The organism is Nocardia callitridis (assembly GCF_039543305.1).
GTDB lineage: Bacteria > Actinomycetota > Actinomycetes > Mycobacteriales > Mycobacteriaceae > Nocardia > Nocardia callitridis.
Genome location: NZ_BAABJM010000002.1, coordinates 1703646 through 1934331 on the forward strand (window position 1 = coordinate 1703646; position 230686 = coordinate 1934331).

Here is a 230686-nt window from a genome sequence, read left to right on the forward strand (position 1 = left end):
GCTCGTCGCCGGTCCAACGCCGACCACAACGCCGCGCCGACCAGGCTGACGATCACGGCCACGAACACGAGCACCCAGATCGCCGTCTGATCGCCGCTGCCCGACTGCTCGTTCAGCACGGCATCGACGCCGAATACCTCGCGCCCGACCCATTCCGATACCGGGTTCAGGGCGCGCATCGCCCACATCCCCGCGTTGAGGGGCAGTTCTCTGTTGATGACCCCGAGAAACACCAAAGGGATCTGCCCGAACAACACGAAGATCAGGGCGAAGTAGAGGCAACCGAATCGAAACGCGAATTTGGTCAACGGGTTCCACCGTGGCCGTGCCGGTCGCGGCTGATCCGCCACCTCCGACTCGGGCACGTCCGTACTGACAGCACCCATCGCGTTCCCTCCGTCTTCGACTACGACGAATCGAAGGTAGCGCAGTGGCAACCGGAAGACTTCCGGGTAAACCCTGAATCCGATGTCCTCCCTTCGGCCAATTGCCCCAGACCGGAACATCAGTCCAGCACCGACCTTCGCGCGCGATCACGGTCGTGCCAGCTGCACCCCCGACCGGTCCGACCTGCTGCGAACAGCCAGGTCCACCTCCGCACCCGCATCGGGAGAGTTCGGGCTCCGGCATGCCCGCCCAGCTCGCAACGCCGAGAATCGACACGCTCGAGCGCCAGCAACCGCGGGCGACACTTGGCGCGCGGTAGAGCCAGCGCTACCGAAGTCGGTGCGACACCGAGCCACCATGCAGCGAAACCGTAGAGCTCGAGGACAATTACCGCACGTCGCACCCATGTTCGGCCACCGCAACCACAACCCCTTGCGAAACCCTGCGCGCGATCACCAGGCGACCACCGTCTGCCGCCAGCAGGGCGGCGGCTTCGGCGACGCTCGCGGCGCCCACCGCGGCCGCGGTTCGCGAAGAAGGCTCACCCACCGCGACCGTGGCCAGCTCCGCAGCCGAATAGCCGTGTAGTGGTACGCCGAACTCGACGGCGATCGCGCGCAGCACCGGCTCGCGCGCTCTCCGGTCCAGGGTTGCCAGGCCGGTCAGACGTCCATCCATCCGCTCGCTCAACACTTCCCGTATCGCCAGGCGCACAGATTCCGTAGACGTCGACGGACGTAGCCCCACCCCGATGATCAAGCCGGGCATCACCGACTCCGCCGAGCAACAGGGGTCAACACCACCACGGTCATCGGCCGGTACGCGACCGCGCGTATTCGGCTGCCTCAGCGACGAAACGCACAGTCGCCTCGGGGTTTCCGGCCGGATGGGTGTGCAGGTACGAAGCGTGGACCCGACCCGTCATGCCGCCTTCGAACTCGCGGGCACCGGCGCTGTCGCGCCACCCCCACGCGGGCGTCGAGAGCGCGGTGGTCAGGCGGGTGCGGTGGAATTCGTGCCCTCGGACCCGCTCCCCCGCGCGCCACAGCACCGAATCCCGCAGGGCCACGGCGTCGCGGTAGCCGAGGGTCAATCGGCTACCGAAGGTCGCATCGACGTCGAATACCCCCGCCATCGCATGCCCGTCGAGCGACCGGGTGAGATACAGCAGGCCCGCGCACTCCGCGTGGACGGGTAAGCCGCGTCCGGCACCATCGGCGACGGCCCGCAACAACCCCACGTTCGCGGCCAACTGTTCCGCGTGTTCCTCGGGGAAGCCACCCGGAAGGACCAATCCTGCTGCCGTGTCGGGTAATTCGTCGCGCAACGGGTCGAAGACCAGCGTCTGCGCGCCTGCCGCCGTCAGCAACTCGCGGTGCTCGGCATACCCGAAAGTGAAGGCGGCACCACCGGCGATGGCGACAATCGGGCGTTCGTGTCGCACCGCTTCGGCCGACACCTCGTCGTCGGGGTCCCAGACCGGGCCACGCGCACTCGACTGTGCCAGCGCCGCGATCGCGGTCAGATCCACGTGCGCGGCAACGAGATCCGTCATCGCCGCCACCGCCTCGGTCGCGGCCGCGCCGTGCTCGACAGCGGGAATCAATCCCAAATGTCGTGAGGGCACCTCCAATTCGGCCATGCGTGGCAGCGACCCGAGTACCGGCAGGCCCACCCGCGCGCACGCCGCGCGCAGCACCTGATCGTGGCGAGGGCTGCCGACCCGATTCAGAATCACCCCACCGAGCCGGACGCCGCTGTCGAAGGTCGCGAAACCGTGCAGCAGTGCGGCAAGGCTCTGGCTGTGACCACGCGCGTCGACCACCAGCACCACCGGTGCGCCGAGCAAGCTGGCCACCTGCGCGGTCGATCCTTCCGCGACCGCAAGCGCGGCGTTCGCGTCATTGCTGTCGATCCGACCGTCGAACAGCCCCATCACGCCTTCGACCACCGCGAGATCGCATCCGCTCGCGCCGTGTCGATACAGCGGAACCACCCGCTCGGTGCCGACCAGAACCGGGTCGAGATTTCTGCCGGGTCGACCCGCCGCAAGTCCGTGATATCCGGGGTCGATGTAGTCGGGCCCCACCTTGAACGGCGCCACCCGGTGCCCGGCGCGCCGCAATGCGCCGATCAAACCCGTTGCCACCGTGGTCTTTCCGCTCCCGGACGCGGGTGCGGCGATCACAACGGCTGGCACCGCTCCCGTCATCACGGCCGCCGGGCCGCGCGGGTGCGTGCGCCGATACGCTTGTGCCGGATCACCATTCGATGCCGCGCTGGCCTTTACGACCGGTGTCCATGGGGTGCTTGACCTTCGTCATCTCGGTCACCAGGTCCGCGACGTCGAGCAGGGCCTGCGGCGCGTCCCGACCGGTCACGACGACGTGCTGATTACCCGGCCGGTCCCGCAGGGTGCTCACCACCTCGTCGATGTCGACCCAACCCCATTTCAACGGGTAGGTGAACTCGTCGAGCACATAGAACCGGTGCTGTTCGGCGGCGAGCCGACGGGCGATCTCCCGCCACCCCGACAACGCCGCGGCAGCGTGGTCCTCCTCGCTGCCCTGCTTACGACTCCACGACCAGCCCTCGCCCATCTTGTGCCATTCCACCGCGCCACCAGCACCGGATTGCTCGTGCAACCCACCGAGCGTCCGAAACACCGCCTCCTCCCCCACCTTCCATTTCGCGCTCTTCACGAACTGGAACACCGCCACGTCGAAGCCCTGGTTCCACGCGCGCAAGGCCATCCCGAAAGCCGCGGTGGACTTGCCTTTTCCCGGACCGGTGTGCACCGCGAGCACCGGGAGGTTGCGGCGCTGACGAGTGGTCAGGCCGTCGTCGGGGACGGTTTCCGGAACACCCTTGGGCATCGAGAACTCCTAGTGGTGGGGATGGCGGACTAAACGCGGACTGTTCGGCTGTCGAGCGATCAGGCCGCGCGGGAGATATTCGCCGCCCGAACGGTGTCCGCGATCGAGGTTCCGGTCAGTTCCGCGAGCTGGTGGCATTCACCGTTGAGCATGCGCGCCAATTCGGCGGCCAGGCCGAGGCGGATCATGCCGCGTTCACAGTCGATGACCATCGAGGTGACCGCGTCGCGCGCCAGCAGCGCCGCAGCCGTGCGAGCGCGTGGCAGCGGATCGACGCCTCCGGTGGCACGACCGTCGGTGAGCAGCACGAACATCGGACGACGACGCGGATCACGCATGCGCTCGCGGCGCACCACTTCCCGCGCCCGCAACAGACCGGCGGCCAGTGGCGTCTTGCCGCCGGTGCGCAGATCCGACAGGCGACGCACGGCGATATCGACCGACGAGGTGGGCGGCAACACCAATTCGGCTTCGCTGCCGCGCACCGAGATCACCGCGACCTTGTCGCGACGCTGATAGGCATCACGCAACAGCGTCACCACCGCGCCGGTGACGGCCGCGAGACGATCACGCGCGGCCATGGAGCCCGAGGCGTCGACCGCGAAGATCACCAAATTGCCTTCGCGCCCTTCGCGATACGCGCCACGGAGGTCCTCCGCGGCCAGTCGTAACGGTCCCGTCGAGCGTCCGCGTTCGTGCTGGCGTGGGACGGCGGCGAACACGGTACCGAGCAGGTGCAGGCCCGTGGTCGTGTCGTCGTGCGAGCGCACCACTCGCCCGTGCCTGGATTCGGCACGCGACCGTCGGCCCGGCGCACCTTCGCCGAGGCCGGGCACCTCCCATCGCGGTGGCTTGGCACTACCCGAAGCCGGTGCGCCACTACGGCCTTCGCGCGAGCCGCCAGGACCGTCCGGAGGTGAGTCGGGGCCGTCGGGGTCGTCGTCGGGGCCGTCACCGTCCGGTTCGGACGCGGATTCGCGCGGATCGGATTCGGATGAGCCTTGTTCAGGAGCCTCGGGTTCGGTGGGCGCCGAGCCGTTGTCCTGCTCAGGGCCGGACTGTTCACGCACCTGCTCCTCGGCCTCGCGCATCGCGTCGTCGAGCTGGTCCTCGCTGATTCCCGGCTCGTCGAAGGGGTCGCGCCGACGCCGGTGCGGCAATGCCAGTTCCGCCGCCACGCGCACGTCTTCCTCGGTGACCTGGTCGGCGCCGCGCCATGCGGCGTGCGCGGTCGCGGTCCGCGCCACCACCAGATCTCCACGCATACCGTCGACGTCGAACGACGCGCAGAGCGCGGCGATCCTGCGCAACTCGACGTCGTCGAGTCCCACCTCGGCGACGCGATCGCGCGCGAGCAGAATGCGGTCGGCGACCTCGCGATCGGCGGCGCCGTAGCTCGCCGCGAAACCGGTGGGATCGGCCTCGAAGTCCAGCCGCCGACGCACCACCGACATCCGCACATCGACGTCGCGAGACGCTGCGACGTCGACGGTCAGCCCGAATCGGTCGAGCAGCTGCGGGCGCAGCTCGCCCTCCTCCGGATTCATGGTGCCGACCAGGACGAACCGTGCGGCATGCGAATGCGAGACGCCGTCGCGCTCGATGTGCACCCGACCCATGGCCGCGGCGTCGAGCAGAACGTCGACCAGGTGGTCGTGCAGCAGATTCACTTCGTCCACATACAGCACACCCTGATGCGCCTGCGCCAACAGACCGGGGCGAAATGCCTGCTCACCGTCGCGCAGTACCCGTTCGAGGTCCAGCGACCCGACCACGCGGTCCTCGGTCGCGCCGACCGGAAGTTCGACCAGTCGTGCCGGACGCGCACCGGTTTCGTCCACGACGGGCGGCAGCAGGTGCGCCAACGCGCGCACGACGGTGGATTTCGCGGTGCCCTTCTCGCCGCGCACCAGCACACCACCGATACCGGGGTGCACCGCGCACAGGATCAGCGCCAGCTGCAATCGCTGCTGGCCGACCACCGCGGAGAAGGGGAATCCCACCTCACCGGCGGGTCGCTCCCGCGACCCGCTCAACGATTCGGACACGGCGCCTTCAGCATGGGAAACGGACACCCACCGACTCTATGCGCTGGCCTCGACGCGTCGTCGCCAGGCCCGTGCCACGCCGGGACTAACCCTTGCGCATCGGCACGTGGCTGATGCCGTCCTCCACGAATTCCGCGCCATCGGCCTGGAAGCCGTGCTTGCTGTAGAGATCGACGAGGTAGCTCTGCGCGTTCAACCGCACGGTCGCCGAGCCCACCTCCGCCAACGCCGCTTGCAGCAGCCGGGTGGTGTAGCCGTGCCCCCTGGCGGGGACCGCGGTACACAGGCGTCCGATCCGGAAGCTCTTGACGCCGTCGTGGTGTTCCTCCAGCAGCCGGAGGGTGGCGATGATCTCGCCTTCGTCATCGAGCCAGAAATGCCGCGTTTCCTGGAGCAGGTCCAGCCCGTCGAGTTCGGGGTAGGCGCATTTCTGCTCGACCACGAAGACTTGGACACGAAGGTGCAACAGCTGATAGAGCGTGGCGGTGTCGAGATCCTGCGCCCATGACCGTTTGAGAACAACCGTTGACATCATCGAGTCTTGCTATCACACCTAGGCGTGGGCCGCGACCTGAATGTCGCGTTCGGACTGCTCAGCGCGGTCGCCCCTGGCAAGTCCGAGGGTCTTGTTCGTCCAATTCCACACCTCTTGGTACAGCCCCTGGTTCTCCGAGAGCGCCACACCGAGCGAGGGAATCATTTCCTTCAATTTCGGTGTCCAGTCGGCGTATTCGCGCGGGAAGCAACGGCCGAGCACATCCAACATCGCGCTGACACCGGTGGAGGCACCCGGCGAGGCGCCGAGCAGGCCCGCGATGGTGCCGTCCTGCGCGGCGACCACGGCGGTGCCGAATTCCAGCACACCGCCCGCGCCCTTGCGCCGGATCACCTGCACGCGCTGACCCGCGGTGATGAGTTCCCAGTCCCTACCGTCGACGCGCGGAACGAATTCCGACAGGGTGTCGACCTTGCCCGCCCGTGGCTTGAGCAGTTCGCTGACCAGGTACTTGGTGAGGCCGAGTTCGGTGACGCCGACCCCGAGCAGCGAGAAGAGGTTGTCGGGACGGATCGACTTGAACAGGTCGATATTGCTGCCGTCCTTGAGGAACTTCGGCGTCCACCCGGCGTAGGGCCCGAACAGCAGGCTCGCCTTGCCGTTGACGACGCGGGTGTCCAAGTGCGGCACCGACATCGGCGGTGCGCCGACCGCGGCCTTGCCGTACACCTTGGCTTCGTGGCGACGCACCAGGTCGGGGTTGGTGGTGCGGAAGAACTCGCCGCTCACCGGGAATCCACCGAATCCCTTGGCTTCCTTGATGCCCGCCTTCTGCAACAACGGCAGCGCGCCACCGCCCGCGCCGACGAACACGAATTTGCTGTTGAGCCTGCGGGTCCGGCGGGTGCGCAGGTTGTAGACCTCGACCAGCCAGGAACCGTCGGACTGCTTCTTCAGGCCACGTACCTCGTGCCCGAAGGCCAGATCGGCGCCGGAGCTGCCGAGGTAGGCGAGCAGCTCCGTGGTCAGTGCGCCGAAGTTGATATCGGTGCCGCGCTCGCTCCAGTTGAGTGCGACCGGGTCGCTGAAGTCGCGCCCGCGCGACATCAGCGGCAGCCGCCTGGCGAATTCGTCGGGGCTGTCGATGTATTCCATACCCTCGAACAGGGGGTGGCGCGCCAGGGCCTCGTAACGCTTGCGCAGGTATTCGACGTTGTCGGCGCCGTGCACGAAGCTCACGTGCGGGATCGGGTTGATGAACCGCGAAGGGTCGCTGATCACGCCGTTTTCCACACCGTAGGACCAGAACTGGCGCGAGACCTGGAACCGCTCGTTGATGTCGACGGCCTTGCCGATATCCACCGAACCGTCGGGCTTGCGCGGGCTGTAGTTCAGTTCGCACAGCGCGGAGTGTCCGGTGCCCGCGTTGTTCCACGGGCCGCTGCTCTCGGCCGAAACGGCGTCGAGCCGTTCGAACAGCGAGATCGACCAGTCGGGCTGCAACTGCCGCAGCAGCGCGCCCAGTGTGGCACTCATGATGCCTGCACCGATGAGTACTACATCGGTCTTTTCAGTCTTGGCGGCGTTCGACACGAGAGGATCGACTTCCTTGTCCTTCTACGCCGGTCCGCCGGGCGGGCGGACCTGCATGGGCTAGGTGCTAAGCAAGCATGGCGGGAGTTAGGTTACCCGCCGTTCACCTTCTTTCGATTGTGCACCTCACCACGCTCGCCTCCCGCGACGGACCGGGCAAATGTGACCTAGATTGTGTCTGTGACAAAGGAAACGTCGACAACGGAAACGTCGCTCGCGCCCCAGCACGCCGCCACGGCGGCCGACGAGCCATGGCAGCCCGACGTGCTCGGTGCCGACTACCAGCAGCGCACCTTGTCGTTCGGTCCGGATCCCGACGGCGAGGGCGAGGCGGTGGCCACCCTGGTGCGGTACGTGCCCGAGGCGGCCGAAGCACCCGAACCCACGGACTCCGGGGCGGTGCTGTATGTCCACGGGTTCACCGACTACTTCTTCCAGCGCCACCTCGCCGAGCATTTCCACGCGGCCGGATACCGCTTCTACGCGTTGGACCTGCGCAAGTGCGGCCGGTCGCTGCGCGAAGGGCAGACGCCGCACTATGTGAGCGATCTCGCACTCTACGACGCCGAACTGGACGCCGCGCTGGCGATCGTGCGTGCGGAAACCGACGCCGACGTGGTAATCAACGCGCACTCGACCGGTGGGCTCGTGGTGCCACTGTGGCTGGACCGACACCGGCGCGCGGGCAACGCCACCGGTGTCGCCGGTGTGGTGCTCAACAGCCCGTGGTTCGATCTACAGGGCCCGTCCTACTACCGGACCATCGGCACGCCGATCATCAAGGGGCTCGGGCGTTTCCGGCGGATGCTCGAACTGCCCGGCGGCGGCAAGGTCAGCACCTACGGCGACAGCCTGCACCGTAGCGTCTCGGGTGAGTGGGACTACGACCTGTCTTGGAAGCCGTTGGCGGGCTTCCCCATTCGGTTGGGCTGGCTGCGCGCCGTCCGCAACGGCCAGGCGCGATTGCACGCGGGCCTCGACATCGGTGTGCCCTCGCTGATCCTGCGTTCTCGGGTGACGAAGTTCGCGCGCACCTACGGTCCCGCCGTCGACGTGGCCGACGCGGTGCTCGACGTGCGCCAGATCCAGCGCTGGTCGGGCTGTCTGGGCGATCGCACCAATATCGTGCCGATCGACGGCGGCAAGCACGACATCTTCCTGTCCGGCGCCGAGCCCTTGGCCAAGGCCTTCAACGAGCTCGACAACTGGCTGGGCTGGTTGCGCGACTACCGTGCGCGGCTCACCGACTCGGGGCCGTCGGACTCGCAGGCTTCACCAGAGGCTGGTGCGTAGCACGATCTCGGTGGCGAACTCGGTGGCCGCCTCGGCGGCCACATCGTCGACGTCGATCTCGACCACACGGAATTCGCCGTACACGTAACGCCCGGAGGCGTCGGCGACCGAGCGCGGCACGTTCTTGGTGACCAGCATGGTGGTGGGCACCTCGACCGGCCTGGTGTCCGGAACGGGCACGACGCCGTCGGCACCCGGCGAGGCCGGGTGGCCGCGGTCGGCGACGACGAGGCTCTGGAAACGGCCGAATCCGCCCGAGCACACCAGCCAGCCGAGCGCGGCACCCGCGCCTCGGCCCGCGATGTTCACACCCCACGGCAGTTCGAGCTCGTCCAGCAGCCCGGTGATGTTCACCGGGTCGAGTCCATCGATCGATTCGACCGCGTAGGTGCGCAGATCGGAATTGTGCAGCCGCGCGCACACCTGGTCGTAGGCATCGGGACGGTCATCGACATCGGGCAGCAGCAGCACGCTGTGTCGACTTTGCGGGCCGTCGACCCGCACGGTCCAAGCCTGGTCACCGACGGTGATCTGCCGAGAATTCATGCCGGGTCACGGTACACGGTCGCGGCGCGCGCACCACAGCCACCGAAGCGGCGGCGCGATCCGGTCAGGCGGGGACGCGTCGACCGTTGCTCTGGGCGGGTGCCTCGTCGAAGGTGAAGGTTCGCTCGCATCCGGCTTCCTTGCCGAGTTGGTGGACAAGGGCATCGGCGAAATCGGCGCCCTCGGCGGCACTGCGCAGCGCCTGGCGCACTGTGTCGGCGCGTTCGACGACGATCTCGGTGGAGTCGAGCAACCCGAGCAGCACGTCGGTGACCAGATCGGGGTCCTGACGGTAGCCGCGGCGCAGCACCCAGTGGATCTCCGCGAGCACGATCATGGTCACGTAGCCGGGCTCGTCCTCGGTGAGGCCGTCGATCACCTTGTTGGCCAGCGCCGACTGCACGGGGTCGTCCTGGGTGAGGTAACGGATGAGCACATTGGCGTCGAGTCCGATCATCAGCGCTTGCCTTCCACGATATTGCCGGAGATTGCTTCCTTGAGCTGCGGCAGGCCGATCGGCGAACCGGACCAGCCGACAATCCCCTTGAGCGACTTGACGGTTCGGGTCTCGGGCACCAGCTCATAGGTGCCGGTTTCGGTCGGCACGAAGGCGACGCGGACGCCCGCGCGCAAACCCATCGCGACGCGCACGTCGACCGGGATGGTGATCTGCCCCTTGCTGGTTACCGTCGCGGAGACCACGCTCGACGCTTTGCCGTTGGTTTTCTTGTCCGCCATCTCGACCGCCGTTGTCAGTTCGCGACTCCTCGACCCCCGCCTTACTCAGGGTCGAATTCCTTACTGAAAGGTAAGGTGTGACGCGGCGCTCGTCAAGCCCATTCGTTCAGCTGACGCCGGTGGTGAGAATCGGCAGATCGGCAGGCGCGCCGGCGGCAAGCAGACGCTCGATGCCGTCGACATCGAGATGATACTCGACCAGGTCGGCCATCAGGTCCAGTTGCGCGCCGCGCACGTCGGCAACCGAAACATCTTCGGCGACAACGAAACCCGTACGCCCGGCCGCAGCGGCGACGGTAGCGAGCCAGTCGCGTCGGAAAGCGTCGGATTCCAGCACGCCGTGCAGATGGGTGCCCCAGACCGCGCCGCGCACACTGCCTTCGTGCTGGCCCTCGACGTCGAGCCAGTGCGGGTCACCGCTCGCGCGCACCCTGCCGTGGTGAATCTCGTACCCGTGCGCGGTGATCGGACCCTCGGTGCGCGACGGCGCCCCGGCCGCCGTGCGCGTCGTTGCGACACTGTGGCGCAACACTTTCGGCTCGGCGAACTCGATCTCCAAATCGAGCAGCCCGAGCCCGTCCACCGTGCCCGCCGCGGACTCGACCGTGTCGTGGATGCGCGTGCCGAGCATCTGATATCCGCCACAGATGCCGAGAATCGGACCGCCGTGCACGGCTCGTGTGCGCAGCGCGGCGGCAAACCCCTTGCGGCGCAACCAGGCCAGATCGTCCACCGTCGATTTACTACCGGGGATCACCACCAGGTCGGCACCCGTGAGCCGAGAAGGATCGGTTACCCACCGCACGGAAACACCGGGCTCACACGCCAATGCCTCCACATCGGTGGAGTTGGACACCCTCGGCAGCCGGATCGCGGCGACGCTCAGCCATTCGCTTCCCCTCGGCGGACCGGAGCGACCCACCGCCGCGTCGGCGACGGTGGCGAGCGAGTCCTCCGCGTCGAGCCAGAGCTCCTCGGCAAACGGGATCACCCCCAACGTCGGGCGGCCGGTCAACTCGGTGAGCCGGTCGAGCCCAGGACGTAGCAGCGCGACATCGCCACGGAACTTGTTCACCACGAATCCCGAAATCAACCGCTGGTCTTCGGGTTCCATGATCGCGACGGTGCCGAACAGATGCGCCAGCACCCCGCCGCGGTCGATATCGCCGACCACGAGCACCGGCAGTCCACTCGCTCGCGCGAGGCCCATATTCGCCAGATCGGTGGCGCGCAGGTTGATTTCGGCAGGCGAGCCAGCTCCTTCGCAGATCACCACGTCGAATTCGGCACGGAGCGCGGCGAGTTCGTCGGCGACCAGTGCGCGCAGCCGCTGCCGGTGCTGGAAGTAGTCCCGCGCGCCGACCGTGCCGATCGCCTCGCCACGCACCACCAGTTGCGAGCGCCGATCACTGCCGGGTTTGAGCAGGATCGGATTGAAGCGCACGCTCGGTTCGAGTCCACAGGCACGCGCCTGCAGGGCTTGAGCGCGTCCGATCTCGCCGCCGTCGAGGGTGACCACGGAGTTGTTCGACATGTTCTGCGCCTTGAACGGCGCGACCCGCACCCCGCGCCGCGCGAACATCCGACACAGCCCTGCCACGAGCACACTCTTGCCCGCATCCGATGTGGTCCCCGCGACGAGCAGCGCGCCTTTCACCGCGCGAGCCTCGACCCGCTCACGGCAGCGTCAGGATTTCCGCGCCCGTATCCGTGACCACCAGGGTGTGCTCGAACTGCGCGGTCCATTTGCGGTCCTTGGTGACCACCGTCCAGCCGTCGTCCCAGATGTCGTAGTCGATACCACCGAGATTGATCATCGGCTCGATGGTGAAGGTCATCCCCGGCTCGATCACCGATTCGATGGCGGGCTGGTCGTAGTGCAAGATGACCAATCCGCTGTGGAAAGTCGGTCCGACACCGTGACCGGTGAAATCACGGACAACGCCGTAGCCGAACCGGTTGGCGTAGGACTCGATCACGCGGCCGATCACATTGAGCGCGCGTCCGGGCTTGACCGCCTTGATAGCGCGCAAGGTCGCTTCCTCGGTGCGTTCGACGAGCAGCCGCACCTCCTCGTCGACCTCGCCCGCGAAATATGTCGCGTTGGTGTCGCCGTGCACGCCGTCGATGTAGGCGGTGACGTCGATATTGACGATGTCACCGTCCTCGATCACGGTCGAATCGGGAATGCCGTGGCAGATCACCTCGTTCAGCGAGGTGCAGCAGGACTTGGGGAACCCCTTGTAGCCCAGCGTCGACGGGTAGGCGCCGTGATCACACATGTACTCGTGCGCGATGCGGTCGAGCTCATCGGTGGTCACACCGGGCGCCACCGCCTTACCCGCGGCTGCGAGGGCCTGCGCCGCGATCTTGCTGGCGACGCGCATCTTCTCGATGGTCTCCTCGGTCTGCACCCACGGCTCGCGCCCTTCGTTCGCGGTCTTCTTCCACGCGTATTCCGGACGCTCGATGGCGCGCGGAACCTCGCGAATCGGTGACTGGACGCCGGGGACGAGGGGCTGACGGGTGCGGACTGACATACCGAACAGGGTAATCGGCCCGCCGCCGTGGTGCGATCGACCGGTACCCATCGGTGCCGGTCAGTCGCGATCAGCCGACTCGGCTCCCTCGCGTGCCACTGGAGCGGGCGCGAGGGCCCCGCACAGAGTCGGTCGTGGCGTGCGCGCGCCGCGACCGTCTTCCGTGCTCAGTTCTGTGCGAACCGCCGTCAGTGCTGCGGCAGGCGACGCCGCCCTCCGGCGACATCGATCACCAGATCGGTGTATCCGTCGACCAATTCGGCCAGGTGATACCACTGCTTGTGGGTATTCGCACTGCGTGCGCCATCGGCGTCGATGGCTTGATTGGCGTCGACCCAGCTACCCGCCATGCGGTCTACCACCGCACCCAGGCTTTCGGTGTGCAGCGCCGCGCCATTGCGGTGCTGCGGAAACTCCTGGGTTATCCAGTCGTTGATGTCCTCGATGAGTTCACTGCGCCGACAATCTATTTCGGAGATCAGGAGCAGATCCCGTATCTGCGCTCGACGCAGATGCAATTCCGCCAGTGCGTGCGCGGAGCGCAGCAACTCGCGATCTTGGAAACGGCGACCCTGGAATGCGCACAATAATTGCGGCGCGGTGGGTAGTTCTCCCACCGTCGGCGCGCTCATCGTCCCACCCTGAGTTCACCCGATACCAACGCGCTTCCTAGCAAGATCATTGGCTCTCGATTCGATTTTCCCGGTGATCGGATCGTCTGACTCTGACTACGATAGCTGGATCATGCTCTTGCATATGCAAGAACGCAAGAGTGCGACCGGAGAGCCCCGGTTAAGGTCTGGTCACGGTCACTGACGCCGATAGCGACACTGCGGCAACAACTTCGGCCCATATCCACCGACGCGCGGTTTCCATCGCGGCGTAGTGAGAGAAGGCGAGTTATATCCCTTCATTCTTCGGCGAAGATCATTCGTCGATGTCGCAACCGCGTGAACACCGCGAATTCACCGCTACCACACCGCAAGCGAGCATGTCGGCGGACGTTCCCCTGCGGCCGCACCCCGCGCGCGAACACGGGAAAACAACTGAGCGACCAGGATTGAGAACGACCGCGACGCGCGCGACGCGCCGACACGCCAGCGCAAGGGGCCTTACGCGGACGCGAACAGCGCGCGCCGGTAGACCCCACCCCGCCCGAATCGACCGAGTTAGGTTACGCTAACCACTACCAGACGCGGTTCCACTTTCAAGTTATAGCAGTACAGGCTATTTACTTCGGTCCGCGGCGCAGGAGAGGCGGCGTGCCATGAACATCCACCGTGCGACGATCGGCGAGACCCGACCACTCGTCGAAAACCACCCGCAGGCGACACCGTTCGTCCTGTCGCGCCCCGATGCCACCGTCATCGCCACCGGACGCGCGGCCACCCATCCCACCTCGAGCGCGGCCGCCGATGCACTACGTTCGGGCACCGCGAGCCACGTCGTCGGCGCACTGCCGTTCGACCCGAACGACCGAGCCGCACTGTGGACCCCGGACTCCTTCGACATCACCGACGGCCCACTGCACACCCCCGACACACCGCGGCCGTTCCCCCGGATCACCGTCGACGCACCGGAACCGAGCACGGACGAACATCTGCGCCGGGTGCGTTCGGCGATCGAGGTGATGTCGGCCGCCGACACCACCTTGGACAAGGTGGTCCTCGCCAGGGCTGTCCGACTCGCGGCCACCGACCCGGTCTCGGCGGTCGCGCTGCTGGAGCGACTGGTCGCACGCGATTCACTCGGCAATGGCTTCTGCGTCGACCTGAGCGACGCCGGTCGCGAGCACGCCGGGACGGCACTGGTGGGCTCGAGTCCCGAACTCCTGGTTCGCCGGCGCGGCGGCGTGGTCGAATGCCATCCGCTCGCGGGCAGCGCGCCCCGGCACCCCGACCCGGCCACAGACCGGGAAACCGGTGCGCGACTGTTGGATTCGGCGAAGAATCTGCGCGAGCACGCCTTCGTCGTCGAGCAGGTGCGCGCGGCGCTCGCCCCGTTGTGCGACCAGATCAGCGTGCCTTCGACACCGGAACTCACCAGCACCCCGAAACTGTGGCACCTCGGCACCCCGATCACCGCCACCGTCCGCGACAGCGAGGTCACCGCGCTCGATCTCGCCGTTGCCATGCACCCGACGCCCGCGATCTGCGGCACGCCTACCGCACAGGCCAAGGACTTGATCACCGAACTGGAGGGCGAGCGCGGCTTCTACGCCGGTGCCGTCGGGTGGGCCGGTGCGGACGGCGACGGTGAGTGGATGGTGAGTATCCGCTGCGCGCGGCTGTCCGCGGATCGCCGGTTCCTGCACGCGTACGCGGGTGGCGGCATCATCGCCGAATCCGATCCGGACGCGGAGTTGGCCGAAACGACCACCAAACTCGGCACCATGCTCGCGGCACTCGGTATCACCGAGGACTGAGAAAAAGGCGTCGCCGCCGCCCTGATCGCTGTCATTTCGGACAAATTCGACACGCTCACTTCGGGTACGCGCTCGGTGAATCCTGCTTGCCAGCTTGTTCCAAGATTTTAAGCCTATACTTTTTGGAAACGTCAACGCAGAACCGGCAACAGGAGAAATCTAGTGAGTGGGCCTACCCATTCCCCGGTCCGAGAGGTAGCGCGACGATCCTGGTTGGATGTATTGCCCTGGCTGGCCGAACATCGGCAAGGACCGCCGTTGCTCGGTGAGGGCGAGCTGATGCCCAACGCGTGGATGGCCACCGAATGTGGCGATTCGCTGCCTCCCCAGCACCGCGACGAGGTGTGCCGACGCCTCGCGGCGGTATTCGTCGCCGACCACAGGGACGAGCCGTTGGGCTCGTCGTTTCCCTTCGCGTTCGTAGCGCCGCGCGCGAGTACGACCGCCGCGACACCGGCCGAAGTCCTCGACCTTTCCACGCGGACCCGATCCGCGTTGACGGCCACCGGCGTCGTCGAGGAGTCAGCGCTGGCCGGGTTCACCGTCACCGAACTCGGCGCGCTGCCGCGAGTGGGCTCGGCGATGATCGCCGAGATCATCGCGGCCCTGATCCGGCGCAGCACCACCGCGGACCCGACGAACTCGGCCACGGTCGGCGAATTCGACCGCATCACCGGCATGTTGAACGACCGTGACCTGTTCTTGCTCACCGCGCGGATCATTACCCGTCGTCGCAAGACTCTCGCCGAATGCGGTACCACACTGGGGATTTCGCGCGAGCGGGTGAATCAGCTCGACAATCGGCTGCGCGACAAGATGCACGCGGCGTTCCACTCGGCACCGCATCTGCGCGCGAGCGCCGACACGCTGTTCGCCGCCGCGCGACCGGTCGCGGCCCTGGAACGCATGGTCGAGGCCGAACCCGATCTGGATGTCGCGCTCCCGGCCGCCGACGGACCGCTGTGGTTCGCGCTGTCGCGCCTGGACGATCGCTTCGACATCGTCGACGGCTGGGTGGTCACGCCCACCATGGATGCGGCACGCAATCGCAGCAAGAGCCTGCTCGAGCAATTGTCCACCGACGAAGGGCTGGTCGGTCTCGACGCCGTCGCCGAAGCGCTCGGCATTCCCCAGACCGACGCCTCGGCCTGGCTCGCATACTGTGGCTACCGAGTGATCGGCGAACACGTATTGGCACAATCCGGATCGGTACACGACAATATCGCCGCGATCCTGGCCCTTTCGGGAAAGCCGATGGCGCTCAACGAGATCCACGCGTCCATCGTTCCCGCACGATCGCTGTCGAGCGTGCGCAACGCGATGGTTTCCGACGAGAGGTTCATCAGGGCCGACCGCTCCCGCTGGGCGCTCGCGCGCTGGGGCACCGCACGCTATGTCCCGATCCATCGTCAGATCGGCGAGATCCTGGACACCAACGGCGGCAAGATCGGCATCGAAGAACTCGTCGAGCGGCTGATCGGCACCTTCGATGTCAAAGAGTTCAGCGTGCGCACCTACGCCGCCTCCGGCGAGTACGTCACGACCGACGGTGTCGTCTCCCGACGCGAAAAGACCTACACGCCACGGAAGTCCCCCACCAAAACCCGGCACCTCTACCGCGAGGACGCGGTATTGCGGTGGCGCACCACGATCGCACCTCCGCACATCAAGGGTTCGGCGTTCAACTTGCCCTCGGCGCTGGCGGGGTTGATCGGCGCGGGACCGAAGCGGTCGCTGGAGCTCAGCAGCAGACTCGGCCCGCAGTCGGTCGTCTGGGTCGCGGTGCAGGCGCGGTCCGGCACGATCAAGCGATTCGTCGACGATCTCGGCCTCGCACCCGGCGACGAAGTCTTTTTGGAGTTCGCGCTCGATTCCACCACCGGCGCGCAATTCGACGTGGTCGCGGCGAACCCGCCGCCCGTCGACTCCGCGCCGATAATCCGCGCATTGGTAGCTACCGGCTATCGTGGCGCCGGTTCGATGGATGTCGATCAAGCGCGCGCGGCCCTCGCGGAGGCGTTGTGGCTGCCTGCGTCGTCCACGAAGGAGACCATCGCGGAAACCTTGCGCACGCGTAAAGAGGACGAGCTCGCCGCGCTGGTCGAGGGCTGATACGCGGCCGCCGAGTGCTTGGTCCCTCGGTGGCCGCTGTCGTCGGACTCATGGTCGGATGCCGCGCCGTGGGCGAGCGTCAGTGGCGGCACCAGCATGCGACTTGCTGTCGCGGCGAAGCACAGCAGTATCGCGTGCGGGTGTCCGCCTCGATCCGGAGGTAGCCGCCATGCACGGCGAGGTGGTCCACCGACACCGGGGTCTTGTCCTGCCCTGCTGTCGGATGCGACAAGGTGAGAACCCTGAGCGGTTCGGCGGTAGGCGAATTCATCGCGTGGCGTCCCTCCAGCCCCGCGAGGCCATGATCCGAGCACACCAGGATCGAGACCTCGTCGGCGGCGATCTGCGCGGCGATTCCGGCCGCGCTGGGGTGCGGGTATCCGCGCATCGACAGGCACGCCCCGGACAGCAGGGTGGCGATGGTCGAGGTAAGCACCGAGCGGGTGGTCAGCGGAAGCGTCACCGCGACAACGTCTTCGGCACAGGTACCGAGCTCGGTGCCCATTTCGACCGCCGCGGCTGCCAGTGCCGTGCTCTCGACAGCCAGCGATCCGGTGCCGTCGAGCAAACAGAAGGCGAACCCGCCTCGGACCCCCCAGGACGCGCCGCGGCGGGCATCGGGCAGTCGCACAAGGGTGTATTCCTCCGCGACCGAGGTCATCTCGAGGTCGCGCGGATCGTAGCTTTCGGCGAGGTCCTCGGCGATGTGCTCGTCGCGCCGATGGCCGAGCAGAAAATCGGCGCGGGTGGCGTCGAGCGCGCGAACGCTCGTCTCGGGTGCGTCCAGGATGTCCAGTGGTACCGCCACCGCGCCGACCCGTTCCACGGCGAGGACCGCGAGCAGCGATTCGTAGCCGCACCCGATGTAAATCGCCACGCGCGAACCGGATTCAATACCCTGAGCAGCCAATTCCTCGGCGAATAACGCGATCGCCTCACCCAGGGAGGCGTAGTCGTGCATACAGTCGCCGTCGATGACAGCTATGCGATCGGCGAACGAGGTCACTGCGGTCTCCACCGCACCCGAGACGGGCATCATCCACATTGTCTCAACACCTCTGAACGCTCAACACAGAACTTAGGTCTCAGGTATTCTGCCACACCAGTTAGGTAAACCTACCCTAAAGCGGGGGATGTGTTGAGCGTCACCGGGAACTAACATTCCCCATGTTGGGTATTGCTACACCTGATTGTATGGGCAATACACCCCGCGCGGCTAGGCCACCTGCGATCGGCTCAGGTCCGCGGTCAATGCGTCGGTCGTGGTGACGACGCCGCAGCGCCGCGCCGCGTAATTCATCGCCATCAGGTGATCCTCGCGGGTGAAATCCGCGGTCGCGTCCAACACCAGGAACGGCCGCACATCGCTCATAAACGCCTCCGCGGCACTGAGCAGGCACCCCATGTGCGCGTAGACGCCGGTGACGATCAACTGGTCACGTCGGTAATGGCCGAGCAATTCGCGCAGATCGGTGCGCTGGAACGCCGAGTAGCGCCACTTGGTCACCTGGATGTCGGAGCGCCCCGGCGCGAGTTCCGGCACCACTTCGGTGTCGATGCCACTGGTCAGGCCCGCGCCCCAGAAGTCGGCGAGAATGCCGCGCCGCGAAGGGTGTTGATCACCCGGCTGCATCGTGTACACCACCGGAATACCCGCTTCGATACACATATCCCTGATCCGCACCATGTTCGCGAGCGCGGAGACGATCGGTTCCTGGTCGCGCTCATAGGCATTGATGAAATACCGCTGCATGTCGTGGATCAGCAGCGCGGCGCGTGCGGGGTCGAGCGACCACGACACCCGATTCTCGGTGATCTCCTCCGACGACGGGATCGAATAGGGTGCGATCGGCGGAATTGCCACGGTATGTCCTCCAGCTCGGTTCAGTATGTGGGGCAGGGGAATTCGCCGCGAGCGCGGGCGTCGATGTCCTGCTCGCGATAGCGGGATGTAGGTGATGCGCGGGGCGCGATCACATGTCGAGGGTCGCGCCGCCATCGATACGCAGGTCGTGCAGCGTGATGTGGCATGCCGCGTCCGAGGCGAGGAACAGCACGGCTTCGGCGACATCCGCGGCGTGCGCGACGCGCTGAAGCGGGATGCCGAGCCGGAAGCGTTCCGGCTCACCGGCGAGTAGTCGCTCGCGGGCGGCGGCGGTCAGTTCGTCGCCGCCGGTGTCGCCCGCGTGCATGCCGCGCAGCATCGGGGTGTCGGTGGAGCCGGGCGATACGAGATTGACCCGTACCCCGTGCTGTGCGACCTCGAGCCCGAGGGAGCGCGAGAACGCCGCGGCCGCGGCCTTGGACGCGCAGTAGGCCGCCATACCGGCGCGCGGAGTGCTCGCGGCATTCGAGGTGATCACCACCAGGGCGCCACCACCGGCGGTGACGAGATCGTCCGCGGCGCGCCTGGTGACGTTGACGGTGCCGGTGGCATTCACCCCGAAGACCCGATCCCATTGCCGCGCGGTCAATTCCGCGACCGGTCCGGTCTGTATGACGCCCGCGGCATGCACCACCACCGACGGCGGACCGAGCGTGGCGATCGCCTCGTCGAAGGCGCCATCCACCGCATCGCGGTCGGTCACGTCGACGATCGCGGAATGCGATTCGGCGTCGGGATATTCGGCCGCCAGGCGTGCGCGCACCGCATGCACGGCCGGGTCGTGATCGAGCAAGGCGATCGGCGCCGACCGCGCGGCGAACGCGGCGGCGACGGCCGCACCGATACCGCCTGCCGCGCCGGTGACAACGACTGCGCCGCGGGCTTCCCCAGTTACTGGCATGAATTTAGCCTAAACTAATATTGCGACCGAATACAACGACCTCTGGAAGGGCCCGACGTTGGACACACCCCTGCCTGGCTACACACCGTGGCCCGCCGCCGACACCGAGCTCTACCGCAGCCTCGGGTACTGGACCGGCGAGACCTTCGACGACCTGCTGCGTGCTCGCGCGAGCACGACGCCGGAAGCGATCGCGGTCGTCGACGACCAACACCGGTGGAGCTACCGCGAACTCGACCGCCGCGTCACCACCCTCGCGTCGGGTCTCGCCGAGCTGGGGATCGTCGCGCGCGACCGGGTCCTGGTCCAACTGCCGAATATCGCCGAATTCGTCGAGGTGATCTTCGGCCTGTTCCGCCTCGGCGCGCTGCCCGTATTCTGTCTGCCCGCCCACCGCAAGGCCGAACTGGCGCCGATCGCGCAGGCCAGCGGTGCCGTGGCGATCGTCACCGCGCACCACCACCAGCTGTTCGACCATGCCGCGCTCGCGCGCACCGTGCGCGCGGAAGCAACCGCACTGCGGCACGTGATCGTGGTCGGCGACCGGGACGGGACAGCGGTCCCCGAGGACACCCTCGGCCTGGCCGATCTGCGTGGGCCCGCACGGGAATTCGAACGAGTGGCGGCCTCGGACGTGGCGTTTCTCCAGCTGTCCGGTGGCAGCACCGGCATCCCCAAGCTCATCCCCCGCACACACGACGACTATCTCTACAGTGTGCGTCGCAGCGCCGAACTCTGCGCGCTCGACGCCGATACCGTGTATCTGGCCGCACTGCCCGTCGCCCACAACTTCCCGATGAGCTCGCCGGGCATCCTCGGTGCGCTCTACGCGGGCGGCACCGTCGCCATGTCCCCCGATCCCGCACCGAGCACGGCCTTCGCCGCCGTCGAACGTTTCGGTGCGACGATCACCGGGCTGGTCCCTCCCCTGGCGCGGCTCTGGGCCGAACGCGCCGAAGCCGGTACCCCGCATGACCTTTCGAGCCTCCGGGTCCTGCTGGTCGGCGGCGCGCGCTGCCCCGACGAGCTCGCCGCTCGCCTCGGCCCCGCGCTCGGCGTCACACTGCAACAGGTCTTCGGGATGGCCGAGGGGCTGGTCTGTTACACCAGGCTCGACGACCCGCAGGAGATCATCGTCGCCAGCCAGGGGCGCCCCATGTCCGACCACGACCAGATCGCGGTGGTCGACGAAGCGGGAGCGCCCGTTCCAGCGGGCACCGACGGACTGCTACAAACCAAGGGGCCGTACACGATTCGCGGGTACTACAACAATCCCGAGGCGAATGCGCGCTCGTTCACCGAGGACGGCTGGTACCGCACCGGCGACGTGGTGTGCCTGCGTCCGGACGGCAATCTCGTGGTACGCGGTCGCCGCGACGACCGGGTGAACCGTGGCGGCGAGAAGGTGTCGGCCGAGGAATTGGAGGAGCATCTGCTCGCTCATCCCTCGGTGCGCGACGCCATCATCGTCTCGGTCCCCGACAGCCACCTCGGGGAGCGCACCTGCGCGTTCGTCCTCGCCGCCGATATCGCGAAGCCGCCGACGCTCGGCGATGTGCGCAAGTTCGTGCGCGAACGAGGTGTCGCCGCATGGAAACTGCCGGATCTGCTCGAGGTGATCGACACCTTCCCCGAGACGGGTGTCGGCAAGACCAGTAGGCGCGCGCTGCGCTCGGCGCTCGCGCAGCGGAGCGCGGGATCATGACAGGGGCGACGCGCAGCAAGATCAGTGACATCCTGCCGCTGACCCCGCTCCAGGAGGGCCTGCTGTTCGTCAGCGGGCTCGACCAGAACATCGATGTGTACACGGTGCAGGCCGCCATCGATATCAGCGGTCCGCTCGATCCCGCGCGTTTACGTGCTGCCGCCGCGGCCGTGCTGGATCGGCATCCGAACCTGCGCGCGTGCTTCCGCACCCGCAAGACCGGCGAGCCGGTGGCATTGATTCCGTCGCACGTCGAGATCCCCTGGCGGGCGGTAGATCTCACCGAACTGGACGACGAGGCCACCGAGCGGAAGTGGTCGGCGATCCTGGATGCCGACCGCGGCGAACGCTTCGATCCCGCCACACCGCCACTGCTGCGCCTCACCCTCGCCGTGCTCGGCCCCGAACAATTCCGGCTGCTGTTGACCAACCACCATCTGTTGCTCGACGGATGGTCCTCGCCGCTGTTCGTTCGCGACCTGTTCGCGCTCTATACCAGCGAAGACGCGTCTGGGCTGCCCGCAGTGCGACCCTACCGCGATTTCTTGCGTTGGCTGCACGAGCAGGACCAGGATCGAGCGTTGGCCGCGTGGAGCGCGGCGCTCGACGACGTGCCGGGGCCGACGTTCCTCGCACCCACCGGCGCCACCCGCGAGGCTGTTCGCCCGCGACGCCATACCCTGGATCTCCCCACCGACGCCGGGCGACGGCTCGGCGAGCGCGCACGTGAACTGGGTGTCACGGTGAACTCGCTGGTGTCGGCCGTGTGGGGCTTGGTCGTCGGGCGATCGGTCGATTCCACCGACGTGCTGTTCGGTTCGACGGTGTCCGGGCGCGACCCGCAACTCGACGGGGTCGAGTCGATGATCGGCATGTTCCTCGGCACCGTGGTGGTGCGGGTGCGCCAACGCCCCGACGACAGCCTCGCCGATGTGGTGCGCCGCGTGCACGAGACCAGCACCGCGACCATGGACCATCAGCATGTCGGCCTGCCCGCGATCCAGCGGGTGGCCGGGCACGGCGAATTGTTCGACACCCTGGTGGTTTTCGAGAGCTACCCGGATTCGCGCGACGCGCTCGCCGCGGTGACCGCCGGAGCGGGACTGACGATCACCTCGGTGCAGCCGCGCGACTCCACGCACTACCCGCTCACCGTGACGGTGATCCTGGAACCGACACTCACGATTCACCTCTTCTACCATTCGACCGCGTTCTCCCCCGACGAGATCGCCGGTTTCTCCGCCGCGTTCACCCAACTCCTCGCGCTGCTCGCCGAGCAACCGACGACACCGCTGGCCCGGATCGATCTCCTGTGCGACGCCGAACGCGCAGCGCTGACTCAGTGGAGCCACGGTCGCCGCACCCCGCAGCCGGCGCGCGAGCTGACCGAACTGGTTGCCGCGCACGCGAATTCCGATGCGATCGCGATCCGGTGCGCGGGATCTCAATGGTCGTACGCACAGTTGGAGGCGGCCACCGCCGGTTTGAGCGCACGGCTGTGCCGCGACGGCATCGGGCAGGAGGATCGGGTAATCGTCGCCGTACCACGCGGATTCGCGGTGGCCGTGGCGATCCTCGCGACACTGCGCGCCGGCGCGACCGTGGTGCCGATCGATCTCGGCTACCCGAGGGAGCGAATCGCCGCGATCCTCGCCGACAGCGCACCCGCACTCATTCTCGGCGACCTCGACTTCGACACCGCCGCACCGAGAATCACCGCCGAAGAGGTAGTCACCCAGGTATCCGCGCGACCGGTATCCGCCGACACGATCGACCCTCGCCATCCCGCCTACCTGGTCTACACCTCCGGTTCGACCGGACGACCGAAAGGCGTGCTCGGCACCCGCGGCGCATTGAACCGGCGCATCGAATGGGCGCTCACCGAATGGGATTCGGCGCGCCTCGAGCGCACGACTCCCGGTTCGGCGAACTCACGGGCCGAGTCCACGCGTTCCGGATCGGCACAGGTCGATACGGCGCCGCCGGTCACCGCCCGATACAGCCAGAGCACGGCAGAGACACCCGATTCCACTCCCACACTGAATGATTCGACCCCGAACGCACCGGTGCGCACACGCGTGCAGGAGTCCGAGGCCGGGCCGGGCAACGATGTGCGTGCGGCGAACTCCCGTTCCGCGGCTGGCAAGTCCGTGCCTCCCGGATCGGCTGACACCCAGACAACACAACCGGCGACCACCGAGCGCGTCGAGAACGCGGCGGACACGCCCGACTCCGCTTCGACATCGAATGATTCGATACCGAACGCACCGGTTCAGGCGCCTGCGCGAACCACGCGCGCGGCGAGCACCACGCCGGAATCAGCGACCGAGCCGGTTCCCGATGTGCGCTTGGCGAAGAGCTCGCTGGCCTTCATCGACGGCACGACCGAACTCCTGGCCGGACTCGCGGCGGGTGCGGAAATCGTCTTCGCTACCGACGCACAACAGCGCGACACCGACGCACTCGGTGGTCTGATCAGCGACGAGCGCGTCACCCAACTGACCGCCGTGCCGACCCTCGCCACCGAATTGCTCGCGCGTCGAACAGAATTGAGCGCACGGGTGACGACCTGGGTGCTCAGCGGCGAGGCGACGAACGAGGCTCTGGTGCGCCAGCTGCGCGCGAGCAACCCGAACGGGCTCGTGCTCAATTCCTACGGCTGCTCCGAGGTCGCGGGCGATGTGAGCTGGCACGAGGTGTTCGGCGACGATATCGCCATCGGAACGCCGGTGCCGGGCACCGCGTTCGAGGTGCTCGACCGGTTCCTGCGTCCGGTCGCGCCGGGCGCTCTCGGCGAACTGTACGTCCGCGGCGCGCAGCTCGCGCGCGGGTATCACGGCGATCCCGCCACCACGTCCGCACGATTCGTGGCGGGTGACGACGGCCAACGGCGTTATGCCACCGGGGATCTCGCGCGTTGGCGCGCCGACGGCGCATTGCTCTACATCGGACGCGTCGACCGGCAGGTGAAGATCCGTGGCAACCGGGTGGAGCCGGGCGAGGTCGATGCCGCGCTGGCCAGCACGCCCGGTGTGCGCGCGAGCGCGACCGTCGCGGTCACCGACGCCGCGGGGGCGGCCGCGTTGCGTTCGTTCGTCGTGGTCGACGCAGACGCCCCGAATGTCCCCGATGCCGGTGCGCTGCGCAGAGACCTCGCCGCGCGCCTACCCGCGTATCTCGTTCCCGCCGTGGACATCGTCGATCAGCTACCTCGGCTGCCCGGCGGCAAGATCGACCGGCGCGCACTGGCCGAACGTGGCGTCGTCAGCACGACCTCGCGGGCGCCGAGCACCGAGCTGGAACACGCGCTGTGCCGAATCATCGCCGGTGTGCTCGACGTCGAGGAATACGGTGTCGAGGACGATTTCTTCGCGCGCGGTGGGCATTCGCTGCTCGCCTCGCGCGTCGTCCTTCGGGTACAGGCCGAGCTGAAACAGACCCTCTCGGTGCGCGCCCTGTTCGACCAGCCCACCGTCGCGGAACTGGCCCGAGCGATGTCGGACGAGAATTCCGCGAACACGACTGCTACCCAACCACTTCCCGCGATCACCCGGCGTGCACACAGCGAGCTGGTCGCGCTGTCGCCCGCACAGCGGCGGTTGTGGGCGGTGGAACAGATCGTCGGTGGCTCGGTCGCCTACAACCTGGCCTTCGTGCTCGACCTGTACGGCCACCTCGACATCGACAGCCTCACCCGCGCCTTCGGTGACGTCGTCGACCGGCACGCGGCGCTGCGCACCCTGATCGTGCCGAGCGAGGACGAACCCGTACAGCGGGTTCTCGCACCCGGCTCCGAGGTCGAATTCGCCTACGAGACAACCACGCTCGGCGCACTCGCCGAGGACGTGCGCCGCCTCGCCGCGCGGCCGTTCCGGCTCGACACCGAGCTACCGGCGCGCGGTGCGCTGCTTCGCCTCGACGAGCAACGGCACACCTTGGTGATCTGCATGCACCATATCGCCGGTGACGAGTGGTCGACGCCGATCATCTTCCGCGACCTCTCGGCCGCCTATCGCGCGCGTGTGCTCGGCGACACCCCGCGACGACAAGCGGAAAGCGCACTCGAGTACGTCGACTATGCGGCCTGGCAGCGCGAACTGCTCACCGCAGACGACGATCCACTCGCGGCACAACGACAATTCTGGGCGACCACCCTCGACGGCGCCCCCGAAGAACTCGGCCTCCCGTTCGATCGACCACGTCCCGAACGGCCCGATTTCGCCGGTGCGGCCGTGGATTTCGAGATCTCCGCCGAGTCGGCGCGGGCACTGTCCGAGATCGGCTCGACCGAGGGCGCCACCGGGTTCATGGTGGTGCACGCACTGGTGAGCATGCTGCTGGCCAAGGTGAGCGGCGGTCGCGACATCGTGCTCGGCACCCCGGTGTCCGGGCGAAGCAGTGCGGGTGTGGAAGACATCGTCGGCTTGTTCACCAACACCGTCGCCCTGCGGCTCGACCTCACCGGGAACCCGGATTTCCGTGCGGTCCTGCGGCGCGCGAGGTCGGCGGATCTGGCGGCCTTCGACCATCAGGATCTGCCGTTCGACACCGTTGTCGACCTGATCGGCCAGCAGCGGGCACCGGGACGCACCCCGCTGTTCCAGACGATGGTGCAGTACCGCAAGCCGATCACCGCACCCGATTTCGCCGGGCTGCGCGCGCGGGTCCGTCATCCCTCGGTGCGGTCGGCCAAGTTCGACCTGACCTTCGATTTCCTGGAACAGGCAGCGGGCGAGGGCATTTCGGCGCGCATCGAGTATTCGACGGCACTGTTCGACGAATCGAGCGTGCGTGGCCTCGCCGAGCGACTCGATCGGCTGATCGACGCGGTCACCACCGACCCGACGAGCACGGTGCGCTCGGTCGAGGTGCTCGCGCCGAGCGAACGCGCGCTGCTCTTGGATACCTACAACGACACGCATGCGCCCGTGGACGCCGACCTCGATCTGCCGACCATGGTGGCGCGGGCATGCCGGGAGCACGGCGATCGCACGGCCCTGGTGTTCGGCGACGACGAGATGACCTACCGCGAGCTCGACGCCGCGGTCGAGGACCTGGCCGACGTGCTCACCGCACGCGGTATCGGCGCCGACGACCTCGTCGCGGTGGCACTGGACCGGTCCTTCGCGCTGCTGGTGACGGTGCTCGCGATTCATCGCGCGGGCGGTGCGTACGTCCCGATCGACCGGGAGCATCCGGCCGAACGGATTCGTTACCTGTTGTCCGACACCGGTGCTCGACTACTCGTCGCCGACCGACCGCTCGATCTCGACGCGTCGATCGACCTCGAGACGCTGGTCATCGATCCGAACGGACGCCGGTTCGGCGACGTCGGCACCGCGGCGACGGACAGAACGTTCAATAGCCAGCACCCGGCCCGCGCGGCGTACGTCATCTACACCTCCGGCTCGACCGGGCTCCCCAAGGGCGTGGTCGTCTCGCACGCCGCCATCGTCAACCGGCTGCTGTGGATGCAGGACCAGTACCGAGTGCGGCCGGGACAACGGGTACTGCACAAGACCCCGATCGGCTTCGATGTGTCGGTCTGGGAGTTGTTCTGGCCGTTGACCGTCGGCGCCACCACCGTGCTCGCCGAGCCCGAAGGTCACCGCGATCCCGCCTACCTGCTCGAGCTCCTGCGCCGGAGCAAGGTGAACGTCGCGCACTTCGTGCCGTCCATGCTCGCGGCCTTCCTCGCCGAGGCGGCCACCGACGGCCGTGCGCTTCCGGAGCTCGAGCACGTGCTGTGCAGTGGCGAAGCGCTCGGACCGGCCGTACGCGATCGGTGCCACGAGCTGCTCGGCGCGCGCCTGCACAACCTGTACGGACCCACCGAGGCCGCCGTCGACGTCACCGCGACGCCGATCGACGCCAGTCCGAGCACCGTGGTCCCGATCGGAACACCGGTCTGGAACACCCAGGTGTATGTGCTGGATCGGGAACTGTCTCCGGTGCCCGTCGGCTGCTACGGCGAGCTCTACCTCGGCGGCGTGCAGCTCGCGCGCGGGTACCTCGGCCGACCCGCACTGACCGCGACACGTTTCGTGGCGAACCCGTTCGACACCAACGGTTCTCGGCTCTACCAGACCGGCGACCTCGTACGCTGGAATACCGAAGGCCAGCTGGAGTACGGCGGGCGCGGCGACAATCAGGTGAAGGTGCGTGGCCAGCGCATCGAACTCGGCGAGATCGAGGCCGCGCTCGACGCGGTCGACGGGGTGCGGCAGGCCGCCGCACTGGTGCACACCTACGCGGCGGGGACCCACAACATCGTCGGTTACCTGGTGGCCGCGCCGGGCGTCGCACTACACACGGCGACGGTGCACCAACAGTTGGCGCTCACCCTGCCCACCTACCTGATCCCCGCCGTACTGGTGGTGGTGGACGAGCTACCCGTCACCACGAACGGCAAGCTCGACCGTCGCGCGTTGGCCGCGCTCACCCCCGAGCCCGGGGACACCCCCGGCGACACCGAGCCGCTATCCGAGCGGGAAACCCTGGTGGCGGCGGCGATTTCGGAGGTAGTCAGCGTCGATCGCCTCGGGCCGGACAGCGATTTCTTCGCACTCGGTGGCGACAGCATTGTCGCGCTCAGCCTGATCGGTCGACTGCGCAAACGCGGGCTCGAGCTCACCGCACGCGCGGTGTTCGAGCGCCGGACCGTGCGCGCCATGGCCGAGGCGGCGACCGTGGCGGGTGAACTCGCCGACGACGACACCGTCGGCGCGGTCGCGTTGACCCCGATCGTCAGCAGGCTCGCACAGCGCGAGGGGCCGAGTTCGCGGCTGAATCAGACCGTGGTGCTGCGACTTCCGCCCGCGACCGACCCCGCGCACGTCCGGTCCTCGGTCGCCGCGCTGGTATCGCGGCACGACGCGTTGCGCTTGCGGCTACAGCGGGTCGAGGAGCATGTGTGGACGCTGCACACTCGTTCCGCCGCCGTCGTCGACCTCGACGATCTGTTCCACAGCACGGAACTGGGCGCGACGAACGACCTGACCGGTGCGCTCAACGCGATCGCGGACGCCACCGCCGACCGCCTCGAGCCGGAGGCGGGCATCGTCGCGCGGTTCGCGCACGTCGACCGCGGCGACACCGAGCCGGGATTTCTGGTCATCGTCGCCCACCACCTGGTGGTCGACGGCGCGTCGTGGCGCATTCTGCTCGAAGACCTCGACCATGCGCGGTCCGACGACGCGCAGCCGCTGGACGCCGTGCCGGTCTCACTGCGTAGCTACGCGCAGGCGATCACCGCGCAGGCGCAGACACCCCGCAGGATGGGTGAACTCGCGCACTGGCGTTCGGTACTCGCGCCCGGTGCGGATCTGGTGGCGGGCGAGCTCGCCAGTGGCACGGTGTCGCAGTTGTCGCACCTCGATATCGAGGTCGGTCACGAAGTCTCCCTCGCCACACTCGCGCCGGCGCGTGCCATCCCCACCACCGACCTGTTGCTGGCCGCGTTGCGGCTGGCGGTGACCCGGTGGCGCGCGGATGCCGGTGTCGCCGACGGTGATCTGACGGTGGACGTGGAACGACACGGCCGTGACGGACTCGACGGGCTGGATCTCACCAGAACCGTCGGCTGGCTCACCAACGTCACCCCGGTGCGCTTGCCCGCGCACACCGACACCGAGACCGCGGTCCTCACCACCGCGGCCGCGATGGCGGCGGCGGTGGACGGCGGGATCGGCTTCGGCATGCTGCGCTACGCCAATCCGCGCACCGCACGCATCCTCGCCGCACTGCCGCAACCTCAGGTGCTGTTCAACTACCTGGGTCGGGTGGAGTTCACCGAGGCGCGCGACTGGCGTCCCGCCGCCGAGTCGCGTGCGGTGTCGGCGGCGCCGAATCCCAAACTGTCGGTGGAGTATCCGCTCGAGGTGAACGTCCGCGCGGAGTCCGACGGCAGCACCACGCTGCTGCGTGCGCGATTCACGTTCCTCCCGAAGGTCGTTCGACACAGCGAGGTGTCCACGATCGCGGAACTGTGGGCCGAGGCACTGGTAGACGCGACGAACCTGACAAATACCCACCCGACGGGTTAAATAATCCTATCCCGACAACACCAGGTGAATGGAAGAGATATGAGAAGGTCTGCTGTCACACGTGCCCGGAGCGGTCCCGGCCGAGTGCTGGTCATCGCCTTGGCGGTCATCGGTCTGGTAGCCGGTTGCGGCACCGGCTCCGGCACCGGTCCCGACGAGGTATCGGGTGAGACGCGAGTCGTCAGCGGAACACTTCTCGGCGACGTCGAGATTCCCGCCGAACCCAAGCGGGTGATCGCGGGGTGGCTGGTCGGCACCCTGCTCGTCGATATCGGCACCACACCGGTCGGCATGTTCGACGACCTGAAGACCAACGCGAGCGCCAGCCAGCAGGAGAAGGTGCGCGATGTGCCGACCGTCGGCGGCGTGGAGACCGAGGTGAATCTCGAGAAGATCGCCGAACTCGACCCCGACCTGATCGTCACCATGTACCGCCCCGGTATGAAGGCTCTCGACCTGAAGGCGTTGCAGGCCATCGCCCCAACGGTCGCGCTAGAGGTGCCCGAGCCCACCGCGGTGTGGGCGGCCTACCCCAAGGTCGCCGAGGTGGTCGGCAAGAGCACCGACGCCGACCAGCGCCTGGCCGACCTGGAGAAGTCCTGGGGCGAGCTCGCCGACACCGAGAAGGACAAGCTCGCCGAGGTCGGGCCCGTCGTGTACGCGGAAGGTTCGGCGCAGGCCAGCAACTTCCAGATCGCGACCAACAAGTCGCTGGTCTACGAGCGGCTCACCAAGTCGGGCTTCACCTACTTCCCCGACGCCGACCCGAACCCGGCCCGCTACCAGCAGCAGATCTCGCTGGAGGATGTCGCGCGCCTCGGCTCGGCGAACGCGGTCTTCTTCGAGGCCGATGCGAACGGCAAGCCCACCCAACGCACCAAGGCACTGCTGGACTCCCCGGTGTTCCAGGCGCTGCCGGCGGTGAAGGCGGGCAACCTCTTCCCGTGGCGCACCCCCTACACCTACACGTTGGAGGCGGCTGGCCTGCAACGCGAGGACATGCGTAACGCGATCACCCGGTTCCACCCCGCACCCTGATACCGCCCGACGGGCAAGCACGCGTCGACACCGAGGGCAACCGAACGGAAGTGGAGAATGACGAACCATCCGCGCGGCGGCTCGCCTGAGCCCCTGACCGAATCAGTAGAGCGGCCAACGGTTCTCGTGGTGCCACTGGCACCAGGCGACGCCCCGGTGTCGACGCACGGCCCGGTGGCACCGTTGCCGGGTATCGAAGACCTGTTGCGTCAGGGCTTCGATGACGCCGCGGCGTTCGACCAGAGCCTCGTGCTGCACCTGCCGACCCCGAACGACGTCGACGAGCAGCGGGTCCGCGCGGCCGTGCAAGCGCTCATCGATCGCCACGACGCACTGCGCCTGCGGGCCACCCACATCGTGGACGAGCTGTGGGACCTCGAGGTGCTCGAAAGCGGCACCGTTGTCGCCGATCTGCGCGGTGTGGTCCCGAGTGCCCGGAATGCGGCGGCAGCCGGTTCGGCCGTCCTCGAGGGTGGTGTGCGGCCGAGAGACTCGAACTCGATCGCAGCCGACTCGGGCCGACTCGACGCGAGCGGCGGCCGGACCACGGTGGGACCCGATGCACACGTCGTCGCTGGTGGCGCAGAGCCGGGCGGCTCGGCCTCGCTCGACGATGACTCGGGCAGACCCGAGTCGAGCGGCGCGTATACCGGCCGCCGCGGCAGTCCTGGGCGCGTTGCGGGGTCCGGGGACGGGTATTCGCACGAAGCGGCCGTCGCCTCGCTCGACCCGCGCACCCGGCTGTCCGCCGCGGACGCGGTGCTCATCACCGCGAATTGGACTGCACCCCGAGGCGATGCCGCCGGCGAATTGACCCTCGCGTTGCACCCCTTCGCCGTCGACGCCACCGCGGCAACCACCCTGCTCGGCGAACTCGCGTGGGCACTGCACGGCGACGGGCGACCCGAGCCGAGCGGCGGCACCGGCACTCCGGGCAGCCTCGCCGACTACGCGCAGTGGGCCGCCGATACCGCGATCGCCCCCGAAGTCGTCGCGCGGCTGCCGCACTGGCAACAAGCACGCCGCACCCGCGCGCACCCGTTCGATACCGCGACCGCCGTCGCAGCGACGCCATCGACAGCGCCATCGACACCGGCGGCGACATCCCAGGACGCCGAAGACGTTGCGACAGAGCGGTTGGCAACACCCCCGAGCTCGCCACCGAAGGACGCCGCACACTCGGCGGCGAAGCACGACGACGCCACACCGACATCCACTGACGGCGAAGCGGTCGCTTCACAACGAACCGACACACCGCGCAACACCACCGCGGCGACAGGGTCGGCGGGTGCCGCGACCCACATGAGCGAATCCGCACAGGCATCAGCCGCCGACGCCGTAGCGATGACGTGCTCGTCAGCGACCGGGACGCCACGGGCCGCGCAAGACATTGCGGCAGAGCCGATAGCACCACCCGCGAGCTCGCCGGTCGACGCCGCACACTCGGCGCAGACCCCCGACCGTGCCGCACCGGTGTCGGCGGCGGGCGCCGTGCGGTCGGTGGTAGGCCTCGAGCTACCGATCGAGGCGGCGGTGACCCAGCTCGGCGCACCCGAGACCTGGTTGCGTGCCGCGGCGCTCGCGGCCACATCGATCGCCGTGGCACGCACGACACCGGTCGCCGGTGTCGAGGACGGGTTGGTGATCGACCTGGCCCGCGACGGTCGATCCGGCCTGCCCACCGAGCCCGACGTCCGGATCGGACGGTTCGAGGTGACCGCGCCGCTGGCACTCACCCCGCACACCGATCCTGCCCTCGCACTCGCCGACGCACGAGAACAGGAACGCAGGGCGCCGATGCACGGTGTCGACTACGCGCTGCTGCGGCATTTGCATCCACAGGCCGCGATTACCTTGGCCGACACCCGCTTCGGCGATGTGTCTCTGTCGGTGTTCGACCACACGGCGCTCGGCTCGGCGCGGGTCGAGCTGCCGTCGCCGCGCACCGGAGCGGCGGTCACGGTGGCAGTCGTCGCCAGGAACGACGAGCGAGGACACCAACTCGACGTACTCCTCACGGCCGCACCGGAGTTCGCGCACGCTTGGGAATCCGCGCTGGGTGAAGTGCTCGAGGTGCTGCGCGATCCGACCACCGGGACGCGGCTGATTCCCGCCGACCTCGAATACCTCGACCTGAGCATGCGCGAGGTCTCGGCGGTGCAGGCCGCCGCGACGTTCCCGCTCGCGGACATCTGGCCCCTGTCACCGCTGCAACAGGGCCTGTACTTCCAATCCGCCTACGCCACCGACACCGCCGACATCTACACCGCGCAGTTCACCCTCGAATTCGATCGTGAACTCGACCTCGACCGGCTACGCACCGCGTTCGCCACCCTGCTGCGCCGCCACCCCGGCCTGCGCGCGGGTTTCCTCGACGCGGGCCTGTCCGATCCGGTGCAGGTCATCGCCTCGACGGTGCCGGTGCCGTTACGCGTGGTCGACCTGACCGGCAGATCCGACGATCAGCGCGCCGATGCGATCGCCGACGTGCTGGCCGAGGACCGCGCGACCGGTTTCGACCTCGCCGCTCCCCCGCTGTGGCGGGTGACGGCGATCCGCACCGAGGGTGCGACGGTCTTGGCGGTCAATCGCCAGTTCCTGCTCTGGGACGGCTGGTCCAACGGTCCGTTCATCGCCGCATTACTGGCCTACTACACCGTGGCACCGCAGGAGGTCGCCGCACACACCGCATTCGCCGACTACCTCGGCTGGGTGCACGGGCAGGACGTCGCGGCGGCCGAAAAGTACTGGCAGACAGCCATGTCCGACCTTGCCGAGCCCTGCCTGGTAAGCCAGGACGCACCATTGAACGTGCCGGTCACCCCGACCGTACGCACGATCTCGCTGTCGGAAGCTGTTACCGCCGCGCTGGAGAATGCGGCGCGCCAGCATTCGGTCACGATCAATACAGTGCTCAATGCCGCGCTAGCGCTGACGATCGCACGCTATCTCGGCCGCACCGACATCGTGTTCGGTAATACCGTCGCCGGTCGTCCGCCGGAGATCGCCGAAATCGACAGCGCCATCGGCATGTTCCTCGGCACTGTCCCCGTCCGCGTCCCCCTGCGCGCGGAGTGGACGCTGGCCGAGGTGTTCGCACGGACCCACGCCGATCGCCTCGACCGCATGGAACACGAATACCTACCGTTGTCGCGGATCACCCAGGCGACCGGCCACCGCCAACTGTTCGACGTGCTGTTCGTGCTCCAGAACTTCATCGACAACGCCAAGCTCGGCGCCGAGCACGGCATCGTCGGCGGCACCAGCCTCGATCACACCCACTACCCGCTGACCGTAGTCGTTACGCCGGGACCCGAACTCACCGTGAAGTTGGAATCACGGCCAGACCTCGTAACCGAGGCCCGCGCGCAGGGCTTCCTCGACGAATTCGTCGGTCTACTCACCCATATCGCCACCGAGGACACCACAGCGACACCCCTGGCAGCCCTGGAGATCGGCGCACTGCGCGGCGAACCGATCCGCGGCATCAGCCATCCGACGGGCACCGCGAGCATCGCCGACATGCTCGCCGAGCAAGCCGCCGCCACCCCCGACGCCGAAGCGCTGATCCTGGGCGAACGTCGGCTCACCTTCGCCGAACTCGATCGCGAGATCAACCGCCTGGCCCGCTTGCTGATCGACGCGGGCGCGGGACCGGAACAGTTCGTGGCACTGGCGATCCCGCGCAGCACCGAAATGGTGATCGCCCTGTTCGCCGTATTGCGAACCGGAGCCGGTTATGTGCCGCTGGAACTCGAGCACCCCGACGACCGACTGCACACCATCCTCGGCAAAGCCGCGCCCGCCGTGCTGCTCACGGTGGAGTCGGCCGCCGATCGTTTCCCCGACCGCGCCGCGCGAACCGTGGTGCTCGACAGCGCGTCGACCCGCGAAACCCTCGCCGCCACCGACGCTTTCGCACTGACCGACGCCGAACTCGGAACCTTCACTCGCGACAACCCCCGCCGGCTCGACTACCCGGCGTATGTCATCTTCACGTCCGGTTCCACCGGCGAGCCGAAGGGCGTGGTCACCCCGTACGCGGGCCTGACCAATATGCAGCACAACCACGAGCGGGAGATCTTCGCTCCCGCACTGGCACTCGCGGACGGTCGACGGTTGCGCATCGCGCACACGGTGTCGTTCGCCTTCGACATGTCGTGGGAGGAACTGCTCTGGCTGGCCTTCGGCCACACCGTCTACGTCTGTGACGAGCAGTTGCGCCGCGATCCCGCCGACCTGGTCGCCTACTGCGACGAGCACAAGATCGACGTCCTCAACGTCACCCCCACCTACGCCGAACACCTCATCGCCGAAGGATTGCTCGAACACGACATCGCGGCGGGCCGACACCGCCCGACACTGGTACTGCTCGGTGGCGAGGCCGTGGGCGATGCGGTGTGGAATCACCTGCGCGACACCGAATCCGTGCTCGGCTACAACCTCTACGGGCCCACCGAGTACACCATCAACACCCTCGGCGGCGGCACCACCGACAGCCCGACCCCCACCGTCGGCAAGCCCATCTTCAATACCGACGCCACCGTCCTGGACAGCTGGCTGCGACCGGTGCCCGAGGGCATGATCGGCGAACTGTATGTGAGCGGAATCGGTTTGGCCCGTGGCTATCTGCACCGCGCCGACCTCACCGCCGAACGCTTCGTCGCCGACCCCGCACACCCCGGACAGCGCATGTATCGCACCGGTGATCTGGTTCGCCGCGACGACGCGGGCAATCTCGAATTCCACGGTCGCAGCGACGACCAGGTGAAGATTCGTGGCTATCGCGTGGAGCCGAGTGAAATCGCCTCGGTCATCGCGGGATTGCCCGGTATCGAGCACGCCGTGGTGATCGCCGACAATCCGAAGACCGGCGACAAGAACTCCGCGCGCCTGCTCGGCTACGTGGTCACCACACCGGAGGCCGCACCCGACACCGCCGAGTCGGTCCGCGGCCTGCTGGCCGATCTGCTGCCGAGTTACATGGTTCCCGCCGCGGTCCTCGCGATCGACTCGGTACCGATGACCGTCAACGGCAAGCTCGACGTCGCCGCACTGCCGAGCGCGCCGAGCACCGAGGTCGCCGGTCGTGGCCCGCGTTCACCGCTGGAAGGCGTGCTGTGCGCCGCGTTCACCGAGGTGCTCGATCGTCCGGTCGGCGCCGAGGACAGCTTCTTCGATCTCGGCGGGCATTCGCTGCTGATCATGACGCTGCGCAGGACCCTGCGTGCGCGTCTCGATCTGGACATCCCGATGGCCGACCTGTTCACCCACCCCACACCCGCCGCGCTCGCCGCGAAGATCGAGCGCGGCGAGTCCGGCGAACAGGCAACACGGATGACCGCGCCGGTACTCACCCTGCGCGCCGGCTCCGGCGGTGATCCGGTGTTCTGCCTGCCGCCGGGGACCGGATTGGGTTGGCAGTACACGCAGGTGACACGATTCGTCCCCGAGTCGTCGTCGGTGCATGCCGTGCAGGCGCCGTTCATCGCCGGAGCGAGCGAGGCGCCCACCGATATTCGCGAACTGGCGCGCCGCTACGCCGAGCTGTTGATCGAGACCGAGCCGAGCGAGGCGTATCGACTCGTCGGCTGGTCGTTCGGCGGCAATGTCGCACTCGCGCTCGCCGCCGAATTGCAGTCGCGTGGAAAGCGAGTGGGCCCGCTCGTGCTCATCGACTCCGCCGCCAAGGTGCCCGAGCAATACCTCGAACGCAATGCCGAAATGACCTCGGCCACCGCCGCGCTGTTGTCCCTCGGCATTCCGGTCGCCCCCGAGGACATGTCCCTGCTCTCGACCCAGGACGCGATCACACGCATCCGAGCAACGGAGAATTTCATGGCCGATTTCGATTCCACGACCATTGAAGCCGTCGTGCACAGCAGCGCGTGGAGCCTGGAAGTCATGCTGGCCGCGCAGTATCCGACGTTCGACGGCGACGTGCTTTTCGTTCGCGCCGTCGCCGATCGGATGCGCGCCGCGGCACTCACCGCCGATGCCGCCGAGCAATGGTCACCATTCATCCAAGGCGACTTCCGCATGATCGAGGTGGACGCCGCGCACGCCGACCTGCTCGACCGTGCCACGGTCGAGCTCTACGGCCACGAGTTGGAACGGGAGCTGGCCCGATGACCGACACCCTCACCACGCCCGCCGACACCGATCGGCTGCCACTGTCGAGCGCACAGAGCTCGTTGTGGTTCGCCCAGCAGCTGCAACCGACCAACCCGATCTTCAATATCGCCACCGCCGTGGAGATCCACGGCGAGCTCGACCTCGACCTATTGCGCCGCGCCGTCGATCGCACACTCGCCGAGGCGAGCTGCCTCGCGATGCGGGTCGAGCCGGGCGCCGAGGCGTTGCAACAACGGCCGGGTGCCGCGCCGCCACCGCTGGGTCGGCTGATCGACCTGTCCGGTGACGCCGACCCGTGGGCGAGCTTCCAGCGGTTGACCTCCGAAGACGTCACCGAGGTGCACGACATCACCACCGGGTCGCCGCTGCGTCACGAGCTGATTCGCCTCAGCGCCGATCGCCACATCTGGTTCCTGCGCACCCACCACGTGCTGATCGACGGATACGGCGTCAACCTGCTGTTCCGCCGCGCCGGAGTCATCTATACGGCACTGGCGAAGGACCGTGAGCCCCGTGCCGGCTTCGCCGATCTGCGTGAACTACTCGACGAGGAACAGCAGTACCTGGACTCGCCGCAGCACTGGACGGACACCGAATTCTGGGCCGAAGAACTGCGCGATGTGGGACCGGCCGCCGTACTGCATCCCGGTGCGCAGCGGCTGGCCCGTCGCGCACGCGTCGGCGAAATCACCCTCGGGGCCGATACTTTCACCGCCTTCAACGAACTCGCCACCGCCACCGACACCAGTTGGGGCACCGTGGCCACCGCGGCGTTCGCCGCCTACCTCGCCCGCAACACCACCCGGCGCCAGATCACCGTGGGGTATCCGGTGATGAACCGCATGGGTTCGGTGGCGGCACGAATTCCGACGATGAACGTCAACCTGCTGCCGCTGGCCCTGCACATCGACCCGACGGCACGACCGCGCGACCTGGTGCGCCAGACCCAGGAGGCGATGGCGAGAATTCAACCGCACCAACGCTTCCGCGGCACGCCTATCGGCAACGGCACCCGACTGGCCAGCGGTTTCAGCGATTACATCGGGCCGGTCGTCAATGTCAAGCCGTTCGGTGACGAGGTGCGCTTCGGGCCGCTGCGCGCGTTCATCCACTCGCTGTGCCGTGGGCCGGTGCAGGATCTGTCGGCGACCATCTCCGCGACCGTCGACGCCGATCTGCGCGTGCAATGCGACGCCGACGCCGACCTCTACGACGCCGAACGCCTCGATGAACACCTGCACGCGATGCGCAGGTTCATGCGCGCCTTCGCCGAACAACCCGATGCGACGGTGCGCACGCTGCCGCTGGCCGACCCCGAGGAAGATAGGCGGCTGCGCGAGGAGTGCAGCGGCGCCGAAGTAGGGCCCGCCGACGACGCGACGCTGGTCGAGATCTTCGAGGCCACCGCGCGTCGAGTTCCCGATGCAACCGCGATCGTGGTGGAAGGACACTCGCTCACCTTCACCGAGCTGGATCGTTGGTCGAACCGATTGGCGCGCACACTGATTCGTCGCGGCGTGCGCCTCGAAGACCGGGTGGCGCTGCACATGGCCAGCAGCACCGCCATGGTCGTCGCCATCATCGCCACTTGGAAGGCGGGTGCGGCCTACGTGCCGGTCGACCCGACCTATCCGGAGGAACGCGTCCGCTACATCCTCGACAATTCCGCTGCGGCCACGGTGCTCACCACCGAGGAAGTGCACGCGACCCGCGACGCCGAACTGTCCGAGAACGCGATCACCGCCGTGGAACGCCACGGTGTGCTGCACGCGGACAACAGCGCCTACGTCATCTACACCTCCGGCTCCACCGGCAAGCCCAAGGGTGTCGTCGTCGCGCATCGCGGGCCACGCAATCTGCTGCGCTCGCACCGGCATTACACGATCGACACCGCCGCCGATCGCGCGCTGCGAGTACTCAATACCTACAGTTTCGCGTTCGATTCCTCGATCGGCCCGCTGATGTGGATGCTCGACGGAAACGAACTGCACGCGCTCGGCCGTGACGCGGTGCTCGACGCGCCGTCGGTGGTGGATTATGTGCGCGCGCAACGGATCGACTACATCGATGCGGTGCCCGTGCTGATGGAACAATATGTTGAGCACGGCTTGCTCGACGCCGACGCGGCGCATCGGCCAGGTCGGCTCGCCGTCGGCGGTGAGGCGGTACCGAACGGGTTTTGGTCGCGACTGCGCGAGCACTCGACGTTGGTCGCGTTCAACCTCTACGGTCCTACCGAAGCGAGCGTCGACTCCGGATTCGCGGTGCTGCGGGACGCGCCGACCCCGACCATCGGTCGACCCACCCACGGCGGCAGGCTCTACGTGCTGGACGCGTTGCTCACCCCGTGTGGCATCGGTCGGCCCGGCGAGCTCTACATCGGTGGGCCTCAGCTGGCGCGCGGTTATCACGAGCGCCACGGACTGACCGCGCAGCGTTTCATCGCCGACCCGCACGGAAACGGCGAAAGGCTGTATCGGACCGGCGATCTGGTGTCCTGGCGTCCGGATGGCCAGCTGGAATTCCTCGGCCGCGCCGACGACCAGGTGAAGATCCGTGGCTACCGAGTCGAGCTCGGCGAGGTGGAAACCGCGGTGACAGCGCATGTTCCGGCCGATCGCGTGGTCGCCGACGTGCGCAGCGGCGCGAACGGCACGCGGCGGTTGACCGCGTACCTCGTCCGTCGCGACACCGAGTGGTCCGACGAGACGCTCGATCGACTGCGCAGCGTGCTGGCGGATGTGTTGCCCGACTACATGATTCCCTCGGCCTTCGTGCCGATCGCGGAGCTGCCGCTCAGCCCCAACGGCAAGGTCGACCGCGCCGCGCTCCCGGAGCCGCACTTCGGCGGCGAGGGTGGCGCCTCGGTCACCGACGAACTGGTTCGTGAGATCTGCGCGGTGTTCACCGAAATCCTCGACCTGCCCGCTGTCGGGCCGGACGATGATTTCTTCGGCCTCGGTGGCGACAGCATCGTCTCGATTCGCCTGTCTTCCCAACTCAAACAGCTCGGTTTGGCGATCACACCACGCGATGTGTTCGAATGCCGCACCCCGGCGACACTCGCCGTACGCGGACGACTCACCGCATCGACGACGACGGCCGACCCCGAAGGCTATGGGGTGGGCGAGATTCCGCTGACCCCGATCCTCTCGCGCGTGCTCGCCCACGGCGGTCGACTGGATCGGTTCTGCCACGCCATGGTGCTCAACGCACCCGAAGGTGTGCAGACCGCGACGCTTACCGCCGCGTCCGTGGCGCTGATTCGGCGCCACGACATGTTGCGCGCGAGCCTGCTCGACAGCACATTGACCGTGGCCGCTCCCGACGAATTCGACAGTGCCGGAATCGTTTCCGAGCATCTGCTCGATGATGCGGGCGCGGAGAGCGTGGTACTCGATCGACTGGCCGACGAGCTCGACCTCGCGACGGCATCGGTGTTGCGAATCGCTTTGCTGCGCTACCGATCCGGTGCGTTGCCGCGAGTCGGGGTGCTCGTGCACCACCTCGCCGTCGACGGTGTCTCCTGGCGGGTGCTGCTCGACGACCTTTCGGCGGCCTACGATCTCGCCGCCGTCGGCTCGGAAGTGAGCCTGCCACCCGTGCCCACCTCCTACCGCAGGTGGGCACAGACCCTGCGAGAACTCGCCGACACCGGCCACTTCGCCGACCAACTCCCGTTCTGGCGCGAAACCGCCGACCGCGATCGCGACCACACCCTCGGCGAACGCGAACTCGACGAGCACACCGACACCACGGCCACCGCGCGAACTCGTTCGGTCGATATCCCCGCCGAGGTGTCTCGACAGCTGCTCACCGAACTCCCGCAACGGTTCAACGCGGGCCCGCAGGACGGTTTGGTCGCCGCGCTGGCCGTCGCCGCGGCACTCACCGCGGGAGTCACCTCGGGATTCGTGTTCGACATCGAGGGCCACGGCCGCGAGGAAACCGTCGCGGAAGGACTCGACCTGTCCAGAACCATCGGCTGGTTCACCAGCTTCTACCCCGTGCGGGTCGATCTCGGCGACATCGACCCCGAGTCGGCCGCCGACGGCGGCCCCGCCGCGGGCGCGGTACTCAAGCTCACCAAGGAACGCCTACGCGCCGCTCCCGACAACGGCATCGGCTACTCGGTCTCCCGCGAACTCGACCCCACCGCCCGCGCAACACTTTCCGACACCGCACGCCCCGAGGTGCTGTTCAACTACCTGGGCCGCATGGGCGCCAACACCGGCGACACCGCCCCCTGGACCCCCGCCGACCCCACCGCACCACTCCAGGTCCGCAAGGACCCGACAATGCCATGCAGCCACGCCGTAGTCATCAACGCGATGACAGTCGCCACCCCCGACGGCCACCGCATCCGCTCCGAATGGTCCTGGCCCGAACCCCTGGTCACCGACGAAACCATCAACAACCTCCACCACAACTGGCTACGCGCCCTAACCGGCCTAGCCACCCACCTAAACGACGACCAAGCAGGCGGCCTAACCCCCTCCGACACCGCCATAACCACCCTCACCCAAGCCGAAATCGACGAATTCGAAGCCGACTGGGACCTCTAAACCCACCCACCCCGAAGATCACCAGGACATCCCGGAGCGGAAACTCGACATCAGCCGCACCTGGGTCCTGGTGATCTTGTGCGCTTTGGTCGTTTACCTCGGCCCGTGGCAGCTGGTGCGAGACAGGTCGGCGTTTCGTGGTTGCGTGCGCAGGTAATGTCGCCCGGTCGAAGTCAGGTATCTTGCGCTACTGACGTCATCGAGGGGGCGTTCAATCGTGTTCGGGTGATTCTGGAAGTATGCGCAGGTAGCGGGACCGGTTGTCGTCCAGGAATTTTTGCCAGCGCTGTGCTAGTCCTGGCATTCCAGGAACACCACCAGGAGGTGGTGGCATGAAGGTTGCGAAGTCGCCCACGTCGTCCGGGTAGCCGAAATCCGCGTAAAGCATGTCAACGGTTTTGAATGGTTCCTCGAATTCGCCGCGGTTCTCGTGCACCCATGCGAGCGCGAGATAAACCCAGACTTTATCGTCATGGTCAGCGATTTTATCCATGATGTCCGGGATTCGATCCAGCTCGTCGGACAGCAGCAGGGAGATGTCCTCGACGGCATCCATGTTGTCCTCCGCGGGAACGACACTCGTCAATGCCAGTGCGACAACATCCTTCGACGTAATCCACTGATGCTCGTAACCGTAACGCAATTCGCTCGGGGTCAGTCGAGCCCACTCGGAGATGAATGACGCCGGGATATTGAACTTCACCGAATCGTTGTCATCGTCGGTCATTTCTTGATCGGTATCCCATTCATAGTGCCGTTGCGAACGAACATCTGGTGAGTCACCTTGTCTCCATCTAGGATCCATTCGAATCGACCAGGCACGCCGTTCAGCTCTCCCCGAAGGGTATTCGTGTATCGGTCGCCCACACCGCCAGCGCGCAGACCGCGAATCCTGCACCGAGGAGGCTCGAGCCCACCCAGCCGTAGGCGGTGAACAGCACCGTGGTGGTGGCTGCGCCGAGGGCGGAGCCGAGCGAGTAGAAGACCATGTAGCTGCCGATGATGCTGCTGAGGTGGTCGGGGAACGAGGCGGTGAGCACATGCTGGTTACTGACGTGCACGACCTGAACCGCGAAGTCGAGCAGCACGATTCCGATAATGAGGATCACCAGCGACGACGCCAGCTGCGCGGTCGCTACCCACGAGCCGATGAGCAGGACGAGCGCGAGGCCCGAAGCCAGACGCGCCCGGCCCGCGTCGGCCCACCGCCCGGCACGTGCCGCGCCGAGCGCGCCCGCGAGCCCGGCCAGACCCAATAGTCCGACCTGGGTTTCGTGCATATGCCACGGAGCGCCCGACAGCGGCAAAGACAACCCGCTCCACAGGGTTCCGAACGAGGCGAACAGGAAGAAAGCGGTGAGCCCGCGCGTCAGGAGAATCCGATGGCTGAAAAGCCCGCCGAGGGCGACGATGGCTTGCTGGTATTCCCCGAGCCGGTTGGGGCTTTCCTCCCGCGGCAATACCGCGACAACGAGGACCGCGAGGCCGAGCAAAAGTACCGCGAGCGTGGCGTAGACAGCCCGCCAGCCCCACAGATCGGCGACCATTCCGGTGACGACCCGCGCGCCGAGTATCCCGACTACCACGCCCGAGGTGACGATCCCGATATTGCGTCCACGTTCGGCGGGCGGCGAGATCGACGCCGCGTAGGCCACGGTGGTCTGCACCACGACCGCGAACCCACCGGCCACCGCGAGACCCACGAACGCCACCCACTGCCTCGGCGCCGCGGCCGTGAGGATCATGCCTACTGCGGTGAGCGCCAGATGCACGGCGATGAGTCGGCGCCTGTCGGCCACCACATCACCCAGCGGCACCAGCAGGATCAGCCCGATCAGATAGCCGAACTGAGCAAGCGAGACGATCCACCCACTGAGACCCGCCGACAGACCGAGATCATCGCCCATCGGCGCCAGAATCGGCTGTGCGGCATAGATAGTCGACACCGCGACGCCGCACACCGTGGCGAGCAGCAGTCGTCGCCACATGTTCATAACAGCCCCAATCAGTAGCAGATTGCAACCGTTTTGACGGTACGGCATAATGGTTTCAATCCGCAACTGATTGAGAGGTGTCATGTCACGCAAAGCCGTGCACGAGCCGAGCCTCGACTGGACCGACCCCGAATGCCCCGCCGCCCGCGCGGTCGACCTGGTCGGCGACCGGTGGAGCCTGCTCGTGATCCGCGATGCGATGGACGGAGTGCGCTCGTTCACCGAGTTTCAGCGGCGCACCGGCATCGCCCGCAACATCCTCACCGACCGCCTCCACAAGCTCACCGCGCACGGCCTACTGACCCAGCGCACCGCCGCGTCCGGCCGCCGCCAGGAGTACATCCTCACCGACGCGGGCCGCGATCTCTTCCCCATCATCGTCACCCTCCGCCAATGGGGAGAACGCCACACCTTCACCAAGAACGAGCCCCACTCCACCCTGGTAGACGAGCACGGCACCCGCATCCCAGAACTGGTGCCGACCAGCGCCGACGGCACCGTCCTCGACGCCGACAACACCCACGTGCGCAAAGCTCGATAGGGACCCCGTCGCCCAGCCTGCGAGTGCCTGCCCCGGACACGCCGGATATCGGTCGATCTCCAACGCGACGACTCCGGGCCACTGCACTCGGCAGAGGCAGCATCCACACCGGCCGGACCTACGCCCCCGCAGCGGGACGTCGAAGCATCATCCGCGCTCAGCACCTTCGGGCCAAACACGCTCAACCGGTACACCTTTGGCCCGCGCCTGCGCGACAACCGCACCGGTCCCGGCTCGCACACTGTCCATCCCGTCCCACACCGCGATCAACCGATCACAGGAACTGAGCACGGCGTCGTTGGCCGCCTCGTACGCCTCGGCCCCGGTGGTGTCGAAGTCCATCACCCGCACTTCGGCGCGGCGCAGGAATTCGTCGAATTGCTCGGCGTGATCAGGCTTCACCTTCCGCTCACGGTAATCCCGCGAGGGCAACACCACCTCCAGCCGCCCGCCGAGATCCAACACCGCCCGCGCGAACACCGAATCGGCACCGCGCGCAATGCAGCTGACGCCAACCAGATCCGTTTCCGCTGAAAGAATCTGAGATATCTCCTGGTACACGAGCCTAGCCGTGTCTTGAGTGATGTTCATGTGGCCAGTGACACCGATGCGCATCTATACAGCATCTCTGGCCATAACCAGCGGTCGCAACCGGTCTCGCAACTCGGCGACGGCAGCGACATTTCGCAGCCGGTCGGTGCGCTTGAATACGCTCCTGGCTTTGACTCGTACCCGGTCCGATGCCGTCCGCTCCGCCATCGTCAATGCCTGATGCCCGACGCGGCACGCCTCTTCAATCTCACCTTCGATAAGTCGTGCCTCCGCTAACCCCAGTTGGTCGAGGACTGAACTACGAAACCGGTCAGGACTACGAAGCTCCAGCGCCCTTGTGATCTCCGCTGCTGCTTCACCCGCGACTTCACCAATCCGGCAATGTGATCGGCCTCTACCCGAGGGAGAAGCAGGGATGAAAGCCATCGGAGTCATCAATGTAGGTCGCAGCACCGACTGGCCAGGCGACGAACGGATCATCCGCGACCACGCTGCCGCCTGCGGGCATGAACTGGTGGGCATCCTCGAATTCGGCGAGGCAACTTTCATGCCGACCACGCTGGTCGTGTACACCGCGTTCACGCGCGGGGCGCAGGTGATCATCACACCGACGCTCGACCACATCGGTGCTGCGGCGCAGGCGATCTCACAAGTGCGAACGGTGGAAACACCGACACAAACACTGTCGTGTATCGACGCGAGGTGATGGTCACCGGCACCTCAGCGCGGGATCAAGGGCACAGCGGCGCAATGAGATCCTGGTAACCATGCACACCCGGCGTTGTTACAAGCTGCGAGCGACCGACGCGACGGTTTCGAGGACTTCCAGCCCCTGCCCGTAATGCAACGTCGTGAAATACGGCAACGGCACCGCGTGGCCGGATTGGACGGCGGGTAGGCGCGACCATGCCGGGTTGGCGAGCAGCGCCCGCACCTTCGCGGCGGGGCGGCCGGTGTTGTCACCCTGGATCAGGATTACGTCCGAATCACGCAGTACGTCAACCAATTCCATCGAGTACTCCTTTGTCGTACTCAGGCCGCCGCCGGTGCCCGCTTCGTGCGAGATGTTCGAGAATCGCACACCGGCGTCGGCGACGACTATGCCACTCCACGAGCCTGGTAGGGCCAGGTGCCAGGTGGCGGTGTTGCTTGTGCCCATCACCATGCTCCAGCGGGTGCGGGCGAAGACGTCGTGGAATTCGGTGGCGATGGCGTTCGCGCGGTCGGTGTAGCGGCGTTGTAGGGCTTCGGCTTCCGCGCGTTTGCCTACCGCGTCGGCGGCGTCGATGGCGCGGCGTTTCCAGTCGCCCGCGTCCACCGCGGCGAACAGGACTGTCGGGGCGATTTCGGCGAAACGGTCCTTGTTGGGGTCCGGGGCGTGCGGGAGGTAGGTGCCGAGGATGAGGTCCGGGTCGTGGGTGAGGACCTGTTCCGGGTCGGCTTTGATGCTCGCGCCGACCTTCGGCAATTCGCGGTAGATGTCGAGATACTCGGCGAGCAGCTGGGATTCGTCGAATTGGGCTACCGCCGTGGGTCGTACGCCGACATCGAGGAGGGCGCCCGGTGTGTAATGGTCCACGCAGACGACGCGTTCGGGATGTACCGGTACTTCGACCGGGCCCTCGAAACCCTGGACCGTTCTGGTCGCGGCATCGGCCGAGTCACCACCGGAACCGCCACAGGCGGTGAGGGCGGTGAGGGCGAGCGATCCCGCTGCGGCACCGAGAAATCCACGGCGATTGATCGTTCGCACGGCATATGTCCTTGTTGTCGATGAGCACGCCGCGTCGAGCGGGTGTTGTTCGGATTAAACGATTTTCGGTGCGCGCGTGCCATGGACGGCGATCACTCGGCCGCGACCTGCTCGCGCGTGTCGAGCTTGCGCAATGTCGCCAGCACCGCCCACAGCACCAGCACGAGCACGCAACCGCCCGCGCCGTAGACGAGGAAGACCTGGCGCACCGGAACAAGATTCGCGATGACACCCGCGACGACCGATCCCGCGGCGGCCGCCGCCGTGACCTGCGCGGTCCATACCCCGGACACGCGTCCACGGAATTCGTCGGGAGTGTTGTTCTGCACCACCGCGAACCGCGCGATATCGCCGACCACTCGACCGACGCCGTAGGCGATCAATCCGAGGAACGCCACCGCGGTCACGCCGACGAGCCCGGCGCCGACCATGCCCGCGGCCGAAATCAGGGTCGCCGCGAACAGCACCTGACCACCACGCCGAATCGACCCCGTCCAGCCCGAGGTGAGCGAGCCGAGGACCGCACCGACAGCGGGCGCCGCGAACAGCAGGCCCGAGGTCGTCGACCCGCCGCCGAGGACTTCCTCGACATACGCGGGAATGAGCGTGCCCCACCCCGACAGCAACATCGTCACGAATCCCACCAGCAGCGCCGCGCCCACCGTCCGATGCCCGAAGGCGAAGGCGAACCCGGAAACCATGGCCCGCAACGGTGATTCGGTGTGTGTCCGGCGAGCGGGCATGGGGTCCAGCCGCGCGATGAGCACGGTGGTCACCAGGCTCGCCGCGGCGGCGAACCAGAAGTTGGCGGCGACACCGGCCCAGGCGATGAGCACACCACCGAGTGCGGGTGAAGCCATCGCGCCGAGGTCGGCGGTCAATGCCATCAACGCACCGGCCGCCGCCATCTTGTCGCGCGGAATCAATCCCGGTGTCGCGGCGACCAGTGCCGTGGACGACACCCCACCCGCGAGCCCGTCGACAACACCCGCCACGAACACCAGCCACAGCTGCGGGGTCGGCAGCATGGCGTTCACCGCGAGCACCGCGAACGCCACCATCGCGCTGCCCCGCGCGAGCACGATGACCAGCCGACGATCAAAATGGTCGGCCAGCGCGCCACCGGCCAGGGTGCCCGCGAAGGCGGACAACCCGATGACCGTCGCGACCGTCGCCACCTTGGTGGTGGACCCGGTCATGTCGTAGACCTGAATCGGCAAGGCCACCATCAGGAATCCGATGCCGAACACCGAGACCGTGCGCGCGATGAACAGCGTGCGGAACTCCCTGCTCGTGCGCAGCGGCTCCAGGTCGATGGTGAACTTGCGCGCTATCGCATTGCTCACGTTCGGCGCTCCTTCGATCCTTGCTCTTCGGTTGCCGGAATGTCCGGAGTGCTATCGGCCAACGCACGCTCGGTCAGCATGCTCGGGTCCCATTCGGCCGCCAGTTCGGCGCGCTTGTCTTCCTCGGTGTCATGGTCGACCTTGCGCATCGAGACCCGCAACAAGGGCGGTGCCATCACCGAGGTCACCACGGCGACGAACACCACCACCGTGTACGAGGCGGTGTTGAGCACGCCGAGTCGCAGACCCGTCATCGCGATGACGATCTCCACGGCACCACGCGCGTTCAATCCCGCACCGAGCGCCACCGCTTCCCAACGCGGCAGCCGCACGAGCATCGCGCCGAGATAAGCGCCGACGAACTTGGCGGCGACCGCGACGATCAGCACCACGACCGCCGAGAGGGCCACGGCCGGATCACCGAGTACCCGTAGGTCCACCCGCAGACCCGCCGTCGCCAGAAACAGCGGCGCGAAAACGACATTCACGACGGTGAACAATGGCGCGAGCGGACGCCCGTGTCGATTGCCGATGACCAGTCCCGCGAAGAACGCCCCGAGAATGGCCTCCAGGTGCAGTGCCTGCGTGATCGCCGCGTAGCCGAGCACCAGGGCGACCACGATCGCAATCACCGCATTCGGTTCCCGCGCGCCGACCGCCGTGAGCGCTTTGCGCGCGAGCGGACGCAATACCAGCAGCGCCACGAGGATCACCCCGACCAGCGAGAGCACGGTGATCGCGATATTTCCCGCGCGAGCGCCGACCGTCGCCATCGCGCCGGTCACCGACAACAGCAGCCACCCCAGCGCGTCGTCGACGGTGCCGGAAGCCAACGTCAACTGACCGACATTGCGGTGCAGCAAACGCATTTCGGTGAGCGTCTTGGCGATCACCGGAATCGCGCTGACCGACAACACGGTTCCGGTGAACAGCGCGAAGACCACCGGCGAGGAGTCGCCGCCGATCAGCGCGCTCGGCGCGAGGAACCCGATGCCGATGCCCAGCGCGAGCGGGATCACGAACGCGAAACCGCTCACCCCTGCCACGATCTTCGCGCGTCTGCGCACGAAGGTCAGATCCAGTTGTGCCGCAGACAATCCCACCAGCAGCAGGATGCCGATCTGGCCGATCGCGTCGAGCAGATTCTGTTGCGTCGGCACCGCGGGAAACAGCCACTCCTGCACGGCGGGAGCGGCTGCCCCGAGTATCGACGGTCCGAGTACGACACCGGCCACCAACTCGCCGACGATGTTCGGCAACCCGATCCGGTTGGCCAGTTTGCCCAACAGCACCGCGGCCGCGAGCAGGAACACCACTTGCAGCAGCAGCACGAGCATGGCGTGCTCGCCGATCAGCGCAGCCGGTGTGGGGTGCATGATCAGTTGGCGACCGTCGCGGGTTCGGCCCAGTGCATACCGTCGGACGACGGTACGAGCCCACCCTCCAGCAACGGCGCTTCCACGGTGTCGGCACCGGTGGCCGCACGCGCCTGGAAGGCGTTCATCTCCTCCATCACGTCACGCACGACGGGCGCGTTGAACATGTGGTTCATCCGCTGACCCGAATCGGTGTCCATCCCACCGGTTTTCGTGGTCGCCTCGGTGAGCGCCTCGGTGGAGGAGGCGAATTTGCCGATCAGCGCGTCGGGGTCGGTGAGCGCGTTCTCACCGGAGAAACCACCCGCGACCAGCGAGACGAACGCGGCCATGTCGGTGCGGTCCATCTTGGTGACCTTGCGCGCACGCCAGAAGTAGGAGTCCTCGGACTGTTCCATGTCGTAGAACGAGGAGAGGAATTCGTAGAACACGGCGTATTCGCGGCGGTAGCGGCCCTCGAATTCACCGAACGCGCGTTCTTCGTCGAGTTGCCCGGACAGCACGCTGTTGATCGAGCGTGCGGCCAGCACCGCGGAGTAGGTGGCGAGGTGGACGCCGGTGGAGAACACCGGGTCGATGAAGCAGGCGGCGTCGCCGACCAGCACCATGCCGTTACCCCAGAACTTGGTGTTGGCGTAGGAGTAGTCCTTGCGGGTGCGGATCTGGCCGTAGGTTCCCTCGGTGACCCTGGTGGCGTCCGACAGCATGTCGTCGACGATCTCGCAGCGGCCGATGAATCGGCGCAACGCGGCTTCCTGGTCGCCCTGCACCTTGGCCGCGTGTTCCTTGGCGATCACGGCGCCGACGCTGGTCAGTTTGTCGGTGAGCGGGATGTACCAGATCCAGCCCTCGTCGAAGGCCGCGCACAGGATATTGCCCGAATCCGGTGCGGGCAGGCGCCCACCGTTCTCGAAGTAGCCGAAGAGCGCGACGTTCTGGAAGAAGTCGGCGTAGACGCGTTCGGAGCCAGCGCTCTTGCTGAGCCTGGTCTTGTTGCCGCTGGCGTCGACGACGTACTTGGCCTCGATACGGTGTGTGCCACCGTCGGCGTCGGTGTAGGTGACCCCGACGACACGGCCGGTCTCGTCGGTGATGGTTTCGCCGACCCGCGAGTTCTCCCGCACGTCGACACCGGATTTCGCGGAGTGCCGCAGCAGGATCTCGTCGAACTTCATCCGCTCGACCTGGTAGGCGTGCGAGTAGGGTCCGGCGAACTCCGGGGAAATCGCGAACAGGAAGTTCCACGGGACCGGGCTCTTACCCCATCGGAAACTGCCGCCACGCTTGCGCATGAATCCGGCTTCCTCGATCTCGCGTTCCACCCCGAGTAATCGACAGACGCCGTGAATCGTTGCGGGAAGCAATGATTCACCGATCTGATACCGGGGGAACTGCTCCTGTTCGAGCAGGATCACCGACCGTCCGCTCTTGGCGAGCAGCGTGGCGACGGTGGAGCCACCAGGCCCGCCGCCGACCACCACGACATCAGCGTTCTCGATTTCGCCCATCAGTCTTTCCTCGATTCTTGTTCACCGAAATTCGTCGCGCGGATTCGCCGCCCGCGCGACAAGAAGAGTCAGGGCACGATCACATCGAGCCAGGCGCCGAGCACCGGATCGGAGGCGAGGGTGACCAGATCGGCGTGCGGCGCACCGCCGGCGCGCCACTTCTCGACCAGCGACATCAACCGCACCGAGTCCATCCCCACGTCGAGCAGGTTGGTGTCTTCGGTGAGTTCGGTCGACGAGATATCGAGCACGGTGGCGATATCGGAGATCACCGTCTCGCGATCGATGACGGTCGAGACTTCTTCTGCCATGGTGTTTTCCCTGTTCACTAGGCTGGAATGGTGTGCGTGCCGCGCGTTACCTGGAGGAGAGTTGGCCGAGCGCGCCCGGCACGGGCTGCGCCGGGTCGTTGCCGAGCGCCACGATTTTGTTGGCCTCGTCGACGTGCACGACCTTGGGCTTGTGCACCGCGACCTCGGCCGCGTCGAGTTGCAGGAACGACATGATGATCACCAGGTCGCCGGGGTGCACGAGGTGCGCGGCGGCGCCGTTGATGCAGATCTGTCCCGACCCGGCGGCACCGGTGATCACATAGGTTTCCAGCCGAGCGCCGTTGGTGATGTCCACGATCTGCACCTGCTCGCCCTCGACGAGATCGCTGGCACGCATCAGGTCACTGTCGATGGTGACGGATCCGACGTAGTGCAGGTCGGCCTGAGTGACCGTGGCGCGGTGGATCTTTCCGTTGACGAGCGTGCGAAGCATTCACGTTCTCCCAGTACCTAGTTCGCCGAAAGCGACGGTTCGTTCGCGCGCGGGTCTCCACGCGCCCGTCGTACCGAGAACTTAGGCTACACTAAATTTACTTCGCAATGCTACCGTAAATGTCACATCTTCGGATAGGCTAAATACTTCTCAAATCGGACTGATTCAGTCGTCTTCCTCGGCGTGATGGTCCAGATTGACCGTCCCGACCCGCCAGTAGCCGTCGATCTTCATCTGCTCCTTGGGCAGCTTCAGCTCATTCACCAGATACCGGCGTACCGGCTTCAACGACAACGCCTCCCCCGCGGCCCACGCGAACCCCCGGCCCTCGGGCGGTGCCCACGCCGTCACCGCGTCCGCGAGCAGCGAGGTGGTGCCCGGTGCGGCCGAACCCCGGTGCAGGTACCGCACCTGGACCGATTCCGGCAACGCGATCTCATCGGCCTCGTCACGCACCTCGACGAACGCGATCACCTGCTTGCCTTCGGGCAATTCCTCGGCCCACCGGCACAGCGCAGGCAGCGCCGTCTCGTCGGCGACCAGCAGATACCAGTCGTAGCCGACCGGGTAGATGTAGGAACCGCGCGGACCGATCGCCCCCACCCGATCGCCTGGTTGCGCGTCCGCCGCCCAGCTGCCGCCGATGCCGTGCGTGTGCAACACGAAATCTATGGTCAAGCTGGGCTTTTCGGCATCGAACGCGCGGACGGTGTAATCACGGAACTGCGGGCGCTTCCCGTCGGGCCGCGGCGCCATCCCTTTCGGTCCGATCACCGGCAACACCAATTCGCCGGTCTCCGGGTCGGGAAAGAACATCTTCAGGTGCTCATCGGGCGCCATCGGCACGAACGGGAACTCCCGCTCCAATTCCTGGCCGCCGAGCACGATGCGCTGCATCCTCGGGGTGAGCCGGTAGGACTCGAGCACCTCCAGGGTGCGGGGGCGCAACTCGTGCAGCACCAGGTTGACCGTCTGCTGGTCCGGGGTCGTCGTCTCGCTCACAACAATTCCTTCCGTGCGGCCTCGATGGCACCGCTGGTTTCTTGCCTCAACGTGTCGACGCCGCGCCGTTCTCGCTCCCGTGCACGCGGAATCACCAGCGGCGTACCGGATTCCGGGTCTTCGATGATCCGGCAGCGCAATCCGAACACGTGTTCCACCAGCTCGCTGGTGATCACCTGCTCCGGCTTTCCCTCCGCGACGACGGCACCGTCCTTCATCGCGATCAGGTGATCGCCGTAGCGGCAGGCGTGATTCAGGTCGTGCAGCACCGCCACCAGCGTTTGTCCGCCACTGTGATTGAGGTCGGCGAACAGTTCGAGCAATTCGATCTGATGGGCGATGTCGAGGAAGGTCGTCGGCTCGTCCAGCAGCAGCAACGGCGTGCGCTGCGCCAGCACCATGGCCACCCACACACGTTGGCGCTGTCCGCCCGACAGTTCGTCCACCGTCCGGCCCGACAGTTCGCTCACCCCGGTGGCGGCCATCGCCTCGACCACCGCTTCCTCGTCGGCCCGCGACCACTGCCTGAGCAGCTTCTGATGCGGGTAACGTCCGCGCGCCACCAGGTCGGACACCGAAATACCCTCGGGGGCAATAGAAGTCTGCGGGAGCAGGCCGAGACGGCGCGCGACCTCCTTCGCCGGATACGACGAGATCGCCTTACCGTCGAGCAGCACGCTGCCGCTCGACGGTGTGAGCAGGCGCGACAAGGCGCGCAGCAGCGTGGATTTGCCGCACGCGTTCGGCCCGACGATCACGGTGAAAGCGCCGTCGGGGATCGACACCGAAAGATCCGCGCTGATCACCCGCTTGTCGTAGCCGATCGTCACCTCGTGCGCGGACAGCCGCGTTTCCTGCGTTGTCGAGCTCATCGACGCACCTCCCGTGCCAGCAGCCAAATAAAATACAAACCACCGATCGACACCGTCACCACGCCGACCGGCAACTGGGCCGAGGCGAACGCGCGCTGCGCGATCCAGTCCGCGGCGCTGAGCAACAACGCGCCCATCGCCGCCGCCGGCAGAATCGCGACACCCGCCGTCCTGGTCAGTCGCCGCGCCAATTGGGGTGCCGCCAGCGAGACGAAGGCGATGGGTCCCGCCGCGGCGGTGGCCAGCGCGGTCAGCCCGACGCCGACCATCATCAATGCCAGCCGGGTCGGTTCCACCCGCACACCGAGCGCGCGGGCCGCGTCGTCACCGAGTTCGAGCACCGGCATTCGATACGCCAGCAACACCGCACACGGCAGCAACACCGCCAGCACGGCAGTCACCGGACCCACCTGGGTCCAGTCGAGTCCGGACAGCGAGCCCGAGCCCCACACCGCCGCCGACATCGCCGCCGCGAGATCGACCTTCACGATCAACCAGACGTTCATCGAATGCAGCATGGCGCTCACCGCGATGCCGACGATGATCAGCCGGAAGCCCTGCACACCGCTCTTGAAGGCGAGCAGGTAAACCACTGCCGCCGTCGCGATTCCGCCGATCATGGCGCCGAGGGCCGTCGCGTAGTAGTCGCCGTGCACCAGCAGGATCACCACCAACGCACCGGTGTAGGCGCCGGTATTGAAACCGATGATGTCCGGACTGCCCAACGGATTTCGGGTCAGGGACTGGAAGATCGCACCGCTGGCACCGAGCGCGGCGCCGAGCATGATCGCCAGCAATACTCGCGGCAGACGCCACTGATTCACCACGAGCTCCACCCGGCGTGGCGCGTCGCCGAACAAGGCGCGCAACACCTCTGACGGGGACACCGAGAAGTCGCCGGTGCCGAGTGCGAGCACCGCGACGGCCGCGGTCAGGGCCAGCAGCACCGCCACCACCGCGACCACCCGTAGGCCGACCCGCGCCGAGAGGCGGCCAGGCAGCCGAACCACCGCGACCCGACGGCCGAAGTCCGGTCGGTTCCGCGTATCCAGCTCGGCGCCCGTCTTCACAGTCCGCTCGCCTTCGTGCGTCGTACCAGCAGGATCAGGACCGGCGCACCGACGAACGCGGTGACGATGCCGACCTGGAGTTCAGCGGGCCGCAAGACGAGTCGGCCGAGTACATCGGAGAGCAACAACAGCGTGGGTGCGCCCACCATCGTGTAGGGCAGAATCCAGCGCTGATCCGGCCCGACGATCCAGCGCGCCACATGCGGAACCATCAGCCCGACGAAGCCGATCGGCCCGACCGCGGCCGTCGCCGCGCCGCACAGCAGCGTCACCGCGACCACACCGAACCGACGGGTCGCGCCGATATCGGCGCCGAGCGTCCTGGCCAGATCGTCGCCGAGCGCGATCGCGTTGAGCGGCCGCGCGATCGACCACGCGATCAGCAGCCCGACTCCGATGAAGGCGGCGACCACCCACACCACATCCAGGTCGATGCCGCCCAGCGATCCGGCGTTCCAGGAGCGCAGATGATCGAAGGTATCGGGGTCCAGCAGCATCAAACCGTTGGTGACACCGGTGAGTACCGACCCCAGCGCGACACCGGACAGGGTGATCCTGATGGGTGTCGTCCCGTCCCGACCGAGCGAACCGAGCACATACACAGCGACCGTCACGACGATCGCACCGAGGAACGCGAACCACACATACGACCAGATACTCGTGAACCCGAACAGCGCCACCGCGAGTGCGACGAAGAACGCAGCACCGGCGTTGACGCCGAGAATTCCGGGGTCGGCCAGGGGGTTTCGGGTCATCGCCTGGATCAGCGCGCCCGAGACGCCGAGCGCCATGCCGACGAACAGGCCGAGTACCGTGCGCGGAATCCGCAGCGAACGCACCACCAGTTGATCGGCGGAGCCGTCGTAATGCCACAGCGCGTCCCACACCGTGTGCAGCGCGATATCCCTGGTGCCGACGGTCAGGCTCAGCACGCAGGCCAGCACGAGGACGGCGAGCGCGACGAGCAGTCCCGCCGCGCGCACCGTGTTCGTCGTGGCCTTGCCCTGACGGGGTGCGGGTTTGTCGTCCGGGTTCTTTGCCGCACGAGCGGCTGGCGACTCGACCGATGCGTCGGTGGTCTTCGCGAGCATTCCGTTGCTCGCACCGTTGTTCGCCGGTGACGGCGCGGAAAGGACCGCGTCGGCGCCGGAGTGGCCGTTCGATTCGATGTTTCCGAGGGGTCCGTTCACGTTCCTGCTCCCGCGCGGATCTGCCACCGCTGCGCCCTGTTTTGCTCGTTCCAGAAGCTCGCGTATCGCCCGTCGAGAGCCAGCAACTCGGTGTGCGTTCCGGTTTCGGCTACGCGACCGTCCTCGACGAAGACGATGCGGTCCGCGGCGCGCACCGTGTCGAGGCGGTGCGCGATCACCAGGACCGTTCGTCCCTCGGTGAGGGTGGCGGTGGCCGCCCTGATCGCGGTCTCGTTCTCGGTGTCCAACGCCGAGGTGGCCTCGTCGAGCAGCACCACCGGCGCGTCCTTGAGGAGTGCGCGTGCCAGCGAGATCCGTTGTCGCTCACCACCCGACAGTGCGGAACCGACCTCGCCGACGGGAGTGTCCCAACCTTGCGGCAGCCGCGCGACGATCTCGTCCACCCGCGCGAGCGCGGCCGCCTCCGCAAGCTGCCCCGGGGTCGCGTCCGGCTTGGCGAGCAACACGTTTTCCCGGATCGTCGCGTCGAACAGGTACACGTCCTGGAACACCATCGAGATGCGCGAAAGCAGATCCGCCGCGCGCAGCTCGCGAATGTCGGTGCCGCCGAGCGTGATCGAACCGGACTCGACTTCCCAGAACCGCGCGACCAGGCGCGCGAGCGTGGTCTTGCCGGATCCGGACGGGCCGACGATCGCGCAGATCGAGCCCTGCGGTACGTCGAAGGAGATGTCCTCGAGCACACGGCGTCCGGATTCGTAACCGAAGGCCACCCCGCGCAACGCGATCGAGGAGTCGGTGGGCACCGGCGCGACGTCCGGTTCGGCCAGCGCCGGCGTCGCGATGATGGCGGCGACCTCGGCAAGTGTGCGTTCGGCCGCCCAGATGACGCTGCCGGTACGCCCGAGTGCGGCGACCGAATCGGTGAGCATGGCGGCGAGCACGGTCGCGCACACCGCCGAGGGCACACCGAGACCCGAACCATCGGTCCGCACCAAGACGGTGAGCAGCACCGCGGCCACCAGCAGCGCGGTACCCAGCTGGAAGGCGACCGCGCCGATGATGGCGCCGCGGAAGTAGGCGGCCGATGCGGCGCGGGCGCGGCGCAACGCGTCGAGGACTTCGGTATTCGCCCGTGCCGTCTGTCCGCAGGAGCGCAGCACCGCTTGGTGTTGCGCGAACTCCACCAGCTCGCCATTGATCCGCTCGGTGACCGTGTTCCCGGTCGCGGTGGCACCGCGCAGCAGCCGCGCCGCCACGAAGTGCAGCACCACCAGCACCGCCAGGCCGGCCGCGGCGACCAGACCGGTGGTCGGATCCAGCACGAGCAAGGTGAGCAACACGACCACCGCCCAGGTCGCGGCCCGAATATTCACCGCGACAACACCGTTCAGCGCCGCCGCGAGCATGCGCGCCGCATCGCCGGTGAGCCTGGTCAACGCGTCGGCACTGGCGGGCGAGAACCAGCCCAGCGGCAGTCGCACGGCATGCGCGGCCAACCGGTGTTGCAAGTCGGCGACGGTCTCCCCGCTTACCGCACGTTGCCGCGCGGAGGCCGTCCTGTTCGCGCCGACGGCGACCACCAGCAGCACCGCCAAGGTGGCCGCCCACCACCACGCGGCGGGAAAACGCTGCTCGATCAGCGCGGACAGCAGCGGAACCAACACCGCGAAGCACAGGCCCTCCAGCAGCGCCGAACCGACGATCAAGCCGTAGCAGCGCCGCAGTCGAGCCGCCGTCGCCGCCCCGGCGACCCCTTCGGGAATCTGAATCATCGCGACAGCACCCCTTGCGCGACGGAGTCATCGGCACAGACTCCGCGCGGCCGGACTACCGCCGCACGGCACGTACTCCGCACCGCGGTGGCAGGCGTAGCCGCGTCGGCCGGGTTCCCGTCGATCACGGTCGTTGCGGCGCAAGGCATCCGAGGCACTGTCGCCGGTGCGGTCTCAGGCACAAGCAGGATCACCATCGCGGCCTCAGTCGCCATCGCGGTCCCAGTCCCAATCGCGGGCGCGGTCCCCGTCCCAGCCGCGGGCGCGGTCCCAGTCCCAGCCGCGGGCGCGGTCCCAGTCACGGTCCCGGCCGCGCTCGCGGTCCCAGTCACGGTCCCGGCCGCGCTCGCGGTCCCAGTGGCGGTCCCCGCCCCAGCCGCGGGCGCGATCCCCGTCCCAGCCGCGGGCGCCGCCCCAGTCCCAGTCCCAGCCGCGGGCGCGGTCGCCGTCCCGGTCGCAGTCGCCGTCCCGGTCGCAGTCGCCGCCCCCGTCCCGGTCCCGACCTCAGTCGCGGTCGCGGACAGCACAGGCCGTAGCGCCGAAAACACTGTGTTCACAGCACCGTCACCCCCTGGGCGACGCTCGACAGCGTTCCGTGCGCGTTATCGTTTCTCAGCGAGTCATGGTCGTGCTCGGTACTCGCCCACAGTCGCGCGTAACGACCGTTGGCCGCGAGTAGTTCAGTGTGCGTGCCGGTTTCGGCTACCCGGCCGTCGTCGAGGACGACGATGCGGTCGGCGTGCACGATCGAGCGCAGTTGGTGGGTGATCACGAGAATCGTCTTGTCCGCCATCAGGTTCGACAGCGCGTCCTGGATTTGTGCCGCCGATTCCGGGTCGGCGGAGGCGGTGGCCTCATCGAGGACGAGGATCGGCGCGTCGGCGAGAATGGCGCGCGCGATCGCGATGCGCTGCGCCTCACCGCCGGACAGTCGCGCGTCCTCGCCGATCACCGAGTTGTACCCCCGTGGCAATCGATCGATGCGCGCGGCGATGCGCGCGCTCGTCGCGGCGGCGGCGACCTCGGCGAGCGTCGCCTCCGGGCGCGCGAGGCGAATATTGTCCGCGATCGACCGGCGCAACAGCTGCGGGTCCTGGAAGACGAAGGCGACGCACCGGTACAGCTCCTCCGGTGGGTAGTCGCGAATATCGTGGCCGCGCAGCCTGATCACGCCGCCGTCGACATCCCAGAAGCGCGGGATCAGGCGCGCCATGGTCGACTTGCCCGAGCCGGAAGCGCCGACGACCGCCGTCACCGTCGCACGCGGCAGCCGCAGGTCGATGCCGCGCAGCACCGGGGAATCGGGACCGTAACCGAAGCGCACATCGTCGAACTCGACTTCCGGCTCCTCGTGGACGGGGTCGCACGACACCGACGAGCGCGGCAGGGTCTGCTCGGCAAAGATCTCGCCCACACCGGTCGCGACGGCACGGGATTTGCGAATGATCATCAGCACCATCGGCACCGACCACACCCCGCGCGAGACGATCCACGCCAACAGCAGGAACGGCACGACGGCCACGCCGTCAATCCAGCCCACGCCGGTGAACACGGTGCCGACCACGGCGGTGTAACCGACGGTGACGATCCAGGAAGACAGGATCGCGCTCACACGAGTGCGCCGCGCCTCGGCGGCTTCGGCACGCAGATAGCTTTCGGCGAAGCGGTCGGCGGCGGCGTCGAAGCGCGCGGTGCCCCATTCGGCGCGTCCGAAGATCTTGAACACCGGGATACCCTGCGCCAATTCGGTGGTACGCGCGGTAAGCATGCGGGCAGCGTCCTCGTGCTCGGCGTCCTCGGCGGACTGCGCGCTGCGCTGCCTGGTCAGGATGGCGGTCGTGATCGCGGCGGGCGCGAGTACCACCAGCGCCATCCGCCAGTCCACCCACAGCAGGTAACCCGCGGCGAGCACGGTGGTGAGCACGAACCGTGGAAGCATCGGGATGCTCTCGCCGACCAGCAGACTCAGCGACCCGATATCGCCGCCGACGGTCTTGCGCACCCGCGCCGAACCGTTGCGCGCGAACCACCCCAGCGGCACCTGTTCGAGATGGGCGACAACATCGCGCCGGGCGGCGAATTCGACCCTGCGGCTGGCCGCGAAGCTCAGTGCGAAGGAGGCCGCGTGCGCCAGTGGTGCCGCGAACAAGGCGACGAGCACGGTGATCGTCCAGCCACGAACATCCGCGGCCGGACCGAATTCGACGAGAGCGGTGAGAATCCGCGCGAGGCCGACGAAGGCGAGCACCGTCGCGACCGCGACGAGCGACTGGAGAACCACCGAGACCACGAGTATGCCGAGGACCGGACGCAGCAGCGGCGCCAACCGCCCGGAAACGGTGTGGTCGGCGTCGGCAGCGATCGCTGCCATGGCGTCCTCCTGACCACGTCACTTACATTGCTACCTACAAAAAGTACAGGCTAAGTCCATTCGACGAAAAGCGGCGGACCCGAAGATCGGGCCCGCCGCTTCTTTCGATATCCGAATCAGGCGGCGGGACCACCGGCCTCCGGCGGAGCCAACGGACGGTTGATGCCGTCCCAGTACTCGATACCGGCGGCGATCGCCACCGGAACACCGACCAGCAACGCACCCGCGATGGTGCCGACCGGCGCGAGCAAGACCGCACCCGCGATGCAACCCGCGACAGGGCCGCCGCCGAGCAGCATGGCGATCGGCATGGTCACCGCACCACCGAGCACACCGCCGAGCACACAACCGACGGTGGCGGAGCCGATCGTGCCGACCAGTGCGCCGACCGCGACACCGGGCGAGAGCCTGCTACCGAACTTCTTCCACGCCTCGTACTCGCGGTCCTCCGGCGTCTTCGACGCGATCTCCTGCGGCGCGGAGGCCGCGGGCTTGAAGTACGCGCGGTCCATCGCGGGCCTCAGCGTGGCGGTGTTGCCCTGGATGTCGGCGTCGAACGGGATCGCGATGTCCTCGACGTTGACCTCGAGCGGCGTGCCGCCGACCAGCTCGCCCGAAGCCGAACGGATCTCGAACTTGCCGTCCTGAACCGCGAGCGTGCCCGCGTCGGTGGTGATGATGGCCGAGCTCTCGTTGTTGGTCGCCGTGTAGTTCACAGCGCCGGGGATGATCTGGGTGGCGATTCCGCCTGGAGGCGCCACCGGCGCCGGGACCGCGTTCGCCACACCGCTTCCGGCGAGCACCACCGCGGCGATCGCGAACGGCGTGACCGCCGCCATTTTCCTCATCTTCATGCGAGTCGTTCCTTCTGTAGATCGACCGAGTTCACCAGCGCGTCTCGGCCCGTCGGGATGGTTCGACGCGGTGGCCCGGCAAGCCGCCCTCGAACGTCGATCACCGCTGTGACACAGTGGCAAATCACGTCCGGTCGAACATTCAGAAGTTAGCCTATCCTGAGTAATCGTACAAGTGGTCCCATTTGTCAAGGGACCGATCGGGCAAACCGCTCAGCCGACGACGGCGCGTGCGTGCGTGCGGATCGATCCGAGAATGTCCGCGGCACGAACCGCGACGATCGACAACAGCGACGAACTCAAGCCGTGCGAATCCTCGACGCCACCGTTGACATAGGCGCCACACTCGTAGCCGTCCGGCAACAACAACCGGTAGTCGCGGCCGACCTCCGGTCGCACCGAAGCCCCAGGCGCACCGTCGAATTCGAGAATCGAGGTGACATCGAACGCGCGGAACCCGGTGGCGTAGACGACCGCGTCGACGTGTAGCGCCGTCTGCTTGCGGTCCATCAGGTCGACCAGGTCGATGGTGACACCGTCCGAGCCCTCGACGACGCGCTCGATCTCGCTCGCGTTGTGCACATACAGCCTGCGCCGCTGCGCCACCGATTCCTCGTATTCACGCTGGTAGAGGTCGGAGATGAGCTCGATATCGACCGCGCTGTAATTGGTGCTGCGGTGATAGGAGAGCATGCGCTCGCGCACCGATTCCGAAGCGCCGAACCACCGGTCGACGGTGTCGGGGTCGAAAACCCGGTTGGCGTACGGACTGTCGTCGGAGGGAGTGAACCCGAACTTCGAGAAGATCGAATGCACCTCGGCCTCGGGGTAACTCGTGTGCAGGTACCGCAGCACCTCGCCCGCACTCTGCCCGGCACCGACCACCGCGAAGCGGCCGTGCGGATGGCTCGGCACCTGACCGAGTTCATTGAGCAGATTGTGATTGTGGAAGACGCGTGGACCCGGTGCGATACCTTCCGGCAGCACGGCGGCAAGGCCGGGGCCGAGCACGACGTTCTTCGCGACCACGGTGGAAACCCCTTGCGGGCCTTCGCAGGTCACCGTCACGCGATCTTCGCCGCAGTCGACGCGCACCGCCGTGGTCGCGTAACGCACCTCGACCGCGACCCGGTCGGCTGCCCATTGCAGGTAGTCGGAGAATTCACGACGACTCGGGAAGAAGGTCTGCAGGTTCACGAAGTCGACGATCCGACCGCGTTCGTGCAGGTAATTGAAGAAGGTGAACGCGCTGCGCGGATCACGCAGTGTCGCCAGGTCTTTGGCGAAAGAGATCTGCATCGCCGAGCCGGGCAACAACATTCCCGGGTGCCACCCGAATTGCGGCTTCGATTCCAAGAACACCGCATCGATCCGCTCGGCGGCGGTCTCGTTGTGTTCATGCACCGCGGTCGCCAGTGCCAGATTCGATGGCCCGAATCCGACACCCACCAGGTCGTAGACCCGCGACTGCGTGTTTGCTCCATTCACTGTGTTTCGCACGGAACTTCCCATCGGTTCGACCCCGGAGCCCCAGTTCGCGACTCGCGAAACGACAGTATCACATAGCCTATCACTATTGGTCAGGCAAATGTAGGTTGTGCTTACCAGGTGTTCCCGGAGCGCACAGACAGCCAAAAGGCGGGCGAGTGTCGAACGCCCCCAACGGCATTCGACACTCGCCCGCCTCAATGACGCGGGCCGCGGTTCAGAGGGTCAACGGCACCCGACCCGGCCGGGTTCTGCGCCATGCGATCCCGAGAAACACTACGAGTCCGAGTAAGGGCAGCAGGCTGATCGTCCAGCTCAGCGGCAGCGGCGGCCCCGGCTGATCGAGCACCGCCAGGTCGGCGAGCGCGCCCTCGCCGTGCCCGAGCGGACCGTCGATGGCGAAGGTGAAGGTGTACTTGCCGGGATCATCGAGCGCCTGAATATCCAGGCCCCACGATTCACGCTTGCGCGGATGACGCACGAGTGGATTCTCCGCACGACCACGCTTGATCGCGGGCCCACTCAGCCGCAATGTTCCCGACTTGTCGGCGATCCCGCCGTCGGGCATGAACGTGAAGTCCAGCGACTGCATCGCCCGTACCGGCCAGGTGGAGAACCCGACGGTCAGCCCATAGGGCCCGGCCTGCACCCGCTCGGTATGCACCACGCCGACCGGCGCGTAAGCCGACGCCGGGCCGACCGCGACCAACGACAAGGTCACCGCGGCCAGTACCAGCACACCGAGCCTGCGTAGCAGCGTCATCACACGACCTCCCGAACCGGCGCGGTCAACATGGCCGTGCAGCGACCGCCCAGATATCCGGCGAGCAGACCGAGCGGAATACCGATGATCGTGACCTTCGCGATCATGCCGAAGTCGAGGGAGGACATGGCATTGGTGAGTGTCATCTGCAAGGGGAAGGTAGCCCCCACGATCACCCCGGTCACCACGCCCGCCACCAGGATCATGCGTTCGGGTCGGAACCCGCGTGAACGCGCCAGCCAGAACAGCACCTCGACGGCCACGGCCGCGACGATCAGGAACATCGGCATGATGCCCGGCAGCGACGGTGGACGCTGCACCAACCCGTCACGCAACGGCAACCCGACCGCGTCGGCGTAGACATGCGCGGCCCACGGCGAAAACCACCACAGCGCAGCCTGCACGATCCCCATCGCGACCGCGATCGCGACCGCGCCGCCCGGTCGGGCCAGCAGCGCGGCACCGACGATCAACAGCATCGGCCCGAAAAGCACCAGCCCCAGGATCATCGCGTCGACCGGTGGGTCGAGATTGTCCAAACCCTTGCAGGTGACCGGCGCGAACGCGATCAGGATCGGCACCGCGACGACGATGCCGAGCCGACCCCATCGATGATCACGATGCGCGGCGAAGACCATGATGCTGCCGATCATCGTGGTCGTGATCGACAGGAACAACGCCACATGCGACGGGGTGTCGAGTACCGCGTCGAAGCCGTAGATCGAATGCCACTGCAAGTCCAGCAGGCCGTAGAGCAGGAACAGCGCACCGCCGGCCCCGGCGACCATGTAGCCGAGCGGAGCGGTGAGGGCGCCCCCGAACACCCGAACGGGCGCGCCACCCAGGCGCGGCACCGGTCGGCCCGCGCGCTGCGCCGCGGTGGTGATCAGCACCATGGCGAGGCTGGCGAAGCCAGAGATTCCACTGCCCGAATACAGCAGCAGATGCGGCAGGGTGAAGAACGTATCGGGTCCGACATCGTTGTGCCACTGGATATCCCAGCTCAGGCCGACCAGCGTGACGGCGGTGCCGAGCACCACCACCCACGCCCCCGCCCGTGCGGCGACGCTGTCGTCGGAGCCGCCGCCCGACACTTCGATATCCGGTCCCGCGCGTTTTTGCCTCGCCGATGAGGTCTCAGTGCTCATGACTGACGGTCCTTCCTCTGGTCATTGCCCGGGCTGTTTCGTGTTGTCTCGGTGACGTTCAGCCCGCGACCCACAGCGGCAGGGTGACGTTGTCGGCGCCCTCTTCCGCTTGGATCGACACCCGTATCTCCCACTGCCCGGTCATCATCAGCGGCACAGCTTCGGCCAGGAATCGGCCGGAGCCGACGGGTGCGGCGGATACCGGCGCGCCCCCGTGACCCATCAGCACCTGGTCGGCGCGCACCTGCACCTGCGCGTCATCGAGCGATGCGCCAGCGCGCGAGTGCACGGTGACCTCGATATCGGAGGTGCCGACCCGAGGATCGGCCACGGCCACGCTCACCGAGTGCCGCGCGGTACCGGTGTGCAAGACCAAGCCCCGACTCGAACTCGGCCACACCGCGCACACCAGGGCTACGACTACGACCACCACGCCGACAGGAACGCCGACAAACAGCATCGGCCGTCGAAAACCCCTGCGCCGCACGGTGTCCCCCTCGTGGCCCGGCTCCTGAACCGTCATCGCTGGCCACCGGGTGCCGCGCCGACCTCGAGCACAAGGGGAACGGTCAGAATCCGGTAGTTCCGTTCCACCTGAATCCACAGCCGGTACTGCCCCTCGGTCGGGAAGGTATAGGTGAAGGAGACATCGGGACCGTAGGCGGCCACCGTCTCGTCGGGTGCGCTGTCGCCGTTGACCGGTGGCATCAGCATCTCCCCACGTCCGGAAGCGGCGGTATCGCCGCCGTGTTCTTTTCCCGCACCGCTTTCGGTCGCCGAGCCCTGATGATCGTGCATGCCATGGTCGGTGCCGGGCGGGCCGGGGACACCGGAATCACCGCGACCCTCGGCATTCATGCCACCGTCCCTGCCCGCACCGGCGTATCCGTCGACTGCGTCGGACACACGACCCCTTCCTGGCTGGTCGGTGACATCAGTACGGCTGTGCACACCGTGGTGCGAGTTCCCGTCGTCAGCGCTTCCCGCACCACCACGCCCGTCGCCGTCGTCGTGATCGTGCACGCCTGAACCGTGATCCATGCCCGGCTGGTCGTCGGTGCCGCGACGTGGGCCGTGCTCGTCGTGATCTTTCGTTCCGGGGTCGGTTCCGTGACCGTCCTGTGCGTCCGCGTCGGTGCCGCCGTGTTCGTGCGCGCCGTGGCCGGGCATGCCGGGCATCGCGGCGGGACCCATCGAATGCGCGTGCCCCCAGATCGGTGAGTCATGTACTGCGGCAGCGATATCGGAGGCACCTTCGGGTACCGGTCCGGCCGTGATCATGTGGCCGACCATGCCGAGCCACGGTTGTAGATCGTTGGCGTCGCCGAATCCGGCCGTGAGCGTCACCGGGGCTCCCGCTATCGGCGCGGTTGTTGTCCTGAGCGTCACCGGCTCCCCTCCGACCTGTGCCGCTGTCACCATGCGGTCGGCGCCGAGTCCGACCGGCGTCGCCGCCGCCGTCGGAGCACCGCCCTGCACCAGGAAACCCGTTGCCGCACGCACCATCTGCACACCGCCACCGCGCCGCACCAGCTCCACCGACAGCGCATTGCGTCCGGCCTCGGGCGAGGCGATGCGCACCTGGTAGCGACCGGGGCCGGTCCTGATCGGATGCAGGTGCGAGAGCCGCCCGCTCGGACTCACGGTGAGCAAATGCATCAGCGCGCTGTCGTGCACCAGCAGATCATCGACGAGTCCACCGGTCGCCGAGTCGGTCAACACCAGATCCAGTTCACCGGGACTGCCCGCTGTCAACGGCGCGCTCGCGACAGTGAGTATCACCGGCGGCCTGGAGAAATCTGAGGTCAGTGGCTTGTTCAAGGCGTAAGGGTCGCTGACGTTGCCCACCGAGGGATCCAATTGTTCGCCCGGCTGCGGCGGCAACGGCAGCGAGGCCGACAGCAGCGCCGCGGTCACCGCCACGGCGACACCCGCCACCACCCCGGCCGCCGGAATCAGCGCCCACCCGGTGCGCCGGGCACGCAACGCCACCACCGCGGCGATCGGCAGCGATAGCCCGGCCACCAGAAACCCGCCGTAGACCAGTCGTTCCGGCGGCGTACTCACCTGCGCGGGCACCACGAACGGGATGCGCGCGACCCGCACACCGTCATCGATCGACAGTTCCCACGGTCCGACCCGATTCATGTGCAGCGCAGTCGTATACGCGCCTGGCGCGCCCGCGAGCTCGAGCTCGGAGCGGTCGGCGGGCACGCCGACCGACGCGGCATCCGCACCCGTCGTCGTCGCACCCGTCGGCGTCACCGTCAGCGCGAGGCGCCCTTCGGGACTTCCCGCGTGCGTGACGATTTCGACCTGCAACGGCCCCGGCACGCTGGTCACCCTGCGCAGCACCACCGTGAGTTCGCGCTCGCCCAGCGTCTGCGCGACCGAGATGTCCCCGGCCGACGACGGCGCGTCCGCGCACGCGGGCGCCACACCGACCCAGACGAACAGCGCGCACAGCCCGGCGACGACCAGGACGCGACAACGGTCGACACGGGGAGGTAGGCGCACGACCGTCATCGTAAGGACGAACACCGGCCTGGATCATCACCTTCCACGGTGATCTCGTCTCCCTCTGCGGAGGGAGACGAGAACCAGGAAGTATCAGGGAGACCCCCGGTTCGCGCCATTCGTCGCCGAAAACGCGACGAATCACGGGCGCCGACCGTAGATTTGAGCTGACGTCGGTGGCAACTACACTCGGTGAATCACACCGCGCGCGGCATTCGTTCGGCGCAATTGCGCCCCACCCGCGATCACGCCGGTCATGCTTTTCGAGTAGTACGCAAAGGCGAAAGGGTTGTAGTCATGGCAGGCAAGCGCACCGTCCTGACCGTCCGATTGCGGCGACTCGCGGCCATGCTGCACGAGATGCGCGAGACCGCGGGACTGAGCAAAGAAGAGGTCAGTACCAAGACCGGGATCAATGTCACCACGTTGTACCGGATCGAAACCGCGCAGGCCAGACCACAGCGCAGGACGCTCAAGGCGATGCTCGACCTGTACGCCGTGAGCGACGCGCAGCGTGAGGACGCGGTCGAATTGCTCTCCGACGCACTGAAACCCGGTATGTCACGTGCCTACGAGGGCAGCGTCTCCGAGGTGTACGCCGCGTATATCAATTTCGAATCCGAGGCATTGTCGGCGCGCCACTATCAGACGGCCACCGTGCCTGGCCTGCTACAAACGCATCAGTACGCGATGGCGGTCATCGACACCTCGATGCCGAAACTCGAGGCATCGATGATGGAAAGTCGCGCGCGGGCACGGATGGATCGCGCCGCGGTGCTCACCAGGGAAGACCCACTGGAATTGTGGGTGGTGATGGACGAGGCGGTGATCCGGCGCATGGTCGGCGGCCCCGTCACCATGCAGGGACAGTTGGAACGACTGCTCCAGGAAACCAAACGCAAGAATGTGATCATGCAAATCCTGCCGTTCGACGCGGGCGCGCATCCCGGCATGGGCGGGCCGTTCACCCTGCTTGATTTTCCCGATCCCGCCGACCCCGAATTGGTGTACATCGAAGGCATCGCGGGCGACGAGCTGATCGAAGGCCACGGCGAAATCCGCCGCTTCGGGGTGATGTTCGACCAATTGCGTGCCATGGCACTGAGTCCGCGCGATTCGGCGAACATGATCGAGGCCGCAGCGCGCAAGCTGTGACAACAGGACCAATTGATACGTTCGAGACGCGGACGTCGACCACATCACGTCGAATTGTCCGTATCAGCAGGTGACTAGCGGCGGCGCGGTGGGTAGTGTGGCCCACGATGACCAGCATGGAAGCCCGTTTCGGTACCACGACCCAAACTGTGCCCCTTCCTAACCCGTGGAACCTGACCGCTTATCTGGCGGCAGTGGCGGCCCATCGCGGCCGCTCCATCAGCGTGCGCACCGCACCGAAGGCAATGCTCACCGAATTGGGCTGCCGGGTGGGCGGCCTATGGATCGCCCGTGCACACGACGACATCATCGTCTATGACGCCGAAGCCGCCGATCGCGCCGCTGAGCACATCGTGCTGCACGTGGTCGGCCATATGCTGCTCGGCCATCGTGGCGACCACGAGAACAACGACGACACCGAACGACTATCCTCCTCGCTCTCGGGGCTATTGCCCTCGCTCTCGATCCACAACGTGAAACAGGTGCTCGGCCGCAATGAATTCGGCGCCGACCCCGAGCGCGACGCCGAGGTATTCGCAGATATGACCCTGGTGTACGCCACCTTGCCGCGAAGACGCAGCCGATCTTTCCGCCTGTTCGGACGGGGAAAATAGCACTTACCGCTCAGCAGCACGACCTGGTCGCTATCGACCACGGGGGATACTTCGCCGAATCCGGCACATCGGGTGCGCTCCGCCGCACCGATCATCACCGGGCGCGATTCGCACTCTTTCGAGATTCCGAGATTCCCGGCCGACCCGGTCGAAAAGCGCTGCCGCACACCCTCGGTCGACCGAGTAGTACCGCGCGACGCTGTGCGTCCCGCACCTCGCAGGGCGCAGGTGCTGCCCGTCTCCGTCAAGGCGGGCAGTCGGGCAGCCGCCCGGTCATCGATCATGGCCTTCGGCGCGGCTGCGGCCAGCTGCCCCGGCCACGATGCTGAACCGTGTGATCGTGGCGGATGTGCCATTACCGCACCCGGTCGCACCCGCCGCGTTCGGATCCGGCGAACCACTGTCACCTCGACCGCGTAGCCCTTCGCGGTAGCCGAGCACCGGAATACCTACCCGTGCCGGGTCGTCGGCTCAGTCGGTCGACGCGCCAGCCAGGTAGTCCTGCCCACCGACGTACGTGGTGTGCCCCAGACCCGAGACCGCGTCGGCGGCATCCACTACGGCGGTAGCGAATTCGGTGACGGTGGGCAGCGCGCCGTGTTCGGTGCGCGCGGCCACAGCGTCGGGATTACGGCGTCGCAGCAGCTGCACGATGATCGTGCCGTCGATCATGTCGCCGGAGACCACTTGGAGATCGATGCCGCGTTCGGTGAGCTCGGGCCGCAGCGCGCGCAAGGCGTCCTCCCCCGCACGCTTGCTCGCCGCGATCGGCTCGTATTCGGCGGGAACGGGTTTGCGACCGTGAAAGTGCGCCTGATGACTGGTCACGAACACGATGCGACCACCGGATGGTATATGCGGCAAGGCAAGTCGAACCAGGCGTAACTGTGCGTCCCGATTGATCGCCATCGCGTAATCGGGCTCGGCACCGCGTTCCAGTCCCCCGGAAGCATTGAGAACCAGCACATCCAGGCGTCCGAATTCCGCGACGACCGCTGCGATCAGCCGACCGGCCTCGGCCTCGTCGGCGATGTCGGCGCCCACCGTCGACGCGCTGCCGCCCTCGGCTTCGATGGCTTCGGCGAGCACGGTGGCCCGCTTCGCCTTCTCCCGATAGTTGATCACCACGTGGTCACCGCGCGCGGCCGCGACGCGCGCGGTCTCGGCGCCGATCCCGCGCGAAGCGCCGGTGATCACCATGATTCGCCGCGTATTCGACTCGTCCACCATTTCCCTCTCGACCGCCGCAGTGCTTCTGATTCAGAATCACTATGGTAGTTCTGAATGAGAAGCGCAAACCCGCCACGCGCGCCACGTGGCCGAGCCGACCCCGCCGACGCCCCCGTACTGTCGACAATGGAACTACTGGGCCAACGGTGGATTCTGCGCGCCCTCTGGGAACTGGAACCCGGCCGCCTCGGCTTCCTCGAGCTGCGCCGACGCATGGACAACTGCTCCTCCAGCATGCTGTCGGTCCGTATGCAGACGCTGCAATCGGCTGGCCTGATCACCAAGAACGCCGACAAGTCCTACGAATTGACCCCGGCGGGAACCGAACTCGCCGTGGCACTGCGTCCGGCCTGGGAATGGGCGCGGCGCCACCAGCACGACCTCCCCGGAACCAATTCCGACCGACCCGATCTTCGCGCTTGACCCTCCGGCTACCTGAGACTCCATGATTGCCTGGTGACCGAAACCGAGCCAGCCACACTGATCACGATCGGCGTTCTCGCCAAGGCCAGCGGCCTCACCGTGAGCGCATTGCGTTTCTACGACGACTGCGGCCTACTGACGCCCACGCGCGTCGACCCGATCACCGGCTACCGCTACTACACCGACGAGCAATGCCGTCGCGCCGACCTGATCCGCCGTCTGCGCACGATCGAGGTTCCCCTCGACCAGATCTCGGCAATCCTCACCGAGGACACCGCGCACGCACACCAACTCCTCGACGAGCACGTCGAGCGCCTGGAGCTGCGAGCGCGCGAGGCCATCCAGACCGCCGAGTCGATCAAACACGAACTCGCCGCCCGGCCGAGCGGCGATTACGTCGCGCTGTCGGGCCACCTACTCGCCGAAGCCATCCGACAGGTGCGTTCCGCCGCGGCCACCGATCCTGAAATCCCGGTACTCACCGGGGTTTCGGTGGTCGTGAGCACGAACTCGACGACCGTTGCCGCGACCGATCGCTACCGCTTGTCCACCCGTACCCTGGTTCCCCGCGACCACCGTGGCGACTGGGCACTGGTCCTCGACCCCCGAGACCTCGACACCGTCATCGATCTACTCACCGACACGGACGAGGTGGTCGCGGCGCCCGCCCCAGACGGCCTGCACCTCGCGGTCGCCGCGCACGCCGACTACCGCTGCCGAACGATCCCCGAACAGTTCCCGGACCTGGATACCCTCCTGGCAGGTCTCGCACCGGTGAGCACGCGGGTCGTCATCGACCGAAACGCTCTCCTGGCGGGACTCGAATCCGACTACACCTCGGTGTCGTTCGCCATCACACAGGAAGGGCTCGCGATCGCGGGCACAGACCGCGCAACACAACACCTGTCGGCAGCGGTGACCGGCGACGACCTCACTCTGCACTTCAACCCGCACCTCCTGCGTCCCGCGATCGAAACCGCACTCGGTCCCGACATCATGCTCGACCTCTCCACCCCCGCCCAACCCCTGACCCTGCGCTCCGCCACCGACGGCGACCTCACCACCCTTGTCATGCCGATCAAGCATGAATAGTCACAAACCGCCCCGAATCCCAGATTCGGGAGGGTATTCACACCGGTCGCGACGGCGCACTGGCCGACGATCTTGATGCGCGCAAGCGGATGCCGTGAAAACCCTGGGTAAGGGGCATTTTCAGGATCATCGACCAGGCCGTCATAGCTATTCGGTATTACTCGAAGGGTTTTCGGCGGCGCCGGGGTTTCAAGATCACCAAAACGAGACCTCGGCACCAAGAAAATCAGCAGGACGGAAAGGCCGAAGCACAGGACGGTTGACCATTTTTCCGCGGTCTCGAAGCGAACACCCATTGTTTCGATCCGCGACTCGGCGACCCGCGGCTTCGAAAGGCACTGACCTTCCGCGCAATTGATGTGAGCGATGATTCCTCGCGCATTACCGCCGTCGCAGCACCGCACGCTCGACGTTTAGGTGACCCTTAGCGAGTTCCACCCCGAAGACGGGAGTCGGTCAGCGGCGCCACGAGATCGGGTTTAGGCTGTGCGCCGTGTCCGAACCCCATCCGCCGATAGCGCCACACCCCGATATCGCACCCCTGGCTCCACTACTCGGCGTCTGGCGCGGCAACGGCCGCGGTGAGTATCCGACAATTCAGCCGTTCGATTATGTCGAGGAAATTCGATTCGGCCACCTCGGCCGACCGTTCCTCACCTATCGGCAACGCACCCGCTCCGCCGACGACGGGCGCGGACTGCACGCCGAAACCGGATATCTGCGGTGCCCACGCCCCGATCGGGTGGAATTCATTCTCGCCCACCCCACCGGCATCACCGAAATCTGCGAGGGCACATTGGTCGTCACCGACGACGAGGTGCGGATGGAACTCGACTCCACCAGCATCGGACGCAGCAGCACCGCGAAACTGGTGAACACCCTCGGCCGTTCGATCCGACTCGCGGGCGACACCATCGACTACCGGTTGCGCATGGAAGCGGTCGGTGAGCCGCTGCAACACCACCTCGCGGCCGCACTGCATCGCGCCTGAGTCGCGCCAATCCCGAACCGCCCGGCCCTTCCTCGCTGGCTCGACGCGGATCCGACAACCCGCTCAGTACCCCGGCGGCAACGCCGCGAACATATCCCTGGTCACCCGCACGGCATGGTCCGAACTGCCACCACGGACCAGCAGCGTGGCGAAGGCGATGTCACCGCGATAGCCGACGAACCACGCGTGTGAGCCACCCGCCACCTCCGCTTCGCCGGTCTTGCCGTAGATCTCACCCTGATCGGCGATCCGCTCCGCGGTGCCTCCGGTGACCACCTGACGCATCATCGCGCGCAACCCGTCGATCACCTCCGGTGCCACCGCGGGCCGATCACCGTCGATCTCGGTGTGGCGCCCCTCGATCAGATACGGCACCGGCGTCGACCCGTGCGCGACCGTCGCCGCCATCATCGCCATCGCGAACGGGCTCACCACCACCTTCCCCTGACCGATCCCATCCTCCGTGCGCTGGATCAGGTCGTCGGAAGGCGGCACCGAGCCGGCGGCGATCGGAATGCCGGGAACCGTATACCCCTGCACCACACCAAGTTTCGCAGCCGCATCGGACAACGCGTCGGCGGGCAGTTCGCTGGCAAGCTTAGCGAAGGAAGTGTTGCAGGAACGCTCGTAGGCCGTCGCCATCGAGACGTCGCCGAGGCCGAAGAAGTCGTAGTTGGGAATCGTGCGTTCCCCGATGGTGATTCGGCTCGGACACGGCACCGTGGAATCGGGGGTCGCGCGCCCCTCGGCCATCGCCGCCGCGGCGGTCACCGTCTTGAACACCGACCCCGGCGGGAACCGGCCTATCGTCGCGATCGGACCGTCCTTGTCGGCGGCTTCGTTCTGCGCGACCGCGAGAATCGCGCCCGTCGAGGGACGCAACACCACCATCATCGTCTGCTCGGTGGGCGCGGCCACCGCCCGCTGCGCGGCGTTCTGCACATTGCGATCCACGCTCAACGCGAACGACGGCGCCGGCTGGGCCTGGACCTCGGTGAGCACATCGGTGTCGGCGCCGTTGGCGTTCAACGTGGAAACACTCCAGCCCGCCTTGCCGTCCACCTCGTCGATGACGGTCTGACGAACCTGCGTAATCAGGTCGGGCGCGAAATCACGGTCGGTGCTGACCATGTCCCACTCCGAGGTGAACACCACCCCGGGCAGGCCGAGCAGATCGCCGCGCACCGCATCGAATTCGTTCTCGGTGAGCACCGCCACCGGGTAGCCGCCGCCCGCGGACTTCGCGGCGTGCAGGATCGCATCAGGAGTGAGCTTGTCGTCGAACGGCCGCAAGGTGTTCGCCAACGTGGTCGCCACCCCGCGCGCATCGGTCGCCTCGCGTGCGGTGAACGCGATCCGCACCACCTTGCCCGGCACCAGCACATCGCTGCCGGATTGCTCGTTCACCCTGGCGCGCGGCGCGGGCTCGGCGCGCAGCACCAACGTCTGGGTGTCGCCGAGCTTGGGGTGAATGTTCGAGGAGGTCCAGCGCACCGACCAGTGGCCGCCGCTGCGCCCCATCTGGAGCTTGCCCGAATACGTCCAGGTCCGGTTTTTCGGTAACCGCCACTCGTAGGTGTATTCGACGGTCGCGGTATCACCGGTGACGTCGGCCGAGCCCACCCGCGCGGTCAGCTCCTCGGCCTGCAAGTTGTCCCACGCCGAACCCAATGCGGCGCTTGCCTTCTCCGGCAGATTAGTGAGATCGGCCGCGGCGGGCACGTCGTGCTGTGCGAACGCCGAGGTGAACGCCTCCGCGACAGCGAGCGGCCCCTGCGGGCCACGCGCGCACCCCACCGTCGCCACCGCCACGGCGGCGACGATCAGCGCACTGAACATCCGAATCGACATCGCAACCGATCGTAACGGTCACCATCGTGTGCGTGACTGTGCCGCACCGGTATTCGACGACAAGACGTGCCAGCGCGTCCCCGGCCGCGAATGTCAGTTCAGCAACACGGTGGCGAACGTGGCGATCTGTCGGAAACCCACGCGACTGTAGGCGCGTCGAGCGATGGTGTTGTAGTCGTTGACATACAGGCTGGCGGTGCGACCCGATGCGACGACCGCGCTGGCCACCGCCGCCGTGCCCGAGGTGCCGAGGCCGCTTCCCCGCTGGTCGGGATGCACCCACACACCCTGGATCTGGCCGGTGCGCCGCGACAACGAACCCACCTCCGCCTTGTACACGACCTCGCCGTCCTCGAAACGTGCCCAGGCCCGGCCGGATTCGATCAAGCTGGAGATTCTGCGGCGATAGCCGCGCCCGCCGTCACCCGCGCGGGGATCGATGCCGACCTCCTCGATGAACATCGCGATCGCGGCGGCCAGATATCGTTCGATCTCGGCGGGACGGACCCGCCGCACCTGCCGATCCGGGGTGGCCAGCGGGGGTTCGGCCAGGGCGAGCAAGGGTTGGTCGCGGCGAATTTCCCGCGCCGGACCCCACTGCGGCGACAGCATCTCCCACAGCGGCAACGCCAACTCCTGGCGGCCCACCACCGACGAACACACCCTCGGCCAACGCAAGGCGCGGTCGGCGAACGCACGCAACGCCTCGGGACTACCGTGCAACGGGACCATGTTGACCCCGGAGAAACACAATGATTCGGCGGGGCCGCCTCTGCTCCACAATTCGCCGTAACCACAACGCGCGTCGAGACCGAATTCCTCCAGCCGGGCCGCGACCATGCACGAGGCCACCGGGTCCGCATCGAGCACCCGCAGCACCTGTGGCAGATCTCGGCTCGTGAGTTGCCGGGCAGGGAGATACTTGACCGCCCTGCGCGTCGGCTCCAGCAAACTCCGCACGAGCACAGCCTGCCACGAACGGCGTGAAGACGGTATGGGTATCCGAAAACGCTGGGTACGACCGACGTCCTCGACCATCGGGTCGTGTGCTACCCGCCGACGGAGACGACCGGCTCGCCCGACTCCTCCATGCCTTCGGCGATGCGCATCGCCTCTTCGATCAACGTCTCCACGATCTGCGCTTCCGGCACGGTCTTGACGACCTCACCCTTGACGAAGATCTGCCCCTTGCCGTTGCCGGAGGCCACCCCGAGATCCGCCTCGCGGGCCTCACCAGGCCCGTTCACCACGCAGCCCATCACGGCCACCCGCAACGGAACCTCCATGCCCTCCAAGCCAGCGCTCACCTCGTTGGCCAGGGTGTACACGTCGACCTGCGCGCGGCCGCACGATGGGCAGGACACGATCTCCAGCTTGCGTGGGCGCAGGTTCAGCGATTGCAGGATCTGCCCGCCGACCTTGATCTCCTCGGCGGGCGGCGCCGACAACGACACCCGGATCGTGTCGCCGATACCTTCCGCCAGCAGCGCACCGAAGGCCACGGCGGACTTGATCGTGCCCTGGAACGCGGGACCGGCTTCGGTCACGCCCAGGTGCAGCGGATAATCCGACTGCGCGGCCAACTGGCGATACGCCTCCACCATGATCACCGGGTCGTTGTGCTTGACCGAGATCTTGATGTCGCCGAAGCCGTGCTCCTCGAACAGGCTCGCCTCCCACAGCGCGGACTCGACCAGTGCCTCCGGGGTGGCCTTGCCGTACTTCTCCATCATCCGCTTGTCCAACGAACCGGCGTTCACCCCGATCCGGATCGGAATACCCGCCGCCCCAGCGGCTTTCGCCACCTCGCCGACGCGGCCGTCGAATTCCTTGATATTGCCGGGGTTCACCCGCACCGCGGCGCAGCCCGCGTCGATGGCGGCGAAGATGTAGCGCGGCTGGAAGTGGATGTCGGCGATGACCGGAATCTGGCTCTTGCGCGCGATGGTGGCCAGCGCGTCCGCGTCCTCCTGACGCGGGCAGGCCACGCGCACGATGTCACAACCGGACGCGGTCAACTCCGCGATCTGCTGCAAAGTGGCGTTGACATCGTGGGTCTTGGTGGTGGTCATCGACTGCACCGAGATCGGGTGGTCGCTGCCGACTCCCACACTGCCCACCTGTAGCTGGCGAGTCCTGCGGCGTGGCGCGAGAACTGCCGCTGGTGCGGCGGGCATGCCCAATCCGATTGTGCTGGTCACCTTCGGCTGCCTACTTTCGTGCGAGTGTGTCGTGGCCGATAACTTCTAGCGCCGATGCCTTCGAGCTTAGCCGCGTCTCGACCGGTGATCCTGTGAGACCACCGACACCGTGCACCGTCACGCGCTGATCCGTGCACGCGACAGGCTACCGCCCCGAAGGAAACTCAGGGAAACAGCTTGATCGGGTTGACGATGTCGGCGACCAGCGTCAGTACCATGTACGCACCACCGATCACCACCACGACATAGGTGAGTGGCAGCAGCTTCAGATAGTTCACCGGGGCACCGGGAGTCAGGCCACGCAGCTTGCGCAGGGTGTTGCGAATCTTCTCGTACAGCACGACCGCGATGTGGCCGCCGTCCAAGGGCAGCAGCGGCAGGATATTGAAGGCGCCGAGGAAGAAGTTCAGGCTGGCCAGCACCATGATGAACATGTTCCAGAGGCCGCGTTCGACGGTCTCGCCGCCGATCTTGCTGGCGCCGTAGACGCTCACCGGAGTATCGACGTCGCGCTCGCCACCGGTCACGGCCGTCCACAGGTCGGCGACCTTCTCCGGCATCCTGGCCAGTGACTGGAAGGTGAGCACGAACATGTCACCGGTGAAGGAAACCGACGCGGGGATCGCGGCGAAGAAGCCGTACTGCACCGGTTCGGCGAAGTACTTCGTCACACCCACCGCCGCGACCTCACGGCCGGGCCCGCCGTCCTCCGGGTAGCGCATGACCCGCTCCGGGCTGACCGGCACCGTGATCGTGCGTCCGTCGCGTTCGACGAGGTAGTCGAAGGGGCCGCTCTGCTTCTGCGTCTCGGCCTGGAACTGCTCCCAGCTGCTCACCCGCACGCCGTTGACCGAGGTGACCACGTCGCCCTCGCGCAGATCCGCGCGCTGTGCGGGTCCGTCGCCTGTGCACGGCACGACCGTGCGGTCCGGCTTCTGCTGCTGGACGCAACTGGTCTCGCCGAGGGTGGCGTCGGTGGGTTGATCGAGCACCGGCAGACCCCAGCCGACCGCGAGCAGCACGATCATCAGAAAGCCGAGGATGAAGTTCATCGCGATGCCGCCGCACATCACCACCAACCGCTTCCAGGTGGCCTGGCGATACATCGCCCTGTCGATGTCCTCGGGCTCCACCTCGTCCAGTGCGGTCATGCCGACGATGTCGCAGAACCCGCCGAGTGGCAGCGCCTTGAGTCCGTATTCGGTCTCGCCGCGTTGGAAGGAGAACACCTTCGGTCCGAAGCCGACGAAGTAGCGTCGCACCTTCATCCCGGTGGCCTGAGCGGCCCACATGTGTCCACATTCGTGCAAGGCGACCGAAATCGTGATGCCGAGCGCGAACAGCACGAACCCCAACGCGAACACCATTAGTTCTACTGCCCTCCTGCGTTGCGCAGCTCGTCTTCATCCGCCCGCACGCGTCCGGGAATGGTCGCGAGCACCGACCACAGTAACCGGCCGCGCGCACGGGCCGCGTCACCAGTGCGCAACGCACAGCGGGAGGCCGCGATCACGGGCGTCTCGCGCGGTCGAGTTCGGCGCCGACCAGGGGGCGTTCACCGAGGTCACCGCGGCGACAGGGCATACCGACGCCGTAGTTGCCGAGCGGGTCGCTCGCCCACTCCTTCTCAGCCGCGCGCACCGACGTGCGCGCGGGCGAACTCGCGCGCCCAGCGGTCCGCGGCAAGCACCTCGTCCAACGAATCCGGCTCGGCCCGCCACCGGTCGGCCGCTTCCACCGCGGCGGCGACCGTGCGCACGATGTCGGGAAAACGCAGCACACCGTCCAGAAACGCTTGCACCGCAATCTCGTTCGCCGCGTTGTAGACGGCGGTGACGCTGCCACCCGCGGTGCCCGCCGCCCGCGCCAGCTCGATCGCGGGGAACACGGTCTCGTCCACGGGTTCGAAAGTCCAGGTCGAGGCCGTGCTGAAATCACAGGCCGACCCGGCGCCGGGAACCCTGTTCGGCCAGCCCAGCGCGAGCGCGATCGGCAGCCGCATATCGGGTGGACTGGCCTGTGCCAGGGTCGAGCCGTCGGTGAAGGTGACCATGGAGTGCACGATCGACTGCGGGTGCACGGTGACATCGATGCGGTCGTAAGGAATGCCGAACAGCAGGTGCGTCTCGATCAATTCGAGGCCCTTGTTCACCAGCGACGCCGAATTGAGCGTGTTCATCACACCCATCGACCACGTCGGATGCGCCTTGGCCTCGGCGGGATTCACCGATTCCAGCATTTCGGAACTCCAGCCTCGAAACGGTCCGCCCGAGGCGGTGAGCACCAGCCGGTCCACCTCCTCCGCACGCCCACCGCGCAGGCATTGCGCCAACGCGGAGTGCTCGGAGTCGACCGGAACGATCTGTCCGGGGGCGGCAGCGCGCGTCACCAGCGAGCCGCCCGCCACCAGGGATTCCTTGTTCGCCAAGGCCAAAGTGGTGCCCGATTCCAGTGTCGCGAGGGTGGGTTCGAGACCGAGCGAACCGACCAACGCGTTGAGCACCACGTCGGCTTCGGTGCGCCGCACCAATTCGGTGACCGCACCCGCACCACCCAGCGGCACGTCCAGCGCCCGCGCGGCCGCGGGATCGGCGACCGCGACATTGCGCGTACCCGTCGCGGCGATCTGCGCGGCCAACAACTCGGTATTGCCACCCCGCGCGGCGAGCCCGACCACCTCGAACCGCTCCGGGTTGGCGGCGATCACCTCGAGCGCCTGGGTACCGATGGAACCGGTGCTGCCGAGCAGCAGGACTCTCACAATGTCGGACACGGCTTCATTGTGGACCACGCGCGGCGCCCGCGAAAACGCGCGGTGAGCGGCCATGAACAACGCCCGACTGTCAACGACGCCCCGTCGTATGTCACGATAAGCGGCAGTAGCTCATCGAGTGCGCGCCGCGCGCGGCGCCCGAACCCACCTAGGAGCGATCGTGGCCGCCACGGAACTCGAAACCACCGACACCGAGCGCGGCAGTGGCCGCGTCGCGACCACCGTGGACCCCGCCGAAGTTCCGTCCGCCGCGTGGGGTTGGAGTGGCGAATCTCGTCGCACGTTCCGCATCGCGGGCTGGGTCGTCGCACTCATCCTGCTGGCCATGCTGATCGGCAACCACAGCGGCAAGGTCGAGGACCTCTACCTCATCGGCGGCGCCGTCGCCATCGTCGCCATCCTCATCCGCGACTCCGTCCTGCGCCGCAAGCCGAGGTAACTTTCCCGCCCCGCACCGGCAACGGATCCGCTGCCGGTGCGCGTGCGACGATCTTGCGGATACGTCACCAGGCCGATGCCTCGCCACCCTCCCGATGCGAATCCCGCTGTGCGCGTGTGATTCTCATCGAGCAAAACGTCACACCCCGGACCCTGCCGCTGCGAGGACAAGGGCCACAACCACCCGGGGAGCAAGTACTCCGCGACCACGCCAGACCCCTGTGCCGACGGCAGCGTGCGACGGCGCGGCGGATATGCCCACCGACCGACAGCATGCGCCCTTCCGACGCGGCCGAATCCTGCTGTCCGCGTATGATTCTCATCGACCCGAGGTCACGCCTCGGATCCTGTCGCTATCGCTGAGCGGACGAGTGCCGCGACCGCCTGGGAGCGAGTGCTCGGTGGCCATGCCAACACGGTGGTGACCTCCGGTGCGTCGATCACCGGCACCGCGACGTGCTCGGGCCACTGCCAGGCGCGACTGGAGGCGGGGATCACGAGCAATGTCTTGCCGAGCGCCACGAGCTGCGCGAGCTTCGATTGCGTGTGCACCTCCGGCCCCGGCCCATCCGGGTAGGTGCCGTCCATCCTCGGCCACCGCGCGATCGGCAGGCCCGCCACATCGCTGACTTCCGCCAGCGTGAGCTGATCGCGTGCCGCGAGCGGATGCTGTGCGGGCAGGATCGCGACTTGGCCTTCGACGCTGAGGTTTTCGGTATCGAACCCGGCGAGGTCGTCGTACGGGTGGTGGACCAGCGCCACGTCGGCGTGGCCGTCGCGCAACAGCCCCGCCTGCTCTCCGACCTCGCACAGCAGCACCTCGACGGGCGCGGCGTCGGGCTCGTTCGCATAATTGTCGAGCAGTCGTCGGAGCAGTTCATGCGAGGCCCCCGCCTTCGTCACGAGTACCAGCGACCGCTTCGTATCTCCCGCCCGCTTGGTCCTGCGCGCGACGGCCGCGACCGCGTCGAGGGCCGCCATGGCCTCCCGAAGCAGCACCCGTCCCGCCTCGGTGAGCGCCACACCACGACGGTCGCGGTCCAGGAGCTGGACGCCGAGTCGCCGCTCCAGTTGACCGATCGCGCGCGAGAGCGGCGGTTGCGCGATCCCGAGCCGCTCGGCGGCGCGGCCGAAGTGCAATTCCTCGGCGACGGCGACGAAGTATCTGAGCTCGCGAGTCTCGAGATAATCCACCCGCGCAGCCTACCGACTGATACCTGACGAGTATCACAGTGGACCGAGTCGGTATTGGACGCGAACACCCGACAGGCCGAGCATTGGCGAGGTGAACGACACAAAGATCGCGCTGGTCACCGGCGCGAACAAGGGAATCGGCTTCGCCATCGCCCAGGGTCTCGGGGCGATCGGCCACACCGTCGCGGTCGGTGCGCGCGACGACACCAGACGCGAACAGGCCGTCGAGAAACTACGAGCCGAGGGCGTCGACGCGTTCGGCCTCGCCCTCGACGTCACCTCCGAGGACAGTGTCGCGGCGGCCGCCGCGACACTCGAGCAGAGAACCGGGCGCCTGGACGTCCTCGTCAATAACGCGGGCATCTCCGGCAGGACCGACGGCGGCGCGCAGGATCCGACGACACTCGACCTCGACGTCGTACGAACTGTCTTGGATACCAACGTGTTCGGGGTCGTTCGAGTAACGAACGCGATGCTGCCACTCCTGCGGCGCGCGAGTGCACCGCGCATCGTCAACATGTCGAGCAGCATGGGCTCGCTGGCCTGGCAGACCGGTCCGATCATGGCCGCGTACGCGCCGTCGAAGTCGATGCTCAACAGCATCACGGCGCAGTACGCGCGCCAACTCGCCGAGACGAACGTCCTCGTGAACGTGGGCTGCCCCGGCTACGTCGCGACCGATTTCACCGGCTTCCAATCGGAACGCACACCCGAACAAGGTGCCGCGATCGCCATCCAGCTCGCCACCCTGCCGGATGACGGACCGCGCGGCGGCTTCTTCAACGACGACGGCGTCGTGCCGTGGTGATCGGGGCTACCCGCCTCGACCCCTCGCACGCGAAGTCTTAGCGGAACGCCGCCGAACGGACTTGTGCCCCAACGGTTTCTCGGCCGGTATCGGCGGCTTCTTCTTCGACGACGGCGTTGTCGTGTCGTGGTAGTCGAGATAGCCCGCGCCACAGCGGTTCTCAGCGAGAACGCCACCGAACCGACTTCACCCGTTGGTCTCTCAGCCGCGATTCTCGCAGCCGGTTTCGCGGCTTCCTCGGCGACAACGACATCGTGCCGCATTGAGCGACACCGACCGCACCGCCGACAAGTCTCAGCGAGAACGCCGCCGAACCGGCTTCTTCCCCACGGGCTTCTTAGCCGCGAGCCTCTTGGCCGGTATCGGCGGCTTACAACGTGCCGTGGCGAACGAGACAGACCGCACCGCCGAGAAGTCTCAGCGAGAACGCCGCCGAACCGGCTTCTTCCCCGCGGGTTTCTTGGCCGCGGGCTTCTTAGCCGGTTTCGACGGCTTCGCACGCACACTCTGTGCTGGCTTCTTCTGCGCCGCAACGTTTGTGGACGACTCCGAGCGCGAGCTGCGTGCGGAACGCCCCCGCACGACGCCGATGAATTCCTCCACCAGGTCGTCGGTACTGTCAGTCGGCCAGGCGAGGGCGATGTCGGTCGGTTCGAGGTCGGTGACCGTGCGGTAGACGAGATCGCGCCTGGCGTGCAGCCGCGCGATCGAATGCGGGACCACCACCACGCCGACCCCGGCCGCGACCAGTTCGATCGCGCCGGACACCTCGTCGATATCCGTGCCGTCCTGCTGAATCTCCTGCGCCAGGTCCGCCGAGACCACCTCGTCGAACACCGAGATCGGGTGTTCCTTCGCCACCACGACCACCGGCAGCTCGCGATACAGCGGGATCGCGTTCATCCCCACACGCTCGATCGGCAGTCGGACGAAGCACATGTCCACCCGTCCCGCACGCAACGCGGTCTCCTGCTCTGCCTGCGCCACGGCGATCACCTCGAGCGGAGTGTCCTGGAAACGTTCGGCCCAGATCCGCGTCCATTTGGCGACGGTGACGCCGGGCACGAAACCCACCCGCAGCGTGCGCTGTGTCGTGTCGGATTCGACCGGTGGCACTTCGACGATCCGTTCGCGGGCCGCGGCGAGCAAAGCCGCGCCGTCGTCGGTCAATTCCGTCGGATGTGCTCCTGGCACAAACAGTTTCGTCCCCAACTCGGCTTCGAGATCGCGCACCGCGTGGCTCAATCGCTGCCGCGTGATGCCGACCGATTTCGCCGCACGCGCGAAGTGCAGTTCCTCGGCGACCGCGACGAACCAGCGCAGCCGCGTCACCTCGATGGACTCCAACCGACTCATTCCAGCCAGCGTATTGCACGGCCTGGTCAGAACCACTCGCCGAGCCCGATAAGCTGTCGCGGTGAGCCCGGACAAGAAACCGCAGACGATGAAGCCCCTGACCGCGGCCAACAAGCTCGGCATCTACCTGCCCGCGGCCCCCGAAGAGTTCCGCGACTCCCCCATCACCCGCGCCGAGCTGGAACGCTTGCGCACCGATCCCCCGCAGTGGCTCACCGACCTGCGCCGCACCGGCCCCTTCCCGCGCGACGTGGTGGCCAGCAAACTCGGTATCTCCAACAGTGGCCTCGCCCGCGCCGACGTCTCCGATGCCATGACCGCCGAGGAAATCTCTACCCTGCAGGCCGACCCCCCGGACTGGCTGATCCGCGAACGCGCGAACTACGCCGAAGTCCAGAAGGAAGCCGAACGCGTCAAGGAAAAGGAAGCCGAACGCCGCGCCGCCACCAACCGGCCAGCGAAGAACTGGAGTTGACGCAGACGCTGCGAATCCCACCGGCGCGGGCCCAGCGGCGGCGCACAATAGCAACCTGCCCAGGCCGATCACCCCAATGAGCTGGTGCTTTGCTGCCTACCGTGGCTTCATGATGTGGGGCTCTATCACTCCGTGCTGGCTGTGACCGGCGTGCGCGCCACCGATCTCTACGCCCACTGAACCCGCGCCCGGGTGCGGCTGTGCGGGTTACGGACCGAGCAGGGCCGCGGGAATCACGGCGATTCCGTCGGGTCGGCGGTAGGCGTTGCGGCCCGTCGTGATCACCGCAGCGTCAGCGAGTAAGTCACCGACGGCGTTGCGCAACCAGCGCAGGTGAACGACGTCCTGTTCGTCCACCGTCGAAGCGAGTTTGGTCTCGAATGCCACGATCCGCCCGCCCGGCCCCGTCACGATGAAGTCGACCTCATGATCGCCATTGCGGGTGCGCAGATGGTTGACTCCCGCTTCGGCGCTCTGCGCGTAGACCCGCATGCTCAGCGCAACCAGTGACTCGAACAGTTGCCCAAGAGTGTTCGCACCGAATGGTGTACGTTTGCTGGCTCCCGAACCAGCGAGCAAGGTTTCAGCGGTCAAATTCAGAAGTCGAGCTGCCAGCGCGGGATCGGCGAGGTGATGGCTGGGGGCTCGAGCTAGCCGGGCGAAGGAATTGTCGACCGGAAGCCAGCCTGGCACCGGATCGAGCAACCAGAGCTGGGCCAGAACATCGCGGTAGGTGATCGTGGTGGATTTCGCCGGCTTATCGACTTCCCCGGCGGTCGTGGCATCCAGGATCGCGTTGTACGCCGTAGTCGTCCCAGTCGCCGCCGCGTAGGCGGCAAGCCAGGCACGTAGTGTCGCTGGACGACGAATCCGATGGCCGAGTTCGGGAAAATCCCGTTCGACTATTCGTGCGATATATCCGTCGAGTTGAGCCCGACGAGCACGGCCCGACAGCGGTCGGATCCCTGGAAAGCCCGAACCGACGATCTCGTCTACATACCCTGGCAGATCAACAGCTGATTCCCCTTCGATCGGATCGCGTCGACCGGAAAGTAGCGCCTGCAAACTGACGGTGGTTGCGCCCAGCCCTCGTTCGGCCAAACTCATCGGACGCATACGGACCTGGACGATCCGTCCCGCGCCGGAGTGCATCGGCGCTTCGGTGGGTGTCGCGCTGCCCGTGAGAATGAACCGGCCGGGACGTGGGTCCCGGTCAACGCTGCGGCGAACTTCGTCCCATACCGCGGGGTGCCGTTGCCATTCATCGATCAGAACGGTGCCGGTAGCTCGACTGATTCGGCCGGGGTCGGCAGCGAGCAAGTCACGCTGTACGCCGTCGTCGAGTGCGTACACGACCTCCGAGCGTCGCAGCGCGGTCTCGGTTTTACCTACACCCTTGGCACCCTCGATTGCCAGTGCGGACAGCTCCGGCAGAAGCTCATCGAGCTCGCCGTCTACGACGCGGCGCCGATAGTTTCCCATCTCACTACACTACCGTTAGCAGGAAAATTGAACAACCGTTAGCAGACATTTTTCACTACCATTAGCAGGAGTTCTATCCTACCGTTAGCAGATTCTTGCGCCCAGGATCGACCCGCGCGCTTCACCCGCGAGGCGCGGCCGCTTCGAGTTCGCTGACGCTGCCCGTCATGACCGTCCGCAGGTTCGCGGTGAGGTGCTCGAGCGGCCAATCCCACCACGCGACCGCCAGCAGACGGGCGATATCGTCGTCGTTGTAGCGCATGCGGATCAGGCGCGCGGGGTTCCCGCCGACGATTCCGTAATCCGGAACATCAGCGGTGACAACGGATCCCGCCGCGACGATCGCCCCGTGCCCGATGCGCACACCGGGCATCACCGTCACGCCATAGCCGAGCCAAACGTCGTTGCCGATCACTGTGTCACCGCGATTGGGCAATTCCATGAGCAGCTCCACGAAAGGCGCCCACGCCGCGCCACCCACGGTGGGAAAGGGAAAGGTCGACGGCCCATCCATTCGATGATTCGCCCCGTTCATAATGAACCGCACCCCGGTCGCCAACGCGCAAAACTTGCCGATCACCAACTTCTCCGGCCCGTAGTGATAGAGCACGTTCTTGGTTTCGAAGCCGGTCGCACCGTCCGGATCGTCGTAATAGGAGAACTCCCCCACCTCGATCAACGGCGAGGTGACCAGCGGCTTCAACAACACCACCCGCGGCTGCCCCACCATGGGGTGCAATACGGTGGGATCCGCCGCCACGATTGCCGGTCCATCGCTCATCGAGAGCTCCCTTCGTCGAATAGTTGATCTCTGCCGCGAAGTAGGGCGATTGCCGGTCATCTCGAGGCCACACACCGAGACGAGCAACGTCCCGGCACCGCGATGATCTTGTCCGTATTCGATGCGCACAGCAAATGCTTTTCCGAAACCATCGCCGAGCACGCCTCGGCCAGTGACCGCCGAAACTCCGCTTGACCTGGTCATTCATGAACCCAGAGCCGGTGATGGCACCGTATAACCGACCCGTGAGCGCCATATCCCCTTGTGCATGTGCCATCAATGTGCCATTCTGGCACCATGGACTTGACCGCGTATGTAAACAACCTCGGACGGGAATTCGCGACGCTCGCCGAAGCGGGTGGTGAGGATGCTCGAGTGTTGGCGCAGCGGCTGACGGGGGCGCTGGAGTCGGCGATCAGGATGACACTGCTGGAGGCGTTGTCGGCGGCCGCTGATGAGATCACCACCGACCTGGCGCCCGGTTCGGTGGAATTGCGGCTGCGCGGACGGGACCCGAACTTCGTCGTCACCACGACGCCCGCTGAACCGGTCGAAGACACCGCCGAGCAGGCCGAGACACCGGATGCCGGTGCGACTTTCGCCGAGGACGGGCCGAGTGCGCGGATCAATGTGCGGCTGCCAGAACAGCTCAAGTCCGCGGTCGAAGAGGCCGCGGCCAAGGAAGGACGCTCGGTGAACGCCTGGCTGGTCCGTGCGGCTTCGACCGCACTGCAACGGCCCGAGCAACACGTCAGCGGCAAGCGCGGTAGGCAGCGACTCACCGGATGGGTTCACTGACACCAACTTTCCCATCACGCCCCGAACTGCGGGGATGAAACACCTACCCATGACAAGGGGACAACTATGCCCAAATTCGATACACCAGAACCGATTTCGGTCACGCTCGAACTGGGTGTCGGCAATGTGCGGATCACCGCGAGCAAACGCGCCGACACCACCGTCGAGGTGCGTGCCAGCGATGGTTCCGACACCTCCGCTGTACAGGCCGCCGAGCAAACCCGCGTCACCTTCGCCAACGGCGTGCTGAACGTGGCAGGGCCGAAGCCGCGGATCTTCGACTTCTCCCGCGACACCAAGTCGATCGAGGTCACCATCGAACTGCCCGACGGTTCGGAATTCTCGGGAAAGACGCACGTGGGCAACCTCGTCGGCACCGGGCGGCTGGGCGAATGCACGTTCAAGACCGCGGTCGGCAATGTGCAACTCGCCCGCACCGGCCCGTTGCGGGCGAACACCTCGGCCGGGCACATCACCGTGCGACAGGTGACGGGCGATGTCGTGGTCGATACCAGTACGGGGAAAGTCGACCTCGGCGAAGTGGACGGCGCCGTGGAGGTCAAGAACTCCAACGGCGACACCGAGATCGAGGCGGCGACCGGCAATGTGCGGGTTCGCTCGGCCAACGGCTCCGTCACCATCGGACGGCCCGGTGCGGATGTCGTCGTCAGAACATCCCACGGCGCCGTTCGCCTCGCGGAAGTGGTTCGCGGATCGGTCGAAATCGCCACCGGGATGGGCGAATTGACGGTCGGCATCGCCGAGGGCACCGCCGCGTGGCTCGATATGAATACCTCGTTCGGCCAGGTACACAACCTGCTCGACAACACCACAGCACCCGATAAATCCGACGAGACCGTCGAGGTGCGCGGGCGTACCTCATTCGGCGACATCACGATTCGTCGTTCCTGAAGGAGACATTATGACTACCGAACACCCCGCGATCGCGGTAACCGGACTGCGCAAATCCTACGGCGAGCACGTCGTCCTCGACGGCGTCGACCTCACCGTCGCGCGAGGAACCGTCTTCGCACTGCTGGGCGCCAACGGCGCCGGCAAGACCACCACGGTCAAGATCCTGTCCACGTTGATCAGCGCCGACGCCGGTGATATCCGCGTCGCGGGACACGATGTGACGGCCGAACCCGACGCGGTGCGTGCCACGATCGGCGTCACCGGCCAGTTCTCGGCCGTCGACAATCTGCTCAGCGCCAGGAAGAACCTGCTACTGATGGCGGATCTGCACCATCTGCCGAAACGCGAAGGGCGCGAACGCGCGACCACACTGCTGGAACAGTTCGACCTGGCCGAGGCCGCCGACAAACCGGTGGCGACCTATTCCGGAGGCATGCGCCGCCGCCTCGATCTCGCGATGACGCTGGTCGGCAACCCGTGGGTGATCTTCCTGGACGAGCCGACCACCGGCCTCGATCCGCGCAGCCGTAGGAGTATGTGGCAGATCGTGCGCGGCTTGGTGGCCGACGGTGTCACCATCCTGCTCACCACCCAGTACCTCGAGGAGGCCGATCAACTGGCCGACCGAATCGCCGTGCTGGACAACGGGACTCTGGTCGCGGAAGGTACCGCCGACGAACTGAAACGCCGCATCCCCGGTAGCCACGTGCGCTTGCGCTTCGCCGACACCCACGGACTCGACACGGCCGCACAGGTATTGGGGCGGGTTGCCCGCGACGACGACGCACTCTCCCTCCGGGTACCCAGCGACGGCAGCCTGCGTTCGCTGAAGACCGTGATCGACCAACTCGATGACCAGGCCATCGAGGTCGACGAATTGTCCGTGCACACACCCGATCTCGATGATGTCTTCCTCGCCCTCACCGGCGACTCGAACAAGAAAGTGACCGTCCGATGAGCACCCAGGTCCTCGACACCCCGTTGCGTTTCTATCCCCTGCGCGATTCGGTGACGATGCTGCGCCGCAATCTCGAGCACATGCTGCGCTATCCGTCGATGACGGTGATGCTCGTCGGCATGCCGATCGTGTTCCTGCTGCTGTTCGTCTACGTCTTCGGCAACACGCTCGGCACCGGACTCGGTGGGGCCACCGGTGGACGCGCCGCCTACGTGAATTATGTTGCGCCGGCGATCATCCTGATGACCGTCACCGCCACGGTGCAGGGGACGGCGATCTCCATCGCCATGGACATGACCGAGGGCATCATCGCGCGGTTTCGTACCATGCATATCGCGCGGGTCTCGGTACTCACCGGGCATGTGCTCGGCAGTGTCATCCAGACGGTGCTCAGCCTGACCGTGGTGATCGGCGTGGCACTGTTGGTCGGCTTTCGACCCTCCGCTGGCGTGGGCGCATGGTTGGCGACCGCCGGTTTCCTGCTGGTGGTGACCTTCGCTCTCGTGTGGCTCGCCGTCGCACTGGGTCAGGTGAGCAAGAGCGTGGAGACCGCGAGCAACATCCTCATGCCGCTGATCATCCTGCCGTTCCTCGGCAGCGGCTTCGTCCCCACCGACTCCATGCCGGCCGGCCTGCGCTGGTTCGCCGAGTACCAACCGTTCACCCCGATCATCGAAACCCTGCGCGGCCTGCTGATGGACGAACCACTCGGCAACAATCCCTGGATCGCGCTGGCCTGGTGCGCCGTGGTCGCGCTCACCGGATACCTGTGGTCCAGAAAGCTTTTCAACCGCGAGTACACCCGCTGACGCGACCCGCTCATCGACAGGACCTCCGCCGCGAACCACCGCGGCGGAGGTCCTGCGTCGTTGCGAACCTTGCGCGTCGCTTCCCGAATGACACAGCTTGTCCTATAGGACCCGAACGGCTCGGCGCGTGCAAAGGCAGCCTCGCTGGGACCGAACTCGCCGACTTGGATCGTGCGTTGATGCTGAAACTCGGTCTCCTCTGAGGGGAGCCCGGACGGCCGAGTTATCTTGCGCTACCCGTTTGGTTCGCCAACCCCGCAGCGCCGTCACGGGATTGATTCGGGGACTATGCGCGCGGGCGGCGGGAGCGGTGCGGTCTCCGCGGAGGCGCGAAACGCCTGGATCACGTAGGCGGCGAAGCGGCGGGAGGCGGCAACCCGCGCGGCCGGGGAGTCGGCGCGGATTCCTCGGTGGGCGGTGAGCATGAGGATCAGGTCGTCCAGGACGAAGTCCTTGCGGAGGTAGCCGCGGTCTTTGGCACGGTTGGCCAGTTCGGCGAGCGCCTTCAGGGTGTATTCGCGGTCGGCGGCGAAATCCCTCGCGCGCGGAAACGTGGACATGAATGCTTCGCTGAAGCCTCGGCTGTGCGCGTTCGACTCGAAGGTTCGCTCGATCACGTGACGGAAGCCGCGTGCGGGGTCCGGATCGGCAAGGCCCTCGTCGACGATGGCGGTGCACGCGCGCATCTGGTCGTGCAGCGCCTCGGTCGCGAGGATCTCTTTGGTCGGGAAGTGCCGGTACAGGGTGGCGGGGCCGACGTCGGCCCGCCGGGCTACCTCACGCATCGGCACGTCCAGGCCCTCGGCGGCGAACAGGGTGCGGGCCGCGCGGAGGATGCGTTCGCGGTTGTCGATGGCGTCGGAACGCTGGACCTGAGACAAATCTTCGGGCACCACTCTCACTTTAGCTAAACGGACGGGGGTGTCCATTAGCGTCGAAAACTACAGAACCATGGACCGAGGAGAAACCGTGCAAGCAGTCGTGATCAAGACGTTCGGTAGCCCCGACGGCATGAGCGTCGTCGATATTCCGACCCCCACCCCCGCGGCCGGGCAGGTGCTGATCACCAATGCGGCGATCGGGGTCGGCGGTGTGGACGCCGTGATCCGCAGGGGCGCGATCAGCGGGTACGGCTTCGAGGAAGGGTTCGTTCCCGGTAGCGAGGTCGCGGGCACCGTGACCGCGGTCGGCGCGGGCGTCGCCCCTTCCTGGGTCGGGCGACGCGTGTGGGCGTTCACCGGCACCGGCGGCGGCTACGTCGAACAGTCGGTCGCCTCGGTCGAGGAAACGCTGCCGCTGCCCGAATCGCTGTCCTCGACCGACGCCGTTACCCTCGGCAGCTCCGGCATGGTGGCCCACTTCGCCCTGGCCCATGCGCATTTCGCGCCCGGCGAGACGGTGTTGGTGCGTGGCGCCGCGGGCAGTATCGGGATCATGGCGGTCCAGCTGGCGGCCAGCGCGGGCGCCGGCGCCGTGGCCGTCACGACCTCGTCGGCCGAACGTGGTGCTCGGTTGCGCGCACTCGGCGCGACGCACGTGCTCGACCGCGCGGGCGCGGGTGACACCGCCGCTCCCCCGAACTACGACGTCATCATCGACATCATCGCCGGTCCCGACCTGCCGACCTTCTTCGACAAGCTCGCACCGAACGGCCGTGTGGTAACCCTCGGCATCGTCGGCGGACCCCCACCCGCCGACTTCGGCATGCGGCTGATCGCGGCATTCCAACGCTCCCTCTCGTTCGCCACCTTCAGCGCCGACAGCATCCCTCTCGCCGACCGAAACACGGTGCGAACCAACCACTTCGCCGCCGCGAGCCGAGGCGAACTACAGACGGTCGTGCATGAATGCCTGCCGCTGGATCAAGCGGCGTCGGCACACCGGAAGATGGACGCCGGTGAGGTATTCGGCCGGATCGTGCTCACGCCGTAGTCATACCACCAGCAAGATCAGACGTCCGCGACGGTCACCGGAACTCGGGCAGTGGTGGCGCGCAAGGATAAACGCCGGTGTGGCGGCGCGAGGCAGATCGTCGGCCTCACCGCGCGCCAGGTGGCGGTCCACCCTGGCCACCAGGCGGCGGTCCCCCTGGTGGCGGACCAGAACCATTGCCGGACTCGACGTTTCGGGATTTCTCGGCGACGCCGATGGTGAGTTCCACGACCATGCCGGAGGCGGGGGTGCCGGTGACCGTGGCGAGTTCGGCGTCCCAGCCGTCGCCGAAGACATTGTCCGAGGCGAGGGTTACTCCGGACATGTTGCTGACGCTGCGCGCGTAGCCGGAGTCGGCGGCGAAGACCGCCTCGCACGAGTCCTGCGGGAGCGCGATCTGTGAGGTGAGTCGGGCATTGTCGCCCGCGACGGCCGTCGCCAGCGTGTCGTAGACCTCGAAGTGGACATGTGGCCAGCGGCCGGAATAGCAGGCCGGGAAGATCGAGGTGAACGTGACCTCGCCTGCGGAATCGGCGACCTGAACCCCGCGCAGGTAGTTCTGTTCGAGAACGGTATCGCTATACAGCGAATACTCCCCGGCACGGTCGCAGTGCCAGACGTACACCGCCATGTCCGCACCCGCAGCCCCCTCCTTCGCGAGATCACGCAGCTTCAGCCGCAGGGTCATCGGTACGCCCTCGGCAACGCCGGAATAGGGTCCGAAGCTGGTCGTGATGTCGCCGCGGACCACGCCGGACTCGATCAGCACATTGGGTCCGTTGGAGCCATCGCCCGGATACGGCCCCGCCGTTTCCTGCGGCGCTGCCGCCGGTGTTTCGCCGGTCGCCGCTCCCGTGGTGGGCGCCGCGGAGTCATTGCCGGTGTCCGCCGCGCAGCCCGCCGCCACGGTGGCGGCGCCCGCCGCGCCGAAGAAGACCAAGGCGCGGCGTCGATTCATCACCTTCATGTCGTGCGCGAATCCGAGATCGTGCTCGTGTTTCGCCTTGTCGCGTCGCGTGGGGTCCGCAGCCACCGCGTGTCCTTCCATCGGGTCATCGTTATCCGCCAAGGTATGGCTCGGCGCTAGCAGCTCCCTGCGCCCACGCTGGGAACTATCTGTGAACGGGGGTGTGCCGCAGAGCCGGATCAGCAGGCCGAAGGGTCGTAGTCTTGCCAAGACATCAATTCTGGTAGAGACTCTTGCCAGAAGTGAGTGCGTCTCGTGGACGGCGCAGCAAGGTCAGCGATGTCGAAGGAGACAGCGACGATGGACTCGACCATCCCGAGCAGGCATCCCAGCGCGCCGCGTGCCGTACCCGGCCGGGGACTGGGCCCGTTCGCACGGCTGCTCGGACTTCGAGCACCGACCGCAACACAGTTCGAGGAACTCGGTGCCGCACTGACCGTCGGCGATCAGCCGATGGACGATCTGGTCGACTGGATGTACGGCGAAGGGATGACCACCACTCGCCCACTGTTCGAGCGGGCGTTACACGAGGGCATCACGGCCGTACCGAACGCGCCCACCCCGCTGCGCGAATTCTTCGAATACATTGAGGCCGTGCCGGATTGGGTGGACTGGGACGTCGTGCGGCACGCCGAACTCGTCTTCAGCGTTGGTGGTCGCGACGGCCTGTATGTCGCCCGTGACATGTCGTTCCTCGGCGGCTACCTTGCCTCGGGATTCAACAAAACCCTCCTTCGCACAGGCGCTCTGGAGAAGGGGCCGGCCAAGCGGTTCGCCGAAACCACCCAGTGGGCGATGGACGTCACCGCCACCGGAGGTATGCGGCCGCTGGGTTCGGGCTATCGCTCCACGGTGCACGTGCGGATGATCCACTCGATGGTGCGCCGCCACGTCAGCGCCATGCCGGATTGGCGCGGCGACGAGTGGGGCCTGCCGATCAACCAGACCGATATGGCGGCCACCCTGGTCGGTGCCCTCATCGCACCCATGGTGGGCGTGATGGGCATGGGGAAGTTCGTTTCCCCGCGCGACGCCGAGGCCGCGGCACACCTCACCCGCTACGTCGGCTGGGTGATGGGCGTGGAAGAACGCTTCCTACCCAACACCTTTCGTGACAGTGTCCGAATCCTCTACCACACCATGACGGCAATCACGAACCCGGACGAGACCTCACCGCAGCTCGCGGTGCCGATGCGCGACGAACCACTCGGCTGGCACTATCGCAACCTCACCGGCCTGCGCCGACGCCTCGCCCGCTCCCAGCACCTGTCGATCGCCACCCTGTTACTCGGCCCACCGGCCATGAAGCAACTGAACCTGCCCGCGTACACACCGCCGTGGTATCCGCTGCTGCGCGCACCGATCAACCTCGCCAACTCCGTCTGGAACCACATTGTCCCAGGACAGTTCGAGCGCGCCGCCGCACGGGGCCGCGCGGACCAGCTCGCCTTCATCCGCACCCTCACCGGGACCGACAGCGCGGTCATCGGCGACTCGGCACACGAAATCACCAGCGCCGCTTAGTAACACGCTCCCACCAACGGCGTAAGAGGCCCACGCACCCGCGCTACGACACACTATCCTCGCCGACGCCGCACAACCCCTTGCCGCGCACGGCGCGCACTCACTGGACTGTAGACACCACACGGCGACCGGGAGGTGAACAACCGGCGATCGACGGGCAGTCCTTACCGCCGACCGGTCTCTCGAACCGACCAGTGCCCAAGAAGATTCGGGCCGCCACGCCACGCTTCCTCGCCGACTCACACCGGTAGCGTGGCGTGGGAATGGCGGGAACTCCAGCGACAGAAACGACTTCGCGAACCGACCAATGCGCGAGCCCCGCTATTCCGGAACAGAAGGCTCTGCCGCACAGGCGATGTCGTTGTCCGGACGCTGACCGTCGACCAAGAATTCTGTCACCGTGTTGTTCAGGCACGCGTTGTCCTTGAACAGGTACGCGAGGTGTCCACCTTGATCGGCGGTGACCATTCGAGCGCGATCACCAAGAGCCTGACGCATATGTTGCGCGCCGATCAGGGGCGTCGCCGGATCGCGGAGGTTCTGCGCGATCAGCACATTCGAGGGGCCGCCATCACCGATCCGCACCTGCGGCTCGACCTGATTCGACGGCCAGTGTGCGCACGGCCAGATGTTGGCGCCAGCCGCGCCGAACATGGGAAAACGCACGCGATCGATCGCGACATTGGACTGGTAGTCCAGATCAGACCTCGGCCACGCGGAATCATTGCAGATCACGTGCAGTTGGCTGGCCAGATAGTTATCGGTGGACGACTGCGCGGGAGCGTCGGGTTGCGGTGCGCCACTGTCGTCTCCGGTGGCGACCGCGTGCCAGAGTTCGGCCAGCTTCGGCAGATTCTTGTCGTAGTAGAGCAGGCTGAAGGTGGCCTGACGCAGCTGCGCGCCGTAGCCGCCAGGGTCGGGGCTGGGGAGTAGATCGAACTGGGCGATGAGTTCGTTGTATTTGGCGGTCACCTTCTCGGGTGTGTCGCCGAGGGCGTATTCGGGATGCGCGGCGGCGAAATTCGCGAAATCCGGGAACCGATCCTGGAAGCCCTGGCCGAGCAGTCGCGAGGTCTCGATATCGAAGCCGGTGGGGCCCAGCGCACTGTCGAGGAAAATCCGATCACTCTGGTCCGGGAACAGCGTCGTGTACACCGCACCGAGGTAGGTGCCGTAGGAAATGCCGTGGTAGGAAATCTTCTCCTGCCCCAACGCTTCCCGAATCCTGTCCATATCGCGTGCGGTATTGGCCGTGCTGATGAACGGCAAGGTCGAGGCGGAGGCCGACCCACCACATTGACGCGCGATCTCGCTCACCGCCGCCGAACGCCGCTGCACGTCGATCGGATCGCGGCCGTAAGGCGGAATATTGCTCGTCGCCTGCTCAGGACGGAGATCGCAGGTCACGGGCGCACTGTGGCCGACTCCGCGCGGGTCGAAGCCGATGATGTCGTAGGTGTCGAGCACGCGCTGCGGCAGCCCGAGGCCCCGCAAGTCAGCCGGGAAACTCAATCCCGCGCCGCCGGGACCACCGGTATTGGTCAGGAGAACGCCGCGGCGCTGCGCCGGATCGGTGCTCGACAAACGCGAGACCGCGATGTCGATCTGCCGACCGTCCGGGTCTCGATAGTCCAACGGAACCTGGAGAGTCGAACATTCCAGACCCGGCGCGACGATGTCGTCAGGACACGCGCCCCACGCCAGCGTCTCGGCCGAAGCCTGCGCCCCCGACACGACCGACGCCAGCACAGCGATCGCCAACGCACATAATCCGGTCTTCCGCATGTTTCGCTACTCCCGATCGAGATATCGAGCCCGAGACGAAGCCAAGAATATCCTTCGCGCGCCGCTGGTATCGGATCGGCTCGATACGCGCCGACGAACCCCTGCCACGATCAGGCGAGATCATGCCGTTGCGGCACAGTCGACCTCGCACTCACACCTGGAAACTACGCTAGCGGCGCGCTTCGGGTCGGTTCACGCAAAAGCGGGGCCGCCCACGCGACCCCGCTGCTACCTGCGATTCGCCCTACTGCGCTGCTTCGCGCTCGGCGACCATCGTCAATGCGATATCGACGATCATGTCTTCCTGCCCGCCGACCAGACGGCGACGGCCCGCCTCCATCAGTAGGGTTCGCACGTCGATGCCGTAGCGCTCGCTGGCGGCTTCGGCGTGCCGAAGGAAGCTGGAATACACCCCGGCGTAGCCGAGGGTGAGGGTTTCCCGGTCCACGCGCACCGGCCGATCCTGGAGCGGGCGCACGATGTCGTCGGCGGCGTCTTGCAGGGCGAAGACATCGCAGCCGTGCTTCCAGCCGAGGATATCGGCGACCGCGATGAACGCTTCGATCGGCGTATTGCCCGCTCCCGCACCATGTCCGGCGAGCGAGGCATCGACGCGGACGACCCCGTTTTCCACCGCGACCACCGAATTGGCCACCGACAACGACAGGTTCTCGTGGGCGTGGATGCCGATCTCGGTGCCCTCGTCGAGCACATCGCGATAGGCGAGGATGCGGTCGCGCACGCCGTCCATGGTCAACCGACCGCCGGAATCGGTGACGTAAACGCAGTGCGCGCCATAGCTTTCCATCAGTTTCGCCTGTGCGGCCAGTTCCTGCGGCGGCGCCATGTGGCTCATCATGAGGAAGCCGGAAACGTCCAAACCGATCTCGCGGGCCGTCGCGATGTGCTGGGCGGAGACATCTGCCTCGGTGCAGTGGGTCGCGATGCGCACCGAGCGCACGCCCAAATCGTAAGCGCGCTGCAAATCTTCGACCGTTCCGACACCGGGCAGCAGCAGGGTGGTCAGGCGCGCGTTGCGCAGGTTGGCGGCGGCGGCTTCGATCCACTCCCAGTCGCTGTTCGAGCCGGGTCCGTAGTTCACCGAGCCACCGGCCAAGCCGTCACCGTGCGCCACTTCGATGGCATCGACACCCGCGACCTCCAGGGCGGCGACGACACGGCCGACGTCCTGGGGCGTGATCCGGTGCCGGATGGCATGCATGCCGTCGCGCAAGGTCACGTCTTGAACGAAGACCGTCGGCGGGTTGGGCGAGGTCGCTGTGGTCATCGGAGGGTCTCCTTCTGGAGGGTGTTCTGCGCGATCCGCTCGGCGACCTGGAGTCCGGCCGAGGTCATGATGTCGAGGTTGCCCGCATAGGCGGGCAGGTAGTGCGCGGCACCTTCGACTTCCAGGAACACCGAAACCCGATGTGTCGGTACGGTTTCGGTGCCATCGGCCAGCAAGGTGTGCACCGGCTGATCGGTGGGGATGGGGTCGACCTGCACCTCCTGCTTGAGCCGGTAGCCGGGGACGTAGGCCGCCACATCGCCGACCATCTTCGTCACCGATGCTCGGATGCGCGCGTGCGCGTCCTCGTCGGGAGCATTCACCAGGCAGAACACGGTGTCGCGCATGATCAGCGGCGGCTCGGCCGGATTCAGGATGATCACCGCCTTGCCGCGCTCGGCGCCGCCGACGGCTTCGATGGCGTGCGAGGTGGTTTCGGTGAACTCGTCGATATTGGCGCGGGTGCCTGGCCCCGCCGACTTCGAGGCGATCGAGGCGACGATCTCGGCGTAGGCAACGGGCACCACGCGGGCGACCGCGGCCACGATCGGGATCGTCGCCTGCCCACCGCACGTCACCATGTTCACGTTCGGCGCATCGAGGTGGTCCTCGATATTGACCGCGGGAACGACGAACGGGCCGATCGCCGCGGGCGTCAGGTCGATGAGTCGTTTACCCAGGGGCGCCAAGCGTTCGTGATTGATCTGATGGGCCTTGGCCGAGGTCGCGTCGAACACGATCTCGATGTCATCGAAGCCTGGTAAGGCGACCAAGCCTTCGACACCTTCGTGGGTGGTGGGCACGTTCAACCTGGCGGCGCGAGCCAACCCGTCGGAATCGGGATCGATGCCGACCATGGCCCCCATTTCCAGGAATCGGGAGTGCCGGATGACCTTGATCATCAGGTCGGTGCCGATATTGCCCGACCCGATGATCGCGACCTTCGTGCGCTGCTCACTCATGGGGAACCTCCGGCGTGGTGGAAAAGGACGCCGACACCGTGCCGACGCCGTCGATGGTGGCGCTGACCGTCGCGCCAGGGTGCAGGGGCCGCATCGGGCCGAGCGCACCGGACAGGATCACCTGGCCTTTGCGCAGCGGGTCACCGAATTCGCGCGCCTTGCGCGCCAGCCAGGACAGGGCGTTGAGCGGGTCACCGAGGCAGGCCGCGCCGGTACCGGTCGAAACGACCTCGCCGTCGATGCTCATGCTCATCACGACCTCGACGGGCTCGAACTCGGCGAGCGTCAGGCGCTGGGTGCCGAGCACGTACACCCCGCTCGAGGCGTTGTCGGCGACGGTGTCGGCAAAAGAGATGTCCCAGTTGCGGATTCGGCTGTCGACGATCTCCAGTGCCGCCGTCGCCGTGCCGACGGCCGCTCGGCATTGTTCGATGTCCAGCGGCCCCTCGGCGAGATCGTCGGCGAGGAAGAACGCGACCTCCGCTTCCGCCTTCGGTTGCAGGAGGCGATCGATGGGGATCTGGTCACCGTCGTGAAAGGCCATGTCGGAGAACAACACGCCGAAGTCCGGTTGGCCGACGCCCAACTGCTGCTGCACCGCCTCCGAGGTCGCGCCGATCTTGCGGCCGACCACGGTGACGCCGTCGGCGACCCGCGCGGCGTTGAAGCGCTCTTGGATGCGATACGCGGTCTCGACGTCATCGGGGCCGATCAGTTCGCGCAGCGGCGCGCACGGTTGCCGGGTCGCCGCGGCGGCGGTGAGACGCTGCGCGGCTGCGGTCACGACGGAATCATCGACGCGCGCGCTCGTATCGACCGTGCCGACTCTGCTCGCCATTCGAGCCCCTTCCTTGTTCTGGCCAGGTGTCGACAAGTTCACTCCTCGCGCACCGATTTGGACAGTAAAATGGTCCACTGAGTGGACCGAATTCAGGAGATCGCCAGCATGCAGACACCGGAGCTCGACCCACGCTCGGTGCTCGGCCGAGTGATGGGAATTCTCGACGCGTTCAACCCCGACGACGGAGCGGTCGGATTGTCCGAGCTCGCGCGCCGCACCGGCCTGCCCAAGGCCACCGTGCACCGCATGTGCCGAGACCTGGTCGCCGCGCGCATGCTCGCCGCCACCGCGGGGGGCTACCGCCTCGGACGCGGACTGTTCGAGCTCGGTATGCGCGCCGCCCCCGAACGGACACTGCTCGAAGTCGCGGTCCCCTTCTTGCAGGATCTCTACCGCCGAGCCGACGAAACCGTGCACCTCGGCGTGCCCGACGGCGACGAGGTCGTCTACATCAGCAAGATCGGCGGACACCGGCAAGCACGCGCACCGTCGCGTATCGGTGGTCGAATGCCGTTGTACTGCACCGCCATCGGCAAGGCCCTACTCGCGCACTCGACGCCGACGGCAATCGACCGCGTCCTCGCGGGCTCGCTGACCCGGCGCACTCCCCGCACGATCACCGGGCCGGGACTGCTGCGCCACCAACTCGACAACGTCCTCGAACAAGGCGTCGCCTACGAGTACGAGGAATCAGCGATGGGCATCGTGTGCGTGGCGGCCGCGATCCTGGACACCGACGAGACCCCACTGGCGGCGATATCCCTGACCGGCCCACCCACCCGCTTCCGCCCCGATGCCCATGCCGTCTCGGTTCGCGCGGCGGCAGCGGGCATCGCCTCGATCCTCGCGCGGCGCAACGGCTCTCCTGCGCCGTGAACGCCGGGACCTCGCACGCGGGCAGTTTCCGACAGCCGATGCGCATCGCCGCGACGGGGCATTCGCACAGACGTCCACCACGCGAGCTGTTCCCCAGAAGCCTGACCGCCTCCGCACTCCCCGCCTAATCATTGCGATGAGAACGATTGAACCTCTCCGGCTCCAGCGATTCGGCATTCGCGATGCTATCGTTGCCATTACACCGTTAAGGTCGATTGTGCCGACAAGCGACGCCACATGAGACCCTTACCGTTGCTATAGCAATGATAGGAGTGTCATGACCCGACCTAGTCCGCGTCGGCGGTCTCGTAAACAGACAGGCCCCCTATCGGCCTTCGGCACCTCGGTGGCGCGGCGACGGCACAGCCTCGGTTTGACTCAGCTCGATCTCGCCGACCTCGCCGACGTCGGGATCTCCTCGGTGCGCACCCTCGAATCCGGAAACTTGTCACCCACCCTTGCCATCACATTGCGCATCCTGAACGCCCTCGGCTTAACGCTTGTCAGCGTGCCGCACGCTGATGCCCGCTCTCTCGGGAGCGGCGCCACCGAACTGCACTCGACGGACGCTGGCCCCAGGTGACGACGCCGAACGACCTCGCCGAGTTGCGCGAGGTCAACGCAGCGGACGTCTACAAGGCCGGCCGGCTCGCGGGACACCTACGCCGCGAGCACGACGACGTCGTCTTCAGCTACTCCGAGCCCTACCTCGCCGATCCAACGACGCCCAACGTCGCGTTCACCCTCCCCAAGCGGGCAGAGGGTTTCCGCGCCACCGCAGGATCGGTCCCGGCGTTCTTCGCAGGCCTTCTGCCCGAGGGCTTGCGCCTGACCGCGATCACCGCGGCTACCAGGACGAGCGAAGACGACCACTTCAGCATTCTGCTCGCCGTGGGTGCGGACACGATCGGCGACGTTCAAGCCATCCCCTCGGGAGCCTCCCACATCGACCCGCCGCCGATGTACAACCAAACCGATACGACAGCAGCCAATTTCACGGACCTGTTCAACCAAGCCACCTCGTCGAACCCGGACGACCTCGACCGCACGGCTCTGCCAGGAATCCAGATCAAGGTGTCCGCACAAATGATCTCGACGCCGGTTTCTACCGCGCAAGGACCAGCGATCCTCAAACTCAATCCACCCGGGTACCCGTGTTTGGTCGAGAACGAGAATTTCTTTCTCGATATGGCTCACGCGTGCGGCATCCGCGTCCCTGACCATCAGATCGCTACCGATGGGCATGGTCGGACAGCCTTGTTCATCAGTCGGTTCGACCGCGTGCTCGAAGACGGCCGACTTCATCGGTTCGCGCAGGAGGACGCCTGCCAAATTCTTGGTCGATACCCAGCCGCCAAATACCGGATAACCTTGCAAGAGGCCATAAAAGGTCTCGCGATGGCGGTCACCGAGGGGCGAGGCTCGTTCGCCCTTGCGGCTTTGCAGATGCTCGAAGTCGCCGCATTCAGCTATCTGATCGGAAACGGCGATCTACACGGCAAGAACTTATCGATCCGCCAGAACCCCGCCGGGACATGGGAAGTCACGCCCGCCTACGACCTCCTCAGCACCCAGCCCTACCTGAGCTGGCGCGATCCGATGGCCTTGACGCTATACGGGCGCAACGCCAAACTCTCTTACCGGTGGTGGACGGATGCTGCCTCCCGCCTCGGTGTCCCGAAGCGGGCGCTAGACCGCAGTCTCGCTCGCATCACCGACGCCGCCGAATCCTGGACGAGCCGAATCTCCGAAATCGGGTTCGATGAAAAAACCACCACTCGTCTCGAGACACTGGTCACGAAACGCCGTCAAGAACTCCTCGCGGACAAATGATTTCAGGTCACCTCTCTGGGGCGTCCGGAGCTACGCAAGACCGAAGACGCGTTTAGCGGTGCGGTGGGCAATCGCGGTTCGTTGGGGTCGGTCAGCGCAGGTGCCGCGGAGGAAGGCCGTGCCCACGGGTGGTCTTCGTAGGGGCCTGCCAAGCCACCTCGCACCCGCACGGACGAACAAGACCGTCGACCACTGCTCGCCTCGTTCGTGGAAGCCGTCCCGAAATACGCAGGGCACCAATCACGCTCAGGGGCCGACCTGTGTATCCGGGCGATCGTGCCGCGCCCTGATCGAACAACGAGGCCACAACCGTTGCGCAGCAGGTGATCTCGCAACCTCGGGAGTCGTCGCGGAATCGGTTGTCCTACCGCGAACCAGCCGCCAACGATCGATCCAACCAGGCCAAGCCCTCCTCCAAGTCGAGGGCCGTATGCATGCCCTCGAAGGTGAGGCCGAGTTGGACCATGGCGAAAGCGACCTCGGGTTGCAGGCCGACGATGACGGTTTCCGCGCCGCGCAGCCTGGTCATGTGCGCGATGGTGCGCAGCGATCTCCCCGCGAAGGAATCCATCGTTTCGATGGCCATCACATCGACGATGATCCCCTGGGCGCGATATTTGCTGACGTACAGCATCAGATCGTCTTGCAGGCGTTGGGTGTCGGTATCGGTCAGGGTGGACTGCACCGAGGCGATGAGATAGGTGCCCTGCTTCAGGATGGGTACCGGCATGACCCGCCGCGAATTACTTTCCGTCGCGGTCGACCCGCGACACTTCGTACCCGATCAGCAGCTCCGCCTCTTCTATCCCACCCTGTAGGTCGCCGACCGCGTTCATCTTCGACAGGTCGAGACCGATCGTCACGAGCGTGAGCGCGATCTCCGAGGACAGGCCGGTGATGATCACGCTCGCGCCCATCAGACCCGACGCCTCGACCGTCTGGACCAGGTGGTTCGCCACGATCGAGTCGATATCGGGCACACCGGTGATATCGATGACGACGACCTTGGCGCGATTGGCGCGAATAGCGCCGAGCAGCTGCTCGGTGACCTGTCGGGCGCGCTGCGAGTCGAGCACACCGATGATCGGCAGGATCAGCAGCTGCTCACGCACCTGGAGCACCGGCGTCGACAGCTCACGGATCGCCTCCTGCTGCTGACGGATGACGCGCTCACGTTCCTGCACGAACGAGACGGTCACCGTGTTGGCGATCCGGTTCGCGGCGGGCTCGTAGGCGTCGAGCACATGGTTGAGCAGCTCGAAGTTGGACTGGTACTTCTCGAAGAGGCTGCGCGCGAGCACGTCTCGCAGCAGCAACACGATGCCGATGACCTCGTCCGTCTCGACCCCGCGCGGAATGATCCGCTCGGACAGGTCGCGCGCGTAGGCCTGCAACGCCTCGGCGCTACCGGTCTCGAGCACCTCGACGTAGTTGTCGTAGAGCGAGGTGGCCTCGGAGAAGATCTCCTGCGGATTCATGGCGGTGAGCAGTTGAGCAACGGTGATCCGTCGCGCCCACTCCTCGCGCAGGTCGGTGCGGTTCTGCCGAAGATGCTCGACCAGCTGCGGAAGCAGATCGTCGGCGGGGCTCGCCAGCGAGTCCGTCAGATCACCGATGGATACGTCGGTCATGTGAAAAAGCTGCCCTTTCAGTGCGCTACGTTCGGGTTCTTGCTCATGCGTTCGGTTGCGACCGTCTGCGCTGAACGCGAGATCGAGCAGCACTGCCGACCACCACTGATTGCCCCTCCGTGTTCGAAACCAAACACACGGCGGGTAGGTGTGACCGATACGGCTGGGAAACCACCCGAAGCACTGAGCCCGACCGGCACCCGAAGCGTGCCGCGCGTGCCAGGTGAGGAGCCGGGCAATTGCTCCGTGGCGACCGAATCGATGGTGTGCGGCATCACCCCGGCGTTCCGGTCTTTGACCAGCAAAGCGCTCCGGGACCGACGCCGAATCGGCAAGGGTGGACACCGTCGACGTTCGTACGAACGATTCGTCGTGCGCGATGTAATGACATACGGTCGAAGAGAAGTCCTGATTAATGTTGTGCGAAAGGAGCTTTGACGGTGATGATGAAACGAGCGATGACGGTGGCAGCTGCGGCCGTCCCGGTGATGTTCATGGCCCCGGCGATCGGTTCGGCGCAACCGTCCACGGTCTGCACAGCCGAAGGCTTGAGCGCCGAAACCCAGCAGGACGCAGCGCCAGGCAACCAGCACACGCTGCACATCGTGCTCACCAATACCTCTACCGAAGCCTGCCTGGTGCAGGGCTACCCCGGCCTCGACCTGACCGGTCCGGAGGACCCGAACGGCACCGTCTACACCCTGCCCCGCCAGGAAACCGGGTTCGCACCCGTGACGGTCGAACCGGGTGCCGCCGCGACCGCCGACCTGACCTACCTGGCGGGTGGCACCGACGGCTGGATCCCCAACACCATCGTCCTGACCCCGCCCGACACCACCACCCAACTGGTCATCGACTGGCCCGATGGCGCGGGCAGCGTCGAGCGCCAGGACGGCGCCACCCACCCCGGCACCTTCATCGGCCCGCTGCGACCGGCCTGACCACAGGTCTCCGGGCGAGCGTCGACATCGCGACGTCGGCCCACCAACCGAACAAGCACGACAGACAGGCCCCGGCGGGCAGAATTCTCGACCCCGCCGGGGCCTGTCGCGTGGTCTCACGATCCCGCTGCGTGCGCGCCCCGCGGATGGATGGGACCGACGCGCCGCACATGGCGTTCGGCTTTCGACTCGCCGAGGCGAAATTCACCGCCGAGCCGCTCGGTGCGGCCATGGAGAACTCGATCACCGCCGTCACCTCGGTGGGTGCCGCGCCTATCTGGACGCTGTCCGAATCACGACATCGAACGGGAGGCCACCGCATCCAGCACGCAACCGCGCCAGCAATCGCACCCCGCCCGCGAGGAGGTGAGCTGCTGTCTTGCCGCTACCGTTGACAGCGCCGGAGCCGACGGGCTCGCACGAGTGACGACGCGCCGAGGAGCGAACGTCCTCCGAGCGGGCGATGACTCGGAGCGACCCGGACTACACAGAGGTAGGAGCGCATGAAGGCAGAGCGGGGCGCGGAGCCGGCGCATCAGGTGGTGTCGCGGGAACTGCGTGCCGCGATCACCGGGGGCGACTATCGCGGCGGTGCCCAGCTGCCTACCGAAACCGAACTCGCCCAACGGTATCGAGTCAGTCGACAAACGGTGCGCCGCGCTTTCCAGGACCTCGTCGCCGACGGGATGGTCTACCGCGTGCCCGGCCGCGGCACCTTCGTCACCGAATCCGACGGCCGCTACCTGCGCCACCACGGTTCCATCGAGGACCTGATGAACCTGTCCTCCGACACCACGATGGAGGTGCTGGTTCCCCTGCACCGCCGCGTGGACATCGGCGCGGCCAGCAGGCTGCGGCTCGACACCGACATCGTCTACACCGTGGCCTTCCGCCGTATTCACGACGGCGTTCCGTTCGTCCTGACGACGGTGCATCTGCCCGAGCACATCGGCGAACACCTCATCGATCTTCCCGAGGTCGGCGCGGGTGGTACGGGGTCGCACACCGTGATCGGGTTGCTCGAACCGCGCCTGGCCGATCGGATCGTCGAAGCCGCGCAATCGATTACGGTGGCACGCGCGGAGGCCGACATCGCCGAGGGGCTCGGCTGCGAGCGCGACCATCCCATGCTTCGCGTGGACCGGCTCTACTCGGACGCCACGGGTCGGGCCGTCGACCTGTCGGTCAGTTACTTCCTGCCTGAGCATTACACCTATCGCGTGACGTTGCGCCGCAACGCACGCTGACCTCCCCCACCGACCCGCACCTCCCGCATCGGCAGACACCGCCGCATTCAGCGAGCCGGTACAGCTGCGCCCGGGCAACGATGATTTGTACGTACTTATGATACAAATGACCGTACTTATACTGCCCGATGGCGGACGGGCACGGACCGCCGGCAGCACACGCTCGTAGTCCGCGCGCCACGCGCGGTCGCAGGATGAGGAGAACGCGCATGAGCCGGTTATGCAGCACCGAAGGACTGACCGAGGACCAGACCGAGATCATCAGGACGGTCCGCGTCTTCGTGGAGAAGAAGATCCTCCCGGTGGCCACCGAGCTCGAACACAACGACGAATACCCGCAGGAGATCGTCGAGGGACTCAAGGAACTCGGCCTGTTCGGCCTGATGATTCCCGAACAGTACGGCGGACTGGGCGAATCGCTGCTGACCTACGCACTGTGCGTGGAAGAGATCGCGCGCGGCTGGATGAGCGTCTCCGGGGTGATCAACACCCACTTCATCGTGGCCTACCTGCTCATGCGACACGGGACCGACGCCCAGAAGCAGAAGTACCTGCCGCGAATGGCCACCGGCGAAGTGCGCGGGGCGTTTTCGATGTCGGAGCCCGGCCTCGGCTCGGATGTGGCGGCGATCAAGACCAGGGCCGTCAAGGGCGAGGACGGCGGGTACACGATCGACGGCCAGAAGATGTGGCTGACCAACGGTGGCACCTCGAACCTCATCGCGGTGTTGACCAAGAGCGACGAGGGCGCCGCGAGCGTCTACAAGAACCTGACCACCTTCCTGATCGAGAAGGAAGTCGGGTACGGCGAGACCGCCCCCGGCCTGACCATCCCCGGCAAGATCGACAAAATGGGCTACAAGGGCGTCGACACCACCGAGGCCGTGTTCACCGGCCACCGGGTTTCGGCCGACCAGATTCTCGGCGGGGCGCCGGGCAAGGGCTTCTACCAGATGATGGACGGCGTCGAGGTCGGCCGCGTGAATGTCGCCGCCCGCGCCTGCGGTATCGCGCTGCGCGCGTTCGAGTTGGCGATCGCCTACGCGCAGCAACGCGAAACCTTCGGCAAGCAGATCGCCGACCACCAGGCGATCCTGTTCCGCCTCGCCGAGATGGCGACCAAGGTCGAGGCGGCACACGCGATGACGGTCAAGGCCGCCCGACTCAAGGACACCGGCCAACGCAACGACGTCGGCGCCGGAATGGCGAAAATGCTTGCGGCCGAATACTGCAACGAGGTCGTCGGGGACTCCTTCCGCATTCACGGCGGCTACGGCTACTCCAAGGAGTACGAGATCGAACGCCTCTACCGCGAGGCCGCCTTCATGCTGATCGGCGAGGGCACCGCCGACATCCAGAAGATGATCATCGGCCGCGCGCTGCTCGCGGAATACAAGCTCTGAGATCACGGGAATCCTCGTGTGGCAGTGCGGATCAGCGCTCGTGGGTGTGTGCAACGTAGACGTCGCAGTGCGCCCGGCTCGCCACGTCGCGCGCGATGCTACCCAGGACGCGGGCGAACCCCTGGACCCGCTTGTTGCCGACGACGATCACCTCGGCGTCGAGTCGCTCGGCGACCTGGACCAGCACCTCACCCGGCTTTCCCTCGACCGCGTCCGAGCGCAGCACCAGCGCCTGATGCCGCGCCTGCAAGGCTCGGACCTCCTCGACGGCCGTGCGCCGCGCCTGCTCCTCCGTCGAGCGGACGAGTTCCTCACTGCCCTGGCGCAGTCGCTCGACCTCGAGACGTTCGTACGCGCAGATCACGTGCAGTCGCGCGCCCAGCGCCTCGGCCAGCGCGGCGGCGCGCTCGGCCGCGCGCGCCGCGGTGGGACTGCCGTCGACTCCGGTGACGATCGTCTTCATCTGATGCCTCTTCTCCTGTTGTCTTCGGGCGACCCGTCGGATCTCGACAGGACCCATAGTCATAATATATTTTCTATAGATTATGACCTCCGAGAGCGCTCAGGAACCCGTCCATCAGGAACAGCCGAGCCCCGGAGTGACGGTTCTTCGAATCGACCGACCGCAGCGCCGCAACGCGCTCGACCAGCGAACCGTGGAACTGCTGCGATCCGGCCTCGCCGACGCCGCCGCACGGCAGGACGCGGCGGTGGTCCTCACCGGCGGCGACGAATTCTTCTCCTCGGGCGGCGATGTGGCGTCCATGCCCGGCCCGGAGGGGGGTGTGCTCGCGCCCGCGCGGCGGTTGACCATGATCCACGACCTGGTGACGACCATGGTCCGCGCCGACCAGGTGATCCTCGCGGCCGTCGAGCGCTACGCGATCGGCGCCGCATGGGGCATCGTGCTCGCCTGCGACCTGGTCGTCGCCGGCGAGAACGCATACTTCAAGGCGCCCTTCGCATCTCGCGGTCTGACGGCCGACGCCGGTACCGCCTACCATCTCCCCCGCAGGCTCGGCCAACAGCGGGCCGCGGCCCACCTCTTCCTGGGCGAACCGCTCACCGTCTCGGATGCGCGGACGGCGGGACTGGTCACCGAGACCGTGCCGCCGGGCAGCTCGACCGCGCGTGCGATCGCGCTCGCCGAAACACTAGCGGCGGGCCCGAACCAATCGAACGCACTCACCAAATCGCTACTCGCGCAGGACCGCTCGGACCTCGCGCAGTTCCTGGCCAACGAACGCGCCGCGATGGCACTGGCGAACCACGGACCGAACGCACGGGAAGGCCGCGCCGCCTTCCTCGAACGACGGGAGCCCCGCTTCTCATGAACACCACGCCCCTTGCCCACCTCCAGGTGGTCGAGTGCGCCACCTTCGTCGCCGGGCCCTCGTGCGGCATGAGCCTGGCCCAACTGGGCGCCGAGGTCATCCGCGTCGACCTGCCCGGCGGCGGCAACGACCACCAGCGGTGGCCGCTCGCGCACACCGGCGCCAGCCTCTACTGGGCCAACCTGAACAAGGGAAAGCGTTCGGTCGCACTGGATTACCGCACACCGGAGGGCCGCGAACTGCTGCTCGCACTGGCCGCCCGGCCGGGGCGCGGCGCGGGCATCCTCGTCGACAACATGGTCGGGCGGCACCGGATCACCCACGAAGACCTCACCGCGCGCCGCCCCGACGCGATCTCGGTGCACGTGCTCGGCTTCCCCGACGGCGGGCCCGCAGTCGACTACACCGTGAATGCCGCTGTCGGCGTCCCGAACCTGACCGGACCGAACGGCCCCGCCCAACCGGTCAACCACGTACTACCCGCATGGGATCTGCTCGCGGGCTCCTCCGCCGCACTCGGCGTGCTGGCCGCGGTGAACCGCAGGGAGCAGACCGGCGAGGGATCACGCCTGGACATCGCGCTGTCCGATGTGGCGCTGTCCGCCGTCGGCGCGATGGGCTGGCTGGCCGAAGCCGAGCAGCACGGTGACCGCGCCCCGCACGGCAATCACCTGTTCGGCAGCTTCGGCACCGATTTCGCCACCGCGGACGGCAGGCGCGTCATGGTCGTCGCGCTGACCGAGGGACAGTGGCGCGCCCTCTACGAAGTCACCGGCACCGCAAAGGTTTTCGCGGCGCTGGAAGCCGCGTTCGGCACCGACCTGCGCGCGGAGTCGGCGCGCTACGAGCTGCGCGAGACCATCGCCTCGATCCTGCGCCCATGGTTCGCCGCACGCACCCTCGACGAACTGACCACCCAACTGACGGGCACCCGAGTGCTGTGGAGCCCCTACCGATCGATGAGCGAGGCCGCCGCGCTGGCCCGCGCCGACGCGGGTTCGGTGGCACGCCCGATCCAACAACCGGGAATCGGCGAGATGCTGGCCACCGGGTACCCGCTGCGCTGGGCGGACGACCTCACCTCCCCCGTGCCCGCACCGCGCCTCGGCGACGACACCGAAGCGGTGCTCGCACAGGAGCTGGGGATGGCCGCCGACGAGATCGGCCGCCTGCATGACCGAAAGGTGGTGGCGTGCGAACCGACACCTCGATGAGCCGAGCCCACAGCGAAATCCGGCGGAATGCCTCCGCCGGTCCGGTCGCCGGAGTAGGCGCGGGCGACGCGGATACCGAATTCGTTTCGACACCGACAACACGACCAGGCGGCGATCGGTGCGGTAGCGGCAACGCGGCGAACTTCGAGACGGAGCGCAGCGGTGCCGCGCTCGCCGGTCCACGGGGAGCACGACACCGCGGCTGCCCGCCGGGACATGCTCGACCCACAACGATCCGATCCGACACTGGACCGACCGCTACTGGGTACTTGCCGCCGAGGCCCGCACCCACCGGGACTCGTGGGTGCCGACCCACGGCGAACCGCACGGCGACAACCAGGTGCACACCGCCGACGGCATCCGGCTGGTCGACTGGGAATCGCTCGCCCTCGCCTCACCCGAACGCGACTACTCGCGGCCGTCCACCGTCCCCGGCCTCGACGTGCCCGCCGACCTGGCCATGCTGGAACTCGTCGGCGATCGTCCGGTCACCGAACTCCCCCTTACCGCTTCCGGGGCACGCACCCCGACGGCTGCGCGCAGTCGGACGCCGCACGCACGAGCGGTCGACCACCGCACGAGACGAATGTTCGAGTCGTGCCCCGCGCACAACCCACTCATCGCAACGACAGGAAGATCGCTCATGACCGCACTACTGGCCGACAAAACCGCCGTGATCACCGGTGGCGCACAGGGTATCGGCTTGTCGATCGCCGAGCTCTATCTCGAGCACGGCGCCAACGTCGTGCTCGGCGACCTGGACGAGGCCGCCGCACAGGCGACCGCGAACAAGCTCGGCGACCGGGCTCGCGCCGTGCGCTGCGACGTGGTCGACGCCGCCCAGGTGCGGAATCTCATCGACACGGCCGTAGCCGAATTCGGGTCGCTGGACGTGTTCGTCAACAACGCGGGCATCACCAGGGACGCGACCATGCGCACCATGACCGAGGACGATTTCGACCTCGTCATCCAGGTGCATTTGAAGGGCACGTGGAACGGCACCCGCCTCGCGGCGGCGCGCATGCGGGAGCAGAAGTCGGGCGCGATCGTCAATATCTCCTCGCTGTCCGGGAAGGTCGGCATGGTCGGCCAGACCAACTACTCGGCCGCCAAGGCCGGAATCGTGGGGCTCACCAAGGCGGCCGCGAAGGAGATGGCGCACCACGGCGTGCGGGTGAATGCGATCCAGCCGGGACTGATCCGGTCCGCGATGACCGAGGCGATGCCGCAGAAGGCGTGGGACCAGAAGATGGCGGAAATCCCGATGCAGCGGCCGGGTGAACCACAGGAGGTTGCCGGGGCGGCCCTGTTCTACGCGTCGTCGCTGTCGTCGTACATGACCGGCACCGTGGCGGAAGTGACCGGCGGGCGGTTCATGTGAGCGCGCCGAGGCAGAGCAGCGTCGACCGCGTGGTCGACCCGATCGCCGTCGCCGGGCTGGCCGACCTGCTCGGCGCCACCGACCTGGATCTCCGTGCCGGAGCGCCGCTTCCGCCCCTCTGGCACTGGATCGCACTGGCCCGATGGGCGGCACCCGAAACACTCGGCCCGGACGGGCATCCGCGCCTCGGTACCGGCATCATGCCGAAGGTCGCACTGCCGCGACGCATGTTCGGCGGCGGCAGCGTCACCTTCCACGCACCGATTCCCCTGGGCGACAACGTCACTGTGACATCCCGTGCCGCAGAGCCGAGGGAACGCGAGGGCCGCACCGGACCGCTGATCCTCGTCGATGTGACCGTCGAGGTGCACGACCGCACCGGGGAACTGCTGCTGGAAGAAGTGCAGAACATCGTCTACACGAGCGCGCGGACCGAATCGTCGACGGTGGAACCCGCGTCGGAACCATTGGCGGACAACCTGATCGGTTCCGCCGAGACTGCGGCGGACGAGACGAGAAGGAACCTGCGCACCGACCCCGTGCGACTGGCCCGATTCAGCGCGCTCACCGCGAACTCGCACCGGATTCACCTCGACTGGCCGTATGCCACTCGCGCCGAGGGCTATCCGGGGCTCGTCGTGCACGGCCCGCTGATGGCGGTGGCGTTGGCCGAAGCGGCCCGCCGCGACGGCGTCGCGCCGCCACGCACCTTGCGCCACCGTGGCCTGGCCCCCCTGTTCTGCGGTGAACCCGCGCAGCTGGTGTCCAGGCAGGGGACGTTCGAGGTCGTCTCCCCCGGCCCCGAACCACGCGTCCACGCACGCCTCGAGCTCGACCCGACGCCGAAAGCCGAACGGCGCGAATGAACAACGATCCAGGAGAGTCATGACCGACGCTGTCCTCTGCGAACCGCTACGCACCCCCATCGGGCGATACGGTGGCGCCCTCAAACCCGTCACCGCGGTCGACCTCGGCGTCACCGTGCTGCGCGAACTCCTCGCGCGCGGGCTGCCGCCCGACGCCGTCGACGACGTGATCCTCGGCAACTGCAACCCCAACAGCGAGGCGCCCGCCATCGGCCGCGTCGTCGGCCTCACCGCGGGCCTGCCCGTGGAGGTGCCCGGCCAGCAGATCGACCGCCGGTGCGGCTCCGGCCTGCAAGCGGTACTCAACGCGGCCATGATGGTGCAGACCGGCGCCGCACGGGTCGTGGTCGCGGGGGGCACCGAAAGCATGAGCAATGTGCCGTTCTACACCACCGACGCCCGCTGGGGCGCGGCCCGCACAGGCATGACCATGCACGACGCGCTGGCCCGCGCCCGCACCACCGCGGGCGGACCCGACTACCCCGTCCCCGGCGGGATGATCGAGACCGCCGAGAACCTGCGCGCCGAATACGGGATCACCCGTGCGGAACAGGACGCGCTGGCCGTCGAATCGCACCGCCGTGCCGTGGCCGCCCAGTTGTCCGGGGCGTTCGCCGAGGAGATCGTCCCCGTGACGGTCCCCGCGCGCCGCGGCGACACGGTCGTCGACACCGACGAGCACCCGCGCGCCGACACAACGCTGGAAACCCTTGCCGCCCTGCGCCCGATCATGGGTAAGACCCTCGATGACGCGACGGTCACCGCAGGCAATTCCAGCGGCCAGAACGACGCCGCCGCGCTGTGCGTGGTCACGACGCCGGAGCGGGCGGCCGAGTTGGGGTTGCGTCCACTGGTGCGGCTGGTGTCATGGGCCGTGGCCGGAGTTCCGCCGCGCACCATGGGAATCGGACCCGTCCCCGCCACCGCGATCGCGCTGGAACGCGCCGGGCTCACCATGGCCGACATCGACCTGATCGAACTCAACGAAGCCTTCGCCGCCCAGGCCCTCGCGGTCATGCGCGAGTGGAAGTTCGGCGAAAGCGACCGGGAACGGGTCAACGTACACGGCTCGGGCATTTCCCTCGGCCACCCCGTCGGCGCCACCGGAGCCCGACTCGTCGGCACCCTCGCACGACAGCTCACCCGCACCGAAAGCCGTTACGGCCTCGCCACTTTGTGCATCGGTGGCGGACAGGGGCTCGCGGCGATCGTCGAACGGGTCGCGGCATGAGCGCCACGGTCGTCCACGACAGAGCCGAACTCGACGCGCTCGTCGGCGTCGAGCTCGGACCGGGCCCATGGGTCACCGTCGACCAGGCCCGCATCGACCAGTTCGCGCGGGCAACCGGCGATCACCAATGGATCCACGTCGACGCCGAGCGCGCCGCCGACGGCCCCTACGGTCGGACCATCGCCCACGGCTACCTCACCCTGTCCCTCATCTCCTCCCTCGCCGAAGACCTCTACGAATTCCGTTTGGGCACAGCGCGACTCAACTACGGGCTGGACAAAGTGCGCTTCCCCGCCCCCGTCCCCGTCGACAGCAGGGTGCGCCTACGCTGCACCATCGCCGAGGTGTTGCCACGCACCGACGCGCTGCTGGTACCGATCGACTTCACCGTCGAGTTGGAAGGGAGCGAACGTCCCGCGTGCGTGGCACGCAAAATGTCGCTGGTCCTGCTCACCTGATCGAGTAGGCCTAACCGACCGTTGACCTGGACAGCTCGAACCCCAGCGTAAGGCCGCACGGAACGCCGCAGCCCTTCCCGCGCGGGCCCTGTCTCCACACCGCGCGGACCTTGTTCACGGAGTCGGGAGCTGTTGCGTCCGTCGACCACTCCTGCGAGCACCATTCCTCCTAGATGCGGCCTGTGCGGCGGTGGTGCCGGATGGTCGTATTCCGCATGTCGCTGTTCGACACCGACGACGGGCGGCGTTCGCTCCTCGAACTGGTCGACCGCTCGCCCATGACACTCACACTGGTGACATCCGCGCCCGGTGCGTGGTGCGACCACCCTCGATCGAGAGCTGACGGATCACCGCGTTCGCGGCCGAACTGCTGGGGCTCCATACTCCACAGCAGCCGTTTGTCGAACACGACCTACTTCGTCGGCCGATGAGACAGAACCTGGGTTGTGATCGAGGTTGCGGCTCGGCACGCCTGTCCGAGTTCGGCTTGATTCGGGAGGATGACCTGGGCGTACAGCAGTTCGCCCAGGCTGGTGACGTCCGACTGGCTTCGGCCTGGCCATGGGGACCAGCGCTTGGTCGTTGTGGTGACGACGCATCGGCCGGGCCCGCTGGTTTCGCTGATATCCCATGTGCGTGCGGGGAAGCCGTTGATGGTGGAGCGTTCACCGAAGAAGATTTTCGGGTCACTGATCATGACCGACACCATCGCCCCAGGAGGGGTGTCCGAACCGTCGTCGGCGCGCCATTGACAGTCCTGTTCGGCAGGGATCGATGTGTCGACGAGGCCGGTCAGATTCACCGTGGCCTCGACCTCCCGCATGGAAATCGAGCCGCAGAGGTCGTATCCGTGTAGCGAGTCGCTCGGATAGTCGATCGCTGTGTACGTTCCGTCTTCCATGGTCGCGACGATGGAATCGATCGCACGATCTCGCGCGATGCACGGGTCCACATCGGTGGGCCGTTTGTCGTATCGCTCGGTCTTCGCGTGCAACAGAATTCCTTGGCCGTCGGCCAGCCGGATCGTCGCATCGCACCGGGTGCCGTTCTCGGATGTGCCCTCGGTGACGTGTATCTGTCCTCGATCGGCCGACACCGCATCCGATGCGGCGAGGTCGGTGGTGTGGGCACCGAAGGTCATCCAGACAGCTACGCGTCCGCTGACATCGTCCGCGAGCGGCAGGCTGAGGGTGCACGTGGCGAAGTTGGTCGGTTCGATCGAGATCGCGGCATCGACGCCGTCCAGATCGGCGAAAGCGGTCGGTGCGATGAATCCGCAGGGGTCCATGGTCGTGATGTCGCCGATCGGTGGCACCGAGGGCTCGGCGCCGCAACCCGACCCCACAAACCCGACGGAAAGCAATGCGACGATGAATCCAATGGCTGCGCCGATGCGCCGACGTCGAGTCATGACCCCTCCGAAAACCCTAGTGATACCGGGTGATTGAAACTCCCCTACGCTCAGCCTAGCGCCTGCCCATCGGCTGCGGCAGGGCGGATGTGAGGAGTCTGCGCTCGCCCCTTGGACGGCGAGTTGGTGTGAGTAGGCCACCGCGCAGCATTCGGACGAATCGAGGAACTACGTGCGGTGGTCGACGGCCGAACGGCAGAGGGCCCGCCGAGGCGGAGTGATCGTTGAATCTATAATAACTAGAGTTATCACAGCACAAGGGCTACACCATCGCCACGGCTGTCCCCACCCGCTGAACTCGCGGCCCGCCGTCGTCGCACGACCCTCACACGCCCGGTATACCGTCCGATGACCACCATTTCCGACCAAGGGGCGAACACGTGAACGACGACCAGTTGCCCATCGATCTCGGCATAGACCTCGATGACCCGGTCGCCCTTTGGCAGGCATGGAACAACCCGACCCGGCGAGCAACGCAATCAGGGCGATTTCTGCATCGGATCTCGTCGGATGACCTGTTCACCGAGAACCTGATGTGGTCGCTGCCCTACCTCGGCTTGTCACCGAGAACCCGGCAGATCAACGACGCGATCAAGACCCTGTTCCCGGACATGACCGCCGCCCTGAACCCGGAAAACGCTTCGCTAGCCGACGAATTCGTCTGCTTCATCGCCGAAGCGTTCACCACCAATACCGGGGCAACGCTCTACAACGACCAGCCGGTGCCCCCTGGCCGGAGCTTCTACACCGCTATCAACCCCGCGCTGCGCTACCCGTTCACTGACCGAACCGACACACTGTGGGAACTGGCCGACCAGGCCCTTCGCGACGGCTGGGCCACCGTCGGCGCCCTGCTGCACGACGCCACCCAACAACACGACGACTGGCGCGAAGACCAAGCGTGAGACACGCAAGGTCATGCCGACCGACGAGGACGAACAACGCGCACTGCGGCGCGAACGGGAAGCAGCACGACGGCAACGACAGATCGATAGGCAACGCGGGCGTGACGCCAATACCAAAGGCACCAACTTCCATACCGGGATGGCATACCAACGTGGTGAAACACCCGAAAACGGTTGGGTCCGTGAACATCCCGAACGGATAGACAACAGAGGCCGGGTACTCGACAGTGCCCGTCTTCTCGACCCACGCAACCGGGCCTTCACCGAATACAAATCCGGTCGAGCCGACAGCCGCGACACCCGTGAACAGCTACTCGCCGACCGCGCACTCCTGGAATCAGGCAGATATCGAACCGGGGAATGGGTCACCGTGCGCGGAGAACCCATGTCGCGTGAAGTACGCGACGAACTGGCCAAGATGACGCGCGATTTCCCCGGACGCTTCCAGCACACCCAAGTGTCCCCGCAACGCGCCCAACAAGCCGGTGAACTCGGGGCGGCACTCACACGCGGTGGTCAACTCGAGCTGATATCCGCCGAGAAGCTGCGCGAACAACAGCGAGCACACGAACGGACGCAACGCGAAGCTCACCAACGAGCAGAACGAGCACGGGTCGAACGGGCCGCCGCCGAACAAGTAGCGAAGGAATTCCAAGCCGCCTGGGCCGCCCGAGAAAAGAAGCACCGCGAACAAGAGCAGCAAACAGCTCGGGACCGAGCTGGACACGAAGCAGCCGAAGCGCGGATCCGAGCAGAGCGAGAAGCCGCAGCCCACGCTGCCCGGCAGCGACAGCGAGAAGCCGTCGACAGATTGAGAGACACCGCACGACAAGCACGGGAAGCCGCAGCGCGCGGGGAATACCACCAAATGTCCGCCCGCGACATGGCAGACCTCCTCGCCATCAACCGACCGATCCCAGGTATCGACCCACCGTCACGACAACCACCACAAACCCGCAGCGGACACGAAACCCCCCGGCAGAGAACGCGGCATCGAACGCGGCCCACGCTGAAACCATTTCGACGACGAGCGATCGTGATGAGCTCAACACGGAGCCCTCCAGACACCGGTCAGGCCGCGTGGCCGAATCTGGCCTCACCCACCGCGGCACTATTTCCGAACGCGCGGTTTCCGGAGTTCAAGGAGGTACCGTCGGTCGTCGTGGACCAGCGCATCATGATCGTCGGTTCTGGGGGAAGCGGAAAGACCTATCTGGCGCACCAGCTCGCCGACCTACTCCACCTTCCGGTGACACACCTCGACTCGATCTACTACGACGCGGACTGGAACCCCATCGCCCCCAGTTACTTCGAGCACGTTCAACGAGAACTCGTCTCTGGTGAGCGCTGGATCATCGAGGGCAACTACGTCTCCACCCTGCCTATCCGGCTCACCGGTGCCGACACCGTGATCTTCCTTGACATCGGAGCACTCACCTGCCTGTTCGGCATCGCGCGACGCCGATGGCGCTACCGGGGTGGCCAGCACCGCGACGGCGTCTACGACCGAATAACGTGGAGCTTCCTCCGCTATGTCGCGGGCTACCGAAAAACCATGCGCCCACGAGTACTCGCCCTCACCGAGCAACATGGTCAACACGCCCGGCTCATCACCCTCACCAGTCACCGACAGGTGCGTCGATATCTCGACCACCACACCCCTGCACGTCGAGGCTGACGCCGAGGACCAAGGCTCGCCGAGGTTGGGACGGTCGTCACCATCGGGCAGTACCGATGGACGTCGTTCGCAATCCGTCCAGCACAGCCTCCGAACACATACCGAAACCTGGTGAAGTAGTGACACAACGAGATGAATTCGGGCGCACCGCACTGCATTACGCAGCAGCCGACGGTGACCTCCCCGCCGTCGAACGACTCATCAACGACAACGACGTCCACGGTACCGACAACTACGGGTGGACCCCGCTGCACTTCGCCGCACAAGCCGCCATTCCGGAGATCGTGGCCGTCTTGTTGGACGCCGGGGCCGACGTCGACGCGATCACCGAGAAAGGCCATCCCCCGATCTACTGGGCGACCAACGCCGCTGCCGGAGACCCGGTCGCGACGATCCGGCTGCTGCGCGCTCGCGGTGCGGACCCGACGAAAGAGACGATTCAGAGCTACTTCGGTCCCCGCAGCACCCTGTACGCCGTCCGCGAAGTATCCAACAAGCCGCACATTCGCGCGGAATTCGCGGACCTCCTCGATGGGTGATGACCCGGATTGCGACCATGCTGTCGCCGAGGTCAGGACGAAACCGCCCGAGTCCAGGCGGCGCTGGCTCGCGTACGCAGAACAGGCACCGAGCGTCGACAGCTCGGTCAGCGCCGAGGCCACCAGGCCGCCCACACGATCACGGCAAGCGGCAGACCGAACACCACCACCCACCCGAGCACGATCACCGACCGAGCCCGTACACCGCCCACTGCGCGAAGCTCAACCGAGGTAGCACGGTCTCCACATCCACGGCCCCCATCAACCGGTTCAGCTCCAGCGGACCGAGATGGTACGGACTCGGCAGAATCACGACATCCGCACCCACACCGCGCACCTGATCGGCCACCGACAACACCGAACACTCCTGCGGCCACACCAACCGATAACCGAGCCGCCTCGCCAACCGCTCCACCTGCGCCGCATCCCAATCCGGTGCGGTACTCACCTCGAAATCGATCCATCCGAAAGCCGTCGGCCACATCGCATCTCCCCTTGTCATCCCCTGCTCACCTGGTAAGCACCCATCGCCGAGGACAGCGCTCCACCCGGCGACGGGGCTGGAAGGAAGCTTGGACGGCTGCACGGGAACGCGCCGGTGGCCTCGAACCACCCTGTTCAACAGGGAGATTCCCCCTACCCGAGTCGCTGGTGAGACCGCACCGGCCGCCCTATCCTGGAATTACCTCTTCGCGGAGGGACACACCACGGCCGACGGGTCGGGAGTATCCGCGAAGTGGACCAACCCGCGAAGAAGGCAGGCCGCTATGCCGACCCCTGACGAACTCGCCGCCCGCGCAATCGGCGAGCGCATCCAGAACATCCGCACACGCACCGGCCGGACCCGTGCGGTCGTCGCCGGTCTCGTCGGACGATCCGAGGATTGGCTACGCGACGTCGAGAAGGGCCGCCTCCAGCACCCGCCCGGCCTGGAAATGCTGCTCAGAATCGGTCAGGCCCTCGGCGTGCGCGACCTCACCGAAATCACCGGCGACCACGAGCTTCTGGTGGGCATTTCCCGCCGAGCCGGACACCCCGTCGTGCCCGCCATCCGCGAGGCCATCGAAGGCGTAGACCTCGCGGCGGTGCCGTCACCGATCAACCCCACCGAACTCGCCGCACGAGTGGACCGAGCCTGGCGACTGTGGCACACCTCGGCGACACCCCGCGCCGACGCCGGAGCGATGTTGCCCGAACTCATCCGCGACGGCCGCCGCGCACTGCGCACTCTCGACGGGCCCGAACGCCGTACCGCGGCCGCTGCCCTGTCGGGCGCGTATGCACTGTCCGAACAGGTCTTGGCCTGGGTCGCCGACGCGCCGCTGCTGTGGCTGGCCGCCGACAGGTGCATGTCGGCCGCCGAAATCGCCGACGACCCGGTAACACTCGCCTCGGCGGCCTGGGTGCTTGGCAACGTCTGGCGCTCCACCGGCCGCGAGGAGGACGCATACCGGCTCGCCTCCGACGCCGTCGAGTTGCTCGAACCGCAACTGGACGGCGACGCCGACGCACAGGCGCTGTGGGGTGCGTGCCAGTTACACAGCGCGATCAGTGCGGCCCGGATGGGTAGAGAAGGTGATGCGCTGCGCGGAATCGACCAGGCGATCGGGATGGCCCGCGCGCTACCCGCCGGGTCAGCCCACCCGTGGACGCTGTTCGGGGTAGCCAACACCGAGATAAGCGCCGTGTCCGTCCAAGTCGACCTCCGCAAGTCCGGGGGCGCTTTGGACGCCGCGAGCGCGGTCGATCCTAACGCAATCCCCTCGGTGGACCGCCGAGCACGACTGTGGCTGGAGCTGAGCCGCGCCTACGCCCAACAACACGATTGGCTCGGCACCCTCGGCGCGCTACGCACCGGAACCGCAGTCAGCGAGGAATCGATGCGCTGCCACCCACTCGCACGTTCACTCGCCGCCGAACTCGTCCCCCACGGCGGACGGCTCAACGAACGCGAATCCCGCGCGCTCGCAGGGCGTCTCGGCGTCACAGCGTGAGCGAGGCCAGCGAGTAGCCCAGAAACCACACCGGCCTACGTCGTGTCGAGACCAACAGTCACCACCTGAGTTCCGATACTCGCAGCGCCCGCCGAAGGCACAGCATCGGCGCAGATCAGAGCGTCGCAATCACTCCTCAGCGAGCCACACGAAGCGTCGCGACTGCCTCGCGACTACATTCCACCGCTGACGCCACGGTCAAGTGTGGCGCTGTAGGCGAGGACGCATCACCCATCGCCTGCCATGATGAGGACATGGGTGCGCGCACAAGAGTTCTGTACGCGATCGTGACAGGAGCCGGTGGGGCCACGGAAGTCGGGGAACTGGTGACCCTTGCGCAGGCAGACGGTTGGGACGTGTGTATTCTGGCCTCCCCCAACGGCGCTCGATTCATCGACGCCGAAGCACTCGCGGCACAGACCGGGTATCCCGTTCGTTCGGAGTTCAAGGTCCCCGGCACCAAAGACCTGCTTCCGCCGCCCGACGCGGTCATCGCCGCGCCATTGACAACAAGCTCGATGGCGAAATGGGCGGCGGGGATCGGCGACACGTTGCCACTGGCACTGCTGGTCGAAACGACGGGAGCCGGGCTACCCGTGGTGGCGGTTCCCCGCGGACGAGCGGCTCAATTCCAATTCCCGCCAGTCGCTGCCGCGATGTCGAACCTCACCGACTGGGGCGTGCGCTTCATCCGGGTCAACGGAGGCGAGCCGGTGCCGTGGGCGGCAGCTCTGAAAAGCCTCGACTGACCAAGTCCAACATCGAAAGGCCGGGGCGCCCGTAGCCTGGCCATGCACTCACACGGCGCGCATGTGCTTGCACGCCACGGCCTTACCGCCCACTCGCCGGTCCGTTCCCTCTTTGACACCCTGCCGCACCAGCACTTCGACATCACGTGATCGCGATCAAGCACCGCGCGACGAACCTCACCTATACCACCGCCCACACCGTAGTCGCCGCTGATGTTGCGCTCATCGTGTCCGGAGGCATCGAAAAAGTGGAACGCTTCGACGACCTCACCAGAGGACACCACGGCCCCGGAGGGCCCATGAGACGTACTCTATGGATCCTCGATTACCGGGACACAGGGAGACAGGGAGACAGCTTTGTATCGGATGTGGTCGTAACCCTTCCCCGCCTCATCACCATTACTTGAAACTCGTTGTCACGCCCCGTTGAATCCTCGTCGTCCCTGATATAAAGAAGCCCTTACGATCCAGCCGCCACATCGCCGACGCGCACAAAGTAGTCGATAACCTGCTGTACCTCATCTCCCCGATGATTCAATAGTCCCGACAGGCTGAGCTGTGCGGCCCCATTCACCATCCGGGCGTCGAGCAGCCCCACGCCATGCCGTAGCTCTGCCGCTCTCGAATTTCCATAGCACACCTGCTGCTTTCAGCAGGCGGCGATGTCGGCTCTGCGTTCCGCAACCAGCCTCGATATTTCGTCGAGGCTAGTTGTCAGCCCGCAGGAAGGGGTCGTCGGCCCACGGATCTCCGTACTTCTCGTAGGGATCGCCTAAGTCCTGCAAACGCTTGCGGCCTTCCTGCGTAATCGCAGCCCTGAAGACCTCGTTGGATCCGATCTCATCGTCTGAAATATCGAGGTAGCCGTGGGCATTGTTGTATCCCAACGCAATACGCCGAATTTCCTCATCGAGAGAGACGTCCCACGGCTCCCATGATCGGCCACCACCAGGAAAAGCCCCCAGTGAAATATAACTACGGGAAGCGAGTTCTCGTATGATTCTCAAAACCTCCCGACGCGAATACTCGTCGGGTGAGATCTTTCGGACACTCGCATCAAATTCAGCGATAGCCGCCCAGTCGTCAGCTATCGCGTAGAGCAGGAAATTCTCAAGTTTAGTATTCATGATTTTGGAAGATGCACCTTTACTGGCTTTCCGCCACCAGAGGGGTACTTGATATCCATGGTCACGCCACCGGAATCGCTCGTATCTCTTATTCTGATCTCCGTTCCATCTTGCAATCGGACGCCACGTCCTGGATATGTGCCAAGATCCATTGACTCACCTTCCTGGGCCAGTTTATCGTAGAGTTTCCGCATCTCCTCGTCGGTGTTCACTTCCCGATGAGGCTTATTCTCACCGGGACGTGTCTCAGCGTCGACGATCTTCTTGACTTCTTCTTTGGTGGTCGGCCCGGTGGCTGCGCTACTTCGGTCGCCAGATTGACCGCTGTCGTCGATTGATGTCGTCAGTATCGGCAGTCCGGCGATGGTCGGTAGTCCGCCCGTCGTCAGGACAGCTGTGGCGAAGGTGAAGCCGTTGAGCGCGGTGAGGAATGTGTTGGCGGGACCGGCCAATGCTTCGGCAGCCTGGTTCAGGAAGTCGGTGTCGGCTTGGTGTTCGCTGGGTGTCTGTGGCTTACCCGGTGTCTTCTGCTTCGTTGGTGGCTCTTTCACGCGCACCATCGAATGCCCGATCTCAATGGCGGTGATGACCACCACCGTGGCGAACCGGGTGTTCATATCCGAGCGCATCGTGGTCAAAGCGACCTTGTGGGCGTCGGCGGCGGCCGCGATGTCGCGGGCAGCGGCTTCGATCTCGCCGACGCTGGTAGCGAGCGTACGAAGGTGGCCTACAAGATTCGGGATGTCTTTCGGGGCGTTGGTTCCGTAGCCACGCTCGAGCCCGGAGGCGACCACTAACAGGCGTCCCTTGCCGCCGTATACCGGGTCTGACTGAGCGAAGGTCTTCCATGCGGCCGCAGCGGCCGCGAGCTTCTCGGTGTCCCCGTCAGGGACTTCACCAGCAGAGACGAGCGCGGTCACCTTGTTTTGCAGTTCGGTCCAGTCCGTCTCGAGTCCGCGACTGTAAGTTCCCGATGACGCGACACCGGTCACTGTGCCCGGGCCGTAGGGAAGTTCCGAGGGGAAACCGTTGGGCAACGATGGTGGGGCGCCCTTGTGGGGGTCGCGGTTGGCTTTGTACTCCCCGCATTTCCAGTTGTGACCAGATGCGGTCAGTATGTCCCCGAAGTGTTGCAGGGCCGACGCGAAGCTGGTCGCCACCAGCGTCACCGCTGCGGCGCGGTCGTCGTACGCTTTCGACCACGTTTTGACCGCCTGGTAACCGCCTGCCATCGCGCTGGTTTCCAGAAGGACGCGTTGCATCGCGTTGTAGACGGTTTGAAATTTATCCGACAGGTCGTAGCATTCCTTGGCCGCGCTCTCATAGGACTGCGGGGAGATTGAACCCACTGAGTTCAGCCACCGCTCATTCTGAAATTGATTTCCTCTGCCGCACTGTAGGCGTCGCGAGCAGCAACGGCGGCATTGTACATTTCAGTGATTCCTTCAACCACCGCAGCAGCCCCGGTCGCCCATTCCCGGTAGGCATCTGCCTGAGCGGTGGCAGCGGCTCCCTGCCAGTTTTGTTGGATGGTGGCGATTCGGTGGTTGATTCCGTCGAGACTTTCGGTGAGGAACCCGATGAATCCATTGGCGCGGGTGACGAGCTGGTCCAACTCATCGATGTCGAACGTGAAGTCGCGGGAGTCGTCGGCCATCACATGTTCAGCTACGGTAGATCGAGCGAGCTCAGGTTGACAGAATTCGAGATGTCCTGGCCAGAAACGGTTTTGCTCGCGATACCCAAGAGTCCGCCCATGCTGTTGAGGGCATTCAATACGTCGGCGGCACCCTTTTTCGTTCCGGCCCAACCATTTCCGAATGCGTCCGCCGCCGCACCGCTCCAATTGTCCAGGACGCTCGCAACGTCGCGGTCAAGCGAACTGAGTCCGTTGATCAAAGACTCCGCGACTTGCTCGATGTAGATGCCAGCATCAGTCACCTCGCCTGGAACCATCGCGAAATCCAGTCCGGGCGTGCTGTTCTCACCTGACACGCTACCCCCTGATCAAGACAACGGGACCAGCGTAGTCACGTCAGAGTTGGAAGCGCAATACTGATGTGCCAACCAGGCGGGCCCGCCAGGTCTGCTGTTCTTATGCGCCACTGCCTCGCCTGCGGATCGGCCATGTACAGCCCTCACCTACCGAACAGTCACGGTTACCACCGGCCTCACGAGTCGGCACGGGCAACCGAAATGCGATCCAACTGCATGAACAGGGTTCACTGGGACCTCCGCACTGCTCACGAACTACGCAGACGCTGTACCGATTTCCTGAACCGAGACGAACGCCGGAAGGGGCCTACCCCTCATCGGTAGGCCCCTTCCGTCGCGGCGATCACCCGTCAGAAGGCGAACTTCCGGTTCCACCTCGCCACGATGTCCTCACCCCGCGCCTTGGCGTCCTCCGGGGTGTAGACCACGAAACCCGTGTCGTCTGCCTTGGGCAACTGGTACTGCCCGGTCGGCACCTGGTCGATGTCAGTGCGCGAGCTCACGAAACCCTGTGCCGCCGCGAACTCTTGACCGGAGCGCGACATGGTCCAGTTCATGAACAGCCGCGCGGCCGGGTTTTTCGCACCGTTCTCGGTGAGACCCTGCATGTTGAACGTGCCGGAGATGCCTTTTTTCGGAACCACCAGTTCGATTGGGGCACCCGCCTTCTCGGCGCCGTAGGTGCTGTTGAAGCCGGTGGTGGCGACCTCGATTTCGCCGCGCGCCAACGCCTCCAACTGCACCGAGGTGGTGTCGAAGATCCTCGGCTTCTGCGCGGAGAGGCCGTCCCAGTAGTCCTTGTCCAGCACGCGCTCCTGGAAGTCGGCGAGGCCCTGCACGGTGCCACCGGCGCCCGCGTTGACGACGCCCACCTTGCCCTTCCACTTCGAGTCGAGCAGGTCCTCCCAGCTCCCCGGAGCCTCGTCGGGCTCGACCGCGAGGTCGTTGTAGGCGAAGGCGTAGGCCGAGTAGTAGGCGGTGTAGTAGCGGCCGTCGTTCCAGACCACACTCTTCATCTTGTCCAGCGTGTCGTAGGTGGGCGTGCGGTAGGGCGCGAAAACGCCTGCGGCCGTGAAGCCTTCGGCGAGGATGGGGTCGGTGATCGTCACCACCCCCGCGGAAAGGCGGCCCGCGCCGTGCTCGCTGAGCACCCGCTCGTTGAGCTTGCCCGAGGGCAGTCGCGTCATGTCCACCTTGACGCCGGTCTCGGCCTGGAACCTGGCGGCGGTGAGTCCGGCGCTCTCCGCGCCGGAGGCCGTGTACCAGTTGAGCGATCCGGCGCGCGCCGCCGCGAGCAGCTCGGCGTCGGCGACCTTCTCGCCGTGGATGACGAGCCCGTCGGTGTCGTCGATCGCGGGCATAGGCAGCATGGACGCGGCGACGGCGACATCATCGGGCCTGCCCGCGCCGCCGCCGCACGCGGCGAGCGAGACGCTGAGCAGCAGGGCGACGACTGCGGCGCCCCATCGGCTGAGCTTCATGATTGTTGCTCCTTCTCGAAGCGATTTCTCGGGCCGTTCGCGTCACTGTCGGGCCAGGCGGCGCGGAATGTAGGACAGGATGAACATGAACGCGGTGTAGATGACGCTCATCGCCGCGGCCTGCCGCAGTGCGCCGCCGTTCTCGAACGCGTCGTAGATGGCGATGGAGAGGATCTCGGTCTGGCTGGTGTAGAGGAACAGTGGGACGGTGAGTTCGCGCATGGCGAGCATCAGCAGCAGCAGGAACGTGGACAGCAGGCCGACCCGCATGAGCGGCACCGTGATCCTGGTGACGGCGGTGGTGCGGTTCGCGCCGAGCATCACGGCGCTGTCCTCCAGGTCGCGATCGGTGGCCATGATGGACGATGCCACGCCCCGAAACCCTTGCGGCGCTTGAACTGCCAGGAAGGCGACGACCAGCACGGCGAGCGTCCCGTACAGCGGAACCGGTAGCACCAACCAGGTCCACAGCAACCCCATGCCGAGCACGACGGCGGGGATGGCCAGCGGCATCATCGACACGGTCTCCACCAGCGTGCGCCCGGACGCCTTCGACCGATAGACCACGTACGCGCAGAGAAACGCGAGTACCGTACCCGCGACGGCGGCGACGACGCCGACCACCGCGCTGTTGAAGGCGGCGGCGCGGAACCCGGACGAGCCGAGTACCTCGCCGAAGGAACTGAAATCCAGTCCGCCGGACTTCGTCAGCTGGCTCATCGAGGTCAGGTACGGCGAGGTCTGGCCCGCGGCGACCAGCAGCGCCAGGATCGGCAACACGATCGAGAGGCCGAAGAAGGCCAGCGTCAGCAGGAACACCGGGATGCGCGCCTTGCCTAGCGCGAACTTCTTCTGCCGCACGCCCTTACCGGTGACGGTGGTGAAGGAACGCTTGCGCAGCGCGCGGTTCTGCAACCAGGTCACCAGCACGACGATCGCGACCAGCACCACCGCGATGGCGGCGCTCTCGTTGCCCCGCGAGGGGGTGGCGTTGAGCAACCGGAAGATGAAGGTGGGCAATGTATCCACCCCGCCCGGCGTGCCGAGCACCTGGGCGACGGGGAAGTTCTCGAAGACCAGTGTGAAGGTGAGGATCGCCGAACCGATCAGGGCGGGCAGCGCGAGCGGGAAGGAGACGCGGCTCAGTATGCGCCGAGGCGTCGCTCCGTGGACGCGAGCCGCCTCCTCCAGATCCGGGCTCATCAGCGACATCGCGCCGTGCACGAGCAGGAACGTGTATGGCGAGTAGTACATGGCGAACACGAAGATCATGCCGGGCAGCGAATAGATGTCGAACGGGATCGACCAGCCGATGTCACGCTGCGCGATATTGACAAGGCCCGCGACCGGACTGCCGAGGATCGACCAGGCCAGCGCACCCACATAGGACGGCAGGAACAGCGGCATCAGGCCGATCAGGTAGACGAACTTCGGCAGCGGAATATCCGAACGCGCCGCGAGGAAGGCGAGCCCGCCGCCGATCAGGCAGGCGAGCACAGTGGCGCACACGGCGAGCACGAGCGAGTTGACGAACGCGCCCTGCACCTCGGGCACGGTGAAGATGTGGAAGTTCGCCCAGGTGAGGTCGAAGCTGATGTTGCCGGGGCGCGGCACGCTCGTGCTGAAGGCGGCGAGCAGGACCAGTGCGGCGGGCAGCAGGATCAGCACCGCCAGCACCACCAAGAGCGGACCCGAGGTGAGCCAGCGCTTGCGCAGCGGCAGCGTGGAGCGCTTCGGTGCGGACCGCTCCGCGGCGGGCAGCTGCGTCTCCGGTCCCGTGGTCATGATCGCCATGTCAGGATTCCTCTCCGGGCGTGCGCACCTCGCCGGGCAGTACCCGAACATGCTTCGGGTCGACCTCGACCACGACGCGGTCGTCCTTGCGCAGCAGTCCCGCCGCCTCCTCGTGGCTCTGCACCTCGATCACCGGCCCGGCGTCCAGCCGCACCGAACATCGGGCGAACGACCCCTGGAAGACGCTGATCTCGACCCGGCCGAGCCAGGTGTTCGGCCGCTGCGCGGTCGACGGCTCCGCGTCGGCGGCACGCAGGCGCACGTGTTCGGGCCGGATGCACACGCTGAGGTCGGTGGTGTCGACGGGAAGTTCGGTGCCGAAGTCGACCTCCAGTTCGTGTTCGCGCAGCCGCAGCCGGTCGCAGCGTTCGGCGGGCGGCCGCACGCCGAAGATGTTGGACACGCCGAGGAACGCCGCGATGGCCGCCGACGCGGGGGTGCGGTAGGTGGCCCACGGGTCGGCCAGCTGGGAGATCCTGCCGTTCTGCATGATCGCGATGCGGTCCGCGAGCGCGAGCGCCTCGCCCTGATCGTGCGTGACGTAGATGCAGGTGAGGCCCAATTCCAGTTGCAGGCGGCGCAATTCGACGCGCAGGTCCTCGCGCAACCGGGCGTCCAGGTTGGACAGCGGTTCGTCGAGCAGCATCACCGCGGGTTCCATCGCCAGGCTGCGGGCCAGCGCCACCCGCTGCATCTGTCCGCCGGAAAGCATGCTCGCCCCGCGTTCGGCGAGGTGCGCCAAGCCGACCAACTCCAGCGTCTCCAGCGCTTTGTTCCTGATCTCGGACTTCGGCCGCTTCTTCATCCGCAGCGGGAACGCGACATTGTCCAGCACGGTCATGTGCGGCCACACGGCGTAGGACTGGAAAACCAGGCCGACGTTGCGCTTGTTCGGCGCTAGATTGATCTTCGAGCCGAAGACTGTCTTGCCGCCGATCGAGATCGTGCCGCCGCTGGGGTCTTCCAGTCCGGCCACGCAGCGCATGGTGCTGGTCTTACCGCACCCGGACTGCCCGAGTAGCACGAGCGACTCGCCGTCTTCGATGTGGAGGTCGAGGTGTTTGACGGCGGTGAAATCACCGAAGGTGAGTGAGAGGTCGTCGATACGCACGTCCATGGGGAATCACTGGCTCCTGCGAGGGTGGGATCTTGGGGAAACTCGCCGGCGGCGAGGCAGAGAAGGGGACATGGGTTTCACCTCGGCTGTGACAGACGGACGAGCGCGTCGAGGGCGACCACACCCTGACCACGCGGTTGCACCGCGACGGGATTGACCTCGGCCTCGACCACATCGGGTCGGTGCAGCGCCAATTGTGAGACGAGCACGATGGCCTCGACCAGAGCCTCCAGGTCACCCTCGGGCCTGCCACGGAATCCACGCGCGATCGCGGTCGCCTTGACCTGCGCGACCATTTCCCGAGCCTGGTCTTCGGCGACCGGTGCCAGTCGCAGCGCGGAGTCCTCGTAGATCTCGGTATACACCCCACCCGCGGCGAGCAGGACGAGTGGCCCGACGGTCGGGCTCACCCGGTAGCCGACGAGCGCTTCGAAGACCGTGTCCTCGACCATCTCCTGAATGAGGAAGCGGTCCAGCGTCACCGTCGCGTCGTAGTTCTCGACATTCGCCACGATCGTGGAAATCGCCTCCCGCAGCCCTGCGAGATCCGCGACCCCGAGGACCACGGCTCCGGCATCGGACTTGTGCGGCAATCGGTCCGAGAGTGCCTTGACCACCACGGGGAATCGCGGCTGGGCCTCGGGCACCCCGTCCACCCCGCACGTCGTCGTGACCGGGAACCGGACACCGAGGTCGGCGAGCAGCTCGGCGGAGGACGCCTCGTCGAGCGTGCGGCCGGTGCCCGCGAACTCGGTGCGGCGAGCACCCAATACCGCCGGGTCCACCGGCCGACGTCCCAGCGTCGCGGCCACGGCCTGCGCGCACGCCTCGGCCGTGCGGAACGCGGGAACACCCGCCTCGTGCAGGCGGCGGACCGACTCCGGCGCGTCCGGAAGCGCCCACGCGCCCACCGGAACCGGGCCGTCGGCATGTTCGGCGATCGCGCTCACGGCCAGTTCGGGATTGAGTCGGGCCGAGGACCCGATGACGAACAGCACCAGGTCGAACTCGCCGCTGTCACGCAAGACTCGGAGCGCGCCGTCGACAAGGTCGTGGCGCGTGCCCGCGAGGGTGAGGTCGACGATCAGGCTTTCGGCCACATCGAGTCCCAGCTGCGCGAGCTGCTCGAAGACGCTGCGGCTGGGCCGGGTCACCGCGACACCCAACGTTTCCAGTTGATCGACGAGGATCGCCGCACCGCCGCCGGTGGAGGTGATGACGGCGACCCGCCGACCACCCGCCGCGGTGGGTGGTCCGACACGGCGTTGCAGCGCCTCGGTCTCGATCAGCGCCTCGAAGTTGTCGACCCTGGCGAAGCCGCAGGCGCGGAAGAAGGCTTCGGCCTCGTCGTCCTCCCCGGAGAGCGCACCCGTGTGCGAGACGGCGAGCGCCGCGGCGGCATCGCTGCGACCGAGCTTGTACACGGTCACCGGTTTGCCGCGCTCGGCCGCCTCGACGGCGAAATCACTCAGTGCCGCAGCGTTTTCCATCGACTCCATGAACAGCGTGTACGAACCGACCTCGGGGTCGTCGAGGGTCGCGGCGCACACCTCACCGAGGGTCAGATCGACCTCGGAACCGGTGGAGACGAAACCGGAGAAGCCCAATCCGCGCGCCTTGGCCCGCGTCATCAGCGCGCCGATCACGCTGCCGGATTGCGAGGCCACGAACGACGATCCGGTCGGGATGTCCGCCTCGGCGAAGGCCGCGTTGGCCGTGAGCATCAGCCCGTTGCGCGGGTTGACCACGCCGATGCTGTTGGGTCCGATGATCCGCACGCCGTATTCGGCGGCCACCGCCAGCAGTTCGCGCAGCCGCTCACTCCCGTCGGCGGACTCCTCGAAGCCGCCGGACAGCACAGTGACCAAAGGGACACCCACCCGGCCGCATTCGCGGACCGCGGGAATCACCAGTCGGGTGTCGGCCACGATGAACACGTGGTCGGGCACCTCGGGCAGGGATGCGATATCCGGCCACGCGCGCTCCCCCAGCACCGTCTCCCTGCGCGGGTTGATCGGGTACACCGCACCCGAAAAGCCCTGTGCGCGCAGGAATCGCAGTGGCCGTGCGGTGGTTTTGCGAATGTCATCGGACGCGCCGATGATCGCCACCGAGCGGGGGGCCAACAGTGCTCGGCCGAGATCTGCTCGATCCGGTACCCGAGCTCGGACGTTCTCGTCGGTCAGCTGTGTCATCGCTGCTTGTTCCTCACCTGCGTGTCGATCCTGGCGATAACGTCGAGTGACTCGAACGCCCACAGTTCGGTGACCACCTGCTCGGCGAACTCGGCGCCGAGTACCGGTGTGGCGAGCCGAACGAATTTGGCCGTCATCTCCGCGTCGGACACGGGGTTGCCTGGTTCGCCGTAGGGAAGTTCCACGCGCTGTGCGACGCTGCGGCCGTCGCGCAAGCGCAGCTCGACCGTGGCAGGGCGCAGGCGCGGGTACTCCGAATCCGCCTTCGCATCGGCGACCACCTCGACCCGGGTGGCGAAATCGCGAATCTCTTTGTCGTGGCGCGCTTCCTGGCCGAACTCGGTGAGGCCGACCTCGTCGTTGGCCAGTGCGGTGGCGAGCGCGAACGGGATGCTCATCTGGGCGTCCAGCAGGGAATCCACGACCTTCGCCGCGTGATGCGACGCGACCGTGTAGGTCCGCACGGTCGCGTCGGCGACGTCATCGAGGCCGATTCCGTGTTCGGCCCGCAACGCGAGCACGGCGTCGAGTGGACCGTGCAGGTGGCGGCACGACGGGTAGGGCTTGACGTAGGAATTCAAGACCACCCACTCCCGGCCGAGGCCGTCGAGCAGGACACCCGCGTCGAAACCTCCTGCGGCGAACGCGTCCACATAGCCGTGCGGTGTTTCCAGGATGGCGCGAGGGCCGGTCACCCCGGCCACTGCCAGTTCGACGCTGGTGATTGCGTCCCGTGCCGCTTTACCGGGATGCACCCGCTTCACCTCGGCCGACTTTCCGAGGAAGGCGAACAGTCCACCGGCGTGCGACGCGGCGATACCCAGGGCGTGGTGCAGCTGGTCGGCGTCCAATCCGTGCAGCACGGCGACCCCGCAGGTGGCCCCGATGACGCCGGCTAGCGGTGTGTTGTGGAAGTGGTTGCGCCACGTCGTCGGGTGCCCCGCCGCGGCTAGTCGTGAGGTTGCCTCCAGCGCCACGGCGAGCGCGCGCGTCGTGCGAATCGTGTCGCTGCCCAATGCTTCCGCGGCCGCCAGCACCGCGGGAAAGCTGACGCTGCTCGGGTGCACGGAACCCGGCGTGTAGCCGTCGTCCACCTCGAGGCTGTGGCAGCTGGTTCCGTTGAGCAGTGCGGCACCGGGAGCGGAGACCTGGCCGAGACCGACTCCGGTGGCCGAGTTCGACCGGGTCGCACCGTAAGTCGCGGCGACGTGGCTTGCGACGGCGCGAGCCACCTCCGTGGTCGACCCTGGCACCACGGCGGCCAGGTAGTCGACCAGCAGGCGTCGGATGTGGTGTTCGACCGGGGCCGGTAGTTCGGCGGTGATCGAATCGACGACCCAGGCCACGAGGGTGTCGGTGGCACCGTCGAGCGAAAAGACCGACTGCTGTTGCGTGCTGCTCATCGGGTCACCGCCCCTGCGCGCTGGTCGAAGCGACGCCCGAAGATCGACTGCGCGATGGTGTTCTTCAATATCTCGACCGAGCCGCCCGCGATCATCCAACCGCGCGTTCGCCGGACGATGTACTCCAGCGGAAACTCCTGGGAGTAGCCGCTCGCACCGAAGACCTGCATGGCGTCGTTGGCGACCGCGAACGCCGTACGGTTGGCGTGCAGCTTCGCGATCGCCGCCTCGGTCGAGTCGGGGGTACCGGCGTCGGCCTTGGCCACCGCACGCAGCAGCAGCATCTCGGCGGCGTCCAACTCGACGCGCATCTCGGCGAATTTCCATTGCAGACCCTGGAATTCGCACAGGTTCTTGCCGAACTGGGTGCGCACCGACGCATGTTCGACCGCCATGTCGTAGGCCTTCTGCGCGAGCGCGAGGGCACGCGAGGCATTGCCCATCCGCTCCACACCGAAGACGGAAAGCATCTTCTTCAGTGCGTCGCTGTCGGCGAGAACGTAATCCTTTGGCACCTTGCACTCGTCGAAGAACAGCTGGCAGTGCGACTCCCCCGACATGTGATATTCCCGCTTACCACGGCTGAATCCCGGCGAGTCGAAGGGAACGAGCACGGCACCGATATCGCGGGAACTCGGACCGAATCGGCACCACACCACCGAGTGCGTGGCATCCGGACCGTGCGAGTTCCAACATTTCTGGCCGTTGAGCACCACGTAGTCGCCCTCGAATCGTGCGCTGGTCCGCAGGTCGGTCAACGCGCTACCGGCTTCGGGCTCGCTCATCCCTGCCGTCACCAGGGCCTCTCCGGCGAGGAACCGTGGCAGCACCTCGGACTTCACGAAATCGGAGCCGAAGTTCGCGACCTGTCGGATGGCGCCGAAGTTGCTCGCCTGCAACGCGTCCGCGCTGTGCGGGCACACTTTGGTGATCGCCATCATGACGAGCACCGCGTCCAGCAGCGACGCACCCTGCCCGCCGAGCTCGACCGGCAATGTGAGCCCGGTGAGGTCGTTGCGAGCCAGGACTCCCAGGCTGTCCCACGCGAATTCGGTACGGGTGAAAGCACGCTCGCCGAACTCCCGTTCGGCGAGTTTTGTCACCGACTCCACGAGGGCTGTCTGTTCGGCAGTGAGGCTGAAATCCATCTAACGGGTTCCTATCGTCTCTCGTTGCGGTCGGAAGTTGTGGGGGCGCAGCGGCGCAGCGCGGCCACCAGGCCGGGTGCGTCCAATTCGGGCAGGTGCTCGGCCAGTTGCCTGAGCTCGACGGTCGCGCGGGCGGGATCGTCGTGTGCGGCGACTCGGAGACAGGATTCGACCTTGCGGGTGAGCGTTTCCCAGCTCGTCCCCTCGGCGCCGGGCATCGGCGCCTCGGTGGTGTGGGAGCCGCTGGTCGTCCGCACTTCGACCCGGGCACCGGTCATCACCGCGCTCGCCGGAAGATCTTGCTCGACGGTGACGCGGGCGGCGGCAGCGGCGATGTCGGGGTTGTCGAGGTCGCCGCCGTGCAGGGTGGACAGGTCGTAGCGCCCGGTGACCCACAGCGCGGCCAGCTGCCACGGGATGGAGAATTGCGCGTCGACCAGTGGGGCGCCTCGGTCTTCGTAGGGCCGCGAAACCAGTTCGTACGCAGACCCTTTCGGCACGTGGACCCGCACCTGTTCGATGTCGGCCCAATGCGGGTGCCGATCGCGCAGATCTTCCGCGGCGGCCAGCGCCGCGTGGGTGTAACGGCAGGCCGGATAGGGTTTCAAAGCCACCCAGCTGCCCTCGAATTCACCGGAGAACAAGTCGTCCCAGCGCGCACCGGAGCCCGGCGTGAGCCCGAACTCACCCGACAACCACCCCTTCGGCCCTTCGACTCCTTGGGCGGCCATCGCGGCGGCGGTGATGCCGAATTGTGCCGCAAGCCCCGGCTGGATGCGTTTGGCCACCGAACCGTCCACCACCGCCTGACGGGTTCCCGGCGCCAATGCCGCGCCGAGCGACAGCGCCATCGCGTGCTCCACTTGGTTGTCGGGCAATCCCCACACCGTGGCCGCGCTGGCCGCGGCCGCCAGCGAGCCGAGACCCGCGGTACGAATGACGCCCGGCCTCGGCCCGGTCATCCTGGCCAAGCGCGAGAGCAGATGTACGCCGGTGACCAGGCCGTCCGCGACTCGCGCGCCGTCGGCGCCCGCGGTAGCGGCGGCCGCGAGCACGGTGGGCACCACCACGCTCGCGGTGTGCACCACCGCCTCGTCGTGGGTGTCGTCGAAATCCCAGGCGTGAATGAGCGTGGAGGTGGCCACTACCGCTGTCGGCGCGGACAGGCGCAGGTCGGTCCACGGCACCGCGACTTCGCCCCCACCCACCGCCCGTAGTCCAGCGAGTACACGCTGGGCGTCACGTGACGCGGTGCCCGCCGCGGCGAGCGCGAGCGCGTCGACCAGCAACAGTCGCAGCTGTTCGCGGTGGTGTTCGGCCAACCCTGTCCATCGCCGGTTGCGCACTTCGACCACCGGGTTCCTCCTGACGCTTGTTACGTCACGTGAGCTGAGTCACGTGATCCAGGCCATAACCCTGACAGAGCCGACGACTCCCGTCAATATGTTCTATAGAATCTTTTTTCTGATCTATCGAATATCGTGTGCTAATCTCATCTCCCAGCCAGTCGGCACCTCCGACGTCTGGCGTACGACGATCGCCCCCGATCAGGAGCCGCACGCAGTGACCCAAACCGACGCCCCCCTGCCGCAGAGCCGTACCGCGTACGTGCTGGAGCGCCTGCGGGCCGATATGGACTCAGGCGTGATCAACCCCGGCGACCAACTCCGGCAGACCGCGATCGCCAAGCGCTACGGCGTGAGCCCCACCCCCGTGCGCGAGGCGCTGCGCATCCTCGCCGCGGACGGTTCGGTCGACTACACCAGTCATCGCGGTGCCACCGTGCGTGACTTCACGCCGGAAATGGCCCACGACCTCTATCGGATGCGCGCCGAACTAGAAGGTCTCGCCTGCGAGATCGCCACCGAGCGCATGACCGACGACGGCTTCCGAGCGGTGCAACGCGCGAACGAGGCCCTGGTGGACGCCACCGCCGCCGGCGAAGATCCGGCCGCCCTCTCGGTGCTCAACCGCCAACTCCACTTCGCCATCTACGCCAGCGCCTCCGCGGTCGTCGTCGATTCGGTACGACATCTCTGGGAGCGCTTCAAACCCTCGGTCACCCTCTGGGGAGTCACGTCCTTCTGCCAAGCGTTGGACCACGACCACGACCTCATCCTCGCCGCCATCGAGCGACGCGACTCGGCCGCCGCCCGCACAGCCATGCGCGACCATGTCCTGCACGCCTGGGAGTTGCGCCAAACCGACGCCGACCTCAGGCCAGGAGGAGCAGGCGCAACCGACGCCCAGGTCGGGCGCTGACCCGATCTTGCGCTCTCCAAGCTGGTTCCTGGCGGTCACGGCCGCCTCATTGCTCTCGCACACCGTGCTCAGCGGCGTTCGCACACTGATTTCCTACCGGGTCCTCGCACTGGGTGGCGACGGACTCACCGTGGGTATCGTCACCGCGGCGTTCGCGGTGCTGCCACTCGTCGTCGCCCTGCCGATCGGTCGCGCCGTCGACCGAGGGCTGGCCGTCCCCGCGCTGCGTGTGGGCCTGATACTCACGGTGGTGGCCATCGCGCTCGCCGCTGGAAGCACCCAGTTGTTCGTACTCGGATCCGCCAGCGCGCTTTTGGGCCTGGCTCAGATGTTGCACACCGTGGCCTGTCAAAGCATGGTGCCGCTCTGGTCGCCCCCGGAGAAACTGGATTCGCGCTTCGGCCACCTCACCCTGAGCGTTTCCGCCGGGCAGCTGCTCGGCTTCCCGATCGCAGGCATCGTCGCCACCCTGACCACGCAAGACTCCGGATCCGTCAGCACCGGACCCGCGCTGCTGGTGATGGGGGCGATCGCCCTCGTCGCCGTGCCACTCGCATTTTCCTTCGCACCGGGAGACTCCACCAGGGTCACCCGCGCGGATGCGGCCGACGGACAACAGTCCACGTTGCGCCTGCTCGGTACGCCCGGGATGAAGCCAGCCATCTACTCCAGCCTGACCGTGCTCACGGCCATGGACCTCCTGATGGCCTACCTGCCGGTGCTCGGACAACAGATGGGGCTCAGCGTCGCCTGGGTCACCGCGCTGCTCACCGCGCGGGCCATCACCTCCGTGCTGTCACGCGCGACCATGCCGATACTGCTACGGAAGGTGCCGCGCCGATGGTTGCTGGTATCGGCCACCCTCGCCTCGGGAATTCCGATGGCGCTCGTGCCGCTCACCTCCGCGATCGTCCCGCTCATGCTCGCCATGCTTCTGATGGGGTTCTTCTGGGGCGTCGGCCAGCCACTCACCATGTCCTGGGTGACGCTCATCGCCGACTCACGCAATCGCGCCGCCGCGCTCTCGGTTCGACTGGCGGGCAACCGGATCGGCCAGGTCGCGGTGCCGGTGGTGGCGGGCAGCCTCTCCGGCCTGATCGGCGTCGGCGCCATCTTCCACGCCAGCGGTCTCTTGCTGATCTCCTCCGGCTTGCTCACCCACTCGGCCACCCGCGACGTGTAGACCTCGATCGCGCAGTGCGCGTTCATCTCTCGGCAGTGAAGGAAATTCCGTGTCCTACTCCCCCCGGCGACGCACCGTTCTCATCGCACCCGGCTCCGACGAACGCAAGGCACGCAAGGCGCTCGCGTCCACCGCCGACGAGGTCGTCCTCGACCTGGAAGACGCCGTGACAGACAAGGATCGGGCACGCGAACTCGTCCGACGAATACTGAGCGAGACCGGGCGCGACCACGGTGTCGTCTCGGTGCGCGTCAACGGACTGAGCACACCGTGGGCGAAAGACGACCTCGCAACCTGCACCGAACTCCCCGCACTGGCGAGCGTCGTCTTACCCAAAACCGAATCGGCCCAAGACATGATCCAAGCCGACCATGCCTTGGCCGGAACCGACATCGGCTTACAGGCCCTCATAGAAACGCCGCTCGGAGTCCGAAACATCGACGAAATCGCTGCCGCTACTGCGCGACTCGAGTCCGTCATCATCGGCTACGCCGACCTCGGCGCAGCACTGGGCCGAGCACGATCGGCACCCCCGCAACACTGGCTCGCCATACAGGACCGCGTACTGATCGCCGCCCGCGCGGCCGGCATCGCCGCAATCGACGGCCCCCACCTCGCCATCACCGCCGACGGCCGCTTCCGCCAAGCATGCGAATGGACCGCCGCCCTCGGCTTCGACGGCAAATGGGTGATCCACCCCACCCAAATCGACATCGCCACAACAACCTTCACCCCCAGCGACAGCGCAGTCCACGAAGCCAAGCGCGTCCTCGCCGCCCTCGACGAAGCCGAAGCACACGGCAACGGAGCCACCCAACTGGACGGACAAATGCTCGACGAAGCAGTCGCCGTCGCCGCCCGCCGCGTGCTAGTGCAGGCACGCGAGCGGTGAAGTTCCGCCAAAATTTCGGCCTGCCACAGCCGAATCACATCTACCTCGGCCAGACGCAGAACGATGTCACGCAGCTACGCCGGGTGGAGGACGCATGGATCGACAAATACTCACAACATCACTCGTGCCACGCCAATGACTCCGATGGAACATCATCGTAAAGACCCAAGCCCTCGGGAATCCAGGCCAGCTCAGACAGTCCGGTCGCAGACGGTGCAGAGCACGCCCCTGGCATGTTGAGATTCTCGCCGAGCGTTGCCGCACGGCGCTGGAGTTGGGTGCCCGACCCGCACGGTAGGAGGTGCCTGTTGAGATTCTCGCCGAGCGTTGCCGCACGGCGCTGGCCGCATCCACAGCCGAGATCTCCTGGCGAGTGGAGTCCGTTGAGATTCTCGCCGAGCGTTGCCGCACGGCGCTGGTCGACGTCATCGGCGACGCGGACGGCACCCGTAAGTTGAGATTCTCGCCGAGCGTTGCCGCACGGCGCTGGCTTCGACGAACATGGCGCGCTTCTTGTCGAGGTCGTTGAGATTCTCGCCGAGCGTTGCCGCACGGCGCTGGGTGCGCGGACGCTCAGCATTGGGTGACCGGAAAACGTTGAGATTCTCGCCGAGCGTTGCCGCACGGCGCTGGTGCTGACGGTTCCTGACATGGACCCGCTGGCCTCGTTGAGATTCTCGCCGAGCGTTGCCGCACGGCGCTGGCTCCCCGGAGCATTTCCGGGTGTCACCGACAGTGTTGAGATTCTCGCCGAGCGTTGCCGCACGGCGCTGGCTGGCTGCCGTAGGCACCCCACTCGATCGGGCCGGGGCCGTTGAGATTCTCGCCGAGCGTTGCCGCACGGCGCTGGACCGCCTCGAACCCGGCTGGTGCATGGGACCACCAGCGTTGAGATTCTCGCCGAGCGTTGCCGCACGGCGCTGGCTACATCGCCGCGATCGTGCGGCACGCAACAGACATGTTGAGATTCTCGCCGAGCGTTGCCGCACGGCGCTGGCCCGGATCTGTCGATCCTGATCTGCTCGGTCGCTGTTGAGATTCTCGCCGAGCGTTGCCGCACGGCGCTGGTTCTTGCCGTCGAGTCGGTACTCCAGCCGGAACGTTGAGATTCTCGCCGAGCGTTGCCGCACGGCGCTGGGAACAGAAGCTCGCCGAGGCACGCAGGCACCGACTGTTGAGATTCTCGCCGAGCGTTGCCGCACGGCGCTGGGGGATCGGCAAGATCGGGTTCGGCGCGCCGAGCATGTTGAGATTCTCGCCGAGCGTTGCCGCACGGCGCTGGCCGAGACGTGGTTCCGTCGGCCGGAGGTGATCCGGTGTTGAGATTCTCGCCGAGCGTTGCCGCACGGCGCTGGGCGATGCGCTTGCGGCGGAGTGAATCCCATGTCCTGTTGAGATTCTCGCCGAGCGTTCCCGCACGGCGCTGGCAGCCGTCTGGCCAGGCGGATCAGCTCCGGCATGGTGTTGAGATTCTCGCCGAGCGTTGCCGCACGGCGCTGGGGCCCCTGGCCGCCGAGGCGAAGGCGGCAGTTGGAGTTGAGATTCTCGCCGAGCGTTGCCGCACGGCGCTGGCGGTGAATATTGTTCCTAGCGTGGTGCATAAAATGTTGAGATTCTCGCCGAGCGTTGCCGCACGGCGCTGGCATCCGAAATACCGAGCATCGCCTTTTGCTCGTCGGAGTTGAGATTCTCGCCGAGCGTTGCCGCACGGCGCTGGGCCGTTGCATTTCGCGGTGAGCCTCTATGGGAGTGTTGAGATTCTCGCCGAGCGTTGCCGCACGGCGCTGGACGCAGTTCACCCGGCATGTCGCGGTTCTGCCACGAGTTGAGATTCTCGCCGAGCGTTGCCGCACGGCGCTGGTTGTGGCGCTTGCGGTCTGCGTCGTCTCCATCCTCCGCGTTGAGATTCTCGCCGAGCGTTGCCGCACGGCGCTGGCACTGCGGGCCGGTAAGGACCGCTTCGGGGACGCCGTTGAGATTCTCGCCGAGCGTTGCCGCACGGCGCTGGCAGGTTCTCCCAGCCGCCGACCCCCTTGAGCGCGTTGTAGTTGAGATTCTCGCCGAGCGTTGCCGCACGGCGCTGGGGGGGCGAGGTGCACACCGGTCGCCAACCCGGTGTTGAGATTCTCGCCGAGCGTTGCCGCACGGCGCTGGGCTCGTTGAACTGCTGTTATGCAGTTCGAGCATTGAATTGACCTACGCATCCAGCGATTGCGATCGGCATTTGCCCAGGTCGACGGTTCGGAACCTTCCTGGAACTTTCGTCGCACTGCATGTTCCTAAGCTGAGTCAGTAAACGAGAGGGGCGTCGTGGGGTGGCGTAGTAGCGGCGCCGAGGTGGCGGGCTGAGGTGAAGGTGCCTCGGTCGAGGTGATAGATGCGGATGCTGTCGTGTGCGGGGTCGATTGTTTTGGCGAGGGCGGCTTCGAGTTGCAGACGGGTGGTGGCGGTGCAGGTGACCTCGAAGACGGACTTCTGGACTCGGTGGCCGTAGCCCTCACAGATTTTCGCAACCTTTCGGAGCCGTCGCGCTCCCTGCGGGGTGATGGTTTCGACGTCGTAGGTAACGAGCAGTTCCACTACGCCACCGTCCAAGGGATGTAGCCATCGGTGTCGCCGCGAAGGTGGCGCGCGAGTAGGCGCGCTTGAACGAGAGGGAGTAGCGCTGCTGGGATTTCACGGTCCAGGTATACGTGAGGCCACGTCCGCTCACGGGCCATAGACCATTGTTCGAGAAAGAGTTTGCGACCGTCGTCGGTGAGTTCGCATTGCCCGCCGGGCAGTCGGTGGGTATGCGTGGACTTGATTTGGTCGCGGTTGAGCAGACTGGCGACGAGCCGGTCGACGAGAAGTGGTCGGAACTCCTCCATGAGGTCTAGAGCCAATGCGGGTTTCGCAGGGCGAATGCCGTGGAGGTAGCCGATGTAGGGATCGAGGCCGACTTGCTCGAGTGCGCCGTGTACGGCGGCGCGCAGCATCCCGTAACCGAATGACAGCAAGCTGTTGACCGGATCGGTGGCCGGTCGCTTATTCCTACCTGCTTCGGCTCCCGTGATGAGGGCGGGCAGCGCTTGAAAGTAGTCGCGCGCGGCGCGGCCTTCCACACCACGCGTTTCGTCGAGAGTTGCGGTGTCGCGCAGTATGATCAGTGCGGCGGCGTGGCTCTCGGCGACGGCCCGAACCGTGAGCTGACGTTGTCCAGTGAGGTCTCGTGCGGCTCTCAACAGCAGTTGTCGATAGTTGTGCAGCTTGCCAGCGACCATGGCTTTGGCGATCGACAATGTGTGATGCGGATCGTCGTGTGCCCGAATCTGTTGAATCCGCAGGTGCGGGTTGCCCGCGAGTGGTCCATTCACTCGCGCGAGAAACTTTCCATTGCGGGTCAGCCACGTCACACTCCGCGTGCCAGCGGCGCATCGGTGCATGAGGTCGTCGGTGACGGTGACGCCGTTGACCGCGACAATATGGTCGATGCGGATCAACGGCAGCAAGTGTCGGCCGGGTTTGTCGGGATGGTAAAGGCGCAACGCGTCACCATCGAGATGCAGGCTCGTACCAGGCGTGCTGACGAAAAGGGTTTTGAGTAGCTCAGTCATCATGGTTTCGCGGTAGGCGGGGTGTGAACAGGTCGATTGTCTGGCGTTGCGCTGTCTCCGGAACGCAACCGGGACGCAAGGAACACCGGGTGCAGCGCTGGTCGTTGACCGGCTGCGGCGCGACGGGGTCGTCGATTCGAACGCGTAGTTGCTCGACGGCGCGACTGACTCTCTCTTCGAGAGCTTCATCGACCGTCACTTGATACCGACGACGTGACTTCCCCGCGAACACTTCCCCCTGCGGTATCTGCTGATCGAACATTTCACGCAGACACAGCACTTGGGCGGCGACCTGAACGTCCGCAGGACCACCCTGGACGTATCGACCGGATTTGTGTTCGACTGGCACCAGCCTGTCTTCGCAGCGGTAGACGGTGTCGCAGACGCCGTGGATTCCCAACCGGTGACTATGCACCGGAAGGGATCTCCACACTCGTGCCCCGTCGCGTCCGGTGAGCTTGCCGCCGCGGTCGACAGCCTCATGAGCGATGTCGCCGCGGACGGTATCGGTGTTGGATTCGAAATAGCTTTCCTGCCAGATCAATACGGCCTGGCGTGGACAGTAGGCGAAATGTTCCAACGCTGATATCGGCACACTCCACCGATTGTCATCCTGCGATGCGGGCAGCATCGTCGGTCAGCCGAAGACCTGGGTGTAGGTGATTCCTGCGGGGAGGTCGGCGGTCTCAGGGTTCGGAACAATGTAGTCAGCGAACTGACGTGGACTCCAATCGCCGGACTCGAGTTCCTTCGGGTCAGCGGCCGGCCGGGGGCGGATCCGCTCGAGGAGTTTATGAGCAGGCGCGTTGCCGAAGGCGTTGTCGTGGCTGAACACATGCAGACCACGTGCGGTCATCCGGCCACGGCTCGCGGCAGCGTCGTGGTCGAACATCATCTCGAGCACCTGGTAAAGGAGTTCGAAGTCCTTGGTATCAACACCGGTTTGTTGCCCGCGCGAAGCGGAGTAGGTGACTTCGGCTCGGTAAAGACCGTATGGCACTGTCCATTTCGAGCCCATCTCCGTGCTTTCGCCGTCGTCGATGTCCTGCTGCCGAGTCTGCGTGACCCGTGTGATGGTGTGTTCTGTCGGGACGATCGGGCTTACTGATCGCGCCATCCCGAATTGGAGCGGTCCACGAATGCTGCCGAGGGCGTTGGTTTCGCCCGTCGACAACACAGCGCCGAACAGTCGGATATCGGCGTAGCGGTCGCACAGCCATTCCCGTGCAGCAGCGGCCTGTTCAGGGGTGAGTTTGGCCTTGCTCCCCTTCTTCGCGGCGGGGCGCTCAACACCCGTAGCGGTCAGAGATTCCGTCAGACGAGTGTTCAGGGCGTGGCCGGCCTCGACAAAGATCCCGTAGCGTGGATTTCCCGCTGCGGCCAGAACCAACGAATCTCGAATCTTCCGCTTCAGGCACACATCGGTAACTAGGCCGTGGCCGGATTCCAGGTCGACACGCGGCTGGTTTCCGGCATCAGGATCGCCGTTGGGGTTGCCATCGGTCACGTCGAACAGAAACACCATGTCGTGACGAACGTCGGGGTTCAGGTGGGCAGTCATCGGCTCGCGCCTTTCGTTTGGAAGTTTGGTAGGTCACGCCTGGGCAGCGGCGGTGCCGGTCTTGGCGGGGCGATGGGCGCGCTGATGGTGATAGCCCAGGACGAACTGCTCTTTTTGGCGCAGGTTGTTTCGCAACGGGATGCCAGTGGATTGCTCGAGCAGTGCATACAGGGAGTCCAAACGGTTCTTGTGCCAATTCGCGAGCTGACTGTTGTCGCGCCGGCGAATCTTGGTCAGCCAGGCACCCGCATCCTGGCGGCCTTGCACCAGAACAGGTCTGGGAGTGTCAACCGCCCTCCGAAAGAATCGATCACCGAAGGTGGAGTTCACTTCGCTACGCGGTGCCTCGTCGCCGGGGTCCTCGCCACTCGTCGCTCGACGGTGCGCGGACCGCTGAACATCTTCCATGACCGCGAACAAGCGGCCCGCAACGTACGCGGGATTGGTGCACGTTTCATCCAGGGACATGGGCGTTTCAGCTTCTTTCGGTCGGTTGGGGCAGCGGTTGAGCGCAAGGCGCACCAAGGAGGCGCGGCGGTCGTCGACGTGACCGTCGTTGCGGATGCGATGCATCAGGTGTGCCCGCATCGCCACGGGCACTGGCTCATTGAGCACGGCAACACGGAGGAGTTGGTGTAGTGCTTGGTCCGGCCGGTCAGCGTTCTTCGCCCCGAAAGGCCGGTATCGACTCGTGCCCGAATCCCAACGACCGAGGCAGGCCGCGAGCGCCGTAGGGCTGTGGCACCATTTGCCAGCAGGTATTTCGCCGCCATCGCGCAACTCCACCGGCTGCGTCCGGCGCGGGGTGTTCTTGTGGTCGGAAAACCAGGCCAGCACGTTGGTGTCGTGGTTGACTACGTTATGGTCTTTGCTGGTCAGGGCAATATCGACCCACTCCCGGACCATCACCCGTGAGACGTTGGCCCCGACTGCCAGCCAGCAGAACTTTCCTTCGAGGCGAGACCGACGCTCTTCAGCCCGGTGAATTGATTGGAAAAGCGCGTCGACCTCCGCAGGCTCTGGGTCGAACACCAAGTCCATGTGATCGGATTCCTCGGTGTCGGCGACCCACCACACCAGCCGGGTGTCCTGACCTGAAGACGTCAGGGAATGGTCGGACGACAGAACTCCCGTGAGCCCGACCATGACATCGTCCGCACACACCAAGCAGACCGGCGCATGGGTCAGTTGCTCCGCTAGGTCGTAGCCGAAGACCCGCTCGTTGATACTGACCAACGCCACGTCGTTACCCGCCCCCGGTACCAAGGATGCTGCAACCTTTCCCGGTATGGTGTTGGCCAGCAACGCAACTCGCTTGCACACCATGCAGACACCGCTTCGCCCGCTCCCCTTCTTCAATTCGACGCGTGTTTGCCAAAACCCTGACGCGGTCGAGCTTGCATAGGCATACCGACCGTTGATCGCAATCACCACACCGTCCTTGGCCTTCATCTCCTCAGGGCGAGTCAGCTTCGACCACGCCGTGGAACGAAAGGCTTCGGCCAAGATGTGCGGCACAGGATCTTCCTCGGCCGAAACCGCGGCAGCCCAGTCTCGGATGAGTTCGACGAAAGCGTCATGACAGCTCGCGACGCGCGTCGATTTGGTGGTCTCGTCACCCCACCCAAGGACATATTGGACGTCGTCGGCTGCCAGGTTCGGCGAGATATCCACCGCCCGCGTCGATACCGGAACCGTATGCGTCACACCGCGCTTCGGGTTCTGCTCGTCTCGAGGCTCCTGCAACGTAGCGTCTGTGACAATCCCTTCCGCAGCAGTGAGGTCAAGTTTCCATCGAAAGCTGCGCTCACGGTGAAACGCGGGCACGCCGTCTCGATGCTCGGCAGCGTAGGAGGCAAGTCGTTCCAACAGCATTCAGGCCGCCCCGGTCTCGGATTCTTCGATACCACGAGGTGGGACGGTCAACACACCCTTGTCCAGGCGAGCGTGAAACCAACTCGACTTCCTCGGCGTCGTGGAGTAATCGATGCTGTGCAGCATCACACCAAGGTCCGCGGACAACGGGATCGGCATTTGATCGTCGGGGTCCTCGAAGTACGCAGGAAACTCCCGTGTTCCCAAGTACGGCTGACTGAAGCATTGGCCACGCGTAACCCGGCGACGCAACTGGTCCCGGTACGCGGCCGCAGGCTTGTTCGCACTCGGGCTCAGCACCATCCGTGCGTGGATACGATATGCGACATCCTTGAGACACAAGGCATTACGTTGCACACGATGGGTTGCGGTATCCACGGTCCTGCTACCAGAGGCCGCGTCTGCCAGCGACGCCAGATCCGTTGTCTCGTTACGCCGCAGCGTAAACGTTCGAATCGGCTTCAACACCTCGATCCGGTCGATCTTGTACAGAAACTCCGGTTTCCAATAGATCGACGTCAGCACCCCGATCGCAGCCGTCGGCGTCATCACCGAGTACGACATCCGCTCCGCGGACAAACCTGGGCGGGTGAACAACGCACCCGCCCCGTGAACTTGAACGACTAAAGACAAGACCCACCCAATCCTTCCCTATGCCAACAGAATTCGGATCACTGCGGACCTATCGCCCCTACCGCCCGAAACGTTGCGCACATAGTCCCCCAACCCACCGACAAGTTTTGCCAGTCGATTTTGAGGGCCACCCACCGTCGGACAGATAAGCTCCGGCAAGTGATCAGAGGACGCCGAAGCTTCAAACCGAGCGTGCGTCAGATCGATTTGGGTTTGGATCGCCTGCTTACGCAAACTCCGATCGAACTTTCTGCCGAGGCCAGCAGCCCCTCGCAGCGAGGCAGGACCAGCGGGGCAGACACCATGCGACAGCGACGGACAATGCAGAGACACTCTGTTCTACGAACACCAACCTCACCGGTCCGGATCGGCACGCACCCACGCCACGGCCCGCAAAACGCGCCGTCAGAGGCCGATCCACGCACGTACATGCGCAACTATAAAATCAACCGCTAGCTTTACGACCACGAGCTGCAGGATTCGCTTCCCAGTCAACTCGAGCAACGCACGAGTGCCCGCACCTGAACCTCTACGAGTGCGTTCAGCCACAATCTTCCTATCTTCAGTCGAATGTTACTAGCTATGACTGCCATTGAGGACTTGAAGCTTACACCTATGACACTCAGGGCGCCCAGCGACTGATCTGCCAGCACGACGAAGCCGCTGAAGGCGGTGTCGGACAAGAAGATCTAGTTCTATGCGAAATCGTTTGCCTGGCAACCGAACTCACTGCCTGGATACAGATGCTGGCCCTGCACGACCACGAGGCCCGCGCTGGGAACCCAAACGCCCTCGCCTGCAGCTGTTCTCCGCCGCAGCCCGGCTGGCCCGCCACGCCCGCCGCACCAGACTCCGGTTCGCAGCACACTGGCCCACACCGGACTGATCACCACCGCGCTGGTTCGACTGCAACCTGGCTGACCAGCACCAACCCGCCCCAACAATCAGGAAAACATCCGGGCCGTGGAACCCGGCAGCCAACTCGCTGACACGGGCCGACCGATTACACCCACTGACCCGGATATACCTCGGAAAACCCCAATCCGAGCCCGATCGCGCCGGGGCCGCAGGCCCGGCGAAAGATCGAGGCTAGATAGCCGACCGGTTGATGGGAGAACGCCGGGCCGATCGATGCGCCCGGCGCTCTGCCGTCGCCAGAAATGGCGTCATCGCCACAAACATCCGACTGTTGAAATTCTCGCCAGCATGACTAGCGCGGGGCGTCAACCACATAAGAGCCGCTATCGCCGCAGATCAGAATACATCCAGCATATTCTTCTCATCGAGCCCGACCCCGCGTCCAGTACGAAAGTCCCAGTCGTACTCCCCCTTCCAACGACCGAGATCACCCAACACCGGGTCGATCAGTGCCGCCACGTCCGGAAGGCGGGCAGTAGTGGTTCGCAATTGAACGATCCAGGGCTGGAGTTTGCGTAGCGCCACGCCCGACTTCACCGTTCCGGCGGCTAGCTCCGCGAGCATCAGCTCGACTTGTCCGGCATCGTCTTGGCCGGTGATAACGATCGGCGCCGACTCCTCGGTAATCATCCGAAAGGCCTTCTTACGATCCCGCTTTCCCGTGCCATTGTCGATAGGGCCGTCGGCCACCGCCAGGAAGTCGAGCTCTTCTCGGTTCCCCTGCACGGTCTGCCCTACCGGGAGCTGAGATTTGTTTACGCCGCGTCGGTCCAGCTGCAGATCCTGATACAAGCGCTCGTAGTACTGGGCCAAGGCGGTTTGATCATCCAACTCGGCGCCATCCGAACCGAAAAGGGAAACGGTCAGACCGCACGGAACCCGGTAGTCGGCAGGTCCGCTTCCCTCAGCTGGATCGAACACGATCACCCGGCCGCCCCCAGCGTGCTCCCCATGCCTGTTGGCGCGACCGCCCGCCTGCTGCAGGGAATCGGCAGGAGCCAAAGCACGCCACACCACCGGAAACGACAAGTCAACACCAGCCTCAACCAGCTGTGTCGCGACCACCGTTGTCGGAAGACCAGCCCGAAGCCGCTTGGTCACCAATGACAACACCGCGCGACGATGCTCAGGGCACATTCGTGTCGACAGATGCCACACATCCTGACGATGCTGGGACACCAAACGATACAAATTCCGCGCGTCGGCGACCGAGTTGACGATCACCATCGACTGAGCCAGCTCCGACACCTCGCCCGCGATCGCCTCCCACGAAGGTTTCGGATCAAGTCGCCACTCGTAACTCACACGACGAGCGCGATCAAACAACGGCTGCGGTTCGGCGATCACCTCCGCGATCTCGACCGATCTACCAGTCGCGGAGTCCTGCCATGCCGACAACGCCTGGAACTTCGGCTGCGTGGCCGACGTCAGCAAAACCGTGGTCCCGAAATGCTCAGCGAGAGTTCTCAACCCACTCAGAATCGGCAACAACAACCTGTTCGGCAACGCCTGTACCTCGTCGAGGATCACCACCGCGTTCGCGAGCCGATGAATCTTCCGCACCTGCGACGGCTTACGACCGAACAACGACTCGAACAACTGCACGGTCGTCGTGACGACGAACGGCGCATCCCAATTCTCTGCAGCCAAACGTGCCCACCGATCGCTTGTGGCAGCCGAATCGCGTTCACTGCCATCGTCTTCCTTGAAGCGGACGCTCGAGTGGTGCTCCAACACCACCGGCTCCTCTTCCGCATCGAGCATCCGCCGATACACGTCGGCGTTCTGCTCAGTGATCGTGATGTACGGCACCGCGACGATCACCCGCGATTTCCCCCATTTGGCCGCATGGTGCAAACCAAAACCGGCCTGAGCGTACGTCTTTCCCAGCCCCGTCGGTGCCGCCAACCTGAACAATCCCGGCGTCCGCGCCGCGGCTGCCACCGCTTCGTCGTAGACGTGAGCACGGAGCTGTGCTACCTCACCGTCCTGGTCACCAATCGACTCCACTCGGCGCTGCTCGAAGCGTGCTGCAAGGCGAGTCATATCAGCTGGCTCCGCTACCTGAGGCCCAGACAATCCTCGACGGTGCGCACCTGTATCGAGGTGGTCGGCGTCTACTAGTGCGGAAAACGCCAGCCGCAGCCGCATTTCCCAAACTAGCTTCTCCCTTACCTTCGGCCACCGACTCGGAAACAACCCACGCCGCAACCGAACCCCCGACGCTTCGGGAACAGCGAACAAGAACCGCGCAATCGAGTCCAACTCGTCCGCATCGAACAGCTCACGGACCAGCGAGGTCAGCTCGGACCGACCTCTCATCCCACCGTGATGTCCGAGCACTGCCAGACCTGCGAACCCGCCAACTTCCCACCCCAACCGTGCACCCAACTCTTTGTGCGGCACCCCTACCCGGTTCGCAGTCCCGTCGACCTCCGCCAGCCGTGCCTGCCAAGCGCATGACGCCTTCCCCGCATCGTGGAAAAGCCCCAATGCGTACGCCAACTCCCCTGCTCCGAACACTGACGCGAAGCGGCTGGCCCACAACGCCGTTGACCGACAATGCTCGCCAAGCTCGTGGCGAACACCCGAAACCGGGCTACGACTATGCGACCACAACATCGAGCCGTCCGACGACACTGGTTCCTCACCCACTCGACCGCCCAAGGCTTTCACCACCGCAGCGCTCCTCCCCCCTTCAGTGAACGCAGACGAAACACGTCTGCCACCCAGGTCAACTAGCTTCAACATCCAGTTCCAAAATCATCGTTCAGACGCGCCCCGCGTTACCGCTCAGTGCTGGCTTTGTTGATGGGGTGCCGGTGAGGTTCGTGGCGGATGTTGAGATTCTCGCCGAGCGTTGCCGCTCGGCGCTGGGCATTCTCCGGCGCGAATTCTGGGCAGTCCGCCCAATGTTGAGATTCTCGCCGAGCGTTGCCGCTCGGCGCTGGCAGGTGACCGCCCGTGACACCCGCATCGCCGAGCTGTTGAGATTCTCGCCGAGCGTTGCCGCTCGGCGCTGGGCCAAGTCGCGGTGCTGTTCGCGCCTGCGACGGTGTTGAGATTCTCGCCGAGCGTTGCCGCTCGGCGCTGGCGGCGGATGTGCGCGAAGACAACGCGCGTCTCGAGGTTGAGATTCTCGCCGAGCGTTGCCGCTCGGCGCTGGCGGTGGTGGCCCGGACCCGTATGTGGCATCGGTGCGTGTTGAGATTCTCGCCGAGCGTTGCCGCTCGGCGCTGGGCCGCCAAGTGGAAGAGCAGCCCCACCCCGTACCGTTGAGATTCTCGCCGAGCGTTGCCGCTCGGCGCTGGCTACAGCTGGAATCCGCAGCGTTATCGGCGCGGATGTTGAGATTCTCGCCGAGCGTTGCCGCTCGGCGCTGGCGCCGGTGACGCCGGGAACGGTGAAGGTGATAGCCACTGTTGAGATTCTCGCCGAGCGTTGCCGCTCGGCGCTGGCAGCTCGAGTTCGAAGCCGTCGAGTTCCTCCTTGCCGTTGAGATTCTCGCCGAGCGTTGCCGCTCGGCGCTGGGCGGCGACGGCAGCCAGGCGCATCGCGTCGCTGCCGTTGAGATTCTCGCCGAGCGTTGCCGCTCGGCGCTGGCGGCCGGTGATCGGGGCCTCGGTGTCCCACGAACGGTTGAGATTCTCGCCGAGCGTTGCCGCTCGGCGCTGGACGTTGATGAACACGCGTTCGCGGGTCTGCATCTCGTTGAGATTCTCGCCGAGCGTTGCCGCTCGGCGCTGGGACCTTGTTGCGCAGCTTCGCCGAGGCGATCGCGATGTTGAGATTCTCGCCGAGCGTTGCCGCTCGGCGCTGGTGCCACCGGCGAGGATTCCAGCCCCCTTGGTGAGGTTGAGATTCTCGCCGAGCGTTGCCGCTCGGCGCTGGCCGCTGTTGCCGGGAGGTGTTCGTACCAGTCTTTGTTGAGATTCTCGCCGAGCGTTGCCGCTCGGCGCTGGGCTCGTGCGGATCGGAGGCGACGACCCAGTCCGTGTTGAGATTCTCGCCGAGCGTTGCCGCTCGGCGCTGGTGACGCGCCTCGAAGCGGCGCGGGCCGCGCTCGCTGTTGAGATTCTCGCCGAGCGTTGCCGCTCGGCGCTGGCGTCGAACGTTCTGCGCGGTGTGATCGTGCACGAGTTGTTGAGATTCTCGCCGAGCGTTGCCGCTCGGCGCTGGGCCGGGCGTATGCGGGTGCCTGGCCGCGCCACGCGTGTTGAGATTCTCGCCGAGCGTTGCCGCTCGGCGCTGGACCAGGCCCACCAGCCCGGCGAGCCACCCGGACCGTTGAGATTCTCGCCGAGCGTTGCCGCTCGGCGCTGGGCCAAGCGCCCCATGCAGGCTCTCCGGCACCTGCTGTTGAGATTCTCGCCGAGCGTTGCCGCTCGGCGCTGGCCTCAGCGAGCGGATCGCGCGGCACCCTCGCACCGTGTTGAGATTCTCGCCGAGCGTTGCCGCTCGGCGCTGGGCAGTTCGGCCAGCGCGTGCAAAGCCGCGGCAATGTTGAGATTCTCGCCGAGCGTTGCCGCTCGGCGCTGGCAATGGTCGCGTCACCCGAGCGGTTCCGCAGACGCTGTTGAGATTCTCGCCGAGCGTTGCCGCTCGGCGCTGGGCTCGATGACCTCGAATTATGCTGAAATAACATCGTCTTGGCGTGTGTTTCCGCACTCGCACGCTGTGGTTTTCCCAGGTGAGTGGTTCGGAACCCTCCTGGCATTCTCGTCGCACTAGGGGTTCCGAAGCTGACGACGCACGTAGCAGTCCCGCAGGGACTCTGCGCTGCATCGAATAGCCTGTCCGAACCCATTGTCACGCACGTTGTTTAACTTACTGCGCGCCACTGACATTCGGCTCCGTCGTGCGGAACACCAGGGGTTCGGTGTTGCGGAGCGTTTCTGGGTCTCGGCGGACGGTGGCGTGGTCAGGGGATTGTTCGGCGTGTTCGGATTGGTGAAGGCGCTACTGCGGTCGGAGTGCACGGGACTATTCGGCAACGGAGCGTTCTTCGTTCGAAGCGTGGCTGGTCACAGCATCGAGATGGTTCCGGGGAGTTGGCGGATTCCGAGGGAGAGTTCCTCGACGAGGTCCCCATATGCTTCACCGGACTCGGCGAGCCGGGCGGAAGAGTCCACGTAGAGGGTCTCGGGTGCGGCGGCTAAGGCGATGTAGGCCGACACCACCAGTTGGGCGATCTGGTCGATGACTTGTCCCATGGTGTGGGTGTGCAGTCGTGCCGTCGGTGACGGCGCCGGAGCCGCAACGCTCACGAACAAGTCGATACGCTGAATCAACCGCATCCTTTGCCAGTCCAGATCGTGGATCTCGCATGCTGGCGCGTTCTCACGGGTTTCATGCACGCGCGCAAGTTCGACCGCTGCGATCAGCATGGGATGGGTGCCGTCAAACGGAAATCCTCGGCACGCCGCCAGAATCGTGGCCTTGTCCGGCAAACGCGTCACCATCAACGCCTCCCCGAGGCCAGCTCACCAGTCGAGGAACCGGGAACACCGGTTTTGAGCGCGGCGGTCGCCGCCGAGGCTGATTGTTCGCCGATCACCTCCAGTGCTGTTCGCAGCACGCGGTTGCGTGGAGGCAACGCAGTGGCGGTCTCGGTCGGCGGAGAAGCCCAGTACCAACCGCCGGGAGTGTGATCCGACATCGGTAACCACACGCGCGTCCCAGCGGCGGCCTCGCAGATACCGTGCCGGTCGAACTCGGACTTCGCGAAATCGTCCAGCAGCCAAAGGAGCCCACCTCTCGCCCTGCTCGGGCCGACGAGAACGATTGTCTCCCGGTGGTTTCGGGTGTGGGCGAGGATCGGTATCTGGCGATCGGCGCCTATCCGTCGTCGGATTGTGGTGGCAATCTCGCGCGGCATCTTCACCGCCCCAATGTTGTAGCTGGTTTGCAGTAATGCGCGCCCGTAGGTGAGCTCGACCGGGAATCCGCGATCGGCATACCAGTAAGCGACGTCGTGTGGGCTGTGGCAGCTCTGGAACATCAGTACTCTCGCAGTTTCGTCAGCAACTCGTTCAACGCCAGCGCATCCGCCGCGATTGGGCCAGTCACCTCCTCGACCGAACGCGTCAACGCCCAACCCAGCGGGCCGCCAGCGCTCAGAGTTGCGCGCACCCACTCCATGAACGCCGCGTAGTCCGTAGCCACCGACACCCTCGCGGAGCACTCGGTGCCGGACACCATCCGTCCGTCGGCCTCCATGCGGAAATCGAGCTGCTCGAAGTCGACGTATCGGCCTGAGCCCTTGATGGTTTCGGATTCCCGGAGCAGCGCCCACAGGGCTAAAGGGTCGTGCAGGCGTGAACTCGAATGCCACACCTGGAACCACTGGTCGTAATGCGCCACCAGCAATCGCGCCCACGGCTCGGTTGAAGCGGCCAGCAACCGGTAGATCTCACTGTCACGGTGGACCGCGATCTCGGTGCGCCAGGTGGTATCGGACAACACCAACGTGAGGTCGACGCCGCTATCGACGACATAGCGGGCCGCGCGAGGATCTGCCCGCAGGTTGTGCTCGGCTCTCGACGGGTCGCGGTAGGTCCTGTACCAGCCACCCATCTGCACGACCTTCGTCCGGTCGAGCACACCCGCCGGGGACTGCGCGGTGACGTCGCTCGACAGCATCCACGCCAGTTCCGTCATAGGACCGAACCCCGCCCACAACAATCGCTGCTCGGGATCTACCGACAACCCCGTCAAGAACGACTGCCAACCCACCCTGCGTCCATCACGACGGGAAGGCGCGAGCCCTTCTGCAGCCCAATGCTTTCGGCCACCCGTGACCTCGCCAGGAATGACCGGCACATCCGGTCGACCCAAGAGGTCGAGGAAGTACCGGACGAAGGCCGCGCGACGGTAATCGGAATACTCATCAGTGGTCAACACCGCGAACTCCGGTGTCGTGAACGCCAGCAACGCGAGTGCGACCGCATCGTCCGGGTCGTCGCCCGCATCCGTGCACGCGATAAGCAGCTCACGCGAATCGTGGTACCTCGTAGTCATTCTCGGATTCCCCTTGAAATCAGCACGCACCGGACAGCAACGCGCGATCGAACAAAACAGTGATCTGTCGCAGCCGACGAACCCATTCCCCTGCACGGTTCGCCGACCGAAGAGCCGACGGACAGCTCCGCCGTCACGTAACCCCCAGCGGTACAGCGCTTCAGCGAAGCCAGCGGCGACCCATCTTCATTCCGTCAGCCACAGGCGCTCACAACTCAAACGCGGACAAAGGTTTTCGTCGCTGCCGCCGAACACCACTCGCACAGCAAGCCCCGGAAGGTGACTGTGCTGCCAGCAACGCAGGAAATTCACCGCCGCCGACCGACACGCCCACACATCCACCCACGCGCCAGCGCAGTCCAGAAACCGGATACGAACGTCTACCTCATCCGGACGCGGAGACAGCCGCGACACGACCGATTACCCCGCCGACTCAGCAGGCGAAGGAGATTCGTCCTCGCGACGCCGCGGCCAGTACCTGCGCCCACGTTTCGGCCTACGCCACGTCGACGCGGCCATCGCACCCCCGACCGCCTCCAACAACGGAAGCTCGAGCAGCTCCGCGTACCCCATCGCTTCCCCAGTGACCTCAGCGAGCTGTATCGCCGCGACGGCCTGATCAAGCCCGACCGTCCTGCCCGGCAAATACGACACCGCCCACTGCCCCGACCCTGCTGATCTGGCCTGATGCTCGGTCAGATCAGCGGTGATCAACCCCTGCATAACGTGCACCGCCATCGTTTCCCCTATCCACTTCATAGAGCCTGAAGTAAGGCATCAAACAAATGAGCCGTATCGCAGTGTAGAGTACGATACTTAATTTAAGTATTCAATACGTGCTAGAAGGAATCTGCAAAGATCTGTGCTGTAACGTGAGGCGACTTCACTCGAAGGGAAGAGATCGGGATGGCACGAACCTCTCCCACCGTCGCGGGTTGGGAACTCATGCTGCGGGTGCGTGAGCAGCTGGCGACGCGTGGACTCAAGGCGAACCAGGTTTCAAAGGCCCTCGACATCAGTGGGGCCTACTGGTCTCAGGTCGCGAACTACAAGGGCCTGCTGACCGAGGACAAGCTCTCGGTCTTGCTAGACCTTCTCGAGTTCGAGCCGCCGGAGCGGGAGGAGCTCATGCAGCTCCGAGAGGCCGCGAAAGGCCCGAACCCTTACGCCGAGTTCTCAGCCCTGTTCGATGACTCGTTGAAGCGGTTCTACGGGCTCGAAGATGGCGCTCAGAGCATCCGCAGCTTCGAGAGCAGTGTCATTCCGGGGCTGCTGCAGACCGAGGATTACATCAGAGTTCTGATGAAGGCCGCGGTGACGACCGGCCGACCAACCGAAGTCGAACCTCGTGTTCGCGCAAGGAAGAAGCGCCAGAACCGTCTCGATGGGCCGGACCCGCTGCAACTTTCAGTAGTCGTCGGGCAGGCGGCCCTCATGTGCGTTGTCGGCGGGCCGGAGGTTCAGCGCGCACAGCTACGGCATCTCCAGGAGCTCGTCGAGGCACACCCGCATACGCTCGATCTTCGAATCATTCCGTTCGATGCAGGCGGGTCGCTCGCGAGCTTGAACGCCGCGACATTCCATCTACTGGACTTCAACAGCGCCCGATTGCCAACAATCGGCTGGTTGGAGACCGCCATCTATGGCGAAATCGCCGACAGCTCCCGACACGTGGAAGCGCTCGAGTACCTCTACAGCCAGGTACAGGCCATCGCCCTGGACCAAGCCGACTCATTGAAGCTGATCGACCAGATTGCACGTCAGATAGGCTGAAACTGTGAGCACACACTTCTTCAAATCGAGCTACAGCGGCGGCGACAAGACCTGCGTCGAGGTCGGCCACACCCACGATGCCGTGCTCATCCGGGATGACAAATACGTCGGCGAGAAGTCCCAGCAGCCCACGATCTCGGTTGCGGCCGAGGAGTGGTCGAAGTTTCTCGACTTGGCAGTCAGCAGCAGCTCAGGGAACATCGGAGAGGTCGAGGTTGCCGTACTCAGAGACGGCGGCGCCGCGATCAGCAGCGGCGAAACCACGTTGGTGTTCAACCGTGACGAGTGGGAAGCATTTGCAAAAGGCGTGGCGGACGGCGAGTTCAACCGCCCTTCCTGATGGTGTAGACATCATCGGTTCGCTGTCCAGGGCACTTGCAGAATGTGCGTCCACAAGCCCACACACAAGCCTGGTTGGTTCAAATCCAGTTACAGCGACCACGGCAACGCCTGTGTCGAGGTGCGGTTCAAGGGCGAGAACGTGCTCATGCGCGACAGCAAATACCAAGACCCCGAAGAGGTTCGGCCCATCTCATCCCGTTCACGGCCGCCGAGGGCCAGGCGCTTGGCGGTTCCACCTTCTCGATTACGGCAGTCCTCAGCTACCAACTCTCGGTTGGTCCGAAACGGCGATCAACGGCAGCATCGGCGAGGACGAATCCGAGGTCAGCAGCCTTGTCTACGCCTTCGCGCAAGCGCTGACGCAGACGCTGACTGCCACCGAATCCCTGGAACTGATCAAGGATTCAGTACGTGAGTAAAATTTGCGACATGAACGCCTACGAACCCACACGCGAACCTGGTTGGTTCAAATCCAGTTACAGCGACCACGGCAACGCCTGTGTCGAGGTGCGGTTTGAGGGCGAGAACGCGCTCCTGCGCGACAGCAAATACCAAGGCCTCGAAGAGGTTCGGCCCATCATCACGGTCCCCGTAGTGGTCTGGTCCCATTTCCTCCAGGCCGCCATGGACAACACCGATAGTCGCCGAGCGATGCCCGGGCACCCTGCCATCCAGCACACAGCATCCGGTGAAACGACCATCACCGATGCGGACGGCACGTCGCTGAGCTATACCGCTGCTGAATGGGCGGCCTTCATCTCGGGAGTACGTGCTGGAGAGTTTTCGTCTGCCCGTCCCGCAGCTTGAGGACCTGTAACCCGGGGAGCTGTGATCAAATCTCGGGAGGTTGGTCATGGCTCGCTGGGGCAGAGACAGGGCTTCGTCCGCCGCTCGATCAGCCCTCGGCAGCCAATTGCCCACACGCGGCGGCGATCTCCTGGCCACGCGTGTCACGCACCGTGCACGACACACCCTGGGCGATCACCCGGCGCACGAACTCCTTCTCTACCGGCTTCGGGCTGGCATCCCACTCACTGCCCGGAGTCGGGTTGAGCGGGATCAGGTTCACGTGCACGAGCGGGCCGAGGGCCTTGTGCAGCTTCTTGCCGAGCAGGTCCGCCCGCCACGGCTGGTCGTTGATATCGCGGATCAGGGCGTACTCGATGGAGACGCGGCGGCCGGACTTGTCCGCGTAATACCGTGCGGCGTCGAGCACTTCGGCGATCGACCAGCGGTTGTTCACCGGCACCAGGGTGTCGCGCAGTTCGTCGTCGGGCGTGTGCAGGGACACCGCCAGGCGCACCGACATGTCCTCGTCGGCCAACTTGCGGATAGCCGGAGCCAGCCCGACGGTCGACACCGTCACCGACCGCTGCGAGATACCCAAACCGTCGGGAGCGGGCGAGGTGATCCGGCGGACCGCGTTCACCACCCGCTTGTAGTTGGCCAGCGGCTCGCCCATTCCCATGAAGACGATGTTCGACAAGCGGCCGGGGCCGCCGGAGACCTCGCCGTCGCGCATGGCCGCGGCGGCGGCGCGGACCTGGTCGACGATCTCAGCGGTGGTCAGGTTGCGGTTCAGGCCGCCCTGGCCGGTCGCGCAGAACGGGCACGCCATGCCGCAGCCCGCCTGGCTGGAGATGCACAGTGTTGCGCGGTCCGGGTAACGCATCAGCACGCTTTCGAGCAACGTGCCATCCGCGGTGCGCCACAGGGTCTTTCGGGTCTCCCCCTCGTCACACGCGACGTGCTTGACCACCGACATCAGCGGCGGGAACAGCGCCGAGCCGATCTTCTCTCGCACCGCGGCGGGCAGGTCGGTCATCTGCTCGGGATCGGCTTCCAGACGCGCGTAGTACTGGCGCGCGATCTGGTCGGCGCGGAACTTCGGCAATCCCAGCTCCTCGACGGCCGCCCGCCTGCCCTCGGCATCGAGGTCGGCGAGATGCCGAGGCGGCATGCCACGGCGCGGAGCATCGAAAACGAGGGGAAGGGAGACGGTCATAGTTCGTCCATTCTCCCATCCGAACAGGTGGGTCGACGACTCGGGCCAGCGCGGGCGACATGTGCAGCCACGACGCGGCCGATCAGCGTGCACCTGCGGGCGCCGTCAAGGATGATCAACGGTATGTCCACCCACGCGGAACCCGGTCCCCAGGGCGAACCCACGCCCGACGCCACGACCGACCTGTCCAAACCCGATCACACGGCGCCCAACCACACCGCCCTCGATCACCAGGACGAGCCGCCGGACACCACCCCGCCCGCGGCACCCGTCAAGTCGCGACGCACGTCGATCAACTCTCGCGTCGGCAATGCCTGGATCGCGCTGGTCGCCGGCGCGATCATCCTGGTGATACTGCTGATCTTCATCTTGCAGAATCTCGCGCGGGTCGAAGTCAGCCTGTTCTTCTGGGATTTCTCCCTGCCACTCGGTGTCACCGTGTTGCTGTCGGTGATCGCCGGTGCGCTGGTGATGGCGCTCGTGGGCGGTGTGCGGATCCTCCAACTGCGCCGCGTCGCGAGGAAATAGCGGGTCGGCGGCGGCGTCAGGACAGCAGCGCCGACAGCACCAACCACGACACGAACGCCGAAGGAAGCATCGAGTCGAGCCGGTCCATGATGCCGCCGTGACCGGGCAACAACGTACCCATGTCCTTGATACCGAGCTCGCGCTTGATCTGCGACTCGATCAGATCCCCCATCGTCGCCACGACCACGAGGCCGACACCGAGCACAACGCCGATCATCGAGTTCGCCTCGAGCAGCAGCGTCACCGTGAGCAAACCACCGATGACGGTGAACACCAGCGAACCGCCGAACCCCTCCCACGACTTCTTGGGACTGATCGACGGCACCATCGGATGCCGTCCGAACAAGACTCCCGCCACATAGCCGCCGACATCCGAGCAGACCACGAGAATCATGAAGGTCAGCACCCGCAGATTGCCGTTCGGCTCGAGCAGCAACAAGGTCGAGAACGAGGCGAGCAACGGAATCCACGCCAGCGTGAACACCGTGATCGCGGTGTCACGCAGGAAGTTTCGTGGCGCGGTCTGTAATCCGTGATCGAACAATCGCCACGCCATACACACCAGGGTGGTGGCGGCGAACGCCCCGACGACACCATCGGCGCCGAAGGGCCAGCCCAGCCAGAACACGGCCTGCCCGCCCACGATCAGCGGTACCCTCGGCACCAGCACGTCGGCTTCGCGCAGCCGCTTGCTGACCTCCCAGGTGGCGACGGCGACCGCGACAGCGACCACGCCGATGAAAACCTTCGGCACGAAGAGCAGGATCGCGATCAGCGACAAGCCGAGACCGAGCCCCACCGCGAGCGCGGCGGGCAGATCGCGCCCAGCCCGGCCGGTAGACGGCGCAGGAGCACCCTGCGCCGACTCGGACGCGGGATCGGTCACCGCGTCCTCGTCGGCTGGTGGCGCTACGACGCCGGGATGTTCCTCGGCTGCCTCCGCATGGCTCGAGGGGTCACGGTCCAACGCACCAGCATGCTCTTGCGTCGCATCAGCTGTGCCGTTGACCGGTGTCGGCTCCTCGGCCGCACCGGTCGCGGCGGCGTTCTCGGCCACGATTGTCCCGTCGCTCAACTCGTCGTTCCGTTCAATCCCCCGCCATGCGGGCCATCAGCTCCTGCGTCAGACCTCGAGCAGTTCGGCTTCCTTGTGCTTCACCAGCTCGTCGATCTGTGCGACGTAGCGGCCGGTGGCCTTGTCGAGCTCCTTCTCGGCGCGCCCGACCTCGTCCTCACCCGCCTCGCCATCTTTCTGGATACGCGACAGTTCGTCCATGGCCTTGCGGCGCACATTACGAATCGCCACCTTGGCGTCCTCGCCCTTGCCCTTGGCCTGCTTGGCCAACTCGCGACGCCGCTCCTCGGTCAACTGCGGGACCGAAATGCGAATGATGTCACCATTATTCGTCGGATTGACACCGAGATCGGAATTACGGATCGCGGTCTCGATCGGCCCCATCTGCGACTGCTCGTAGGGCTTCACCACGACCATCCTCGGCTCCGGCACAGAGATACTCGACAGCTGGGTGATCGGGGTCGGCGACCCGTAGTAGTCGACGACGATTCGAGAGAACATGCCGGGGTTCGCGCGACCGGTACGAATGCGACCTAGATCGTCCTTCGCCACCGAAACGGCCTTCTCCATTTTCTCTTCGGCATCGAAGAGCGCTTCATCAATCACGACCGTATCCTCCACAGCGTCGTCATCGTCATGATCCGCGGGTCGCGGGCTCAGGACCGAACCAGTGTGCCGATCTTCTCACCGGCGACCGCACGGGCGATATTGCCCTTGGTCAACAAATTGAACACCAGCATGGGCATCTGGTTGTCCATACAAAGACTGAAGGCGGTCGCGTCGGCCACCTTGAGACCGCCCTCGATCACCTCCTTGTGGGTGATCTCGGTGAACAGCGTCGCATTCTCGTCCAACCTCGGGTCGGCGTTGTACACACCGTCGACGCCCTTGGCCATCAACACCACCTCGGCGCCGATCTCCAGCGCACGCTGGGCGGCGGTGGTGTCGGTGGAGAAGTAAGGCATGCCCATACCCGCGCCGAAGATCACCACGCGCCCCTTCTCCAGGTGCCGCCGCGCGCGCAACGGAAGATAGGGCTCCGCGACCTGACCCATGGTAATCGCGGTCTGCACCCTGGTGTCCACCCCGTGGCGTTGCAGAAAGTCTTGCAGCGCAAGGCTGTTCATCACCGTACCGAGCATGCCCATGTAATCCGAGCGTGCCCGTTCCAGTCCGCGCTCTTCCAGTTCCGCGCCACGGAAGAAGTTTCCTCCGCCGATCACCACGGCGACCTGAACACCGGTCGACACCACCTCGGCAATCTGTTCGGCGACCGTCTCCACGACATCGGGGTCGAGCCCCACCGTGCCACCACCGAACATCTCGCCACCCAATTTGAGTAGAACCCGGCGATATCCTGGGCGGTCGGTCCCGGACTCCGTCATGGGTGTTGCGCTCCTTCGGCGGTCGTCATGTGCTCGGCAATCATCCGCGACAGCGGCGGCAATGCGGAATCGCTTCCCAACGCGGAAGCGCTCCTATCCTGCCTCATCAAGGTTCGGCAGCATGAGAAGACCCCCCGTCCACCGATATTCGGTGCGACGAGGGGCCTGTTCACGATGCCGGGACGGGACTCAGTTGGCGCCGACCTCGAAGCGGGCGAAGCGGGTCACGGTGACACCGGCTTCGTCCAGCAGGGCCTTGACCGTCTTCTTCGAGTCGGTGACCGACGACTGCTCGAGCAGGACGACGTCCTTGAAGAAGCCGTTGACGCGACCCTCGGTGATCTTCGCGAGCGCGGCTTCGGGCTTGCCCTCTTCCTTCGCGGTCTGCTCGGCGATGCTGCGCTCGTGCTCGACCACCTCGGCGGGAACGTCATCACGCGTGACGTACTTGGCCTTCAGTGCCGCGACCTGCATGGCCGCCGCGCGGGCAGCGTCGGCCGCCGCGTCGCCTTCACCGGTGTACTCGACGAGCACGCCGACGGCGGGCGGCAGATCCGACGCACGCTTGTGCAGGTAGGTCGCGACGGGTCCGTCCAGCGAAACGACCCTGCGCAGTTCCAGCTTCTCGCCGATCTTCGCGGCAAGCTCCTGCACGGCCTCGTCGGCGGTCTTGCCGCCGAGATCGAGCGCCTTGAGCGCGTCCAGGTCGGCCGGCTTCGCGGCCGCGGCGGCGGTCACGATCTTGTCGGCCAACTCCTGGAACTCCGCGTTCTTCGCGACGAAGTCGGTCTCGGAGTTGATCTCGACCAGCACGCCACCGCTGGCGGCGACCAGGCCCTCGGCGGTGGTGCGCTCGGCGCGCTTGCCAACGTCCTTGGCGCCCTTGATGCGCAACAACTCGACGGCCTTGTCGAAATCGCCCTCGGTCTCGACCAGAGCGTTCTTACAATCCATCATCCCGGAGCCGGTGAGCTCCCGGAGCCGCTTCACATCGGCGGCGGTGTAGTTCGCCATCGGTGGCGAGCCTCCTTCGAGAATGGGTTAGTACCGGTCAGCGGTGATCACGATGGCATCGCTTCGTGATCACCGCTGGAACAACGGGTTACGACTCAGGCCTGCGACTCGGCCGGAGCTTCCGCGGGGGTCTCGGTCGCGGGGGCCTCGGTCGCGGGGGCCTCCGTGGCGGCTGCCTCGGCGGCAGGAGCCTCGGCGGGGGTCTCGGCCGGGGTGGCCTGCGCGAGCTGCTCGAGCTCCCACTCCGCCAACGGCTCGCCCGCGCCGACCTCTGGCTTGTCGTCACCGGAGGAAGCGCCCGCACGGGCCTGCACGCCCTCGGCCACCGCGGAGGCGACGACCTTGGTGAGCAGCGCGGCCGAACGGATCGCGTCGTCGTTACCCGGGATCGGGTAGTCGACCAGGTCGGGGTCGCAGTTGGTGTCCAGGATCGCGATGACCGGGATGTTCAACTTGCGCGCCTCGCCAACGGCGATGTGCTCCTTGTTGGTGTCGACGACCCAGATAGCCGAGGGCACCTTGGCCATGTCGCGGATACCACCGAGGGTGCGGTCGAGCTTGGTCATCTCACGCGTGAGCATGAGGATTTCCTTCTTGGTGCGACCCTCGAAGCCACCGGTCTGCTCCATCGCCTCGAGCTCCTTGAGGCGGAGCAGGCGCTTGTGCACGGTGGAGAAGTTGGTGAGCATGCCACCCAGCCAACGCTGGTTGACATACGGCATTCCGACCCGAGTGGCCTCGGCCGCGATCGACTCCTGGGCCTGCTTCTTGGTGCCGACGAAGAGAACGGTGCCACCGTGGGCGACGGTCTCCTTGACGAACTCGTAGGCCTTGTCGATGTAGGTCAGCGTCTGCTGCAGGTCGATGATGTAGATGCCGTTGCGGTCGGTGAAGATGAACCGCTTCATCTTCGGGTTCCAGCGCCGTGTCTGGTGCCCGAAGTGTGCGCCGCTGTCGAGCAGCTGCTTCATTGTTACGACAGCCATGGCTCTCGTACTCTCTTTCGTTGCCGGTTGTCGCGATGAATCGGTGATTCACCGCCCTAGCGCCTCCGAATCGCCGGACCCGACCAACGAGTGGCGAGACCAGCCGACGATTCCCTGCTTCGCGGTGACGCCACCGATGCGAGAACCCATTTCTGGTGATCCACGATCGAAATAGCGCCTTCACGAACAAGCACGGGGCGCGCGAAGTCGGTCGATGCGAGGCAAAGACCGCTCAACCAGTTTACGGCGCCGCGCGCTACCTGCGAAATCGGGCCTCCTGAAGTGCGCGAAATCGACTCGCCCGGTCAGCGAAGCGTGTCGCCTTTCACCGGTCGTGCCGGACCGGCACGTGCGGTGGCGCCATCGTTGCTCGGCCGCAGAGGCGATACCAGCGTGACAGCAGAGAATCGGCATTCGACCTGAACTTATGCCTGCCCGTCGTGCCGATCAGAATGGAACAGATCGTGTTCACAACTGGGCTCCTTGTCCACATTCCGCCCATGGGCCTGGTTCGCCGGAGCGCGCCACACAAAGCTTGACGGCATGGACCCGAAACCGCTCTCGCTGACGATGACGCTGGTCATCCCGTTGCTTCTCGGCCTCGCGATCGTGCTCGCCCCTTCCGGGGCGATAGCACGAGGCGCCACCGCCGACCTGTGCAGCGGGTCGGCCTGTGGTCTTCGACCGCCGCCATGGTTGGTGCGCCCGGCACCGCACCGACTGCTGCCGCATATCCCGGAGGCGCCGGCCGGCCATCTTGGGGATCCGAAGCACGAAATGACGACCTGAGGTGATCCACGGCTCGAATCCGACTGACCGCATGCCACGAGCAGATCAACCACCCATGCTGGAACGCCGGGAAACGTCCAGCAGTCCGACAGTCGGCATTCGCGACGCGAGCGGGTCGGTTTCGGTAAACACGTGTTCCCGTCAGCGAGACCGGCACGGTAAGTTCGCGGCCGTCTCGCTGCTGAGTACCCGTTTCGTCGTCCACGCGAGCGCGAACATGGACAAGTCTGCGCCCCACCGCGACTCGATGGCGGCACCGCGGCTTTCAATTCGGCACCTACGGCGACGTGTCCCGCTGCCGAAGGCGGTGAGGCCCGTGCCGTGCGGACGCGTAACCCTGCGCCGCGCCGGTACCTGCTTCGCGGGAGTCGCGGCAACGGTGCTGGTCACTGCCGATCCGTGCGCGCTGGCCGCACCGCAGGAGCGTTACGACTGGCCCCTGCGGCCGAAACCCGCGGTGGTGCGGCGGTTCGACAAACCCGAACACAACTGGTTACCCGGCCATCGCGGGGTCGACCTCGCGGGGACTCCGGGGCAGTCGGTGTTCTCGGCGGGGGACGGCATCGTGGTGTTCGCGGGCACGGTCGCGGGGAAGCCGGTGGTCTCGATCGACCATCCCGGCGGGTTGCGCAGCACCTACGAACCGGTGCGGGCGAAAGTCCCGGTCGGGCGGCGAGTCACGAAAGGCGCCATGATCGGCGTGCTCGAGGCCGGACATGAAGGGTGCGAGTATTGCCTGCATTGGGGGTTGCGCAGCGAAGGTGCCGGGCGAAAGCGCGAGTACCTGGACCCACTCGGCCTGTTGCACCTCACCGAACTGCGGCTGAAACCGGTGCGGCGGTGAAGGTTCGAGCGTCGCGGTCGGAATTTACTCGCCCCGGCAACCGCCGGTGCGCCGACGGCGACAACACCCCGAAGAAGCGGCGGCACAACGAGCTCCTCGACCCGCGGCCAGTCGCCAGCACGGGACGAGCCGCCACAGATCGTCGAGAAGGTATCGAAGAGCCGCTGTCTCCTGTGTCGAGATACCGAAGGCGTGGCACTCGATCGGCGAACTCCCAGCCCCACTTCCTTACTGCCCCGGACGACACTGCCCCGCACGACGAGCAGCCGACGATGTCGGATCGCGCGGTGAATAACGCCACCACCTTGTCGACGCTCGGGGGTAATCGTGCGCGTCTGCTCCGCCGCGGCCTCCGTCGATGGCGGTTCGGGCGCGGCGGATCTGGTGCGCGGCGGCAGGGTCGGCTCCGAACTGTGGCACCCCTGCGGGCCCGAGGAAGAGGTTCGGCGTACGGACGGTGGCGGCGAAGGCGCGCGCGGCGGTATTTCCGAAGTTTCACGACGCCCGGCGGGCCGTTCGTGATCCACCGCACCGACGACGGAAGATCGGTGGATGCAGCACGTCGAGGACGACCCACCGTTCACCTACCCCGAAGTCGGCGCGACCAAGGGGCCACTGCCGGAGGGGTATCACCGATTTCGGTTACGCCGACGGCTCGGCTACGGGAAGGAGTTGTTCGAGCATGCGGCAGCAGAGCTGCTGTCCTATCGAATGCAGAAGGGCGCGGGTGTCTTTCATTCCGCCGATACCCCGAGCGCCGAGCCAGGCACGCACCTGAGTGTTCGACTCGGACCGAAAACGGTGGGGATCGTCGCGCCGTGCCGCGTGGTCTACGTGCTGTGCGACCCGCTACCGAGCCCGCGCGACACCACACCGAACACGTTGCCGCGCCGCGGATTCGCCTACGGCACCCTGCCGGGCCACCCCGAGAGCGGCGAGGAACTCTTCGCCGTCGAATACGACCCGACCGACGACGCCGTATACGGCCTGGTTATCGCGTTCTCCCGCAACGCAGCCTGGTACGCACGCCTAGGCGGACCGCTGGTGAAGATGATCCAGCGGTACGTCGCGGGCAAGTACCTCGATGCGCTGCCGACGACGGGATAGCCGGCCGTCACTCACAGCAGGGCGGACAGTGTCTCTGCTTCGGCACGGAGTGCGGCCGCGTGTTCGGCCTGGCCGAGCCCGTCGTACTCGTCGGCCACGGTCCTTCGCTCGGCGATCGCGGTGCGCACGATCTGTTCGATGTCGGACTCCGACAGGTCGCGGCGACGGACCTCGGTGGACCCGACACCGACCGAGCTGTCCTCCACGGCCCCGGCGCGGTGCTCGGTGCCGTCCACCGCCTCCGCGTTGTCGATCGCGCCGAGCGCGGAGCGCAGCGCCGATATCGCCTGGCGGTCACGGGATTTCATGGCAGTGGTGAGCGCGGCGCGCATTCGGGCGCGCAGGGACACCGTTTCGGTCGACATGCGTACACCGTAAACAACGCAGGCCGCTCGATCGACCGGATTTCCCACCGCGTAGCCGACCACCGTGCAGCGGAGGGCGCTCAACTCGCCGAGAACGGCACCGAACCCACCGATACGACATGCTCCCGCTGATCTCCGCCGAGCCGGTGGGTCGCTGCCCCGACGAAGGGATGTGCGTGAACCGGAGCATGTCGTATCGGCGGGTTCGGGGTGGTCGCCCGACACGAGGGTTGTTGCGCCGGCTCGTGTCGCCTCGTGGGCTCGGGTGCTGCCAGCGCGTGGGCGTGCGCGGGCCGGCTCATGCCGCATTGGTGGGTTCGGGGTTGCTGCCCGACGCGAGGGTTGTTGGGCCGGCTCGTGTCGCTTCGTGGGTTCGGGTGCTGCCAGCGCGAGGGCGCGTGCGGGCCGGCTCATGCCGCATTGGTGGGTTCGGGGTTGCTGCCCGACGCGAGGGTTGTTGGGCCGGCTCGTGTCGCTTCGTGGGTTCGGGTGCTGCCAGCGCGAGGGCGCGTGCGGGCCGTCTCATGCCACTTCGGTGGGTTCGGGGTGTCGCCCGACGCGAGGGTGTGTTCAGGCTTGTGTTCGAGTCTTCATCCGTGGTGTGGCCCGGAGGGGGCGAGCAAAGGCCGAGTCAGCTGTCAGAGCTGAGAGCTGGGGGCGTGAAAACCGCGCAGTCTCGCGGTTGAGGGGTACTGGCATACCCGCAGGCGCCGGGGAAGACCGGGCGAGTTCGGGTAAGTCAACCGGTGCCGAAAACACCGGCGAACAAAGAAAGAAAGGGCGACCCGCTCCCTTTCCACCTTCATTATATAGCGCGAACACGGCTTGCGGGAAGGCCGGGGGTTGGGCGCATAATCGCTGGCCTGAGCCGAAAATCGGCTGATCGAGGGCAGGAACTCGCGTGCGTCGACGGGGTCGTCGAGTCAGGGGAAATGAGGGGCAGATGGCAACCCGAGGATACGAAGACGAATTACGCGCCGAACGGGATTATGTGGCGGGGTTGTACACACGACTCGATGCGGAGCGCGCACGGGTGAAGGGCAACTACAGCGCGGCATTGCGCGGCCGCGGCGAGACACTCGTCGACCGGGATGTCGAGGTGCGCGCGCTGGCGCGGGAGAGCAAGCGGCTGGACGTGGCCGACGACGGGCTGTGTTTCGGGCGCCTCGACGCCGTTTCGGGCGAACGCTCTTACATCGGCCGGATCGGGATCTTCGACGAACAGAACGAATTCGAGCCGCTGCTGTTGGATTGGCGCGCACCCGCGGCGCGCGCGTTCTACGTCGCCACCGCGGCGAACCCGGAGAATATGCGCCGCCGCAGACAGTTTCACACCAAAGGTCGGCGCGTTGTCGACTTCACCGACGAGGTGCTCGGCCGACCCGGTGCCGACCAGCGCGACGAGGGTGGTGACGCCGCGCTGTTGGCGGCGGTGAACGCACCGCGCGGCGACGGCATGGCCGACATCGTGGCCACGATCCAGGCCGAACAGGACGAGATCATCCGCCTCGACCATTCGGGCGTACTGGTGATCGAGGGCGGCCCCGGCACGGGGAAGACCGTGGTGGCGCTGCACCGCGTCGCGTATCTGCTCTACACCCAGCGCGAGCGGATGGAGCGCCACGGCGTGTTGGTGGTCGGACCCAATCCGGCGTTCCTGAACCACATCGGCCGCGTGCTGCCCTCGCTCGGCGAAGCCAACGTGGTGTTCATGACCACCGGCGACTTGGTGCCGGGACTGAGTGTCACCGCCGAGGATTCACCGGAAGCGGCCCGGGTCAAGGGTTCACGCAAGATTCTGGACACCCTCGCCGCGGCGATCGCGGACCGGCAGCGACTTCCGGAGCAGCCGATTCCGATCGAACTGTCGGATGTCACGGTGCGTATCGACGCCGAGACCGTGCAGTGGGCGCGCCAGGAGGCGCGCGAGAGCGGATTGCCGCACAACGAGGCGCGACCGGCGTTCACCGACATCATCACCTGGGTGCTCACCGAACGCGCCATCGCTCGAATCGGTCGAGGATGGCTGACGAGGAAGGACCGCGACGCGTGGGAAGACATGCGCGGCGACCTGCTCACCGAGCTCGCCGAAACCGAGGCCTTCGGTGCGGCGCTCGATGCGCTGTGGCCGATCATGACCCCGGAAACCCTGCTCACGCAGCTGTATTCGTCGCACGAGCGGTTGGCCGCCGCGGGCGCCGACGTGGCGCTGTATCGCGCCGACGGTGCAGCGTGGACGGTGTCGGATGTGCCGCTGCTCGATGAATTGGTCGACCTGCTCGGTGCCGATAAGCCCGCCGACAACAGCACCGAACAGGAGCAACGCGCCGAGGCCGAATACGCCGCGGGGGTGCTCGACATCATGGTCGACCGCACGGACATGATGGACGACGAGGATCACCTGTTCGCCAAGGACCTGCTCTACGCCGAAGACCTCGCCGACCGCTTTCTCGAGCGCGACACCAGGGAGCTCGCCGAACGTGCTGCGGCGGACCGGGATTGGACCTACCGCCACATCGTGGTCGACGAGGCGCAGGAATTGTCGGAGATGGACTGGCGGGTGCTGATGCGGCGTTGTCCCGGCCGCTCCTTCACGGTGGTGGGCGATGTGGCGCAGCGCAGGTCGGCGGCCGGTGCGCGGTCGTGGGACACGATGCTGGAGCCGTACGTTCCTGGGCGATGGGCCTACCGATCGCTGACGGTGAACTATCGCACCCCCGCGGAGATCATGGCGATCGCCGCGACCTTACTCGCCGAGTTCGCGCCCGGTGTCCAGCCACCGGAGTCGGTGCGCGCGTGCGGCGTATCACCCTGGGCACGACAGGTTACCGATGAGGAATTACCTGGCGCCATCGAGCAATTCGTGCACGAGGAGGCCGATCGTCCTGGCACGAGCATCGTGATCGGGCCACCGGGCGTGCCCGGCACGGTGGCGGCCTCGCGCACGAAGGGATTGGAATTCGACGCCGTCCTCGTCGTGGACCCCGAACGGATTCTCGCCGAAGGCGACCGCGGCGCCGCCGAACTCTATGTCGCGCTCACCCGCGCCACCCAACGTCTCGGCGTCTTGCATCGAAACCCCTTGCCACGAGCGCTGACCGGACTCGCCGCGAGCGGAGGAGATCACCCTCGATCGCAGGCGAAGTAACCACGTCGAGCGGTAGCAGTTGCTCGGCGCAGCGTGCGCGATGACGCAATCTCACACGCGCGGATCGGCGGCCGAACTCTTGGCGGGCCCCCCGCAGCACACATCGCCGCACCGTCGCACACCGAATTCGGTCTTGGGGCGCGGCCGCAGCAGTGGCAGGTAAGGCACCGCGTGATCAAAAGCGGTTCGTGGCACCCGTCACCAAATCGGTTGCGGCTCAACCGAAGAACCGCCGCCGAAGGCGAGCCGTGCCGTGGTGATACTCGGTTCGGCACGCCACCGGGGTCGCGTCGTCGAAGGTCATGGCCAAGCGGTCGATTGTCGCGGTCAGTATCGCGCGGCGCGGCAGGCCGAGTGTCGCGAGTTCCGCGGCGAGGGGGTGGGCACCAAGCCGGAGGGTCGCGCCGCCGAGGCGGGCGCGCATCGCCGCGGGTTCCATGTGCCACGGGGTGCGGCGGGTACGGCCGTCGAGGTGGGAGTAGGCATCGAAAGTCGAAGTGGCACTGCGTCTGGCCGGAATAGGGAGGCCGCGGCAGGCGGTCAGTTCGGCAATCAACGCACCGTCTTGGTGTAGTTCGCCCCTGCGGGTCCCACCCTGGTGCTCGACGGCGAAATCGGCGAGTTCCTTGGGGAATCCCCAGATTCCACGCCCGGCCGCGAGGGTGAATTCGCCGTCGACCGGCAGGCGGTGGATGAAGACGCCGGATCGGCCGGTGAGCAGGGCGCGGAGGTCTCCGGTGGGCGGGGCGGCGGCGTGGGCGACCATGAACGACACCCCGAACTCGTGATACGGGCCGAGGTCACCGTCGACGTACTGGACGAACACCAGGGTGCAGACCGCCTTGTCGCCGGACACGCGCAGCACCCGCAGTCCCGAATAGTCGATGAGTCGCTGGGTCGCGGCGGCCGGAACGAGATAGGTGGCCAGGAACGCGTGTGCCAACCGGATACGCACCGGCATCCGCACTTGCCGACCGAGAACAGTGTGGGTGCTCACCAGCACACCTTCCTGTGAACGGGCGGGGAACAAACACCGCTTCACCTACTAGAATAGGTGTCAGTATATCGAGTCAAAGGACTGCCAATAGCATTTTTACTGATGTGAACGCGTTGCAGAACCTGGCTGCATCAAAGGACCCGCCGCCGCGCGTAACCGCGCCTCGAGACCGTCCATCACGCACAGCAGACCGAAATCGAAGGCCATCGCTCGCGCGGTATTCGAATCGGTCTGGGCGGATACGTGGTAGTCCTCGCGCAGATCGGGGTAATCCGCGGCGACCACGTCCACCAGCCGACCCAGACTCTCGGTATCTATCTCCTCACCGTGGCTCATGTTGTCCCACGCGGTCTCGGGCAGAACCTGACCCAGCACGAAGCACACCACCGTGCCGGTCGCCAGGTAGATGTCGATGCCGTCGAACCCGGCCGCCACGCAGGCGCGGCGCAAACCATCGTTGAGCCGCAGCGAATTCGGGCCGATGCTCGGCGCCCGACCGATCAGCGTCGGTGCCCACGGGTGCGCGCGCATCAGCGCCCTGAGCTCGTAGGCGTAGGTCGTGAGCACCTCGCGCCAGGACGTCTGGCCGAGTTCGCGCAGATGCAGCATCCCCCAGAATTCGTCCAGCGCGAGCTCGAGCAGTTCATCCTTGTTCGCCACATACCAGTACACACTGGTGGCCCCCGCCCCCAGCTTGGCGCCGAGTTTGCGCATGGTCAGGGCTTCGAGGCCCTCCGCGTCCAGGATCTCCACCGCGCCGGTGACGATCTGCTCGCGGCGCAATCCCGAGTTCTTGGGTTGACGCGGTTCGCGGGTCCATACCGAGGAGATCTGGATGCTCATGGGCTGATTCTATAACCACTCGCACAACGTTCGAGTTTATCGTACATTGTGCGAGTGGAATCGAACATTGTGCGAGACCCCCGTCGCTGGTGGATTCTCGGAGTCCTGTGCCTGTCCCTGCTGGTGCTGATGATCGACGGCACCGTCCTCAATCTCGCCATCCCGTCGCTGATCACAGACTTGAACGCCACCCCATCCGATGTCCAATGGATTTTGGACGCCTACGTGCTGGTGTTCGCGGGACTACTGCTCACCGCGGGCAGCCTCTCGGACCGATTCGGCCGACGCCGCATGCTGATCGTCGGGCTCGCGCTGTTCGGGGCCGCCTCCGCGGTCGCGACACTGGCCACCGAGCCGTGGCAACTCATTGCCGCACGAGCGGCCATGGGCGTCGGCGGATCGGTACTGATGCCCTCGACACTGTCGATCCTGATGACCACCTTCGCCGACGACGAACGACGCAAGGCCATGGCCGGCTGGAGCACCGTCTCGATGGTCGGCGTCATCGCCGGGCCGACGGTGGGTGGGTTTCTGCTGCAACATTATTGGTGGGGATCGGTGTTCCTGTTGAACATCCCGGTCGCGGCGGTCGCGATCGTCGCCGCGCTGGTCTTGATGCCCGAAAGCCACGGCGAACAGCGTCCGGTCGACCTGGTCGGCGTGCTGCTTTCCATCGTCGCGCTGGTCTCGACCGTCTACGTGATCATCGAACGCGAAGGCAACCTCGGCATGATCGCGCTGGCGATCCTCGCCGCCGTCGGTTTCGTGCTGTGGGAGCGTCGATCCGAGCATCCGATGCTGCCGCTCCAGGTCTTCAACAATCGCGACTTCACCGGCACCTGCCTCACCCTGCTGCTCATGGTGTTCGGGATGGGCGCCATCATGCTGATGCTCACCCAGTACCTGCAATTCGTGCTCGACTACGGGCCGATGAAGGCGGGTCTGGCGCTGCTGCCCTACGCATTGGCCGCCGTCGTGTTCAACGGCCTCGGCGCGACTCTCGGCAAGAAACTCAGCAACAAGACGCTGATCGTTTCCGGGCTCGTGGTCTGCGGTGTCGCCTTCTCGATTCTCGCGCTCGGCGACGGCTACCTCTGGGTGCTGGTCAGCATGCTGGTGATGGGAATCGGTGGCGGGCTCGCCGGTCCCGCCGCCTACGCCTTGATCATGAACGCCATCCCGGTGCAGCACGCCGGCGTCGGCTCGGCCATGAACGACACCCTGCAACAAGTGGGAATGGCGATCAGCATCGCACTGCTCGGCAGCGTCTTGGCCGACGTCTTCACCGCCAATATGCCCGAGGACGCTCCCGAGGCAGCGCGCGAATCCGTCGGCGCCGCTTTCCAACTCGGCCTCACCGATGCGGCGAATACCGCCTTCACCGCTGCCATGTCCACCACTTCATGGATCAGCGCGGGCTTCAGCTTCGCGGCGGCACTGCTCGGAGCGGCACTGCTGCGCACCAAACCCGCACCCGCACAGTCTCCCTCGGATTCGGAGGCGGTACCCACGGCGTGACGCGTGGGCCGGATTCGCCATGCTGAGTTCACGGCACCACGCGGACACGAAATCTGGACACCGCGGACCCGACAGCGAACGGGTGTATCCCTGAAATGCCGCGACATCGACTGGGAGCACGCAACCGAGACACCAGGAGGCGTTGAAACGCGTGTCGCTGTGTCCGCCGTGTCGAATGCGTACCCGCGCACCTCACACCGCAGGTACGCGGGCGCGTGTGCGCAGATGAATTCCCAGCCCAGCGATGGGAATACGAAGTGGCTCGCGCTGAGATCCGAACGACGGCAACCGCATTCATGCCGGGTGGCACGGCGTTGAGGTCACGGAACGAACAGGGTTCCGCAGCGAAACCGCACGCGCCGGGATGCTGCGCCAAAATATTCCGCCGGAGAGTTGCGCAGCGGCTCCGATCGCGTTCCTCGACGGCCGGAAACTCGGCGACGAAGGGGCAGCAATGCGCCGCCTGAGGACATCCGCCCAGTGACTCGAGGAGCACGGCGAATGTGCCCCGCACCGGACCGGCCCGACGAGGAGACATAGATGCGATAATCCCCCGGTGAACGTGACCATCAGGGCGCGGAACGCAGCCGACCTCCCCGCGTGCGCCACCGCACTGCGCTCGGTACACGAGGCCGACGGGTACCCGGCGGTGTGGCCCGCCGCCCCCGAATCCTGGCTCACCCCAACAACACTCCTTGAAGCAATGGTCGCCGAGGTGGCGGGAGCCGTGGTCGGTCAGGTCTGCGTCGCCGACGGCGAGGTGCCCGCCGTGGTCCGCGCGCGACTACCGGAATCCACCTTCATCTCGGTAACCCGCCTGTTCGTCATCCCCGCACTGCGCGGCCACGGAGTCGGGCATCGACTACTCGAAGCCGCCGTCACCGCGGCGGGGCACCGAGGACGCAGAGCGGTGCTCGATGTCGAAACCGGCGGCCGGGCAGCGGTAACCCTGTACGAACGCGAAGGATGGACACGGGTACACAGCGGCCCCGGCGACTGGATCACCCACGACGGCCGCCTGGCCTGGCTACACCACTATGTGAGCCCGGCGTGCGATCACCGTTGGCGCTCCACCCGAGGTTGACGCCTGCCGCCGTGTCGGCGATGCGGGTGAGTTGGTCGCCGCCGGTGACACCGCAGGCGTGTCCACGTGGATGATCGCGGAGCCACTCGGCGATCTCTGCCGCGCGCTCGGCGGCAGCGGCAACCGGCGAACACCTGCTCGCTCGCGAGGGAAATTCGCCGGTCAAGCGCGGGGGTGGGCCTGATCGTGGACCTTTTTGAGGCGGTCTATCGAGACGTGGGTGTAGAGCTGGGTGGTGGCCATGCTGGCGTGGCCGAGTAGTTCCTGCACTACGCGTAGGTCGGCGCCGCCCTCCAACAGGTGGGTCGCGGCGGTGTGGCGCAGGCCGTGTGGGCCGATGTCGGGGGCGCCGGGGATCGCGGAAACCACCTCGTGGACAACGGTTCTGGCCTGACGTTGATCCAGTCGCTTGCCGCGCCGACCGAGCAGCAGCGCGCGGCCGGACGCGGCGGCGGCGAAGGCCGGTCGGCCATGTCTGAGCCAATGACCGATCGCCTCGTCGGCAGGAACACCGAACGGTACGGCGCGCTCCTTATTCCCCTTGCCGATCACGCGGACCACGCGACGTCCTCGATCGACATCCTCGATGTCGAGACCACACAGCTCGGCGACCCGAATCCCGGTCGAATACAGCAATTCGACGATCAATCGATCGCGCAACGCCATCGGATCGTGCTGGGCGGCACCTGATTGCGCGGCGTCCATCGCGCCCAATGCCTGCTGCTTGCCGAGGACCGCGGGCAGCGTCCGATGTGACTTGGCCGAACCAAGGCGTAGGCCGGGGTCGGTGGATAGTCGGCCGGTCGCGGTGAGCCACGCGGTGAAAGTACGCGCCGAGGACGCCCGCCGCGCCATCGTCGTGCGCGCCGCACCCTTCGCGGACAGGTCAGCCAGCCACGACCGCAGCAACAGCAGATCGAGTTCGCCGACCGCCGAATCGCTCGATCGCTGGTACAGGTGCGCCAAAAGCGATCGGGCATCCCCGAGATAGGCACGCACCGTGTGCGAGGAACGATTGCGCCCGAGAAGGAGATGCCTGCCGTATTCCGTCAGCAGCGCTTCCAAATCATCGGGTAGTTCGTGCATCGCTCTACCGTTGCCACTGTGACCCGTAATGGCAAGCCCCCGCGCCGATTCGGCTACATCACAACCCAAAACCCGGGCGTGTCGGAATTCGCGACACGCCACGAAATCGATAGGCGGGCAGACTTGCTCGGATTGCCGAACCATTTGCCGCATCGCGCGCACGGCGATAACCAGCGCGTGCTCGCGTCCGCCAAGACCCCAACACCGCAGGCAGCGGCGGTAGCGGTCGCGTCAAGCGCGCCAGAATCCGGCTGCGCGGATTTGGCTGAGCAGAGCCATGATTCACCGAGCGATCGGGTCACGTGGGGCGAGCCGAACGAGGCAGCCAGCACGAACACCCTTCGAATCAACGGTGGACGGTCTCCGACCGCACCGCGCACGCACGCGTCGTCTACACGCTACAACTCGGCCGGGAACCTCACTCAGCACCACCGCTCCACAGCCAGAGCCGCCGCGACTCGACAGCTTCCGCCACCGCAACGAGACTCGTGCATCGCCTGTGGTCAGCCGCGCTGACGATCGTTGCCTCGCTACAACTCGGCCGGGAACCTCACTCAGCACCGCCACCCCACAGCCAGAGCCGCCGCGACTCGACAGCTTCCGCCACCGCAACGAGACTCGTGCATCGGCTGTGGTCAGCCGTGCTGACGGTGGTTGCCTCGATACAGCTCGGCCGCGATCCGTACGAACGAGCCGATCAGGGGTGATGGGCGGTGTGCCGACCAGGCGAGGATGAGGATGCTCGGTGGTCGGTCGGTGACAGGGATGGTGACCAGTCCGGCGGGTGTCAGCTGGTCCAAGGGGGCGAGTGCTGACATTCCGTTCCACAGCACGGCCTGCAAACATTCCTGGATGGTGCGCAGCGCGGGTCCATGGTCGGGCGCGGTGGTCGATCCGGTCCAATAGGCGCGCCAGATTCGATCGGTGTCCGGCGGTAGCCGCACCCAGCGCCGGTCCGACAAATCGGCCAGGTGTACCGAATCCTGACCCGCCAGTGGATCGTCCTCGCGGACAACCAGTCCGACCGGTTCGGTATGCAGGACGTGGGTGCGTAGTCCGGTGGCCTCGAACGGTAGCCGCGTCAGCGCGACATCGACGAGTCCGGCGCGCAGACCTGCGCTGGGATCGCCCAGGTCCGCCTCGTGAATGCGCACCGACACGGTCGGGTGGCGTTCCCGAAACGCGGCGGCGATCCGTCCGCCAACGAGCTCCACGGTGTCGGCCAACGATCCGACGGTCAGGGTGGCATCGCCCGCCGAGGAGCGCACGCGCGTCTCGAGCCGATCGGCCTGCTCGAGCAGTGACCGCGCGTCCGCGTAGAGGACGGTGCCCGCTTCGGTGAGCTCGACGCCACTCGGCGTCCTGGCGAACAGGGCGACGCCGAGGTCGGCTTCGAGGCGCTGCACGGCTCTACTCAGTGGTGGCTGGGTCATGCGGAGCCGAGCGGCCGCCCTGCCGATATGCCTTTCCTCGGCTACGGCGACGAAGTACCGCAGTCCACGTAGGTCCACCGGCAACACCATACCTATCCGGTATCGCGTGCACCCCAAAGGTGTTGGCCGCTCGGCTGGGTCGTCACGAGGATCGAAGTGCTAGCCCACGAGGAAAGGAACAGCACGATGAGCGATCTGGACCTGCGGATCGGCGCCTTCCGCTATGACACGACCGAGGCGCTTTTCGACGGCTCGGTGACGGTGTCCGGCGCCCGCAGCACCACGATGACGACCGCGACGACCCTGCCCGAGATCTTCCAACGCGTCGCGGACGCCGAGGTGCCCGTATCGGAATTCGGACTCACCTTCCTGCTGCGGGCACTCGATCAGGGTGTGCCGCTGGTGGCCGTACCGGTCTTCCCGGTGCGGATGTTTCGGCACTCGGCGATCTTCGTCAACACCGGTAGTGGCATCACCGGGCCCGCCGACCTGGTGGGCAAGACGATCGGCGAATTCGGCGTCTACGGCCAAGATCCCGGAGTCTGGAACAAGGGCATTCTCGCCGACGAGTACGGCTTCCGCCCCGAACGCAACCGCTGGGTGATCGGCGGACTGGAACATCCCGCGCCGCCGTTCACCTTCACCAGCCATCCCCATCCCGATGGCGTCGACATCACCGCCGCGCCGGAGGGCACAACACTGTCGGACCTGCTCGATTCCGGCGCGATCGACGCGCTTTTCACCGCCAACGCACCACAGCGGTTCCTCGACGGCGCACCGCACATCACCCGACTCTTCCCCGACTACGAACCCCTCGAACGCGATTACTACCGGCGAACGGGAATTTTCCCGATCATGCACACGGTCGTGGCACATCGAGACCTGTTCGACCGCGAACCGTGGCTCACTCGCGCGCTCTACACTGCATTCTTGGACGCCAAACAGGCTGGTGCCCAACGTTATCGACGGTTTCGCCAGCTCTATCAAGCACCACTGATGGTGCCGTGGATCAACGCGCTGATCGAGGAGAACGACCGCCTGCTCGGCGCGGACTGGTGGCCCTACGGTATCTCCGCGAACCGCACGGCACTGGACACCTTCCTGCGCTACCACTACGAACAGGGCCTGTCCGCGCGCCGATGGACCATCGAGGAAGTCTTTGCCCCCGAACTCCTCGACACCTAGGCACCCACCCGCCGCACCCCGACCCCGCGTCGTGTCGTGGCATTGCTGCGCAGCGCAGCAATACCGCCCAGCACAGCACTACTGCCCGACACAGCACTACTGCCCAGCACAGCATTGCTGCCCAGCACAGCATTGCTACCCGGCACAGCGTTGCTGCCCGGCACAGCATTGCCGCCCAATACAGCATTACTGCCCAACACAGCATTGCTGCGCAGCGTGCATTGGGCGCGGCGGCGGAGCAGTTGTGCGGCCTCGGAGTTGTTGGGCACCACCGCAACTGGTCCGGCACTCACCGCGCAGTCCGGCGGTGGCACAGCGCCAGTGCGGTCGGCGGCGGGTGGATCTCTCGGCGATCTTCGTTCCAGTTGCCGCACCGCAGGATTCGCAACGGCCGAGAACATGCTTCGGTCCGGTGAATTGCCTCCCTCCCGGTAGCCCTTGACTCTCGGCAGTTCTGATCGACACGCATAACGCTCCGGCATTGGTCGACGACCCCGAGTGGTGAGTGGCGAGATGTGGTCGGCATCGAACTACTCGATCACCATTCCGACGGGGCACGCGCCCGCCCAACACCTTCCAACATCGGTCGGGATGTTTCCCGAACGAGTTGGCGCGTGGACTTCCTCAACGCCGGACGGCGATTCGGTGCCAGCCGTTGTCGTCTACGCCGACCATGCCCGCCAGTTCGAGAGCGGGGAGTATCGCGCGAATCGCCGGCAGCGGTAGCTCGCTGTGGCGGGCGAGCTCGCCGGGGGTACGGCTACCGACCTTGGGCAAGGCGGCGTAGACCACTGCCTCGTCGCCGGACAGGGCATCGGAGGGGGACGCGGTAGCACCCATCGAACCTGGCAGCGACAGACGCAACGGGCCCGCCTCGTCGATCACCTCTTCCGCACGCGTGACCAGGATCGCCTCACCTTCACGGATCATTCGATGGCACCCCACCGACGCGGCGGAGGTGGCGGGACCTGGCACGGCGAGTGTGGGGCGACCAAGTCTTCGTGCCCACTTCACCGTATTGCGCGCACCGCTGCGCATTCCCGCCTCCACGACGAGCACACCGTCGGCGAGTGCGGCCACCAGCCGGTTTCGAGCGAGGAAGCGGTGCTTGTGTGCGGGGGCGCCCGGCGGGTATTCGCTCACCACCACACCGGATTCGGCGATCCTCGCCAGTAACCGTTCGTGCTGCGCCGGATAGGGACGGTCGACGCCACAGGCCAGCACGGCGATCGTCGCGCCGCCCGCCGCGAGCGCCGCGCGATGCGCCGCGCCGTCGATGCCGAACGCGGCGCCCGACACGATCGTCCACCCGCGCGCGGCCAAGTCACCCACCATGTCCTCGGTGACGCGGTCGCCGTACCCGGTGCTCGCCCGTGCGCCGACCACCGCGAGTGCCTGCGTACTCGATTCGAGTAGCGATCCGGTGCCCCTGGCCCACAACACCAGCGGCGGCGCGCCATCCCGGTCACGTTCGGCATCGAGCTGGCGCAATCCGAGCAGGCGCCATGCGGGCCACTCCGGGTCGTCCGGGGTGATCACGCGGCCACCCAATCGATCCATCAGCTCGAGATCTTGTGCTGCCGAATCGATTCCGCGGCGTCGCTCGGTAGCTCCGCGCAGTGACTGCGGAAGTTCACATTCTCGGACGGCCCGCGCCGCTTCCAGAACGCCCACCGAATCGATCAATGCCGACAACGCGGCACACGGCCCTTCCACCACGCGGGACAGATACACCCACGCCAACCGGCGCTCCTGCGCCTCGGAAGGTGCCGCCGAAATCCGCTGCCGATCACCGGTTCCCGACCACAACCGGGCACCGCCGACTTCCGGTTGCTCGAGCTGGTCCCCCGAACCACCTCTCGAACTTCCCCAACCGACGTGGTCGAGGTCGATCGCGTCCAGATCGACCGGCTCCGAATCGGCGCGCGCCGCAAATGGCCCTGTACGCCGCGACGGCACCGCGAGTAATCCGGATGCCGAGATCTCGGAGCGGTCCGACTCGGAGCACTCCGAATGCGCGATATTCTCTTGCGCACCAACCATTTTCGCGTCCTCCTTCCGTGACGACTCGGCGTTGGGTCCCCTCCGATCCGCGGCTTCCGACGCCGATCCCACCAACAGCGCGACCTCCGTCCCCGCACGCCGCAACCCCGAGCCCGTCGAATCCTCACCCCCGACCCCCGACGCCTTAGATCCACGCGATACCGACCGGGCACCAACGGATTCCGTCGTCTCCGGCGGACTCTCCGCCGCCCGCGCGCGGTCGGCACTCATTGCCCACCTCGCTGCCGAAAGTTCAGGGCGGCAAGCACATCCTGGGTGGCGGGCTGGTCGGCGCCGCGCAGATCACAGATTGTCCAGGCAACGCGGATCGCACGGTCGGCTGCGCGCGCCGACATTCTGCCCAGCCGCAGCGCGGTCTCGACCGGTGCGACCGTCTCGGCGGGTAGCCGAAAGCGTTGCCGCAGAATATGGCCGGGCACTTCGGCGTTGGTGAGCCAGCCGAACTCCTTCCAGCGTTGCGCCGCCGCCTGCCTGGCCACGATCACGCGCGCACGCACCACCGCGCTGCTTTCGGATTGTTCGGCGCCGAACCCCGCGCCCGCCTGTCCGTGCATCCGCACCCAGATATCGATTCTGTCCATCAGTGGCCCCGACAGCTTGCCGAGGTAGCGACGGCGAGCCAGCGGCGCGCAGATGCAATCGACGTCGCGCGCCGGAGCACACGGGCACGGATTCGCGGCGAGGATGAGTTGAAAGCGGGCGGGATACCGCGCGACACCGTCGCGTCTCGCGATGCGAACCTCACCTTCCTCCAACGGAGTACGCATCGCCTCCAGCACCTTGGTGCCCAGCTCGGCGCATTCATCCAGGAAGAGAACGCCGCGGTGCGCCCTGCTGACGGCACCGGGACGGGCCGTGCCGGAACCGCCCCCGATCATCGCCGTCGCGGAGGTCGAGTGATGCGGAGCGACAAAGGGCGCGGTGGTGATCAGCGGCTGATCGTCCGACAAGGTGCCCGCCATCGAATGCACGGCGGTCACCTCGAGCGATTCGGACTCCGACAACGGCGGCAGCAAGCCGGGAAGTCGTTGCGCGAGCATGGTTTTCCCGATCCCGGGCGGGCCGGTCAGCAACAGGTGATGCCCGCCGGCGGCGGCTACCTCCAGTGCCCAGCGCGCCTCCTCCTGGCCGACGACCTCGCTCAGGTCACCACACGCTGCCTCGGAGTCGATCGGCACGCCGCTGGACCGCGAGAGCTCACCTTCCCCGCGCAGCCAGGCGATGAGCATGCGCAGGCTGCCCGCGCCGAGCACGTCGATACCGTCGACAAGACCGGCTTCGGACAGCGAGGCCTCCGGTACCACGACGGCCGACCAGCCCGCATTGCGCGCCGCGATCACCGCGGGCAATACCCCGCGCACCCGCCGCACCCTGCCGTCCAACGAAAGCTCGCCGAGCAGAACGGTTTTCGCCAGCTTCTCCGAGGGCACCGCGCCGGCGGCGTCCAGCACCGACGCCGCGAGGGCGAGGTCGTAGACGCTGCCCACCTTCGGTAGGGTCGCGGGCGAGAGTGCGAGAACGACCCTGCCGTCGGGCCATTTCTCCCCGGTGTTCGCCACCGCCGAGCGCACGCGGTCGCGCGATTCCTGCAATGCCGTATCGGGGAGACCGACCAGATGCACCGAGGGCAGTCCCTGGCCGATGTCGGCCTCGATCTCGACCAGCAGCCCGTCTACCCCGGTAACGGCCACCGAATGCGCATGCCCGAGCACCATTCAGAACACCGCCGGAAGGTGTTCGATGCGTGGCTGTTGCCCGTGCGGCATCAGGATCGACACCACATCGAACCGGATCCGCCGCCACGGCCCTTCCTGCTGAGCCAGCCACAGCAACGCCAAGCGGCGGATGCGCTGCTGCTTGGTGAAGGTGACCGCCTCGGCCGGAGTGCCGAAACCGAGCCCTGAACGGGTCTTCACCTCGACGAAGGCGGTGACGTGATCGTTCTGGACGATCAGGTCGAGTTCGCCGTAACGGCACCGCCAATTGCGGCCGACGACGTTCATCCCCGCCGCTTCCAGAAATTGCGCCGCGAGTTGTTCGCCGCGGGCGCCGAGCGCTTGTTTGTCATTCACCTCGCCAGATTGCCGACCAGCGACCTCAACTCAGACGCGACGACCTGGGCGAATACAAAACCTGTGGACAAACGAAAGCTGTGGACAAACGCGCACGTCGCCCGGGTCTCACTCGGGCAGGCGCAGGTCCGGCTTCTCGAGTTCCTCCACGTTCACGTCCTTGAAGGTGATCACCCGCACGTGCTTGACGAACCGCGCGGGGCGGTACATATCCCACACCCACGCATCGCTCATCCGCACCTCGAAGTACACCTCACCGTCGGCGTTCTGCGGGCGCAGCTCCACGGAGTTGGCCAGGTAGAAGCGGCGCTCGGTCTCCACCACGTACGAGAATTGACCGACGATGTCCTTGTACTCGCGATACAGCGAGAGCTCCATCTCGGTTTCGTACTTCTCGAGGTCCTCGGCACTCATCGGGTGGGACGTCCTCCTTCTCGCCGCACTGCGTCGTGTGCTGACATCATCGCGCATGGCCGAGGTCGGCAGCCACTCGGCTACCCGTCCACTCGGCCCCCGGAAAATCCACGCTGGACTCTTCGGTCGGTACTTCGTCGAATTCCCCCGCGAGCACCGCGTCGGCGTCCTCGGCGACCGCGCTCACCGGCCGCAGTCCGGCCGCCTCGCGCACATTGCGCCAGGAACGCCGGTGCTCACTACTCGGCCCGAGCCGACGCAACGCGGCGGTGTGATCGGGCGTGTTGTAGCCCTTGTGCGCCGCGAAACCGTAGCCGGGAAACTTCGCGTCCAACTCGACCATCATGCGGTCCCTGGTCACCTTCGCCAGTATGCTCGCCGCCGCGATGCACGCCGCCGTCGCGTCGCCCCCGATCACCGGCAACGACGGCACCGGGATACCCGGTACGCGGAAACCGTCGGTGAGCACGTAACCCGGATCGGCACGCAATCCGGCGATCGCGCGCCGCATGCCCTCGATATTGGCGACATGGATGCCGATCGAGTCGATCTCCCAGGCGGGCACCACAATCACCTGCCACGCCAATGCGAGGCGGGTGATCACCGGGTAGAGCTCCTCACGCGCCGACTCGGTGAGCTTCTTCGAGTCGTCGAGACCGGCGAGCTTGTCGTACGCCTTGGGTGCGAGCAGACAGGCACCGACCACCAACGGACCCGCGCACGGTCCACGGCCCGCCTCATCGACCCCGGCGACGGGCCCCAGACCACTACGGATCAGCGCCGCCTCCAACGTGCGTAGGCCAGCGGCCTTGCGCATCACCACCCGCGGCGGCCAACCGGTGCGCTGCACCGCGAGGCCGCGCGCGGCGCGACTTTGCCCTGCTCGGCTCGACCCCGCTCGGGTCTGCTTCTGACGACCCTGCGCCACCTGAACTTGCCCCACCGTTCGATTATCTCGCCGACCGTGCCGGTCAGTTCGCCTGGGGCTGCTCGGACCGCACGGGACCGATCCTGCTCGGCGGCCAGATCTTGAATACGGCCTTGCCGCGCACGTTGTCGACCGGGACCGTGCCCTGGAGTTCATCGGAGATGTGGGCGCGCGAATCGGCGGAATTGTTGCGGTTGTCGCCCATCACCCACAGGTGCCCCTCGGGGACCTTCACGGCCTTGAATTCACGGCCGCCGCGCGGGCTGAACGGCTGGCCCGCCACATACGGCAGCGTGTAGCGCGCGTACGACTCGTCCAACGCCTTACCGTCGACCTTGATCCTGCCCTCGGTGTCACAGCACTCCACGGTCTGACCTCCGACCGCGATCACGCGCTTGACCAGGTCGTTCTCGTCCGGTGGTACGAGTCCGAAGAAGGAGAAGAAGTTCTGCACACCACGCTTGGTGGCGTTGTCGGAGCGAATCGACTGGTAGGCGGTGTTCCATGAGGGCGGACCGACGAAGACCACCACGTCGCCCGGCTCGGGGTCGCCCCAGTAGTAGCTCAGCTTCTCGACGTAGATGCGGTCGCCGGTGCACCCGGCACAACCGTGCAGCGTGGTTTCCATGGATTCCGAAGGAATCACGTACGGACGACCGATAAAGGTGACCATCAGCGCCGCGATCACGGCGGCGATCACGATGAGGATCGGTAGTTCCTGCCAGAACGGGCGTTGCTTCTTCTTCGTCTTGACTCGCCGACTACCCCGACGCTTTCCCGACTCCTCGTCGCCCGATTCGGACACCGACACCGACCCACTTTCGTCTGCCACGCGAACAGATTAGCCCGGCACCGTGACTACCGTCCGATGCCGGGCTATCGAAGAAAATCCTTCGGCGAGCTGACTCGCCGAACAACTAGCTCAGCGCTTTTCCTTGATCTTGGCGGCCTTGCCGCGCAGATCGCGCAGGTAGTACAGCTTGGCCCTGCGGACGTCACCGCGGGTCACGACATCGATGTGGTCGATGTTCGGGCTGTGCACCGGGAAGGTGCGCTCCACGCCGACACCGAAAGACACCTTGCGGACGGTGAACGTCTCGCGAATGCCACCACCCTGGCGCCGAATGACGACGCCCTTGAAGACCTGGACGCGCTCCTTGGAGCCTTCGATGACCTTCACGTGCACGTTCAGCGTGTCGCCGGGGCGGAAGTCGGGGACGTCGCTGCGCAGCGACTTCTCGTCGACGAAGTCGAGGGTGTTCATTTTCCATCCTTATGGGTTCGAACGAACAGAGGACCCTGGCGACACTGAACGTGCTCGACCGGTTCATGCTCCGAGTATTGGGGTCACGCCGAGCCGAACCACTCGGGGCAACCCGAGCATTGTGCCAGATCGGCGGGTCCGAAAAGAAATCGGCCCACCCGTCAGCCAGCAGACTACCCGCCCACCCGAGGAGGTCAGCGCCCGGATTCCGATTCCGACGGCCACCTAGGGTGCGCTCGCTGCGGCGCGGGCGGTGCGGGCAGCACCGTCCTGGTCAATTCCGCCTCGGCGGCGGTACGCACGTGCTCGGGATCGGGCTTGCCCGCGACCAGGTCCTGGACGAAGATCTTCGCGCGGATCACCGGCCGACGGTAGCGGCGTTCACGCACGATCGAGCGATACATCAGGCGCCGCCGTTTCGCGTATCGCCAGCGCGCCCACGGTGCACCCGGCCTGCTCAGCCGGAACGCGCCGACGAAAAGCAGCGGCAGGAAGAACATGCCGAACAGGCCGGTCCAGATCTTGCCCTTGGCGATCACGACCGCCGCCAAGGCGAGGTTGACCAGGGAGAACCCGACTACGAACAACTCGACATCGCGGCCGGGCGCGCTGCGGAAGTCGTTGATATCGAGCATCCACAACGGGTGAAAACCCAGGAGCAGCAGGCCGGTCACCGCGAGCGCGACGAACACCGCGTCGACCGAGGTGCGGCCCTGCTCTTCCCAGTACACATCGCGCAGGTAGAAGATCAGCGCGAACTCGTCGAGCACCAGTGCCGCGCCCACCCCGAAGGTGGCCGACAGCAAACCGGCGGTCGTCGTGCTCGCGGTCTCGAACACCGCCACCATGCCGAGGCCGGAGGCCAGAACAAGCACCACCCCGAAGACCATGTGGTGAATGTGCACCCCGCCGGGCCGCACATTGCCCGGCCACCATCGCACCTGCTTGCGAATCAGCCGCACGCTGAGGCGGATGAACAGGAACCCGACGATGAAGCCGAGCAGGAAGCACAGCAACGGCAGCCGTCCCTGCCCGATCACGTCGTCGTCGAGCCACCGCCGCACGGCCGCCTACCTCCCGCCCTCCAGGGTGGTTACTTCCCGAAACCGGCCCGCCGCAACGCATCCGCCATCGAGCCGGTGGGCGCGGGAGCGTTGCGGCGCTGATTGCCGCCGCCGCGCGCCTGCTGCGGCTTGCCCTGACCTTGGCCTTGCCCCTGCGGCTTGCCGCTGCCTTGTCGGCCACGACCGCCACCGCCGTCGCGCTGTTTGGCCTCGCCGCCCGTGCGGCGATCACCGCCGCCCTTGGCGGGGGCGCCCGGCTCGTCGTCCAAGCGCAAGGTCAGACCGATGCGCTGACGCGCCACATCGACCTCGAGCACCTTCACCTTCACCACATCGCCGGATTTCACGACTTCCCTCGGGTCCTTGACGAAGTTGTGCGACATCGCCGACACGTGCACCAGACCATCCTGGTGCACACCGACATCCACGAACGCGCCGAACGCGGCGACGTTCGTGACGACACCCTCCAGCACCATGCCCGGCTTCAGATCGGCGACCTTCTCGACGCCGGCGGCGAACTCGGCGGTCTTGAACTCCGGACGCGGGTCGCGACCCGGCTTGTCCAGTTCGGAGATGATGTCGGTAACGGTCGGTACACCGAAGCGCTCGTCCACGAAGTCGTCGGGCCGTAGCGAACGCAGAGTGGTGGTGTTGCCGATGATCTCCGCGACATCCTTACCGGTGGATTCCAGGATGCGCCGCACGACGGGGTAGGCCTCGGGGTGCACCGAGGAGGTGTCGAGCGGGTCGTCGCCACCGCGGATACGCAGGAAGCCCGCGCACTGTTCGAATGCCTTCGGCCCGAGCCTCGGGACCTCGCGCAGCGCGGTCCTGCTCCGGAAGGGGCCATTCTTGTCCCGATGCGCCACAATGCTTTCCGCGACCGAGCCGGCGATACCGGACACCCGCGACAGCAGCGGCACCGAGGCGGTGTTCACGTCGACACCGACGGCGTTCACCGCGTCCTCGACGACCGCGCCCAGCGACCGGGCGAGCAGGGTCTCGGACACGTCGTGCTGGTACTGGCCGACACCGATAGACTTCGGATCGATCTTCACCAATTCGGCCAACGGGTCCTGCAAACGTCGGGCGATGGAGACCGCCCCGCGCAACGACACGTCCATGTCGGGCAGTTCCTGGGTGGCATAGGCCGACGCCGAGTACACCGAGGCGCCCGCCTCGGAGACCACGATCTTGGTCGGCTTGTTCTCCGGAATTCGCGAGATCAGTTCCACGGCAAGGGCATCGGTCTCCCGTGAGGCGGTGCCGTTGCCGATGGCGATGAGGTCGACCTTGAACCGTGCGACCAGCGCGCCGAGCACGGCGAGCGACTTCTCGGTCTGACCCTGCGGCTTGTGCGGGTAGATGACCTCCGTGGCGACGGCCTTACCGGTGCCGTCGACCACGGCGACCTTCACGCCGGTCCGGTAGCCGGGGTCGAGGCCCATGGTGGTGCGGGTGCCAGCGGGTGCGGCAAGGAGCAGGTCGCGCAGGTTGGCCGCGAACACATCGACGGCATCCCGTTCGGCCGCCTGACGCAGCCGCATCCTGGTGTCGATACCAAGGCTCACTTGCAGTTTCGTGCGCCACGCCCAGCGCACCGTATCCAGCAGCCACTTGTCGGCGGCACGATTCTCATCGCGAATATCGAACCGTACGGCGATCCGACCCTCGAAGATCGAGCGCTGCCCCGGCTCCAGTTCCTCGGTATCCGGTTCCAATTGGAGACTGAGCACGTCCTCTTTCTCGCCGCGCAGCAGCGCGAGAATGCGGTGCGAGGGCAGCCGGTCGAACGGCTCGTTGAACTCGAAGTAGTCGGCGAACTTCGCGCCCGCCTCCTCCTTGCCCGCACGCACCGAGGACACGACCTGTCCGCGATTCCACATCAGCTCACGCAGCTCACCCACCAGATCGGCGTCCTCGGCGAAACGCTCGACCAGGATCGCGCGAGCGCCGTCGAGCTGTTCGGTGGAGTACTGGGCGGGGTCGGTGGACGGGTCACCGATCAACGCGTCGGCGACCGGTTCGTGCCCCGCCTCGCGGGCGATCTGCGCCTTGGTGCGCCGCTTCGGCTTGTAGGGCAGGTAGATGTCTTCCAGCCTGGCCTTGGTCTCGGCGAGCATGATCTGGCCGCGCAGCGCGTCGTCGAGTTTGCCCTGGCCGTCGATGGATTCGAGGATCGCGGCCCTGCGCTCGTCGAGTTCGCGCAGGTAATGCAGGCGCTCGTCGAGCTGACGCAGTTGCGCATCGTCGAGCCCGCCGGTGATCTCCTTGCGGTAGCGCGCGACGAACGGCACGGTGGAGCCGCCATCGAGTAGCTCGACGGCGGCGCGCACCTGACTCTCCCGCACCGCCAACTCGTCGGCGATGCGGCGGTTCACGCTGGCATGACCCGCGATATCGGAACGTCGGGTCGCGGGAGCACTCGTGGCTTCGGACGCGCGGGGCGCGTCGGTCACGGTATCGGCGGATTCCGCTTTCTCGGTGGACCCTGCGTTCTCGGTGGACTCTGCACTGGCGGTCTCGGGCGCTGTCGTCACGACCGCAGACACTACCGTCGTCCACCGACACGCGACTCGCGCCCAGGCAATGCCTCCGCACGCTCGGCTATCACTCCTGGTCAGGCTGATCGAGTAGCGCCACCGACAGCTCGCGCATCTCGGCCTTGCGTACCTTGCCGGTCACCGTCATCGGAAACTCCTCGACCACATGCACATAGCGGGGAATCTTGAAGTGCGCGAGCTTGCCGACACAGAACTCACGCAGCGTCGCCGCATCCAAAACCGCTGCGCCCGCGCGCATTCTGACCCACGCCATCAATTCCTCGCCGTACTTCGGGTCCGGCACGCCGATCACCTGCGCGTCCAGGATGTCGGGGTGGGTGTAGAGGAATTCCTCGATCTCCCTCGGATAGACGTTCTCGCCACCACGGATGACCATGTCCTTGATCCGTCCGGTGATCGCCACATAACCGTCCGCATCCATCACGCCGATATCGCCGGTGTGCATCCAGCGGGCGGCGTCGATCGCCGCCGCGGTCTTGTCCTCGTCACGCCAGTAGCCGAGCATCACCGAGTAGCCGCGGGTGCACAGCTCGCCCGGTTCACCGCGCGGGACGGTGAGTCCCGTTGCCGGATCGACGATCTCGATCTCCAGGTGCGGGCCGACCCGGCCCACGGTCGCGGTGCGGTGTTCGATGTCGTCGTCGCGCCGGGTCTGGATCGACACCGGGGAGGTTTCGGTCATTCCGTAACAGATGCACACCTCGTCCATGCCGAGCCGGTCGATCACCCGCTTCATGACCTCCACCGGACACGGCGAACCCGCCATGATGCCGGTGCGCAGTGAGCTGAGATCGGCTGGCGTGTCCCCCGATTCGAGGAACGCGTCCAGGTCGCTGAGCATCTCGATGAACATCGTCGGCACGCCGTAGAGCGAGGTGCAGCGTTCGGCGGCGACAGCCTCGAGGGTCTTGCGCGGATCGAACGAGGGCGCGGGAATCACCACCGCCGCACCGTGGGTGGTACTCGCGAGGTTGCCCATCACCATGCCGAAGCAATGATAGAACGGCGGCACGACACAGATCCGGTCCTGTTCGGTGTAGCCACACAGCTCGCCGACGAAGAAGCCGTTGTTCAGGATATTGTGGTGACTCAACGTGGCACCCTTGGGGAAACCCGTTGTGCCGGAGGTATATTGGATGTTGATCGGATCATCGACCGACAGCTGAGCGGCCAAGCCCGCCAAACGGTCGCCGTTCACGACCGCCGTCGTCAGCCGCTCCCATTCCGGCGAACCGAGTAGCACCACCTGTTCCAGTGCAGGACAGTTCGGGCGGGTCTGCGCGATCATCGCCGCGTAGTCCGAGTTCTTGAAGCGCTCGGCCGCGATCAGCATCCGCACTCCGGCCTGCCCGAGGACGTACTCCAATTCGCTCGTTCGATACGCCGGATTGATATTGACCAGGATCGCGCCGATCTTCGCTGTCGCGTACTGCACGAAAAACCACTCCGCGCAGTTGGGCGCCCAGACGCCGACCCGGTCGCCCTTGCGAATGCCCGAGGCGTCCAGACCGGTGGCGACCGCGTCGACAGCGTCGGCGAGTTCGCGGTAGGTCCAGCGTCGACCGGAAGCGCGGTCCACCAACGCTTCCCGATCGGGAAACGCCGCGACGGTGCGGTCGAGGTTTCCGCCGATGGTGTCGCCGAGCAGCGGGGTATCACCGACCCCCGAGGCGTAACTCGGTTCGCTCATTTGCGCACCTCGTTCCCCTCGCGCTGACGCAACACGAAACGTTGTACCTTGCCACTGGGTGTCTTCGGCAGACCCGACACGAAATGCACGGTCCTCGGGTAGGCGTGTGCCGCGAACTTCTGCTTCACCAAGGTCTGCAACTCGGCTTCGAGTTCGGGGCCGCCGCCCGCGCCGCCGTCGTCGCGCAACACCACGAACGCCTCGAGCACCTCGCCGCGCAGCTCGTCGGGCATGCCGACCACCGCGGCCTCGGCGACCCGCTCGTGCATCACCAACACGCTCTCCACCTCGAAGGGCCCGATGCGATACCCGGCCATGATGATCACGTCGTCGTCGCGGGCGGAGAAACGAAAATGGCCGTCCGCGTCCTGAGAACCGGCGTCGCCGGTGAGATACCAGCGTCCGTCGGCGGTGTAGCGCTGGGCGGTGCGCTCCGGGGCATCGAGATATCCGGAAAACCAGAGCAAAGGGCTGGCGTGGGTATCGATCGCGACACGGCCCAATTCGCCTGCCTGGGCGACGATATCGGCGTCGTCGGCGAGGATCGCACACGACCAGCCCGGCAGCGCACTGCCCATCGATCCTGCGGGCACCTCGTCATCGAGATCGGGATGCCAGGCATGACAGACCACCATGCCGTGCTCGGTCTGCCCGTAATGGTCGCGGACCGCGACACCCAACTGCTCGCGCGACCAACTCACCACCTCGGGTGTCAGCGGCTCCCCCGCGGACGACGCGCGACGCAACCGCACCCGGTTCGCCGGCGCCGCGGCCGTATCCGCGCGCAACGCGCGGTAGACCGTCGGCGCCGCGGCGAAATTGGTGACACCGAAACGTTCGAGCACCTGCCAGGTCAGCGGCACCGAGAACCCCGCGTGCAACAGAATCGTGCGGATTCCACTGACCAGCGGCCCGAGGATTCCGTAGTAGAGGCCGTAGGCCCAGCCGGGGTCGGCTGCGTTCCAGAAGACGTCGTCGGGACGCACGTCGAGGGCGAATTCCTGATACGCGTGAAACGACGCCAACGCGCGCAACGGGATCGGTACACCCTTCGGCGTGCCGGTGGTTCCGCTCGTGAACAGCTGCACCAGCAGCCCGTTCCCGCCGACGGCGACCGGGTCGTCACGGTCGGCAACCGGGTGCGCGGCGAGCAGCTCGGCCATGCTCAGTTGGCCCGCCGCCGCGGGACCGTTGACGATGACGCGCCATGACGGGTCGCCGGGCAGGTCGGGCCCCGGCGCCAGCTTGGCGACCTGATCGGCGTCGGCGATGACCAGCGCGGCATCGCTCACATCCAGGCGCAGCGCGATTGCGGGCGGCGCGAACGCGGTGAACAGCGGAACATGCACCGCACCGCGACGCCAGATTCCCAGCAGCGCCACCACCAATTCCGCCGACTTCGTCATCAGGGTCGCCACCCGGTCGCCGCGTGCGACACCGAGATCGGCCAGCGCCTCGGCGAACCGGGCCGAACGCTCGCGCAGCTCACCGTAGGTGAGGTCCACCGACGACAGGTCCTTCTCGACAACGGTGCAGGCGATCGCGTCGGCGGGATGCCGATCGCACAGCAACTGCGCGGCCGAGGAGTCCGGCCGGTCGTAGCGGTCGAGTAACTCACCAACCCGCGCATTCAGGTCCACACTCATCTCGCTTCTCTCATCCCGTGATCCAGCTCACCCCCGTACGACTAGGATGTGGGGCGCACCGAGTTCGCCACTACCCCCGAAAAGGGGTGACCCGATGGTTCACACCGTTCTTCGCCCACGTGACGGCGACGCGTTGCGCGCGGAGATCCGCCGGGTGGCCGACCAGGCCGGGGTTCCCGTGGTGTTCGGCGGTGAGGTGCACGAGGACGCGCTGCTGCTCACCGAGTTCTACGGAACACTCACCAACGGTTTGCGCGAACTCGCGGTGCTGCGTACCTCCGGCCTCGGTGGGCGCGTGATGGATTCGCGCCGCCCGGCCTCGGTGGCCGATTATCGCAGGGCCGCGACCATCACCCATCATTACGACGGGCCGGTCACGGGTGAGCGGATTCGTTCCGTGCTGGCCGTGCCGGTCGTCGTCGAACACCGTTCGCGTGCCGTCATCTACGCCGCGACCAGGGGAGAAAACCCGCTCGGCGATCGCGCGGTCGATCTCGCGGTGCGCGCGGGTCGACGGCTGGCCGGTGAGATCGGCGTACGCGACGAGGTGGACCGCAGGGTGCGCATGCTCGAAGTAACGGCCCCCTCCCCCGATACCGGCCCGGCCGTGGCCGAGGAACTGCGCGATATCAACGTCGAGCTACGCGGGATGGTGTGCTCGGCCCACGACGACGAGCTCCGCGAGCGCCTGCACGCACTGTCGGATCGCCTCTCGCGCGCACTCGTCGGCGACCTCGCCCCCGACGCGCCCCGCCTGTCGCGCCGCGAACTCGACGTCCTCGGACACGTGGCCCTCGGATGCACGAATCAGGAAACGGCACAACGGCTTTCGCTCGGACCCGAAACCGTGAAAAGTTACCTGCGCAATGCGATGAGCAAGCTCGACGCGCACACCCGGCAGGAAGCCGTCGTCACCGCCCGCCGTCTCGGCTTGCTGCCCTGACACGGCCACCGCTTGATCACCCGAGTCCGGCCATGGATCGCGCCCACAACGACGCGGCGATCACCTCCCCGGCGCCGACGACAGCACGCAGCGATCACCTGAGGTACCCCGCCGGTGCCCGTACCGACAATCGCCGCCTACCACGCGGCCAGCTGTAACTCGGTACTAGTCGGGGGAGTTCTCGTGCGGCGGCGTCAGCAGGTCCGGTCGACGGTTCCTGGTGCGACGCAGAGATTGCTCGTGGCGCCACGCGGCGACCTTCGCGTGATCGCCGGACAGCAGGATCGGCGGGACGTGCAGCTCACGCCAGGTCACGGGGCGAGTGTAGCTGGGTCCCTCCAGCAGGCCGTCGGAGAACGAATCCTCTTGGTGGGACTGCTGATTGCCGAGCACGCCGGGCAGCAGCCGGACCACCGCCTCGGTCATCACCAGTACCGCGGCCTCGCCGCCGATCAGCACGTAATCGCCGATGCTGACCTCTTCGACGCGCACGCGACGGGCGGCGTCATCGAAGACCCGCTGATCGATACCCTCGTAGCGCCCACACGCGAACACCAGATGCGATTCGTTCGCCCAGCGCTGAGCGGTCTCCTGTGTGAACGGGACACCCGCGGGGGTGGGAACCACCAGTACCGCGTCGTCGGGGCACACCTCGTCGAGGGCATCGCCCCACACCGTGGGTTTCATGACCATGCCCGGCCCGCCACCGTAGGGCGAATCGTCGACGGACTTGTGCACGTCGTGCGTCCATCGACGCAGGTCGTGCACGTCGACGGAGATCAGGCCCTTGTCGATGGCCTTGCCGAGCAACGCCGTGCGCAGTGGTTCGAGATACTCGGGGAAGATCGTGACGACATCGAGTTTCACGTCGAGCTCCTGTGCGTGCGCGAACCCCGAGCACCGTCGAGGTCGATCATTCCGGATCGAGCAAGCCCTCGGGCGGATCGATGACGATCAGCTTCTCCCGCACCGAGACGGTGGGCACGATGGCGGTGACGAACGGGATCAAGATTTCCCTGCCGTCCTCGGCCGCGGTGACCGAAAGCAGTTCTCCCGCAGCGGAATGCAGCACTTCACGCACCGTGCCGACCACGGTCGAATCGGTGAGCTGAACCGTCAGCCCCTCCAGCTCGTGGTCGTAGTATTCCTCCGGGTCCGCCGAAGGAGGAAGATCGGCGCTGTCGATGAAGAACAAGGTGCCGCGCAAGGCGTCGGCCGCCTCGCGACCGACGACCCCGGCCAGCACCACCAGAAGTCGGCCCGAATGCTCTCGGGCCGACTCCACGGTGAAGTCGCGAACTTCCTTGGATCGCGCGAGTCGACCGCGCAAGGTGACGCCGGGCGCGAAACGCGCCTCCGGCTCGTCGGTGCGTACCTCGACGACCAGCTCACCCCGCACACCGTGCGACTTGGCGACCCGTCCTACGACGAGTTCCATCTACTGGTCGGTGTCGACCACGTCGACGCGGATACCGCGCCCGCCGATACCGGCGACCAGGGTGCGCAGCGCGGTCGCGGTGCGTCCGCTGCGACCGATCACCTTGCCGAGGTCGTCGGGGTTGACATGCACCTCGACGGTGCGGCCGCGACGACCGGTGATCAGTTCGACCCGGACGTCATCGGGATTGGCGACAATGCCGCGAACCAAATGTTCCACGGCATCGGCGACGACCGCACTCATTACTCGGCGGCCGCTTCATCGGCCTTGGTGTCACCCTCGGCGGCGTCCTTCTTGGCGGCCTTCTTCTTCGGCGTCACGGCCTCGTTCACCGGCTCGTTGTCGGCGGCGGCCAGCGCGGCGTTGAACAGATCCAGCTTGGAGGTCTTCGCCTCCTTCACCTTGAGGGTGCCCTCGGCGCCCGGCAGGCCCTTGAACTTCTGCCAGTCACCGGTGATCTCCAGCAGCCGCTGCACGGGCTCGGTCGGCTGCGCGCCGACACCCAGCCAGTACTGCACACGCTCGGAGTCGATCTCGATCAGCGAAGGCTCTTCCTTCGGGTGGTACTTGCCGACGGACTCGATGGCCCTGCCGTCGCGGCGGGTGCGCGCGTCGGCGATGACGACGCGGTACTGGGGGTTGCGGATCTTGCCCAAGCGGGTGAGCTTGATACGAACAGCCATGATCGGTCTGCCTTTCAGGTACGGCCGTCAGCGCGAGGCGACGACCTGTGGTCACGGGCGCAATTCAGCGACCCGCATGGTCTGCGAGCCCGGTTTAGCGCTTGGAGTGTGTGACCGCCGCGCGGTACGTAACCGGAGACGGGCTGACACTTTGTCCGGAAGGACGATGCTCGATTGTGCCAGACACCCACCTCCCCCAAGAAATCGCGGCACTTTTCGCCCCGCAGACCACGAGGACCCACCCACCCCACACACCCAGGCGCCTCAACCCTGAATTCACATCCACACCCCGCACACGACCCGGCGACAGCTGGCACACGCCGCGATAACCCCACACACCACCCCACACCCTTCGACCCCCAAGCTCCCACCCGCTAGTCGAGTTCGGAAGCGTGCAGCCGCCCGCGCAGAACTACCGCACGCGGTGCCGCCAAGATCTTCTGCGGGTCGGTGCGTGGATCCTGCTCGTAGACAACGAAATCCGCGGGCGCGCCGGGTTCGAGGCTCGGGTGGCCGAGCCAGGCACGAGCGTTCCACGAGGCGGCCCCCAAGGCGTCGTGACCGGATAACCCCGCCTCCATGAGCGCGGCGACCTCGTCGCGAATACGCCCGTGCCGAATCGAGCCACCCGCGTCGGTGCCCGCGAAGATCTGCACCCCGGCCGCGTGCGCCTTGCCGACGGTGTCGCGGGAGCGACGGTGTAGATCGCGCATGTGTGCGGCGTAGGTGGGGAATCGGACGGCGCTGTCGGCGATCTCGGGGAAGGTGTCGATATTGATGAGGGTGGGGACCAGCGCGGTGTCGTGGTCGACCATCATCGCGATGGTGTCGTCGGTGAGCCCGGTGCCGTGTTCGAGGCAGTCGATCCCGGAGTTGATCAGGCCGGGCAACGCGTGTTCGCCGAAGACGTGCGCGGTGACACGCGCGCCGTTGGCGTGTGCCGCGTCGATGGCCTCCTTCAGGATCCGGTCGCTCCACAGCGGACGCAGGTCTCCCACTTCGCGGTCGATCCAGTCGCCGACGATCTTCACCCAGCCGTCACCACGCCGAGCCTGCTCGACCACCGCGGCGGGCAGCTGATTCTCGTCTTCCAGGTCGAGGCCGAGGTCGCGGATGTAGCGGCGCGGGCGGGCGAGGTGGCGGCCCGCACGGATCACCCTGGGCAGATCGTCCCGGTCGTCGACGAAACGGGTGTCGATCGGCGACCCGGCGTCGCGCACCAGCAGCACACCCGCGTCACGCTCGGTCTCGGCCTGCGCCAGCGCGCCGTCGCGGTCCTCGTGGCCACCGCCGTAGCGGATGCCGATATGGCAGTGCGCGTCGACGAGACCCGGCACGATCCAGCCGTCCTCGCACAGTGTTTCCGCGCCAGGAACCGGGTCGTCGGAGATCAGTCCGTCGCGCACCCACAGATCACGCGTCCGGCCGTCGGGGAGAACAACACCACGCAGATGCACGGCGACCTTCCTGTCGTCGGTTCGTCCGCGACGACCGAATGGAGCCAAAACCAGTCGTGGTGCCGCACGAATCCCCGTGCGGCACCACGACTTACGGGAGATTACTGCTTGGGGAACTTGAGTTTGGACAGGTCGAAGCCCTCGAGTCCCGGCGGCAACTGGTCCAGGCCCGACGGCATGTTCGACACATCGGGCATCCCCGGCGGCAGGCCGGGCATCCCACCGGGGAAACCGCCGCGCACCTTCGCCTGGGTCGGGCCGCGCCCACCCTTCTTGCCCTTCTTGCCCTTCTTGGTGTTCTTGCCGCCGCGTCGAGCGCCAGGCATCCCCATCTGGCGGCCCATCGCCGCCATCATCTTCTTCGCCTCGAAGAAACGATCGACCAGCTGGTTCACCTCGGAGACCTGCACGCCGGAACCGTTGGCGATGCGCAGGCGGCGGGAGGCGTTGATGATCTTCGGATTGTCCCGCTCGGCACGGGTCATCCCGCGAATGATCGCCTGCACCCGGTCGAGCTGACGGTCGTCGACCTGCGACAGCGCGTCCTTCATCTGGCCCGCACCCGGCAACATGCCGAGCAGATTGCCGATCGGGCCCATCTTCCTGATCGCGAGCATCTGGTCGAGGAAGTCCTCGAGCGTCATCTCGCCGCTGCCCATCTTGCGGGCGGCTTCCTCGGCCTGCTGCTCGTCGTAGACCTGCTCGGCCTGCTCGATCAGGCTGAGCACATCGCCCATGCCGAGGATGCGGCTGGCCATCCGGTCGGGGTGGAAGACGTCGAAGTCCTCCAGCTTCTCGCCGCTGGAGGCGAACATGATCGGCGCGCCGGTGACATTGCGCACCGACAGTGCCGCACCGCCTCGGGCGTCACCGTCGAGCTTGGTGAGCACGACGCCGGTGAACCCGATACCGTCGCGGAACGCCTCGGCGGTGCTCACCGCGTCCTGGCCGATCATCGCGTCGAGCACGAACAGCGTCTCGTCGGGCTGCACGGCGTCGCGAATGCCCGCGGCCTGGGTCATCAGTTCGGTGTCGATACCGAGCCGACCCGCGGTGTCGACGATCACCACGTCGTATTGCTTGGCGCGCGCCTCGGCGACACCGTCGCGTGCGACGGCCACCGGGTCGGCGGCCGTGATGCCGAGTTCGTTGTCGCCACCACCGACGGAGGTGCCGGGGTGTGGCGCGAACACCGGAACACCCGCGCGCTCGCCGACCACCTGCAGCTGCGTGACCGCGCCGGGGCGCTGCAGGTCACAGGCCACCAGCAGCGGCTGATGTCCTTGTCCGCGCAGCCATTTCGCGAGCTTGCCCGCGAGGGTGGTTTTACCGGAACCCTGCAGACCGGCGAGCATGACGACCGTCGGTGGGTTCTTGGCGAGGCTCAGCCTGCGGGTCTCGCCGCCGAGAATGCCGACGAGTTCCTCGTTGACGATCTTGACGACCTGCTGTGCCGGGTTCAGCGCACCCGACACCTCCGCGCCCTTGGCGCGTTCCTTGATCCTGGCGATGAACCCACGCACCACCGGCAGCGCGACGTCGGCCTCGAGCAGGGCGAGTCGGATCTCGCGGCAGGTGGCGTCGATGTCGGCCGGTGACAGACGCCCCTTACCGCGCAGATCCTTGAGGGCACCGGTCAGCCGGTCGGACAGGGATTCGAACACCGATCGCGCTCCTGATCTCGGGGGACGTCACAATTACCCTCCAGGGTAATGGGATCCTCCGCGTGTCCACGCAGGCGGTGCGTCGTTCGAGCGTGCCGGCGGTCAGTCCAGGGCTCGCGACCGGGGTGCGACCGACTTGCGGTAGTCGTGGTTCTCCTCGGCGACCATGAACACCGCCTCGCGGGCGGTCAGCCCCAATTCCAAGGAAAGATCGTCCAGCGCAGCCCATTCCGCGTGGGTGGGAACGGGCGAGCTGGCGATCGTGGAGGCGATGGTCATCGCGGTCACCGCCTGCTGCGCGGTGAACGTCCGACCCGGTAGCCAGGAGACAACCCACCGATCTCCACCGACACAGCGAGCCATATGCGCGGTCTCGTCACTGGTCATCATCGACGCCGAAACGACTTCAATTGCCACCGACCTGCTCCCCTCGTGCTCGCGACAGCCAGACGATCCGGATAGCCAGACGCTCCGATATTAAAGGTGCCGACCGCTCGCATGCCTGTGATAGAGCAAATCTCGTGCAACGATTCGTACAACGATTCGGCTCACGGATTTCCTGGCTCGCACGGGCGACTACGTCGCTGGGCGATCGCCGTCCGGCTTACGCGGTTCCGGACGCGCAACCATGGCCAGCACAGCATTCGCTATGGTGGCACGGCGTTTCTCGGTGTCATCGATGCCGAGGTCGAGACAGAACGAGTCGACCACCGCCGAGCCCATGGTCACCACCTTCGCCCAGCGCACATCGGTATTCGTGTGCTCGAGCGCACCGGCGAGACGGCTCAGCAAACCGATCCGGTCCTCCGCGCGCAGCTCGAGGATCACCTGTCCCGGCACCGAGGTCTTCGTCCACAACAGCTTCGGTTCCGCGTTGGCGTACTTGCTCGCCCGCGCGCCGACCGCTTCCCGCTCGCGCTTGGCCAACGCCGTCGACACGTCGAGCTGGCCGTTGATCGCGCGGATCAGCTCCTGGCGCAGCAGTCCGGCGTCGGGTGGATTACCGAATTCGGGCGAGACCAGGAACTCGTCGATCGCCGAATCCCCCTCGCTACCAAGCGAAGCCGACAGCACCCGTAACGAATGCAATGCCAGCACGCCGGCGGCATCCGACAGCAACCCCGTGCCGTCCGGTGCGATCACGGTGACCGCGTAGGTGTATTTCCCTTCGCCCTGCCGCAATTCGACGTGCACGCCGCCCGTCTTGGCCTTCGCGATGAGCGCGGGCGCGATCGGTTCCGGCGTCGGGAGCGGCTCACCCGCCATCACCAGGCGGCAGCGCCGCACCAGCTCCCCGATCAGCGACGCCTTCCACTCACCCCAGACTCCCGGCCCGGTGGCCAACGAATCGGCCTCGGCCAAGGTGTGTAGCAGTTCGAGCAACTGCACGTCACCGTCGAGCGCGTCCACCACGCGCTGCACGGTCTGCGGGTCGGCGAGGTCGCGACGTGTCGCGGTATCGGGGAGCAACAGGTGGTAGCGAACGATCGCATGCAGGGTCGACACATCCGAGGGCCACAAGCCGAGGCGGCGACCGATGTGGGTGGCCAGTTCGGCACCGACGACGCTGTGGTCGCCCGCCCTGCCCTTCCCGATGTCGTGCAGCAGCGCGCCGAGGGCGAGCAGGTCGGGACGCGCGACACGGGTACTCATCGACCCCGCACGAGCCACGGTCTCCATCAGGTGCCGATCAACGGTCCACACGTGCTGGGCATCGCGCGGCGGCAGGTCGCGCACCGCGCCCCATTCCGGAAGCAGCCTGCCCCACAAACCCGTTCGGTCCAACGCCTCGATCGCGCCGATGACGCCGCGACCGGCGCCGAGCAGGATCAGCAGATCGTTGAGCGCGCCTCTGGGCCATGGCTCGCGCAGCTCCGGCGCGTCCTCCGAGAGCCGATTGAGCGTGGTCGCCGACATCGGCAGTCCCGTGCGCGCCGAGGACGCCGCGACCCGCAGGATCAGACCGGGATCGCGTTGTGGCCGCGCGTCACGCGCGAGCACCACCTCACCGGAGTGCTCCACCACTCCCTCGTCGAGTGGTCGCCGCACCGGGAGACGACGCAGCCGCGCCAAGCCGCGCCTCGGCAAAGCGTTTGCCGCCGTACGCAATCCGACGTCGACGGAGTAGCCCACCGTGCGCGCGGAATCGCTCAGGGTGCGTGCGAGATCGAACCGGTCACCGATGCGCAGGGCGGCACCGATCTCGTCGGCGTCTTGCGCGCGCAACTGGTCGCGGGCGCGACCGGCCACCCGGTGTAGCTCGGTGCGGACGTCGAGCAGACGCCGGTGCGCGATGGTCAGGCCGCCGCCCGGCACGTCGGGGCCGAGGCCGGGCACGGCGTCGGTCAGTTGCGCGATGGCCAGCGCGTCCAGCAACTGGATGTCACGCAACCCACCTCGACCGTTCTTCAGGTCGGGTTCGGCGCGGTGGGCGATCTCGCCGCTGCGCTGCCAGCGCGCCTCGACCTGGGTGATCAGCTCATCGAATCGGGTGCGGATGCCGGTGCGCCAATTGCGGCGCACCTCACCGATCAGCAGGGCACTCAGCTCGGGATCCCCGACGATGTGTCTGGCCTCGAGCATGCCGAGCGCGGCGACCATGTCGTCGGTGGCGACCCGCACCGCCTGCGCGACGGTGCGCACACTGTGATCGAGCTTGATGTGCGCGTCCCAGAGCGGGTACCAGAGTTGATCGGCGATCTCGGCGACCAGCTTCGGGTCGACATCGTCGTGCAGCAGCACCAGGTCCAGATCGGAGTACGGCAGCATCTCCCCTCGCCCGAGCCCACCCACCGCGACCAACGCCAGCCCGCTGTCCCGGGTGATACCGACCTCGGTGCCCTTGGTGGTCAACCACAGCTCGTAGAGGTCGACGAGGGCAAGACGCAGCGACTCGGCGTCCAGCCGCGGATTGCGCGGCAGCCCACCTTCGAGCAATTGTGCGCGGGCCCGAACCAGATCGGCGGCGCCGTGCGAGATGTTGGCGCCGACCGCCTCTCGAGCGCCACCGCCGTCGTGCGCACCCATCGATCCGCCGACCATGAACCCACCGCCCGTCCACACCATCGCGACCCCGCCCCGACCGGTTGCGGCGGGAGGCGGGGTCGCTGAAGAACTTTCGACTATCCCTTAGAGCGCGTCGGTGCCGCGTTCACCCGTGCGCACCCGAATGATCGTCTCCACCGGGGTCACCCAGACCTTCCCGTCACCGATTTTGCCGGTGCGGGAGGCTTCGACGATCACCTCGACGACCTTGTCCACCGATGCGTCGTCCACGACCACCTCGACGCGCACCTTCGGCACGAAGTCGACGGAGTATTCGGCGCCACGGTAGACCTCGGTGTGGCCCTTCTGGCGGCCGTAGCCCTGTACTTCGCTGACGGTCATGCCGAACACGCCCGCCTGTTCCAACCCGGTCTTGACGTCCTCGAGCGTGAACGGTTTGACGATTGCGGTGATCAGTTTCATGTTCGTCATGCCTCCTTGACGGCCGACCGTGCCGTGCTGCCCAGCGCGGCGAAGTCGTAAGCGGTTTCCGCGTGCTCGGACTCGTCCAAGCCCACCGACTCGGCTTCCTCACTCGTGCGCAATCCAATGGTGAACTTCACGATATAGGCAATGATCAGCGTGACGACAAAGGAGAACGCCAGCACGACCAAGGCGCCGACAACCTGTCGCCACAGCTGGTCGAAGCCACCGCCGTAGAACAGACCCGCCACACCAGCGCCGGTTTCCGGCGCCGCGACGAACCCGATCAGCACGGTGCCGACGATGCCGCCGACCAGGTGCACGCCCACCACATCGAGCGAGTCGTCGAAGCCGAATTTGAACTTCAGACCCACCGCGAGGGCGCACAGCGCACCCGCCACCACGCCGATGAGCAACGCGCCGAGCACGTTCACCGACGAGCACGACGGGGTGATCGCGACGAGACCCGCGACAATGCCCGATGCCGCGCCCAGGGAGGTCGCGTGCCCGTCACGCAGCCGCTCCACCAGCAACCACGCCAGCATGGCCGCACCGGTGGCGATCGCGGTGACCACGAACGTCGACCCCGCGAGACCACCCGAGGTGAGCGCCGAACCGGCGTTGAAGCCGAACCAGCCGAACCACAGCAGACCGGCGCCGAGCATCACGAACGGCAGATTGTGCGGACGGAACGGCGTCTTGGGCCAGCCCTTGCGCTTGCCGAGCACGAGCACCAATGCCAGACCGGCAGCACCGGCGTTGATGTGCACGGCCGTACCACCGGCGAAGTCGATCGCGGCCAACTTGTTGGCGATCCAGCCACCGTGGTGGACGACATTGCCCGCGGCGTCCTCGACGTCGAAGTCGAACACCCAGTGCGCGACCGGGAAGTAGACGATCGTGACCCAGAGCCCGGAGAACAGCAGCCAGGACCCGAATTTCATGCGATCGGCCACCGCGCCCGAGATGAGGGCCAGGGTGATGATCGCGAACATCAACTGGAAGCCGACGAACACGATCGCCGGGATCGTTCCTGCGAGCGGGATGTTCGTCGCCGCCGCGGTATCCGTGGCCGCTTCCGCGTTACCACCGATCAGACCCCGCAGCCCGAAGAATTGGGTCGGGTCACCGATCAAGCCGAAGGTGTTGTCGCCGAACGCCACCGAGTAGCCGTACAGCGACCAGAGGACGCCGACCAGACCCATCGCGCTGACGCTCATCATGATCATGTTGAGCACGTTCTTGGAACGAACCATGCCGCCGTAGAAGAACGCCAGACCCGGCGTCATCAGTAGCACCAGCGCCGAACTGGCCAGTATCCATGCGGTGTCGCCGGTGTCCGGCACACCGGTCAGGGGATATTCCACCTCGAGTCCTCCTCATCTCCGGCCCTGCCGTCGACGGCAAATGGACCTGACAAGAAGGGTCCTCATCCGGTGTTTCATCCGTTGAGCTGTCGCGTTTCACCTGCGTGAACGGATGCCGCAGCTGTGTTGCGAATACGTTTCGTCCCGGTCGGAAGCCGTTTCTACGGTGTCCGAAATATCGGAATCCGAGCGCTCAGCCGAGCAACGCGTCGACGAACGCGGCGGGTTCGAAGGGCGCCAGATCGTCGGCACCCTCGCCGAGGCCGACCAGTTTCACCGGAACACCCAGCTCGTGCTGCACCTGGAAGACGATGCCACCCTTGGCGGTCCCGTCCAGCTTGGTGAGCACCACGCCGCTGATGTCGACCACCTCGGCGAATACCCGCGCCTGCATCAGCCCGTTCTGGCCGACGGTGGCGTCGAGTACCAGCAGCACCTCGTCGACGGCGGCCTTCTTCTCCACCACGCGCTTGACCTTGCCCAGTTCGTCCATCAGGCCGGTCTTGGTGTGCAGCCGACCCGCGGTGTCGATGAGCACCGCGTCGACGCCGCGCTCGATGCCCGCGGCCACCGAATCGAAGGCGACGGCGGCGGGGTCGGCGCCTTCCTTGCCGCGCACGGTGTCGGCGCCGACGCGCTCGCCCCAGGTCTGTAACTGGTCGGCGGCGGCGGCGCGGAAGGTGTCCGCGGCACCGAGCAGCACCCTGCGTCCGTCGGCGACCAGGACGCGCGCGAGCTTGCCGGTGGTGGTGGTCTTGCCGGTTCCGTTGACGCCGACGACGAGCAGGATCGACGGATGGTCGGGGTGTGGCAGCGCGCGCACCGCACGGTCCAGTTCGGGACGCAGCGCCTCGATCAGCACGTCACGCAGCACCGCGCGCGCCTGGTCGGTGGTGCGGACAGTGCGTGCGGCCATCTCCTCGCGCAGCCGCGCCACCACCTGTGCCGTGCTCGCGGTGCCGAGGTCGGCGAGCACGAGGGTGTCCTCGACTTCCTCCCACGACTCGTCGTCCAGGTCGCCGCCGCCGAGCAGACCGAGCAGGCTCTTGCCGACGGCGTTCTGCGAACGCGAGAGGCGACCGCGCAGGCGGAGCAGGCGACCGGCGGTCGGCTCGATCTCCTCGATCGGTGCCGGCGCCTCCGCGCCCGCGACGGTGTCGGGCGCGGTGACCGGCGGTGCGGCGTCGACGGGAGCTTCGGGTTCGACCGCGGTCGCGTCCGCCAGTGCTTCGGGCACGGCGGTATCGGTTTCGGGTGCGGCGGCCTCGGCGGGCGCCGTCTCGTCGGCATCGGGTGTGCCGACCGGCGCAGCATGGTCGACAGGGGTGATATCGGTCGACGCGTCGTCGACGAGGTCGGATTCGGTGGCACCGGAAGGGGCCGCGATATCCGACTCGGGCAACGGGACGTCGGTGATGCCGCGCCGGGGCGCGTCGCGTGGGACCGCGGCGTCGTCACCGACGTGTGGCTGCCCTTCGGTGTCGGTCCGCAGCACCGGTTCGGGTGGGGGCGCGGTGGCGGTGCCACCCTGACTGAAATTGAATCCACCGGCGGCCGCGTAACCACCGGACCGGTCGGTTACCTCCTTGTCCGCGGCGGGCGGCGCCAGCGATACGCGGGAACGCCTGTACCGGACGAACCCGGCGACAAGCGCCACGAGCAGCAACGCGGCAACAGCGGCGATCACGATCCAGACTTGGGGACTCACGCCGCCCATCCTTGCAGAACGCCACGGCCCGGCTCGGCACGTGGGCTACGGCGCGTACGCACACGACCCGGCGCGTAGTCAACGATCAGTGACACAGCTTCCGAGATTTCTTGTCCTGCGGAACTTCTCGCTCATGGCCAATAGGATCGGCGGCGTGACCGATCGAAACGTGCTTGGGGGACCGCTGGAAGAGTGCGGCACCGATCCACTCACCGGCTTCTACCGCGACGGCTGCTGCGGGACCGGGCCGGAGGATCTGGGCAGCCACACTGTGTGCACCGTCGTCTCAGCGGAATTTCTGGAACATCAGGCGTCTATCGGCAACGATCTGAGCACGCCACGGCCGGAGAACAACTTTCCCGGCCTACAGCCGGGTGATCGTTGGTGCGTGGTGGCCGTGCGTTGGCTGCACGCACACGAGGACGGTGTCGCCGCCCCGGTGGTGCTCGCGGCGACGCACGAGGACGCGTTGGAGGTGATCTCGATGGAGATCTTGCGCAAATATGCCGTCGACGTTCCCGACGACATCAGCGATCTGCTGTGACCTGCGGTCGGAGCCGATTCGCCGGCACGAATCCCGCGCTCCGACAGCATGACCCGACAATGTCTCAACTGAGCCATCGAAAGCCCAACGGAGACAACAACAGCCGAATGTAACCGAAGTCACAACGAGGCGCGGCGGGGTAGCGGCACGGGCGCTACCCACGCGCGGCATGACGTCGGCGGTGCGCCTTCTGACGGCATGCCGCCGAGCAATAGTGCGGGCGCCGACCGACTCCGCCGTGCACTACGACCGAGCCGCCAGGCGCTGACCGGCTACGACACGAAGCCGGTTTCGTCTGTCGGACAGGCGAAACCGATCCGGCGGTGTAGCGACCGTGCGCCACCGACCGCCCTCGGCCACGCCGACCGACCTCAGCCGACGCCAGCGGGTGCGAGGTTCTCCCCACGCATCCGCTGCGAGATCACCTGAGTGATGCCGTCGCCGCGCATGCTCACGCCGTAGAGGGCGTCGGCGATCTCCATGGTCGGCTTCTGGTGGGTGATCACGATCAGCTGGCTCTTCTCCCGCAGCTGTTCGAACAGGCCGATCAGGCGCCGCAGGTTGGTGTCGTCCAACGCCGCCTCCACCTCGTCCATGACGTAGAACGGGGAAGGACGGGCGCGGAAGATCGCGACCAGCAGCGCCACCGCGGTCAGCGACTTCTCGCCACCCGAGAGCAACGACAAGCGCTTGACCTTCTTGCCCGGTGGTCGCGCCTCCACCTCGATACCGGTGGCCAGCATGTCCGACGGGTCGGTGAGCAGCAGCCTGCCCTCACCACCGGGGAACAATTTGCCGAACACACCGACGAATTCGCGCTCCACATCCGCGTACGCCTCGGTGAACACCTGCAGGATGCGCTCGTCCACCTCGGCGACCACCTCGAGCAGATCCTTGCGCGCGTTGGTGACGTCATCGAGTTGGGTGGCCAGGAAGTTGTAGCGCTCCTCCAACGCCGCGAACTCCTCCAACGCCAAGGGGTTCACCTTGCCGAGCGTGCTGAGATCCTTCTCGGCGCGCTTGGCCCGACGTTCCTGCGCGGCCCGATCGAACGGCATCAGACCGGGCGCGGTTACCTGGTCGCCCCGCGCCTTGGCCTGCTCGTATTCGTGCATTTCCAGCTGCGAGGGCGGCATCGGAACGTCGGGGCCGTACTCCGCGACGAGATCGCCGAGCGCGATCCCGAACTGCTCGGCGATCGTCGCCTCCAGCTGCTCGATGCGCAGTGCCGCTTGGGCTTTGGACACCTCGTCGCGGTGCACGGCATCGGTCAGTTGCGCGAGCTGCGCGGTCATCGCGCGCACCCGCTCCTTCACGTGATCGACCTGTGCGGCGGCTTCGGAGCGACGGCGCACCAGCTCATCGCGCCGCGCCCCCGCCTCGGCGACGACCTTCTCCAATTCGGCGGCGACCTTCGCGCCCGACTCGGCGACCGCGGCGGCCACCTGCGCCGCCTGCTTGCGCGCGGCATTGGCGCGCTCGGCGCGCGCACGAGTCTCGCGTTCGGCACGGGCCGCCCTGCGTAGCGACTCCCCCTTGCCGCGCACCGATTGCGCGCGTTCCTCGGCGGTGCGCACGGCAAGGCGCGCTTCCACCTCCATCGTGCGCGCCTCGGCGAGCGCCTCGGCGGCTTCCTCGCGTGCGCGTCCCGCGAATTCCGTCCCCGCCGCACCCTCGGGGTCGGCGTCGTCCTCGGACTGTTCGAGTTCGGCGTGACGCAAACGACTTTCGAGATCGGCCAGTGATTCCAGCGCTTCGGTGCGGCTGGCTTCGGTATCGTCGCGCTGCGCGTGCAACCGATCGACGTCGGCTTGCGCGGTGCGCGCGGTGTGCCCGAGCCTGCCGAGCCGGTCGTAGATCGCCACCAGCGCCTGATCGGATTCGTGCAACGACATCAGCGCGTGATCGACGGCGTCCTTACGGTCCTGCTGCTCGGCCAAAGCGCCCGCCAGCGAAGCCTCCAGCTCCTCGGCCTTGCGTTGCGAGGCGGCGAGTTCCGCGGTGGCCGTGTCGATGTCGGCCTGGATCTCCAGTTGACTCGGCGCGCGATCGGAGCCGCCGAGCAGCCAGCCGCTTCCGGTGAGATCACCGTCGCGGGTGACGACGCGGGTGACGGCATCGATCGCGACCGTCTCCCCCGCCGCCGCCAGATCGTCGACCACCGCGATGCCACCGATCAGCGCGGTGACAGCCCCGCGCACGCTGTCGGGGCAATCCACCACGTCGGTGAGCCACCGCGCCGAACTCGGCAGCGAGCCCTGGTGTGCGCCCACCGATTCCGGTGTGGCGTAGACCAGTCCCGCGCGTCCGCCGTCGGCCTCCTTGAGTGCGCGAATCGCGGCGTGCGCTCGCTCGTCGGTGTCGGCGGCGACCGCGTCGGCGAGCGGACCGAGCGCGGCGGCGACGGCCGCCTCGTAGCCGCTGTGCACGCGCAACAGTTCCGACAATGGTCCGAGCAGACCTTCGTCGCGATGATCCACCAACCAGGCGACGCCGTCGCGGCGCGCGAGGTTCATACCGAGCGCATCGATCCGCGCGGTCAGCGACGCGACCCGTTTGCTCGCGTCGCGATCCTGCGCGCGCAGCTCGGTCACGCGTTCGTCGGCCAGCTGCAGCGCCTCGGCCGCGTGTTCGTGCTGCGCGTCCAGACCCGCCTCACCCGCGTCCAATTCGTCGAGTTCGACCTGCACGGACTCGAATTCGTACTGTGCGTCCTCGCCGCGGGTGCGCGCGTCGCCGATCGCGGTGGTCAACCTGGCGATCTCGGCGTCGACCGACTGTGCCCGCGTCCGCAAGGTGTCGACCTTGCCGGACAGGCGAGCCAGCCCTTCGCGCCGGTCGGCGATCGCCCGGACGGCGGCCAGATGTGCCTGTTCGGCCGCCTTCGCCGAGTGCTCGCTGTCGGCGAGCTGCTCGCGCGCCGATTCCAGTGTCTCGGCGGCCATCTCGACGGCTTCGAGCAGTTCGGCTTCCTGTTCCTCCACGCGCTCGGCCTCGGCCTCCAAATCTTCGGGGTCGCGGCCGGTACCGACGGGTGAATCGGCGTGCAGGTGGCGCGCGCGGTCACCGGCGATCCTGATGGTCGCGTTGACCCGCTCGGCCAGCGCGGAGAGCTGGAACCAGACCTGCGCGGCGCCCTCGGCGCTCGGCGTGAGTCGGGAGAGCTGGAATTCCTGTTGTGCCAGTGCCGCATTGGCGGCGTCGAGTTCGGTCTGCACCGTGATCTGCTGCTCGCGGGCGTAGGCCTCCTTGCTCTGCTGGCTTTCCAGTTCGCCGCGCCGGGTCACCAGATCGTCGGCGGCCAACCGCAAGCGCGCGTCCCGCAGGTCGGCCTGCACGGTTTGCGCGCGCCGCGCCACCTCCGCCTGCCTGCCCAACGGTTTGAGCTGACGGCGCAGTTCGGTGGTGAGGTCGGTGAGGCGAGCCAGGTTGGCCTGCATGGCCTCCAGCTTGCGGACCGCCTTCTCCTTGCGCTTGCGATGCTTCAGCACGCCCGCGGCCTCTTCGATGAAGGCGCGGCGGTCTTCGGGGCGCGATTCCAGAATGGCCGACAGCTGCCCCTGCCCGACGATGACGTGCATCTCGCGGCCGATGCCGGAGTCGCTGAGCAGCTCCTGCACGTCCATCAACCGACAGGTGCTGCCGTTGATCTCGTATTCGCCCGCGCCGTCGCGGAACATGCGCCGGGTGATCGAGACCTCGGCGTAGTCGATCGGGAGCGCGCCGTCGGAGTTGTCGATGGTGAGGGTGACTTCGGCACGCCCGAGCGGCGCACGACCCGTCGTGCCAGCGAAGATGACGTCCTGCATCTTGCCGCCGCGCAACGCCTTCGCGCCCTGTTCGCCCATCACCCAGGTCAGCGCGTCGACGACATTCGACTTGCCGGACCCGTTCGGCCCGACCACGCAGGTGATTCCCGGTTCGAGTCGCAGGGTCGTCGCGGACGCGAAGGACTTGAATCCCTTCAACGTCAGACTCTTCAAATGCAACTTCGAGGACCTTCCGTTTCTACCCGGCGATGACTTCCGGCGACGAGCGTTGCGCCTGGTCAAGCGCTGCGGTGCGACCAGCCATCGTATCGGCCCTCCCACGGACGCCGCGTACATGGGATCACCTCGGCCCCGCGACCGTCACACCCGCACAACTCGTAGGTTATCGAGTGATCGGCCGATCACGCGCATTTCGATGTGCTCGAGGTTTGCCACGCACGCCTTCACGTGTCTACTCCCCGGACCCGTTCTGTGCCACGCGCGGGTGAATCGCGGCGTTCGGCAACTCGTCGGCGACCCTCGCCACGGGCCTCACCAGGGCCTCGACCTCAGCGGGAGGCTTACCATGGTGGACCGATCCCCTCGTCGTTCGCCGCGACGCGCCGCGGCCAACACGCATACCATCGCTGCTGATTCACCAGCGGGAATGTTTGGAGTTCACCAGGATGCCTGTACCCCCGGCCGGGAACAGTACGGGGCTACGCCTTGCCAGGATCGCCGCGCTCGTCGTCGGCAGTCTGGTGTTCCTGCATGCCTGTGAGCGCAGCGCCAACCTGCTGCCGACCGATGTGCTGATCGAGGTGGCGATCGCGGGTGTGTTCGTCGTCGCGGGGTTGGTCGCGGCGTGGTTCGAGGTCGCCCGGCGCGACCCCGCCCACGACGCGGTCGAGGTCCCCGAACCGACCCGTGCGTCCGCCCGAACCAAGCACGCCGGGGCACGGTCGGGCACCCGAAACACTCGTGCGCGCGGGGAATCCGACCAGGACGCCGCGGCGAAGGCGCGGGGTGGTGTCGCCGACGATCAGGAGATACACCCACCGCGCGCGTCGCAATCCGGTGAGTTCCGCGTGGCATTCGAAGGGTGCACGGTGCGAGCCAAGTTCGTGAGCTCCGGCGCGTTGGTGTTCCACGGTCGCGACCGTGGTGGCGAGTACCTGCGCGAATGGAAGTGGTCCTTCGCCGTCGACACCTTCCCCGCGATCCGAGGGGCACTCGGCGACGAAGGCGCGACCGATCTGCTCGGTCTACTGGAAGCGGTTGTCCCGCACCTGGACCGAGTCAGCCGCCGCGATCCTGGCGCGTGGCTGCGTGCGCACGGGATCGCGGGGAGTTATCGGGAGAAGGACGTCGATCCCGAGCAGGACACCGGGGAGATTCCCTTGCTGCGCACCGGCTTACCGCGTGCGGTGTCCCGGTCGACTCCGCGCGCCGAGGAGTCGACGACGCGCCGCCGCAGGGGGCACACGGCAGCTCGACGTCGCGCCGACGACCCCGCGTCGCGTCCGAACGAGTCGGTGGCCCCACCGCACGCGCCGACGCCCGCGCGTGGGCGTTCCGCGATACCCACGCGCGCGGGGTCGCGGCGTCGACGCCAGGGCAGCGACGAATTGCCATGGCAGCCCGGCGAACTCGCACCGACCTCGGAGCAGCGCCCACCGCGGCGACGGCGCTCGATCGCGGACGACGAGGTGTCGGCGCAGGCGGAGCCGGCGTGGATTCCGCAACCACCCGCGCCTTCGGCGTACCCGCAGGAACGCGCGGACCCGCCGTCGACCCAGCCGTGGGCGGGGCCCCACGACTCGGGCGAGGTGCCGCAACAGTCCACCACCCGGTCGCGACGGCTGCGTTATGACCGCCCCTCGTGGGAACGTGACGAGTCGACTCCACCTTCCAGCGAATTCTCGGCGGTCTCCGCGCGGTCGCGGCGGCTGCGCCACGATCAACCGTCCTGGGAACGCGAGCTGTCCATGCCGCCGGGTTCCAGCGAATTCCCAGCTGTGCGCTATGACCCGCAGGCATGGCAGAACTCCGCGTCGGGGGTCGAGGACGAGGGGTACTCGGATCGCCCACCGCTCGAACGTCGCACGCGCACCGGACGCAGGCAAGCACCCCCGAACGATCCGCCGCCCACCGCCCACTGGAACAGGTAGCGGCACCCGCGCTCGTCAGGCCGACGAGCAGCCGACCTCAACGGTCGGGGGGCACCGAAGCGCTCAGCCCGCCTTCCCGAAACAGTGCCCGCTCTCGAATCCCGTGGCCGCGCGAAACAGCAGCACCGCACCCCACGGCCCGATCACCCAGACCGGCCACGGATAGGTGAATTCGCCGACGCCGAGCGAGATCGCGCCCCAGATCACCAGGACGAGCACGCTCACCCCGAGCCACGCCGAACCTTCGATGCGCTGCCAGATCGGGAATCGCGAGCGGGTCGACCGGGGCGCGGGGCCACGCTCTTTCGACAGCATGGTGACGGTCGGCAGGTCGGACTGCACTCGCGCCAGGTCGCCCCTGGTCACGGCCGCGTAGACCTGTGCGACTCGCTGGTCGTACTCGGCGAGGTCCAGTCGCCCGTCGGCCATATGTCGTGTCAGCGTCCGGGCTACCTCCTCGCGTTCGGCATCCGATGCGCGCGTGCTCGTCGAGATCTCCATCGTCGCTCCCTACCCAACCGGCCAATAGTCCACAGTAGAATATTCCAATATTGACCCTTCCAATGTGGAATGTCAACCGTTGGGGGGTGGACTATGGTCGGATTCGATACCACCCCGCATGCCGGAACGAACACCGCACGCGGCACGATGAACTCGGCGCACGAACCCCGGCTTCGCGCCACCACGAATCCCAGGAGGCCAGCAATGTCGCAGACCGTGCAGGGCGTGATCGCGCGCAGCAAGGGCGCACCGGTCGAGATCGTCGACATCGTGATCCCCGATCCAGGACCACACGATGTGGTGGTGCGGGTCCAGGCCTGCGGGGTCTGCCACACCGACTCGCACTACCGCGACGGCGGCATCAACGACGAGTTCCCCTTCCTCCTCGGTCACGAGGCGGCCGGCATCGTCGAAACCGTCGGCGACCAGGTCACTCACGTCGAGCCCGGTGAGTTCGTGATCCTGAACTGGCGCGCGGTCTGTGGCGAATGCCGGGCATGCAAGCGCGGCCGCCCCTGGTACTGCTTCGACAGCAGCAACGCCAGCAAGAAGATGACCCTCACCGACGGCACCGAATTGAGTCCCGCCCTCGGCATCGGCGCCTTCGCCGACCGCACCCTCGTGCACGAACGCCAGTGCACCAAGGTCGATCCCGAGGTCGACCCCGCCGTCGCCGGACTACTCGGCTGCGGCGTGATGGCCGGGCTCGGCGCGGCCATCAATACCGGCAATGTCGCACGCGGCGACACCGTCGCGGTCCTCGGCTGCGGTGGCGTCGGCGACGCCGCCATCGCCGGTGCCCGACTCGCCGGGGCGCGCACGATCATCGCGGTCGACCGCGACCCGCGGAAACTGGAGTGGGCCAAGGATTTCGGCGCCACCCACACCATCGACGCCTCCACCGAGGACGTCGAGGAGAAGGTCAAGGAGTACACCGACAGCTTCGGCGCCGACGTCGTGATCGATGCGGTCGGCCGCCCGGAAACCTGGAAACAGGCCTTCTACAGCCGCGACCTCGCTGGCACCGTGGTGCTCGTCGGCGTGCCGACGCCGGACATGACCATCGAGATGCCGCTGATCGACCTGTTCTCGCACGGTGGCGCCCTCAAATCCTCCTGGTACGGCGACTGCCTGCCAGAGCGCGATTTCCCCACCCTGATCGACCTGTACCGCCAAGGCAGGCTGCCGCTGGAACGCTTTGTCACCGAACGGATTCCGCTCGACCAAGTGGAACAGTCGTTCGCCGCCATGCACCGGGGTGACGTGCTGCGATCGGTCGTGGTCCGATGAACGCCCGCATCGAACGCGTCGTCACCTCCGGCACCTTCGCCCTCGACGGCGGCACCTGGGACGTCGACAACAACGTGTGGATCGTCGGCGACGACAAAGACGTGATCGTCATCGACGCCGCGCACCAGGCCGACCCGATCGTCGAGGCCGTCGGCGACCGCCATGTCCTCGCCATCGTCTGCACACACGGACACAACGACCACATCACCGTCGCCCCCGAGTTGAGCGCACGCCTCGACGCGCTGATCACGCTGCACCGAGCCGACGACATGCTCTGGCAGACGACCCACCCCGGCGCACCCTACGAACCGCTCGACAACATGCACCGAATGACCCTGGCGGGCATCGACGTCGACATCCTGCACACGCCGGGCCACTCCCCCGGGTCGGTCTCGCTGCATCTGCCGGAACTCGGCGCACTGTTCACCGGCGACACACTGTTTTCCGGTGGCCCCGGCGCCACCGGCCGCTCCTACTCGGACTTCGACACCATCATCGACTCCATTCGCGACCACCTGCTCACCCTCCCCGACGAGACCACCGTCTACACCGGCCACGGCGACACCACCACCATCGGCGCGGAGAAACCCGCCCTGCACGACTGGATCGCACGGGGCCACTGACACGGTGGTGATGACGTGCGCCGCCAGGGTGTACCGGCGTAGCCGCCGGTCGTAGGTGACGTCGATATCACCGACCTGTGGTGCATGCGTCCTGTCGGCCCCACGACCGTTGGGGTGCGCGTTCGCCGAGCCGCGCCCAGGAGGCGATCGCGAGCGGCTCCTACTAGCGCGAGGTCACTCCGTCCGACAGCAACGACGGGATGTCCGAGCACGACGGTCCGTGCGCCGTTGCCACCTGAGCGGCGGTCGAGCCAGCGGAAGCCGACCATGCAGCTGGAATGTCGCCGCTTTACCGAATCATGACGGCAGCGAGCTGGATCCGCGAGAGGCGCACGATGGGTGCCGTCATCGCGGTGCGCGCAATCGCACCGACGGTAACGGGGGTGGATCGGTCCGGGTGAAAGCTCCCCTGCTGCCCAGCGGGAGTTCGGATCATCCGCAGCAGCCCGGCCGCGCTATTCGGACTTCGATTTCGCCTTGTTCTTGCGCTTCGCCTTCGCATTCGATTTCGGCTTCTTCTTGGACTTGGGCTCGGGTCGATCGCCGTCGGAGCTCCTGACCGCGAGCGGAGATCGCAAGCGGAAGCGGATCTTGATATCGCTGGCGCCCCCGTCGCTGGCCCATTGCGCGATCGCGGCGACCGACGAGGCGACCGACACCACCACCGAGATCATCGCCCACTGGGTGAGACCCGACGTGGTGTAGGTGTGCGGCTGAATACCGGGCACCACCAACGGCCCGTCGCCGAAGGCCCAGTTCATCAACGCACCGACCTGACCGCCGAAATCCGAGGTGCGGCCGAGGCCACGCTTGAGCGCGGGACCTTTGGCATTGATGTAGAGCAGGCAGGTGACCACGAAGCCGGTGGAGGCCAGGATGGAAACCAGCGACAGCCGCACGAGCGTCTCGGTGCGCCGCCGGGCGTTGACCGTCACCGCGAAAATGGACACCACGATCGCGACGCTGGCCATGATCGCCCACACCCCGGTGATCTGCGCGGCGGGCGGACGGTGACTCGACCACACGTTCAAATAGGCCGTGGTCGCGTGGATCCGGCCGAACGCGTTCACCCGCGCCTTCCCGTCGGGACCGGCGACGGCGAGCCAGGGCTGAAACAACAGGACAAGGGTCAGCACACCGCAGAAAACGCTGGCGAAGTAACCCCAATCCCTGCGCAGCACCGACCGCAGCGCGGAAAAATCCACCTGCGGCCGCACCAGGCGCTTGCGCACAACACCGGTCGTCGTCGCACCGGGCGGGGCTGTCGTCTCGCCGGGCGAAGCGGCGGCGGCCTCGGCGAGCCGAGCCTCGTTCACTCGCCATGGAGTTGGCTGCACCATCGACCCAGCTTAGAAGCCACAACCACCGCCGACATCGACGAAGCTCACCGCTCGTGGGAACAGTCCGCCCACGAGCGGCGCTGCGGAGGCACCGAAAACCTCGCGACCGAACGGCTTTTCGCGAACTACAGCGCGAAAGCGATCGCCCGCAGTACCAACGCGAGGATGAACACCACCGTGAACGCGAGGTCGACCGAGAGGCCGCCCACGCGCAACGGGGGCAGCACCTTGCGTAGCGGCGCGATCACCGGCTCGGTCGCGGCGTGGGTGAAGTCCCTGACACGCGCCACCCATGGCGGCGGTGTCTGGCCGCCGAGCACACCGATCCAGTCCAAAATCACCCTGGCAAGCAACACCAGGATGAATGCCGTCAAGATGTAGCCGATCAACGAACCGATAAGGCTCATGTCGTACTCCTTCGTGGTGGCCGCGCGAAACTCAACTACTCACCGGGATCAACGCGGCGGATGGCACCAAAGTGTCTGTTTTGCCGCATTCTCAGCCGATTATCAGCTCCCTCGTGATTATGCTGGCCGGAATGCGCCCACTATCCCCCACCTTGGTACCGGTCGCCGACGATCTCGACTCGGTGACCACGATCGGCCCCGAGGGCGACCCCGCCGACGCCGGCACTACCCGAGCAGACCTCGACGCTCTGTGGGCCTCGGTGCAGGACTGGTACCGACTGGGCACCACACCGGCGATCCAGGTGTGTCTACGCCGCAACGGGACCCTCGTGCTGAACCGTGCCATCGGTCACGGCTGGGGTAACGCCCCCGGCGACGCACCGGCGGCCGAGCCTGTCCTCGCCACGCCGGAGACCCCGTTCTGTGGCTTCTCCACGGCGAAAGGTCTCTCGGCGACCCTGATGTTCATGCTCATCGAGCAGGGCGTTTTCTCCTACGACGACACGGTGGCCACCTACATCCCCGAGTTCGCGGCCAATGGCAAGGCCGCGATCACCATCGGCGACGTACTGACCCACTCCGCCGGAGTGCCGTTCGTGACACCGCCGTACCAGGGGTTCGATCTGGTCGTCGACGAGGAGTCGGCAGTACGCGGACTCGCCGACCTGAAGCCGAGTTGGCCGACCGGCCGTTTCCGCATCTACCACGCACTGACCAGCGGGCTGATCCAGCGCCTACTGGTGCAACGCGCGACCGGCAAGCGGATGCGCGAGCACCTCGCCGAACAGGTGCTCGGCCCGCTCGGCTTTCGTTGGAGCACCTTCGGCGTCGCCGCCGAGGACGTCGACAAGGTCGTCCCGAGTGTGCAGACCGGACCACCGCCGTCGGGTGTGTGGAAGTTCTTGGCGCGCAAGGCGGTAGGCGGCAGCATGAGCGGGCACATGGATGATTCGTCCACCCGCGCGTTCCTCACCGCCGAATTGCCGTCGGGCAATCTCGTCACGACCGCCGAGGAACTTTCGCGGTTCTACGAGATCCTCACCCGCGGCGGCGAACTCGACGGCATCAGAATTCTCGAACCCGACACACTGCGCGAGGCCATCCGACCGGCGAAACGCCTGCCTGGCCTCGCGGGACGGGTGAGCCGCGCCGGATTCGAATTGGGCGCACGCAAGTCGAAATTCGGGCGCGACACCGCTGTCCATTTCGGCAGGAGCGGACTCACCACGCAATACGGCTGGGCCGATCCGGCACGCGGACTCGCGGGCGCGATCCTCACCAGCGGCAAGGCGACCACCGACACCGAACGGCCAGCACAACTGTGCGCGCAGATCTCGCGCACCCTCGGACCGCTCGACCCCGCGGCGCGAATCTTCAACCCTTAGCCAGGCCGCGACCCACGGTGCCACGCGCCGGTTTCGGCGCAAGCGGCGTACCGCCGAAGCCTCTGTCGCACAACGGCACTGCGATTGGTCACCCCAGCACCGACTATCGCCCCCTGGCATCGCACCGTGGCCGATCCACGAACAGCGATGACAAGCGCGTCACCGAAACTCGACCGTGCGCGGTGACCTCGGTGCGAATGCCACCCGATCAGAGGATCGAGAACGCGACCACCAAGCCGAGCCCGAAGTGCGCGGCGGCGACCACGAGCACATCGGTGGTGTAGACGTCCGAGGCCAGCACCCTGCCGATGTCGATGCCGATCACTCGTTCGAGCACCCGCACCGAGACAACCTGCGCGATGATGCCCACCAGGCCGTAGATCAGTCCGGCGAGCAAGCCGTCGAGCAGGCGCCCGCCGCCGCCGACCGAGAACACCGCGAGTACGACGATGAGCGCCATACTGACCATCGCCGAGGCCGCGACGATCACGGCATTCGGCTTACCCGTCCGCACCAACGAGCGCAAATGCCCGGGCGTGGTGAGATCGATGGCGAAGAAGCCGACGAGCATCAACAGCAGACCGAGAATGGCGTACAGAATAATCGCGCCGACGCCCTCACCCAGCGAACTCCAGTACCCCGACTCGAGGGCGACTGCGGTCATCATGGTCCTTCCGACAAGTGTGCTTGCGTTGCATGACAAATGGTGTTGGGTAGCATCTGCGGTCGCCCGCACAATGCGTGGTTCACGAACCGACGATCCGGTGCGGGACGAACGCCGAACCGTCGTCGGTGATCAGCCCGGCGGTCTCCCGGATACCGAGACCCGCCGCCGCGTCGCCGACGATCCAGGTACCGAGCACCGGGCGCATGTCGTCGAATTCCGGTAGTGGATCCAACAACTGGTACACGTACCCTTCTTCGCCGTACACACCACCGGTCGAGGTTTCCACCCCGCCACCGACGATCGTCATATTGGCGCCCTCCCGGCCGAGCTTCGGCTTGCGAATGTACTCGGTGAGTTCGTTCGGCTGATCCAGGTAGGCGGGCAACAGGTTCGGATGCCCCGGATACATCTCCCACAACACGGCGAGAATGGCCTTGTTGCTCAACAACGTCTTCCAGAGCGGTTCGATCCACATGCACTCCGGCAGACTCTCGACCACACGCTTCCCGAAATCGTCGTCGAGTACCCACTCCCACGGGTACAGCTTGAAAATCCCCTCGATCGGCGCCTCGGCCAGGTCGACGAAACGCGCCAGCTCCGTGTCGAATCCGATTTCCTCGATGGGCAGTGCGATCGTGTCGAATCCCGCCTCGGCGGCTGTCTCCTGCATATACGCGGTGGTGACGTTGTCCTCGCCGGTCGCGTCGGCACCGGACCAGGTGAAATGCAGCAGGGGTGAAGGCAGGATGTCGCGCAGTTCGCCCCAGCGCGCGACCAGCTTCTCGTGCAGGGAATTCCACTGATCGAATCCCGGATGCAGCGCGGTGAGCCAATGCCACTGCACGATCGCGCCCTCCAACAACGAGGTGGGGGTATCGGCGTTGTACTCGAGAAGTTTCGCGGGACGCCTCGCGTCGTAACGCAGATCGAAACGGCCGTAGACATACGGGTCGTTGCGCCGCCACGACTCCGCGATCGGCCCCCACGACCATTCCGGCAGACCGAAATCCGCGAAACGTTCGGTGAGCACGATGTTTTCCACGGCGTTCAGGCACATCGAGTGCAGCAGTTCCACGTCGGCTTCCAGCGCGAGGATCTCCGACATCTCGAATTCGTAGTAGACCGATTCGTCCCAGTACGGCCTCGGCTGGCCGCTGGCGTCGCGACCGGGGATGCCGTAGACGAGACCCTGGTCCTCGGTGATCTGCTGCCAATCCTGGCGCGGGGTGGCGCGCAAGCGGCGCATCTACGAACCCCCGCTCGTGCTCTTGCTGCCGAGCCCGCCGCGCTGGATGACGGAGCCGCTCTTGGTCTTGATCTCGGCGTTCTTCGGTTTCACCGTCGTGCCACCCACCGGGGGTTGGCCGATCGTTCCGGTACCGCCGTAGTTGTAGCGATACTGCGGGCCACCGCCGATGAAGATCAAGCCACCGGTGCTGGAGAAGCCGGGCCGGCCTTCGCCGCAATAGTTGTCCGGGACAACGACTTCCTGACCGTTCTCGACCTTGACGCAGGACGCGGTGACCTTATCGGTGTGCAGCGCACGGTAACCCAGGTACCCGCCACCGACGAGCGCGGCGACGCCGACCACCGCGATGGTCCCCTTCATCACCCGCTTGCGGGTGCGGTCGCGCTGCTGGTCGGCCAGAATTTGGGCTTGCCGCTGTTGCTCGGCCTGCTGGCGCGCCTTGTCCCTGGCACGCGCCTCGGCGACCGTCGGTGGCCGGGGCTGGGTAACACCCGGCTCCTGACGCTGGATGCGACCAGACGGTGGCGTGGGCGCCGCAGCAGCGGAATCGGCGGGACTCGAAGGACCCTGTGACGGGTACTGCGGCTGGACGGGGTACTCCGGCCGGGTCGGGGGATTACCCGAATCCTGGCCGCCGTTCGGTGGTTGGCCACCGGTCGACCCCGAACCCCCCTGCTGGTTCTCGTCATTCGGATTCGGTGTGTTCACCGCTGCATTCCCCTCCTCGGCCGATCTGTCACTAGCGCTCCTCGAATCCGGTGGAATCGCCCCGCGCCGGCTCCCAGCCTTCCACAACAACATCGACCCGACCAGGAGTGTCCCCCGAGCGCAGCAGTTCCAGCAACCGTTCGCACCCGGCGCGCTCACCCTCCGCGACCACGTGTACGCGTCCGTCGCGCGCGTTTCTCGCATGGCCGGTGAGCCCGAGTTCCAGTGCGCGCGAACGGGTCCACCAGCGGAAACCCACGCCTTGTACGTGCCCGTGCACCCATGCGCCGAGCCGGACCGTCTCGTGTGGGTCACCCGTCATGCCGACAGATCCTATGGGACGCGCACCCGCCCGCCGTTGATCACGCGTCGACGTCGAAGCTCAGCGTCACCTTGCTGCCCGCCTTGACCGTCCGACCGACCGTGCACACCTTGTCGATCGCGCGTTGCACGGTGACCAGTAGCCGTTCGCGCGCCTGCTCGTCGAGCTCGCTCAGGTCCAGCTCGAAGGTCTCATCGATCTGCGGGTACACCTCGTTCTCCCGGTCGGCCTCCCCCGACACCGCGATCCGCGCGTCGAAGTTGTCACCGAGCTTGCGCGACAACGGAAAGTCGGCACTCAGTCCCGAACACGCCGCGACCGCGATCTTCAACAGCTCGCCGGGTGTGAAGGCGCCCTCCACCCCTTGCGAGGCGATCAGCACCTCGCCGCCGCGCGAACTGCGACCCGTGTAAGCCCTCGTCCCGGTGCGCTCCACCCACAGACTCGTCGGTTCCTTCGAATCACCCATTGTTCGATCCTGCCATCGTCCCGATTTCCCTCAACACGCCTGCCAACGTCACCGCCCCGGCTCGCCATTCCACCGCCACCGCGAACGCGTCACTTCGTGAGCAGTTGCCAGTCGTCGGGCAGGCGAGCGGCGATCACCTCGGTGCCCTGCACCTCGAGGTCGATGGTGACGTCACCGAGACGCAGCGCGGTGACCGCGATCTTGCCCCACTGCGGCGGCAACTGCGGGTGCACGGTGATGGTGCGCTCGCGCGCGTCGGGGGTGAGCCCGAGAAAGGCGCGGACCAGCAGTATCGGCGCGGCGCTCGCCCATGCCTGCGGCGAACACGAGGTGGGATACGGCACCGGGACAGGGAACTGCGTGCGCGCGAAACCGCAATACAGCTCCGGCAGCCTGCCGTCGAAAGCCGCCGCGGCGGCGAGCAACCCGTCCGCGAGCTTGGTCGCCAACTCGACAGCGCCGGGCAGATGCCGATAACGCAACAGGCCGGCGACGGCGATCGCGGTGTCGTGCGGCCACACCGAACCGCAGTGATAACTCATCGGGTTGTAGGCGCCCATCGACGAGGCGAGGGTGCGCAAGCCGAATCCACTGTCCATCTCCGGGTCCGCCAACCGGCCGATCAGTTCGGCGGCGTGCTCGTCGGTGGCGATGCCCGACCAGAGGCAGTGCGCGGCATTGCTGGTCAACGCGTCGATTCGACGCTTACCCGCGTCGAGAGCGACCGCGTACCAGCCCTTTTCGGGCAACCAGAACTGTTCGGCGAACTTGCCACGCAGTTCCGCGGCACGGTCACGCATGACGCTGGCCACACGCGGCTCGTCGAACGCGTCCGCCAACTCGGCGCGCGCCAACATCGCGCTGTGCGCGTACCCCTGCACCTCGCACAACGCGATCGGCGCCTCGGCGATGTGCCCCGTGGCGTCGTTGATGCCGTCGAAGCTGTCCTTCCAGCCCTGGTTCACCAAGCCGCGGTCGGTGGCGCGGCGGTACTCGATGAAGCCGTCTCCGTCGCGGTCGCCGTATTCGGTGATCCACCGCATCGCCGCGTCGGCGGCGGGCAGCAGTTCTCGGATCGTCTGCTCATCGGCACCCCAGCGCAGACACTCGGCCAGCAGCATCACGAACAACGGGGTGGCGTCGACCGACCCGTAATAGATGTGTCCGCCGAGCACCTGACCACCGGAGGGGCCGCGGCGCATCTCGTGCATGATCCGGCCCGGCTCTTCCTCGGTGAGCGGTTCGATGGTGGTGCCCTGCATCTCGGCCAGCTGCTGCAACGTACCGACCGCGAGATCCACCTCCAGCGGCAGCGCCATCCACGCGGTCAGCAGGCTGTCGCGGCCGAACAGCGTCATGAACCACGGCGCTCCCGCCGCGACGAACGGCCGCCCCTCCTCGGAGTCGTCGTGTATCTGCAACGCGCCCAAGTCACTTTCGGTGCGCCGCAGCACGCGGGTGAGCACAGGGTCGTCGGAAACGATGTCGGTGGCGGTATCTCGCCAGGCTTCGATCTTGCGACCCGGCCCGCTCACCCCGTAGTGCTCACCGGGCGCGAGCGGCGCCTGCACGCGCTGGTTACCCACCGTCGGCTGCGCGATGATCTCGGTCTGCCAGATCTCGCCGGGTGCCACCACGACCCGCCACATCAGCGCGCCGGGCAACATCTCGGGTTCCACAGTCGCCGATACCGAAAGCCCCCGCATCCGATCGGTCCTGTCGTGCAATACCAGTTCGCCGTCGGCCTCGGTCACCTCGGCCCGCGCGTGTCCCGACCGACCTTCCTTCACCGCGAACAAGTCGACGAAATCGGCGTCCACATGCAGTTCCAGGCTCACCGCCGTCGGCTCGGTGCTCATGTTCTCCAGCGTCAGGATCTCGCGCATCCCCTCGGCGACGATCCGTTCGCGCACAAGGAGCAAAGTGCTGTCGGCCAGCCCGGCTTGTGGTGGCCTTCGCAACACGAACCGTGCCGCGAAGGCCTCGGGACTCAGTACCGACAGCGCCTCGGCCGCCTTACCGTCGACCAATAATTCCCATCGCGAGAGGACGCGAGCGTCCCGATAGAACAGCCCGTGCGGCAACCCCGGCTCGACATCGCCGAGCCGGTTCGACAAGCAGAAGGTGCTGCCCTCCACCAGGGTCACCGTGCCGCCGTACCCGCCGAGTCCGGTCGGTTCACCGGAGTTCAACGGGGAGGGGCTTTCCGGGGCGATCGCGTCCGCGCTCACGCCAGCCCGCTCGCCGTGATCGGGACGGGCACCGTCTCGTCGAGGTGCCTGCCCAGCGCCGGACGGCGATGGGTGCGCAGCAGATTGCGATACACCTGCTCATAGCCGTACCCGAGGGTGTCGGCGCCGAAATTCTCCACGACATGTTCCCGGCAGGCGACCGGGTCCATCGACTGCACTTCGGCGATCGCGGCGGGCAGTTCGGACGGATCCGCGCAGATTCGTCCGGTCACGCCGTCGACGATGACTTCCGAAACCGCGCCGCCGCGCAGCGCGACGACCGGTGTTCCACACACCATCGACTCGATCATCACCATGCCGAACGGTTCTTCCCACAGCACAGGGAACAACAAGCACCTCGCATTTGCCAGAAGTTTGCGCTTGGCCACCGAGTCCGCCAGGCCATACACATGGTCCTGCGAAGTGAGCAGCGGACGCACCTTCTCCTCGAAGTACTTCAACTCCGCCTGCTCGCTGCACTTGCCCGCGAGCACCAGCGGAATACCCGCGGCGTGCGCCGCCTCCAGTGCGAGGTGCGGCGCCTTGCACTCGTTGAACCGGCCGAGGAACAACGCGTAGTTGTCCTTCTCGACCTGGAACGGCCATTCTTCGACGCGCAACGCGTTGTGCACGCGCCCGACCCAGTTCAGGCCGGAAGCCAACGAACGCTGGCGGTTGCTGATCGCCACGAGCGCGACCTCGTCGCCGAGCTCCTGGTAATAGCGGTAGATGTCGTCCTCGACCGGACCGTGCACCGTCAGCACCGTCGGCAGGCCGAGACCGTGGTAAACCGGGGCATTGAGCGGCCCGGCGAAGGTGTGGTCGTGCACCAGGTCGATACCGGAGGTGGCGGCGATCCGCTCGATCGCCCTCCGCACCCGTAGCGCGTGAACGACCTCGGGGAACGGCTCACCGAGCCGTTCGGGGACCGCCCTGTCCCACAGCGGAACGAAGGTGGCAGCCTTCGTGCCCGGCTCACCGGCACCGAGCAAGGTCACGTCGTGACCTCGTTCGACCAGCGAGTCCACCAGATCGGCGACCACGGCTTCCACACCGCCGTACGCCTTCGGTGGCACATCGAAATAGGGCGGGACGACCATCGCAATGCGGTACCGGGTACCGACATGGTCCATCGACAACAAATCGGATGAGGCAGGTTGCACAGACATGGGAGCGGAGAACGCGCTCATGACCCTCCTTCCAGGGACACAACCGTTTGCACTCGCATCCACCCAGCACTCGGAGTACCGGGCGCCGAACAGGTGGCCGCCTCGGCGGAGGTGAAGACGGTGCCGCACCGCCGTCCAGTAGTGCTCGGTTGGCCTGGCCACGCGTGTGGCGTGATCAGGGGGGCCGAGAGTGATGTACCTCATCGAGGCCCTCCCAAACCAGCGATTAGCTGAAAAGTCGCCGGCGTGTCGGGTATGCGCTCAAAACTCCGGAGAGCAACGGCCGGGATCCGGCAGTTCCGCGCACGGCGCATTACCGTGCTCACGCAGCACATCCTTGCCGGCCTGGTCGGTCAGGAAGCGCAGAAAACTCGCCGCGAGCGAATCGGCGGGCAGCTCGCCGTAGCTGTAGGCGTATTCGACACCCCAGAACGGATAGCTGCGGTCGATCGCCGAGTCCCGATTCGCGCCGACCCCGTCGATCGCGACGCTCGTGAGCTTCGCCCGCTCGGCCTCCGAATACTCCGCGTAGCCGACCGCGCCGGGTATCTGCGCGACCGCCTTGGTCATGTCGGCGGTGACCTGGGCATCGCAGTGCGCGCCGTCGCGTTGCTCGGCCCCCTTGAGCGCGGTACAGCTCACGTGCGGCCGTTCGGGTTGACCGGCACCGAGCAGCCTGCGTTCGAAGGTGTTGCGGGTGCCTGAGCCCGGAATCCGATTGACCAACACCACGGGCAGATCCCGGCCACCGACCTCACGCCAATTACCGACCTTGCCCTGGTACAGATCCCGGATCTGTTCGGTACTGAGCGCGTCGACACCCACACCGCGATCGACGATCACGGAGAACAACGACAACGCCAGCGGCCGTGGGGTGAGCATCGGGTATCCGTCCCCCTTGGGCCCGTCGCTGATCGTGATCGAACCGGGGTCCGGCGCGGCGTGTTCGGCCAGTCGATCGAGCCCGCGCTCGGAGCCCTCGAATTCCTCGGCGAATTCGGCACCGGTGCACCTGTTCGCATACTGGTCGGCGGCGTCCTTCATGACCTGCTCGAACGCCGACGAGCCGAGCAGGGTGAGCTTGCCGCTCGCACAGTCCAGCGGTGTCGGCGGCGGCTGCGCCGCGTTGACGGCGAGTTGAGCGATGATCACCAGGACCAGGAAAACGGTCAGCGCCACCATCATCTTCGGTACGCCGATGCGGTTGCGCGTCTGCACCACTCGCCCACCGGAGATTCCGCCGACCACGGCGGGTGCGGGGTATTCACCGGTTCCGCGCGAGCGTTGCAGAATCGCCAGAATCTTGTAGTGGTCGCCCCGATCCAGCGGCACCCTCGGCAGATCGATGACCCCGATGTGGCCGCCGGTGTCCTCGCGCACCGCGATTCCCGCCCCTGGCACGAGGCTGTCGGCGAGCCCGTCGTCACTGAGTTCGGTGACCGCCATGCCCATCACCCTGCGATGCGGGAAGCGCAGGTGCAGACCGACGAGACTGCCTTCGGGTCCGCGATAATCGCTGCCGCCGATATCCGCGAACCCGCTGTTCTCGATGCGCACCAGCACAATCGAGAGGTCCTGCAGATCCGGTGTGCTCTCCCCGCTCGACGGCCGCAGCTGCGGAAGCACGCCGGGGAAAACGGATTCGATCGAACCGGTGACCGGGGTGTCCATCTGCACCCGGTAGCCGAGCCGTTTGCGCCCGATGATCACGAATTCCCAGAGGAACGCCGCGACCGGGATCACGATGCCGACGACCGGCAGCAAATATTGGACGAAGAACTCGCCGCCCATCGGGCAACACCCCCAGATAGCTGTCTGGCCACCCATCTTCGGCCACGCCCTGGCACTTGAACCGGATTGGTCGAACTATTCGGCGACTGTTCACCCCCGCGCCATCGCTACGGTTCGGCGGACGAATTCGTCCATGCCGACAACCGCGCCAACGGCCAGGTATTGATGACGCGCTCCGCCGCAACACCATTGGCGAGCGCACGGGCACACCCGTAACCCTGCCAATCCAGTTGACCCGGCGCATGCGCGTCGGTGTCGATGCTGAAGTAGCAGTCCTGCTCGACGGCCAGCTGGATGAGTCTGCCTGGCGGATCGCGACGTTCGGGCCTGCTGTTGATCTCGACCGCCGTGCCGTGTCGGCGGCACGCGTCGAATACCGCCTCGGCGTCGAACGTCGACTCAGGGCGGGTGCCGCGCCCGCCTTCGACCAACCGGCCGGTGCAGTGTCCGAGCACGTCGACGTGCGGGTTGGCCACGGCCGCCAGCATCCGCCGGGTCATCGTCGCGCTGTCCGCACGCAGGTGTGAATGCACGCTGGCCACAACGACATCCAATCTGGCGAGCAGCTGTTCGTGCTGGTCGAGCGCGCCGTCGGCGAGGATGTCCACCTCGATCCCGGTGAGGATACGAAACGGTGCCATGCGCGCGTTCAGATCGTCGAGCAGGTCGAGTTGTGCGCGCAACCGATCCGCCGACAACCCGTTGGCGACGGTCAGTCGCGGCGAATGATCGGTGAGCGCACAGTATTCGTGGCCGAGCGCCCGCGCGACGCTCATCATCTCCTCGATCGGACTGCCACCGTCGGACCAGTCGGAATGGGTATGCAGGTCGCCGCGCAGCCGGGCACGCAACGACTTTCCTTCTGCGCCGATGGGCTCGGCGGCGGACCGGAGTTCGACGAGATAGTCCGGCACCGCGCCCGCATACGCCTGCTCGATCACCGACGCGGTCTTGGGCCCGATTCCGGTGAGCTCGCGCCAACTGCGCGCGACCCGGCGCGCGTCCCGTTCCTCGGGGGCCAGCCCGGCAAGGATATCGGCGGCCTTGCGGTAGGCCTTGACCCGATGTGTCTGCGCCCGTGCGCGTTCCAGCCAGAAGCCGATCTCCCGCAAAGCCGCGATCGGGCCGGGGGCGGCCTGATCGCGTGCGGGAGACGGCTTCTGGTCCGGCAACGGCGTTACCCGATTCTGCTGTACTTCACGAAGGCGACACCGTCATCGAAGACACTGCTGGTGATCACCCGGTACTCCGCGGGGGACGGCAAGTGCGGATCGCGACCGAACAGCGGCCGACCGCTGCCGAGCACCACCGGATAGATCTTGAGGAAGATCTGATCGATCTCGGGCAGCAACACCTTGGCGAGCTCGCCGCCACCACACAGCCAGATGCCGAGCCCCTCGGCGCGTTTGAGCTCACGCACCTTCGCCAACGGGTCCTCGGCGATCAATTCCACCGCGGGATCGGGGTTTTCCGGCAACGTCGTGGACACCACGTATTGGTGCAGGTGCGAGTACGGGCTGGAGGTACCCGTGCGCACCCCGAAGTCGTGGGTCTTGCGACCCATCAACACGGTGTCGAAGTACCGGTTGGCCCTGTCGATACCCATCGACTCGCGCACCTTGGTCGGCAGCGTCTCCGGATACTGCGCGGTGATGGCCGGACCGTGGTCGCCCCCGACCGGGAAGAAATCTACCGAGCCCTCCTCTGTGGCGATGAATCCGTCGATGGTCGACGCGACGTAATACGTGAGATTGCGCATGTGTCCTTCCTCCACGGCCGGCTCGGCGTCCGAACCGCCTTCACCCGAAACGGTAGCTCGCGCCGATGGCTCGGCGCAGCCCCCTTCGCTACGGGCGCCGCGGCGCCGGCTGACAGCGCGGGCACGAGAAGGACGAGCGATTCATGAAGCGCTCGCGCACGATCGGTGCGCCACACCGTAGGCAACCCTCGCTCTCGCGTCCGTACACGGCCAGCGAGCGTTCGAAGTACCCGGACTGGCCGTTGACATTGACATACAGGGCGTCGAACGAGGTGCCACCCGCGGCGAGTGCGCGCTCGAGCACGGCGGTGACCTCGGCGATCAGTGCGCGCACCGCGGGACGGGACAGGCCCGAGGCCAGGCGGGTGCCATGCAGCTTCGCCAGCCACAACGATTCGTCGGCGTAAATATTGCCGATACCGGAGATCACCGTCTGATCGAGCAGCACCCGCTTGATCTCGGTGCGCTTGGCGCGGATCGCGCCGACCGTGGCTTCGAGGTCGAACAACGGGTCGAGCGGATCGCGGGCGATGTGCGCGACAGGTTCGGGAACCAGCGTGCCGTCCACCGTCACCAGTGGTGCGAGTGCCCAACCGCCGAAGGTGCGCTGGTCGACGAAGCGCAACTGGGTGCCGTCGTCGAGGTCCGCGCGAATGTGCGCGTGCTTTTCCATCGGCACACCCGCCGCTTGCACGAGCATTTGGCCGCTCATGCCGAGGTGCACGACCAGCGACGTCTCGAATCGAGAGGGGTCCTCGCCGGTGTCGTCGCCGTGCTCGTCTTCGCGCTCGACGAGCGTCAGCCACAGAAATTTGCCGCGCCGCCGCGCCTGCGCGACGCGCAGGCCGGTCAAGCGGGCGGCGAGGTCGGCGGCGCCTTCGAGATGGCGGCGCACCGAGCGTGGGTGCGTGACCGCCACCGACTCGATGACCCGACCCACCACGTGCTCGGCCAGACCGCACCGAACGACTTCGACCTCGGGAAGCTCGGGCAACGGCTCAGGACGCCGCGGTGAGCGCCTGGTAAGCGGCGCCCGCCGCCTTCTGTTCGGCTTCCTTCTTCGACCGTCCGACACCCTGCCCGTAGGCGTGGCCGCCGACCACGGTGGTCGCGGTGAATTCCTTGTCGTGGTCGGGACCGGTCGAGCTGATCTCGTAACTCGGCACACCGAGACCACGTTCGGCGGTCAACTCCTGGAGGCTGGTCTTCCAATCGAGGCCAGCACCCATGCGAGGGCCGCGTTCGAGCAGGTCGGCGAACAGCCGCAGGACCACCGAACGCGCGACGTCGATGCCGTGTTCCAGGTGCACCGCACCGAGCAACGACTCCATACCGTCGGCGAGGATGCTCGGCTTATTCCTGCCGCCGGTGAGTTCCTCACCCTTGCCGAGCAGCAGGTGCGCGCCGAGGCCACCATCGCTGAGACCGCGCGCCACCTCCGCGAGCGCGTGCATATTCACCACGCTCGCCCGCAACTTGGCCAACTCGCCCTCGGACTTGTCCGGGTGCTCGCTGTAGAGACGCTCGGTGATGCTCAGGCCGAGGACGGAATCGCCGAGAAACTCCAGCCGCTCATTGGTCGGCAATCCACCGTTCTCGTAGGCGTACGACCGGTGGGTCAGCGCGAGGCGCAACAGTTCCGGTGATACGTCCACACCGAGGGCGGCGAGGAGTTCGGCGTGCTTATCGGACGAAGCGGTTTCTTCGGTCACGTCGATACGACAGATCGATCGATCAGACAGCCGAGGTCACCTGACGGCCCTTGTAGGTACCGCACGACGGGCACGCGACGTGCGGCAGCGTCTTCTCGCCGCAGCCACGGTTCGGGCAGGTGATCAGGGTTGGCGCGGTGGCCTTCCACTGGCTGCGCCGCGACCTGGTGTTGGAACGGGACATCCGGCGCTTGGGAACGGCCACGACTACTTCTCCTTGGTTCTATTGCTTGCCGGTTCGGCAGATCGGTTTTCTGAGTCTGGCACGGCCGCACCCGATTCCGGGGTGCCGTTGCCGGGCGATTCGGTGGCGAAATTCGCCAGCCCGGCCCAGCGAGGGTCAAGTATCTCATGCGCGTGATCGGGGCCGACACTCGCCGTCCGAACACCGCACTCCGGGCACAGGCCCGCGCAGTCGGGAGTGCACAGCGGTTGCAGCGGCAACGCGAGACCGACAGCGTCCACGACCACCGGCTCCAGGTCGATCGTGTCGTCCAGCATGCGGTAGACCTCGTCGTCCTCGGTGGTCTGCTCGGTCACGCTGTCCGGGTAGGCGAACAACTCGGTGAGCTGGATCTCGACCTCGTCGGTGAACGATTCGAGACAGCGCGAGCATTCGCCCTCCACCGGTCCGGTGGCACTGCCGGTGACCAACACACCCTCGGACACGGCCTGCAACCGCAGGTCGAGGTCGACCTCCGCACCCTGGGGAATGGCGGCCAGGTCGAGACCGATCCGGTCGGCGGTGGTGAGCGTCCTGCGCACTTCGCGTTGCGTACCCGCGCGACGACCGAGACTGCGCACGTCGAGCACGAACGCCGCGTCCGGCTCACGGCGAGCAGCCGTGCGCGAGCGCGAGGCGGAATCGGAACGGGCGGACATCACGGACTCACTTCGTCGTCGGGGGATCAGTCGTCCAGAGATCACTGGCAACCACTCAACGATACGCGAGGGCATGCCGGAATCTCAAAACGAGCCCGCGACCGCGACTACCGGCGGTATTCGGCCGCGTAGTCCGGTGCGCCCCCGCCGGTACGCAGCTGATGCCGACCACGACCCGCGGTGCGCAGCATCGCGTCGAGGGTCTCCTCGAATTCGGCGAGCCTGCCGTCGACGTAATGGTCGCATTCCTCGCGCATCCGGTCGGACTCGCTGTGCGCCCGGTCGATCACCCGCGCGGACTCGGCGTGCGCGGCACGCACCACCTCGGTCTCCGAGACCAGCCTCGCCTGCTCGGCGACGCCCTCGGCGAGCGAACGGTCGTAGGAATCCTTGCCCGCCTCGATCAGCCGGTCGGATTCGACCTTCGCCCGTCCGGTCACGTCCTCGAATTCGGCGTTGCCGTCGGCTACCACCTGGTCGGCCTCGGCCTGCGCCGAGCTCACCAGGTGATCGGCGTGCGCGGTGGCTTCGGCCACCATGCGGTCGGCATGCGCCTTGGCCTCGGCCAGAATCCGGTCGGCCTCTTCGCGGGCGGAGCCGACGGTGTGCTCGGCCTCGCTGTTGGCGTCGGCGACGGTGGTCTCGGCGCTGTCGCGGGCATCTCCGACGATCTTGTCCCGGATATCGAGCACGTCCTGGGCATCGTCCAGCTCACCGGGCAGGGCGTCGCGCACGTCGTCCAACAGTTCGAGCACGTCACCTCTCGGCACGATGCAGCTGCGGGTCGGCGGGATGCCGCGCGCTTCTTCGACGATGGCGACGAGCTCGTCGAGTGCCTCGAATACGCGATACATGCTCACTACCCCACTCTCTGCGGCCTACGGCGAACTTTCCGCCGCTGCCCAGTGTGCCCTGCACCACGGCTGGGGCCGAGTCGTTGACCGGTGTGTCGTTGTCGGTGTCTCGCAAGCCACAGAATCAAGTGGAGGATATTCCTCCACTTGATGTTAAATTGAGGGTGTCGATCGTCGAACGATCGTCGATGAGGAAATCCGAGTAGCTCGAGGGAAGGAAAACGGCACCTAGCGCTGTTACCCCACCGAGAGCTCTCACGTTCGATCGGAAGACAGATGACTGTTCTGGAACGGCACCGGCCCGTGGCGAATTACGCCACGAGCTTGTTCGTGCCCTGGACCGGCGGCTACCCGCTGCTGCGGATCAGGGTGCCCTCGGCCGCGCTCCAGCAGTTGCCGAGCTACCTGCGCGGTGATCGGGCTCTGCCGCAACTGATCCGGTTCGCGCTGGTCGGCGGCGTGAGCAATGTCGCGTATGTGCTGTTGTTCCTCGCCATGCACGGCACGGGACCCTTGGTCGCCAATGTCGTCGGCTCGATCGTCAGCACGATGATCGCCAACGAACTGCACCGCAGGCTCACCTTCCACGCCTCCGACCGGGTCGGCTGGTTCACCGCACAGTGGGAGGGCGGCGGCCTCGCCCTGCTCGGCCTCGGGATCAGCACCGCGGCGTTGGCCGTCCTCGCCTTGCTCGCACCGGGACTCGGCGGTGCGGCACAGGCCGCGTCGGTCCTCGCGATCAGCGCGGCGGTCGGCGCCATGCGCTTCCTCGCGCTGCGCGGTTGGGTGTTCTGAGCTGGCCTTACGCGCAGCTGGTGCGACGACCGGCGCTACGGCGGAGGCTACTTCTCCGCGGCGCGTTCGGCGAGACGTTCGATAAGCCGCTTGTGCACGACCGGGGGCAGCATGTCGGAGACATCGCCGCCGAACGTGGCGACCTCCTTGATCAGGGAGCTGGACAGGTGGCTGTATACGGGATTCGCGGCGATGAAGAAGGTCTCGACGCCGCCGATCTTCTTGTTCATCTGCGCCATCTGTAGCTCGTAGCCGAAATCACCCGCATCCCGCAGGCCCTTCACGATCGCACTGACGCCCTGCTCTGCCGCGAAGTCGACCAACAGGCCGTACCAGGACTCGATCCGCACGTTCGGCAGGTGTTCGGTCGACTCGCGCAGCATCTGGATGCGCTCGTCGACGCTGAACATGCCCTTCTTGCTCTTGTTGATCATGACGGTGACGATGAGTTCGTCGAACTGCGCCGCCGCGCGGGTGAAGACGTCGATATGTCCGTTGGTCACCGGGTCGAAGGATCCGGTGCACAGTGCTCCTGCCATGGCACAAACGCTAGCGCGCGGTGCCACCATCGCACCACCCGATCGTGGGCAAGCGCACCCGCGTCGCCCACGTTCTAACCGAAAGTGGCTATCTCGATGCGGGTTTCGCCGTAGCGACGCGGCTTCGTCGCGACATAGCCTGCCGGCCACCGGGTGTGCGGCGACCGGCTCGATCGTTCCAGCACGAGCACGGCCTCGGGAGCGAGCCAACCCTCGGCGAGGGCGCGCAGATCGGCGCCGATCGCCGCCTCGTCCACCGCGTACGGCGGATCGGAGAAGACCAGGTCGAATCGGTCTTCGGTGGCGAGCACCGATCCGCCGAGGACCGAGGCCACCGTTCCCACGCGCAGCGACGCTCCCGTCAGGCCGAGATCGGCGATATTGGTTCGCACGACCGCCGCGGCTTTGCGGTCGGATTCCACCAGCAACGCCTGCGCCGCGCCGCGCGAGAGGGCTTCCAATCCGAGCGCGCCCGAACCGGCGTAGAGATCGAGGACACGCAGCCCTTCGAAGTCCACGCGCGCATCGAGCGCGCTGAACACGGCTTCGCGCACCCGGTCGGAGGTGGGTCGGGTACCGGTGGGCGGCACCATCAGGCGCCGCCCACCGACCGATCCCGCGACGATCCTCGTCACTGCACCGAGGACTCGCGCAAAGCCAACTCGATCAACAGATCGCCACCTTCTACCTGCTGCACGGCGCCGATCGCCACCCGGCCGACGGTGCCCGCGCGCGGCGCGGTGATGGCTGCCTCCATCTTCATCGCCTCGATGGTACCGACGGTGTCGCCCGCCGATACCGAATCACCTTCGGCGACAGACAATGTCACGACACCCGCGAAGGGTGCGGCGACGTGGCTCTGGTTGCCCTTGTCCGCCTTCTCCACGGCGGGAACGTCGCTGGCGATGGACCGGTCACGCACAGCGACCGGCCGCAGTTGCCCATTGAGAATGCACATCACCGTGCGCATGCCGCGCTCGTCGGGTTCGGAGATGGCCTCCAAACCGATCAGCAGCGTGACACCCTTCTCCAACTCGACACGGTGTTCCTCGCCGTGGCGCAGTCCGTAGAAGAACTGGTTCGCCGACAAACCCATGGTGTCGCCGTACTTTTCCCGGTGCGCGAGGAATTCGTTGGTCGGGCCGGGGAACAACAGCCGGTTGAGGGTCGCGCGACGCTGCTCGGAGGTGCCGTCGAGTCCGGCATTGTCCTCGTCGGTGAGCGGGGTTTCGGGTTTCGCTGGCCCGCGTCCGGCAAGCGCGCGGGTGCGGAAGGGTTCCGGCCAGCCGCCCGCCGGTTCCCCCAATTCGCCACGCAGGAAGCCGATCACCGAATCCGGAATGTCGTAGCTGGCCGGATCATTGGCGAAATCCTCGACCTCGACGCCGGTGCCCACCAGCGCCAACGCCAGGTCGCCGACCACCTTCGACGACGGGGTGACCTTCACCAGGCGGCCGAGCAATCGGTCCGCCGCCGCGTATCTGGCCTCGACCTCCTCGAACCGGTCCCCCAAGCCGAGCGCGATCGCCTGCTGCCGCAGATTCGACAACTGACCGCCGGGGATCTCGTGGGTGTATACCCGGCCCGTCGGTGCGGGAATCCCGGATTCGAAGGGCGCGTACACCTTCCGCAACGCTTCCCAGTACGGCTCCAGGTCGCATACCCTCGACAAGCTCAGCCCCGTGTCGAACTCACTGTGCGCCGCGGCGGCCACGATCGCCGACAACGCGGGCTGACTCGTGGTCCCCGCCAATGCCGCGCTCGCGCCGTCGACGGCGTCCGCGCCCGCCTGCCACGCCGCGAGGTAGGTCGCCAACTGGCCGCCGGGCGTGTCGTGGGTGTGCACGTGCACCGGCAGGTCGAACCGTGCGCGCAACGCC

Annotated in this window: 199 protein-coding genes, 4 pseudogenes and 2 CRISPR repeat arrays (2 of these 205 only partly in view); of the genes and pseudogenes, 65 read left to right on the top strand and 138 right to left on the bottom strand. The window is 66.5% G+C overall.

Annotated features, from left to right (window positions below; translation table 11 throughout):
- The 7 genes from ABEA50_RS16565 to mqo form a co-directional block, all read right to left on the bottom strand.
- Window positions 1–386: the 5' end (the start) of a DoxX family protein gene (locus ABEA50_RS16565; RefSeq protein WP_345496279.1), read on the bottom strand. It extends 979 nt beyond the left edge of the window; 386 of the gene's 1365 nt are visible here — the first part of the coding sequence; it begins with the start codon at window positions 384–386; its stop codon lies beyond the left edge, outside the window.
- A 388-nt stretch (window positions 387–774) separates the two neighbouring features.
- Window positions 775–1155, bottom strand: a complete 381-nt coding sequence (locus tag ABEA50_RS16570) for a cobalamin biosynthesis protein (protein ID WP_345496280.1) — start codon at window positions 1153–1155, stop codon at window positions 775–777.
- Window positions 1156–1195: 40 nt separating this feature from the next.
- Window positions 1196–2599: a cobyrinate a,c-diamide synthase gene (locus tag ABEA50_RS16575; protein ID WP_345496281.1), complete on the bottom strand. Its 1404-nt coding sequence runs from the start codon at window positions 2597–2599 to the stop codon at window positions 1196–1198.
- A gap of 49 nt (window positions 2600–2648) precedes the next feature.
- Window positions 2649–3263, bottom strand: a complete 615-nt coding sequence (gene cobO, locus ABEA50_RS16580) for a cob(I)yrinic acid a,c-diamide adenosyltransferase (RefSeq protein WP_345496282.1) — start codon at window positions 3261–3263, stop codon at window positions 2649–2651.
- A gap of 59 nt (window positions 3264–3322) precedes the next feature.
- The gene (locus ABEA50_RS16585; protein ID WP_345496609.1) at window positions 3323–5311 is read right to left on the bottom strand and encodes a magnesium chelatase subunit D family protein; all 1989 of its coding nucleotides are present in this window, start codon (window positions 5309–5311) and stop codon (window positions 3323–3325) included.
- Between the two features lie 85 nt (window positions 5312–5396).
- Complete coding sequence (locus ABEA50_RS16590; RefSeq protein WP_345496283.1) at window positions 5397–5846, bottom strand: GNAT family N-acetyltransferase; 450 nt, start codon at window positions 5844–5846, stop codon at window positions 5397–5399.
- An 18-nt stretch (window positions 5847–5864) separates the two neighbouring features.
- Window positions 5865–7400: a malate dehydrogenase (quinone) gene (mqo, locus tag ABEA50_RS16595; RefSeq protein ID WP_345496285.1), complete on the bottom strand. Its 1536-nt coding sequence runs from the start codon at window positions 7398–7400 to the stop codon at window positions 5865–5867.
- Between the two features lie 180 nt (window positions 7401–7580).
- Between mqo and ABEA50_RS16600 the strand changes: the two genes are divergently transcribed.
- Complete coding sequence (locus ABEA50_RS16600) at window positions 7581–8693, top strand: alpha/beta hydrolase (RefSeq protein ID WP_425577621.1); 1113 nt, start codon at window positions 7581–7583, stop codon at window positions 8691–8693.
- Here ABEA50_RS16600 and ABEA50_RS16605 read toward each other — a convergent pair.
- From ABEA50_RS16605 to ABEA50_RS16630, 6 genes are all read right to left on the bottom strand, one after another.
- A complete protein-coding gene (locus tag ABEA50_RS16605; RefSeq protein WP_345496286.1) occupies window positions 8673–9239 on the bottom strand; it encodes an alpha/beta hydrolase in 567 nt (188 codons plus the stop codon). The two genes, ABEA50_RS16600 and ABEA50_RS16605, sit on opposite strands and share 21 nt — an antisense overlap.
- A 64-nt stretch (window positions 9240–9303) precedes the next feature.
- Complete coding sequence (locus ABEA50_RS16610) at window positions 9304–9696, bottom strand: PIN domain-containing protein (RefSeq protein ID WP_345496288.1); 393 nt, start codon at window positions 9694–9696, stop codon at window positions 9304–9306.
- Window positions 9696–9977 carry an AbrB/MazE/SpoVT family DNA-binding domain-containing protein gene (locus ABEA50_RS16615; RefSeq protein ID WP_345496290.1) on the bottom strand — a complete coding sequence of 94 codons (282 nt, stop codon included), beginning with the start codon at window positions 9975–9977 and terminating at the stop codon, window positions 9696–9698. The genes ABEA50_RS16610 and ABEA50_RS16615 overlap by 1 nt, the downstream gene beginning before the upstream one ends.
- A 106-nt stretch (window positions 9978–10083) precedes the next feature.
- Complete coding sequence (locus ABEA50_RS16620; protein ID WP_345496291.1) at window positions 10084–11634, bottom strand: cobyric acid synthase; 1551 nt, start codon at window positions 11632–11634, stop codon at window positions 10084–10086.
- A gap of 19 nt (window positions 11635–11653) precedes the next feature.
- A complete protein-coding gene (map, locus tag ABEA50_RS16625; RefSeq protein WP_345496292.1) occupies window positions 11654–12517 on the bottom strand; it encodes a type I methionyl aminopeptidase in 864 nt (287 codons plus the stop codon).
- Between the two features lie 188 nt (window positions 12518–12705).
- Complete coding sequence (locus ABEA50_RS16630) at window positions 12706–13065, bottom strand: DUF4254 domain-containing protein (RefSeq protein WP_425577654.1); 360 nt, start codon at window positions 13063–13065, stop codon at window positions 12706–12708.
- A 719-nt stretch (window positions 13066–13784) separates the two neighbouring features.
- Between ABEA50_RS16630 and ABEA50_RS16635 the strand changes: the two genes are divergently transcribed.
- Together ABEA50_RS16635 and ABEA50_RS16640 are read left to right on the top strand one after the other, a co-directional pair.
- Entirely contained in the window at window positions 13785–14942 is a 1158-nt protein-coding gene (locus tag ABEA50_RS16635) for an isochorismate synthase (protein WP_345496294.1), read from the top strand.
- A 162-nt stretch (window positions 14943–15104) separates the two neighbouring features.
- Window positions 15105–17054, top strand: a complete 1950-nt coding sequence (locus tag ABEA50_RS16640) for a hypothetical protein (RefSeq protein WP_345496295.1) — start codon at window positions 15105–15107, stop codon at window positions 17052–17054.
- A 79-nt stretch (window positions 17055–17133) separates the two neighbouring features.
- Here ABEA50_RS16640 and ABEA50_RS16645 read toward each other — a convergent pair whose 3' ends face one another.
- The 3 genes from ABEA50_RS16645 to ABEA50_RS16655 all read right to left on the bottom strand — a co-directional run bounded on the left by ABEA50_RS16645 (window position 17134) and on the right by ABEA50_RS16655 (window position 19840).
- The gene (locus tag ABEA50_RS16645; protein WP_345496296.1) at window positions 17134–18090 is read right to left on the bottom strand and encodes an AMP-binding protein; all 957 of its coding nucleotides are present in this window, start codon (window positions 18088–18090) and stop codon (window positions 17134–17136) included.
- Window positions 18091–18270: 180 nt separating this feature from the next.
- The gene (locus tag ABEA50_RS16650) at window positions 18271–18918 is read right to left on the bottom strand and encodes an isochorismatase family protein (RefSeq protein WP_345496297.1); all 648 of its coding nucleotides are present in this window, start codon (window positions 18916–18918) and stop codon (window positions 18271–18273) included.
- Between the two features lie 109 nt (window positions 18919–19027).
- Entirely contained in the window at window positions 19028–19840 is an 813-nt protein-coding gene (locus tag ABEA50_RS16655; protein WP_345496298.1) for an SDR family oxidoreductase, read from the bottom strand.
- Between the two features lie 58 nt (window positions 19841–19898).
- Here ABEA50_RS16655 and ABEA50_RS16660 point away from each other — a divergent pair, with 58 nt between their 5' ends.
- The 6 genes and pseudogenes from ABEA50_RS16660 to ABEA50_RS16680 all read left to right on the top strand — a co-directional run bounded on the left by ABEA50_RS16660 (window position 19899) and on the right by ABEA50_RS16680 (window position 41328).
- Window positions 19899–21545 carry a (2,3-dihydroxybenzoyl)adenylate synthase gene (locus ABEA50_RS16660; protein ID WP_345496299.1) on the top strand — a complete coding sequence of 549 codons (1647 nt, stop codon included), beginning with the start codon at window positions 19899–19901 and terminating at the stop codon, window positions 21543–21545.
- Entirely contained in the window at window positions 21542–29590 is an 8049-nt protein-coding gene (locus ABEA50_RS16665) for an amino acid adenylation domain-containing protein (protein WP_345496300.1), read from the top strand. The genes ABEA50_RS16660 and ABEA50_RS16665 overlap by 4 nt, the downstream gene beginning before the upstream one ends.
- 39 nt (window positions 29591–29629) lie before the next feature.
- Window positions 29630–30628: an ABC transporter substrate-binding protein gene (locus ABEA50_RS16670; protein ID WP_345496301.1), complete on the top strand. Its 999-nt coding sequence runs from the start codon at window positions 29630–29632 to the stop codon at window positions 30626–30628.
- Between the two features lie 2139 nt (window positions 30629–32767).
- Window positions 32768–35929 (top strand): annotated as a pseudogene (locus ABEA50_RS30970) (non-ribosomal peptide synthetase); the annotation flags it as partial.
- A gap of 36 nt (window positions 35930–35965) precedes the next feature.
- Window positions 35966–36760: a thioesterase domain-containing protein gene (locus tag ABEA50_RS30975; protein ID WP_425577655.1), complete on the top strand. Its 795-nt coding sequence runs from the start codon at window positions 35966–35968 to the stop codon at window positions 36758–36760.
- Complete coding sequence (locus ABEA50_RS16680; protein ID WP_345496304.1) at window positions 36757–41328, top strand: amino acid adenylation domain-containing protein; 4572 nt, start codon at window positions 36757–36759, stop codon at window positions 41326–41328. Before ABEA50_RS30975 ends, ABEA50_RS16680 begins: the two co-directional genes overlap by 4 nt.
- Window positions 41329–41539: 211 nt before the next feature.
- Here ABEA50_RS16680 and ABEA50_RS16685 read toward each other — a convergent pair whose 3' ends face one another.
- A complete protein-coding gene (locus ABEA50_RS16685) occupies window positions 41540–42055 on the bottom strand; it encodes a DUF2247 family protein (RefSeq protein ID WP_345496305.1) in 516 nt (171 codons plus the stop codon).
- Window positions 42056–42155: 100 nt separating this feature from the next.
- Entirely contained in the window at window positions 42156–43322 is a 1167-nt protein-coding gene (locus tag ABEA50_RS16690; RefSeq protein ID WP_345496306.1) for an MFS transporter, read from the bottom strand.
- An 82-nt stretch (window positions 43323–43404) separates the two neighbouring features.
- Between ABEA50_RS16690 and ABEA50_RS16695 the strand changes: the two genes are divergently transcribed.
- Window positions 43405–43863 (top strand): winged helix-turn-helix transcriptional regulator, encoded by a 459-nt coding sequence (locus tag ABEA50_RS16695; RefSeq protein WP_345496307.1) that lies wholly within the window; start codon window positions 43405–43407, stop codon window positions 43861–43863.
- 147 nt (window positions 43864–44010) lie between these two features.
- Here ABEA50_RS16695 and ABEA50_RS16700 read toward each other — a convergent pair whose 3' ends face one another.
- The gene (locus tag ABEA50_RS16700) at window positions 44011–44454 is read right to left on the bottom strand and encodes a hypothetical protein (protein WP_345496309.1); all 444 of its coding nucleotides are present in this window, start codon (window positions 44452–44454) and stop codon (window positions 44011–44013) included.
- A gap of 298 nt (window positions 44455–44752) precedes the next feature.
- On the opposite strand from ABEA50_RS16700, the gene ABEA50_RS16705 reads away from it, so the two are divergent.
- Complete coding sequence (locus ABEA50_RS16705; RefSeq protein ID WP_345496310.1) at window positions 44753–45121, top strand: hypothetical protein; 369 nt, start codon at window positions 44753–44755, stop codon at window positions 45119–45121.
- A 78-nt stretch (window positions 45122–45199) separates the two neighbouring features.
- Here the strand turns inward: ABEA50_RS16705 and ABEA50_RS16710 are convergent, their stop codons facing one another.
- From ABEA50_RS16710 to ABEA50_RS16795, 18 genes are all read right to left on the bottom strand, one after another.
- Window positions 45200–46168 (bottom strand): ABC transporter substrate-binding protein, encoded by a 969-nt coding sequence (locus ABEA50_RS16710; RefSeq protein ID WP_345496311.1) that lies wholly within the window; start codon window positions 46166–46168, stop codon window positions 45200–45202.
- A 92-nt stretch (window positions 46169–46260) separates the two neighbouring features.
- Entirely contained in the window at window positions 46261–47514 is a 1254-nt protein-coding gene (gene entS / locus ABEA50_RS16715) for an enterobactin transporter EntS (RefSeq protein ID WP_345496312.1), read from the bottom strand.
- Window positions 47511–48890 carry a cation:proton antiporter gene (locus ABEA50_RS16720; protein WP_345496313.1) on the bottom strand — a complete coding sequence of 460 codons (1380 nt, stop codon included), beginning with the start codon at window positions 48888–48890 and terminating at the stop codon, window positions 47511–47513. Before ABEA50_RS16720 ends, entS begins: the two co-directional genes overlap by 4 nt.
- A gap of 2 nt (window positions 48891–48892) precedes the next feature.
- Entirely contained in the window at window positions 48893–50398 is a 1506-nt protein-coding gene (locus ABEA50_RS16725) for a tryptophan 7-halogenase (RefSeq protein WP_345496314.1), read from the bottom strand.
- 68 nt (window positions 50399–50466) lie between these two features.
- Entirely contained in the window at window positions 50467–50709 is a 243-nt protein-coding gene (locus ABEA50_RS16730; RefSeq protein WP_345496315.1) for a phosphopantetheine-binding protein, read from the bottom strand.
- 46 nt (window positions 50710–50755) lie between these two features.
- Window positions 50756–51163 (bottom strand): aspartate 1-decarboxylase, encoded by a 408-nt coding sequence (panD, locus tag ABEA50_RS16735; protein ID WP_345496316.1) that lies wholly within the window; start codon window positions 51161–51163, stop codon window positions 50756–50758.
- 165 nt (window positions 51164–51328) lie between these two features.
- On the bottom strand, window positions 51329–52165 hold the full coding sequence (locus tag ABEA50_RS16740) for a siderophore-interacting protein (RefSeq protein ID WP_345496317.1): 837 nt from the start codon (window positions 52163–52165) through the stop codon (window positions 51329–51331).
- Entirely contained in the window at window positions 52162–53037 is an 876-nt protein-coding gene (locus ABEA50_RS16745) for an ABC transporter ATP-binding protein (RefSeq protein WP_345496319.1), read from the bottom strand. The genes ABEA50_RS16740 and ABEA50_RS16745 overlap by 4 nt, the downstream gene beginning before the upstream one ends.
- Window positions 53034–54107 carry a FecCD family ABC transporter permease gene (locus ABEA50_RS16750; RefSeq protein ID WP_345496320.1) on the bottom strand — a complete coding sequence of 358 codons (1074 nt, stop codon included), beginning with the start codon at window positions 54105–54107 and terminating at the stop codon, window positions 53034–53036. The genes ABEA50_RS16745 and ABEA50_RS16750 overlap by 4 nt, the downstream gene beginning before the upstream one ends.
- Window positions 54104–55198 (bottom strand): FecCD family ABC transporter permease, encoded by a 1095-nt coding sequence (locus ABEA50_RS16755; RefSeq protein ID WP_425577656.1) that lies wholly within the window; start codon window positions 55196–55198, stop codon window positions 54104–54106. Before ABEA50_RS16755 ends, ABEA50_RS16750 begins: the two co-directional genes overlap by 4 nt.
- 95 nt (window positions 55199–55293) lie before the next feature.
- Window positions 55294–57033 carry an ABC transporter ATP-binding protein gene (locus ABEA50_RS16760; protein WP_345496322.1) on the bottom strand — a complete coding sequence of 580 codons (1740 nt, stop codon included), beginning with the start codon at window positions 57031–57033 and terminating at the stop codon, window positions 55294–55296.
- A gap of 553 nt (window positions 57034–57586) precedes the next feature.
- Complete coding sequence (locus tag ABEA50_RS16765) at window positions 57587–59404, bottom strand: ABC transporter ATP-binding protein (RefSeq protein ID WP_345496323.1); 1818 nt, start codon at window positions 59402–59404, stop codon at window positions 57587–57589.
- 116 nt (window positions 59405–59520) lie between these two features.
- On the bottom strand, window positions 59521–60258 hold the full coding sequence (locus ABEA50_RS16770; protein ID WP_345496324.1) for a hypothetical protein: 738 nt from the start codon (window positions 60256–60258) through the stop codon (window positions 59521–59523).
- Between the two features lie 213 nt (window positions 60259–60471).
- On the bottom strand, window positions 60472–61746 hold the full coding sequence (locus tag ABEA50_RS16775) for a lysine N(6)-hydroxylase/L-ornithine N(5)-oxygenase family protein (RefSeq protein WP_345496325.1): 1275 nt from the start codon (window positions 61744–61746) through the stop codon (window positions 60472–60474).
- 217 nt (window positions 61747–61963) lie between these two features.
- Complete coding sequence (locus ABEA50_RS16780; RefSeq protein ID WP_345496326.1) at window positions 61964–62509, bottom strand: hypothetical protein; 546 nt, start codon at window positions 62507–62509, stop codon at window positions 61964–61966.
- The gene (locus ABEA50_RS16785; RefSeq protein ID WP_345496328.1) at window positions 62509–63657 is read right to left on the bottom strand and encodes a hypothetical protein; all 1149 of its coding nucleotides are present in this window, start codon (window positions 63655–63657) and stop codon (window positions 62509–62511) included. The genes ABEA50_RS16780 and ABEA50_RS16785 overlap by 1 nt, the downstream gene beginning before the upstream one ends.
- A gap of 58 nt (window positions 63658–63715) precedes the next feature.
- On the bottom strand, window positions 63716–64180 hold the full coding sequence (locus tag ABEA50_RS16790; protein WP_345496329.1) for a FixH family protein: 465 nt from the start codon (window positions 64178–64180) through the stop codon (window positions 63716–63718).
- Window positions 64177–66174 (bottom strand): GumC domain-containing protein, encoded by a 1998-nt coding sequence (locus ABEA50_RS16795; RefSeq protein WP_345496330.1) that lies wholly within the window; start codon window positions 66172–66174, stop codon window positions 64177–64179. The genes ABEA50_RS16790 and ABEA50_RS16795 overlap by 4 nt, the downstream gene beginning before the upstream one ends.
- Before the next feature lie 297 nt (window positions 66175–66471).
- Between ABEA50_RS16795 and ABEA50_RS16800 the strand changes: the two genes are divergently transcribed.
- A complete protein-coding gene (locus tag ABEA50_RS16800; RefSeq protein WP_345496331.1) occupies window positions 66472–67329 on the top strand; it encodes a helix-turn-helix domain-containing protein in 858 nt (285 codons plus the stop codon).
- Between the two features lie 107 nt (window positions 67330–67436).
- The gene (locus ABEA50_RS16805; protein ID WP_345496332.1) at window positions 67437–67943 is read left to right on the top strand and encodes a hypothetical protein; all 507 of its coding nucleotides are present in this window, start codon (window positions 67437–67439) and stop codon (window positions 67941–67943) included.
- A gap of 471 nt (window positions 67944–68414) precedes the next feature.
- On the opposite strand, the gene ABEA50_RS16810 is transcribed toward ABEA50_RS16805, so the two are convergent.
- The gene (locus tag ABEA50_RS16810; protein WP_345496333.1) at window positions 68415–69173 is read right to left on the bottom strand and encodes an SDR family oxidoreductase; all 759 of its coding nucleotides are present in this window, start codon (window positions 69171–69173) and stop codon (window positions 68415–68417) included.
- Between the two features lie 54 nt (window positions 69174–69227).
- On the opposite strand from ABEA50_RS16810, the gene ABEA50_RS16815 reads away from it, so the two are divergent.
- The 3 genes from ABEA50_RS16815 to ABEA50_RS16825 all read left to right on the top strand — a co-directional run bounded on the left by ABEA50_RS16815 (window position 69228) and on the right by ABEA50_RS16825 (window position 71679).
- Complete coding sequence (locus ABEA50_RS16815) at window positions 69228–69596, top strand: winged helix-turn-helix transcriptional regulator (RefSeq protein ID WP_345496334.1); 369 nt, start codon at window positions 69228–69230, stop codon at window positions 69594–69596.
- 33 nt (window positions 69597–69629) lie between these two features.
- Window positions 69630–70688, top strand: a complete 1059-nt coding sequence (locus ABEA50_RS16820; RefSeq protein ID WP_345496335.1) for a DNA polymerase III subunit beta family protein — start codon at window positions 69630–69632, stop codon at window positions 70686–70688.
- 493 nt (window positions 70689–71181) lie between these two features.
- Window positions 71182–71679, top strand: a complete 498-nt coding sequence (locus ABEA50_RS16825) for a peroxynitrite isomerase (RefSeq protein WP_345496336.1) — start codon at window positions 71182–71184, stop codon at window positions 71677–71679.
- A gap of 63 nt (window positions 71680–71742) precedes the next feature.
- Here ABEA50_RS16825 and ABEA50_RS16830 read toward each other — a convergent pair whose 3' ends face one another.
- The 5 genes from ABEA50_RS16830 to dxr all read right to left on the bottom strand — a co-directional run bounded on the left by ABEA50_RS16830 (window position 71743) and on the right by dxr (window position 78504).
- Window positions 71743–73530 carry a penicillin-binding transpeptidase domain-containing protein gene (locus ABEA50_RS16830; protein WP_345496337.1) on the bottom strand — a complete coding sequence of 596 codons (1788 nt, stop codon included), beginning with the start codon at window positions 73528–73530 and terminating at the stop codon, window positions 71743–71745.
- 93 nt (window positions 73531–73623) lie between these two features.
- Window positions 73624–74490: a GNAT family N-acetyltransferase gene (locus ABEA50_RS16835; RefSeq protein ID WP_345496338.1), complete on the bottom strand. Its 867-nt coding sequence runs from the start codon at window positions 74488–74490 to the stop codon at window positions 73624–73626.
- 89 nt (window positions 74491–74579) lie between these two features.
- Window positions 74580–75731, bottom strand: coding sequence for a flavodoxin-dependent (E)-4-hydroxy-3-methylbut-2-enyl-diphosphate synthase (ispG, locus tag ABEA50_RS16840; protein WP_345496339.1), 1152 nt, complete (start codon window positions 75729–75731; stop codon window positions 74580–74582).
- Window positions 75732–75895: 164 nt separating this feature from the next.
- Complete coding sequence (locus tag ABEA50_RS16845; RefSeq protein WP_345496340.1) at window positions 75896–77098, bottom strand: M50 family metallopeptidase; 1203 nt, start codon at window positions 77096–77098, stop codon at window positions 75896–75898.
- Window positions 77099–77358: 260 nt separating this feature from the next.
- Window positions 77359–78504, bottom strand: a complete 1146-nt coding sequence (dxr, locus tag ABEA50_RS16850) for a 1-deoxy-D-xylulose-5-phosphate reductoisomerase (protein WP_345496341.1) — start codon at window positions 78502–78504, stop codon at window positions 77359–77361.
- Window positions 78505–78664: 160 nt separating this feature from the next.
- Between dxr and ABEA50_RS16855 the strand changes: the two genes are divergently transcribed.
- Window positions 78665–78943, top strand: coding sequence for a DUF2631 domain-containing protein (locus tag ABEA50_RS16855; protein WP_345496343.1), 279 nt, complete (start codon window positions 78665–78667; stop codon window positions 78941–78943).
- A 332-nt stretch (window positions 78944–79275) separates the two neighbouring features.
- On the opposite strand, the gene ABEA50_RS16860 is transcribed toward ABEA50_RS16855, so the two are convergent.
- Window positions 79276–80136: a LysR family transcriptional regulator gene (locus tag ABEA50_RS16860; RefSeq protein WP_345496344.1), complete on the bottom strand. Its 861-nt coding sequence runs from the start codon at window positions 80134–80136 to the stop codon at window positions 79276–79278.
- Window positions 80137–80227: 91 nt separating this feature from the next.
- Here ABEA50_RS16860 and ABEA50_RS16865 point away from each other — a divergent pair, with 91 nt between their 5' ends.
- Window positions 80228–80944 carry an SDR family oxidoreductase gene (locus tag ABEA50_RS16865; RefSeq protein ID WP_345496345.1) on the top strand — a complete coding sequence of 239 codons (717 nt, stop codon included), beginning with the start codon at window positions 80228–80230 and terminating at the stop codon, window positions 80942–80944.
- A 417-nt stretch (window positions 80945–81361) separates the two neighbouring features.
- Here ABEA50_RS16865 and ABEA50_RS16870 read toward each other — a convergent pair whose 3' ends face one another.
- Window positions 81362–82300, bottom strand: a complete 939-nt coding sequence (locus ABEA50_RS16870) for a LysR family transcriptional regulator (RefSeq protein ID WP_345496346.1) — start codon at window positions 82298–82300, stop codon at window positions 81362–81364.
- Between the two features lie 61 nt (window positions 82301–82361).
- Here ABEA50_RS16870 and ABEA50_RS16875 point away from each other — a divergent pair, with 61 nt between their 5' ends.
- Entirely contained in the window at window positions 82362–82775 is a 414-nt protein-coding gene (locus ABEA50_RS16875) for a DUF5997 family protein (RefSeq protein WP_345496347.1), read from the top strand.
- Window positions 82776–82982: 207 nt separating this feature from the next.
- Here the strand turns inward: ABEA50_RS16875 and ABEA50_RS16880 are convergent, their stop codons facing one another.
- Both ABEA50_RS16880 and ABEA50_RS16885 read right to left on the bottom strand, forming a co-directional pair.
- Window positions 82983–84257: an ATP-binding protein gene (locus tag ABEA50_RS16880; protein WP_345496348.1), complete on the bottom strand. Its 1275-nt coding sequence runs from the start codon at window positions 84255–84257 to the stop codon at window positions 82983–82985.
- A 121-nt stretch (window positions 84258–84378) separates the two neighbouring features.
- Complete coding sequence (locus tag ABEA50_RS16885) at window positions 84379–85038, bottom strand: CatB-related O-acetyltransferase (protein WP_345496349.1); 660 nt, start codon at window positions 85036–85038, stop codon at window positions 84379–84381.
- A 297-nt stretch (window positions 85039–85335) separates the two neighbouring features.
- Between ABEA50_RS16885 and ABEA50_RS16890 the strand changes: the two genes are divergently transcribed.
- The 4 genes from ABEA50_RS16890 to ABEA50_RS16905 all read left to right on the top strand — a co-directional run bounded on the left by ABEA50_RS16890 (window position 85336) and on the right by ABEA50_RS16905 (window position 88518).
- Window positions 85336–85836 carry a YlcI/YnfO family protein gene (locus ABEA50_RS16890; RefSeq protein WP_345496350.1) on the top strand — a complete coding sequence of 167 codons (501 nt, stop codon included), beginning with the start codon at window positions 85336–85338 and terminating at the stop codon, window positions 85834–85836.
- Window positions 85837–85902: 66 nt separating this feature from the next.
- Entirely contained in the window at window positions 85903–86748 is an 846-nt protein-coding gene (locus ABEA50_RS16895) for a DUF4097 family beta strand repeat-containing protein (RefSeq protein WP_345496351.1), read from the top strand.
- 10 nt (window positions 86749–86758) lie between these two features.
- Entirely contained in the window at window positions 86759–87709 is a 951-nt protein-coding gene (locus ABEA50_RS16900) for an ATP-binding cassette domain-containing protein (RefSeq protein ID WP_345496352.1), read from the top strand.
- The gene (locus ABEA50_RS16905; RefSeq protein WP_345496353.1) at window positions 87706–88518 is read left to right on the top strand and encodes an ABC transporter permease; all 813 of its coding nucleotides are present in this window, start codon (window positions 87706–87708) and stop codon (window positions 88516–88518) included. The genes ABEA50_RS16900 and ABEA50_RS16905 overlap by 4 nt, the downstream gene beginning before the upstream one ends.
- Before the next feature lie 266 nt (window positions 88519–88784).
- On the opposite strand, the gene ABEA50_RS16910 is transcribed toward ABEA50_RS16905, so the two are convergent.
- Window positions 88785–89411, bottom strand: a complete 627-nt coding sequence (locus ABEA50_RS16910) for a TetR/AcrR family transcriptional regulator (RefSeq protein ID WP_345496354.1) — start codon at window positions 89409–89411, stop codon at window positions 88785–88787.
- 76 nt (window positions 89412–89487) lie between these two features.
- Here ABEA50_RS16910 and ABEA50_RS16915 point away from each other — a divergent pair, with 76 nt between their 5' ends.
- A complete protein-coding gene (locus tag ABEA50_RS16915) occupies window positions 89488–90450 on the top strand; it encodes a zinc-binding dehydrogenase (protein ID WP_345496355.1) in 963 nt (320 codons plus the stop codon).
- 106 nt (window positions 90451–90556) lie between these two features.
- Here ABEA50_RS16915 and ABEA50_RS16920 read toward each other — a convergent pair whose 3' ends face one another.
- Entirely contained in the window at window positions 90557–91498 is a 942-nt protein-coding gene (locus tag ABEA50_RS16920; protein ID WP_345496612.1) for a dioxygenase family protein, read from the bottom strand.
- Window positions 91499–91717: 219 nt separating this feature from the next.
- Between ABEA50_RS16920 and ABEA50_RS16925 the strand changes: the two genes are divergently transcribed.
- Window positions 91718–92941, top strand: coding sequence for an oxygenase MpaB family protein (locus ABEA50_RS16925; RefSeq protein WP_345496356.1), 1224 nt, complete (start codon window positions 91718–91720; stop codon window positions 92939–92941).
- A 321-nt stretch (window positions 92942–93262) separates the two neighbouring features.
- On the opposite strand, the gene ABEA50_RS16930 is transcribed toward ABEA50_RS16925, so the two are convergent.
- From ABEA50_RS16930 to ABEA50_RS16945, 4 genes are all read right to left on the bottom strand, one after another.
- Window positions 93263–94726: an alpha/beta hydrolase gene (locus ABEA50_RS16930; protein ID WP_345496357.1), complete on the bottom strand. Its 1464-nt coding sequence runs from the start codon at window positions 94724–94726 to the stop codon at window positions 93263–93265.
- 244 nt (window positions 94727–94970) lie between these two features.
- A complete protein-coding gene (gene dmpG, locus ABEA50_RS16935) occupies window positions 94971–96014 on the bottom strand; it encodes a 4-hydroxy-2-oxovalerate aldolase (protein ID WP_345496359.1) in 1044 nt (347 codons plus the stop codon).
- Window positions 96011–96976 carry an acetaldehyde dehydrogenase (acetylating) gene (locus ABEA50_RS16940; RefSeq protein WP_345496360.1) on the bottom strand — a complete coding sequence of 322 codons (966 nt, stop codon included), beginning with the start codon at window positions 96974–96976 and terminating at the stop codon, window positions 96011–96013. Before ABEA50_RS16940 ends, dmpG begins: the two co-directional genes overlap by 4 nt.
- On the bottom strand, window positions 96969–97814 hold the full coding sequence (locus tag ABEA50_RS16945; RefSeq protein ID WP_345496361.1) for a 2-keto-4-pentenoate hydratase: 846 nt from the start codon (window positions 97812–97814) through the stop codon (window positions 96969–96971). The genes ABEA50_RS16940 and ABEA50_RS16945 overlap by 8 nt, the downstream gene beginning before the upstream one ends.
- Before the next feature lie 108 nt (window positions 97815–97922).
- Here ABEA50_RS16945 and ABEA50_RS16950 point away from each other — a divergent pair, with 108 nt between their 5' ends.
- From ABEA50_RS16950 to ABEA50_RS16960, 3 genes are all read left to right on the top strand, one after another.
- Window positions 97923–98693, top strand: coding sequence for an IclR family transcriptional regulator (locus ABEA50_RS16950; protein WP_345496362.1), 771 nt, complete (start codon window positions 97923–97925; stop codon window positions 98691–98693).
- Between the two features lie 277 nt (window positions 98694–98970).
- On the top strand, window positions 98971–99276 hold the full coding sequence (locus ABEA50_RS16955; RefSeq protein ID WP_345496363.1) for a helix-turn-helix domain-containing protein: 306 nt from the start codon (window positions 98971–98973) through the stop codon (window positions 99274–99276).
- Window positions 99273–100526: a type II toxin-antitoxin system HipA family toxin gene (locus ABEA50_RS16960; protein WP_345496364.1), complete on the top strand. Its 1254-nt coding sequence runs from the start codon at window positions 99273–99275 to the stop codon at window positions 100524–100526. Before ABEA50_RS16955 ends, ABEA50_RS16960 begins: the two co-directional genes overlap by 4 nt.
- 364 nt (window positions 100527–100890) lie before the next feature.
- On the opposite strand, the gene ABEA50_RS16965 is transcribed toward ABEA50_RS16960, so the two are convergent.
- Both ABEA50_RS16965 and ABEA50_RS16970 read right to left on the bottom strand, forming a co-directional pair.
- Window positions 100891–101256, bottom strand: coding sequence for an STAS domain-containing protein (locus ABEA50_RS16965; protein WP_345496365.1), 366 nt, complete (start codon window positions 101254–101256; stop codon window positions 100891–100893).
- Between the two features lie 13 nt (window positions 101257–101269).
- Window positions 101270–102157 (bottom strand): STAS domain-containing protein, encoded by an 888-nt coding sequence (locus tag ABEA50_RS16970; protein ID WP_345496366.1) that lies wholly within the window; start codon window positions 102155–102157, stop codon window positions 101270–101272.
- A 443-nt stretch (window positions 102158–102600) separates the two neighbouring features.
- On the opposite strand from ABEA50_RS16970, the gene ABEA50_RS16975 reads away from it, so the two are divergent.
- From ABEA50_RS16975 to ABEA50_RS16985, 3 genes are all read left to right on the top strand, one after another.
- Entirely contained in the window at window positions 102601–103098 is a 498-nt protein-coding gene (locus ABEA50_RS16975; RefSeq protein WP_345496613.1) for a DUF4232 domain-containing protein, read from the top strand.
- 503 nt (window positions 103099–103601) lie between these two features.
- Complete coding sequence (locus tag ABEA50_RS16980) at window positions 103602–104345, top strand: GntR family transcriptional regulator (RefSeq protein WP_345496367.1); 744 nt, start codon at window positions 103602–103604, stop codon at window positions 104343–104345.
- Between the two features lie 209 nt (window positions 104346–104554).
- Window positions 104555–105748, top strand: coding sequence for an acyl-CoA dehydrogenase family protein (locus ABEA50_RS16985; protein WP_345496368.1), 1194 nt, complete (start codon window positions 104555–104557; stop codon window positions 105746–105748).
- A gap of 31 nt (window positions 105749–105779) precedes the next feature.
- Here ABEA50_RS16985 and ABEA50_RS16990 read toward each other — a convergent pair whose 3' ends face one another.
- Entirely contained in the window at window positions 105780–106211 is a 432-nt protein-coding gene (locus ABEA50_RS16990) for a universal stress protein (protein ID WP_345496369.1), read from the bottom strand.
- Window positions 106212–106293: 82 nt separating this feature from the next.
- On the opposite strand from ABEA50_RS16990, the gene ABEA50_RS16995 reads away from it, so the two are divergent.
- The 6 genes from ABEA50_RS16995 to ABEA50_RS17020 all read left to right on the top strand — a co-directional run bounded on the left by ABEA50_RS16995 (window position 106294) and on the right by ABEA50_RS17020 (window position 112232).
- On the top strand, window positions 106294–107082 hold the full coding sequence (locus ABEA50_RS16995) for an enoyl-CoA hydratase/isomerase family protein (RefSeq protein WP_345496370.1): 789 nt from the start codon (window positions 106294–106296) through the stop codon (window positions 107080–107082).
- The gene (locus tag ABEA50_RS17000) at window positions 107079–108296 is read left to right on the top strand and encodes a CoA transferase (protein WP_345496371.1); all 1218 of its coding nucleotides are present in this window, start codon (window positions 107079–107081) and stop codon (window positions 108294–108296) included. The genes ABEA50_RS16995 and ABEA50_RS17000 overlap by 4 nt, the downstream gene beginning before the upstream one ends.
- Before the next feature lie 643 nt (window positions 108297–108939).
- Complete coding sequence (gene fabG / locus ABEA50_RS17005) at window positions 108940–109677, top strand: 3-oxoacyl-ACP reductase FabG (RefSeq protein ID WP_345496615.1); 738 nt, start codon at window positions 108940–108942, stop codon at window positions 109675–109677.
- A 29-nt stretch (window positions 109678–109706) separates the two neighbouring features.
- Window positions 109707–110543, top strand: coding sequence for an FAS1-like dehydratase domain-containing protein (locus ABEA50_RS17010; protein ID WP_345496372.1), 837 nt, complete (start codon window positions 109707–109709; stop codon window positions 110541–110543).
- 19 nt (window positions 110544–110562) lie between these two features.
- Window positions 110563–111774, top strand: a complete 1212-nt coding sequence (locus tag ABEA50_RS17015) for an acetyl-CoA C-acetyltransferase (RefSeq protein ID WP_345496373.1) — start codon at window positions 110563–110565, stop codon at window positions 111772–111774.
- Window positions 111771–112232, top strand: coding sequence for a MaoC family dehydratase (locus tag ABEA50_RS17020; RefSeq protein WP_345496374.1), 462 nt, complete (start codon window positions 111771–111773; stop codon window positions 112230–112232). Before ABEA50_RS17015 ends, ABEA50_RS17020 begins: the two co-directional genes overlap by 4 nt.
- Window positions 112233–112644: 412 nt before the next feature.
- On the opposite strand, the gene ABEA50_RS17025 is transcribed toward ABEA50_RS17020, so the two are convergent.
- Window positions 112645–113643: a DUF3558 domain-containing protein gene (locus ABEA50_RS17025; RefSeq protein WP_345496375.1), complete on the bottom strand. Its 999-nt coding sequence runs from the start codon at window positions 113641–113643 to the stop codon at window positions 112645–112647.
- Window positions 113644–114023: 380 nt separating this feature from the next.
- On the opposite strand from ABEA50_RS17025, the gene ABEA50_RS17030 reads away from it, so the two are divergent.
- Window positions 114024–114548, top strand: a complete 525-nt coding sequence (locus tag ABEA50_RS17030) for a hypothetical protein (protein ID WP_345496376.1) — start codon at window positions 114024–114026, stop codon at window positions 114546–114548.
- A gap of 337 nt (window positions 114549–114885) precedes the next feature.
- Here the strand turns inward: ABEA50_RS17030 and ABEA50_RS17035 are convergent, their stop codons facing one another.
- Window positions 114886–115233, bottom strand: a complete 348-nt coding sequence (locus ABEA50_RS17035) for a hypothetical protein (RefSeq protein ID WP_345496377.1) — start codon at window positions 115231–115233, stop codon at window positions 114886–114888.
- Window positions 115234–115587: 354 nt separating this feature from the next.
- Here ABEA50_RS17035 and ABEA50_RS17040 point away from each other — a divergent pair, with 354 nt between their 5' ends.
- Entirely contained in the window at window positions 115588–116226 is a 639-nt protein-coding gene (locus ABEA50_RS17040) for a P-loop NTPase family protein (RefSeq protein ID WP_345496379.1), read from the top strand.
- Window positions 116227–116345: 119 nt separating this feature from the next.
- Window positions 116346–116765, top strand: a complete 420-nt coding sequence (locus tag ABEA50_RS17045; RefSeq protein ID WP_345496380.1) for an ankyrin repeat domain-containing protein — start codon at window positions 116346–116348, stop codon at window positions 116763–116765.
- 184 nt (window positions 116766–116949) lie between these two features.
- On the opposite strand, the gene ABEA50_RS17050 is transcribed toward ABEA50_RS17045, so the two are convergent.
- Window positions 116950–117267, bottom strand: coding sequence for a hypothetical protein (locus ABEA50_RS17050; protein ID WP_345496381.1), 318 nt, complete (start codon window positions 117265–117267; stop codon window positions 116950–116952).
- A 265-nt stretch (window positions 117268–117532) separates the two neighbouring features.
- On the opposite strand from ABEA50_RS17050, the gene ABEA50_RS17055 reads away from it, so the two are divergent.
- Window positions 117533–118759: a helix-turn-helix transcriptional regulator gene (locus ABEA50_RS17055; RefSeq protein ID WP_345496382.1), complete on the top strand. Its 1227-nt coding sequence runs from the start codon at window positions 117533–117535 to the stop codon at window positions 118757–118759.
- Between the two features lie 254 nt (window positions 118760–119013).
- Window positions 119014–119508, top strand: a complete 495-nt coding sequence (locus tag ABEA50_RS17060) for a flavoprotein (protein ID WP_345496383.1) — start codon at window positions 119014–119016, stop codon at window positions 119506–119508.
- Between the two features lie 325 nt (window positions 119509–119833).
- On the opposite strand, the pseudogene ABEA50_RS30980 reads toward ABEA50_RS17060, so the two are convergent.
- From ABEA50_RS30980 to ABEA50_RS17115, 12 genes and pseudogenes are all read right to left on the bottom strand, one after another.
- Window positions 119834–120148 (bottom strand): annotated as a pseudogene (locus ABEA50_RS30980) (Imm7 family immunity protein).
- Between the two features lie 67 nt (window positions 120149–120215).
- Window positions 120216–120635 (bottom strand): hypothetical protein, encoded by a 420-nt coding sequence (locus ABEA50_RS17065; protein ID WP_345496384.1) that lies wholly within the window; start codon window positions 120633–120635, stop codon window positions 120216–120218.
- Complete coding sequence (locus ABEA50_RS17070) at window positions 120632–121984, bottom strand: hypothetical protein (protein ID WP_345496385.1); 1353 nt, start codon at window positions 121982–121984, stop codon at window positions 120632–120634. Before ABEA50_RS17070 ends, ABEA50_RS17065 begins: the two co-directional genes overlap by 4 nt.
- 5 nt (window positions 121985–121989) lie before the next feature.
- The gene (locus ABEA50_RS17075) at window positions 121990–122292 is read right to left on the bottom strand and encodes a WXG100 family type VII secretion target (protein ID WP_345496386.1); all 303 of its coding nucleotides are present in this window, start codon (window positions 122290–122292) and stop codon (window positions 121990–121992) included.
- Window positions 122293–122303: 11 nt separating this feature from the next.
- Window positions 122304–122630: a WXG100 family type VII secretion target gene (locus tag ABEA50_RS17080; RefSeq protein WP_345496387.1), complete on the bottom strand. Its 327-nt coding sequence runs from the start codon at window positions 122628–122630 to the stop codon at window positions 122304–122306.
- A 350-nt stretch (window positions 122631–122980) separates the two neighbouring features.
- Window positions 122981–124111: an ABC transporter substrate-binding protein gene (locus ABEA50_RS17085; RefSeq protein WP_345496388.1), complete on the bottom strand. Its 1131-nt coding sequence runs from the start codon at window positions 124109–124111 to the stop codon at window positions 122981–122983.
- 42 nt (window positions 124112–124153) lie between these two features.
- Window positions 124154–125905: an ABC transporter permease gene (locus ABEA50_RS17090; protein ID WP_345496389.1), complete on the bottom strand. Its 1752-nt coding sequence runs from the start codon at window positions 125903–125905 to the stop codon at window positions 124154–124156.
- Between the two features lies 1 nt (window position 125906).
- Window positions 125907–127022, bottom strand: coding sequence for an ABC transporter ATP-binding protein (locus ABEA50_RS17095; protein ID WP_345496390.1), 1116 nt, complete (start codon window positions 127020–127022; stop codon window positions 125907–125909).
- A 77-nt stretch (window positions 127023–127099) separates the two neighbouring features.
- The gene (locus tag ABEA50_RS17100; RefSeq protein WP_345496391.1) at window positions 127100–129217 is read right to left on the bottom strand and encodes an acetate--CoA ligase family protein; all 2118 of its coding nucleotides are present in this window, start codon (window positions 129215–129217) and stop codon (window positions 127100–127102) included.
- On the bottom strand, window positions 129214–130620 hold the full coding sequence (locus ABEA50_RS17105; RefSeq protein WP_345496392.1) for an MmgE/PrpD family protein: 1407 nt from the start codon (window positions 130618–130620) through the stop codon (window positions 129214–129216). Before ABEA50_RS17105 ends, ABEA50_RS17100 begins: the two co-directional genes overlap by 4 nt.
- Window positions 130617–131768 (bottom strand): acyl-CoA dehydrogenase family protein, encoded by a 1152-nt coding sequence (locus tag ABEA50_RS17110; protein ID WP_345496394.1) that lies wholly within the window; start codon window positions 131766–131768, stop codon window positions 130617–130619. Before ABEA50_RS17110 ends, ABEA50_RS17105 begins: the two co-directional genes overlap by 4 nt.
- An 11-nt stretch (window positions 131769–131779) precedes the next feature.
- Entirely contained in the window at window positions 131780–133123 is a 1344-nt protein-coding gene (locus tag ABEA50_RS17115) for an MmgE/PrpD family protein (protein ID WP_345496395.1), read from the bottom strand.
- 208 nt (window positions 133124–133331) lie between these two features.
- On the opposite strand from ABEA50_RS17115, the gene ABEA50_RS17120 reads away from it, so the two are divergent.
- From ABEA50_RS17120 to ABEA50_RS17130, 3 genes are read left to right on the top strand one after another with little or no spacing between them, the layout of a single operon-like run.
- A complete protein-coding gene (locus ABEA50_RS17120; protein WP_345496396.1) occupies window positions 133332–134030 on the top strand; it encodes a GntR family transcriptional regulator in 699 nt (232 codons plus the stop codon).
- Between the two features lie 7 nt (window positions 134031–134037).
- Complete coding sequence (locus ABEA50_RS17125; RefSeq protein WP_345496397.1) at window positions 134038–135213, top strand: MFS transporter; 1176 nt, start codon at window positions 134038–134040, stop codon at window positions 135211–135213.
- Between the two features lie 49 nt (window positions 135214–135262).
- Complete coding sequence (locus ABEA50_RS17130) at window positions 135263–136105, top strand: HpcH/HpaI aldolase/citrate lyase family protein (protein ID WP_345496398.1); 843 nt, start codon at window positions 135263–135265, stop codon at window positions 136103–136105.
- A 235-nt stretch (window positions 136106–136340) separates the two neighbouring features.
- A CRISPR array of direct repeats spans window positions 136341–138259; the repeat unit is 37 nt; unit sequence GTTGAGATTCTCGCCGAGCGTTGCCGCACGGCGCTGG.
- Window positions 138260–138394: 135 nt separating this feature from the next.
- Here the strand turns inward: ABEA50_RS17130 and cas2 are convergent.
- The 6 genes from cas2 to cas5c are packed head-to-tail and all read right to left on the bottom strand — an operon-like array spanning window position 138395 to window position 143770.
- On the bottom strand, window positions 138395–138685 hold the full coding sequence (cas2, locus tag ABEA50_RS17135; RefSeq protein ID WP_345496399.1) for a CRISPR-associated endonuclease Cas2: 291 nt from the start codon (window positions 138683–138685) through the stop codon (window positions 138395–138397).
- On the bottom strand, window positions 138685–139704 hold the full coding sequence (cas1c, locus tag ABEA50_RS17140) for a type I-C CRISPR-associated endonuclease Cas1c (protein ID WP_425577622.1): 1020 nt from the start codon (window positions 139702–139704) through the stop codon (window positions 138685–138687). Before cas1c ends, cas2 begins: the two co-directional genes overlap by 1 nt.
- Complete coding sequence (cas4, locus tag ABEA50_RS30985) at window positions 139694–140332, bottom strand: CRISPR-associated protein Cas4 (protein ID WP_425577623.1); 639 nt, start codon at window positions 140330–140332, stop codon at window positions 139694–139696. Before cas4 ends, cas1c begins: the two co-directional genes overlap by 11 nt.
- Window positions 140333–140338: 6 nt before the next feature.
- Window positions 140339–141262 (bottom strand): type I-C CRISPR-associated protein Cas7/Csd2, encoded by a 924-nt coding sequence (gene cas7c, locus ABEA50_RS17145; RefSeq protein WP_345496401.1) that lies wholly within the window; start codon window positions 141260–141262, stop codon window positions 140339–140341.
- A 33-nt stretch (window positions 141263–141295) separates the two neighbouring features.
- A complete protein-coding gene (locus ABEA50_RS17150; protein WP_345496402.1) occupies window positions 141296–143137 on the bottom strand; it encodes a type I-C CRISPR-associated protein Cas8c/Csd1 in 1842 nt (613 codons plus the stop codon).
- Window positions 143138–143770 carry a type I-C CRISPR-associated protein Cas5c gene (gene cas5c, locus ABEA50_RS17155; RefSeq protein WP_345496403.1) on the bottom strand — a complete coding sequence of 211 codons (633 nt, stop codon included), beginning with the start codon at window positions 143768–143770 and terminating at the stop codon, window positions 143138–143140.
- Between the two features lie 704 nt (window positions 143771–144474).
- On the opposite strand from cas5c, the pseudogene ABEA50_RS17160 reads away from it, so the two are divergent.
- A pseudogene (locus tag ABEA50_RS17160) lies at window positions 144475–144691 on the top strand (transposase); the annotation flags it as partial.
- A gap of 333 nt (window positions 144692–145024) precedes the next feature.
- Here ABEA50_RS17160 and cas3 read toward each other — a convergent pair.
- From cas3 to ABEA50_RS17180, 5 genes and pseudogenes are all read right to left on the bottom strand, one after another.
- Window positions 145025–146734 carry a CRISPR-associated helicase Cas3' gene (gene cas3, locus ABEA50_RS17165; protein ID WP_345496404.1) on the bottom strand — a complete coding sequence of 570 codons (1710 nt, stop codon included), beginning with the start codon at window positions 146732–146734 and terminating at the stop codon, window positions 145025–145027.
- 63 nt (window positions 146735–146797) lie between these two features.
- Window positions 146798–147439: pseudogene (locus ABEA50_RS30990) on the bottom strand (CRISPR-associated endonuclease Cas3''); the annotation flags it as partial.
- 89 nt (window positions 147440–147528) lie between these two features.
- Window positions 147529–149300: direct repeats of the CRISPR family, unit length 37 nt; unit sequence GTTGAGATTCTCGCCGAGCGTTGCCGCTCGGCGCTGG.
- Between the two features lie 412 nt (window positions 149301–149712).
- Entirely contained in the window at window positions 149713–150150 is a 438-nt protein-coding gene (locus ABEA50_RS17170) for a hypothetical protein (RefSeq protein ID WP_345496406.1), read from the bottom strand.
- 538 nt (window positions 150151–150688) lie between these two features.
- Entirely contained in the window at window positions 150689–151708 is a 1020-nt protein-coding gene (locus tag ABEA50_RS17175) for a nucleoside hydrolase (protein ID WP_345496407.1), read from the bottom strand.
- 420 nt (window positions 151709–152128) lie between these two features.
- Window positions 152129–152446: a hypothetical protein gene (locus ABEA50_RS17180; protein WP_345496408.1), complete on the bottom strand. Its 318-nt coding sequence runs from the start codon at window positions 152444–152446 to the stop codon at window positions 152129–152131.
- 168 nt (window positions 152447–152614) lie between these two features.
- Here ABEA50_RS17180 and ABEA50_RS17185 point away from each other — a divergent pair, with 168 nt between their 5' ends.
- Genes ABEA50_RS17185 through ABEA50_RS17200 form a run of 4 tightly spaced genes read left to right on the top strand, consistent with a single transcriptional unit; the run spans window position 152615 to window position 154630 of the window.
- Window positions 152615–153481 (top strand): DUF5753 domain-containing protein, encoded by an 867-nt coding sequence (locus tag ABEA50_RS17185; RefSeq protein WP_345496409.1) that lies wholly within the window; start codon window positions 152615–152617, stop codon window positions 153479–153481.
- A gap of 4 nt (window positions 153482–153485) precedes the next feature.
- Window positions 153486–153821: a DUF397 domain-containing protein gene (locus ABEA50_RS17190; protein ID WP_345496411.1), complete on the top strand. Its 336-nt coding sequence runs from the start codon at window positions 153486–153488 to the stop codon at window positions 153819–153821.
- A gap of 42 nt (window positions 153822–153863) precedes the next feature.
- Window positions 153864–154238: a DUF397 domain-containing protein gene (locus ABEA50_RS17195; RefSeq protein ID WP_345496413.1), complete on the top strand. Its 375-nt coding sequence runs from the start codon at window positions 153864–153866 to the stop codon at window positions 154236–154238.
- 14 nt (window positions 154239–154252) lie between these two features.
- Entirely contained in the window at window positions 154253–154630 is a 378-nt protein-coding gene (locus ABEA50_RS17200) for a DUF397 domain-containing protein (RefSeq protein WP_345496414.1), read from the top strand.
- Window positions 154631–154718: 88 nt separating this feature from the next.
- Here the strand turns inward: ABEA50_RS17200 and rlmN are convergent, their stop codons facing one another.
- Complete coding sequence (gene rlmN / locus ABEA50_RS17205) at window positions 154719–155828, bottom strand: dual-specificity RNA methyltransferase RlmN (RefSeq protein WP_345496415.1); 1110 nt, start codon at window positions 155826–155828, stop codon at window positions 154719–154721.
- Window positions 155829–155951: 123 nt separating this feature from the next.
- Between rlmN and ABEA50_RS17210 the strand changes: the two genes are divergently transcribed.
- Entirely contained in the window at window positions 155952–156356 is a 405-nt protein-coding gene (locus ABEA50_RS17210; RefSeq protein ID WP_345496417.1) for a LapA family protein, read from the top strand.
- A gap of 16 nt (window positions 156357–156372) precedes the next feature.
- Here the strand turns inward: ABEA50_RS17210 and ABEA50_RS17215 are convergent, their stop codons facing one another.
- The 5 genes from ABEA50_RS17215 to rpsB form a co-directional block, all read right to left on the bottom strand.
- Complete coding sequence (locus tag ABEA50_RS17215; RefSeq protein ID WP_425577624.1) at window positions 156373–157431, bottom strand: phosphatidate cytidylyltransferase; 1059 nt, start codon at window positions 157429–157431, stop codon at window positions 156373–156375.
- Between the two features lie 48 nt (window positions 157432–157479).
- A complete protein-coding gene (gene frr, locus ABEA50_RS17220) occupies window positions 157480–158037 on the bottom strand; it encodes a ribosome recycling factor (RefSeq protein WP_345496418.1) in 558 nt (185 codons plus the stop codon).
- Window positions 158038–158087: 50 nt separating this feature from the next.
- Window positions 158088–158816 (bottom strand): UMP kinase, encoded by a 729-nt coding sequence (gene pyrH / locus ABEA50_RS17225; RefSeq protein ID WP_345496419.1) that lies wholly within the window; start codon window positions 158814–158816, stop codon window positions 158088–158090.
- A gap of 189 nt (window positions 158817–159005) precedes the next feature.
- A complete protein-coding gene (gene tsf, locus ABEA50_RS17230; RefSeq protein ID WP_345496420.1) occupies window positions 159006–159830 on the bottom strand; it encodes a translation elongation factor Ts in 825 nt (274 codons plus the stop codon).
- A 95-nt stretch (window positions 159831–159925) separates the two neighbouring features.
- The gene (gene rpsB, locus ABEA50_RS17235; protein ID WP_345496421.1) at window positions 159926–160816 is read right to left on the bottom strand and encodes a 30S ribosomal protein S2; all 891 of its coding nucleotides are present in this window, start codon (window positions 160814–160816) and stop codon (window positions 159926–159928) included.
- Window positions 160817–161359: 543 nt separating this feature from the next.
- On the opposite strand from rpsB, the gene ABEA50_RS17240 reads away from it, so the two are divergent.
- The 3 genes from ABEA50_RS17240 to ABEA50_RS17250 all read left to right on the top strand — a co-directional run bounded on the left by ABEA50_RS17240 (window position 161360) and on the right by ABEA50_RS17250 (window position 163556).
- Window positions 161360–161605, top strand: coding sequence for a hypothetical protein (locus ABEA50_RS17240; RefSeq protein WP_345496422.1), 246 nt, complete (start codon window positions 161360–161362; stop codon window positions 161603–161605).
- Window positions 161606–161921: 316 nt separating this feature from the next.
- Window positions 161922–162449 carry a M23 family metallopeptidase gene (locus ABEA50_RS17245; RefSeq protein WP_425577625.1) on the top strand — a complete coding sequence of 176 codons (528 nt, stop codon included), beginning with the start codon at window positions 161922–161924 and terminating at the stop codon, window positions 162447–162449.
- Window positions 162450–163001: 552 nt separating this feature from the next.
- The gene (locus tag ABEA50_RS17250; protein WP_345496424.1) at window positions 163002–163556 is read left to right on the top strand and encodes a DUF1990 family protein; all 555 of its coding nucleotides are present in this window, start codon (window positions 163002–163004) and stop codon (window positions 163554–163556) included.
- Window positions 163557–163567: 11 nt separating this feature from the next.
- Here ABEA50_RS17250 and ABEA50_RS17255 read toward each other — a convergent pair whose 3' ends face one another.
- Complete coding sequence (locus ABEA50_RS17255; RefSeq protein ID WP_345496425.1) at window positions 163568–163921, bottom strand: GatB/YqeY domain-containing protein; 354 nt, start codon at window positions 163919–163921, stop codon at window positions 163568–163570.
- Between the two features lie 943 nt (window positions 163922–164864).
- On the opposite strand from ABEA50_RS17255, the gene helR reads away from it, so the two are divergent.
- Window positions 164865–167069: an RNA polymerase recycling motor ATPase HelR gene (gene helR / locus ABEA50_RS17260; RefSeq protein ID WP_345496426.1), complete on the top strand. Its 2205-nt coding sequence runs from the start codon at window positions 164865–164867 to the stop codon at window positions 167067–167069.
- Window positions 167070–167286: 217 nt separating this feature from the next.
- Here helR and ABEA50_RS17265 read toward each other — a convergent pair whose 3' ends face one another.
- Complete coding sequence (locus ABEA50_RS17265; RefSeq protein ID WP_345496427.1) at window positions 167287–168066, bottom strand: acetoacetate decarboxylase family protein; 780 nt, start codon at window positions 168064–168066, stop codon at window positions 167287–167289.
- 96 nt (window positions 168067–168162) lie between these two features.
- Complete coding sequence (locus tag ABEA50_RS17270) at window positions 168163–168909, bottom strand: TetR/AcrR family transcriptional regulator C-terminal domain-containing protein (RefSeq protein ID WP_345496428.1); 747 nt, start codon at window positions 168907–168909, stop codon at window positions 168163–168165.
- 54 nt (window positions 168910–168963) lie between these two features.
- Here ABEA50_RS17270 and ABEA50_RS17275 point away from each other — a divergent pair, with 54 nt between their 5' ends.
- A complete protein-coding gene (locus ABEA50_RS17275) occupies window positions 168964–170427 on the top strand; it encodes an MFS transporter (protein ID WP_345496429.1) in 1464 nt (487 codons plus the stop codon).
- Between the two features lie 556 nt (window positions 170428–170983).
- Entirely contained in the window at window positions 170984–171511 is a 528-nt protein-coding gene (locus ABEA50_RS17280; protein ID WP_345496430.1) for a GNAT family N-acetyltransferase, read from the top strand.
- A 162-nt stretch (window positions 171512–171673) separates the two neighbouring features.
- Here the strand turns inward: ABEA50_RS17280 and ABEA50_RS17285 are convergent, their stop codons facing one another.
- Window positions 171674–172597: a tyrosine recombinase XerC gene (locus ABEA50_RS17285; RefSeq protein ID WP_345496431.1), complete on the bottom strand. Its 924-nt coding sequence runs from the start codon at window positions 172595–172597 to the stop codon at window positions 171674–171676.
- A gap of 635 nt (window positions 172598–173232) precedes the next feature.
- Window positions 173233–174108 carry a LysR family transcriptional regulator gene (locus ABEA50_RS17290; RefSeq protein WP_345496433.1) on the bottom strand — a complete coding sequence of 292 codons (876 nt, stop codon included), beginning with the start codon at window positions 174106–174108 and terminating at the stop codon, window positions 173233–173235.
- 108 nt (window positions 174109–174216) lie between these two features.
- Between ABEA50_RS17290 and ABEA50_RS17295 the strand changes: the two genes are divergently transcribed.
- A complete protein-coding gene (locus tag ABEA50_RS17295; protein WP_345496434.1) occupies window positions 174217–175215 on the top strand; it encodes a substrate-binding domain-containing protein in 999 nt (332 codons plus the stop codon).
- On the opposite strand, the gene ABEA50_RS17300 is transcribed toward ABEA50_RS17295, so the two are convergent.
- The 12 genes from ABEA50_RS17300 to ABEA50_RS17355 form a co-directional block, all read right to left on the bottom strand.
- Complete coding sequence (locus ABEA50_RS17300; protein WP_345496435.1) at window positions 175212–175508, bottom strand: hypothetical protein; 297 nt, start codon at window positions 175506–175508, stop codon at window positions 175212–175214. The two genes, ABEA50_RS17295 and ABEA50_RS17300, sit on opposite strands and share 4 nt — an antisense overlap.
- Before the next feature lie 331 nt (window positions 175509–175839).
- The gene (dprA, locus tag ABEA50_RS17305; RefSeq protein ID WP_345496436.1) at window positions 175840–177258 is read right to left on the bottom strand and encodes a DNA-processing protein DprA; all 1419 of its coding nucleotides are present in this window, start codon (window positions 177256–177258) and stop codon (window positions 175840–175842) included.
- 227 nt (window positions 177259–177485) lie between these two features.
- A complete protein-coding gene (locus ABEA50_RS17310) occupies window positions 177486–178994 on the bottom strand; it encodes a YifB family Mg chelatase-like AAA ATPase (RefSeq protein WP_345496437.1) in 1509 nt (502 codons plus the stop codon).
- On the bottom strand, window positions 178995–179351 hold the full coding sequence (locus ABEA50_RS17315; RefSeq protein ID WP_345496439.1) for a YraN family protein: 357 nt from the start codon (window positions 179349–179351) through the stop codon (window positions 178995–178997). It abuts the gene before it with no gap.
- A gap of 108 nt (window positions 179352–179459) precedes the next feature.
- Window positions 179460–179765, bottom strand: coding sequence for a DUF2469 domain-containing protein (locus tag ABEA50_RS17320; RefSeq protein ID WP_345496440.1), 306 nt, complete (start codon window positions 179763–179765; stop codon window positions 179460–179462).
- Window positions 179766–179811: 46 nt separating this feature from the next.
- Window positions 179812–180615: a ribonuclease HII gene (locus tag ABEA50_RS17325; protein WP_345496620.1), complete on the bottom strand. Its 804-nt coding sequence runs from the start codon at window positions 180613–180615 to the stop codon at window positions 179812–179814.
- 121 nt (window positions 180616–180736) lie between these two features.
- The gene (gene lepB, locus ABEA50_RS17330) at window positions 180737–181525 is read right to left on the bottom strand and encodes a signal peptidase I (RefSeq protein WP_425577627.1); all 789 of its coding nucleotides are present in this window, start codon (window positions 181523–181525) and stop codon (window positions 180737–180739) included.
- A 90-nt stretch (window positions 181526–181615) separates the two neighbouring features.
- Entirely contained in the window at window positions 181616–181957 is a 342-nt protein-coding gene (gene rplS / locus ABEA50_RS17335) for a 50S ribosomal protein L19 (protein WP_330249379.1), read from the bottom strand.
- Window positions 181958–182151: 194 nt separating this feature from the next.
- Window positions 182152–183021 carry a hypothetical protein gene (locus ABEA50_RS17340; RefSeq protein ID WP_345496443.1) on the bottom strand — a complete coding sequence of 290 codons (870 nt, stop codon included), beginning with the start codon at window positions 183019–183021 and terminating at the stop codon, window positions 182152–182154.
- A 29-nt stretch (window positions 183022–183050) separates the two neighbouring features.
- A complete protein-coding gene (locus ABEA50_RS17345) occupies window positions 183051–185420 on the bottom strand; it encodes a Tex family protein (RefSeq protein WP_345496622.1) in 2370 nt (789 codons plus the stop codon).
- A 211-nt stretch (window positions 185421–185631) separates the two neighbouring features.
- Complete coding sequence (locus ABEA50_RS17350) at window positions 185632–187275, bottom strand: AMP-binding protein (protein ID WP_345496444.1); 1644 nt, start codon at window positions 187273–187275, stop codon at window positions 185632–185634.
- Complete coding sequence (locus tag ABEA50_RS17355; protein ID WP_345496446.1) at window positions 187272–188921, bottom strand: AMP-binding protein; 1650 nt, start codon at window positions 188919–188921, stop codon at window positions 187272–187274. Before ABEA50_RS17355 ends, ABEA50_RS17350 begins: the two co-directional genes overlap by 4 nt.
- Before the next feature lie 94 nt (window positions 188922–189015).
- Between ABEA50_RS17355 and ABEA50_RS17360 the strand changes: the two genes are divergently transcribed.
- Window positions 189016–189864, top strand: coding sequence for a helix-turn-helix transcriptional regulator (locus ABEA50_RS17360; protein WP_345496447.1), 849 nt, complete (start codon window positions 189016–189018; stop codon window positions 189862–189864).
- Between the two features lie 165 nt (window positions 189865–190029).
- Here ABEA50_RS17360 and trmD read toward each other — a convergent pair whose 3' ends face one another.
- The 11 genes from trmD to ftsY all read right to left on the bottom strand — a co-directional run bounded on the left by trmD (window position 190030) and on the right by ftsY (window position 201658).
- The gene (trmD, locus tag ABEA50_RS17365; RefSeq protein ID WP_345496448.1) at window positions 190030–190731 is read right to left on the bottom strand and encodes a tRNA (guanosine(37)-N1)-methyltransferase TrmD; all 702 of its coding nucleotides are present in this window, start codon (window positions 190729–190731) and stop codon (window positions 190030–190032) included.
- A 46-nt stretch (window positions 190732–190777) separates the two neighbouring features.
- On the bottom strand, window positions 190778–191302 hold the full coding sequence (rimM, locus tag ABEA50_RS17370) for a ribosome maturation factor RimM (protein ID WP_345496449.1): 525 nt from the start codon (window positions 191300–191302) through the stop codon (window positions 190778–190780).
- Window positions 191303–191545: an RNA-binding protein gene (locus ABEA50_RS17375; protein WP_345496451.1), complete on the bottom strand. Its 243-nt coding sequence runs from the start codon at window positions 191543–191545 to the stop codon at window positions 191303–191305. It lies immediately after the preceding gene.
- Window positions 191545–191985, bottom strand: coding sequence for a 30S ribosomal protein S16 (gene rpsP / locus ABEA50_RS17380; protein ID WP_345496452.1), 441 nt, complete (start codon window positions 191983–191985; stop codon window positions 191545–191547). The genes ABEA50_RS17375 and rpsP overlap by 1 nt, the downstream gene beginning before the upstream one ends.
- Before the next feature lie 374 nt (window positions 191986–192359).
- Window positions 192360–193442 carry an amidohydrolase family protein gene (locus ABEA50_RS17385; protein WP_345496453.1) on the bottom strand — a complete coding sequence of 361 codons (1083 nt, stop codon included), beginning with the start codon at window positions 193440–193442 and terminating at the stop codon, window positions 192360–192362.
- Window positions 193443–193543: 101 nt separating this feature from the next.
- Complete coding sequence (gene ffh / locus ABEA50_RS17390; RefSeq protein WP_345496454.1) at window positions 193544–195106, bottom strand: signal recognition particle protein; 1563 nt, start codon at window positions 195104–195106, stop codon at window positions 193544–193546.
- A 102-nt stretch (window positions 195107–195208) separates the two neighbouring features.
- Window positions 195209–195523 (bottom strand): hypothetical protein, encoded by a 315-nt coding sequence (locus tag ABEA50_RS17395; RefSeq protein ID WP_345496455.1) that lies wholly within the window; start codon window positions 195521–195523, stop codon window positions 195209–195211.
- A 159-nt stretch (window positions 195524–195682) separates the two neighbouring features.
- On the bottom strand, window positions 195683–198133 hold the full coding sequence (locus ABEA50_RS17400) for a [protein-PII] uridylyltransferase (protein WP_345496623.1): 2451 nt from the start codon (window positions 198131–198133) through the stop codon (window positions 195683–195685).
- Window positions 198134–198235: 102 nt separating this feature from the next.
- Window positions 198236–198574: a P-II family nitrogen regulator gene (locus ABEA50_RS17405; protein WP_345496624.1), complete on the bottom strand. Its 339-nt coding sequence runs from the start codon at window positions 198572–198574 to the stop codon at window positions 198236–198238.
- Between the two features lie 5 nt (window positions 198575–198579).
- Window positions 198580–199941 carry an ammonium transporter gene (locus tag ABEA50_RS17410; RefSeq protein ID WP_345496456.1) on the bottom strand — a complete coding sequence of 454 codons (1362 nt, stop codon included), beginning with the start codon at window positions 199939–199941 and terminating at the stop codon, window positions 198580–198582.
- Window positions 199942–200134: 193 nt separating this feature from the next.
- Complete coding sequence (gene ftsY / locus ABEA50_RS17415) at window positions 200135–201658, bottom strand: signal recognition particle-docking protein FtsY (protein ID WP_425577628.1); 1524 nt, start codon at window positions 201656–201658, stop codon at window positions 200135–200137.
- A 145-nt stretch (window positions 201659–201803) separates the two neighbouring features.
- On the opposite strand from ftsY, the gene ABEA50_RS17420 reads away from it, so the two are divergent.
- Complete coding sequence (locus ABEA50_RS17420; RefSeq protein WP_345496458.1) at window positions 201804–202193, top strand: DUF2237 family protein; 390 nt, start codon at window positions 201804–201806, stop codon at window positions 202191–202193.
- Window positions 202194–202564: 371 nt separating this feature from the next.
- Here the strand turns inward: ABEA50_RS17420 and smc are convergent, their stop codons facing one another.
- Entirely contained in the window at window positions 202565–206182 is a 3618-nt protein-coding gene (smc, locus tag ABEA50_RS17425) for a chromosome segregation protein SMC (protein WP_345496459.1), read from the bottom strand.
- A 446-nt stretch (window positions 206183–206628) separates the two neighbouring features.
- On the opposite strand from smc, the gene ABEA50_RS17430 reads away from it, so the two are divergent.
- Window positions 206629–208113 (top strand): hypothetical protein, encoded by a 1485-nt coding sequence (locus ABEA50_RS17430; protein WP_345496460.1) that lies wholly within the window; start codon window positions 206629–206631, stop codon window positions 208111–208113.
- Window positions 208114–208176: 63 nt separating this feature from the next.
- Here the strand turns inward: ABEA50_RS17430 and ABEA50_RS17435 are convergent, their stop codons facing one another.
- On the bottom strand, window positions 208177–208614 hold the full coding sequence (locus ABEA50_RS17435) for a DUF1707 SHOCT-like domain-containing protein (RefSeq protein ID WP_345496461.1): 438 nt from the start codon (window positions 208612–208614) through the stop codon (window positions 208177–208179).
- Between the two features lie 204 nt (window positions 208615–208818).
- Between ABEA50_RS17435 and ABEA50_RS17440 the strand changes: the two genes are divergently transcribed.
- Window positions 208819–209904 (top strand): S-(hydroxymethyl)mycothiol dehydrogenase, encoded by a 1086-nt coding sequence (locus ABEA50_RS17440; RefSeq protein ID WP_345496462.1) that lies wholly within the window; start codon window positions 208819–208821, stop codon window positions 209902–209904.
- Entirely contained in the window at window positions 209901–210527 is a 627-nt protein-coding gene (locus ABEA50_RS17445; protein WP_345496463.1) for an MBL fold metallo-hydrolase, read from the top strand. Before ABEA50_RS17440 ends, ABEA50_RS17445 begins: the two co-directional genes overlap by 4 nt.
- Before the next feature lie 455 nt (window positions 210528–210982).
- On the opposite strand, the gene ABEA50_RS17450 is transcribed toward ABEA50_RS17445, so the two are convergent.
- Entirely contained in the window at window positions 210983–211867 is an 885-nt protein-coding gene (locus ABEA50_RS17450; RefSeq protein ID WP_345496464.1) for a hypothetical protein, read from the bottom strand.
- A 125-nt stretch (window positions 211868–211992) separates the two neighbouring features.
- Window positions 211993–212274: a YggT family protein gene (locus ABEA50_RS17455; RefSeq protein ID WP_345496465.1), complete on the bottom strand. Its 282-nt coding sequence runs from the start codon at window positions 212272–212274 to the stop codon at window positions 211993–211995.
- A 131-nt stretch (window positions 212275–212405) separates the two neighbouring features.
- On the opposite strand from ABEA50_RS17455, the gene ABEA50_RS17460 reads away from it, so the two are divergent.
- The gene (locus ABEA50_RS17460) at window positions 212406–213659 is read left to right on the top strand and encodes a serine hydrolase (RefSeq protein ID WP_345496466.1); all 1254 of its coding nucleotides are present in this window, start codon (window positions 212406–212408) and stop codon (window positions 213657–213659) included.
- Between the two features lie 208 nt (window positions 213660–213867).
- Here the strand turns inward: ABEA50_RS17460 and ABEA50_RS17465 are convergent, their stop codons facing one another.
- The 15 genes from ABEA50_RS17465 to ABEA50_RS17535 form a co-directional block, all read right to left on the bottom strand.
- The gene (locus tag ABEA50_RS17465) at window positions 213868–214323 is read right to left on the bottom strand and encodes a DUF350 domain-containing protein (protein WP_345496467.1); all 456 of its coding nucleotides are present in this window, start codon (window positions 214321–214323) and stop codon (window positions 213868–213870) included.
- Window positions 214324–214405: 82 nt separating this feature from the next.
- Window positions 214406–215572 (bottom strand): glutathionylspermidine synthase family protein, encoded by a 1167-nt coding sequence (locus ABEA50_RS17470; RefSeq protein ID WP_345496468.1) that lies wholly within the window; start codon window positions 215570–215572, stop codon window positions 214406–214408.
- Window positions 215573–216283 (bottom strand): hypothetical protein, encoded by a 711-nt coding sequence (locus tag ABEA50_RS17475; protein WP_345496469.1) that lies wholly within the window; start codon window positions 216281–216283, stop codon window positions 215573–215575. It abuts the gene before it with no gap.
- Between the two features lie 31 nt (window positions 216284–216314).
- Entirely contained in the window at window positions 216315–216605 is a 291-nt protein-coding gene (locus ABEA50_RS17480; RefSeq protein WP_345496470.1) for an acylphosphatase, read from the bottom strand.
- Window positions 216606–216645: 40 nt separating this feature from the next.
- Entirely contained in the window at window positions 216646–217074 is a 429-nt protein-coding gene (locus ABEA50_RS17485) for an OsmC family protein (RefSeq protein ID WP_345496471.1), read from the bottom strand.
- An 89-nt stretch (window positions 217075–217163) separates the two neighbouring features.
- Window positions 217164–219305 carry an amylo-alpha-1,6-glucosidase gene (locus ABEA50_RS17490; RefSeq protein WP_425577629.1) on the bottom strand — a complete coding sequence of 714 codons (2142 nt, stop codon included), beginning with the start codon at window positions 219303–219305 and terminating at the stop codon, window positions 217164–217166.
- The gene (locus ABEA50_RS17495; RefSeq protein WP_345496472.1) at window positions 219302–220405 is read right to left on the bottom strand and encodes a glycosyltransferase family 4 protein; all 1104 of its coding nucleotides are present in this window, start codon (window positions 220403–220405) and stop codon (window positions 219302–219304) included. Before ABEA50_RS17495 ends, ABEA50_RS17490 begins: the two co-directional genes overlap by 4 nt.
- Before the next feature lie 330 nt (window positions 220406–220735).
- Window positions 220736–222265 (bottom strand): PstS family phosphate ABC transporter substrate-binding protein, encoded by a 1530-nt coding sequence (locus ABEA50_RS17500; protein ID WP_345496473.1) that lies wholly within the window; start codon window positions 222263–222265, stop codon window positions 220736–220738.
- A 107-nt stretch (window positions 222266–222372) separates the two neighbouring features.
- Entirely contained in the window at window positions 222373–223437 is a 1065-nt protein-coding gene (locus ABEA50_RS17505) for a PHP domain-containing protein (protein ID WP_345496474.1), read from the bottom strand.
- 5 nt (window positions 223438–223442) lie between these two features.
- Window positions 223443–224024 (bottom strand): dihydrofolate reductase family protein, encoded by a 582-nt coding sequence (locus ABEA50_RS17510; RefSeq protein WP_345496475.1) that lies wholly within the window; start codon window positions 224022–224024, stop codon window positions 223443–223445.
- An 88-nt stretch (window positions 224025–224112) separates the two neighbouring features.
- On the bottom strand, window positions 224113–225018 hold the full coding sequence (gene mutM / locus ABEA50_RS17515; protein WP_345496476.1) for a bifunctional DNA-formamidopyrimidine glycosylase/DNA-(apurinic or apyrimidinic site) lyase: 906 nt from the start codon (window positions 225016–225018) through the stop codon (window positions 224113–224115).
- 4 nt (window positions 225019–225022) lie between these two features.
- On the bottom strand, window positions 225023–225736 hold the full coding sequence (rnc, locus tag ABEA50_RS17520) for a ribonuclease III (protein WP_425577630.1): 714 nt from the start codon (window positions 225734–225736) through the stop codon (window positions 225023–225025).
- A 22-nt stretch (window positions 225737–225758) separates the two neighbouring features.
- Window positions 225759–225941 carry a 50S ribosomal protein L32 gene (gene rpmF / locus ABEA50_RS17525; protein ID WP_345496477.1) on the bottom strand — a complete coding sequence of 61 codons (183 nt, stop codon included), beginning with the start codon at window positions 225939–225941 and terminating at the stop codon, window positions 225759–225761.
- A 2-nt stretch (window positions 225942–225943) separates the two neighbouring features.
- Window positions 225944–226618: a YceD family protein gene (locus ABEA50_RS17530; RefSeq protein WP_345496478.1), complete on the bottom strand. Its 675-nt coding sequence runs from the start codon at window positions 226616–226618 to the stop codon at window positions 225944–225946.
- Window positions 226619–226725: 107 nt separating this feature from the next.
- On the bottom strand, window positions 226726–227472 hold the full coding sequence (locus tag ABEA50_RS17535; protein WP_345496627.1) for a DivIVA domain-containing protein: 747 nt from the start codon (window positions 227470–227472) through the stop codon (window positions 226726–226728).
- A 276-nt stretch (window positions 227473–227748) separates the two neighbouring features.
- Here ABEA50_RS17535 and ABEA50_RS17540 point away from each other — a divergent pair, with 276 nt between their 5' ends.
- On the top strand, window positions 227749–228267 hold the full coding sequence (locus ABEA50_RS17540) for a GtrA family protein (protein ID WP_345496479.1): 519 nt from the start codon (window positions 227749–227751) through the stop codon (window positions 228265–228267).
- A 47-nt stretch (window positions 228268–228314) separates the two neighbouring features.
- Here the strand turns inward: ABEA50_RS17540 and coaD are convergent, their stop codons facing one another.
- The 3 genes from coaD to ABEA50_RS17555 form a co-directional block, all read right to left on the bottom strand.
- A complete protein-coding gene (gene coaD / locus ABEA50_RS17545) occupies window positions 228315–228806 on the bottom strand; it encodes a pantetheine-phosphate adenylyltransferase (protein ID WP_345496481.1) in 492 nt (163 codons plus the stop codon).
- 74 nt (window positions 228807–228880) lie between these two features.
- A complete protein-coding gene (gene rsmD, locus ABEA50_RS17550; RefSeq protein WP_345496482.1) occupies window positions 228881–229441 on the bottom strand; it encodes a 16S rRNA (guanine(966)-N(2))-methyltransferase RsmD in 561 nt (186 codons plus the stop codon).
- A protein-coding gene (locus ABEA50_RS17555) for a pyruvate carboxylase (RefSeq protein WP_345496483.1) crosses the window boundary here: on the bottom strand, window positions 229438–230686 show its 3' end. Its footprint extends 2156 nt past the window's final position; the window shows 1249 of its 3405 coding nt (coding positions 2157–3405); the start codon falls outside the window, past its right edge; it ends in the stop codon at window positions 229438–229440. Before ABEA50_RS17555 ends, rsmD begins: the two co-directional genes overlap by 4 nt.

Coding starts and splice junctions, on each gene's coding strand:
- ABEA50_RS16570 (WP_345496280.1), bottom strand. CDS start 1,155: ATGCCCGGCTTGATCATCGGGGTGGGGCTACGTCCGTCGACGTCTACG.
- ABEA50_RS16575 (WP_345496281.1), bottom strand. CDS start 2,599: ATGACGGGAGCGGTGCCAGCCGTTGTGATCGCCGCACCCGCGTCCGGG.
- cobO (WP_345496282.1), bottom strand. CDS start 3,263: ATGCCCAAGGGTGTTCCGGAAACCGTCCCCGACGACGGCCTGACCACT.
- ABEA50_RS16590 (WP_345496283.1), bottom strand. CDS start 5,846: ATGATGTCAACGGTTGTTCTCAAACGGTCATGGGCGCAGGATCTCGAC.
- ABEA50_RS16605 (WP_345496286.1), bottom strand. CDS start 9,239: ATGAATTCTCGGCAGATCACCGTCGGTGACCAGGCTTGGACCGTGCGG.
- ABEA50_RS16610 (WP_345496288.1), bottom strand. CDS start 9,696: ATGATCGGACTCGACGCCAATGTGCTCATCCGTTACCTCACCCAGGAC.
- ABEA50_RS16615 (WP_345496290.1), bottom strand. CDS start 9,977: ATGGCGGACAAGAAAACCAACGGCAAAGCGTCGAGCGTGGTCTCCGCG.
- map (WP_345496292.1), bottom strand. CDS start 12,517: ATGTCAGTCCGCACCCGTCAGCCCCTCGTCCCCGGCGTCCAGTCACCG.
- ABEA50_RS16635 (WP_345496294.1), top strand. CDS start 13,785: ATGAACATCCACCGTGCGACGATCGGCGAGACCCGACCACTCGTCGAA.
- ABEA50_RS16645 (WP_345496296.1), bottom strand. CDS start 18,090: ATGCCCGTCTCGGGTGCGGTGGAGACCGCAGTGACCTCGTTCGCCGAT.
- ABEA50_RS16655 (WP_345496298.1), bottom strand. CDS start 19,840: ATGCCAGTAACTGGGGAAGCCCGCGGCGCAGTCGTTGTCACCGGCGCG.
- ABEA50_RS16665 (WP_345496300.1), top strand. CDS start 21,542: ATGACAGGGGCGACGCGCAGCAAGATCAGTGACATCCTGCCGCTGACC.
- ABEA50_RS16670 (WP_345496301.1), top strand. CDS start 29,630: ATGAGAAGGTCTGCTGTCACACGTGCCCGGAGCGGTCCCGGCCGAGTG.
- ABEA50_RS30975 (WP_425577655.1), top strand. CDS start 35,966: ATGACCGCGCCGGTACTCACCCTGCGCGCCGGCTCCGGCGGTGATCCG.
- ABEA50_RS16680 (WP_345496304.1), top strand. CDS start 36,757: ATGACCGACACCCTCACCACGCCCGCCGACACCGATCGGCTGCCACTG.
- ABEA50_RS16685 (WP_345496305.1), bottom strand. CDS start 42,055: ATGACCGACGATGACAACGATTCGGTGAAGTTCAATATCCCGGCGTCA.
- ABEA50_RS16690 (WP_345496306.1), bottom strand. CDS start 43,322: ATGAACATGTGGCGACGACTGCTGCTCGCCACGGTGTGCGGCGTCGCG.
- ABEA50_RS16695 (WP_345496307.1), top strand. CDS start 43,405: ATGTCACGCAAAGCCGTGCACGAGCCGAGCCTCGACTGGACCGACCCC.
- ABEA50_RS16700 (WP_345496309.1), bottom strand. CDS start 44,454: ATGAACATCACTCAAGACACGGCTAGGCTCGTGTACCAGGAGATATCT.
- ABEA50_RS16720 (WP_345496313.1), bottom strand. CDS start 48,890: ATGCACCCCACACCGGCTGCGCTGATCGGCGAGCACGCCATGCTCGTG.
- ABEA50_RS16725 (WP_345496314.1), bottom strand. CDS start 50,398: ATGGGCGAAATCGAGAACGCTGATGTCGTGGTGGTCGGCGGCGGGCCT.
- ABEA50_RS16730 (WP_345496315.1), bottom strand. CDS start 50,709: ATGGCAGAAGAAGTCTCGACCGTCATCGATCGCGAGACGGTGATCTCC.
- panD (WP_345496316.1), bottom strand. CDS start 51,163: ATGCTTCGCACGCTCGTCAACGGAAAGATCCACCGCGCCACGGTCACT.
- ABEA50_RS16745 (WP_345496319.1), bottom strand. CDS start 53,037: ATGAGCTCGACAACGCAGGAAACGCGGCTGTCCGCGCACGAGGTGACG.
- ABEA50_RS16755 (WP_425577656.1), bottom strand. CDS start 55,198: ATGCTCGCGAAGACCACCGACGCATCGGTCGAGTCGCCAGCCGCTCGT.
- ABEA50_RS16760 (WP_345496322.1), bottom strand. CDS start 57,033: ATGATTCAGATTCCCGAAGGGGTCGCCGGGGCGGCGACGGCGGCTCGA.
- ABEA50_RS16765 (WP_345496323.1), bottom strand. CDS start 59,404: ATGGCAGCGATCGCTGCCGACGCCGACCACACCGTTTCCGGGCGGTTG.
- ABEA50_RS16770 (WP_345496324.1), bottom strand. CDS start 60,258: ATGAAGATGAGGAAAATGGCGGCGGTCACGCCGTTCGCGATCGCCGCG.
- ABEA50_RS16780 (WP_345496326.1), bottom strand. CDS start 62,509: ATGACGCTGCTACGCAGGCTCGGTGTGCTGGTACTGGCCGCGGTGACC.
- ABEA50_RS16785 (WP_345496328.1), bottom strand. CDS start 63,657: ATGAGCACTGAGACCTCATCGGCGAGGCAAAAACGCGCGGGACCGGAT.
- ABEA50_RS16790 (WP_345496329.1), bottom strand. CDS start 64,180: ATGACGGTTCAGGAGCCGGGCCACGAGGGGGACACCGTGCGGCGCAGG.
- ABEA50_RS16800 (WP_345496331.1), top strand. CDS start 66,472: ATGGCAGGCAAGCGCACCGTCCTGACCGTCCGATTGCGGCGACTCGCG.
- ABEA50_RS16805 (WP_345496332.1), top strand. CDS start 67,437: ATGACCAGCATGGAAGCCCGTTTCGGTACCACGACCCAAACTGTGCCC.
- ABEA50_RS16810 (WP_345496333.1), bottom strand. CDS start 69,173: ATGGTGGACGAGTCGAATACGCGGCGAATCATGGTGATCACCGGCGCT.
- ABEA50_RS16815 (WP_345496334.1), top strand. CDS start 69,228: ATGAGAAGCGCAAACCCGCCACGCGCGCCACGTGGCCGAGCCGACCCC.
- ABEA50_RS16830 (WP_345496337.1), bottom strand. CDS start 73,530: ATGTCGATTCGGATGTTCAGTGCGCTGATCGTCGCCGCCGTGGCGGTG.
- ABEA50_RS16845 (WP_345496340.1), bottom strand. CDS start 77,098: ATGGTGTTCGCGTTGGGGTTCGTGCTGTTCGCGCTCGGCATCACGATT.
- ABEA50_RS16870 (WP_345496346.1), bottom strand. CDS start 82,300: ATGAGTCGGTTGGAGTCCATCGAGGTGACGCGGCTGCGCTGGTTCGTC.
- ABEA50_RS16880 (WP_345496348.1), bottom strand. CDS start 84,257: ATGGGAAACTATCGGCGCCGCGTCGTAGACGGCGAGCTCGATGAGCTT.
- ABEA50_RS16885 (WP_345496349.1), bottom strand. CDS start 85,038: ATGAGCGATGGACCGGCAATCGTGGCGGCGGATCCCACCGTATTGCAC.
- ABEA50_RS16890 (WP_345496350.1), top strand. CDS start 85,336: ATGGACTTGACCGCGTATGTAAACAACCTCGGACGGGAATTCGCGACG.
- ABEA50_RS16895 (WP_345496351.1), top strand. CDS start 85,903: ATGCCCAAATTCGATACACCAGAACCGATTTCGGTCACGCTCGAACTG.
- ABEA50_RS16900 (WP_345496352.1), top strand. CDS start 86,759: ATGACTACCGAACACCCCGCGATCGCGGTAACCGGACTGCGCAAATCC.
- ABEA50_RS16905 (WP_345496353.1), top strand. CDS start 87,706: ATGAGCACCCAGGTCCTCGACACCCCGTTGCGTTTCTATCCCCTGCGC.
- ABEA50_RS16920 (WP_345496612.1), bottom strand. CDS start 91,498: ATGGAAGGACACGCGGTGGCTGCGGACCCCACGCGACGCGACAAGGCG.
- ABEA50_RS16925 (WP_345496356.1), top strand. CDS start 91,718: ATGGACTCGACCATCCCGAGCAGGCATCCCAGCGCGCCGCGTGCCGTA.
- ABEA50_RS16930 (WP_345496357.1), bottom strand. CDS start 94,726: ATGCGGAAGACCGGATTATGTGCGTTGGCGATCGCTGTGCTGGCGTCG.
- dmpG (WP_345496359.1), bottom strand. CDS start 96,014: ATGACCACAGCGACCTCGCCCAACCCGCCGACGGTCTTCGTTCAAGAC.
- ABEA50_RS16940 (WP_345496360.1), bottom strand. CDS start 96,976: ATGAGTGAGCAGCGCACGAAGGTCGCGATCATCGGGTCGGGCAATATC.
- ABEA50_RS16945 (WP_345496361.1), bottom strand. CDS start 97,814: ATGGCGAGCAGAGTCGGCACGGTCGATACGAGCGCGCGCGTCGATGAT.
- ABEA50_RS16950 (WP_345496362.1), top strand. CDS start 97,923: ATGCAGACACCGGAGCTCGACCCACGCTCGGTGCTCGGCCGAGTGATG.
- ABEA50_RS16955 (WP_345496363.1), top strand. CDS start 98,971: ATGACCCGACCTAGTCCGCGTCGGCGGTCTCGTAAACAGACAGGCCCC.
- ABEA50_RS16965 (WP_345496365.1), bottom strand. CDS start 101,256: ATGCCGGTACCCATCCTGAAGCAGGGCACCTATCTCATCGCCTCGGTG.
- ABEA50_RS16970 (WP_345496366.1), bottom strand. CDS start 102,157: ATGACCGACGTATCCATCGGTGATCTGACGGACTCGCTGGCGAGCCCC.
- ABEA50_RS16975 (WP_345496613.1), top strand. CDS start 102,601: ATGATGAAACGAGCGATGACGGTGGCAGCTGCGGCCGTCCCGGTGATG.
- ABEA50_RS16980 (WP_345496367.1), top strand. CDS start 103,602: ATGAAGGCAGAGCGGGGCGCGGAGCCGGCGCATCAGGTGGTGTCGCGG.
- ABEA50_RS16985 (WP_345496368.1), top strand. CDS start 104,555: ATGAGCCGGTTATGCAGCACCGAAGGACTGACCGAGGACCAGACCGAG.
- ABEA50_RS16990 (WP_345496369.1), bottom strand. CDS start 106,211: ATGAAGACGATCGTCACCGGAGTCGACGGCAGTCCCACCGCGGCGCGC.
- ABEA50_RS16995 (WP_345496370.1), top strand. CDS start 106,294: ATGACCTCCGAGAGCGCTCAGGAACCCGTCCATCAGGAACAGCCGAGC.
- ABEA50_RS17000 (WP_345496371.1), top strand. CDS start 107,079: ATGAACACCACGCCCCTTGCCCACCTCCAGGTGGTCGAGTGCGCCACC.
- fabG (WP_345496615.1), top strand. CDS start 108,940: ATGACCGCACTACTGGCCGACAAAACCGCCGTGATCACCGGTGGCGCA.
- ABEA50_RS17015 (WP_345496373.1), top strand. CDS start 110,563: ATGACCGACGCTGTCCTCTGCGAACCGCTACGCACCCCCATCGGGCGA.
- ABEA50_RS17020 (WP_345496374.1), top strand. CDS start 111,771: ATGAGCGCCACGGTCGTCCACGACAGAGCCGAACTCGACGCGCTCGTC.
- ABEA50_RS17025 (WP_345496375.1), bottom strand. CDS start 113,643: ATGACTCGACGTCGGCGCATCGGCGCAGCCATTGGATTCATCGTCGCA.
- ABEA50_RS17040 (WP_345496379.1), top strand. CDS start 115,588: ATGAGCTCAACACGGAGCCCTCCAGACACCGGTCAGGCCGCGTGGCCG.
- ABEA50_RS17050 (WP_345496381.1), bottom strand. CDS start 117,267: ATGACAAGGGGAGATGCGATGTGGCCGACGGCTTTCGGATGGATCGAT.
- ABEA50_RS17055 (WP_345496382.1), top strand. CDS start 117,533: ATGCCGACCCCTGACGAACTCGCCGCCCGCGCAATCGGCGAGCGCATC.
- ABEA50_RS17060 (WP_345496383.1), top strand. CDS start 119,014: ATGGGTGCGCGCACAAGAGTTCTGTACGCGATCGTGACAGGAGCCGGT.
- ABEA50_RS17065 (WP_345496384.1), bottom strand. CDS start 120,635: ATGAATACTAAACTTGAGAATTTCCTGCTCTACGCGATAGCTGACGAC.
- ABEA50_RS17075 (WP_345496386.1), bottom strand. CDS start 122,292: ATGGCCGACGACTCCCGCGACTTCACGTTCGACATCGATGAGTTGGAC.
- ABEA50_RS17085 (WP_345496388.1), bottom strand. CDS start 124,111: ATGAAGCTCAGCCGATGGGGCGCCGCAGTCGTCGCCCTGCTGCTCAGC.
- ABEA50_RS17090 (WP_345496389.1), bottom strand. CDS start 125,905: ATGGCGATCATGACCACGGGACCGGAGACGCAGCTGCCCGCCGCGGAG.
- ABEA50_RS17095 (WP_345496390.1), bottom strand. CDS start 127,022: ATGGACGTGCGTATCGACGACCTCTCACTCACCTTCGGTGATTTCACC.
- ABEA50_RS17100 (WP_345496391.1), bottom strand. CDS start 129,217: ATGACACAGCTGACCGACGAGAACGTCCGAGCTCGGGTACCGGATCGA.
- ABEA50_RS17105 (WP_345496392.1), bottom strand. CDS start 130,620: ATGAGCAGCACGCAACAGCAGTCGGTCTTTTCGCTCGACGGTGCCACC.
- ABEA50_RS17110 (WP_345496394.1), bottom strand. CDS start 131,768: ATGGATTTCAGCCTCACTGCCGAACAGACAGCCCTCGTGGAGTCGGTG.
- cas1c (WP_425577622.1), bottom strand. CDS start 139,704: ATGATGACTGAGCTACTCAAAACCCTTTTCGTCAGCACGCCTGGTACG.
- cas4 (WP_425577623.1), bottom strand. CDS start 140,332: ATGCTGCCCGCATCGCAGGATGACAATCGGTGGAGTGTGCCGATATCA.
- cas7c (WP_345496401.1), bottom strand. CDS start 141,262: ATGACTGCCCACCTGAACCCCGACGTTCGTCACGACATGGTGTTTCTG.
- ABEA50_RS17150 (WP_345496402.1), bottom strand. CDS start 143,137: ATGCTGTTGGAACGACTTGCCTCCTACGCTGCCGAGCATCGAGACGGC.
- cas3 (WP_345496404.1), bottom strand. CDS start 146,734: ATGACTCGCCTTGCAGCACGCTTCGAGCAGCGCCGAGTGGAGTCGATT.
- ABEA50_RS17170 (WP_345496406.1), bottom strand. CDS start 150,150: ATGGTGACGCGTTTGCCGGACAAGGCCACGATTCTGGCGGCGTGCCGA.
- ABEA50_RS17175 (WP_345496407.1), bottom strand. CDS start 151,708: ATGACTACGAGGTACCACGATTCGCGTGAGCTGCTTATCGCGTGCACG.
- ABEA50_RS17180 (WP_345496408.1), bottom strand. CDS start 152,446: ATGGCGGTGCACGTTATGCAGGGGTTGATCACCGCTGATCTGACCGAG.
- ABEA50_RS17185 (WP_345496409.1), top strand. CDS start 152,615: ATGGCACGAACCTCTCCCACCGTCGCGGGTTGGGAACTCATGCTGCGG.
- ABEA50_RS17195 (WP_345496413.1), top strand. CDS start 153,864: ATGTGCGTCCACAAGCCCACACACAAGCCTGGTTGGTTCAAATCCAGT.
- ABEA50_RS17200 (WP_345496414.1), top strand. CDS start 154,253: ATGAACGCCTACGAACCCACACGCGAACCTGGTTGGTTCAAATCCAGT.
- rlmN (WP_345496415.1), bottom strand. CDS start 155,828: ATGACCGTCTCCCTTCCCCTCGTTTTCGATGCTCCGCGCCGTGGCATG.
- ABEA50_RS17210 (WP_345496417.1), top strand. CDS start 155,952: ATGTCCACCCACGCGGAACCCGGTCCCCAGGGCGAACCCACGCCCGAC.
- pyrH (WP_345496419.1), bottom strand. CDS start 158,816: ATGACGGAGTCCGGGACCGACCGCCCAGGATATCGCCGGGTTCTACTC.
- tsf (WP_345496420.1), bottom strand. CDS start 159,830: ATGGCGAACTACACCGCCGCCGATGTGAAGCGGCTCCGGGAGCTCACC.
- rpsB (WP_345496421.1), bottom strand. CDS start 160,816: ATGGCTGTCGTAACAATGAAGCAGCTGCTCGACAGCGGCGCACACTTC.
- ABEA50_RS17240 (WP_345496422.1), top strand. CDS start 161,360: ATGGACCCGAAACCGCTCTCGCTGACGATGACGCTGGTCATCCCGTTG.
- ABEA50_RS17250 (WP_345496424.1), top strand. CDS start 163,002: ATGCAGCACGTCGAGGACGACCCACCGTTCACCTACCCCGAAGTCGGC.
- ABEA50_RS17255 (WP_345496425.1), bottom strand. CDS start 163,921: ATGTCGACCGAAACGGTGTCCCTGCGCGCCCGAATGCGCGCCGCGCTC.
- helR (WP_345496426.1), top strand. CDS start 164,865: ATGGCAACCCGAGGATACGAAGACGAATTACGCGCCGAACGGGATTAT.
- ABEA50_RS17270 (WP_345496428.1), bottom strand. CDS start 168,909: ATGAGCATCCAGATCTCCTCGGTATGGACCCGCGAACCGCGTCAACCC.
- ABEA50_RS17285 (WP_345496431.1), bottom strand. CDS start 172,597: ATGCACGAACTACCCGATGATTTGGAAGCGCTGCTGACGGAATACGGC.
- ABEA50_RS17295 (WP_345496434.1), top strand. CDS start 174,217: ATGAGCGATCTGGACCTGCGGATCGGCGCCTTCCGCTATGACACGACC.
- dprA (WP_345496436.1), bottom strand. CDS start 177,258: ATGGTTGGTGCGCAAGAGAATATCGCGCATTCGGAGTGCTCCGAGTCG.
- ABEA50_RS17310 (WP_345496437.1), bottom strand. CDS start 178,994: ATGGTGCTCGGGCATGCGCATTCGGTGGCCGTTACCGGGGTAGACGGG.
- ABEA50_RS17320 (WP_345496440.1), bottom strand. CDS start 179,765: ATGAGTGCCGAGGACCTCGAGAAGTACGAAACCGAGATGGAGCTCTCG.
- rplS (WP_330249379.1), bottom strand. CDS start 181,957: ATGAACACCCTCGACTTCGTCGACGAGAAGTCGCTGCGCAGCGACGTC.
- ABEA50_RS17350 (WP_345496444.1), bottom strand. CDS start 187,275: ATGAGCGAACCGAGTTACGCCTCGGGGGTCGGTGATACCCCGCTGCTC.
- ABEA50_RS17355 (WP_345496446.1), bottom strand. CDS start 188,921: ATGAGTGTGGACCTGAATGCGCGGGTTGGTGAGTTACTCGACCGCTAC.
- ABEA50_RS17360 (WP_345496447.1), top strand. CDS start 189,016: ATGGTTCACACCGTTCTTCGCCCACGTGACGGCGACGCGTTGCGCGCG.
- rimM (WP_345496449.1), bottom strand. CDS start 191,302: ATGGAACTCGTCGTAGGACGGGTCGCCAAGTCGCACGGTGTGCGGGGT.
- ABEA50_RS17375 (WP_345496451.1), bottom strand. CDS start 191,545: ATGAGTGCGGTCGTCGCCGATGCCGTGGAACATTTGGTTCGCGGCATT.
- rpsP (WP_345496452.1), bottom strand. CDS start 191,985: ATGGCTGTTCGTATCAAGCTCACCCGCTTGGGCAAGATCCGCAACCCC.
- ABEA50_RS17400 (WP_345496623.1), bottom strand. CDS start 198,133: ATGGGTGCGCACGACGGCGGTGGCGCTCGAGAGGCGGTCGGCGCCAAC.
- ABEA50_RS17405 (WP_345496624.1), bottom strand. CDS start 198,574: ATGAAACTGATCACCGCAATCGTCAAACCGTTCACGCTCGAGGACGTC.
- ftsY (WP_425577628.1), bottom strand. CDS start 201,658: ATGGGCGGCGTGAGTCCCCAAGTCTGGATCGTGATCGCCGCTGTTGCC.
- ABEA50_RS17430 (WP_345496460.1), top strand. CDS start 206,629: ATGCCTGTACCCCCGGCCGGGAACAGTACGGGGCTACGCCTTGCCAGG.
- ABEA50_RS17435 (WP_345496461.1), bottom strand. CDS start 208,614: ATGGAGATCTCGACGAGCACGCGCGCATCGGATGCCGAACGCGAGGAG.
- ABEA50_RS17440 (WP_345496462.1), top strand. CDS start 208,819: ATGTCGCAGACCGTGCAGGGCGTGATCGCGCGCAGCAAGGGCGCACCG.
- ABEA50_RS17445 (WP_345496463.1), top strand. CDS start 209,901: ATGAACGCCCGCATCGAACGCGTCGTCACCTCCGGCACCTTCGCCCTC.
- ABEA50_RS17450 (WP_345496464.1), bottom strand. CDS start 211,867: ATGGTGCAGCCAACTCCATGGCGAGTGAACGAGGCTCGGCTCGCCGAG.
- ABEA50_RS17455 (WP_345496465.1), bottom strand. CDS start 212,274: ATGAGCCTTATCGGTTCGTTGATCGGCTACATCTTGACGGCATTCATC.
- ABEA50_RS17460 (WP_345496466.1), top strand. CDS start 212,406: ATGCGCCCACTATCCCCCACCTTGGTACCGGTCGCCGACGATCTCGAC.
- ABEA50_RS17465 (WP_345496467.1), bottom strand. CDS start 214,323: ATGACCGCAGTCGCCCTCGAGTCGGGGTACTGGAGTTCGCTGGGTGAG.
- ABEA50_RS17470 (WP_345496468.1), bottom strand. CDS start 215,572: ATGCGCCGCTTGCGCGCCACCCCGCGCCAGGATTGGCAGCAGATCACC.
- ABEA50_RS17480 (WP_345496470.1), bottom strand. CDS start 216,605: ATGACGGGTGACCCACACGAGACGGTCCGGCTCGGCGCATGGGTGCAC.
- ABEA50_RS17485 (WP_345496471.1), bottom strand. CDS start 217,074: ATGGGTGATTCGAAGGAACCGACGAGTCTGTGGGTGGAGCGCACCGGG.
- ABEA50_RS17495 (WP_345496472.1), bottom strand. CDS start 220,405: ATGGTCGTCCCGCCCTATTTCGATGTGCCACCGAAGGCGTACGGCGGT.
- ABEA50_RS17500 (WP_345496473.1), bottom strand. CDS start 222,265: ATGGGCGGCGAGTTCTTCGTCCAATATTTGCTGCCGGTCGTCGGCATC.
- ABEA50_RS17510 (WP_345496475.1), bottom strand. CDS start 224,024: ATGCGCAATCTCACGTATTACGTCGCGTCGACCATCGACGGATTCATC.
- ABEA50_RS17530 (WP_345496478.1), bottom strand. CDS start 226,618: ATGTCCGCCCGTTCCGATTCCGCCTCGCGCTCGCGCACGGCTGCTCGC.
- ABEA50_RS17535 (WP_345496627.1), bottom strand. CDS start 227,472: ATGTATCGCGTATTCGAGGCACTCGACGAGCTCGTCGCCATCGTCGAA.
- ABEA50_RS17540 (WP_345496479.1), top strand. CDS start 227,749: ATGACTGTTCTGGAACGGCACCGGCCCGTGGCGAATTACGCCACGAGC.
- coaD (WP_345496481.1), bottom strand. CDS start 228,806: ATGGCAGGAGCACTGTGCACCGGATCCTTCGACCCGGTGACCAACGGA.